This is a genomic window from Ruegeria sp. BF8 (assembly GCF_056538625.1).
The window spans coordinates 113214-338059 of sequence record NZ_JBQFTL010000001.1 but is presented as its reverse complement, the minus strand read 5'-3'; the positions used below and the strand labels follow the sequence as shown (position 1 = coordinate 338059).

The following is a 224846-nucleotide window of genomic DNA, read 5'->3' as shown; positions in this document are numbered from 1 at the left end:
ACTGTCGGCCGAGGTATAGCAGATCGGCCAGCCGGTGCGCATGTGTTCCGCGCCCAGTTCGGCGATGATCGTGGTGCCCGAGGCATGGCAATTGCCCAGAATGCCCTCGGTTCCGGCGGCCTGTGCGGCGGCGCGGGTCAGATCCTTAGGGAACGCGGGAACCGCGTCGGGGAAATAGTGCCAGTCCCACGGCACCGGCAGCCCGGCCAGTTCCCAATGGCCCGAAGGTGTGTCCTTGCCGGGCGAATGCTCGCGCGCGCAGCCCCACAGGCCGGTCGGGTCGGCCTCCAACCCCGGCGCATCCGCGCCCGAAGCCAGTCGCACCGCCGCCCCAAGCCCCAGCGCATCGAGGTTGGGCAGGCGCAACGGCCCGGACCGGCCATCCTCGGCCCGCCCTTCGGCGCAGGCCTGCGAGATATGGGCCACCGTATTGGCGCCAGTGTCCGGCACGTCGCCATTGAAGAACCGGTCGGCATCCGGCGCGCCGCCGATGCCCACCGAATCCATCACCACAAGGAACGCGCGCCTCATGCAAGGATCCTTTCCTGTACGAGCTCCGGCACCGGAACGGCCGCCGGGCCGATGGTGATTGCGGCGCGCACGGTTTGCGCGGCCCGCTGTGCGGCATCCTCGCGCGCGGCATGGACCACGGCCAGCGGCGTTCCGGCCGAGACCTTGTCGCCCAGCCGCACCAGCGCCGACAGGCCCACCGCCGGGTCGATCACGTCGCTTTCCACCTGCCGGCCACCGCCCAACGCCACGACCGCAAGGCCCAGCGCCTCGCCATCCATCGCGGTGACATAGCCTTCGTCCTGCGCCGTCACCTCGAGGATCACGCTGGCCTCGGGCAGATAGCGCGTCCAGTCCTCGACCAGGCCCAGCGGTCCGCCCACCGCGGCCATCATCCGGCCGAACCGCTCGGCTACGCGGCCATCGCGGATTACCTCGGCGATCATGTCCCGCCCCGTCTGCACGTCGCCGACCATACCAGCGTCAGACAACAGAACACCGCCCAGCTCGACCGAAATCTCGGCCAGAGGCGAGGGCTCCCCACCGGTCAGCACCTTCATCACTTCGGCGATTTCCAGGGCGTTGCCCAGCGCGGGCGCCAGCGGCTGATTCATGTCGGTGATCAGGGCCGAGGTCCGGCACCCTGCCGCATTGGCCGTTTCGGTCAGGGCCTGCGCCAGCTTGCGCGCCTCGTCCAGCGTTTTCATGAACGCCCCGCTGCCCACCTTGACGTCCAGCACCAGCGCATCCGGGCTGGCCGCCAGTTTCTTGGACAGGATAGAGGCGGTGATCAGATCGAGGCTTTCGACCGTGGCGGTCACGTCGCGGATCGCATAGAGCCGTTTGTCCGCCGGGGCGATGTGGGCGGTCGCGCCGACGATGGCGGCACCGGTCTCGGCCAAAATCTGGGCCAACCGGTCCTGGCTGATCTGGGTCGATACGCCGGGAATCGCCTCGAGCTTGTCGAGCGTCCCGCCGGTATGGCCCAGACCGCGGCCCGAGATCATCGGCACATAGGCCCCGCATTCCGCCAGCGCCGGAGCCAACACAAGGCTGACGCAATCCCCCACCCCGCCGGTCGAATGCTTGTCGATCACCGGGCCGCCCAGATCCCAGGTCAAAACCTCACCGCTGTCGCGCATGGCCAGCGTCAGCGCGGCGCGGCCTTCGGGACCCAGCCCGCCCATGCAGACGGCCATGGCAAAGGCTCCGGCCTGGGCGTCGCTGACGCTGCCATCGGCCAGACCTTGGGCGAACCACGCCAGTTCGCCGGAATCCGGCACCTCGCGGCGGCGCAGTTTCGCGATAATCGAACGGGCGTCCATGGGCGCGGCCCTTACATGAACGAGGCGTCGAAGGCGCCGGGCAGCAGCTCGCCGATGGTCGTGCGGGTCTCAATCCCGTCCACCGTCGCCATGGTGACCACCACGTCCTTGTCTCCGAACTCGGCCAGTTTCTGCCGGCACCCGCCGCAGGGCGGCACCGGTTGCGGGCTGGAGGCCACCACATAGACCTCGGCCAGCTTGTTTTCTCCGGCGGCGACCATCGCGGCGATCGCACCGGCCTCGGCGCAGGTTCCTTCGGGATAGGCCACGTTTTCCACGTTGCAGCCCGCGAACACTTCGCCCGACGGGGTGCGGAGCGCGGCGCCTACCTTGAAATTCGAATAGGGCGCATACGCGTTTTCACGCACCTTGAGGGCTGCTTCTTTCAACGACATGGCGATTCCCCGATTTTTGATCATCTGGTCAGAATGCCATACCCTACTGGAAATCCGCGGGGGAATTGAAGCCCCCTCTGCACGGGAATCTCGGCGCGCCCGCGCGTCAGCCCAGATCGGTCTTGAAATACCCCGGCAGCGTGACCTCGAGCAGTTCGACATCGTCGCTGGGGTCGGCCAGCCGCGTACGCATTCCCGGTGGGATGACAAAGGCATCGCCCTGCTCCAGGCGAAATGGATCACGGCCTTCACCTTCCAGGGTGACGGTCCCGTTCATCACGAAGGTAAAGTGGATATCGGCATCATGGCTGGCCCAGACCGGGTCGCCCTGCCCCCGGCGCACCACCTGAACGCCCGCCACGCCCTTGGTGTTTTCGGCAATCGTCGTGTCGCGGTATTGATAGCCCGGCAGGCGGAACGGCTGCCACGCTGCCCCTTCGGCCCGGTTGTAGACGAACCGCTGGCCCTGCCATTCCCGCTCGGGGCGGTAATGCGGCGTGGGCAGCTGCATTTCGTGGTCGATCTCGGTGACATGTTCGGCCGGAACGCCGATTTCGATCACCTGCACGTTGTCCGACGCCTCGAGCACGCGGTGCCGGATTTCGGGTGGCTGAATGAAACAGTCGCCAGCGGTCAGGCGCATCTTGTCCCCCTGATCCTCATAGACCACATCCACCCAGCCATGGATGCAGAAGATCAGCTGGAACCCGACCTTGTGGAAATGCACCATGTCCGGGACCGGGCCGCCGTCGGGAATGCGGATGTGGCTGGCGATGATCGACCCGCCCAGCCGGTCGGGCACCAGGTCGCGGTAATGCATGCCCGCGCGCCCGATGATCCAGGGCGCCTGATCCTTGAGCCTGCGGACGACGAAGGAATGAACCGTCTCGGGCATCACCAAGGGCGGGTTGCGCTCTTCGATCTCGATCCGGGTGCCGTTGGGGGCGACCAGGCTGCGCTGACCGCCGGCAAACCCGTCCGGATCATCGGTGAGAATGCGCAAGGTGCCCGGCGCCTCGGGCGCGTCCTTTTCCACCCGCAGGCGCAGTCCATGCCCGGAAAACACCGCGACCCGAGGGTCATCCGCCGGATAGATCATGTCCATCCGCATGCCCAGAACCTTGGTGTAGAACGGAATGTCGTTTCGCAGTTCTTGGGTCGGAATGCGGAATTCGGCTATGGTATCGGTCATGCTGGTCTCCTCTGCGCGGGACTGTGAGGGGCTGTTGGGGGATTTGCAAGTCGGGGTCGGATCCGCCGTCATGCGATTTCGAGGTTTCCCCTGCGTCAGAAATAGTTTAGCACTAAACTAAATTCCAAACGGGAAGTTTTGACATGTCCGACACACCCAGCCTGCGTCAGGCCGCACTTGATTACCACGCGCATCCGAAGCCTGGGAAACTGGAGATCAAGGCGACCAAACCCATGGCCAACGGGCGCGACCTTGCCCGCGCCTATTCGCCCGGCGTGGCCGAGGCCAGCCTTGAGATCAAGGCCGACCCGGCGACCGCCGAGATGTATACCGCGCGCGGCAATCTGGTGGCCGTGGTTTCGAATGGCACCGCGGTGCTGGGGCTGGGCAATATCGGCGCGCTGGCCTCTAAGCCGGTGATGGAGGGCAAGGCCGTCCTGTTCAAGAAATTCGCCGGCATCGACTGTTTCGACATCGAGTTGAACGAACCCGACCCCGAGAAGCTGGCCGATATCGTTTGCGCGCTGGAGCCGACCTTCGGCGCGATCAACCTCGAGGACATCAAGGCGCCCGACTGCTTTGTCGTCGAGAAACTGTGCCGCGAGCGGATGAACATTCCGGTCTTCCACGATGACCAACACGGCACCGCCATTGTGGTGGGGGCCGCTGCGCGCAACGCGCTGCACGTGGCCGGCAAGCAGTTCGAGGACATCAAGGTCGTGTCCACCGGCGGCGGTGCGGCAGGGATCGCCTGCCTGAACATGCTGGTCAAACTGGGCGTCAAGCGCGAGAACATCTGGCTGTGCGACATTCACGGGCTGGTCTATGAGGGTCGCGTCGAAGACATGAACCCGCACAAGGACCAATTCGCCCAGAAAACCGACCTGCGCACGCTGGATCAGGTGATCGACGGGGCCGACCTGTTTCTGGGCCTCAGCGGGCCGAACGTGCTCAAGCCCGAGATGGTCGCGCGCATGGCCAAACAGCCGATCATCTTTGCTCTTGCGAACCCGACCCCGGAGATCCTGCCCGACGCCGCGCGCGAAGTCGCCCCCGATGCCATCATCGCCACCGGGCGCAGCGACTTCCCGAACCAGGTGAACAACGTCCTTTGTTTCCCGTTCATCTTCCGCGGTGCGCTGGACGTGGGTGCGACCGAGATCAACGATGCCATGCAGATCGCCTGCGTTGAAGGCATCGCCGAAATGGCCCGCGCCACCACCAGCGCCGAGGCCGCAGCCGCCTACAAGGGCGAACAGCTGACCTTCGGCCCAGACTACCTGATCCCCAAGCCGTTCGACCCGCGACTGGTGGGTGTGGTGTCCTCGGCCGTGGCCCGCGCCGCGATGGAAAGCGGCGTGGCCAGGCGCCCCATCGAGGACATCGAAGCCTACAAGGAAAAGCTGAACCAGACGGTCTTCAAGTCCGCCCTACTGATGCGCCCCGTCTTCGAGGCCGCCGCCGCTGCCTCGCGCCGCATCGTCTTTGCCGAAGGCGAAGACGAACGCGTGCTGCGCGCCGCTCAGGCGATTCTTGAGGAAACCACCGAAACCCCGATCCTGATCGGCCGTCCCGAGGTGATCGAGGCACGCTGCGAACGACTGGGCCTGTCGGTCCGCCCCGGGCAGGACTTCCAGATCGTAAACCCGGAAAACGACCCGCGCTATTATGACTATTGGAACTCGTACCACCAAATCATGCAGCGTCGGGGGGTAACGCCCGATCTGGCCAAGGCGATCATGCGGACCAATTCCACCGCGATTGGCGCAATCATGGTGCACAGGGGTGAAGCCGACAGCATGATCTGTGGCACCTTTGGCGAGTATCGGTGGCACCTGAACTATGTTGAGCAGGTGCTGAATGACGGCGACCTGCGCCCCCATGGTGCATTGTCCCTCATGATCCTTGAAGACGGCCCGCTGTTCATCGCCGACACTCATGTCCGGCAATTGCCCAGCCCGGAAGAACTGGCTGAGATCACCGTGGGCGCCGCGCGCCATGTCCGGCGTTTCGGGCTGGCGCCAAAGATCGCGTTCTGCTCGCAATCGCAGTTCGGCAATCAGGCCGAGGGGTCCGGCAAACGCCTGCGCGAAGCGATTGCCATTTTGGACAGCAAGCCCCGAGATTTTATCTATGAAGGCGAAATGAACTTGGATGTGGCCCTCGACCCCGAACTGCGCGAGCGGATTTTCCCCAATTCGCGCCTGGAGGGGGCGGCCAACGTGCTGATCTTTGCCCATGCGGACGCGGCCAGCGGTGTGCGCAACATACTGAAGATGAAGGCCGACGGCATCGAGGTCGGCCCCATCCTGATGGGCATGGGCAACAAGGCGCATATCGTGACACCCTCGATCACGGCGCGCGGGCTGCTGAATATGGCGGCAATTGCTGGAACGCCTGTCGCGCATTACGGTTGACCGCGGCGGCCTGGCCGGTCTGGCCGCCCTGCCGAGGGAGGTCATCATGAAAGGTCACTGCCACTGTGGCGCCGTGCGATGGGCCAGCGATGCCGAGATCGCCTGGAGCTGTTACTGCCACTGCGCGGATTGCAGGCGCAATTGCGCCGCCCCAGTCACGGCGTTCATCGGGCTGCCGCACGGCTCGGTGACATGGTCAGGGGATGCGCCACGCGTGTACAACTCGTCTGAGGATGTTGAACGTTTGTTCTGCGGGACCTGCGGCACGCCGATGGCATATCGCAATGCCCGCGACCGGGTGAACATTCATCTCTACACCGCCACGTTGGACAACCCCGAGGATGCCGCGCCCCGGTTTCACGTTTATCACGCCGAGCATCTGCACTGGCTGAACATCGAGGACAGCCTGCCCCGATATGCCGGAACGGCGACCTGATCCGAATCTGACGAAGCCGCGTTTGCACCAGACGCTTCGCAGATTTGCAAGTTCTGCAAAAATTTCCTGCTCAGGCGCGAAAACAAGGATCATTTGCAAAACTTTGCAAGACAAATGGGGCAGTTCTGCAAATATTTCGCGATAAACTGACGCGCCGTCACGCGCGCCGCTTGCTCGGGTGAACCCAGCCGCCTAACACAAAGATGACAGTTTTCGGGAGGAGGACCCATGGCGTACCAGGACGTGTATGACAGCTGGAAAAATGACCCAGAGGCTTTCTGGATGGAAGCCGCCAAAGGCATCGACTGGATCCGACCACCATCGAAAGCACTGTTTGACGACAACGCTCCTCTGTACGAATGGTTCTGCGATGCCAAGGTGAACACCTGCTGGAACGCCGTGGACCGCCATGTGGAAAACGGCCGGGGCGAGCAGACCGCCATCATCTATGACAGCCCGATCACCCACACCAAGCGCGAGATCTCCTACATGGAACTGCGCAATCGCGTGGCGACCCTGGCCGGTGCGCTGCGGGCCAAGGGGATCGAAAAGGGCGACCGCGTCATCATCTACATGCCGATGATCCCCGAGGCGCTCGAGGCGATGCTGGCCTGCGCGCGGCTGGGTGCGGTGCATTCGGTGGTCTTTGGCGGGTTTGCCAGCAACGAGCTGGCCGTTCGGATCGACGACGCCAATCCCAAGGCGATCATCGCGGCGTCCTGCGGGCTGGAGCCCGGTCGCGTGGTGCATTACAAGCCTCTGCTGGACGGCGCCATCGACATGGCCAGCCACAAGCCCGAGTTCTGCGTGATCTTCCAGCGTGAACAGGAAGTGGCCAAGCTGGTCGAAGGGCGCGACTTCAACTGGCACGGCTTCCAGTACGGTGTCGAGCCGGCCGAGTGTGTGCCAGTCGCAGGCAATGATCCCGCCTATATCCTTTACACCTCGGGCACCACGGGTGCGCCCAAGGGTGTCGTGCGGCCGACGGCGGGCCATCTGGTGGCGCTGAACTGGACGATGAAGAACATCTACAACGTCGACCCCGGCGACGTGTTCTGGGCGGCCTCGGACGTGGGCTGGGTCGTGGGGCATTCCTACATCTGTTATGGCCCGCTGATCCACGGCAACACCACCATCGTGTTCGAGGGCAAACCCGTCGGCACACCCGATGCCGGCACCTTCTGGCGGGTGATTTCCGAGCACAAGGTCAAAAGCTTTTTCACCGCCCCAACGGCGATCCGCGCGGTCAAGCGCGAGGACCCCAAGGGCGAGATGCTGGCGAAATACGACCTGTCCTGCCTCAAGGCCCTGTTCCTGGCCGGTGAACGCGCCGACCCGGACACGATCACCTGGGCGCAGGAAGCGCTGAAGGTTCCGGTCGTCGACCACTGGTGGCAGACCGAAACCGGCTGGGCCATCGCCGGAAACCCGCTGGGGATCGAGGAACTACCGATCAAGCTGGGCTCGCCCGCCAAGCCGATGCCCGGCTATGACGTGCAGATCCTGGACGAAGGCGGCCACCCGATGAAACCGGGCGAGCTGGGCGCGATCGCGGTCAAGCTGCCGCTGCCGCCGGGCACGCTGCCAACCTTGTGGAATGCCGAGGCGCGGTTCAAGAAATCCTATCTCGAGCATTTCCCGGGCTATTATGAAACCGGCGATGCCGGGATGATCGACGAGGAAGGGTATCTGTATATCATGGCCCGCACCGATGACGTGATCAACGTGGCCGGCCACCGCCTGTCGACCGGCGCGATGGAGGAGGTTCTGGCCGCCCATCCCGACGTGGCCGAATGCGCGGTCATCGGCGTGTCGGATGATCTGAAGGGGCAGGCCCCGGTCGGTTTCCTGTGCCTGAACGCCGGATGCAATCGTGACCATGCCGAGATCGCGAAGGAGGTCGTGCAGATGGTGCGCGACAAGATCGGCCCCGTCGCCGCCTTCAAGACAGCCGTCGTGGTGGACCGCCTGCCCAAGACACGGTCGGGCAAGATCCTGCGCGGCACCATGGTGGCGATCGCAGATGGCAAGGACTACAAGATGCCCGCGACAATCGACGATCCGGCCATTCTGGACGAAATTACCGAAGCCCTGAAATCAATCGGTTACGCCCAGTAACCGGGCATCGGGCGGCCCCGGGCCGCCCGCCCTGCCCTGCGGGGTTGCAACCATTGGCAGACCGCCTACTGTGCCCTTGACGGAGGGCACATGGCAAATGACGACATCTGGCGCCTGAGCGCCACAAAACTCGCAAAACTGACCCGCTCCGGCGAATTGAGCGCGACCGAAGCCGTCCAAAGCGCAATCGACCGGATGCACGCGCTGAACCCGGCGCTGAATGCCGTCGTCGAAGACCTCAGCGCCGAGGCGCGGGAGCGCGCCCGCGCCCTCGATGCCCAGCGGGCCCGCGGCGAACCGACCGGCCCGCTGCACGGCGTTCCCGTCACGATCAAAGTCAATGTCGACCAGAAGGGCCATGCCACGACCAACGGTGTGACCGCTCTGAAAGACGTAATTGCCCCCGACGATGCGCCCGTCGTGTCGAACCTGCTGAAGGCTGGGGCGGTGGTGATTGGCCGGACCAACACGCCCGAGTTCTCATTCCGTGCCGACACCGACAACCCGCTTTATGGACGCACCCACAACCCTTGGGGCCGACATATTTCTCCCGGGGGCTCCTCGGGCGGGGCCGGTGTGGCGGTGATGACGGGCATGGGGGCGCTGGCGCATGGCAACGACATCGGCGGCAGCCTGCGGTTTCCGGCCGCGGCCCTTGGCGCGGTGACCGTGAAGCCGGGCTTGGGGCGCGTTCCAGCATGGAACCCCAGCCAAACCGCCGAACGTGGACTGCTTGCGCAATCCATGTCGGTGCAAGGCCTGATCACCCGCAGCGCGGCTGACCTGCACCTGGCCATGCCCAGCCTGATCGCGCCGGATCCGCGCGATCCGTTTCACGTTCCGCTGCCCTGGCGCGTGACCGAGCCTGACCAGCAGCCGCGGGCGGCTTTCACCAAGAACACTTTCGGTTACAATCTCCACCCCGAAGTCGACAAGGCGCTGGACGCGGCCCGTGATGCACTGGTTGATGCCGGGTACACCGTTGACGAGATCGACCCTCCGAACGTTTTTGAATGTGGACGGCTGGGTTATCGCGCATTGATGGGCGAGGTTCTGACCCTGATGAAAGCCGATGTCGAGGCGGCCGGGTCCGAGACAATCCAGCGCATCTTTGCCACTTACTTCCAGGAATTTCCCCCGATCACCGGCCCGGACCTGATCCGAGCACTGGCGCAGCGCAGCCACTATGCGCGGGAATGGTCCCTGTTCTTGGAGGACTACCCGCTGGTGCTGTCGCCTTTCCTGCCGCAGCCCTTTTTCAGACCCGACCGTGATACAGAAGGCTCGGAAGGCGTACACGAAGTGCTGGGCTGCGCGGTCTATTCCTATGCGATGAACTTTCTGGGCCTGCCCGCCGCCTGCGTTCCGGCGCGTTTGGCCGAATTGCCGAGTGGGCGCCAGCCAATCAACGTTCAGATCGCAGCGCAGCGCTGGCGCGAGGACCTGGCGTTGGACGCCGCCATCGCGATTGAAGCCCGGGTTGGTCGTATGGCTGATCACCTGTGGGCCGATCTGGCACGCACGGGCTGAAACACCAACCGCTTTCAACTGCCCAAAATAATTGACCCCGGGACTGAGAGCCCGGGGTCCACGTGCTAAAATATGCCCGGATTGTGATGACGAGCGTAGCACCACCCACCCTCGCCAGCGCGAAAACTGCGCAATCATCCGAAAACACCATTTGGTGGCCACTCACTCCCACCGCGGCGTGTTCTCCGGGCAAGATCAGCATAGCTGAGAGGTGGTCAGCTTCCTGTGAACTGCTTCACATAAGTCCGAGAATCTCGGGAATTTATGTAAATTGTTCAATCGTTAGACGCTCTTCCAGGCCATGCCCGGGGTCAAACAGGATCCTGTGACGGATCTTGGGTTCCGACCGAATCTCGACCCAATCGATATCCGGAAAGGATATGGAATCAGCGTCCGCCATCACCGGACGCTTGTCGGCCTCAAGCACGTCAAAGCGCACATGCGCCGTACTGGGCAGCAACGCACCGCGCCACCGCCGAGGACGAAAGGCCGCAATGGCCGTCAGCGCCAGAACATCCGACCCAATGGGCAGAATCGGGCCATGTGCCGAATAGTTGTAGGCGGTCGACCCGGCGGGCGTGGACAACAGCGCGCCATCACAGACCAGTTCGGCCAACCGCACGCGGCCATTCACGCTGATCTTCAGGCGCGCGGCTTGCGGACCGGCGCGCAGCAACGAAACCTCGTTAATCGCAAGGGCTTCGTGCACCTGTCCCGATTGGTCCATGGCCTTCATCGTCAAGGGGTTGATGACTTCTTCTTCGGCGGCTCTCAGACGCTCCATCAGATCGGCTTCGTGGAACTCGTTCATCAGAAACCCGATGGTCCCGCGATTCATGCCGTAGACCGGCACATCCAGATGCTGCGTGTTGTGCAGCGTCCGCAACATGAACCCGTCGCCGCCCAGCGCCACGATGACATCCGCATCTCGGGGGGCCGCATTGCCATAGCGTGCCACCAGTTTGTTGCGGGCCGACTGCGCGACATCCACGTCGCTGGCGAGAAAAGCGATTCTCTTGGTCATGTTTTCCAGTTTCCGGTGCTGCGCATTTGGTTCCGAAACAAACATACCTTTCCCCATTAGGCCAGACGTGACGCCGCAGCTGGCCATTTCGTCGCTTTAAAGTCTTTTTCATCCGTACAGTTTCCTATAGGAAATCCGCCAAACCAACCTCAGCCATGCGGAGCGCCCATGAACGCCAACCTTCGTGATACCGGTTTCTTCACCCAGTCCCTCGCGGATCGTGACCCTGAACTTTTTGGGGCAATCACCTCCGAACTGGGACGTCAGCGCGACGAGATCGAGCTGATCGCTTCGGAAAACATCGTCAGCGCAGCTGTCATGGAGGCGCAGGGCTCGGTCATGACCAACAAATACGCCGAAGGCTATCCCGGCCGGCGTTACTATGGCGGCTGCCAGTTCGTCGACATCGCCGAGAACCTGGCCATCGACCGCGCCAAGCAACTGTTCGGTTGCGAATTCGCCAACGTGCAGCCGAATTCGGGATCACAAGCTAACCAGGGCGTGTTCCAGGCGCTGATCCAGCCGGGCGACACCATTCTGGGCATGAGCCTGGATGCTGGCGGTCACCTGACCCATGGCGCCAAGCCCAACCAGTCGGGCAAGTGGTTCAATGCGGTTCAGTACGGCGTGCGCAAGCAGGACAACATGCTGGACTACGATCAGGTCGAGGCGCTCGCCAAAGAACACCAGCCCAAGCTGATCATCGCCGGCGGCTCGGCCATTCCGCGCCAGATCGACTTTGCCCGCATGCGCGAGATCGCCGACATGGTGGGGGCTTATCTGCACGTAGACATGGCGCATTTCGCCGGTCTGGTCGCCGCGGGCGAGCATCCCAGCCCCTTCCCGCACGCGCATGTAGCCACGACCACCACGCACAAAACCCTGCGCGGCCCGCGTGGCGGCATGATCCTGACCAATGACGAGACGATAGCCAAAAAGGTGAACTCAGCCATCTTCCCGGGCATCCAGGGCGGCCCACTAATGCATGTGATCGCGGCAAAGGCCGTGGCATTTGGCGAGGCGTTGCAGCCTTCGTTCAAAGACTACATCAAACAGGTCGTCGTCAACGCTCAGGCGTTGTCGGATCAGCTGATCAAGGGCGGCCTGGACACGGTGACCCACGGCACCGACACCCATGTTGTTCTGGTCGACCTGCGCCCCAAAGGCGTCAAGGGCAACGCGACCGAAAAGGCGCTGGGCCGTGCGCACATCACCTGCAACAAGAACGGCGTGCCGTTCGATCCTGAAAAGCCGACCGTGACCAGCGGCATCCGTCTGGGCTCGCCCGCAGGCACGACCCGAGGCTTTGGAGAGCCCGAGTTCCGCCAGATTGCGGACTGGATCATCGAAGTGGTCGATGGGCTGGCCGCCAATGGTGAAGACAACAACGGTGAGGTCGAGGCGCGGGTCAAAGCGCAGGTCGCGGATCTGTGCGCCAAGTTCCCGATCTACCCGAACCTCTGACGCCACAAAGTCAGAAACAACAAAATGGCGCCTTTAGCGGGCGCCATTTTTCTTTAATGTCAGATGCCCTGATCAGATCAGATCGCGCCACCAAAGCACGACCAGAAACAGCGCGGCCAAGGCCAGAATGTTGAAGGCTAGCCCCCCGAGCATGCCCAGAAACCAACCCCAGCGGCGATCCGCCAGATTGATGGCGCGCAGATGCGACTGAACATCCTTCGCCGCCTTTTCCAGGGTCGGCGAGTCCAGGGTCAGCCGGAGCTTGGGATGCTCGACCAACGGCTCGGCACGGGCGAGTTCCATTGCCTGTTTGTAGACCTTGCGCGGCAAGCGACGCTTGGCACGGCGCACCGACTCGGCCAGGGTCTTGCCCTTTGCGCCCAGTTTTTTGCGCAACAGGATTATCGTCTGCGCGATCTGGGTCTGAATTTCTGTTTCCTGAGCCATGCGCCCCTCCTGACGGGGCAATCTAACGGTCTGCGCAGGCGGTCACAATGGGGCTGGTTGTCCGGGGCGCCGGAGGCTATCAGAATGACATGCTGAACACGATCACACATGGCGAACCGACGTCCCGCACACCGCTGTTGATTGCCCATGGGCTATACGGATCGGCCCGAAACTGGGGGGTGATTGCGCGTAGGCTGTCAGATGAACGTCAGGTGGTGGCGGTCGACATGCGCAACCACGCCCACAGCTTCTGGGACGACCGGCACGATTATCCGGCATTGGCGGATGATTTGGCTGAGGTCATCGAAAGCATGGGCGGCGTGGCAGACGTGATCGGGCATTCGATGGGCGGCAAGTCGGCAATGACATTGGCGCTCGAGCATGGCGAAATGGTCCACAGGCTGGTCGTGGCGGACATTGCTCCGGTTCGGTACAGCCACACGCAAATGCCATATATCGAGGCCATGCGTGCCGTGGACATGACACAGGTCGCGCGCCGCTCGGACGTGGAACAGCAACTGGCCGATCTTGGAGTCGAGAAGGCATTGCAGAGCTTCTTCACTCAGTCGCTGGACGTTCCCGGCAAACGCTGGCGGCTGAACCTGGACGTTTTGGCCAAAGAGATGCCGAATATCATGGGTTTTCCGGACTTTACCTCACACTGGGACGGCCCGGCGCTGTTTCTCGCCGGTGCGGAGTCGGACTATGTTCAGGCAAGTCACCGCGAAGTCATCAAATCTTTGTTCCCGAACGCCCGTTTCGCCAAGATTCCGGGCGCAGGCCATTGGCTGCACGCCGAAAAACCGCGCGAGTTCGAAGCTGCTGTCCGGACATTTCTGAACGCCGCCTAAGCTCTCTATTGGTACAGGCGCTTGGCGACCAGCCAGGATGCGGGCAAAGCCGCGACCGCTCCGACGGCTGCGGCACCTACGATGGCCAGGGTCGAAACCATTCCCGCGGTCAGCACGGCGATAACGGCCGTACCCGCGAGGGCGGTCGCGATCAGGGAATACAGTAGCGCTGCAAGTCTCATCATTGCCAGTCGTCCTTGTTGATGGCGTCTGACGAGCAGATTGCCGAAGCGTAATACAATCGGCTTTGATGCAGATCAGGCTGGGTCCCTACATCCCAGAATCAACCGGGCCGACATAGTCGCCCCCGCCGTTTACCCAGTCCGAGAACCCACCCAGGTTGTAGACATGCTGATACCCCATGTCCTTGAGCAACTTGCCCGCAAGTGCCGCCCGTCCGCCCGAAGCGCAATGCAGAATGATCGGGCGATCCTTCCGCAGCTCAGGGTCATGCGACTGCAGCGCAGGATCGGCACGAAACTCGAGCATACCGCGTGAGATATGGTGAGATCCGACGGCGCGACCGGTCTTTTCCAGTTCAGGCGCATCGCGAATGTCCAGCAGCAGCGCACCCTGCTGCAATAGCTCCCTGGCTTGCGCGGCGCTGATACGTTGAACAACGGAATTCGCGGCCTCAAGCATCTCTTGAACGGTCAATGGCATTCGTGCGGTCCCTCCCGGATTTTCACGAATGCTAGCACGGGGCCTTTTGTATTTGTAAGCGCTATGGTGGTCGCCTATTGCTCGCGAAAGGCCCGAGACATGCTGTCGACGATCGGCTTGGCGATATAGGCGGCAAAGGTGCGTTCCTCGGTCTGGATCATGATCTCGGCCGGCATGCCGGGGGTCGGAATGAAACCCCGTACCCGGTCCATCTCGTCAGGCTCCAACGACACCCGGGCCAGATAGACCTCTTGAGGTATTCCGCTGGCTTCTTCCAGGACCGCGTCCGCCGAGACGTAAAAGACTTCGCCCGTCAGAACCGGTGTCGTGCGCTGATTCAAAGCCACCAACCGCACAGTCGCGGTCTGGCCGGTCACAACGCTGTCGATATCGGTGCGCGGGATCTGGGCCTCGATGATCAGCGGGGCATCAGCTGGCAGGATTTCGGCAATCGGCTTGCCGGTCTCGATGACGCCGCCCGGCGTGTAATAGTGCAATCGCACAACCGTGCCATCAACCGGGGCGCGCACCACCGCGCGGGCAAGAACACTGCTGGCCTGGCGCGATTTTTCCCGCACGCTTTCCAGATCCGCCTCGATTACACCCAGTTCGTCCAGCGCTGCTTCGCGATAGGCGGACCGGGTCCGGGTGATCTGCTCTTCGTATTTCAGCAGCATCTGGCTGGTTTCCGAAGCCTCGGCCGCCAGTCGGGCCAATTGCCCGTCCGCTTCGGCCTGGACTCGCCGGATGGTGTTCAACTCACCCTTTCGGACAAGACCTTTTTCGAACAACGCGTTCTTGGTTTCGTATTCTTCCTGAAGGATCGCCTTGCGGCGCTCCATGCTTTCCAATTGCGCCTCGAAGCCGCTGGCCCTGATCTTCAGCGCTTCGATATTGCGTTCGAGAAGGGCAATGTCATTCAGCAGAGTCTTGCGCGAGACTTCGAAACTGAGCCGCTGGTTGTCGAGAATGGTCATCACTTCAACGTCGTCGGATGCCTCGATCAGGGCGGGTGAAAACTCCAAAGTGTCCTTTTCGGCGTATTCGGCCAGCAAGCGCTCGACCATCGCCTGAAGGCGGATCTTGCGGATGAACAATTCGCGCTCATTTGCCTCGGCCGAGGTCTGATCCAGTGTCATCAAGACCTGCCCCTCCTGCACGGTCTGGCCTTCGGTGACCAGGATCTGTTCGATGATCCCTCCTTCAAGATGCTGAACGATCTTGTTGCGCCCGGTGGCCACAAAGCTGCCTTGAGCAATCACTGCGGCCGCGAGAGGCGCCTGAAACGACCACAGGCCGAACCCGCCGAAACAGGCGACCAGCAGCACGGTGCCCACGACTATGAACTTGGTTATCGATCTCGGAACCTCGGCGTACCAAAGGGCGGGATCGTCTACTTGTACCAACTCGTTCATCTTTACCCCCGTCTACCCTTTCAACTCGGGCTGCTGGCGCGGCCCGTTCAGTTGCTGCAGCACCTGCTCACGCTGACCGAACAGGGCGACCCGCCCGTCCGTCAGCAGCATGATCTTGTCCACCACGTTCAAGAGCGTCGGTTTTTGGGTGATCACGACCACGGTAATCTTGTTTTCCCTCGCCTGCTCGATTGCCCGGGCCAGCGCCTTGTCGCCCGCGACATCCAGGTTCGAGTTCGGCTCGTCCAGAACCACCATCCGCGGATTGCCAAAGAAGGCGCGCGCCAGCGCGATCCGCTGTTTCTGACCGCCAGACAGGGGCGAGCCATCGGCAGCGACCACGGTCTCATACCCCTGTGGCAAGGTGGCGATCATGTTGTGCACGTCGGCCAGAACTGCAGCATCATGAATTTGCTCATCGGTGGCATCGGCGCGCATTCGGCCGATATTGTCCTTGATCGTGCCCGGAAACAGCTGAACGTCCTGCGGCAGGTACCCGATGCTTTCGCCAAACTGGCGAGGATCCCAGTTTCGAATATCCATCAGATCGAGCCGCACACTGCCCGAGGTCGGCAGAATCGATCCTACAAGCGTTTTGCCCAGCGTGGTCTTGCCCGCGCCCGAGTTGCCGATGATCGCCAGCGTCTCGCCCGGGTTGAGCGAAAAACTGATGCCGTTGAGAACCACGCGTTTGGTACCCCCGGGTACAAACAGAAGGCGTTCAACATCCACTCGTCCCTCGGGGCGGGGCAAGCGCAGCTTCTCATACTGAAGCGCCGAATTGGACAGCAATGCCTTGATGCGGCTGTAGGCACCGCGGGTCAGCAGGAATGTATTCCAGCCCTCGATTGACCCTTCGATTGGCGCAAAAGCCCGCCCAGCGATGATCGAAGCCGCGATCACCATACCGCCCGTGATTTCGCCTTGCAGGGCCAGATAGGCCCCCCATCCCAGAATGCCGACCTGCGTCAGCAGGCGCACGGTGCGTGAGATCGCCGCGAACACCACGTTTCTGTCTTGCGCCCGGACCTGCCAGGTCAGGGAGTTGGCGGTGTCGCGTCCCCAGATCCGAACCGCCTCGGGGATCATAGCTAGTGCGTTGATGATCTGGCTGTTCCGCGACATCGAATCCAGATGCTGGTTGGCTAGAGACTGGGCCATGTTGGCCTCGGCAAACGGTTTGGCCGTCATCCGCTGGTTGATCAGCGCGATAACCATCAGGATCACGGCCGTCACCACCACGATCATGCCCAACTCTGGGTGAACCAGAAAAATCATAAGGATGAACAACGGCGCAAAAGGAACATCCAAAAAGGAGAGAAGGGTGCTTGAAACGAGAAAGCCGCGGATTTGCTGCAGATCACCCAGCGTCTGATACTCGCGTCCCGTCCCGTGCAACGAGGCATGCGCTGCGGCACTGAGGGTCGGAGCACCCAGTCGCGCCGCTACTTCGACCCCGGTGCGCATCAACATGAAGCGCCGCACCGCATCGAAAGCCGATTGAAAGATGATTGCCCCGGCCACGATCGCGGTCAGCATGATCAGCGTGTCCAGCGAGCGGCTGGTCAGCACCCGGTCACTGATCTGGAACAGGTAGATCGGGATCGCCAGGATCAACAGATTGGTCGCGCAGGTCAGTACCAGAACAAACGCAAGGTTCCGCCATATCGCTCGCATCGAGGTCCGAAGGGTGCGTTGAAAGTCTTCGGGCGGCGTGCGCTTGTGAAAAGTTTGGGGTGGCCCTTTGCCGCCGCCATCGCCTGAACCAGTGCGCAGCAGCGGCTTGTTCGCTTCGGCCTCGATAGTGGTGCCCATGCGATCCGTCCCACCCGACCGGGACGAGGGGGTCATGCGCGCGGTCGGGCTTTCGACGGTTTGCGGTTCCGAGTCCTCGGCATTGGCCACCCCTTCGCCGTCACCCGCACGCCCTTCCACGGCGACGGTTTCCGGCGTTTCGCGCCGTCGGGGAGAGGCGGCGCTGAATGTTGTTTCCAGTGTGTTGTCGTCTGGTATTTTCTGATCGGTTTCGTCTTGGGCTTCCGGCGCCGGAGCCGCAGCATTTCGCGCAACCTCTTGCTCCTTCTGCGCCGTCAGCTGGCCCTCCTGCGCTGCCTTGTTCTGGCTCTGCTCGGTCACGGGCACGCGCATCTCCTTGGTCAGCCTTAGCCGTGCGGTCAGCCGTTCCGTTGCAAATGACGAGCCAGACACCATGTCGCTGGGTCGCAAAGTCAGAGGCTGTCCGCTTCCCGACCGGTCCAGCGGGCTGGCATATCGGGTGCGGCGCGACGAAAAAACGATCGACATAAACAAACCTTCCGGTCACTCGTAAAAAAGGGAAAATCAGGTCAGGATGGATTGCATTCCTACATTGGCGTCCAAGTCTTCGGGGGTTAGTGCAGGAGCGGTCGGGCCGCTCACTGCTTGCCCGGCGGTCATTGCCTCCTCCATCAGGATTGCGATGGCTTCATTGGCAAATTCCGGGCCGATCTCATTCTCGGGCAAGTCGATGAGACTGGCCTGGTGCAGCAAAAGCTCGGAATATGCGCCCTGCCCGGCCATGACAACGGAGTCCACGCCCAGCTTGTTGATGTTGGCCGCATTCAGCATCGCGTTGCTGCCGGCCACGACTTCGGTAGTGGCCCCATGCGGACCGGACAGGAAAATGTCATCCTGATCGGCAAGCATGGTGACCTGCTCAAGAATATTCACCTGCAGCAGGTTTCCGTCGATCTTCAGAACGCGCATCTGCTCCATGCCCGCGAACATCGGATCGTTCAGCAATGCGTCCTCGAGCGCGGCCATGTTCATTTCATTCAGAGCCATGGCCTCGGCCATGTTCTCCTCAAGCGCCTCCTGCAGGTCCAGGCCGTTGGTCATCGCCGAGGCCTGGTTCATCAGCAGGTTTTCGTTTGCACCTCCGGCAGGTCCGGCTAGGCCGCCTGACACCACGTCGTCATCCATCAGGACGAGCGTCTGGAACAACATGTCGACCGAGATCATGTCGCCGCCGATCATGATCAGGTCATAATAGCTGCCGAGTTGAACAATATCGGCCACGTTGACCATCTGGTTGCCACCCATCGCATACATGGTCGAAGACGCGGAAATCTCGGTCTGGATATGGTCGATATCGGTGGCGTTGATGACCTGCTTGAGGAAGTTGGCAACCACCAGATCGCCATGGATCCAATCGACGGTCAAAAAGGACGGCTGCCCGGCCCCACCAGCGACGGCCGAGGTTCCGGCAAGCCACGGCGCAGGATTCGCCTCTGTTTCAATCTGGGCGGATTGGACGACGTTGGTGCCCGCGCCGCTGCCGGTGTTTCCGACATCAACATCTGATACCAGCGCGACCTGGCTGATCATCGTCAGGCTGATCGCTTGTCCACCCACGGCGATGAAGGGGGCATCCACCCAACCGACGTTCAGCGCGACTTCGTTGATCGCAAGATTGCCGCCGGTGACAACGGTATGACCCTCGTGTGACTCCGGCCCCTCGGACTGGTTCCACTCGGCCGGATAGGACTGTGACACCAGATTTTCCTCAGCCTCCTCGGGCTGGTGGTAGGCCGGCAGAAGATCGCTCCAGACCGGAGCCTCCGACACGTGTTGACCGTTGACGATGATGCCTTCCGCGTCTTCACCTTGGAATTGGTGAACCGTGACACCTTGGACCGATCCGTTCATCGGTGTCGTTATCTGTTCGACCAGCGTATCCAGGTATTCTGGCGTCATGTAGTCCGGTATCGCCAGTGAAGGCACCGCCATCGCATGAAGCGAGTGCGCCACGTCCAACGCGGCTTCGGCCTGCGCTGTCAGCATCGCCGCATCGCGGAAGTCGCCCGCGCCCACGGTATCATTGTCGCGCAGGACCAATGTCTGGAATGTGTAAGTGACGGCAGACCCTATCAGGTCGCTGACGACCTGAGGCTGCAACATCAAGAATTGCGGCCCGACCGAGATGGGCAATTCGGACTGCGGAACGAATCCGCCCGGCGCCAACGGGTCACCGATCTGGATGTTCGACTCGAGCATTGGGCCGGCTGGTGGCAGCGGCAACTGCGGGTCCGCGGGCGGTTCGGGGAAACGGTAGGGAAGCGGGTCGTAGTCCTTGGGCTTCAGATCCAGATCGGCCTTGACGACAATCCTGATCGGATCCTCCAGGCCTTCAACTTCGGCCAGCCGGCGGAGCGCCGTAAACTCCTCGTATTGCTGCCGCAGGATGGCCTGTTCCATCGTGAGCTGAAAAGTACCGATAAAATGCGCGATCGTTTCCGTAATGCTGTCAAGTGACATCTGGACTATCCCTGTCACCCTTTCCGGCAGAAAATTTCCGGGTCTGGGTTAAGTTGGACCGAGGCCATGAAACACGGCCCCGGTGTTTTCATCAAAGACCGGAGGCCGAAATCGCGGCCTCCGGGGTCAGGCGTTATGCCTCGGTGTCGTCGCTCGCGTAGGTCGAGCTCATCGAACCGCCAACCATCGTGGTATCGACCGAGTTGCCAAGCACGTTGGCGCCCATGACGATTGTCTGGTTGAAGGCCGAGGTATCGACCACTGCTGCTGCCGACGCGTAGGATTCACCAGTGACGATACCGTCGCCACCATTGTTGGAACCCCAGGTGCCGCCATTGCCGCCGGCTCCGCCGTCACCCGAATAAGCGCCGGCCGCGCTGCCACCGGTGACTGCGCCACCCGTGGTATCCCCGGACATGGCGCTACCCATGGCGTAGCCGCTGGTACCGCCATTGGCCGCAGACGCACCGCCTGCACCACCGGCTCCCGAGCTGGCCGCGCCAGTCGCGCTGCCGGATCCGGTCGAGGTGGCATCGTTGTCGGTGTACGACGCGCCGCCGTATCCCGCGATGGCTTCGGCCAAGCTGTCGGCGGAACCGTTTGTGTCAGCGTCAGCAAAGACTTCTGCCGCACCACCGGTACCGGCCGTGTTGACCGCATCCGCAGAACCCGCACCGTTACCGGACGAGGTGGACGTTGGCGTCGTGGTCCCACCGGCTCCGCCAGCGCCTTCTGCACTGGACGAACCCGAACCGGTTCCATTTGCCGCGCCATTGGCCGCGTTCGAACCGCCGGCTCCGCCGGTTCCGGTCGACGTCTGCGGGTTGCTGGCCGCACCGTTCACGTCACCGGGCGACTGGCTGATATTCGGACCGCTTGCGGCCAGATCACCGACGCCCTGTGCGCCAGAGTTCGCTGCCGAGCTGCCGCCCGTGCCCGCTCCGCCGGACCCTGCGCCGCCGGTTCCGGCACCGCCGGTTCCTGCGCCGCCGGTTCCAGCACCACCGGTGCCCGCTCCGCCGGTACCCGGGTTGTTGCCCGTGGTTCCGCCGCCGCCGGTCGCAGCGTCGCTATCAGCCGCATTCAAGGCTGGACCACCATCCGCGATTTCCTGGTTCAGCGCCGCAATGGCAGCTTCGACCATGGCCGAGAATCCGCCGGATCCCTCGCCACCAGAGCCTTCGCCGCCAGCACCTTCACCGCCAGAGCCCGAGCCGCCGGAACCCGTGCCACCGGAACCAGGTCCGCCGGTGCCATTCGCGCCACTTTGCGCGCCGCTGCCGGCCATGCCCGCACCCGCATTGCTTCCGGCTGTCGCTTCATTCGCTTCGGTCGTACCGGTGCTGTTGTTCGATGCAGAACCCGAGTTCGATGACTCGCCGTTGCCGCCATTGGCGCCGTTCGCACCCGACTCGTTTCCGGCCAGGCCAAGGCCTGCGCCGATCGAACCGGTCCCGTTTTCACCACCGTTGGCATTGCCTTCCGAGTTGGCGCCGGACAGTCCCAGACCAAGGCCAAGACCGATCGAGCCGGCATTACCGCCTTCACCGCCAGTTCCCTGGCCGTTGGCATTCGAACTGCCGGTGTTGTTGGCGCTGGAGGTACTGTTGGCGTTGCCGCCATTGCCAGCCGTGCTTTCGCCACTGGCTTCGGCACCCGACAGACCAAGACCCAGGCTCGTGTTGTTGGCACCGCCCGAGGCCGCACCGTTACCGCCTTGCGAAGCCGCGCCGGCATTGCCGGTGTGGCCGCCCAGCGCGAATGCGTGGCTGCCATTGGTCTCGCCGCTTGCGGCACCGCCGTAGCTGGTTCCGCCGGAACCCGAGTTACCGCCGCCGGAGGATGAACCGATGCCTTCTTCGGCATAGGCCGAACCGCCCGTCGCGCTGCCGTTCTGATAGAACGAGCCGTCATTCGACAGGCTGGGCGAATCCAGCGTGTCATCGTCACTCAGGTTGGCCAACTGGTTGTTGATCGACGACATGTCATTGCCGTCACCGCCCATCGAGATGGTCAGGTTCAGATCATCGCCGGGATCATAGTTCACGTCGTTCCCGGCCGTGATGACATCACCGATGGATGCCGAGTCACCGATATCCAGATCGACCTGGTCATCGTCGCGCGGGATCCACTCGCCTTCACCGAAATCGATGTTGATCGAGTTCGAGATACTGTTGCTGTCATCGCCGCCATTGACGTTCGATTGCTGCTGACCTTGCTGCTGGCCCTGCTGCTGCGCCTGACCCTGATCCTGACCCTGGCCCTGCTCGTTCGCAACTTCAGTCGCCTGAGCCTGAGCCTGGTTCTGTTCGTCTTCGTTGTTTGCAGCGTTTTGAACTTCCTGACCCTGCTGCTGTTGCTGTGCGGTCAGTTCGGCCTCGATATTTGCTTCTTCGACGGGGATTTCCACCGAGATCGGAGCTTCGAGATTTTCAACATTAACTTCGTCAACGGTCGTGACATTGGTATTGTTCACATTGCGTCGCATAACAATCTTCCATTTTTGAAGCGCCTGACCGCCATTCATCTACAAAGCGATATTCGGCGCGGTTGAAAAATATTATTGAGCATCCATTCGCGAAACTGCGCATGTCTGCGGCCTTGTCTTTCGAATGATGTGTTGTCACCCCCCCTTTCTCGGCCAAGCCGATTCCGTGACTGCTCAAAATCACGCGAAAATACGCGGGCCGCAGACACGCCAGGTACAAGTACACTTCGCAAATTGAAGCACGACAGAGGGTACAGATGCTGTTCGGTCTGCCTAGCTGGCAGAAAGTATTAACATCACTAAAGCGATGATTTGCTTACCGTATTACTCGAACACGCGTTTCAGGGTCGAGTTCGAAGCCGAATTGGCCTGCCACAAAAGCCGGAAAAATTTAGTTATTTGAATCCCGATATTTAAGCGGCCTGACCGTCAAACGACCTTAATCGAAAGTTCTAAAACCCGGTGATTCCCAAAGCCGTACAGTTGTCGAAAACTGAACTTTCTGGTATGCTCAACACAGATTTTAGATTGTTTTTATTCAGTTTCACCTCGGCCAATAACGGCCAATTCAGGACGTAATCCGGGGTATTTAGGGGGGCACAAGAATGAGCATTTCCGAATTAAGTAACAGTTCCTGCACGATCGACGAAAACGAAGATTTTATGATTGTTTTTATTGGGAAAGAGCTCTTCTACTCCAACCAAACCCTGCGAAGCGTTCAGCACGAATTCGGTGTGGCAGCCCATCGGTTTGAATCTCTCGCGGCATTCTTGTCCCAAGCCAGCAATGCTGAGGGTTCCGGCAAGATTGTTGTCGTGGATCAGATCATGATGGAGGATCTGCTGGCCCGTCCCTCCGATTACCTCCGATCGTCCATGCCGGGATGCGTTGCCTTCGCATACCGCAAAGAGGACGCAGCCCGGTTCGTTTTCGAGCGATGGGACCGATCCCGGTACGGATCAATCGGGTTTCTTCCGATGAACGTCGCCCCGGACGCATGGCGCGCGATCCTGCGGCTGCTGATGCATGAAGAGTTGTACCTGCCGGGATTTGTGGCCAATTGCGTTGCATCGAAGCCGTGCGCGACAGGTGCGACTACGGCCCGAGAAACTCCGAAATCCCCTGCGGCTGGCCCTCTGTTGTCAAAACTGACCCGGCGCGAGAAGCAGGTTCTGCAACTTGTCTCCGAAGGCAAAAGCAACAAGGCGATCGCTGCCCAGTTGGGTATCACCGAACACACGGTCAAGCTGCACATGCACAACGTGTCGGGCAAGATCGGTGTCAGCAACAGAACGGCAGCGGCGCATTTCTTCTTTGAGGCGGCGGCGCAGGACGCGCACCGAACCTCGGTTGACTGACGACTTCGAAGCCAGGTTCGATCGGTTGATCCTTTTGGTCGGCCGCCTGAACTATGTCTGGACGAACACCGAAAGCCTGCTGATTCATCTGATTGCCGGCCTCTCGGGGACCAGCAAAGACGTAGCCGTCATCATTTTCCTGACCCTGAACACAACCCGCGCCCGAATTGATCTGGTCGAGCGTCTGGCAAAGATGGACGGAAGGCCGGCCTCGGTTCGTGATCCGATCCTAGAGCACACGCAGCGGCTCAGCCGTCTGTCTGGCATCCGCAACAAGTTCAACCACTGCATCTATTCCTTCGACCAGGAAACCGGGAACCCCAAAACGATCCTGATGCGCATTGCCGATCGAAAAACCGACATCAAGCTGGGACGCGAAGATACGGTCGACGAACAGGCGATGCAGGAAATCGAGGATGTCGTCGCGCAGTTGTCGGCGGCGAACCAGGACATCTGGCGGCTGATCTCCAAGCTGGGTTATCCGGTCTGACGATCGCCCTCGGCCAAGTCGACCAGTGTGTTTGGTGCGGGCGGTGGGACTCGAACCCACACGGCGCTAGGGCCTTCGGATTTTAAGTCCCGACCGTGACCCTTGTTTCATTGGCCAATATGCCACCAGATCACCGCATAAGTCCCATGAAACGGGATAGGTCATCCCATTCCATATGGTCCACCCTCCTGCAGCTTTGCGAACTCGCCCCACACATTGTGGCATACGTCCGCGAACGCCACATCATCCTCGGGGATGCTGTCCTTGAAATTGGGGTAGTTCATTCGGTCGCCCAAGTTCATCAGCACGGTCACGAGGTAGTTGCGGGGTATGAATGCCCGGTAGCGATAGTCGCCGTCCGACGTTTCGATCACGTCGCCATCCATGCCGTAGGGCCGCAGGAGTTCCGCGTCCTGCACGCGGCGGAACCGCAGGCAGACGCGAGCCCCCGGGTTGGAGCGGCTGGTGTTGCCGTCCTCATCCTTGGCGACGACTGAGAAAAAGCCCGAACCCTCGGGCGTCGAGAATGCTATCCACATACGTGGTCCTCTTGATTTTTAGGGAAAAGGGCGACGTCCCTAACAGATGCGGCAACGAGTTGTCAAACCGAGGGGTTACGTACGCGGGCGCCTGGCCAGTGCCCCGAACTGCAACCTTCCAGTAACCGGAGACTCGACGACCATCGACCTTCGAACCCCTAAGATCGACCTCCGCGTCCACCGTTGTTTCCGCCTTGTTTTCAAGGGGTGTCTTACAGGGCGTATGACAGGGGGGAAAAATTTTTCGGGCGCAGGTGGGCCTCGCTGCACTGGCCCCGCCCTTTCGGTGAGGGGTGGGGGGGTGTTTGGCCGGGTTTGTGTCGCCCGAGAAAACCAAATCAGCGTTTCTTGTTCGGCGAGCGGCGGGGCTTGGTGGCCTCTTGGCAGCATTCTGGCACAATGCAGTCATTCGGTGTGAAAAGTATGAACGACTGCTTTGCGGACTCTTCGGTCATTCGCATGCAACCCCAGTGCCTATCTTGACCCTTGGAAAATTTCTCAGGCCAGATTGTTTTTGTGCGCTTTGCCGTTCTTCATAATCACATCGAAGTTGTCCGCAGAGGCCATGACCGTAAGGTCAGCAATCGGGTCTCCGTCCACGAGCAGAATATCGGCGTAGGCTCCGGGTTGAATGACACCGACTGGACCAGCCTGGTAGGGATTACGCGGGCCGGTCAAGTCCCAAAGCTGACCATTCAGACCTGTTGCCTGCCGCAAAATCTCGGCGTTGCTGAACCATGGCGTCCTGAGCTGCAATTCCTCCAACTGCGTTGCTTTCGTTTGCCTCGATCCGACGAAGTCTGTTCCGAGTGCAATCTTAGCGCCAGATTCTCGCGCTAATCGAAGCATGGCGTCGAGACCATCAAACGCCATCTTTTGTCGCTCTGCCTGGGCTGGCGTGAACCCTGCTGGAATGTCTGCTGCAAAAAAGCCAACCTGGGTTGAAAGCCAGACCCCTTTTTCCACGGCCAACTCCATCGACTCAGGCGTCATGAGGTTGCAGTGTTCAATACATTGGTAACCTGCCTCAATGGCAGCCCGAACCGATGTGTCCATGTATGCGTGCGAGGTCGCGTATGTGTTCCAACGTTTGGCCTCCTCTACTGCCGCTTCGAGTTCTGCCGGCGAATACTCGTTGATATCCAATGGGTCGTAGAGGCCAGTCACGGCGCCGCCTGAAAAGACTTTGATGAAGTGCGCACCCTGCCGGAACTGCTCGCGTGCAGCCGCCAGAACTTCAGGTACCCCGTCTGCGAAAAGTGTGATCCCAAGTCGCTCCGCTTCTGTGAACGGCGGCCCGCCGAAGGCTCTCGGACGCACGGATCGCGGCCGAAGGTCGCCATGACCGGCGGTCATTGAAATCGCAGCGTTTGACGCCTGAATGCGCGGACCGGGGTGAAGGCCCTCGTCTATGGCGCGCGCCAAACCGAGAATGCCGCCACCAGTATCACGGACACTGGTAAAGCCACGCATCAGGGTGGCTTCACTTTCGCTCAATGCCAATGCAGCAATGTAATCTGGACGTGCTGTCAGGAAGCCAGCAGGATCTTGGTTCCACTGGAGGTGCACATGCATGTCGAGGAGCCCCGGCATCAAGGTCCGTCCAGCTCCATCGAAGCGCGGCACCTCTGGCGCGGCATCAGCTACGGGCGAGACATCCTTGATCATTTCCCCTTCGACAAGAACGTTCGTGAGTTCGGTCAATTCATCAGACATCCCGTCAAAAACACGCACGTTCGTGAAGAGCGTTGCATCTGGAGCTTGAGCTCGGGCTCGCGCCGGCACCAGCGCCAGCGCAGCGGTCGATGCAAGGCTGGACAAAAATACGCGTTTGGAGATCATAACTTAACCCTCAAGATGCCGAAGAAGTTATTGAAGGTTATCTCAGGATCGCCTGTAAAACCATCTGGTAAACCTGATGAAGAGGGTGACGCAGGGTATAGAGTTTTTAGAGCGTTGAACTGAAGGTAATCCTACGTAGCAAGAACACCCGGTTTGGGCTCAAGGCAGACGTTCTCTCACCTACGCTCAATGGCTGCATTGCGGGACCTTCCAGACTTTCGATTAACTAACCTCAAGGAACGCAACCGGCCCAGAGCGGACTTTTAAGTAGCGCGCCGAGAATGGCGGCTTCGAAAGCCACAGCGAACAAGCAAGCTGCCCAACCCGGACGATGTGCGCCGCTACTCGGTGTGTCACACCGCACGGATCTCGAGTTACTCGCGACCGACGTCGCGCCTACCTTGGTGGCGATTGTGTGAAAGGCACTGCGGGTATTGAACGAAACGGGCGTTGCGTTGTTCGAACGTTGGCTTTGGCAACTGGCAAGAAGGTCAGACGGGCCTTAACGTGGCGCAACACGTCAGACACCGAGACTACGGACCAGAAATGAAATCCGAGATTCCAAAACACAGCGCAATCTGGGGACAGATCATTGTCGGTGAGTTGAAGAAAACAGGCCTTTCCGAGCGGGATATCCGAAAGGAGTTCGGGATAACCAGATCTCAACTCGAAGACCCGGATGCTCGCTGGTCCTTCGACAAGACTGCCTGGTTGTTTGAAAAGGCGAGCGCTTTGACCAGGGACGACCTTGTCGGATACCGCCTGGCACAGTCGCCGGACCTGGTCAGGAAGGCCGGGTTGCTCGCCTATGTCGGCGTTTCGGCACCTACCGTTGGCGGTTACCTTCGAAACATCACCCGTTTTCAGCGCGTGATCGGTGACGCGAGCAAGACGGCCATGGAAGAAGGCCCGGAAACCACCCGGCTGACCTGGCACTACGATGTGCCAGCAAGCATTCCGACCGGGCAATATGCCGAGTTTGGAGCCGTTGGCACGGTCTTCGCCCTGCGGGACTACTCCAATCGGCAAATCCGTCCGACGCATGTTCGGTTCGCGCATCAGCGGCTGACCGGCACCGAGGCCCTCGACAGGTTCTTTGGCTGCAATGTCCTGTTTGGTGCCGCGGAGAACAGCATTGCCTTCAAGGCGGCTGATATGGATGTGCCGCTGTTGACGGCCGACGACAACTTGCAGCGGACGCTTTCGGTCATTTGCGAGAACACGCTGGCTCGGATGCCGCAGACACCCAACAGTGTGGCCCGGGTTGTTGAGAGGCAGATCACGGCGCGTCTTGCAGCCGGCACGGCCCAGCAGGACGCAATTGCGGCGGAACTTGGGATGAGCGCCCGAACGCTGGCCCGCCGACTGACCGACGAGGGCACGAGCTTCGCAGCGGTCGTCGCCAATCTGCGAAAGGCTCTGGCCCGGGACTATCTGCTCAACAGCACGCTTCCGCTCACCGAGATCGCCTATCTTCTCGGATATAGCGACGCCAGTACCTTCAGCACGGCATTCCGAAGATGGTACGGACAGCCCCCCAGCGACTTCAGGGAGCAGCCAGCAACAGAAGCGCCCCTGGCATAGGGCGAACGATCTGAGTAGAGGCCGGACTGCTCGGATCATAGGCCCGCACTTTCACGTTTCTCCGTCTTCCTGAACCACCCTGACGCAACAAACCCGGCAGGCATGAGGCCTAACGGGTTTGAAGCAGATGCCGGATCTCTCCAGCGTCGGTTGGAAGGGGTAAACCGTTCCGGTTGTCTCGTTGCGGGATCAGCGCTTGTGCTTGTTGCCACCCTTCTTGCGATCGTCCTTGCGATCTTGACGATCCCGGTCTTCGGCGATCTTGCCACCGAGCGCACCGGCGGCTGCGCCGAGGGCCAGGCGGTCCTTGGCGTCGCCGCCGGTGATTTCGGTCAGCACGGCGCCGGCCACAGCGCCCTTGAGGGCTTTCTCACCGATGTCACCGGCATTGGCGGCCATCGGGGCAGCGAGGGCGAGTGAGGCGGCAAGGGCGGCGAATACGGTGTTCTTGAGGGTGTTTGTCATCGGTTCCAACCTTTCTGACGGTGGCGACCTCCGTGGCCGCCTTCTGTGGAAAGATCTAAGCGAACCGCCATGCCCCCGCTTGAGAGCATCCGACAGCTTCATTGGAATGGCTGACATTGCAGAGCAACAAGCCAAATTCGACGGTTGTTCTGCCGTCAAGACTTTCGCCTGACGCAATGCCAATCATCCAAGGGGTCGCCTCCTTGGCCGCGATGGCTGCATGGGCCGTTCCGGCGCAGGCACGACACTCCCAACCAGACGGCATTCTATCCGCCGCTACTCAGGTCAAAGATTGATCCGCAGCCTCAAGCCGAAAACGGTCGTGTCCTGATCGTTGAAGCCCGGGTTGATCATGTGCTGGACGTCCGCCGTCAGGGCGACATTGTCCGACAGGTCCAACCGATAGAAGGCCTCCATTGTGGTCTGGGTGTCGAGCGTTTCATCTACCGGGTCCGCAACGGTCGCGCCAAACCCAAAGAGGTCGTCATAGAGGCCCGGCCGCCATAGAAGTCCAGCGTTGGCTGCGCGTCGGGCGATCGGCGCCTCACCCTCCGACCAGCCGAGGCGTCCGTAGATCATGAATTCCTCGTTGATCGTGTGGTTGGCAGACAGGATCGCCCCGTAGCTCTCCGGCACGCCTGCCTCGGTGCGTTCATCGACGTGAAATACCCCGAGGTGAACGTTGGTTAGAAAGCGCTTCGAGCGTTCGGGCGTCCATCCGATCTCGGCGTATTTGTAGAACTCGGGGCCACCGGGAAACCACTCGACATCGGTCAGCGAGCCGTTTGCATCCGACAGGACACCGAGGGCATAGATCTGGTCGGTCAGGAAACCGCCCCCCGCAATGCCGAAGCCGGGATCGGGGATCGGCAGGACCGGGCTGAACAGGATCGAGAAATTGGAGAAAGTCGTGCGTGGGTTCACGTAGCCGAGGATGTCCGAGTAGTCTCCCGGATCGATCCGGCCGGCCACGAAACCGGCCTTCCCGCCAGCGAGCGTCTGGGACCAGTAGGCGACGGAGAGGGTCGTGTCGGTGTCACTGAATGTCGTTGCGGTGACGCCCGCATAGCCGATTTCCCCGGCAAGCCCGCTTGGCGCGATGTCCGTGCCGAGCAGATGGCGGTTCTCCAATGTGAAGACCAATTGCCCGGGATTTTCGCCGCCGCGATTGAGCAGCGTCCACTGGCCCAGAATGCGCGCCTGGCCCAAGGCGGCCTCGTCGATATCGGTCAGGCTCTCGGTCGCGGACTGGTAATAGGCCTGGTAGTCGAAGGAGAGGTTCAGGCCGGTGCGTTCGGCAAAGCGTTGCCGCGATGCCTCCAAGGGGTCCAATGCCGCATCCAGCCCCGGCCAGCGAGAGTCCTGCAACCGCCGCACTCGGTCTTGTTCCAGTTGGGCCTGCGTGGATGCCGGGCCACCGAGCGAGACCGCTGCGGCGGCCTCCAGGGCGGACGTTGGCCGGCTTTCCTGCGCCAAGGCTCCGGTTGATAACCAGAAGCCAGCGACGATGACCGTACCGAGAAGCCTTGCCTGTCCCATATGAGGTCTCTCTTGTTGCTCTTGATTCTTCTTCGGCCCGCTTATGCAAGTATCGCCAGTACGACATCCCGGCCCGTCCAGAGGACGAAGGCCGAAAGCGTAGCCGTGATCATGGCAGGCACACCGTCTTTCCAAGTGTCCCAGATCAGATGACAACCGATTGCGCCAAGCGACGTGCCCAGAAGGGCAGCGGCCCCGAGCGGCCCGAGCAAGCTGCCTTGAAACCAGATCGCCACCGCCCCGAAAAGCTCGACACCACCGACAAGCGCCATGATCTGACGGTTCAGCCCGTATTTGACGAACATCGCCAGTTGCGTTTCGAAGATGAGCTTCTGCCAGCCAAGGATCTTGATCGAACTGGCGAAGAGAAAGAAGGCGGACAGCAGGCCAATGGCAACTATTTGCATAATACGACTCCGCCGACACACACAGGGCTGAAGTTCATTTGATGTTCCCTTCTGGATCGTCCCGAGTGTGCAGTCCGGTTACTTGAGATCGTCCTGCGCCTTGATCTCCGGCACACGGGCGAGGGCTTCGGCCATGTCGGCGCTGCTCATCAACTCGATCATCTGGTAATCCTCCAGCAACCCGTCACCGAGACGGCTGACATAGAAGGCCTGGATGAAGGTGGGGTCGTCCGGCAGGGCGACGGTGATGTAGTTCTTCCCGTTCCCAAGCCCCCAATAGTAGCTCAAAAGCTCGCCGCCGAGCGCCTCGATCCCACCCTTCACCGAGGCCGCGCGGTCCCCGGGATTGGCGATCTGCATCTCCCAGGCGGCGCTGTTGGATGCGCCGATAAACAGGAAGGTGCGCATGTCTTTTGTGTCCTGCGCCGCTGCAACTGTCGCAGAGACGCAAAGGGCTGTCGAAAGAAGGATCCTGTTCATCTTGCCACCCGGAATTGCTTCGATGTTGTGGTCAGTACAGCATGGCTGCCCTGACCGTTCTTGTGGGTTCAATGCCCCGGAGCTCCGGGAATGGAGTGTTCCAGCTCGGCAGGGCGGAGCGGGAACTCGGAATGCTCATCCTCTGGCGTTTCGATGTCGGCGTGCCAGGTGAATTCCTTGTCCCCGAGGTCCAGATCGATCTCGCCCCCTTCGATGACCGGGTAACGGATCGGCTGCCCGGGCCGCAGGTCGATATTAGCGACACCGTCGTCGATAATGACCTGCCCGCTCACCAGAACGTAGGGGATTCCCTTGGTGAAGGAGCCGTTCATGCCCTTCGTCATCGATGATGTTTCGGTGATCGTGTCGGGGTCGAAGATCGTGATATCCGCGATCATGCCTTCCTGCATCCGGCCGCGTTCCTGCATCGCCTTCAGGCCCACCTTGGAAAAGTACTTCGCGGGAATGTAGGAGGCGTTGTTCACCATCTCCATCAGCGCGATGCCCTGTTCACGGGCCTCGCGGAACACGATGCCATAGGTGCCGGCATTGCGCGGGTGCCCCCCGTACTCCGTGAAATCGGCCTCGATCGGCAGCGGTTCGCCATCGACGGTGAAGCCGACGATGTCGTTGGCGATCGCAATATCCTTCATGTGGATCCAGCGCTCCAGGTCTGCTTCGGGGCGGACTGTGATGAAAATCGGCTTGCTCGGATCCTCCTTCTGCTGCCGGAAGAACTCCTCGTCGGACTCGTAGAGTTCGCCGGTGCTGGTATCGAAGATATCGCGGGTCGGAACGATATTGTTCGCCTCGATCTTGTCCGGCAGCAGTTGCGGTGTCGCGATGTTCGGATTGCCGGTGATGGCCGGGTAGTATTCCGCGAAGATGGTCATTCCGCGCATTTGCAGGCGGCGCGCAAGCTCGTAGATTTCTTCCCACCCCTGGTTCTGGATGTGGGAAAGGATCAGGGCCCCGTCGAGCGCAACGGCGTTTGCGATCACCTCGTTTGCGCCCAGGGAATAGTAGAGCGGCAGGCTCTCGGTCGGACCGAAACGGGTATGGGCGCCAAAGAAGCGGTCATACTTCTTCGCCATTTTCTGAAGCGCGAAAATCTCCTTCGGATAGGTGTTGTATCCCATGTATCCCACCGTCGTGTTGACGGTGATCGCCCCGGCGCGAAGACCCTTTTCATACATGGTCATGACTTCGACGAGCTGATCCGCAGTCGGAATATCCAGCGCCCAGCTGGCATGTCCGTCTTCTTCCTCGGCTGCACCGCGTGACTTGAGGATGTAGGTCGGATCGGATGCCAGCTCGACTGAAACCCCATCCATCACGACACGCCGGATCTCCTCGTGCCCCATCCCGGAACCGAAGTTGAGAAAGGAATTGCCCTCGTACTTGTCGTAGAACAGGTCGGCATCCGCCACGCCGCTCTCGGTATCGAGGATCGTCGTCGTGCCATCATGGGCCATCATCTTCTGATCGAAGCCGCCAAAGGAATGCGAATGGGTGTTGATGAATCCCGGCGCGACTACATGCCCGGAAACGTCGATCTCGCGCTTGCCCGTCAAGGCATCTTCGGTGATCGCGGTGATCCTGTCGCCGGTCACGCAGACATTGCGCACGGCATCAAGATTGGTTTCCGGGTCCATGACGCGGCCGTTGAGAAGCGCGACGTCGCACTCCTGAGCAACCGCCATCGAACTGCAGAGGGCCATGAGAGTGGCAAGAGTGAGGTGTTTCACGGTCAGTCCTTCCGGGATGATTGCGTCGGGCAAAAAAACGCGGGGCGGACGAGGGAGACCGCCCCGCGCTCTCCTCAGTCCAGCGTGTTCTTGTAGATCACGCCGTCCTTCATGATGAGCTTCAGGTTGGGATCAGGATCGGCCAGAAGAAGGATGTCTTCGAGCGGGTTGCCATCGACCAGCAGGAGATCCGCGTAAGCGCCTTCCTCGACCACGCCGAGCGGGCCGTCTTGATACGGATTGTTCAAGCCCGTAAGCCGGTTCATGCGGGCGCCGTTCGATGTGGCCATGCGCAGAATGTCGAAGGGTTTGAACTTGGCCTCGTGCAGGTATTTGAACTCGTCGTTCATCTTCTTGTCCTGCTCAAGCGTCTGGTCCCAGTTGTTGATGAGATCGGTGCCCAGAGTGTAGAGGTCGATCATGCCCGGTGTCGTCTGGATCACCTCGATCATGTTGGCGGCGGCGTCACGGACACTCTTCCATTTGGCGAACGAGGCTGGCGTGTAGAAGGCTTCCGCCTGTTCGGTCGTCACCGAGTAGACCGGGGCTACCGCCGTCGCGAACATGATCTGCTTTTCGACCATGATCTCGGCGGCCTCCTTGGTCAGGAACGGGATGTGCTCAACGGTCTTTGCACCGTTGTCGATACAGTTGCGGATCGCCTGCTCGGTGAACACGTGGCAGGTGACGTAGGTGCCCCATTGCTCGGCGGTCTTGACCGCCATCTGGATCTCGTCCGCCTGGTACTGAAGCGAATGCAGCGGGTCGAACTCGGACGTGACCCCACCGCTGACCATGACCTTGATCTGGGTTGCCCCGCGCCGCAGGTTCTCGCGCACCGCCATGCGGATCTGCTCCGGGCCATCCGCGATGAAGCTCATGTCCGTGTCGACCCAATGCGATGGGCCTTGCCCCGACAGGGTTGGATGCCGGTCGTTCAGCTTGCGGAAATCGGCATGGCCCGATGTCTGCGTGATGAAGGCCTCCGAGGAATAGATCCTCGGGCCGGGGAACATACCGGTATCGATGATCCGCGCGATGGACTTTGCCGGTCCGCCGAGGTCACGAACCGTCGTGAACCCGTTCATCAGGATGCGCTCGGACCGGATCGTTGCAACGCCACCAAGATGGAAGGGCGTGATGTTCTGGCGCAACCCGTCACTGAGCGGGTTGAACACCAGCAAATGCACGTGCTGGTCATGCATCCCCGGCATGAGCGTGCGCCCGCCGCCGTCAATCATGGTTGCGTTGGGCGCTTCGATCCCGTCCGTCGAAATTTCCTTGATCAGGTTGCCTTCGACCAGAACGCTGGCGTTTTCGATCCGCGCCTCGTTCACGCCGTCAAAAACATGGACATTGGTGAACAGGGTCTGCGGCAGCGTTTCGTCCTGCGCAGAGGACATGCCGGCAGCGAGCGACACCACGCCCGCCAGTAATGTGGACTTGAAAAGATGCTTCATAAGTTTGCCCTTCCGCAATGTTGACGGCGGGGCCAGCGCCCCGCCGAAAGTTCAGTTCAACGTGTTCTTGTAGAACTTGCCGTCCTTCATGATGACGCGAATGCTCGGCACGTCCTGCCCGCGTGGCTCGGCATCGAACCATGTATCGACAGCGCCGATGGCAGTGATGTCTTCGAGCGGGTTTCCGTCAACGATGAGGATATCGGCATAGGCACCTTCCTCGATCACGCCGAGCTTGCCTTCGGGATAGGGGTTTCCGCGTCCCGTCAGTGCGGCCAGTTCGCCGCCATTCGAGGTCATCATCTGCAAGGCCCAGAGGTTGCCGAACTCACGCGCCATGAAAGCCTTGGTGAAGTCCATCGACTGCCGGTACGGCACACCGGTCAGCAGCACGTAGTCGGAATCGAACACCATCTTCGGCTTGTACTTCCGCACCAGATCAAACAACTGCTCGCTGTTTTTCCGCAACCAGAGGAACTTCGCCGTCGGCGGGAAGGTCGGGTCCTGGTGCATCGGATGCTCAAGCGCCTCGGGCGCCAACGCGGTCAGGTTGGGCGAGAAGAACGCTTCCTTCTCTACCAGCTTCTGCATCGTCGGTTCCGTTATGGTCAGGCCGTGATCCACCACTTTGACCCCGAGATCGAGCGCGCGCGACAGGTCGCTATCCATGAAGACATGCATGGCGACATAGGAATCCATGTCCCCGGCCACCTCGACGGCAGCGGCGATTTCTTCGTCTGTAAAGGCGGACTGGTAGATCGGGTCCTTGATGGAGGTCACACCACCACTGACCATGATCTTGAGGTAGTTGGCCCCAAGCGCAAAGTTCCGCCGCGCGCCGTGGAGCACTTCGGCAGGGCCGTCGACAAGCCGCGTGATCTCCAGCCGTTCAAGATTGCTTTCGTTCTTGCGTTGCCCGGCGATCCCCCAGTCGCCATGACCACCGGTCTGGCTGAGGCAGGCGCCGGACGAGTATATCCGCGGGCCCGGAAGCGAACCCTCGTCGATTACCGCACGAAGTCCACCATGTGCACCGCACATGTCGCGCACGGTTGTGAAGCCCATCGCCAGCATTTCCTGCGCAAAGGCCGCAGAACGTGCGCCGATCTCCTCCCATGTCGTGTCCTGAAGGCCCGGGATCGTGCCATCCTTGTACATATTCACATGCACATGGCTGTCGATCAGTCCCGGCATCAAGGTGCGTCCGCCGCCGTCGATCACATTGACCTCGACCTCTTTGGTCTCGATACCGCGTTCGGTCTGGATGGTGAAAGAATAGCCGTCGATACCGCCAACAGGATCGGGCAGGCGCTTGCTTCCGCCCGTTCGAACTTCGACTTCCCACGTGCCGGATTCGGGAATGTCCTCTGCAATCTTGTGAATCTTGTTCTTGACGACGAGCACGTCGACATCTTTCAAGCCGTCATTCACCCCGTCGAAGACCATCACGTTCTTGAACAGCGTGACCTCCGAGGGAATGTTGGGGATATCCTGCGCAATGGCAGGCGTCGTGAGCGCAATTGCCATTGACATGGCCGGCAGCAACGCCTTCAGGTTGAGTGTTGTCATTCGGTGTCCTCCCAGGGGTCGGTCTTCCTGCGGACCGATCCTCCCACTATGCACATGTGCCCCGAGATTCTTTTGACCCGCTGATCCCGTGGTGCATTTTTCTGACCCGATCCGGTCAATTTCAGCCAATTTCTGCTTGGCCGTCAGGCGCCCGCGCCCGTAGCGTGTCGGAGAGCGAAAGGGTGATGTGGATGCCGCAAGGAGAACAAAAGGACGGTTTGTCCCTCGTACGTGCTACGGTCCTCGGCCCCGTCGTAGCGATGATGCGGCGGCTCGATGCGGATCCGGCCTTTGCGCTCGGGCTGCATGGATTGAGCGAGGAACAGGTCCTGAACCCGGCCGAGTTCATCCCGCATGACACGGTCTATGCGGCGCTGGCCTCCATCGCCGACATCACCCGGCCGGATATCTGCGCCTTGGCGGGACAACAGACAGACCTGTTGAAGTTCCTGCCGCGTGGGGCGCTCCTCGGCCAGTCGGTGACCCTTGGCGATTTCTTCACCCGGTTCACCCAGATCGTCTCGAAGGAAAGCAACGCGGTGTCCTTCCGGCTCCTGATCGAGGAGGAACACGCCTACTTCACCACCAGTCGCAATTTCGAACCCGAGGTGTCGCCGGGCCATTCGGACGCCTTTCTCGTCGGGATCTGGATCTCCCTGCTGCACCGTGTTCTCGATTTCCGATGGGATCCAACCCAGGTTGTTCTGCGCCTCTGCGATCCGACCCTGCTGCCGGAGCAGTTTCATGGCGTGCGGGGCATCAAGTGCAACAACAGGGGATTCTCCATCCGCTTTCCGGCGGCCTGGCTGTCGCTTCCAATCAACCCCGAACTCCTCGTGAACCACGACAATGATATCGAAGAACCGGTTCAGGTTGATGTGCCCCTGGACTACCTCGAAGGCTTCGAAATTCTCGTGCGATCAAGGCTGTCCGATCCGGCGCTGACGGTGAGCGAGGCCGCCCGGATGTGCAGCATCACCACCAAGGTGCTGAACAAGCGCTTGTCCTCCTACGGAACAACGGCGTCCAAGGTGATCAACCGGCTGCGGATGGAAAAGGCCTCCGAACTGCTCACCACATCTGATCATTCGATCAAGGAGATCGCCCAATTGGTCGGCTTGTCCGAAACATCGGCACTCACCCGAGCCTTCACGCGGAACTTCGGCATATCCCCGAAAGATTGGCGCAATAAGGAGGCACAAGAGGCCCAAATTGCCGGAGCGCCTGCAGATTAGCCTGACCCCGCTGCGACTCCTCGACTACCGCAATCTCTTGGAACCTCGGTCGCCAATGGTAATGCCGAAGAGATGCATGAACCGGCGAGCCCTTCGCGGGGAGCAATCGATGGGAAAGGAGACCTCCATGCTATCCGCAGCGAACTCCCGCTTGCCGCCCATCGCGACAGTTTCTGCGGAACTTGCCAATGGGTAATCTGGGCTCGAAGCGGTCATTCGCTGCGCAATGTATGATTGACCGCTTTGCGGACTATGCTGACCTTTTGGTTGGCTATCTCGGTAGCAGGTTAATGAACTGGCTCCTCTGCAGTATTTATGATTGAGATGTAGTCTACGGTCAGCCCCGCCAGCTGGGCGGCTTTCCTGACCGCGCCCTCATGGCCGTAGCGCTCGACGCACTCGTGGCAGATGGCCCCGCCGAGGGTTTGCTTGGGTCGCCTGCCCTCGCGGACGCGGACCATGAAGATGGGGTACAGGTCCCCATGCCAACCCGTGTCACACGCCGCACAGGCATGGGTGTCCTTGCCAGACTGCCCGCCACCCGCTTGATGACATCCACAGCAACAGGATCACCGTTCAGGAAACCCATGATGAGGGGTGTCGCTTCCATGGTGACAACGTTGCGGGCGTTGGCACCTAACTTGCGGGCCTGTGCGGCGCGCCTCCTGCGCTCATGCCGGTTCATGTGGATGCTTCTGGGACTTGAGGGCCCCACCAAAAACACCAAACCCACCCAGCCACCTCCACCACTGAGTGAATAAATAATGTATATATCCAACTTTTATTATTTACTCGGAGCGTAAGGAGCGTTGGTGGGATTGGTTGTTTTGGTGGGGGTTTCAAAACACACGACCGAGATTTGTCGATCATTTGCTTTCCCTTTTCATCAAATCGTGGAGCTTTCCTTTCGGACCATTTGGCATGGTCGGCGCATCACCACGCATTCGCTTCACACGAAACACGGGGCGTTCCATCCAATTGGTGCGTTTTCCGAGGTGCATGTGGCCGGTCTGGATGCGAAAAGTTCCCTCCGCCCCCTCATAGACGCTGCCCGCATTCCGTTTGAGAAAGAACGCCAGTTCACGTGCATCCATGATCTTTTGGTATCCGGGTGGTTTCAGTACGGACGAGGCTCCTGCGGCTTTGATGCCTGCCGCGATCTCCGCTGCGGTGAACCATGACCCGTCGATGGGTTGCACCTCGTCATCGGTGCGTAGGGCGGCGATGGCGACGGCGATTTCATATGCACCTTTCATTTGCACCCCTTTCGCATCTTCCTCTGCGGCCTCAATCCATGGCTGAAAGAACTCCTCTTTCGACATGCCCAGCGCGTCGAGGATTGGATGAGCGACGCATTGCGCCCATGCCGGGAAGGTGCCGATGGGTTTTGTTTTCTCGGTGTGGGCGCTGAGGATGGTTTGGTAGGCCCCGAGGATGCGGTCGCGGTTGTCGAGCGTCCATTTGATGATGTTTGGGTGTCGGAACGTCCGCAGGGCGAGGTTCACATCCTCCGGTGTTTCTAGGCGGCTCTCCAAGGTCCTGCGCGCCATGTCGCCGTCCACAACGATGTTGTTACCTGTTGCCACGGGTACGATGCCCGCAGGGCCTTCAAACGTCTTTGTGCTTCCGAGGATGCGACCGGTGTATTCTACGCTCGTGATAAGCCGGGTCAGTGCCTTGTCTTTGCGCCCAAGGAATGATCCGGCTTGCAGGTCGTCCAAGAACAGCGCGGCATGACCTTCCAGTATCGCCGCCCCGATTTTCTTTTCCCGCTCCTCCTCGCTTTCCGAGTAGTTCACCGAACCGGGAATGCGCCCTGTCACTGCGGCGATGCTGACCAAGGCCAGAAACGACTTTCCGGTTCCCGGTGATGGTGCGGTGTACAAGGTCAGCGGCGGTCCTGGTTGGTCTGACAGCGCCGTCCGTGACATGAGCAGCGAAACAGGCGTCATGAGCGCGACCGCACGGTCCCGATCTGAGGCAAATGGGAAATCCACCAGCCAATCGTCTGTCAGGAACGTGATGGCTTCTTCGACTGTATCGAACGGCGTGACGTGGAGTTCGTTGGTTTGGAGCCAAAGGCGTGTTACCTCGTGGTAGCCCTCTCCTGCCAGCAATTCGCCTTTGTGCCATACCGGGAACGTGGCGATGCCTTTCAACGGCGGCAGGATGTTCGTCCATCCATTGATCATGCGAGCAGACAGGCCCGTGGGCAGAGGGGCATCCATCGGCCCGTGTGGTGTTTCACGGAACAACGCGCAGGCATCCAAAGTGACGTTGTGGGCGGCTGGTGCAGTCATGGGCACCGCCCGCGACATAATCGCGGGTTCGGTGATGGGTTCACCATCTGCGTCCCGTAAAAGGTTGCCGTCTGCGTTTCTCAGTTTCACGTTGGCGATAGCCGACTTGCCGCTTTCGATGACCGAGACGAAACCGCCGAAATTCACGGCGAGGCGGCGCTTTGCGACCTCCTCGCCGATTTCCCGGATCAGTTCGTTGTGTTCGTTTGGTCCGCCGAGTGTGATTACTGCGCGTCCTTGTTCAGCGGCTTTTTCCAAGGACATCTCGCCGCGAATGCCCGCTACACGCGCCTCAACCGCCTTGCGGTAGTCGGTCTTGCTTCGCGTCTGTCCTGCCACCGCAAGCATTCGCTGAAACATCTCATAGCCCTCGTCAGGCCGCGTCACGATGAGACCTGCCACCGTTTCTATGGTGTCTCTCAGTTCGTCATTCATTTCTCTGTCCTTCGTTGTTGTGCGCTAGGAGCGCGGTCAGTCGGTCCATGCGTTCCGCATGGATTTCGGCGGCTTCGGCGGCGGTGCCGAGGACGTAGGTTCGGGAAAGTCCGTGCGCTTGCGAAACAAGCCGCCGGTTGCGGGCGTAGATTTTGCCGGTGGTCGCGCCGCCTCGGTAACCCGGCTCTAACGGGTCGCATGTGGTCTGACCTTCAAACGCGGCGGGGTCGCGCAAGATACTCTCCACGGTCACGAGTTGCCCGTTGGTCAGGTGCAGCACGAAATCCGACCCAAGAACCGGTTTGTCTGACGTGGCGGTGTTTAGAAGTTTCGCGCGCCGCCCATTTTTCGTGGCTCTCGCCACATGGGCCGCGATGGCGCGCGGCGTGGCACTCATGCCCAGCGTCTCTTGCGCCTCCACCTCAAGTCGCTCGTCTGCCCAGACCTCGCGCTGGGCGAGCGCAGCGTTGCTTGTCCGTGCTACCTCAGTGGCGACTCGGGCCTGATACGCCGCCTCCTCGCTTGCTGTCAGGTCAGGAAAGACCCGCCGCGTATCGGCGAGGGCCAGCCCCTCGCTGATCAGGAAGGCGTCAGGGCGGCGTTGCTCCAAGCCCTCGCCACACACGGCCCCGGCGGCGTAGTCCAGCCGTGAGGGCTGGTACATGCACGGGTCAAACGTGGCGCGGATCAGTTGCGCACCACTGCCCGAGATGAGGATGTAGCCGAACCCGTGCAGCCAGAGGCGCTTGAGCAGGACATCAGCGGCGCGGGGTATGTCCGTGCCGTCCTCAACGCCCATGTACAGGCGTTGCCCTTTCAGCCCGACCACCTCGTAACCGTAATCAGCGTCAAAGATGTAGGAGGACGATGAGCAGCCCCACAACACGTCATGATCGGCGTACCCCGGCACAGCGGTCACGACCTGACGCCACAACTCATCCCGGCTCAGCACTGCGTTGCCGTCCCGTGGGTCGTAGTCGGCGGAGAGGATGGCGGGGCCATCAGGCCACGTGAAATGGTCCTCGCTGCGGGCGATACTGCCCGGGGTCACGTTGTCCTTGGTGACCAGCGGCACACCATCCTCGGGCATGTCGATTGTCGGAACGCCGTAGACCAGCACATCCCGACCGGCCCGCAGTTCGGTGTTCAGCACCGTGGCGAAATCCGCCATGTCTGCGGCCTCGTCCACGAACGCCTGCCCCGCGATGAGCCAACCAACGGTTTCCTTGACCAGTTCGTCGTCCGCACCCCAGCGGTAGTGCTTGCCACCCGTCTCAGGGTTGATCAGTTCGATCCGCGTGTAGCGGATCGGCGGGGTGTTTCGATCACGCGCCATTGCGGCGTTCCTTCCTGTTTGTGGCGCAGGGGATATGCAATCCTCCGTCCACGCCTGTGTTTCATGGCCCGCAGCGCGCGGGTCACGGTTCAATTCACCCTCAGCGGCCCGATGGGCGACTTACCGGCGCCCAGACCCTCGGCAAACGCACGCAGGGCGCACTTGTAGGGGGTGGCCGCTCATGACTGGGCCCTCCGACGGCGGCGACGCCGTGGCAGGTCCGCTTCGGACTGCTGTTCGAGGGTTGGTCTGGCCCGCTCAAGGCGCTCCATGATCCAGTCCTCATCGCCGGACAGGGCGCGCTCAACTTGGGACAGTTCGTCCTCCGGGTCGGCAGGGTCTTGCGCGACCGTGAGCGTCAGGCCGGCGCGTTCGATCCGGTATTGACCGGGCGCATGGATGAGGGTCGTGCCGTCGTGCTGCCCGACCAGCGCCCGCAGGCGCAGCAGGAAGGCATGCTGCCGCTGGATTTCGGAACGCCGCATTACACACCCCCTCGGGACCAGCCCGGAACGTAATACGGAAGGGGTTTTGCGGATGGGTGGGCGCTGCTATGCTGTATCTCAACAAGGCCGCGATTGGTTTTGTTGTGATACATTCCTGAGCGCCGTCCCTCGTGGGGCGGCGTTTTTTCATGCGGCGGCATTGCTGGTCCTCTCTGGCAGGTCCCGGTAGACGATCTTTGGCATAGGCAGGTGGAACTGGCACGCGACCAGACGCAGGCCGCGCTCCTCGCTACTGCTGTGGACGACAAGCGCACAGCGAAGCTTGTTGGCCGCGCGGATGCGTGAGGCGAGGTCCAGTTCATGCCGCATCGCTGGCATCCTTTGGCTGGATGCGGTTGCGCGCCTTGAAGGCGTCGATGCTGGCCCGGTCGATGCGCGTGACACGGCCATTCGAGTAGCCGGTCAACTCGCCGCTACTGAGCCAGCGCCAGACGGTCGACGGCGAGACCTGCAACTCTCGGCAGGTGTCCTTGACGGACAGGTCCGAGGATTGATTTGGGGTGGGGATGGGCGCGCTCATGCCGCCACCCCCTTCGATTTCGGCGTGGCGTTTGGCTCATTGTTCTCGGGCATGTCGCCCGGTTGAATCCTGTTCCGCTCTTTGAACGCAACAATGCTCTCGCCCTCTATCAAGGTGAGGCCGTTGCGGCTGTAGGCCAGCAGTTCGCCCCGATTGATGAGGCGGTAAATCGTGGACGGATTACAGCGGGTCAGCGCCGCCGCTTCGATGACGGTACAGTCCGCCATGGGATGAAAGGAATAGGAGGCGTCCCGGCTAGGAACCTTGTTGCGAGTCTCGCTCCATGTTCGTTTGGGCATTGGGTGTCACCTTGTTCAAGACAGTTGGTGACACCCCATAAAAAGGACGTTTTCGCGGAAAGATACAGCTAGTTTTGACGAGGCTTAGCGGTCGTCAAAAATAATTACTTGAGGGACCGTCTAAAGGCGATCCACTTGCCCGGTTTGACCCCCTCTCGGGCCTCATCCGGTGATGCGCCCAGCGCGAGTGCGTCGAAATAATGCTCCACGATGGCATGGTTCCGAATCGCTAAGGCGGTCTCTTTCACCGCCATGTCGATGGCATCGCGCCGAGGCACCTTTCCCACCTGTTCCTCAACGATGGCGAAAGCACGTGCGAGGCGTTCGTCTGCTCGGCGTTTTGTCGTGGAACCTCCGGCAGAGCGCATCTGTTCCCTAACGATGGGTGCTGCCTCCTCGTGGGCGCTGCGCGCAAACGCATAGGCCGCATTCGCTTCAATGTGGTCCTCTCGCGGGTCAGCCCCGTCGAGGTTCAGCAGACGCAGCGCAGCGAAGTCCAGCGCACCCACCTTGCCGGGTTTCAGCGACACCAGACGCTCGGCCTCTTTCCGGGGCACTTTCAGGCGGCGCATGATCAGGGCCGTGGTATCGACGCGCTGGGCGTTGGCGAACGGGTTGGGCTTGGTGTTGGTCATGCCCGGACCTCCCCCATCAGGATCACGTTCTCACCTTCGATGACCGCGAGACGATCCGCCCAGCGTTGCCACCACTCGGCGGCAGGCGCTGTCAGTTCCGCCTGGTTGTAGTGGGCGTCCACGCCCGTTGCGAGGGTGTGAGCCGTCAGCCGGTCGCGGATGTCGCGGGTGCCACCGCTTTCCGCGACCCACGTGGACAGGGCTTTGCGGAGCGTGTGAACGGTGAACTGCTTGTTCAGACCCAAGGCGTCCCGTTTGTCCGCCCACACCTTCCCCACATGGTTGGCGAGGCGTGGCTCCTCGGGGCAGGTCGGCGACGGGAACACGCACGGCGATCCACTGCCGCGCTGGGCGTCCAGAACCGCCATGGCTGCGTCGGACAGGATGACCACGTGCGGACGCTTGGCTTTCATGCGCTCTGCTGGGATGGTCCAGCGCGCGACCATGCCCAGCCCTTCGATTTCGGCGTCGATCTCCACCTCGTCCCAACGCATCTCCACCACCTCGCGCAGGCGTGTGCCGGTCAAGGCGATCAGGCGCAGCGCGGCGCCGATTTCCCCCATCTCCCGTGTTGCGCGCAGGAACACGCGCAGGTCCTTGGTGCCGGGAACCCACGTGCGAGGGCTGGCCGCTTTCACCTCGGGCAACATGACCGGAGTGATGGAGAAGCCCTTGGGCAAAAGACCGTCCTTGCGCGCCCGTGTCAGGACGCCCGAGATAGCCGAACGCAGCTTGCACGCCTGCTGGGGCGTCTTGGCCTGAATCGCGGTGATGGGCGCGCTCAGGTGGTCGATGTCCAGTTCGGCGAGGGTGATACCCTCACGGCCCGGCAGGAGGTGCTTGCGGAGAAGTTGATCGTTCTCACGCCATGACCGCAGGTTTTCGCTGGCCCACTTACCATAGTGGTCCACGATCTGCCCGAGGGTCGTATCGCCCCGGAGGTCCGGCGCGGCACCGCTCACACGCTGGACGCGGAGGGTGGCCCACTTGTCCCGGGCCTCGCTGACCGACATCTCCGGATAATGCCCGAGGGTAAATTCGCGCTGTTTGCCCTCCACCTCGGTGCGATACGTCCACCGCTTGAGGCCGGTCTTGCTGGATTTCATGATGAGGCCGGGTCGCACCGGATCAGCCAGACGCGCGCCGCGCCCCAGCCGGTCGTAGTGCAGTTGGGTGAGTTCCCTGGGCGCATCGCCCTTGGCGATTTCGAGGGCGCGCACGAGGGTGCTGCGAAGTTCCTTGCGTGGCCCCAGCGCAATGGCCTGTTCGATCAGGCTTGCAACTTGGGTTCGGATTTCCGATGTAGATTGAGACATGGCCGTTTTCCTTAAGCAGTGGCGGTCGTGTTTTGCCCGGTCGGCGGTCCTAACGCCGCCGGGCCTCTCCCCCCAATATAGCGATGCACCCCCTCACCACATGGCGCAGGTCACGGATTGGTCACGGTTGAGACATGATACTGTGTGACACGGAGAGGGGTTATCGGGGGTCGATGATTTGGAGCGCATAACCCCTTTCGCGCTGGGCATGTGGCCGCAACCCTCATGTTTTGTTGGGTTTCTACCAATGAAAACAGTGGTGCGGGCGGTGGGACTCGAACCCACACGGCGCTAGGGCCTTCGGATTTTAAGTCCGATATGTCTACCATTCCATCACGCCCGCATCCGGCCGGTCTGATGCACCGGCGCCGGATCACGTGCCGAACACTTACACGCACCCATACCGATTGCAAAGACCGCAAGCGGTCAATTCGCCAGCCAGATCAACGCCGTTTGGTTCAGGGCAGGTAGCCACTTTTCCCAGGGAACAGGAAGTGTGCATTTCTCGCATTTCACCCCTATGCCTTGACAGATTGACTGCATTTCTATGACGTCTGCCGGATCGTTGAGGGAGGCCGCGATGAAGTCCGTCACCAACCCGTATCGAGGCGAAGGCAAACTGTTTTCACAGGCCCCCTTCCCTTCAACCAATTCCAGCCGGTTGGCGCAGCTTTTGTCGCTGTGCCCTGCCTCCGGCGTGACACCACTGGCCGAAGCGCAGGGTTTGGCGCCCGTTTCCCGCCTTTGGATCAAAGATGAACGGACGCGGATGAATCTCGGGTCGTTCAAGGCATTGGGCGCGGCCTATGTCATCGCCTACCAAGCGAGCGAAGCCACCGAGACACCCGACAACACATCCCTTGCTGGCCGTACTTATGTAACGGCCAGCGCCGGGAACCACGGCCTAAGCATGGCTGCGGGTGCGCGCGTTTTTGGTGCGAATGCCGTAGTTTTCATTTCTGAAACCGTGCCCGAGAGCTTTGCTCAGCGCCTTTCGGCGCAAGGTGCGCGAGTGGTGCGCGAAGGCGTCGATTACGCCGCAAGCATGAGCGCCGCAAGCCGCGCGGCGAACGACAACGACTGGACGCTTCTGTCAGACAGCTCTTGGGAAGGGTATTATGACCTGCCCCATCTCTTGATGGAGGGGTACGTTCAAATGGCTGTCGAGGCGGTTGATCAGTGTCCCGAACCTCCGACATTGATCCTGCTGCAGGCCGGAGTAGGAGGCATGGCGGGCGCCGTTGCCGCATGTTTCCGAAAGGCTTGGGGAGACGACCCCAAGATCATCGTGGTCGAACCGGCCGCAGCCCCGGCGCTGATGGCCAGCATCCAAGCTGGCGCGCCGGTTTTTGCAGACGGTCCGGACAGCATCATGGGACGGCTGGATTGCAAGGAGCCATCGCTGATTGCACTGAATGGACTGGCGCGGGATGCCGATCAGTTTCTGACGCTGGAGGATGACACCGTGGCCGCTCAGCTTCCGGTCATGGCAGAGGCCGGGTTCGAAACGACTGCGTCAGGCGGCGCCGGACTGGCCGCCGTTCTGGATGCCGATAGCCGCAACTTGCTCAATATCGGACCACAGGACCGCGTTTTGTGCATCGTGACCGAGCAAGCCTCGTGAGAGGGTTCGAACAAGCCGAGTTCGCGGACAGAACTGCGCGTGCACAGGATCTCATGCAAGAGCATGGCCTGGACGCCCTGCTGCTGACGACCGAGCCCGACGTCCGGTATTTCAGCGGCTTTCTGACCCGGTTCTGGGAAAGCCCGACGCGCCCCTGGTTCCTTGTCGTTCCTGCGACCGGCAAACCTGTCGCGGTGATCCCGTCGATTGGCGCGGCCTTGATGGCGCAGACCTGGATCGAAGACATCCGCACCTGGTCCGCCCCGGATCTGGCAGACGACGGAGTATCGTTGCTGGCCGAAACCCTGCGCGAACTTGTTCCGGACGGCGGCTTGATCGGATGTCCCGATGGGCATGAAACGCACTTGCGGATGCCGCTTGCAGATTTCGGGCGTCTGAAATCCGAAATCGACCGCCGCAGGATCACCGGCGACCTTGGCATTCTGCGCGACCTGCGCATGGTCAAATCTCAAGCCGAAATCAAAAAGATCGAAACCGCCTGCCTGATCGCGGGACAGGCTTTTGAGCGGGTTCCTGAGATTGCATCGGCCGGTGTTCCTCTGGATCAGGTCTTTCGACGGTTCCAGATGTTGTGTCTCGACGCAGGCGCCGATTGGGTGCCTTATCTTGCCGGCGCGGCCGACCAAGGCGGATATGGCGACGTGATCTCACCGGCAACCCAACGACCGTTGAAGCCGGGCGACGTGCTTATGTTGGATACCGGGCTGGTCTGGGATGGGTATCTTTGCGATTTCGACCGCAACTGGTCCGTCGGCCCGGCCAGTCCCGCCGTGCGCGCGGCGCACCACGCGCTGATCGATGCGACTGAGGCGGCGTTCGAGCAGGCCAGACCGGGCGCGACGGCCTCGGACCTGTATCACACGATGAGCTCGGTCCTGTCCCGTGGCGGCGGCGGGACCGAAGCCGGGCGCCTGGGCCACGGATTGGGCATGTCATTGACCGAGTGGCCTTCGCTCATCCCAACGGATCAAACGGTTCTGAAACCCGGAATGGTGTTGACGCTGGAGCCAGGTATTGAGGTCGGTGGCAAAATACTTGTCCACGAGGAAAATGTGCTGGTCACCGAAAGCGCACCGCGGTTCCTGAGCCCCAAGGCACGACGGGAGATTCCCGAGCTATGACAACACTGCCATTTTCTCTGGACACGGATGACCCGGACATATCTCCGCTTGGCCTGATCGTTCTGCAGACAGACGAGACGATCGAAGGCGATTTCCGCAGGCTTTTTGCCGGCGACCCTTCACCCATTTATGTCTCGCGCATAACCAGCGACCCGCAGGTCACGACCAAGACGTTGACCCGCATGAAGCATGCGCTTCCAGCGGCGGCAGATTTACTGCCCAAGGCGCACCCCTTCCGGGCTGTGGGTTACGCCTGCACCTCGGCAAGCTCGGTCATCGGATCGGAAAAGGTCGAAGAACTGGTAAAGCAGACTTGTGACGTGCAAACGGTGACCAACCCTCTGCGCGCCGCGGTTGCTCAGGCGCGCGAATTGGGTGTGTCACGCTTTGCACTGCTGTCCCCTTATGAGGAGCAGGTCAACACGGCGCTTCGCGCGGCCTTCGCCGATCAAGGGATCCTCATGGATGTGTTCGGCACCTTTGGGATTTCCGAAGAAGCAAAGGTCGTCCGGATATCAACGCAATCCATCGTTGACGCCGCGGTGAGGCTGGGTTCGGACAGAGCGGTCGAAGCTGTTTTTCTCAGCTGCACCAACCTTCGCACGTTGGACGCCATCCCGCGGATCCATGAACAGATTGGCAAACCGGTCTTGTCCAGCAATCAGACCCTTGCGTGGCACATGCGGCGCCTCAACACTGCGCAAAATCCTTGAATCCCACCCAATGAGGATTGGTTTTTGTCATTGAGTCTTGCCAGCCGGACATTGCTGCGTCTTTAATGTGCTCAGGGATCAATGAAATCCGGACCAACCGGATCAAGAATTGACGCAACAGGGGGTCTTGTGACCGGCACTTCTAGCGACGCCGCGTTTGTCGAATTTCAACGCGTTCAAAAATCGTATGACGGCGAAAATCTTGTCGTCAAAGACCTTAACCTCGCGATGCCAAAGGGCGAGTTTCTGACAATGTTGGGCCCATCGGGATCTGGCAAGACCACTTGCCTGATGATGTTGGCCGGGTTCGAAACTGCGACGCATGGCGAAATTCTGTTGGATGGGCGACCGATCAACAACATTCCGCCGCACAAGCGTGGCATCGGGATGGTGTTTCAGAACTATGCCCTGTTCCCGCACATGACTGTGGCCGAGAACCTCGCCTTTCCGCTGGAAGTCCGAAAAATCGGCAAATCCGAGCGCGAAGAAAAGGTCCAGCGCGCCCTCGACATGGTGCAGATGGGTGCCTTCGGCAGCCGCCGACCCGCGCAGCTGTCAGGCGGACAACAACAGCGTATCGCCTTGGCCCGCGCGCTGGTCTTCGAACCCGAATTGGTTCTGATGGACGAACCGTTGGGCGCATTGGACAAACAGCTGCGCGAGCACATGCAGTTTGAAATCACGCGTCTGGCCCATGAATTGGGGATCACGACCGTCTATGTGACCCACGACCAGACCGAAGCGCTGACCATGTCGGATCGCGTAGCGGTCTTTGACGATGGGCGGATCCAGCAGCTTGCACCGCCGGACCAGCTTTATGAAGAACCGGAGAACAGTTTCGTTGCGCAGTTCATCGGTGAGAACAACACGCTGGAAGGCGTTCTGAAATCCGTCGATGGCGGGAAATGCGTCGTAACGCTGGACGATGGGTCCGAGATCGACGCGGTTCCGATCAACGTGAGCCAACCGGGGGAACGGACCAAGGTCTCGATCCGGCCCGAGCGCGTGGAATTCAACAAGGATCGCCTCAGCCCCGAAGCGCATACGCTCAAGGCTGTGGTCAAGGAATTCATCTACATGGGCGATGTATTCAGGTTCCGCATGTCGGTGGCCGGCAATGATGAATTCATCGTCAAGACCCGGAATGCCCCTGACGCCGTCAGGCTGACACCGGGTCAGGAGATCGAGATCGGATGGCTGGCGCAGGATTGCCGCGCTCTGGACGCCTAGGCGCGCCCGGCTTCGCAATCCGCCCCCAAGCCGAAAGAACCGACCGACGAAAACCCGTGCGTTGGTCGACAAATCATAAAACGGGAAAAACTGGGAGCTACATATGAAACGTACCACCACAATGCTGACAGCTGTTGCTCTGGCAACTGCAGCAGGCGGAGTTTCCGCCGAAGAAATGACGATCGTGTCCTGGGGCGGCGCCTATTCCAAGTCGCAGCTCAAGGCCTATCACGAGCCCTATTCGGAAAAGACCGGCGTCACCATCCTGAACGATGACAGCTCGGCCGAGGCCGTGGCCAAATTGCGCGCCATGAACGAGGCGGGCAACATCACATGGGATGTGGTCGACGTGGTTGCCGCGGACGCGATCCGTCTGTGTGACGAAGGTCTGGCAATGGAAATCGACCCGGACACCCAGCTGGCGCCTGCGCCGGACGGCACCCCGGCTTCGGAAGACTTCGGCGATCTGCTGGTCAGCGAATGCTTCATCCCTCAGATCGTGTATTCGACCACCTTTGGGTATCGGACCGACATGGTCGGGGACAACCCGCCGACCGACATCTGCGCGGTCTTCGACCTGGAGACCTATCCCGGCAAGCGGTCGCTGGAAAAGCGCCCGATCAACAACATGGAATGGGCCCTGCTGTGCGACGGCGTCTCGAAGGACGAAGTGTATGACGTTCTGGCAACCGACGAAGGCCAGGACCGTGCTCTGAAGAAGCTGGACACCATCAAGGACAGCGTCGTCTGGTGGTCCGCCGGCGCCGATACGCCCCAGCTGCTGGCTGACGGCGAAGTCGTCATGGGCTCGACCTACAATGGCCGCCTGTTCAGCGTCATCGAAGAGCAGAAGCAGCCCGTCGCCATGCTGTGGGACGCGCAGGTCTTCGATCTGGACGGCTGGATCATTCCCGCCGGTCTGAGCGAAGAGCGCAAGCAACGCGCGCTGGACTACATCATGTTCGCGACCGACACCCAGCGCCTGGCGGATCAGGCCAAGTACATCTCGTACGGCCCGGCTCGCGCTTCGTCTGCTCCGCTGGTCGGCAAGCATGCCGAACTGGGAATCGACATGGCTCCGCACATGCCGACCGATCCGGAAAACGCCAAGAACACGTTCCTCTACAACTACGAGTTTTGGGCTGACTACCGCGATGACATCGACGCCAAATTCCAGGCGTGGTTGGCGCAATAAGCGCTTGAATCTCTGAAGAAACGTCAGGTGGCGGTGCGCCGCCATCTGACCCGGGCACAACCAAGAGGCACTGATGACTGACGCAAGCCAAACCGCAGGACCCATGCTGGCAGCGGACGGAACGCCGCTCAAGCAATCGCTGGCGCGTTCATTGCGACGTCAGAAACTGCGCGCGCTTATGCTGATCGCGCCTTTGCTTCTGTTCGTGCTGTTTTCCTTCCTCGTACCGATTGCATCGATGCTGTTTCGGTCAGTCGAAAACGGAATTGTCTCGGAAACCCTGCCCCTGACGGTCGAAGCGCTGGACAACTGGGATGAAACCAGCGGCGAATTGCCGGGCGAGGACGTCTATGATGCCTTCGTTCGTGACATGGTGGTCGCGATCGAAAACAAGGAACACACCCGGCTTGGCACGCGTCTGAACTACGAAGAAACCGGCATGTCTTCGCTGTTCCGCCAGTCAGGCCGCAAGATCAAACGGTTGGATCCTGAAGCCGACGGTCCGTTCAAGGAAAAGCTGATCGAGATCCACGACGGCTGGGGGGACCCGCAGACGTGGCGCGTGATCAAAACCCATGCGGTTCCGATCACCAACGGTTACTTCCTGAACGCAATCGACATGCGGCGCACCCCGGAAGGTGCTCAGGCTCAGCCGGAAGACAAGCAGATTCTCATCAAGCTGTTCGGGCGTACGTTGTTCATGTCGCTGGTAATCACCGGGGCCTGCATCCTGCTGGCCTATCCGGTCAGCTACCTGCTGGCGACCCTGCCAATGCGCGTGTCGAACCTGCTGATGATTCTGGTTCTGCTGCCCTTCTGGACGTCGCTTCTGGTGCGGACATCCGCATGGAAGGTCATGCTGCAGCAGCAGGGCGTTATAAACGACACCCTCGTCTGGCTCGGGCTGGTCGCAGATGACGCCCGGCTGATCATCATCAACAACCAGATCGGCACGATCATTGCCATGACGCATATCCTGCTGCCGTTCATGATCCTGCCGATGTATTCGGTGATGCAGACGATTCCGCCATCCTACACTCGCGCGGCCAAATCCATGGGCGCCACGAACTGGACCACGTTCTGGCGGATCTACTTCCCGCAATCCATCCCGGGCATCGGAGCAGGATCGATCCTCGTGTTCATTCTGGCCATCGGCTACTACATCACGCCCGAAATCGTGGGCGGCACCAAGGGTGTCTTCATCTCGAACCGGATTGCCTATCACATATCGTCGTCGTTGAACTGGGGCCTGGCAGCAGCATTGGGGACGATCCTGCTGGCGGTGGTTCTGATCCTCTACTGGGTCTACGACAAGATCGTGGGCATCGATAACGTGAAGCTGGGGTAACCGACATGGCCGCACTGACACCAATTTCGCGCAAGCCCCTATCCATGGTCCTGCCCAGCGTCGCACTGGCCGGCGCGTTTGCCGGCATGTTTGTTGGTGCCGGAAACGGCTCGGTCCCCCTGGGAATGATCGGCGGCGCGGCGCTGACGGCCCTTTTGGCCTGGATCTACATCTCGGTCCTCAAGAACGAGAGGTTTGCCCACTGGATCAACATCATCGGCTTCGCGGCCGTCGGCTTCGCGGTTTCAGGGCCGATGGGCGGTGTGCTCGGCTTCTTGGGCGGTTGGTTTTTCGCATGGTTCACATTTTGGCTGTACGAGGGCCGATACCGCCGCAAGCTGCTGCCTTATCTGACGGCGCAGCAGGTGTTCTATCACTACCTGTTCCGGGTGATCTGCGGCGCGATCTTCGTTTTCCTGATCACGCCGATTCTGGTGGTTCTTCCGCTGTCGTTCAACGCGCAGGACTTCTTTACTTTTACGCCCGAGATGCTGCGGCTGGACCCCGAAGGGTATTCGCTGAAGCATTACCAGGATTTCTTCACCAACAACGAATGGCAGCGCAGCTTCAAGAACTCGCTGATCATCGCGCCCATCGCGACTATCATTTCTGTAACGCTGGGAACGCTGGCGGCCATCGGTCTCAGCCAATCGCATGTGCCGGGGCGGCGCGCCATCATGGGGATCCTGATTTCTCCGATGATCGTGCCGCTGATCATCTCGGCGACGGGCATGTTCTTCTTCTACAGCGACATCGGCCGCTTCCTTGAAGGCACTTTGGGCATGAACAAGACCTTTGTGGGCTACCTTAAGGTGATCCTGGCCCACGCCGTTCTGGGCATTCCCTTCGTCATCATCACCGTGACCGCCACGCTAGTCGGGTTTGACCGTTCGCTGACGCGGGCTGCTGCGAATATGGGTGCGGGTCCGGTGCGGACCTTCTTCAAGATTCAGATGCCCCTGATCCTGCCGGGCGTGATCTCGGGCGGGCTGTTCGCCTTCATCACCTCGTTCGACGAGGTGGTCGTGGTGCTTTTCGTCGGATCGGCCAGCCAAAAGACGCTGCCGTGGCAGATGTTCACCGGCCTGCGCGAGCAGATCAGCCCGACCATCCTGGCCGTGGCCACGATTCTCGTCGTCATCTCGATCGCCCTGCTGACCACGGTCGAGCTGCTGCGGCGACGGTCGGAACGTCTGCGCGGGCTGACACCGGCTTGACCCACAGCGTGGCCTGATCTAACGATTTCCCTGTTCGCCCCCTGCTGCGATGGCGTCGCAGCGCCCAAGGGGGTGATCGGCTCTCGGACCCCGAGACCGCCTGTCCTGTACGCCGGGACATGTGGCCGGGCTTTGCACGTCCGGCAAAGAAACGAGAGAGCACATGACAGACCTTTCAAATCGCCCCGAATTCTTCACCTGCCACAACGGTGACAAGGCGCCCCTGCCCTTCAGCCGGGCCGAGTACGACCGCCGGCTGGCCAAGCTGCGCGCCATCATGGCGCAGCGGGACATCCCGGTCGTTCTGCTGACCTCGATGCAGAACATCGCTTACTACTCGGGCTTTCTGTACTGCGCCTTCGGCCGGCCCTATGGCTGCGTGGTGACGCAGGACAGCTGCACCACCGTGTCAGCGAATATCGACGCGGGCCAGCCCTGGCGTCGGTCGGTCGAAGCCAACGTAATCTACACCGACTGGAAGCGCGACAACTACTGGCGCGCCGTAGCCAGCCTGATCGGGACTGCCCGCCGGATCGGCATCGAAAGCGACCACATGACGCTGGCCGCGCGCGACACGGCCCTGTCCATGCTGAACCAGCCTGAGCTTGTGGACATCGCCCCCGACACGATGGCCGCGCGGATGGTGAAATCGGCCGAAGAGATCGAGTTGATCAAAGGCGGCGCACGTACGGCGGACGTGGGCGGCGCGGCCATCCATGCCGCGATTCGTGAAGGCGCCACCGAGATCGAGATCGCCATGGCCGGCCGCGATGCGATGGAGATCGAGATCGCCCGCGCCTATCCCGACGCCGAGTACCGCGACACCTGGGTCTGGTTCCAGTCGGGCCTGAACACCGACGGCGCACACAACCCGGTCACCAAGCGGGCCTTGCAGAATGGCGATATCCTGTCACTCAACACATTCCCGATGATCTCGGGCTATTACACCGCGCTGGAACGTACCCTGTTCTTGGGCGAGCCCGACGCCGACAGCCTGCGCCTGTGGCAGGCCAATGTAGCCGCGCACGAGCTGGGGTTGAGCCTGATCAAACCCGGCGCGACCTGTTCCGGCATCACAGCCGAGATCAACCGGTTCTTCGCCGATCAGGGCCTGCTGCAATACCGCTCGTTCGGATATGGGCACTCCTTCGGCATCCTCAGCCACTACTACGGTCGTGAAGCGGGCCTGGAACTGCGCGAAGACATCGACACGGTGCTCGAGCCGGGCATGGTCGTGTCCATCGAGCCGATGCTGTGGATTCCCGAAGGTCAACCCGGCGCGGGCGGCTATCGCGAGCACGACATTCTGGTCGTAGGCGAGGATGGGGCCGAAAATATCACCGGCTTTCCGTACGGACCGGAACACAACATCATCAATGCGTGATGCAGAGGGGGCGAGGCATCGGCCTTGCCCCTGTTTCCGCCTGAAACGGGTGTCAGGCCAGGATGGCGTGGATTTTGTCCAGCGTCGCGACGCTGACACCAACCCCGTCCTGGCTGGCCTGCAGGCGCTTGGCGCGCCGACCATCGCCGGGCAGACGCGCTCCTTCCTGATACCGGATCGCCTCGGCCAGTTCCGCGATATTGGCAGCAAACTCCGACCCGGCCGTAGCGCCGGGGTCGATGGCAATGAAGAACTGGCCTGTTTTTGGCGGGCCGCCCACAGTTCCGGAAAAGGGTGACGCATGGATACCCAAGGTGGCCCCGGTCAATGCGGCGGCCATTACCTCGGTCAGAAGTGCGACACCCACGCCCTTGTAGCCGCCCGAAGGCGCCATCGAGCCCTTGAGGCCCACGACAGGGTCAGTTGTCGGGTTGCCATCAGGGTCCAGCGCCCAACCGACCGGAATCGGCTTTCCCTCGCGGGCGTGCTTCATGACCTCGCTTTTTGCGATCGTGCTGGCGCTTTGGTCGATCAAGACGGCAGGCTGCCCATCAGCACCCGGAACGGCCAGCGAAAACGGGTTTGTGCCCACGACGGGCCGTGAACCACCCGACGGCGCAATGGATGCAGGTGCATTGGTGAACCCCAGACCAACAAGGCCCGCCTGAGCCAAGCGATAGGTGTGATACCCCAGCACACCACAATTGTAACTGTTGCGGATGGCCAGCGCAGCTATTCCCTGCTCGCGTGCGGCCGGGATCAACGCGTCGAACCCCAAGTCGATCGCCGGGTGCGCGAAACCGGTGGCCGCATCAACGACCACCACGCCCGGTTTTGGGGCGGACATCACCGGCTGTGCTCGCCCGTCTACCTTGCCACACTGTACGTGCTCGCAATAGATCGGGATGTAGGCCAGCCCGTGACTGGCCACCCCATCCGCCTCGGTCGCGGCGGTCGCAACCGCCAATGGCCGGGCATTGTCCTCGGACGTGCCGGCCGCCATCAGAGCGCGCAGCGACAGATCCTCGATTTCGGCAAGGGACAACGTTCGGGTTTCTGGCATCTCGGCCTCCTCAGTCATTATCGGACAAACCAGCGCCGGCGCCCAAGCGGCGAGATTCCTCGGTTGCGGGGGCATAGGTGCGTTGAGCCAGAGTGTTCAAAAAAGCCAGAGCCGCGGGCGCCGGCAGGGCGCGCGTCTGCGTGGCGCGCAGTTTGTTGGGCGTACCGCCGATCCTTACGGTGACCTTTGTGGCGCTTTCCGGCCAAAGATCCGGAGCGTCCACGAACTCGCCGTCCGTCGTGGCGCTGAGTTCATCGCAGACGACGGTCACATTGGTCTGCAATCGGCGTGCAGCGTTGCCAGCGAACGGCACGAGAAACAGTGGAACCGCCACGTCATGCAGAACGATCGGCCCGCGGCCCAGATGTTCCGAACAATCTGACAGCAGCATCCCCGCCCCCAACGGGCACATCTGCCCATGCGCCCGCCAATTCACCCCGAGGGCCCGCGGCGTGTGCGCATCAAACCGAAGGGCAAATTCCTGGCGCAGGACCGCTGACAAGGCGGCTGCACCGTCAAAACCTTGCAGACACAGCCAGCGGGTCGCCTTGGCGGCGTCCTCGGCCGGCCCCCAGTGATGACCCGCCCCACGTGCCGCGCGTTTTGCCAGTCCTTCGACCTCGTTCAGCGACAGGTTCATTCCGGCACCTCCGGATAAACCCAGAAATCGGCATTTTCGGGCGAAAGATCCTCGGGGTACGGCGCGCCTGAATACATGCAGATACGGACCCAACGGTCCGAGCGGGGATCGAAATGCGTCGCGCCGAAAAAGGACAGTTTGGCGCGGAGCATGTCGATCGGCAGAACTGATGCACCAATCGTGTTGTCTCGGATCTCGCTGTAGGGGGCCTTGCGGCTGATCTGCGCCCGGCGGATCGTGTGGCGATGTTCGGGATGGCGCAGAAGAAATTCCGCGGTGGTCGCGGCTGTGTCCCAATCGGCCATTGCCGAATATGCCGCTGCCGCATCCCGCGCCGGGGCAAGCGGTTGTTCGTACTCGGCTACCGGCTCATCAAAGCGCTCACCCAGTCTGGGTTCCAGCTTTTCTTCCGATACATACCAGACCCTTGCGCAGGCTTCGCGGGCGCCCCAGTCCAGATCCAGCGCCCAACCGAAACCGTCGCGGATCGCTTGCCGCACATCGGCCAGCGGCATGGCGCCGTCAATCTCGTACATATGCGGGCTTGAATCCGCCATGCATCCTGACAAACCGTCCACCAAGTCTGAATAGGGTTCGAGGATCAGGGAAAGAAGCAACTCCTGCCCCTCCTCGCTCAGCACAGTTTCCGACCACTCCACCAGACGGTTCCACGGTCTTCGGCCCGTAAGATCGTAGTGGCGGAGAAAGTCCGCGATCACCCCGAGGTCTGATTTCAGAGCAGACAGTTTCCGATCTTGTATCGGATGTTCCGAATGCCATTGGCCAATCGACACCAGGCAGCGATCAAACACCGACCGGAATACACTGATTTCTTCTTGGGTCGCGGTTTGCACGGATCGAACCCGGGCGATTGCCTCCTCGCGCGCCATGATCCAGTTGTTCAGCAGGACCGGATGATTGATCAGGAAGGGCGCCATGCCCAGTCCAGTGGAATTCCCGATGCCAAGGCGGCGCGCGATATCAGGGGCCATCTTGACGGCCTTGCTTCCCCCTTTGGCACGCGCCATGTGTTCGACCAGGTCCCGCACGAAGGCGCGTGTGAGGAAGACCGACAGCATCTCGGCCTGAAACGGCCCCTCGGTTTCCGTGCGGTTTGCAAGGTTTTCCCGGTCCGCGGCCCCAAATTTTCCCGATCCGTAAACAGCCGTGGTTCGCATCAGGTAGCCAACCTCTTGGATCTGCTCCAGATCCGGCTGTCGACCGTCAGCCAGGGCTTCGACGACATTCGTCCACAATCGGACCGAACGATTGGCCCGGGATAGCGACAGTTCGGTTTCGCTGATCCGGCCGGCCTCCTGCAGCGGAACATTGCAGGAAAGCCGGTCAAGGTCGGCTTCGGAAGGGATTCCGTCAAATAGGGTGAAGGTCGCGTCCCAAGCATCCGCGATCACCCGGTCCGACCGTTTTTCTGGTGGAAGATCATGGGCGAAGGCCACCAGAGAATACGCGCGTTCGGGTCCCTGTGCGACATAGACGGCCCGTCCGACACCCGCCTCGTCAATCTCGAACACCGGCGTGGAAAACCGCCAGTTGTCGCGTGCCAGGCGGCGGGTCAGAACGCGCATGAAGCTGAGCCTGCACTGGTGCAAAGACCCGAGCCTGCTGAGCCGCATAACGGTTGCCGGATCCCGGCGCGCGATATGCGAACCAGGGCCGGTCAATTCTGGACCGGTCCGAAGTTGTCCGCAAAGAAGCGGTACCAGTTCTGCCCCATGATCCCGGCGACTTCGGTCGGGGTCATCCCAACCGCGAGAAGGCCGGCCTCGATCTTGTCAAAGTCACGATTGTCCCTGAACCAACTTGGCATCGGCGGGAAGCCCGGGTTCGCAGACGATCCTTCGCCGTAATCGATTTCCTTGGTCCAGCGACCCACACGCATCCACTCGACAACGCTGTCGGGTTGATCCTGGCACAGGTCGGTCCCGATCCCGAGATGTTGTGTTCCGTATTTTTCGGCCGTTCGGGCAATCATGGTGCAAAAGCTTTCGAGCGTGCAGTCGGACTTGTCCTTCAGGTGATGAGGGTAGATCGAAAACCCGAGCATCCCACCTCTTTCCGTCACGGCGCGGATGACGGGGTAACGCTTGTTGCGCAGGGCGGGTGCCCAGTCGTGCGGATTGGCGTGGGTGATGGCGATCGGACGCGCGGAAAGGTCGGCTGCCTCAATCGTGGAGCGGTCGGCCGAATGGCTCATGTCGATGACCAATCCCACGCGGTTCATCTCCTTGATCACCTGCCGCCCCATCCGGGTGATACCGGTGTCTTCAGCCTCGTAGCAGCCGGTCGCTAGCAGGGATTGGTTGTTGTAGGTCAACTGCATGAACCGGGCACCGAGATCGTACAGAATTTCAATCAGCCCAATGTCGTCTTCCATGGGTGATGGGTTCTGGAAACCAAAGAAAACGGCCGTACGCCTGGTGTCACGCGCGGTGTCGATGTCGCTGGCCGATCGTCCCTTCATGATCAGGTCCGGGAACAACTCGAACCATCGGTTCCATTTCTCGAGGTTCTGAACCGTTTCACGAAAATTCTCGTGGTAGGCGACGGTGACGTGGATGGCATCCACGCCCCCTTCCCGCAATTGCCGGAAGATCTTTTCCGACCAATTGGCGTATTGCAGGCCGTCAATCCGCATCAGATCGGGGTCCCGGCGCTGATATAGGCGGTTTTGACAGTGGTGTAGAACTCGGCGGCCGCTTTGCCCTGTTCGCGCGGTCCATACGAGCTCTCGCCCCGGCCACCGAAAGGAACGTGATAATCAGTGCCTGCCGTGGGCAAATTGACGGTCACGACACCGGTTCTTGCATGACGCCGGAAATGCGTCGCGCGCGCAAGATTCTGGGTCACGATGCCCGATGTCAGGCCGAAATTCGTGTCATTCACGATCGCCAAAGCCTCATCATAGCTGTTGACCTTGATCACACTGGTCAGCGGGGCAAACATCTCTTCCCGGTTGATCCGCATGGTGTTGTTAGTGTTCACGAACACGCCGGGCGACATGTAATACCCGTCATGCTGCAGCTCCAGCCGTTGCCCGCCGCACGCCAGCTCGGCGCCTTCGGATTGGCCAAGTTCGACATAGGCCAGGTTCTCTTGCAGTTGCTGCTCGCTGACGACGGGTCCCATCTGCGTGCCTTCCTCCAGGGCATGCCCGACCTTCAGTGCCTTGGCGCCGGCGACAAGCTTCTCGACAAAGGCGTCGTGGATCGCGGCATGGACCACCAACCGCGAAGAGGCGGTGCATTTCTGCCCGGTGCCGCCAAAAGCGCCGCCCAGCGCAAGTGACACCGCCAGATCCAGATCCGCGTCATCCATCACGGCCAACGCGTTCTTGGAACCCATCTCCATCTGCACCTTGGTCAGGTTTTGGATGGCTGCTGCGGCAATGCCCTTGCCGACAGGCACCGACCCGGTGAACGAGATCGCATCCACCTGCGGGCTCTCAACCAGTCTTTGTCCGATTGCGCCGCCTGACCCCATGACCAAACTGAAAAGACCCTTGGGAATGTCCTGACGCGCGATGATCTCGGTCAACGCCACGGCTGAGGCGGGGGTCAGGTTGGCTGGCTTCCACACCACGGCGTTTCCATAACACAAGGCCGGTGCAATCTTCCACGCGGCCGTAGCTGTCGGGAAATTCCAAGGAGAGATTACCGCGACAACCCCGACCGGTTCGCGGCGCACGTCGATTTCGACGCCTTCACGTACGCTGTCCGCGTTTTCACCAATCTGGCGCAGGCATTCCGCCGCGTAATACGTAAAGAACTGCCCCGCGCGGTAAACTTCGCCCTTGCCCTCAGCAAACGGCTTCCCCTCTTCTCGCGACAACAACCGCCCCAACTCTTCGGCGCGGGACATCAACTCGGTCCCGATACTCATCAGAACCGCCTGCTTGCGTTCCAACCCATAGGCCGCCCATTCCAGCTGCGCGATACGTGCCCGATCGAGGGTCGCGGACAACTGATCAGCGCTTGCCTGGGCGAACAGGCCAATCACATCCGTCAGATCAGAGGGGTTGCGGTTCTCGATCGCGGTGTCGCCGGCCATCCACTCGCCGGCAATCAGGTTCAATTTCGTCACAGGGGGCCTCGGATCCGGTACGTTTCACGAACAGAATAGACCTCTGCCCGGACATCAGGCAAACTCAAACAAATTAAATTAACTTTAGGAAATCTGAAATTTGTCACTGAAACTGGAAATGCTCCGCTGCTATTGCACAGTCGCCCAGTCCGGAAATCTTGCCGAAGCCGCAAGCCGTCTGGGTCGCACTCAGTCTGCGGTCTCGATGACCCTGAAACAGTTTGAAGAACATCTCGGCAAACGCTTGTTTCTGGGTGAGCGAAAGAACCAGCTGTCACCTCTGGGGGCGGAAGTCTTTGCCCTCGCCCAAAATCAGGTGCGCCAATTTGACGACACGGTCCAAAGCATCGAAGCCCTGGCCAAGGCGTCCCAAGGGCTGATCCGGATCGTGTCCGTCCCGTCGGTGGCAGCACTGCTGTTTCCATCGCTGCTTGACCACCTGTCCAGCGCCTTTCCCGGCCTGAAGATCGAGCTGTGGGACACCGACACCCGACAGGTTTTGGACAGCCTCACCGAAGGGCGGGCGGATGTGGGGATTGCCTCGGGCCATCACCCCTTGAACGGAATACGGGCCGAGCCGCTGTTTCAAGACAGGTTTGGGCTTGTGGCCGCCGCTGATCACGCCCTGATCACTGCGCACGAGCCACCAACGCTGAACCAAGTCGCGGCGAAGGGATTCGTGCACAACTCGCTTTGCCAACTCATTGAAAATCCGGGTTTCGAAGACGTAATCGCAGGGTCTGCGATCACGGTGCACAACACTCACTCGTTGATCGCCATGGTCGCAACCGGGCGGTGGGTGACCATACTGCCCGAAACGGTCGCACGGTTTCTGCCGGAAAACACTGCCTTCCGTCCGATCGAGGATTTGTCGGACGTTCGTGATGTCTATCTGTACACCCGCGAGCGAACACAGTTCCCAAAAGTGGCAGAAGAATGTCGCAGCCATATCCTGAATTGGCCTCGCGATTGAGACCCCAGAGAACAACCCTGCCAAGCGCATCCAAGCGAGCGGGATGCGTTAAATAAATACGATGGATAGAAAACAACGTACCGCACCGCCGGAAAGCCGTTCAGACAAGTACAAACTTTCTTGAGTTTTCGGAGAAGATGGTGCCCCCACACGGACTCGAACCGCGGACCTACTGATTACAAATCAGTTGCTCTACCAGCTGAGCTATAGGGGCAAGCATTACGCTTTCAGATACCTTTGCAGGCAAAGGCAAGAACGGGCAACCACTCCCACCTTTTCAACCCTATGTGATTACATGCCTATCCAAACACATGTAATTTCATTGAGCCGATGGCGCTGTGATTAGGTGAAAGCCTCAATAAAGGCAAGCGGGTTTGCGACGGAATTGTGCAACAACATGCGGAAAATCGGCGCCACATAAAATCGCCTCGATTATCTGCAACACAGACGCCACAGATGGTTACGCGGCAACGACGGTTGCGAAGCAATTCGACCCAGTCGTTTCTGGCGCTGTCCTGTTGACCACAATCAAGTTTCGACATTCTCAGGCAATCTTTATCATGGCGAAAGAATGGCAGGTTTGACTGTCTATCGTTCAACCTGTAACCCCGAAACGTATTCAATCGAAGGGCAAGGACAGCGGTCGGCATGCATGTGGCCATTCACTCCGGTGTGGTTTTTTCAGACGGGGGGCTCCTGCTCAAATCGCTTCAGGCGAATGCCAGTGTATTGCAGGAAAACGGCATTGTGCTGTTTGGTCCGCGTCGGTTCCGGAAGGCATTCAAGACGCCGCTGAATGCGCTGGACGAAGGCAAGCTGACCCCAGATGCCTTCGAGCGTTTGAGAGCCCAAATTCCTGATGATCCGGAAACCGGCCGAGTGGTCATGAGCACTGTGGACTTCATCGGCGAACTGAACAGCGCCATTAAGGACGGCCAATTCTATCCCCATGCAGGTCGTCGGCTGGCCTTGCTGGATCAGGCTTTCGAAGGACACGAGGTCGAATTGTTTATCGGGCTGCAAAATCCGGGCAGCTTCATACCCAAGGTATTGATGGCATTGCCGGACGAAACCCGCGAGAGCATTCTGGCGTCAACGGACCTGAGCTGCCTGAGTTGGCTGACCCTTATCGAGGATATTCACGATCTTGCCCCCGCCGTTTCCATTACGGTCTGGGCCAATGAGGAGTGCCCGCTGATCTGGGGGGACATTATCCGCAGCCTGTGCGGTCTGAGCGCCGACATACCGCTGACCGAGGAGTTCTCGCTGCTATCCTCGCTGGTTGACGCAGACGGCAAGCGGGAGATTGAAGCGATCCAACAGCAAGTCGGGCACACGGACCCGGCCCTCCTGCACGACCGCCTCGCTGCCGTTTTTTCGCAGCACGCCTTGCCGGACAGAATCGAGGAGGAACTGGACTTCCCCGGGTGGAGCGCCGAAATCCACGCGGCGTTTTCCGAGCTTTACACACAGGATCTGGAACGACTCAAGAAGTTGCCGGGAGTGCGGTTTCTGGGTCGCTGACCGAAGCCTCCGAAGGCCCGAGGCTTACATGCCTAGGGCTTCCTTGTACATTTCCAACACCGCTTCTTCTTCGGCGATATCGTCTTTGTCACGCTTGCGCAGCGCGATAACCTTGCGCATCACCTTGGTGTCGTAGCCACGTGCCTTGGCCTCAGCCATCACTTCCTTCTGCTGGTCAGCGATGTCTTTCTTTTCGGCCTCCAGACGTTCGAACCGTTCGATGAACTGGCGCAGCTCGCCTGCGGTCACGCGGTAGTTCGCAGCAGCCTGGTCTTCGGTCATGTCTTCCATATGCGTCTCTCCCAAGTGGAAATCTCTTTAGTCGGGGTCACGGGCAAAATGTCGGATACCGTGCCGGCGGGTCCGCCGCAAGCGAACAATGGGGCTGCTTGCCTTGTGCCGCCGGCAACGATCCGCTAAGCGCATCGGCAGCGAAACAGAACGATGCGGGGCGCAATGTTCGACGTGTTCATCTGGGGAGGCGCCAGCCTGTCATTGGCCGGGCTGGCAGGATTGGTCTGGTGCATTCTGCGCGTGATGAAGGCTCGTCGGTCAGGCTTGACTGACGACGAATTGCGGGCTGCCGTTCAGCGGGTGCTGCCTTGGAACATGGGTGCGCTGTTTCTGTCCGTCATAGGACTGATGCTGGTTATCCTTGGCATATCGTTCGGCTGACCGCCGGTGTCAGATCGGCATATTGTCGAACTGGGCTTCAACCGCATCTTCGATCAAGGCAGCGTCCAGCCGTCGAAAGCGCGATGGTACGCTCATGCCTTGAGCGCGCATGCGTTCAATTACCTTGGTGACGCTGGGCTGCAGTGCCAGCCGGGTCTCGAGATTTGCCCCGTGCAGTTTCCGCTCCAGCCGCTCGGCTTCGAAATAAAGCTCGTTCGTGGTCATGGCCATCCTCCCAAATGCTGCCATCCTGCCTGATATAGGTAACAGGATTGAGACCAACACAGGACCCGCCCAAACCCAGCAAAAAATCGCCCGCGCACTATCCGGCGGCCGGCGCTGGGCCGCGAGTCGATCGAATATTAACCTGATTTCGACCAAACTGCCTTGACAGACATCAATCCGCAAAAGCCGCAGCGGAAGAAACCGCATTGCGCAAGTACGGCCACGCCGTGGAACTGGACAGGGCTGACTCCGCGACCTAAGAAATCGGCATGGAGATTCGACAGATCACGCCCCGCTATTTCGTCTCGCCGCAGATCACGGTCGAGGATGTGCCCGCCATCGTTGCCGCCGGCTTCGTCAAGGTCATCTGCAACCGGCCGAATGTCGAAGTGCCTGCCGCCATGCAATCCGAGGTAATCGGCCAGGCCGTGCGGGATGCGGGTCTCGAGTTTGAGGTGCTTGAACTGACGCACCAAACCATGACGCCCGAGAACGTGGCACGGCAGCGCGACCTTGCCGAGTCCTGCGAAGGCCCGGTTCTTGCCTACTGTGCCTCGGGCACCCGCTGTTCTGTCGTTTGGGCCCTTGGGCAGTGCGACACAATGAGCCCCGATGAAATACTCGAAGCCACGGCAAAGGCGGGCTACGCGCTGGACGGTCTGCGGCCGGCATTGGTGCAGATGCGGGCTGCGAACACCTGATTTCATACGTCAGTCGTTGGGTCGTTCCGCAGGAGCAGGAAGACCCGCCAATTCGGATATTTCGGACGCGAGGCGGTCGGTGCTTGCTTGCGCGAAGTCTTTATCCACTGCGGATTGCGCATGCGATCGGTCTTGGGCAACGGCGTCCTGACGCGACAAATCAACATCTGCTATTTCAGCCGGCGCGTCCCTTCGCCTGTGCTCGACAAAGCTCTGCGCTTCGGGTCGTGTTGGGGCGGGTGGCTGCAGAAACTCGTTGATCCGCACTGCCCGTTGACCGCCACATTGGCCCAGACGTCCCGTAGTGGCCTGGGTCCGATCAATCGCGGCAATGTCGATCCGATCAAGTCGCGCTCCCGCAAGTGGCAGCAGATCCCCGATGCCCAGCTCCGACAGCGTTGTCAGCGGGAGATGCATCCGACAAATCACCGCGTTGAGTTCGGCCCGAACCACGCCTGCGGCTTGCGACAGCGTCTTCAGCGGTTCCAAATCTGCGTGCCCGTCCTGCCCCTCGGCCACCGAAATTTCCGGCAGCAGGATGAGGACCGTTCCCTGCCGTACACCGCCCTCGAGTTCAACCGTGAACTCGAACGCATCATACCCGTCCTCGACCAGTGCCAAAGACAGCGTGCGCCGATCGACCGCCCGTGAGGCGAACTCATATCCGTTCAGGCGGGCCGCATCGCTTTGATCATCGACCAGTTTCCGGGCCCGTTCCAGCATGTCCTCGACCAACGGGACCACCATTGCCGCATCGGTGTCGGTGAGGGCGCGAGGCTGGGGCAGGTCCGGGAATACTTCGCCCATTGTCTGCTTCTGGATGACCGCCGAGACCAAACCGACGTCCAAGACAACACTGGCTACCCTGCCCTCTTTGGTCGCGAACAGCAGAAACAACTGACCATCTTCCAGCCCGCTCGTGACGACTTCCTGGCATCTTCTGGCCTGTTTCGCGCCAATGACGGATGCTGATAGCTTGAAACGTTCGACCGCGGCGCGGGCAATCGCAAGGCGCAATGCCCGCAGCAGCGCCCGGGATTTGCTACCCGCCCCCTCTTGTCCTGCCGACAATTTGCGCGCCAAGGCCGCGCTGACAGTCTTTGACATCGCAACGGTCCGCCAGTTTCGATTCTGCTCGCTACTGGTCTAGCCCATTGTTCGTTACGAATACCTTTACTTGCCCGCTACTGAGCGGCCTGCCGGTGAGGCAATGGCAGGCTCACGCGGAACGCTGCGCCGCCCTGCCCGGGCAGATAGGTGATTTCTCCCCCAAGCCGGTGCATGATCTCACGGCAAATAGCCAGTCCAAGACCTGCACCGCCCGCCTTGTCAAATCCGACCCGCGCGAATTTCTCAAAGACCATCGACTGGGCGTCCGGCGGGATACCGCTGCCGTTGTCGACAAAGTCGATCACCGCCTGGCCGCCGACATCATGGGCTGAAATCGTCAGGACCGGCTCGGGCGCGTCACAGTACTTCTGTGCGTTCGAAATCAGATTGATGAAGACCTGCCCCAGGCGATCCAGATCGGAATGCAACGCGATGCGCTCGGCAGACAGATTGCGGAGAATGGTCAAAGGGCTGTCTGCCCCGGCCATAGTCGTTGACACGGCCCGATCCAGAACCGTCCGCAAGCTGGCATCACCCATATTCAAGCTGACCTGACCGTTTTCCAGAACGCTCAGGTCCAACAGGTCATCCAGCAGCCGCGTCAGGCGCAGCGCTTCGTCATGGATGATTGTCGCATAACGCCGAGATTCCTCAGCGCTCAGCCCGTCAGTGTCCCGCATGATCTCCGAAAAGGCACGAATGGACGTCATCGGAGTGCGCAACTCGTGGCTGACCTGCCCCAGGAAGGCATCTTTCTGACGCGAGATCTGGGTCAGTTTTTCGTTGGCCTCGCGCAGTTTGCGGGCCGTACGGCTCAGTTCGGCCGACTTCGCCTCAAGCTGGCTGGAGTATTCCAGCAATTGCGCGGATTCGTCGGCCACCGCCAACAGATCCTCGACCGAAACGGACGAACCTCCGACGATCTGCCCGATCATGGCATGAGCCGTGGCCGCACCGACCGAGCCGCTCAATTCGCGTTCCAGCCGTTCCAGAAAACCCGGCGTAGGTTCTGGCCAGCGCCCGCGCACGCCCTGCTTTTCCGCCTCGGCCTGAAAGAAATCCTGAGCGGGACCGGCCCCGAGGATCCGTTGGGTCATGATCATCAGGTCTTCACTCTGGGCAACGGATCCCGTCCACCCCCCGGGCGCGACAGAATGATCAAAGACGTTGACGAACTGCGCCCCCTGCAACCGTTCAAGCGGGCTGGGAAAGCTCAGAAGTGACGCTAGGCAAAAGGCCAACGTGTTCAGTGACAGCGACCAAAGCACCGTGTGGGTCATCGGGTCCAAACCATCAAGGCCGAACAACGCCTGCGGACGCAGCCACCCCAGACCGAAAGGACCGTTTTCAATGACCGAGGCGGACATGACATTACCGCCCATTCCCGGCAGTAACAGCGTGTAGATCCAAAGGAAGAACCCCACGCTCAGCCCAACAAGGGCACCTGTCCGTGTCGCCCCGCGCCAGAACAGGCCGCCAACCAGAGCCGGCAGAATCTGCGACACACCTGCAAACGCCACCAGGCCGATCGAGGCCAGCGCGGCGCCGCCACCGGACATACGATAGTAGAAGAACCCCAAGGCCATGATGGCGGCAATCGAAACCCGGCGCGCCATCAGCACCACGTTTCGCACATCGCCTGACATGGAACTGGCGTTCTCGCGCGTATTCAGCCAGATCGGCATCACGACGTGGTTCGAGACCATGGTCGACAGGGCCATCGCCGTCACGATGACCATCGACGTGGCCGACGAAAAACCGCCGATGAAGGACAGCATCGCCAGCCAGTCATTCCCCTGTGACAGAGGAACCGTCAGCACGAAAAGGTCCGGATTTGACCCGGCCGGCAGCAGATCCAGCCCGACGACCGCAATGGGAACCACGAAAAGGCTCATCAAAAGAAGGTAGAGCGGGAAAGCCCAGGCCGCCGTTCTCAGGTGGCTTTCGTCGTCATTCTCGACGACCATGACCTGAAACATCCGCGGCAAGCAGACAAATGCAGCCGCCGACAGGAAGGTAATGGCCATCCAGCGTCCGGTATCGACGTTCCAACGCCCGATTTCCGACGCGTCGATCCGCTCCATCATGGGCGTGACGCCTCCGGCCACCCCCCAGACGACAAAGATGCCCACCGCCAACAAAGCGAACAGTTTGACGACGGATTCCAACGCGATGGCGGTCACCACGCCATGGTGCCGTTCATTGGCATCCAGGTTCCGGGTGCCGAACAGAATGGCAAACACGGCCAGACCCGCGGCCACCCAGAATACGCTGGCGCCCTCGCGGTAAAGGCCCGAAGGGTCGGCTTCGGCGAAAATCGAGAACGACAGCGTTATCGACTGGAGTTGCAGCGCGATATAGGGTGTGCCCCCCAGCACGGCGAGGATCGTAACACAGATGGCCAAGGTGTTCGACTTGCCATAGCGCGATGAGATCAAGTCGGCGACCGAAGTCACCCTCTGGCTACGGCCCACACGCACTAGCTTGCGCAGCCCCCACCACCAGCTGATCATCACCAAGGTCGGCCCGAGGTAGATCGTCACGAATTCCAGACCGGACCGGGCCGCATTGCCAACCGCGCCATAGAAGGTCCAGGCGGTGCAGTAGATCGACAAAGACAGCGTGTAGATCAACGGTGACCGCAGCCATTTGCCTCTCCCCGCGGCGGCCATTCGATCGGCTGCAAACGCAACGCCGAACAAAAGCACGACGTAGCCCAGGCAAACAAGGATCAGGACGTTCAGCGTGGCCATTGCTCACTCTCTGCCGCGGACCCCTCCGAGGACGACATCCGCCGGGCGGCAAAGCCGAACAGGAGGCTGACCACAATCAGGGCGGCCCAGCATGAAAAGACATAAAGAATGGCCGACGACAACGGGACGCCAGAGTTTTCCGGCCCCGGATCCGGCCACAGCAGCGGGATGCAGATCAGACCCGCGCCGACAAAGGGCAGCATTCGGGCCGCATCGGCCAGCCTGCGGCGGCGGTAACTCTGCCGTTCCAAAAACACCGACGGACGCGGGCCTGTCGGGCGGGCTGGCTCGTTTTCCGGTGTGGTCATGACTGTGACGCCTGCGCGTGCAAATCACGCACAGCCGTCAGCACTTCGGTATTCGAGAACGGTTTCGTCATGAACCGGCTGACGCCTGCCTTTTCAGCCATCTCGCGGTCTCGCGACTGACCGCGAGCGGTCAGCATCAGAACAGGCAAGGCGCGCATCTCCTCGTGCTCGCGCAATTCGCGCAGAACATCCATACCGCTCTTGCCGGGCAGCATCACATCCAGAATGACCAGATCAGGCTGCGCAGACAATATCGTTTGAACCGCGTTTTCACCTTCGGCATGGGTTTCGACCTGCCACCCTTCGCGGGTCAGCAGAAACCTGATTGCCTCCGTGATGTTCGGTTCATCCTCGATCAACAGAACCTTGCGGCTCATATGTTCACTTCCTCCCCAAGACCGGTCGCACCTCCAGCCACCTGCCAAGTGCAGATTAATCGCTGTGTCAGGAAACTGTCAAAAACCTTCACTCAAAATCGACGGCTCCCGCCGCGAGTCGCACGGCTTTCGGGGACAGATCCTGCAGCTCGTGCCGACCTGTAGCGGCAAGTCGGTGGCCACGCCGGGCTCTTCGACCGGCAGCACCAGCATCGCCGATCTGTACACAGGTTCCTGACCGAAGGCGCTGACGGGTTGAGGCCAGGCGATTGCAAAGCAGTCGAAATCCGCCGGCGTCCGGCCCAACAGGGTCACGCGTTTTCGGATCGGCACAAGGGGCCGGTTCAGCGCGCTGAAGACCGGCCACAAAGGACAGGCTTCGCCGTGGCGCGGCATTGCGAAACCGGGGACCGGCTTGAACAGCAAAATGCTTCCTGATGAATCGCATATGACCAAACCAGCCGGGCGCGGCATGACATCCTCGGGCAGAAACGCAAGCCGTCGCAGGACTGTCGGCACGTCAACAGAAAACCGCGCGGCAAGACGCAGAGGATCAACGCCTTCGACCTCCAGTGCCTCCGAAACCGCTTCCAGCGGCATGGCCCGGGCATCCGCCGCATAGGCGTCGAGCACCTGACGCGCGACAGATCTTGAGGCGGAAGAGGCCATCTCGGCCTGCGCGAGGGTTACCGGGTCCTGTCCTGTCTCAAGTTCCGGCAAATGAAACCCGCGCTTCTCCAGAAATGCCTCGACCTCCTCCATCGGCAACCCGCGCCGTTCGCCGGTGTCCTCGCTTTCGTCCAAAAAGGCGACCAGAGCTTTTGAGCTTTCAGCCAGACGTTCGGCATCCTGGTGCAAGTTTCGGTGGAATCTGTCGCGCCACTCGGCCTCGATCTCGCCCGGTTCGGCCAGGATGGCGGCTGTCGACCGAATCGCTGCTGCGGCGGACAGGACTTCGTGCATGGATGCCGCAAGGTGCGGGTCATGGGTCAGCCGGTCTGACAGGGTTTCCACGGTACGTTCCAGCGAAACCACCCGACGATGCATCTGTGCCAGTACAGCGGCCCAGCCGGGAAACCGGCCGGCGAATTCATCCAGCGCCTCAACTTCGGCCTTTTGGCCGACCGCATCCGCCGCCGCCTCACGAAGAGCCGCGATCAGCGTCGCCTCGACCCCCTGTGTCAAAACCGAAGGCTCAACGGACAAAGCCGAAGCGATATCGACCAGCAGTTTGCCCCCGATGCGCCGCCGATTGTGCTCGATCAAGTTCAGATATGACGCTGAAATGCCGACCTGACGCGCCAGCTGGGCCTGACGCAAGCCCGAGATTTGCCGCCTTTCGCGGATACGGCTGCCCGTCAATGAATCACGCATGATGCCCCCACCGAAACGTGTTCGAGTGGCCCTCGAAACAACCCCGTATTTTCTGAATACTTCATGTATTTATATGATTTACGCCGCCCTTTTCAAAGCAGTTTTACAACATTGACAATGTCGTGGCTTTCACCGGGCTCTGATCGCTTTCGGACGCCAAAGCAATCCTGTGCTGCAATGCCCTCTTCAATTCCGGCCGAATTGGCGGCACGATAGGCAAATGAGTGATCCGGCCTTCGAATACGCACCTATCGGGCTTGTCGAGCTTGAAAACCGCATCATCCGGCGGTGCAATTTGCAGTTTGCCCGGACATTCGGGGGCAACGAATCCGACTACCGCAACCTGCCTTTGCTGCACCTGTACCCATCCGTTGCCGATTGGGAGAGAATTGGCGCACGAAGTCTTCAGGTCATGCGGGACACCGGCTACTACACGGACGAGCGGGTCATGCGCCGCCGCAACGGCGACTTGTTCTGGTGTCGCGCGCGCGGCCGGTCGCTGACACCCGATGACCCATTCCGCCATGGAATTTGGAGCTTCTCCGACATTTCCGAGGAACGCCCACTGGTCGAATTGACCAAACGCGAACGTGAAGTCGCGATCCTGTCCTGTCGCGGCCTGTCGGCCAAGGAAATAGGCGTCGAACTGGGGCTCAGCTACCGGACCATCGAAGCCTACCGCGCCCGGCTGCTCGAGAAATTCGGCGCGCGCAAGCTGCCGGAACTGGTCGCCAAACTGTCCGGCACGCCGCTCTGACCGTCGTGGACCCTGCCGATAACGCAGAAACCGGGGCCGAACGGCCCCAGTCGGCGCTTTTCATGGCCGCGCGGTTGCCTTATAACGCAGCGTAATTGACCAGAGCCCGCGCAGATAGACGGGCCAAAGGGGAACCTTCGAGGACACTCATGACAGACAACAGACACGAAGCGGATGTGACGTTCATCAAGGCACTGGCCGAACTCTTGCGCGAAAACGACCTGACTGAGTTGCAGGTGAAACGGGAATATGGCGAAGAAGACAGCCTGAACGTCCGGGTCAGCCGAGTAAGCCCGACAGCCGCGCCTGTGCAAGTTGCCGTCCCGACACCCGCTGCCGCGCCGGCACCTGTCGCAGCCCCCGCTGCTGCCCCCGCCGAAGCACCCGCTGCCGTCGAGGACCCGGCGAGCCACCCTGGCGCGGTGACCTCGCCCATGGTTGGTACCGTCTATATGCAGCCGGAACCCGGCGCGTCCCCGTTCATTGCCGTTGGCGCATCTGTTTCCGAAGGCGACACGCTGCTGATCGTCGAAGCGATGAAGACCATGAACCACATCCACGCCCCCAAATCCGGCACCGTCAAGCGGATCCTGGTCGGGGATGGCGACGCTGTCGAATTCGGCACTCCTCTGGTCATCATCGAGTAAGGCGGGCCCATGTTCGACAAGATCCTGATTGCCAACCGAGGCGAGATCGCCCTGCGTGTGATCCGCGCCGCGCGCGAGATGGGGATTGCGACGGTTGCCGTGCACTCGACCGCTGACAGTGACGCCATGCACGTGCGCATGGCTGACGAGTCCGTGTGTATCGGACCGGCACCCGGCCCCCAGAGCTATCTCTCGATGCCCGCGATCATCTCGGCCTGTGAAATCACCGGCGCCCAGGCGATCCACCCCGGCTATGGCTTTCTGTCCGAAAATGCCGAGTTCGTTCAGATCGTCGAAGACCACGGCATCACGTTCATCGGCCCTACCGCGGAACACATCCGCATCATGGGCGACAAGATCACCGCCAAAGACACCATGAAAGAGCTGGGCGTTCCCTGCGTACCGGGCTCGGACGGCGGCGTTCCGGATCTTGAGTCGGCCAAGCGCATCGGTGAAGAGATCGGCTATCCGGTCATCATCAAGGCCACCGCAGGTGGTGGTGGACGCGGCATGAAAGTCGCGCAGACCGCGGCCGAAATGGAAAGCGCCTTCATGACTGCGCGGGCCGAGGGCAAAGCCGCGTTCGGCAATGACGAAGTCTATATCGAGAAATACCTGACCACGCCCCGCCACATCGAGATTCAGGTCTTCGGCGACGGCAAGGGCAATGCGGTCCACCTGGCTGAGCGCGACTGTTCGCTGCAGCGCCGTCACCAGAAAGTATTCGAAGAGGCTCCGGGCCCCTGCATCACTCCTGAGGAACGCGCCCAAATCGGCAAGGTCTGCGCGGATGCGGTCGCAAAGATCAACTATATCGGCGCGGGCACGATCGAGTTCCTGTATGAAAATGGCGAGTTCTATTTCATTGAGATGAACACCCGCCTGCAGGTCGAACACCCTGTGACCGAAGGCATTTTCGGCGTCGACCTTGTTCGCGAGCAGATCCTTGTTGCGGCCGGAGAACCGATGTCGTTCGGCCAGGATGATCTGGAGATCAACGGCCACGCGATCGAAGTTCGGATCAACGCCGAAAAGCTGCCAAACTTCGCGCCCTGCCCGGGCAAGATCACGGCGTATCACGCACCGGGCGGCCTGGGTGTCCGGATGGATTCGGCGCTGTACAACGGGTATTCGATCCCACCCTACTACGACTCGTTGATCGGCAAGCTGATCGTGCACGGGCGCGACCGCCCTGAAGCGCTGGCGCGGTTGAATCGGGCCTTGGGTGAATTGATCGTGGACGGTGTGGACACGACGGTTCCCCTGTTTCATGCACTTCTGCAAGAACCCGACATCCACAGCGGCGATTACAACATCCACTGGCTGGAGCACTGGCTTGCGGAGAACATGGCCTAGTATCGACCAAGCCGCGAGAGCACGCGCTCTCGGGCTTGTCGCCGCGGTGTGAGCCATGGGCCTGACGCCTGATCTTCTGTTGCACGGCTATTCCATCGGAATCTTCCCGATGGCCGAACACAGGAACGACCCGGATCTTTTCTGGGTCGATCCAAAGCTGCGGGGTGTATTCCCGTTGGACGGGTTTCACATCTCCCGCAGCCTTGCGCGACGCATCCGGAACTGCGGGTTCTCCGTGACCATAAACCGGGATTTTGCAGCCGTCGTGGACGGATGCGCGGACCGGGCGGACACCTGGATCAATGACGAACTGCGCAGACTCTATGCCCAACTGCACCACTCGGGCCGCGCCCATTCACTTGAGGTTTGGGAAGGCGAGGAGCTTGTCGGGGGCGTCTATGGCGTTGCTCTGGGTGCGGCATTTTTCGGGGAAAGCATGTTTTCGCGCCGTACCGATGCGTCAAAAATTGCGCTCGCCTATCTGGTCGACCGATTGCGCCAGACAGGTTTTCAACTGTTCGACACACAATTTCTGACGGCACATTTGGCTTCGTTGGGGGCGATCGAAATCCCCAGACAGCAATACCGCCAACTTCTGGATCAGGCCATTGCTGCCAGCGCAGATTTCACCGCCGAGGTGTGTCAGACCCCTCAGGGGGTGATACAACGGATTACCCAGACATCGTAGCGCGAGTGATCCAGGGCGTTGAGCGCCGGGGACGTGGCGATCATCCAGCCGTCGAACAGCTGGTCGGCCTTTCCCTTTTCCCAAATCGTAAGATAGGCAAACGCGTCACCGGTCGGGTTTTCAGACGGATACCGGCAATCACCCAAGGCGACATCCAAGCCGAAAACTTCGACCGTATCACCGGTCGGCACCTGCACGTCCACCGTCTGACCGCTGACCTTGTCCAGCCCGCGCAGCATGGCCCCCGGTCCCGAGGAAACCTTCTGCTGCGCGCCGGCCGTCGTCGCGGCCAACAGCAGCGCCATCAGGGCGGCACGCATCATTCGCTGCCATCCCCGGCCACAAACTTGACCAGCAACGAGATCAGGCTGACGGCTCCTTGCGTGTCTTCAATCTGATCGCCCGGCTCAAAATAGAACGGAGAACCGCCGGGCATGACCTCGACGAAGTTACCCCCCAGAAGGCCTTCGGACGAGATCACGATCGCGCTGTCATCCGGAATCTGGATGTTTTCGGCAACCGAAATCGTCGTATCGGCACGGTAGGTTTCAGGGTTCAACTCGACATCGGTCACAGTGCCGATCTTTACACCCGCGAGGCGCACATCCGTGCCCACCGCCACACCCTCAAGCGACCGAAAGGACGCCTCAAGGTGATAGCCCCCGTTTTCGCGCGACCAGCCCGTGGACTGGCTGGCATACACGCCAAACGCCAATGCACTGGCCAGCACGACACCGCCGACAAGAACTTCGGTCATGTTGTGGGTCGACATGTGGATCTCGCTTATTCCGGGCTCCAGGCTTCGTAGTCCTTGCGCTCGATCGGATCGGGACGGCGCAGGGACCCCGCCGGCACATAGGCCATCGCGGTGCCCGTCAGATTTTCCTGATGCGGCTTTTCCCACGCCTTGTGTGGCAGTGGCTGGTCGGTCGGCGGTTCATCCCAGGTGCGGTGCAACCAGCCGTGCCATTCCGGGTCGATCCGGCTGGCCTCGGCCTCTCCATTGAAAATTACCCACCGTTTGCTGTCATCGGCGTTGCGATAAAACACGTTGCCCTGATCGTCCTCGCCCACCTTGATACCTTTGCGCGCAGTGTAGATCTGCGTGTTCAGAGTGGCCCCGTTCCACCAAGTCACGGCCCGCAAAAGAGTGTTCAGGATTCCCATCGGCTGCCTCCGGCATTTCTGTCCATGCAGATATGGACCAAAGCCGAGCAGAGGTCCAGAGCCACAAAGAGCGCACCCATTACTTGGGCAAGAATGCGGTGACCTCGATTTCGATTCGGTATTTTGGATCAATCAAGCCGCATTCGATCATCGTCGCAACAGGCGGGTTGGCACCGAACGTCTCGGCCAGGACCGGCCAGCACGCTTCAAATTCGCGGCGATCGGGCAGCATATAAGTCACGCGCACCACGTCGGCAAAAGAGGCGCCCGCCTCTGCCAAGGCGTTGCCTATGATCGTCAGCGCCGAGCGGCATTGGTCGACGACGCCTTCGCCCTGCCCGACCGTTCCGGCAACATGGACCCAGCCACCCGCGACAACGGCCCGGCAGTAGCCGACCTTGGCTTCGAACTCACCGCCCGAGGAAATACGTTGGATCGTCATGACACCCTCACATGAAAACGGCGCGGACTTTGCCGCGCCGTATCTGCATTAAATTTCAAACAGTTCAGCCGGCAGATGCCGATTCCGGCGCGGCATCCGCATAGATGATCAGCGGCTGCGCGTCCGACGTCACGGCCTCTTCGTTCACGACCACCTTGGTCACGTTCTTCATGCCCGGCAGTTCGAACATCGTGTCCAAAAGAATGTCTTCCAGGATGGAACGCAGGCCGCGAGCACCAGTCTTGCGTTCGATCGCCTTTTTGGCAATCGCCGCAAGGGCGTCGTCGGTAAAGTCCAGTTCGACGTTTTCCAGCTCGAACAGACGCTGATACTGCTTGACCAGCGCGTTCTTGGGCTTGGTCAGGATGGTGACCAGCGCGTCCTCATCCAAGTCCTCAAGCGTTGCCAGCACCGGCAGACGTCCAACGAATTCCGGGATCAGACCGAATTTCAGCAGGTCCTCGGGCTCCAGATCTTGGAAGATTTCGCCCACGCCGCGTTCGTCATTGTCGCGCACATCGGCGCCAAATCCCATAGCCGAGCCCTTGCCGCGCTGCGCGATGATCTTGTCCAGACCTGCAAAAGCGCCGCCACAGATGAACAGGATGTTGGTGGTGTCCACCTGCAGGAATTCCTGCTGCGGGTGCTTGCGCCCGCCCTGCGGCGGAACGCTGGCCACGGTGCCTTCCATCAGCTTCAGCAGGGCCTGCTGCACACCCTCGCCCGACACGTCGCGGGTGATCGAGGGGTTTTCGGATTTACGAGTGATCTTGTCGACCTCGTCGATATAGACGATGCCGCGCTGCGCGCGCTCGACATTGTATTCGCTGGCCTGCAGCAACTTGAGGATGATGTTCTCGACATCCTCGCCCACGTAACCGGCCTCGGTCAGTGTGGTCGCGTCTGCCATCGTGAACGGCACGTCCAGAATCCGCGCCAGCGTCTGCGCCAGCAAGGTCTTGCCGCACCCGGTGGGGCCAATCAGCAGAATGTTCGACTTGGCCAGCTCGATGTCACCCCCGGCCTTCTGTGCGTGGTTCAGACGTTTGTAGTGGTTGTGCACCGCAACCGACAGGACACGCTTGGCCCGAGCCTGGCCAATGACATAGTCGTCCAGCACCTCGCATATATCTTTGGGGGTGGGCACACCGTCCGAGGATTTCAGCCCGCTGGCTTTGGTTTCCTCGCGGATGATGTCCATGCACAGTTCGACGCATTCATCACAGATGAACACGGTCGGTCCAGCAATAAGCTTACGCACCTCATGCTGGCTTTTTCCACAGAAGCTGCAGTAGAGCGTGTTCTTGCTGTCGCCGCCTGAATTCGTCGCCATGTTCTACCTTTCGGGCTCCATCCCTGCGGCCCGGATCCGGACCGCGCTTGCCGCCTGTCCGTGCAGCTTAGGCCAGCACCGGGGCAGCTACAATGTCAAAATCGCACCCCGCACCAGTGGGTGCGGGGTTTCCGCATCACGCTTCGGTCGGTTCGGATTTGGAGCGGCTTTCGACGATCTCGTCGATATGGCCCCACTCTTTTGCTTCTTCCGGGCTCATGAAATTGTCACGGTCCAAAGCCTTTTCAATGGCCTTTTTCGACTGTCCGGTATGCTTGGCATAGATATCGTACAAACGATCCTTCAGCTTCTGCGTTTCGGCGGCGTGAATCATGATGTCGCTGGCTTGACCCTGGTAGCCACCGCTGGGCTGGTGCACCATGATGCGGCTGTTCGGCAGCGAGAAGCGCATCCCCTTCTCTCCGCCCGCCAGCAGGACCGACCCCATCGAGGCCGCCTGGCCGATCACCAATGTCGAACATTTTGGCTTTATGTACTGCATTGTGTCGTAGATCGACAGACCGCTGGTCACAACACCGCCAGGCGAGTTGATGTAGATCGAGATTTCCTTGTTGGGATTCTCGGCTTCCAGATGCAGAAGCTGCGCTACGATCAGGTGGCTCATCCCGTCATGGATCGGGCCATTGATGAAGATGATCCGCTCCTTCAGCAGGCGCGAGAAGATGTCATAGGCCCTTTCGCCGCGGCTGGTCTGCTCAACGACCATCGGGACGAGCGTATTCATGTAGGTGTCAACTGGATCGAACATTCGGAACCTGCCTGCTTTGGTGTGAACCGGGACCATACCCGATGAGAAGTTACATGAGTCTTAGTGTTGCCTTCGGGGGCCTGCAAGGGGCAGCGGACACGCGACGCCTATTGGGAAATACGGATCAGTCCGCATCGTCGGGATGCCGCAAAACAGAGCGAACAACCGCGCAGAACGCAAATACCCGGCTGTTTTTTGGCCTCGCCGCCATTCACAGCGCTTTCATCACGCCATTTTGATCCATGCATATGGAAATATCTGATCATTCTATATAGAGACCCAATTCGCTCAGGCGAAACTAACAAAGGGAACACTTGCCCCACACTCACCAAGGGGCCAACAAGGACAAGAAGATGGCACTTCCCCAACTTTCCGAAGACATCTCGCGCGACGACATGGACCGGATGGCCGCTAACGCAACCCGCGCTTCGAATTTTCTGAAAGCGATCAGCCACGAGGGTCGGTTGATGATCCTCTGTCATCTGGTATCCGGCGAAAAATCGGTGACCGAACTCGAGTCACTGCTGTCCGCCCGACAGGCCGCCGTTTCACAGCAACTGTCGCGGCTGCGCCTTGAGGGGCTGGTCACGCCCCGGCGCGAAGGCAAGGCAATCTACTATCGCCTTGCAGACGACAGACCTCGCAAAATGCTGGAAACGGTGTACGAGTTGTTCTGCGACGAGGAATAAGACAGAAAACCCATTGAATGGCGAAGGGCGCAACAGATCGTTGCGCCCTTCTTTGTTCACGAGTTGCCGCTGCAGGCCTGAAAACTTGCGGCCATTTCGCGCAACAGGTCCGGATACAGGGTTGGACCCGGCTCGAGCGCAACCCCGATCGGGTCAAGCACGAGGATTTGCACATCCATCCCCTCCGTCGCGGCGGAGATCAGACGGGTATCGTATTGCGGCTCGGAAAAAGCGCAATCAATGCCTTCCTCTTCAATCCGGGCCTTGAGCTCGGCCAGACGAGCCGGTCCGGGTGCGGCCGCGTCGCCAAGGCTCACGGTGCCCGACGATGTCTGATCGAACCGGTGTTCGAAATACTGGTAAGCGTCGTGAAAGGTGACAAACCGCGGCTCTGACTGCGCCAGATCCACCCGGATCTCGGCTTCCAAAGCACTCAGGCCTTCAACCGCCTTGTCCGCGTTGGCTTGGTACCGCGCAGCGTTATCCGGGTCCTTCTCCGACAAAGTTTCGGCAATTACCTGCACCCAAACGCGCGCGTTTTCCGGGTCCAGCCAGGCATGCGGGTCTACACCGTCGTGGTCATGCCCGTGGTCATGGTCATGTGCGTCGTGATCCGCGTGCTCTTCATGTTTCTGATGTTCATCGTGGTCCGCATGATCATCGTGGTCTGCATGATCCTCGTGATCATCGTGTTTCGCATGGTCATCATGGTCCGAATGATTGTCGTGATCGTCGTGGTCTGCATGCTCCTCTTCGCCCTCATGATGATCGGCCAAGTCGCGGAAGTCGTGCCGCACAGTTCCGGCCACCTCCAGCAACTCAACCTGCGTCGCTCCCTCGGACAGGGCGCCAAGTGGTCCCGTCATCCACGGGGTCAGCTCAGGGCCTACCCAAAAAACCACGTCGGCAGATTGCAACGCTCGCGCCTCGGACGGGCGCATGGCGTGATCATGAGGTGAGGCTCCGGGCGGGATGATCAGGGAAGGCTCGGCAACACCGTCCATGACTTGGGCAACCAACGCGTGAACCGGTGCGATATCGACGGCAACGTTGGGCGCATCAGCCGCCGCCTTTCCAGCCAGCACGACGCCGGCCAGCAACAAGAATTTTCGGGACATGTCACCTCCTTGAATGATATGTTATTACATTGCTGGACGGCTTGATATTGCCGACGTTATAACATATCAAGCCAAAAATTTCGGAGCGCACATGAGCACAGTAGGCTTCAGGCATCACAATCATAACCACTGCATGAAAACCGCGCTGAGCAAAGCCGAGGAAAAATGCGCCAACCAGAAGCTTCAGTTCACGCCGGTGCGCCGCCGCGTGTTGGAGATCTTACTGGAGCAGCACAAGGCAATGGGAGCCTATGACATTCTGGCTGTTCTGTCGGCCGAAGGCATGGGGTCGCAACCTCCGGTGGCGTATCGTGCGTTGGACTTTCTGGTGCAGCATGGGTTCGTGCACCGTATCGAGCAGATGAACGCCTATGCGGCCTGCGCCCACCCTACGCACGACCACGTGCCTGCGTTTCTGATTTGCCGGGCGTGCAAGGCCGTGGCCGAAACCGAAACCGAGCTGACTCAGGGCCGACTTGGTGCTGCCGCCGACACATCAGGCTTCACCATTGAAAGGATCGTGGTCGAGGCCGAAGGTCTTTGCCCGGACTGCATTGGAACGCAGCCATGACGACCCCCCTCATTTCTCTACAGAACCTGTCGGTGCGCCTGGATGGCCGGCTCATTCTGGACAACGTATCAGCACAGATCGCCGCTGGTGAAATCGTCACCATTGTCGGTCCGAACGGTTCGGGAAAATCGACTCTGCTGCGCGCCATGATCGGCGCTGTTCCCGCGGCTCAGGGCACTGTTCGGCGCGCCCCGGGTTTGCGGATCGGCTACGTCCCCCAGAAACTTGCGCTGGACGCCGCCCTGCCGATGACGGTGCAACGATTCCTTGGCCTGCCGAAACGCGTTTCGGCCAGCAAGGCCAAAACCGCGCTTGAACTGGCCGGCGTACCGGACTTGCGTGACAGACAGATGACCCGACTGTCCGGCGGTCAGTTTCAACGCGTCCTTCTGGCCCGCGCGCTGCTGGAAGAGCCTCAGGTGCTGCTGCTGGACGAAGCAACCCAGGGGCTTGATCAGCCCGGCGCAGCTGCCTTCTATGAACGCATTGAACAGGTTCGCACGGACCTCGGCTGCGCCATAGTCATGGTCAGCCATGACTTGCACGTCGTCATGGCCGCGTCGGATCGGGTTCTGTGCCTGAACGGGCATGTCTGCTGTGAAGGGGCACCCCACATGGTCGCAGACGCGCCGGAATATCGGGCGTTATTCGGCAGTGGAACACGGGGCACGATGGCCTTGTACCAACACAAGCACAGTCATACCCACGATCACAATCACGCGCAGGATACGTCACACTGATGCTGGACGATTTCATGGTTCGCGCCGCCCTGGCAGGTCTCGGTGTTTCGATCGCCGCGGCACCGCTGGGATGTTTTGTCGTCTGGCGGCGCATGGCCTATCTCGGAGAGGCCACCGCACATGCGGCCGTATTGGGTGTAGCGCTGGCGCTCAGCTTTTCTCTGCCGCTGCTGCCCGCAATCATTGCCGCTGCGCTTGCCATGGGCTTGTCGGTCAGCCTGCTGCGCGGTCGCGGTTACGCCATGGACACGCTTCTGGGTGTGATTGCACACACCGCTCTGGCCGCCGGCTTGGTAACCGTGGCGTTGCTGTCCGATGTCCGACTGGACCTGAATGCCTTTTTGTTCGGCGATATCCTTGCCGTCACAAAGTCCGATCTGGCCACGATCTGGATCGGTGGCGCCACGATTTTGGCGCTGATGGTCTGGCGCTGGTCAGCCCTTCTGGTTTCGACACTCAACCCGGACTTGGCTCAGGCATCCGGGATCGATCCTAAACGAGAAGAACTATGGCTGACTCTGGCGATGGCACTGGCCGTTGCGGTCGCCATCAAAGTTGTCGGAATTCTTCTGATCGCGGCCCTGCTGGTCATTCCAGCGGCCGGAGCCCGCCCTTTGGCCCGCACCCCAGAAAGTATGGCTTTCACCGCTGCGATCATTGGCTCGACGGCGGCGTTGGGCGGGCTGGGCGGTGCATATTGGGCGGATACACCCGCTGGACCAAGCATCGTTTGCGCGGCCGCGTTGATCTTTGTCGCGACGGCCATCCTTGGTCCCATCTTCCGCAAAGGCTGATCACCCAAAAAGGTTTGTCTGCATTGCCTGAATGGTGCTACCGATTGGTAGTCGACCAACCAAGGAGATATCGATGATCCGCACTATTCTGATCGGGCTGAGCCTTTTGGCCCTGACGGCCTGTGAAACCGCAAAAGGCGCGGGCAAAGACATCGAAAAAGCCGGCGACGCCATCCAGGGCGCGGCGACGGACGTTCAGGAAAGCCTCTGACACCCGTCAGCATCTAGCGGACAGCGGCGCAGCACTACCAACATATGGTTGAAAGTTCCGGGCGACCGGATTATTGTCCCTGCCACAGGTGCATAGACGCGGTAATGCATTACTGACACGACTGCGGGGTTCTTGTGCAATTGCGCAAGAACCCCGTTCCCGTTCTGACGGGCGGTGAGTGGAAGCCTGTACGAAACCGAAATCGGCAAAAGGAAAAGGCGCCAGGTGCGCAGACGCGGTCTTTGCATGTGCCCTTGCGGACACCCCTGACGCCTTGCCGGGTCGACACGCCCGAGGGACGCCCCGATCCAGTTGCTTCAGCCCCCGAGGGGACCTCGCTGCCGCAAAGCACCTGATGGCGCTCTGCCGCCCGCTCTGGCCTTCTGAGAAGCTGACCGCTCAAGCCGGGCTTGCGCCCCTCCTGACTGGTCACCTACCGGTAAGCCCTTGCAACCCGAAGAAAATCCTAAGATCTGCCTGCGATGCCAGGACCCCCTGACCTTTGCGTCCCGCCTTGGATCGTGATGAACCTTGGCGATGTCTGAACGATGGCACTCGCCCTCACATCCGGCAAGAAAATAGCACTGCAGCATGAAAATTAGCCGGGGATAAGATGTTGATATCCGACTGGAAGACGATGTGGATAAGTCGGGAAATGATGAAATCCGGCTGGGTTGCGCCGGAAAAAGCCGAAGGCCGATTTCTCTCCGTTCAATTGGGCGATTTCTGCGGGTGCAAAGGGAAAATCTCGGCCCTCATGGCGGACCTGACGTGACAGATACGGGCATATCGCTCGAATCGACGTCGATGAGTCGCCACACGCAACGGTGAACGAACGTGCAGCCCACGAATTGAGAAGCGTTCCGACCCGGACGAGGCAACCTACTACTCTCCGTCTCCCGCAAAATCGGGCAACGGCAACTACCCCCTACAACCGCCTGGGCCGGAAACGCTTCAGTTCACCTGTCGTTCAAGAACCGTGCTGTAGGTGGTTCCGGTGCGCAGGCTACGGAAATCCGCATAGATCTTGCCGTCCTCGTACCGCGCATCGATCAGCGCGTTGACGCCCGAGGTCGGATCAGCAGCGGTTTCGACAATGCCGATCTTGCCCGAGCCATCCTGGCTGATTGAGCCGGTGGCCTCGTACATCGTCCAGTCATCCATGGCATTGCGCCGCCACATGCTGGGCCCCCAGAACACGTTTTCGTGCTGCGCCTGGATCTCGAGCACCCATTCCGAGGTGTTGAACCGCGGTGCGGTGGCGGTGTTGGCGTTCGAGGGCGACACCGTGGTCTGGCTGGCCGCCCACGTGCCGCGCAGGTCGGGCATGGCATCGGCGAGGGCGGCAGAGCCCATCGTCAATGTCGCGGCCACGGCGGCGGCGCTGGCGGTCATGTATCTGGTCATGGGCTCTCTCCCTGTGATCGGCGGGCCTTGCTGGCCTGCTGAACAGATTGGGAGGGCGCGCGGCCGTTACAACTTACCTAAGGGAAACTTCATGAAGGGTTCATGCGGCGCTCACCGACGGGCTCAGGCCCATGCCAACGCGGTGCCCGCGATGACGAGGGCGATGCCCAGCCCCTCGCGGTAGGAAAAGGACTCGCCGAACAGAAAGAACGAGGCGATGGCGATCAGCACCACCTCGGCCCCCAGAATGCCGGTATAGATGATGCCCAGCCGTTCGTCGCGCAGCGCGGCGAGTTCCAGCGTGGCGGCAGCCAGCAAGGTGGCAACGATCAGCAACCCCAGCCCAAGGCCGGGGAGTTTCCACCAGAACTTCATCGAGATCATGGCCACGGAATAGAGACCCGCTGATCCAAGCGCGATGATGGGGATAATGGACATATAGGCCTCCGCCGCTGGTTTCCGTTAGGTCAACCTTAGCAGGTGCGGGTCGGAGGGGCTGTGAAGTGGGTCACGTTGTAGGGCGGGGCTCGTCCAGGAAACGGTCCGGTGGACCGTTTCAGGGCCGAAAGGGCGGTGCCCCGGGGCGCAACCGCGCCGCCCGTTTTGCCGGAGGCAAACCTTTGGTTTGACGGGGGCGGGTCATGCCGGAGGCATGCTTTCAGCATGACGCGGCCCGGCGGTGGTGCCGGGCGGGTGGGTCGATTGGCTGGTTAAAATAGTGTTTTGCTGGAAGCGTGTAGGCGTCTGCCGTATGTCGCGAAGTCTCAATTTTTTTCTTCATCCAACGCCTTGCAATATTGACGGAAGTTCCCATTTGAGACACGAGAACACAATTTAAAGGAGATCGCATGGAATACACAGAAGCTCAAATCCGCCGCGAAGTACTAGTCGAACTCGCGTCTTCTAAGACCGGAACTCTTACCATTTCTGAATTAATTGATCTTTTAGAAGAAAGACTTAAACCGACAGGCCACGATGCCGACATTATTGACAATCGGTCCGATACCTTTTTCTCGCAAAAGGTGAGAAACACAGTAAGTCACAGAAACATTGGTACCGGCCTGCAAGCCAATGGTCTTGCAGATTACAACGCTGAAAATGAAAGCTGGACCATCACTGACAAAGGCCGATCCGCAGTGAACTCAAACGTATAGGTTACACTGTTTTTTGTTTGTAGCCGACGGGCAGCCATTTCAACTGTGTGGGGCCAAGATGCTGTTTGTCCCACACAAACCACGCGTATGCCGTAGTGCCGCTGCCCTTTCTTACAGCACCTTTTGGGTAAAAAGTTATGCGCTCGCTGAAGACCCAAACGGTACTTGGCGGGTAGATTGAAAAAATAGTTTTTTGGCGGCCGGCACTTTCCAAAAAGGCGAGGCGCAAGAGAAGTGCCAACTTACGCCGGGCTTGCGAGATACCGGCGTGAACAAACTCTTCCGCGCTGTGAAAAGGGGGGTTGGTTACAATGTTATCCTCAATGCGGTCTGTGCAAGTAAAGTCGACCCCTGCCTCTCCAAAGCCTCTGTCATGTAAGTCGGAAGAAACCACTTCAAAACCATTGTTGATGAACACGTCGGCCATAGCGCCGTCGCCACATGCTGGCTCCCACACTCGTCCGACGAACTGCTCGCTATCAATTAGAACTTGGGTCGCCCAAGAAGGTGTAGGATAAAAGTCCGGGCCATCTAGGTCAGCGATACGCTTCAGAGTTGGCTGGGGTGCCAGCACAAATTGGTCTTTCATTATCCTGCTCGCTTTTCTCTAACTCTAGCAGATCAAAGCGTTCAAGCAATTGACCTGTGAATCACGAGTGTTTTCGAACGGTTAGACTTCCAACACCCTACTAAAACACTCTCGCAAATCCCACCGCGTGCCCTTGCAGTCGGCTACGCCAACCGCTTTCACCCACCTGCCGAAAAAATGGACAGCCTCAGCTGTCCATCTTCAACGCCGAAATAAACGCCTCCTGCGGGATATCCACCTTGCCGAACTGGCGCATCTTCTTTTTGCCGGCTTTCTGCTTTTCCAGCAGCTTCCGCTTCCGCGTGGCATCCCCGCCATAGCATTTCGCGGTCACGTCCTTGCGCAGCGCGGATAGGGTCTCGCGGGCGATGACCTTGCCGCCGATGGCCGCCTGGATCGGGATCTTGAACATGTGGCGCGGGATCAGCTCTTTCAGCTTTTCGCACATGGCGCGGCCGCGGGTCTCGGCGCGGTCGCGGTGGACCATGACCGACAGCGCGTCCACCGGCTCGTCATTCACAAGGATCGACATCTTGACCAGGCTGTCCTCGCGGTAGCCGGTCATCTGGTAGTCGAAGCTGGCATAGCCCTTGGTCACCGATTTCAGGCGGTCGTAGAAGTCGAAGACGACCTCGTTCAGCGGCAGGTCATAGACGACCATCGCGCGGCTGCCCGCATAGGTCAGGTCCATCTGGATGCCGCGGCGGTCCTGACAGAGTTTCAGCACGTCGCCCAGGTATTCATCCGGCACCAGGATGGTGGCCTTGATGCGCGGCTCTTCCAGGTGGTCGACCTTGGACATGTCGGGCATGTCGGCGGGGTTGTGCAGCTCGATCATCTCGCCGTCTTTCATGTAGACGTGATAGATCACCGACGGCGCGGTGGTGATGAGCTCGATATCGTACTCGCGTTCGATGCGGTCGCGGATTACTTCGAGGTGCAGCAGGCCGAGGAAGCCGCAGCGGAAGCCAAAGCCCAGCGCGGCCGAGGTTTCCATCTCGAACGAGAAGCTGGCGTCGTTCAGGGCCAGTTTCTCGATCGCGTCGCGCAGGTCTTCGAATTCGGCGCTGTCCACGGGGAACAGGCCGCAGAACACCACGGGCTGCGCGGGTTTGAAGCCCGGCAGAGCGGCTTGGGCACCGTTGCGATCATTGGTGATCGTGTCGCCCACGCGGGTGTCGCGCACCTGCTTGATGGACGCCGTGAGGAAGCCGATCTCGCCCGGGCCGAGCTGGTCGACCATCTGCATCTCGGGGCGGAAGACGCCGACGCGGTCGACATGGTGCAGGGTGCCGTTCGACATGAACTTGACCCGCATCCCCTTTTTCAGAACGCCGTCTATGATGCGGACCAGAACGATCACGCCCAGATAGGCGTCGTACCAGCTGTCGACCAGCATCGCCTTGAGCGGCGCGTCGCGCTCGCCCTTGGGTGCAGGTAGCTTGTGCACGATCGCCTCGAGCGTTTCGTGGATCCCTTCGCCCGTCTTGGCCGAGACGCGGATGGCGTCGGTGGCGTCGATGCCGATCACGTCCTCGATCTGTTCGGCCACGCGGTCGCAGTCGGAGGCCGGCAGGTCGATCTTGTTCAGCACCGGCACGATCTCGTGGTCGGCGTCGATGGCCTGATAGACGTTGGCCAGGGTCTGCGCCTCGACCCCTTGCGTCGAGTCGACCACCAGCAGCGAGCCTTCGACCGCGCGCATGGACCGCGAGACTTCATAGGCAAAGTCCACGTGGCCGGGAGTGTCGATCAGGTTCAGCACGTACTGCTCGCCATTGTCGGCGGTATAGTCGATGCGGACCGTGTTGGCCTTGATGGTGATGCCGCGTTCGCGCTCGATATCCATGCTGTCGAGCAGCTGTTCCTTCATGTCGCGATCCTGCACAGTCCCGGTCTCCTGGATGAGCCGGTCGGCAAGGGTGGATTTGCCATGGTCGATATGCGCGACGATGGAGAAATTGCGGATATGAGCGAGGTCTGTCATAGCGTCGGGATATGGTTCGAAATCGGGCGCTGGTCAAGGTGAGACAGCACGGCGGATGCCCCATATTTCAGCGCTATGAGGCCACGACGCTGCGGTTGGCTTCGTTCCAAGCCCTCAGCTGCATTCAGGCGACCGTAGGTAGACAGAACTCGGCCGTGTTGCACCGTCCAAAACGGGGTTCGAAGGGCATGCCACGGCCGACCATAGTGCCAACCGCGGCACTTTCGACTCAGGTACGTAGTTTCTGAAAGCAAATTGTTGAACGGCAGGAAAACTTGGACGATACTGCGCCGCAAGCCGAGAGGGACACAAGACTCCTCCGGGCAGGCAAAACGAGGCATGAGCATGAAACAGTTCCTCATTATCGCGCTATGCGCCACATCGCTTATCACTTTGGCCCCGGCCATGACCGAAGCGGCACAGATCAAACGTGCATGTTTGGCGTCCGACCGCTCGGCGGCGACACGCGACAGGTGCAAGTGCATCCAGCGGGTGGCAGATCAGGCTTTGACCAACAAAGACCAGAAAACCGTGGCCAAGTGGTTCACCGACCCGCATCAGGCCCAAGAGCTGAAGATGTCGAAATCCGCCCGCGATGACGCGCTGTGGGAGCGGTATCAGAACTTTGGCCGCATGGCGCAGGCGATCTGCAGCTGACGCTGACCGCGATCCTTGACCTGACCCGCCCTGCGCCTCAGTAATGGCGCAGTGAAAGGGAAATCATATGGTGACGAAAGGGTTGACCCTGCGCGGTCTCGAAGTGTTCGAGGCCTTGGCGCGGACCGGTTCGGTGGCACAGGCTGCCGAGATTACCGGACTCAGCCAGCCATCGGTCAGCCAGCAGTTGCGCAATCTCGAGAATGCTCTGGGCACGGACCTGGTGGATCACGGGCGCAGACCCATGCGCCTGACCCAAGCCGGGCGCAGCTTTCTGGCGCGGGCCGAATCCGTACTGGCCGAGTTGCAGATGGCCCAAAGCGAGCTGTCGGTCATGGACCTGGGTCATCTGAGCACGCTTTCGATCGGCCTGATCGACGATTTCGACAATGACCTGACCCCGCGTCTTGCCACGTTGCTGGCCGACAGCCTGACCCGTTCCAAGTTCAAACTCATAACTCTCCCCAGCCTCGAAATCTTTGAGGCGCTGGCTTCGCAACGCCTGCATCTGGCGGTTTCGGCCCATAGCGGCGAGGTGCTTGAAGGCGTGGTGGAGTACCCTTTGGTGCAGGATCCTTTCATTCTGGTCGCGCCGAAGGGCGGTGTGCCCAATGGGGGCGTAGAGGCTGCTTTGCAGACCCTGCCCTTTCTGCGCTATGCGCGGGAACAATTGATCAGCCGGCAAATCGAAAGCCACCTGGCGCGGCAACAGCTGCAGTTCGAAGAGCGGTTCGAGATCGGGTCGCACTTGGCCCTGATGGCCATGGTGGCGCGCGGCCTTGGCTGGGCAATCACCACGCCGTTGGGATACATGCGGGCAGCCCGCTTCCACGAAGGCATGGATGTCTACCCGGCTCCGTTCGGAGAGTTCTCGCGCACTATTTCCCTGTTCACTCGGTCTGACTGGTCAGATCAGGTTCCGCGCGAAGTCGCGGGCATGACGCGCCGTTTGATGCAAAGCCAGATGATCGAACCAGCCCTTTCCCGCCTGCCCTGGTTGTCCGGTCAGTTGAAGGTGATCGGCGGCTAGCCGTCCAGATATGCCACCAACCCATCCACGGCGGCTTCGATGAGGTCCAGCGCCCCGTCGAAATCACGGGTATAGTAGGGGTCGGGCACATGATCGGCGCCGGTGTGGGGCGCAAAATCGGTCAACAAGCGTACGGGTGTAGGATTGTCGGCCGGGCGCAAAGCCTCGATCTTGGCGATGTTTTCGCTGTCCATACCGATGATTAGGTCAAACCTGTCGAAATCAGACACCGCAAACTGGCGCGCGCGCAGATCGCTCAGCTCCAGCCCTCGGTTGCGAGCCGCGTGTTGCATCGGCGCATAGGGTGGATCCCCGACATGCCAGTCGGACGTTCCGGCACTGTCGCAGACATGATGAGGCGCCCTGACACGGAAAACACCTTCGGCAGCAGGGGACCGGCAGATGTTGCCGAGGCAGACAAACAGGATACGCTGTGACATGGCTCGGGTTTAGCGTGTGGAGGGCGAATGGAAAAGATCGTGATTTTGACCGGAGCCGGGATTTCGGCGGAAAGCGGTTTGGGCACCTTTCGCGATGAAGGCGGATTGTGGGCCCAGCACCGGATCGAAGACGTGGCGACACCCGAAGGTTTTGCCCGAAACCCTGCCCTTGTTCATGGCTTCTACAACGCGCGCCGGGTGCAGGCGGGTGGCGCCGACCCAAATGCAGCCCACACAGCACTGGCCCGGCTTCAGCGCGACTGGCCGGGAGAAGTGGTGATCGTAACGCAGAACGTGGACAGCCTGCACGAAGCCGGAGGTGCGACCAGGGTTATCCACATGCACGGCATCCTGTCCGGCGCGCTTTGCGCCTCTTGCGGGCATCGCTGGACTGCGCCAGCGGAAATGTCCGTGGGCGAACCGTGCCCCGCCTGCCGCGCGGCAACCGCCCGACCCGACATCGTGTGGTTCGGCGAAATGCCTTACCACATGGATCAGATTTACGACCATCTGGCACAGGCCGGGATATTCGCCGCCATCGGAACCTCTGGCCAAGTCTACCCGGCTGCGGCCTTCGTGCACGAAGCCATAGCTGCGGGCGCACAGACGGTCGAATTGAACCTCGAGCCTTCGGTTGGTGCATCCAGCTTCGATCAGACGCTGCTTGGCCCCGCCACCCAGATCGTGCCACGCTGGGTCGATGACTTGCTGGGCCGCAGGTGACACGGATCATTCTGCTGGGCTAAGCTGAAAGAACCTGAACCAGGAGAAACAGATGACCGAGCCTGAAGCCCCCCGTGGTGAAATCGTTGACGACGAAGGCATCGACAGCCGCGAAGCGCTGGGCGACACCCTTGCGGATCTGTGGTGGACGTTCCTGCTGCGCGGATTGCTTGCGGGGGCCGTTGGCGTCGCCGCGCTGTTCTGGCCAACGGGCAGCATCGCTCTTTTGCTGCGGCTGGTAGGGGTGCTGCTGATCCTCGATGGCGGCCTGACCCTGCTTGGCTTTGGGCGGCGGGGACTGATCGGAGGCGCGGGTATCGGGGCGGTCTTGATTGGGCTGGTCTTTTTGATCTGGCCGGAAGGCACAGCACGTCTGACGTTCTTTCTGCTGGGCGCCTGGGCGTTGATCATCGGGATCGGCTCGCTGATTTCGTTGGGCCAGATGCATCAGCTGGACCCAGAACGTGCGACCGTCCGGAACTCGGGCATCGTGGCTCTTATCATCGGGCTGGTGCTGATCTTCTGGCCCGGAAGCGGCGTTGTCGCACTGGGCTGGGCAATCGCATTCTCCGCCTTGGCCTTTGCCGGCGTCATGCTGTTCATGGCCGCACGTTTCAAGCGGGCCGGAGAACGGGTTTCGATGCGCGTGGTCAACAAGTGATGAACAACGCTGATCGGCAGTTGAAACGCGAACAGGCCGGGGCTTGACCCGGCCTGACGCATGGATGACGGCCGCATCGCGGCCCGAAGACAGGCGTTCTGTTAGTTCGAGTGCTTCATTTGCCCGTGGCCGTCTTTCCGTTCCAGGTCCACGGGAATCTCGACAACGACCTCACCGGCCTGCTCAAAAACCAAAGTGACGGGTATGGTTGCGCCCTGCTCAAACGGCTGCTTGAGCCCCATGAACATCACATGGTCCCCGCCCCGCTGCAGCATATGCGCCTCGCCAGCGGCGATCGAAAAACCTTCCTCGACTTCCATCATCTTGGCCACGCCGTTGTCGTCAATCTTGTGCGTATGCAGCTCGACCCGTGCTGCGATATCGGATTTGACAGCGACGAGTTGATCATCGGTGTCGCCTGAATTGCGGATCATCATGAAGGCCGCACCAGCCTTGGCATTGGCCCCCGAGGATCGGGCATAGGCATCCTCGACCGAGATCACACTTTCCGCATGCGCGGCGGTGGACATGATGGCAGCGACGAAAATAGCGGGCAGGATTGATTTGAAGGGCATCTCGCCTCTCCTTTTTGACTGTCTGATTGTGTTACGAAGGGTCTCAGACAGGGGCCGGCGGCGCGCGCGCTGGTCGCTGCGGGATCGGAGCCGCAACGAGGCTGTCGGAACGCAGCGGTATGTCAGACTTTGCCCGCTCGGGCCCTTTCGGTGCCGGCAAAGGGGTATCCAGAACCGCACCCAGCAAGTTGAGCGCATAGTCGGGACAGAAATGAGGTGGTTTGGTGGGCTGGCCGTGCTCGTCCATATAGACAACCACAGGACCGTTCCCGGTGCAAAGCACCATTTGACCGACCGCCGCATTCAATCCCCGTGACGCCGCAAAACCCTGGCCTGTCAGAACCAGCATCAGCGACAGTAGCAACGGCAACACGAGGCGATAGGATCGGGTCATCTTGGCAGAGGTTTAGGCGCGATCGGAAACGGACTGCAAGTGCCTTCGTGAACGCTGAGACAGTTTGGCGCGAACCAAGGAAAAAGGGCCGGCCTGACCGGCCGACCCCAGAATTTGCTTTGATCGGGACCGTCAAAGAACTCCGCGATCATCCGGACCGGTGTTGAGACCGGTATGCAGCCGGTTCACCCGCCGCTGCATCCGCGCACAGCTGGAAAATGACCCGACCAGAAGAGTCGAAAGGAAGGAAATAATAATTGAAGTATTCGCAGACATTACCACACTCCGCCGTAGAATAACCGCATACATAAAACAGATTCAAAACCCTGTATGTGAACAAAGTCACGCAGTCGCGTCCTTCTGCCTCCCGCACCGAGACCGCGCACGGCACCAGCCCAACGGCAAAGTGATCCGGACGCTCTGGTTTAGGCAGAAATTCAGGCGTAGATCGTGGTCATGCCACTCAAAGCGCACACAGAAATCCAGTTCCTCAGGCTGCCGCAGATTGAGCCGGCTGAAATCGCACGGCACATGTCTGATCCCCGCGTCGCTCGGCATCTGCCTTTGCTGACGGGGCCCTGGGACATCGCGATGGCGCGGGCCTTCATAGACGCAAAAGAGGCCTGCTGGGAATGCGACGGGCTTGGGCACTGGGCGATCACGTCCGGCGGTTGCTATGTCGGCTGGGGCGGCTTCCAGCGTGAAGGCAGGGAATGGGATTTCGGCCTGGTCCTGACGGCGGATGCCTTCGGTCTGGGCACGCGCATCACCCGCAAGGCCATCGCATTCGCCCGAGCCGATGAACGCATTCCATATGTCACTTTTCTGCTTCCACCGTCCCGCCGCAATCTCTCTGCGCTACGGCGTATCGGCGCGCATTATGTCGGTCCGGAAACCTATTCCGGCGCGCAGTTCCTGAAATACAGGCTTGAGACAGGTTGAGGACCCACAGACAAACGAAAAGCCCCTGCACCAACGGGTACAGGGGCCACGAAACAGTCTTTGGGAAAATCAGGCCGAGGCTTGCGCCTTGGCGATTTCCTTTTTCACTTTCAGCGCGTTGGCGGACAGCTCTTCGTCCTTGGCTTTTGCCAGGAACGCGTCCAGACCACCACGGTGATCGACCGAGCGCAGCGCGGCGGCCGAGATGCGCAGCTTGACGCCACGACCCAGGGTTTCCGACTGCAGGGTCACGTCGTTCAGGTTGGGCAGAAAACGACGACGAGTTCTGTTTTTGGCGTGGCTGACATTGTTGCCAGTCATCGGGCCTTTTCCGGTCAGTTCGCAACGGCGCGACATGGTTTCTTCCTTTGTTTCTGGAGGCCGGGCATAAATCCGCAGCCAAATCACAAGGGGCACAACCCGAAGTCGCGCCCGAAAACTGGTTGGATGCGTTTAGTGGGAATCGCCGGAAGGGTCAAGACAGCAGCTGCGAAATCTTTCCTTGCCAATAAATGGTCCTGAAACGGCTCAGACATCAACAAGCAAAGGCCTGTGATTTTTGAGGTGACGAGCAATCAGACGGGTCTGCTGATGGTTTATCGGGATCAACCTTGCGGGTTCGGATTCGTGGTTCTCATCAGCCAGTTCCGGAAAAATCGCAAGGATTTCAGTCCTTGCCGCGGGTCCCAGAGATTTCAGCGCCTCAGGGCCGGTATACAGGCTTTCGGTCGGCGCGGATTCGGCAAACAGGATCTCGTGCCGGTCGAACAGCAGATGGAAATACTCGATGCTGTCGACCGTGCAATCAACGAAGATCCCCGGCAGCGCCGTCAGCTTGATCGCGGGAATCAGAACTTGAGACTGGCCGAACATGCGTTGCGCGATGCGAGAACCGACCATCATGCGGTGCTGGCGGGAAACCAACAGGTCCCGCGTGGGCAGCCCTGCCCCCAAAGCCCCGGCGCAAATACGAACTGGGCGCAGTTTCGGATTGGCCCTCAGATCAATCGCATCAAACCTGCGCCGACCGATCCAGCGGATGGATTGGTTGCCGCTCTCGGCCGTACAGATCAGGTCACCGGTGCGCAGGTCTTGCACCTGTACCGGGCCGCGGTCAGTCAGAATGCTCGTGCCAGCGGTAAAGCAGGGAACGCCGGATCCGTTTTCAAATGCGGAATAGGTGACTGTAATACCCGACGGCAGGGTGAAACTGCCGCTGGTCAACGAATAGCTGGTGCCGGCAGACACGGTAAATGTCCCGAATGAGCTGTCGTTGACCACGGTTCCAGCAGGCAGGTTCAGCGTGTCGGTACCATTGCCACCGCGCACGTCGCCGGACACGCTGGTGCTGCGGAAGTTCAGAACATCATTTCCACCGCCCAAACGGATATTGCCAATGACCGAGCCTTGCAGCGTGACCGTGTCGTCATCTGATCCGGCCCTTACCTGACCGCCGATCGTGCTGCCGTTCACCGTGATCGTATCGATCCCGGCATTTCCACGGACACTGCCAGAGATGGTACTGTTGGTGACAGTGATGATGTCGTTGCCTCCGCGCGCGCGGATATCATCAATCGGCGTACCCTGAGGAGTGCCATTCAGCGTACCGTTGTCATTGGTGACATCGATATCGTCGTCGCCGTTTGTCCCAAAGATATCGGGCATAAGAGGCGAGTCCTGTTTCTCCGCTTGGTCACGGCCAGCCAGTTGCGCCCCGGTTTTTCTATGTGCTGGGCGCCACAACCAAGGATTTCACCTGCACTCAGGCTACAGAACTCCTCGGCGTTGCGCCAAGTTTTCCTGTCCGCGCGGGCAACGGTGTTACCCGGATGCAAGAGTCCTTAGCATCCGCTCGGCCGCCACCGAGGGGCTGAGCCGCCCCGACCCGACCTCGGCGCCCAGCCGGTCCATCTCGGACCGGGCCTGCGGGGTCTCCAGCTTGGCGAGCAGCGCGTGGCGCACCTCTTGATCGAACCAGTAGCGGGCCTGTTCGGCGCGGTTGGCCTGCCAATGGCCGTTCTGCTTGCGCCAGTCGGCCAGGGCCTGCATCTCGGCCCAGGCCTGGTCCAGGCCGTGCTCCTCGACCGCTGAAACGGTCATCGCCTTTGGAAAGCCCTCGGGGTCCTGCGGACGTTTGCGCAGCAGGCGCAGCGCCCCGGCATAGTCGGCGCAGGTTCGGGTGGCGGTGGCTTTCAGGTCGCCGTCGGCCTTGTTCACAAGGATCATGTCGGCCATCTCCATGATGCCGCGCTTGACGCCCTGCAATTCATCCCCGCCGGCCGGGGCCAGCAGCAGCAGGAACAGGTCGGACATTTCCGACACCACGGTTTCCGACTGACCCACGCCCACCGTTTCGATCAGCACCACGTCGAACCCGGCCGCCTCGCACAGGGCGATGGCCTCGCGCGTGCGGCGGGCGACGCCGCCCAGATGGCTCTGGCTGGGCGAGGGGCGGATGAAAGCGTTCGGCTCGCGGCTGAGACGTTCCATCCGGGTCTTGTCGCCCAGGATCGAGCCGCCCGACCGGGCCGAGCTGGGATCGACCGCCAGAACCGCCACCCGCAACCCCTGCCCGATCAGCATCATGCCGAAACTTTCGATGAAGGTGGATTTGCCCACCCCCGGCGTTCCCGACAGGCCGATGCGTAGCGCCTGCCGCCCGGCGCCGGACAGCGCCTCCAGCAGTTGCGCCGTCTGGGCGCGGTGATCGGCGCGGGTGCTTTCGACAAGGGTGATCGCGCGGGCCAGCGCCCGGCGGTCGCCCTTGAGGATCCTGTCGGCAAGCTCGGCTGTGGTCATGGGTGGGGTCCTTCGTCGAAATCTGCCCTAGATGACGGGGATGGGCCGGGTTTGTCCAGTACCGCCGGTCGCGGGATTTGACGCAGGCGTTCTGGACCTTGGCCGAGGCTTTGGCGATAAGGCGGCATGACCCGCCTACCGATCGACGATGCCCTGCCCGACCTGATCGCAGCGCTGCGCACGCGTGGCCGTGCCGTGCTGCAGGCTCCGCCCGGCGCCGGCAAGACCACGCGCGTGCCGCTCGCGATGCGCGACGCCGGCTTGTGCGACGGACGCATCGTGATGCTGGAGCCGCGGCGGCTGGCCGCCCGCGCCGCCGCCGAACGCATGGCCGAGACACTGGGCGAACGCGCGGGCCAGACCGTCGGCTATCGCGTGCGGGGCGAGGCGAAAGTGTCGAAAGCCACCCGGATCGAGGTGGTGACCGAAGGCATCCTCACCCGGATGCTGCAATCCGAACCCGACCTGCCCGGCGTTGGGGCGGTGATCTTCGACGAATTCCACGAACGCTCTTTGAACGCCGATCTGGGGCTGGCCCTGTGCCTAGAGGTCGCCGGTGCGCTGCGCGACGATCTGATCCTGCTGGCAATGTCAGCCACGCTGGATGCCGATCCGGTGGCCCGGTTGATGGACGCACCGCTGGTGACATCCGAGGGGCGCAGTTTCCCGGTCCGGACCCGCTGGCTGGACCGCCCGCTGGGCCCGCAGGCGCGGCGGCTGGACGCGTTGGTCGATCTGGTGGGTCAGGCCGAGCGCGAGACCCGCGCCACCGGCGGCGGCATTCTGGTGTTCCTGCCCGGCGAGGGTGAGATCCGCCGCGCCGAGGCCGCGCTGGCCGGGCGGCTGCCCGGCGATTGCGCAATCCGGCCCTTGTTCGGCGCCCTGCCCTTTGCCGCCCAGCGCGCCGCCCTTGCGCCGGCCGAGACCGGGCGCAAGGTGGTGCTGGCCACCTCGATCGCCGAGACCTCGCTGACCATTCCGGATATCCGGGCGGTGGTGGACATGGGCCAGGCCCGCCGCGCACGGTTCGATCCGGGCTCGGGCATGTCGCGGCTGGTGACCGAGCGCGTCACCCGCGCCGAGGCGACCCAACGCGCGGGCCGCGCGGGCCGCGTGGCCGAAGGGCTGTGCTATCGCCTGTGGTCAAAGGGTGAGGAAGGCGCCCTGCCCGCCTTTCCGCCCGCCGAGATCGAGGCCGCCGACCTGACCGGCCTTGCGCTGGAACTGGCGCTGTGGGGGGCCGAGCCGCAGGATCTGGCCTTTCTGACACCCCCGCCCGAGGGGGCGCTGGCCGAGGCGCGCGCGCTGCTGCGGATGCTGGGCGCGCTGGACGGCAAGGGCCGGATCACCGAACATGGCCGCGCACTGGCTGGTCTGCCGCTGCATCCGCGGCTGGGGCACATGCTGGTCACGGCAGGCGCGCAGGCCGCCCCGCTTGCCGCCCTGATGGCCGAGCGCGACCCGTTGAAGGGCGCGCCGGTGGACCTGTCGCTGCGGCTCGAGGCGCTGCGCGATCCGCGCGCCTATCAGCGCAACCGGGTTTGGCCCGCCAATCCCGGCGTTCTGGACCGGATCCGGTCCGAGGCGAAACGGCTACGCGGCCAGATCAAGACCGAAGGCGACCCGCTGAGCCCGGCGGCGATGGCCGCGCTGGCCTATCCCGACCGGGTCGGCCAGCGGCGCAAGGGCGACGCGCCGCGCTATGTGCTGTCGGGCGGCAAGGGTGTGGTGATGGACCCCGGCGATCCGCTGGCCGCGGCGCCGTATCTGGTGGCCATCGACACGGACGGCAACCCGCGCGAGGCCCGGCTGCGCCTAGCCGCGCAGATCACCGAGGCCGAGATCCGCGCGCTCTTCGCCGACCAGATCGAATGGGTCGAGACCTGCGCCTGGTCGAAACGGGACCGTCGGGTGGTGGCCCGGCGGCAGGAACGGTTCGGTGCGCTGGTGCTCGATGACCGCATCTGGAAGGACGTGCCCGACGAGTCCGTGGCCCGCGCGATGCTGGACGGCGTGCGCGATCTGGGCCTGCGTCTTGAGGGCAAGGCCGCGCGACTGGCCGCGCGGGTCGAGCTGGTGCGGGCGGCGGGCGTCGACCTGCCCGATTTCTCGGAAGACGGGCTGATAGACACGCTTGAGGACTGGCTTCTGCCGATGCTGACCGGCGTGCGCAGCGCCGAGGATTGGAAGCGGTTCGACCTGCTGCCCGCCCTTCAGGCGCGGCTGAGCTGGGACCAGACGCAGGAACTGGACCGCCGCGCCCCCCCGGCCTTCGTCACGCCGCTGGGGCGCAAGGTTCCGATCGACTATGGCAAGGCGGTGCCCGAGATCGCGGTTCGCCTGCAGGAGATGTTCGGGGTCAACCAGCACCCTATTGTGGGCGGCGAGCCGCTGAAGATCACCCTGCTGTCCCCCGCGCAGCGCCCGATCCAGATCACCCGCGACCTGCCGGGGTTCTGGGCCGGGTCCTATGCCGATGTGCGCAAGGACATGCGCGCGCAATACCCCAAGCACCCCTGGCCCGAGGACCCGACCCAGGCCGACCCGACCCTGCGGGCCAAACGCAGGGGTGCTTGAATACCGTCTGTCAGATTGATATCTCTCGCCGTCTGGAAGGCAGAACAACAAAAAAACGGCAGGCACCCGCAATGACATGGCTGCACAAATTCTGGGAGGGGGTTCTGAAACCCCTGTTTCAGCATCCGCGCCTCGTGCAGTTCGCGGCGCTGTGTACCCGTGGCGATGACCCCGATACGCAGGTGCTGCTGGTTACCAGCCGCGACACCGGGCGGTGGATCATCCCCAAGGGCTGGCCGATTGACGGGCTGAACGGGGCCCAAGCCGCAGCGCAGGAGGCCTGGGAAGAGGCCGGCGTGCGCACCGCCGAGGTCGATCCAGAGCCGGTCGGCAGCTACTGCTACGGCAAGGTCCGCAAAAGTGGCATGATCGATCCGGTCTGCACCACGGTCTATCGGCTGCGGGTCACCGAACTGGCCGATGAATTTCCCGAAATGCACGAACGCACCCGCGAGTGGGTCTCGCCGCAAGAGGCGTCCGAACGGGTCCATGAACCAGAGCTGAAAAAGCTGCTGTTGCGGATCTAACCGCCGGTACCGCTCAGCCCGGCACGGATCTGATCGGGGGTCAGCGGACCCGTCTCGCCCCGCGTGATCAGCGCTGCCAACCGGTCGCAGATCGGGGTCGGCGTGCCGGTTTCGCGGCCCAGGCGAATGATCTCACCCTGCAGGCTGTCAATTTCGGTCGGACGACCGGCATCCAGATCATAGGCCATCGAGGTGCGCGCGGCGGGGTCGATCGTCAGCATCCGCGCCGCGATGCGCGAAAACAGCGGCGTGGGCAGGCGCAGGATATGCGGCGTCATCCAGGCCGGCAGCGGCGTGGTCGAGGCCACGGGATGCCCGGAGGCGGCCAGAACCGCCAGCGCCTCGGCCATCTGATCGGCCATCAGGCGGCGCCAGTCGCGGTTCAATAGCTGTTCGCGCAGGGTCAGGCCCGACAGCGCGTTCAGAGCATTGTTGAGGTTGATGACCAGCTTGCCCCATTGCACCGCCTCGATCCCGTCGGTTTCGGTGACGGGCAGATCGGGCGAGGACAAGCGGCGGGCCAGCGCGCCGGGGCCGGACTGGATCACGATGTCGCCGGATGTCGCGCGATGCCAGGTGGCCGGACCGGCAGGCACCACGTTGAACGGCACCATCCCGGCGCGTACGTCCCGCCCAGGCAGCGCGGTGCGCAGGGTGCGCGCGTTTTCCATACCGTTCTGCCACGAAATGACCGGGGCCGCGGCCGGGGCGTGCGCGGCGATCAGGCGGGCCATCTCGGCGGTGGCGCCGGTTTTCACCGTGACCAGAACCAGATCGGCGTCGGACAGGCAGGCAGGGTCATCGGACAGGGTCAGACGGTCGGCGGGGATCGTTTTGCGCAGGCCCGAATAGTCGGTCGCGGTCAGCCCGTTCTGCCGGATCGGGTCCAGCACCCGCGCCCGGCCCAGCAGCGTGACGTGGTGGCCGGCATAGGCCAGCAGCCCCCCGCAATAGCATCCGATGCTGCCCGCGCCCGCGATCACCAGTTTCATGCCGTCCCCTTCCCGTTTGCCATCAAGGATCGCCGGGATCGCGCGGGCGGGCAAGCCGGGCGGGCGCTGACGTCGCGTTCAGCGCGCGCGCCGGGGTTTGGTGCGTTCCAGCTCCGGGGTGATTGGTATGAACTCGTCCTCGTCCCCCGGCGGCAGGTGGAAGGCACCGTTGGCCCAATCGGCGGATTTCCATTCGCGGATCGCCGTTTCGATCTTGTCCTTCGAAGACGAGACGAAGTTCCACCAGATATACCGATCCTCATTCATCGTGGCCCCGCCCAGCAGCATCAGCCGCGCCCCCGCCGGCCCGGCAGTCACCGACAGGCGGTCACCCGGGCGGAAGACCATCATGCGGCCTTCCTCGAACCGGTCACCCGCGATCTCGACCGAGCCCTGGGTGACGTAGACGCCGCGATCCTCGTGATCGTCGGGCAGCGGAAAAGCGGCGCCGGGATCCAGTTGCACGTCCAGATAGAAGATTTCAGACAGCATCGTGACCGGGCTGGTTTCCCCATAGGCCGAGCCGAGGATCAGCCGGGCGCTGACACCGGCATCCTGGATATGCGGCAACGCGCCCTGCTTGTGATGTTCGAAATCGGGGGCCATGTCTTCGTGCGCTTCGGGCAGCGCGATCCAGGTCTGGATGCCGAACAGGCTGTGCCGCTTGGCGCGGGTTTCGGCGCTGGTGCGTTCGGAATGGGTGACGCCGCGGCCCGCGACCATCCAGTTGACCTCGCCGGGATAGATCATCTGATGGGTGCCAAGGCTGTCGCGATGCTCAAATTCGCCCTGGTACAGGTAGGTGACCGTGCCCAGCCCGATATGCGGATGCGGGCGTACGTCGATGCCGCCATCGGTGATGAACTCGGCCGGTCCCATCTGGTCGAAGAAGATGAAGGGCCCCACCAACTGGCGCTTGACCGAGGGCAGCGCGCGGCGCACCTCGAACCCGCCCAGATCGCGGGCGCGCGGGATGATCAGGGTTTCCAGCGCCGAACCCTCGCTGACGCATTCGGGGCTGTGGGTGGGGTTCCAGCTCATGTCGGCCTCCAATCCGGTGCGGCGGGATGTTCATGCTTGTCAATCTAGCGCAAAATACCAGCGGACAAAGTGCATCTGCGCACAGACAGGCTGCGCCCCGGATCAGTCCTGTGCGCGGGGCCAGAGCTGCGGGAAAAACGGGCCGGCGATCCGGTCGCCCTCGGCATAGCCGGCGGCCTCAAACTGCGCCCGCTCCTCCTTGGCCCAATCGCCGCGATACCGGATCACCCCGTCCGGCCCGGTCATGCGCAGGGTGAAGCGGCGCACGGTTTCCGTGGGCGTGACCGAGGACAGCCCCCCGTGCAGCGTGCGCATGTCGAAATAGATGCAATCGCCCAGATCCAGGTCCCATTGCAGCAGGTCATAAGCGCCGGGATCGGCATTCACGTCCGGTGGCGGGTGATAGGTGCGGCCTGCAACCTGCGTGGGTTCATAGCTGGGGTGCCCGTCGGCGAAACGCACCCGCATGAACAGCTTGTCCCACAGGTGCGAGCCGCGCACGAAGGCGATCCCGTTGTCCTTGCTGACCGGTTCAAGCGGCAGCCACAGCACGCACATCGAGCCTTCGAAATCGAAATAGGACAGGTCCTGATGGAATGGCGGGCGCGAGGTCGATCCGGCCTCGCGCAGGAACCAGTTGTCCATCACCAGATTGATCGGCACGGCGCCCAGCAACTCGGACGCGATTGACGCACAGGGCGAGTTGCGGACGAATTCCTCGAACTGGGGGATCTTGCTCCAGGCCCAGTAATCCTCGAGATAGGCGGGCGCGTCCGGGTCCTTGGTGTGGCGGGTGAAGTTCTCGGTCGGGGTCTGCAGATCGGCGTCGATGCCCGCGCGCAGCAACTCCAGCCAGTCCGCGCTGAATTTCTGGCGCAGCACCACCGCGCCATCGCGGCGGAAGGCGGTGATTTCATCCTTGGTCAGCAGGTTGGCATCTGTCATCGGCTTCCCCCTTGGTGACGCAAGGAAAAGGATCGCACCCGAATGGCGCAGGCGTCAAAGATTATTGCCGTCTCGGTCCATTCCACGCGCTTTTGTCTGCAGGTCGGCCGGATTTTGCCCGGAACGCTCGGAATGAGTCGTGATCGTGCTATTCTTCCACTGTGGCGGTTGGAACAGCTGCCGGGTCAGCATAGGAGAGGTTTCGATGCCCGGAGATTCACTGAACCGAAGAACCATGCTAGTGGCCGGCACGGCGTTGGTTGCCAAGGCCGGCAGCGGGCTGATCCTGCCTGCGCGGGCCAGTGGGTTGGCGCCGACCCCGTCGATGCGGGGCGGATCGAACAACTACCGCCCGGGCGCGCCGATCGTCGACCGGATCGGCGGCGGCGGCTTCTGGATGACCGGCACAGTACGGCGGGCCGGCGACGGCGCGCCCCTGCCAGGTAAGCGCATCCAGATCTGGGCGCATACCACCGAAGGCCACGAGCGCGATCCTCAGAGCCACGGCGCCACCCTGACCGATGCGAACGGAGAATTCCAGCTGGAGATGCCGCAGATCGTGCCCGCCTTTGGTCAGCCGCACGGACATCTGGCCTATGACAGCGGCGAATTCGAGACCGTGTTCCTGCGCCCGATCATGTCCAGTGCGCGCGACAAGACCCTCGCCGCGCATTTCGTTCTGCAACCGGTCTGAACCAGGTGCCGCGCCCAGGCGCCCTCGCGGTCTGGCTGGCGCTGATCGCCGCCGTCGCGGTGCCTGTGGTGGTGGCGGGGTTCAGCCCGTATCTGGCATGGCGCAGCCCGATCTACATCGCTGCGGGCTTTGCCGGAGTCATCGGGTTGGGATTGCTGCTGGTACAGCCGCTGCTGGCCGCGCGCATGCTGCCGGGGCTGACCGCGATGAACGGCCGAATGGTGCACCGCTGGGTCGGGATCACCTTGATCGCCATGATTGCCCTGCATGTGGGCGGACTGTGGATCACCAGCCCCCCGGACGTGGTGGATGCCCTGCTGTTCCGGTCCCCCACCCCGTTCTCGGCCTGGGGCGTGGTGGCCATGTGGGCAGCGTTTGCCGCAGCGGCGCTGGCCGCGTTGCGCAGCCGGCTGCGATGGCGGTTCCGCCCTTGGCGGCTGGCCCATGCCAGCCTTGCGCTTGTGACCATCCTGGGCACCGTCGTTCATGCCCTGCTGATCGAGGGCGCGATGGAAACCGTCACCAAGGCCGCATTGTGCGGACTTGTATTGTTCGCCTGTGTCGGGGCGTTGATCAGATTGCAGGTCTGGGACGTGAAACCGCGGGGTTAAGCGACGGGTGCACGTCAGGTCGCCAGGCGCTTGGCGTAGGTGGCGCGGTTCATCTCTACATCCCGCACCGTGATGCTGCCCACCGTCGGCGCAGCGGCGGCCAGAACATCCAGAATGATCGCGTTCAATTCGGCTCGTGTCTGTTCATCCCGCCCCTGCATCAGCAACAGAGAGGCATGAATGAAGGTCTGCGGCTCGGTCCCGATGAAGGAATACGGGATCGGCATCGCGCGAATTTTCAGCGTTGGTGCGTCAAACTCCTGATGCGCGGCGAGGACCGTATAGAGTTCTTCGCATATGGCTTGAAAATCATGCGATTGCTCAAGTCCGGCTGAAAATTCCAAGACGACGTGCGGCATGAGAGCCTCCGGGATTGAAAGAGAACCAGCGGCTCCCATTGAATGTCAGAGGGGGCTTCAGACCCCCAAACACCAGCGCATTACCGCCTTCTGCGCATGCAGGCGGTTTTCGGCCTCGTCAAAGATCACCGAGTTCGGCCCATCCATCACCTCGGAGGTCGCTTCCTCTTCGCGGTGGGCGGGCAGGCAGTGCATGAACAGGGCGTCGGGTTTGGCATGGGACATGAGCTCCGCGTTGACCTGATAGGGCCGCAGCAGGTTGTGCCGTCGTTCCTTCGCGGATTGGGAATCGTGCATCGAAACCCAAGTGTCGGCCACCACCAGATCGGCGCCTTCGACGGCCTTGTACGGGTCGCGCTCGATCACCACCTTCGAGCCCTTCTGGCGGGCGAAGCCCATGAACTCTTCCTCGGGGTCGAACTGGGCGGGGCCGGTAAAGGTCAGGTCGAAACCGAACTGGCCCGCCGCGTGCAGGAACGAGGCGCAGACATTGTTGCCATCACCCGTCCAAACCACCTTTTTCCCGGCGATGGGGCCGCGGTGTTCTTCATAGGTCAGCACGTCGGCCATGATCTGGCAGGGATGGGTGCGGTCGGTCAGGCCGTTGATGACAGGCACGTCCGAGTATTCGGCCATCTCGGTCAGGATGGTTTCGTCGAATGTGCGGATCATGATCATGTCGACATAGCGCGACAGCACGCGGGCGGTGTCGGCGATGGTCTCGCCATGGCCCAGTTGCATGTCCTTGCCCGACAGCACCATGGTCTGACCGCCCATCTGGCGTACGCCCACATCGAAAGAAACGCGGGTCCGGGTCGAAGGTTTTTCGAAGATCAGCGCCACCATGCGGCCGGCCAGCGGCTGTTCGTCGTCGGGCGCGGCCTTGGGACGGCCCAACCGGGCCTGCTTCATCGCGCCGGCCTGGTCGATCATCGACCGCAGCGCGGCGGCGTCGGTTTTGTGGATATCAAGGAAATGGTTCATGTCGGTTCGCTTTTTCACTGTCGGTTGCCGGGGGGCACCGCCCCCGGCGTATTCGGGAATAGGGGGCGTCAGGCCGAGGCGAGTTGGCCTTGAACCTGCCGGGCGGCTTTCTCGAGGCGTATCTGGGCCTGGGCAATGTCATCCTCGGTCAGGGTCAGCGGCGGCAGCAGGCGGATCACGTTGTCGGCCGCGGGCACGGTGATGACTTCGTTGTCATAACCGGCCGCGACAACATCGGTGTTGGGCGCTTTGCATTTCAAGCCCAGCATCAGGCCGGATCCGCGGACCTCTTCGAACACGTCGGGGTGATCGGCGACTAGGCCCTCGAGCTTTTGGCGTAGCAGACCCGCCTTTCGGTTGACGCCGTCCAGGAAGGCCGGGGTTGCCACGTGGTCCAGAACCGCGCAGCCCACCGCGCAGCCCAGCGGGTTGCCGCCATAGGTCGACCCATGGGTGCCCGCGGTCATGCCGCTGGCGGCCGCTTCGGTAGCCAGCACCGCACCTAACGGGAAGCCGCCACCGATACCCTTGGCCGCCATCATGATGTCGGGCGTGATGCCTGCCCATTCATGGGCAAAGAGTTTCCCGGTCCGGCCGACGCCGCACTGCACCTCGTCGAGGATCAGCAGCAAGCCGTTGTCGTCGCAGATCTGGCGCAGGGCCTTGAGTTCGACATCGGGGACGGGGCGGATGCCGCCCTCGCCCTGGATCGGCTCGATCATGATCGCGGCGGTCTTGTCGCTGATCGCGTTGGTCACACCGTCCAGATCGCCGAAGGCGACATGCACGAACCCCGGCAGCAGCGGGCCGAACCCCTTGGTCATTTTCTCGGACCCGGCAGCGGCGATGCCCGCTGAAGAACGCCCATGGAAAGACCCATCAAACGTGATGATCTCCACCCGCTCGGGTTGCCCCTGATCGTAGAAGTATTTGCGGGCCATCTTGACCGCCAATTCGCAGGACTCGGTGCCCGAATTGGTGAAGAACACCGTGTCGGCAAAGGTCAGATCCACCAGCTTGTCGGCCAGCGCCTGCTGCTGCGGGATCTGGTACAGGTTCGACACGTGCCACAGCGCGTGCGCCTGTTCAGTCAAGGCCCCGACCAGTGCCGGGTGGGCATGGCCCAGCGCATTCACCGCAATCCCCGCGCCTAGATCAAGGAAACGTCGGCCGTCCGCCTCGGTCAGCCAGGCGCCTTCGCCCTTAACGAAGGTCAGCGGAGCACGATTGTAGGTCGGCAGAACGGACGGGATCATCGGATCATCCTTTTTGGAAAACTTGAACCCAGTGACTGAAACACTGAGACCGGGTTCGTCAACAGATTTGGTGAGAGATGCGCGGATTTGGGTCGCGCGCGCAGGATCAAACGGGCCGGTTACGCAATGATGCGTCGACGTCGGAGCGGCAGGATATGCACGAGTTTGATCATGGGCGCCCGTATAGCGGGGCCAACCCAGTGAGGAAAGGCAAAATGTATCCGCCCATGGATTTTTTGCGGGCGCGGGTTGGACCCCTTGCAATTCGGGCTTGTCATTTCTCTTACGCTGGCGCACCGATGGCCCATGTTCTCACCACAAGCCCACAACCCTGCCCTGGCAGCCGTACTTATCTTCTGCGCCAGCGCTTTCATCGCGGGCACGACATTGCTGGCCAAAGCTTTGGGCACCGAGACACTGGGCCCGCCCCTGCACCCGATGCAGATCAGCCATGGCCGGTTCCTGTTCGCATTTGTGGTCATCGTGGCAGCGGTTGGCGTCCTGCGTCCCCAACTACGGCGTCCGCATTGGGGTCTGCATATCGGACGCACCAGTTTCGGGTGGACTGGCATTACCCTGATGTTCGCGTCGGTCGCCTATATCCCCATAGCCGATGCCACGGCGATATCGTTTCTGAACCCTGTTTTCGCGATGGTTCTGGCCATTCCTCTGCTGAAAGAGACCGTGGGGCCTTGGCGGTGGCTGGCGGCGGCGGTGGCTTTGACGGGGGCGATCATCCTGCTGCGCCCGACCCCCGACAGCTTTCAACCCGCGGCCCTGCTGGCCTTGGCGGCGGCGGCAGTGATCGGGATGGAATTGATCTTCATCAAAAAGCTGTCTGGCCGCGAGAGCCCAATCCAGATCCTGCTCATCAACAATGCCATGGGCTTGACGATTGCCAGCATCGCGGTCGCAACCGTCTGGCAACCACCATCGCCCGCTCAGTGGGCGGCTTTGGCCGGCATTGGTTTTCTGATGGCTTGCGCGCAGGCCTGCTTCGTCAATGGAATGGCCCGGGCAGATGCCTCGTTCGTAGCGCCAATCAGCTATGCAACGCTGATATTCGCGGCGCTTTATGACTTTGCAGTGTTCCGGGTCGTTCCGGATTGGGTCAGCCTGCTGGGCTCAGGGGTCATTCTGACCGGAGCGCTGATCCTTGTCTGGCGCGAGGCCCGAGCCAGACGCCGCTAGAATTTTTTTCTACGGCCTTGTCCGCAGGCGACCCCGATGTCGCAAACTCTCATGAAACCGACACCGCATGACGCACCCTGAATGCGGTTGGTTAGAGAGATTGCCCGATGCACGAACGCCGAATCCCGGAATGGGTCCGTCATGCGCCCGCGCCCTCCGTTCGCAAGTTCGGCATACTTGCCGGGTTCGAGGCCGTGGTTCGCGGCATCCTGATTTCCGTATTCCCCTTGGTGATGTACCGGGCCATGGGCGACGCCGGGTCCGTCTCGCTCGTTTACTTTCTGGTAGGCCTCGTTTCGTTATTGGCTGGACTGATGGTGCCGTTCCTGATCCGTTATGTCCCGCGACGATGGGCCTACACAGCCGGCTGCGTTATGTTCATCACCGGCGCTCTGCTGGCCATCGACGGCAGCCCCGAGGCCGTGATCGGCGCGCTTGCGCTGAACACCGTTGCCGCGGTGGTTACTTTCATCTGCTTCAACGCCTACGTTTTGGACTACATCAGCAAGATCGAGCTCGGCCGCTGCGAAACAAGCCGGATGTTCTACAGCGCGCTGGGTTGGACAGCGGGGCCGATGGCAGGCGTGATGCTGATGGAATTATGGGCGCCGGCCCCTTTCATCATCAGCGCGACCGCCGCCACCGGGATGCTGATCATGTTCTGGGCCATGCGTCTGGGCAACGGCAAACTGATTACCAAGGCCAGGAGGGCAACGCAAAATCCGCTGTCATTTCTGCCACGGTTCTTTGCCCAACCACGGCTGGTGGCGGGGTATCTGTTTGCTATGATCCGGTCCTGTGGCTGGTGGATCTATGTGGTCTACCTTCCGATTTTCGCCATCGAAAACGGGTTGGGTGAGCAATTGGGCGGCACGCTTTTATCAGCCACGAACGCCATGCTGTTTGCTGCCCCCCTGATTCTGCGCTGGGTCCAGAACCGGTCTCTGCGCAGCGCCGTACGAACGGGCTTTGCCGCCTGCGCCACATGTTTTCTGTTGGCTGCAATTCTCTCGGGCTGGCCGGTGGCATCGGTCGTCGCACTGGTCATGGGGTCAATCTGGTTGATCGTGCTGGACATTTGTGCCGGTCTGCCATTCCTGATGGCGGTGAAGCCGTCCGAGCGGACAGAGATGTCCGCAATCTATTCCAGCTATCGCGACGTTTCGGGAATTCTGACACCGGGCGTTGCCGCCTTGGTGTTGCTGGCGACACCGGTGGCTGGTGTTTTTGCAGCAGGTGGGTTTGCACTGCTGGGCGCCTGGTCCGTGGCCGCGCGACTGCATCCGCGGCTGGGACGCCCACGCGTGCCTCTACAGCCCGGTTCGTTGTCCGAAGCTGCCTAGGCCTTCAAACGGTAACCGGTCCGCAGCATTTGCCAGATGACGGCGCAGATCAGCAGGGTGGACAGCAAACAGACGGCCATCCCCAACATCGGGTTGCTGTCCGACACTCCGATCATGCCATATCGCAATCCGTCGATCAGGTAGAAAACGGGGTTCACGTGGCTGATCCTGTTCAGCAACGGCGGCAACGCGTCGACCGAGTAGAAGGTGCCGGACAGAAACGCCAACGGAGTAACGATGAAGTTGGTGATGGCGGCCATCTGATCGAACTTGTTGGCGAAGACCCCTGCCAGTAGGCCCAGCGCGCCCATGAACGCACCCCCAAGAATGACGAAAACCAAGGCCAGCGCGGGATGCTGCGGCATCAGCCCCAAGCCAAGCGCCAGCGCAGCGGCCAGCATCAACGCGATCAGCACACCCCGTGCGATGCCGCCCGCCAGATAGCCCAGCAAAATCTCGAGCGGGGACAGCGGCGGCATCAGGGTATCGACGATGTTGCCCTGCACTTTCGAGATCACCATCGAGGACGAAGTGTTGGCGAAGGCGTTCTGAATCACCGTCATCATCATGATCCCGGGCGCCAGGAATGTCAGGAAGGGCACGCCCATGACATCCGGTCGCCCCGGGCCGACGGCAATGTTGAAGATCAGCAGGAACAGCCCCGCTGTGACCAGAGGCGCCAGCAGGGTCTGCGTCCAGACCGCCAGGAAGCGCAGGGTTTCGCGCTGGGCCAGTGTCCACAACCCCATCCAGTTGACCGCTCCGAAACGGCGCATGTCCTGATCCGCGAGATTCTGCATTCCTGCCCCCAATCTGATTCGATGACCGCTTGTAACTCGGCCCGCAGTGATTAGAATAGGGCGCTGAGACGAATTCCGAAGGCGGCCCGTGACCGAGGCCGCTTTCCCGCTTTTGAAAGGCTACCCATGTCCTGGACAGACGAGCGCGTTGAACTGCTCAAGAAAATGTGGGGCGAAGGCCAGTCGGCCAGCCAGATCGCCAAGGAACTGGGCGGGGTCACCCGCAATGCGGTGATCGGCAAGGTCCATCGCCTGGGCCTGTCGAACCGGACCGCCGGCGCCGCACCGGCCAAGGCCGAGCCCAAGGAAAAACCGGCCCCCGCACCCAAGGCCGAGGCCAAGCCCAAACCCGCCCCCAAGACCGAACCGGCCCGCCCTGCAGCAGCCGCGCCGGCCGCCGAGGCAAAGCCGGCCACGCCGCCGCGCCGCCAGATCATTCCGGCCGGCCAGCCGCTGCCGCCGCAGCCTTCGGCCAATGAAATCAGCCCCGAGGCACTGGCCAAGGTCAACGAGGTCGAGAAGAAGGCCAAGAAGCTGACCCTGATGGAACTGACCGAAAAGACCTGCAAATGGCCCGTGGGCGATCCGGCCACGGATGATTTCTGGTTCTGCGGTCTGCCGGCCGAGCCGGGCAAACCCTATTGCGAGGCACATGTGGGCGTCGCCTTCCAACCCATGAGCTCGCGCCGCGACCGGCGGCGCTGAGGCCCATGCGCCAGGATCCGACAGCGATGGAGGATACCTGGCTGGCCCGGGCCAAACGGCTTTTGGCGCTGGCCGAAACCGGCCAGCATTTCACCACCGATCCGTTCGACCGCGAACGTTATGACGAGATCGCCGGAATGGCCCACGCGATGCTGGCCGACCTGGGTCGGGTGCCTTTGTCACAGATCGAAATGGCGATGCCTGCCCACTCGGGCGGATACGCAACACCCAGCGTCGACATCCGCGCCGCCGTAATTCGCAACGGGGGTATCCTGCTGGTACGGGAACGCAGCGACGGGTTGTGGGCGATGCCTGGCGGTTTTGCCGATATCGGCAGCTCTCCGTCGGAGAACATCGAACGCGAAGTCTTGGAGGAAGCCGGTCTGCGTGTCGCGGCGCAGACACTCTATGCCGTACGCCACAAGGCGCGGCATCCCTACCCGACAGATCCACGGGACTTTTACAAACTGTTCTTCCTGTGTAGCCCTTTCGATGCCGCCACCCCGACCCCGGGCCCCGAAACCAGCGAAGCCGCGTTTTTTGCCCCGGATGCGTTGCCGGACCTGTCCCTGACACGCAATTTGGAAAAAGACATCCACGATGCGTTTCAAGCGAACGGCAAGTCACCCAGCCCGGCGATGTTTGACTGACCGTTACTGCGCCGGATGTGAATGCGGCCCTGCCGGCAGGTGCACCCATTTGGGCAGTTCGTCGGGCGAAACCGAGACATGCAGGCGTTCGGACGGGTCCTGACCTACGGTGCGATGCTTGCGCAGCAGGAAGATCTTGCCCCATCCCCGCCACGTCCCGACCGACGGTGCATGCGGATCAGTGGGAAAGCGGGTGCGCCAATCTTCAGGCAGAGGCAGACCATGCAACTCGGCCTTGGCGAGCATCCACACCAGCGAAATATTGGCCAGCGGTCGCGCAGGCTCGAACCCGCTGAGTTGCCCCCCGACGTCACCATGCGTGCCGCGGAACCAGACCTGTTCGCAGTGGCCGCGGAAATCCGGTGCGGTCGACCAAAGGACCGGCGTGAAGACCTCTCGCGTTTCATCCAGCGCCAGCGCATGATACCCGTGCCGGGTGGACGGCCCGAGGTGGTGGTTGTGAAATGAATGCCGCTCTTCGGCCATGCGCCACAGCAGCGGCAGGCGCAGTCCCAATGCCTTGACCGTGTCCCAGACGCCGATCATCTCAACTTCGACGCCGTCATGGCAGAAATTCCGGCGAAAGTCCTGCGCGGCCTGCCCGCCCGGGTTGCACTCATAATGCCGGTAGGCCTGCTTGATGTTGCGCTCGGTCGCATGCTCGGCCTGCAGCAGCCCGATCATATCGATGACGCCGGCAAGGCTGCGCACACCATAGGCGCCGCGGGAATAGCCGATGAAGTAGATCCGATCGCCGGGCTTGTACCGAGAGGCAAGATAGCCGTAGGCCCTGCGGATCTGGCGGTTGATCCCCCGCCCCATCATCACGTCCAGCGTGGATTTCCAGCTCTCCCATTGCACGCCCGCTTCATAGAAGACCGAGACCTGATTGCCCATTTCGCAGCACAACCGAAAGGTCTGACCGGCATGGGTCTCGAACCCGGGCTCCAAGGTCGACATCGTTCCGTCCAAGATGATGACATGACTGATGGGTTCGCGGTGGCGCGTTTCGGCGGAATGCTCGGACCGCAGGGGGCGGCCGAGCCATCCAAGTATCTTCTTACCGAACCGCGACAGTACCATTCGACAACAATTCCCAAACCTTGACCGGAGTGAACGGCATGTCCGCCTGCCGCACCCCATGATCCCAGAGCGCATCCTGCACCGCATTTGCAACCGCGGCCAATGCGCCAACGGTGCCTGCCTCGCCGCATCCTTTCATTCCCATGGGGTTGGCCGTTGACGGAACCGGCGCCGAGGTAAACCTAATCATGGGTATGTCAGCGGCGCGCGGCAAGGCGTAATCCATGAACGTTGCCGTGAGCAACTGCCCCTCACCATCATGCACCACGTGCTCGCACAGCGCCTGGCCGATGCCCTGGGCCACCCCTCCGTGCACCTGCCCTTCGGCCAGCATGGGGTTGATGAGATTGCCGAAATCATCGACGACCGTATAGCGGTCGACCGTCGTCGTGCCGGTTTCCGGGTCGATCACGATCTCGGCAACATGGGCGCCGTTAGGATAGCTGCGCGCCTCGAGCCGCGTGCGGGCCTCGTGCTGCAGCAGGTCGGTGCGGCCGTCAGCGCAGGCCATCTCGGCCGCTTCGATCAGCGTCGGCGTCAGGTTCGACCCCGGCGCGCGAAAGGTTTCATGGTCGAAGGTCACATCACTTTCCTCGACCCCCATTTTATCCGCCAGATAGGGCGTGAATGCGGCGATCATCTGGTCAATCGTGACCAGCGTCGCCGCGCTTTGCACCGTGACCGAGCGCGACCCGCCGGTGCCGCCGCCCTGCGCCATGCGGTCGCTGTCACCTTGCACGACCCGGATCCGGTCGGCCGGAATCCCCGTCTGATCCGACAGGAACTGGGCATAGACCGTCTCATGGCCCTGCCCGTTCGATTGCGTCCCGACATAAAGGTTCACTGTTCCGTCCTGACAGAATTCGACTTTTGCGCCTTCGGAAGGGTCACCCAGAATGCTTTCGATATAGTAACAAAGCCCCTGCCCCCGGATCAGACCACGTTCGGCGTCGGCGGCCTTGCGCGCGGCGAAACCGGCGGTCTGTTCGGCGGCGCGGGACAGAACCAATCCGAAATCGCCCACATCATAGGTTTCACCGGTGGCCGAGACATAGGGAAAAGCCTCGGGCCGGATGAAGTTACGGCGGCGCAGTTCCCACGGGTCGACGCCCAGCTCGCGCGCGGCGCGGTCCATCGCGCGTTCCAGCACATAGATCGCCTCGGGGCGGCCGGCCCCTCGATAGGCATCGACCTGGGTGGTGTTGGTATAGAACCCCTCGACCCGCAGATAGGTTTTCTGCACGTCATAGACGCCGGGCAGAACGCATTTGAACAGGTTGGTCTGGATCGCCTGACCGAAATGGCTGTTGTACGCGCCCAGGTTGCAGCGGCTGTGGACCCGATAAGCGGTGATGCGAAGATCCTCGTCAAAGGCCAGTTCGGCCAGCGAGGTCAGGTCGCGCCCGTGGTGGTCGGACAGCATCGCCTCGGTCCGGTCCGACATCCAGTGCACGGGCTGGCCCAGTTGCATCGCTGCCACCGCGACCGAGAAATACTCGGGATACGGCATCGCCTTCATGCCAAACCCGCCGCCCACGTCGGGCGTGGTGACATGGACGGCCTGCGGATCCAGCCGCAGCTTGTCGGCCAGTTGCGCCTTCATCCCCCAGACACCCTGCCCGCCATAGCTGAAATGCAGCCGCCCGTCGGACCAGACCGCATTGCAGCCGCGCGGCTCGATCGAGTTCACGATCACCCGGTTGTCGGCCACCTGCAGCGACACCACATGGGCGGCGGTGTCGAAAGCGGCCTGGGTTCCGGCTTCGTCGCCGACGGCCCAGTCAAAGGCGCGGTTGTCGGGGGCCTCGGGGTGCAGCGGCTCACCGCCCAGCGCAAGGTCCAGCTTGGCGGGGCGGTCGGCGGTGTCCATCCAGATCAGCTCGGCGGCGTCGCGGGCCTGCGCCAGCGTTTCGGCCACGACCATCGCCACCGGCTCGCCGACAAAGCGCACCCGGTCGCGGGCCAGCATGTGGCGCGGGGGATTGGCGGCGCGGGTGCCGTCGCGGTTGACAAGGATCGTGGCGCTCAGCACCGGGTCGATTCCAGCGGCGATCAGGTCATCGATGGTCAGCACCAGCCGCACGCCGGGCGCGGCGCGGGCGGCGTCGAGGTCCAGCCCGGTGATGTCGCCATGCGCCACAGGGCTGCGAAAGAACACCGCGTGCGGCGCGCCGGGTGGCACCGTATCGTCCATGTAGCGGCCTTGCCCGGTCAGGAACCGCTGATCCTCGGTCCGGGTGATCGGCTGGCTCTTGCCGAACTTTTCCATGACGCGCCCCTTTCACTGCCTCAGACCGCGACCCTAGCCTTGATGCGGCGGATGTCCAGTGCGCGAGGTGCTTGGCCCTTTCCCTTCCCGCCGCCATTCGCTATTGCAGGCGCTGACCCAAGATCGATGACGCAGGACGCACCCGATGGCGATGGACAAGACATTCAACGCGGCCGAGGCCGAGGCCCGGATCTACAAGGCCTGGGAACAGGCCGGAGCCTTCAAGGCAGGCGCGAACAAGTCGCGCGACGAGAGCTTTTGCATCATGATCCCGCCGCCGAACGTGACCGGTGCGCTGCATGTGGGCCATGCGTTCAACAACACCCTGCAGGACATCCTGATCCGCTGGCACCGGATGCGCGGGTTCGACACGCTGTGGCAGCCCGGCCAGGACCATGCCGGCATCGCCACCCAGATGCAGGTCGAGAAGATGCTCGCCGCCACGCAACAACCCAGCCGGAACGAACTGGGCCGTGAGAAGTTCCTTGAGAAGGTCTGGGAGTGGAAGGGCGAATACGGCGGCACCATCATCGAGCAGCTGAAACGCCTCGGCTCTTCGTGCGACTGGTCGCGCAACGCCTTCACCATGGCCGGCGCGGCCGGCGACCCGCGCACGGGCCACGAAAACAGCCCCAATTTCCATGACGCGGTCATCAAGGTCTTTGTCGACATGTACGACAAGGGCCTGATCTACCGCGGCAAGCGGCTGGTCAACTGGGACCCGCATTTCGAGACCGCGATCTCGGACCTCGAGGTCGAGAATATCGAGGTCGCCGGCCACATGTGGCACTTCAAGTACCCGCTGGCCGGGGGCGAGACCTATACCTACGTCGAAAAGGACGAGGACGGGAACATCGTGCTCGAGGAAGAGCGCGACTACATCTCGATCGCCACGACCCGCCCCGAGACCATGCTGGGCGACGGCGCGGTTGCGGTGCACCCGTCGGACGAACGCTATGCGCCGATCGTCGGCAAGCTTTGCGAAATCCCGGTGGGCCCGAAAGAGCATCGCCGCCAGATCCCGATCATCACAGACGAATACCCTGACCCGAATTTCGGCTCGGGCGCGGTGAAGATCACCGGCGCGCATGATTTCAACGACTATCAGGTGGCCAAGCGCGGCAAGATCCCGATGTACCGCCTGATGGATACGCGCGGCCACATGCGGGCCGACGGCGCGCCCTATGCGGACGAAGCCGCCAAGGCGCAGGAATATGCCCGCGGCCGCGAATTCACCGAGAACGAAATCGACGCGATCAACCTGGTGCCCGACCATCTGCGCGGCCTGGACCGGTTCGAGGCGCGCGCCAAGGTGGTCGAAGAAATCACCGCCGAAGGCCTGACCGTGATGACCCGTGCGGATGATCCGCGCCTGGGATCGACCGCGCTGAAACCCGATGCCGACGGCGCCGACGCGCTGGTGCCGCTGGTCGAGAGCAAACCGATCATGCAGCCCTTCGGCGACCGCTCGAAGGTGGTGATCGAGCCGATGCTGACCGACCAGTGGTTCGTCGAAACCTCAAAAATCGTGGGCCCCGCGCTGGACGCGGTGCGCGACGGCCGGGTCAAGATCATCCCGGAATCGGGCGAAAAGACCTATTACCACTGGCTCGAGAACATCGAGCCCTGGTGCATCAGCCGCCAGCTGTGGTGGGGCCATCAGATTCCGGTCTGGTACGGGCTGGACCTGTCGGCCGAGGATTTCAAGGATGACGAAAACGACGGCGAGCTGGACCTGGTCGAACTGGGCCGGTTGCTGAACGAAGGCGGCATGCTGCACCGGGGCGCGGTCATGGAGTGCGCCGCCAGCTTCGAGGACGTCACCGGAAAATTCCTGGATGACAATGCCGACATTCCCAGCCCGCTCAGCCACGCCACGGTGATCGAGGTGGCCGACAAGCACGAGGCGATCCACCGGTTCGCCGAAAGCCTGGCACAATACGCGATCGACCGCGATCCGACCAAGCTGGTCTATCCGGTCTGGCGCGACCCGGATGTGCTGGACACCTGGTTCTCGTCCGGGCTGTGGCCGATCGGCACGCTGGGCTGGCCCGAACAGACCGAGGAGTTGCAGCGCTACTTCCCTACCGATGTCCTAATCACCGGGTTCGACATCCTGTTCTTCTGGGTCGCCCGGATGATGATGATGCAGCTGGCCGTGGTGAACGAAATCCCGTTCCACACCGTCTATTTGCACCAGCTCGTCCGCGACGAGAAGGGCAAGAAGATGTCCAAGACCACCGGCAACGTCATCGACCCGCTGGAAATCGTGGACGAGTTCGGCGCCGACGCGCTGCGCTTTACCAACGCGTCGATGGCGGCCATCGGCGGCGTGCTGAAACTGTCGCGCGAGCGCATCACCGGCTATCGCAACTTTGGCACCAAGCTGTGGAACGCCGTCCGCTTTGCCGAGATGAACGAGGTCTTTACCGACGCCGTCCCGCAACTGGACGTGGCCGAGTTGCAGCCCAAGGCCGCCGTAAACCGCTGGATCATCGGCGAAACCGCCCGCGTGCGCGAAGAGGTCGACTCGGCGCTGGAGAGCTATCGCTTCAATGACGCGGCCAATGCGCTTTATGCCTTTGTCTGGGGCAAGGTCTGTGACTGGTACGTGGAACTGTCCAAACCGCTGCTGCAGGGCGACGATGCCGAGGCCCAGGCCGAGACCCGCGCCACCATGCGCTGGGTTCTGGATCAGTGCCTGGTCCTGCTGCACCCGATCATGCCCTTCATCACCGAAGAGCTGTGGGGCCTGACCGGCACCCGTGCCAAGATGCTGGTGCATGCCGACTGGCCCAGCTATGCCGCCGACGATCTGGTCGACGCCGACGCGGATCGCGAGATGAACTGGGTGATCTCGGTGATCGAGAACACCCGCTCGGCCCGCGCCCAGATGCGCGTCCCGGCGGGCCTGTACGTGCCGATGCTGGTGACCGAGATCGACGCCCACGGCCAGGCCGCCTGGGAGCGGAACGAGGCGCTGATCAAACGGCTGGCCCGGATCGACAGCCTGACCAAGGCCGATACGCTGCCCAAGGGCACGATCTCGATCGCGGCGCCCGGTGCGTCTTTTGGCCTGCCGCTGGCCGACATCATAGACATCGGCGCCGAGAAGGAACGGCTGGAAAAAGCCAAGGGCAAACTGGCCAAGGAACTGGGCGGTCTGCGCGGGCGTCTCAACAACCCCAAATTCGTGGCCTCGGCCCCGGAAGAGGTGGTGGAAGAGGCCAAGGCCAACCTGGCCGCCCGCGAAGAGGAAGAGGCCCGCATCAACGAGGCGCTGGCCCGACTGGCCGAGATCGCCTGATCCGTCAGCCCCTCGCATAAGCTTGACGAAACCCCGCCGCGCACGCCCGGCGGGGTTTTTTGCACCCGGCCCTGTTCACCGGGCCAAACGGTTGCTAGCAATCTCGGGACCAATCCACCGAGGCCTCCATGTCCAGACCCTTTCCGCCGATGCAGACCGTTTCTACCGGGCTGGTCGTGGCCGTAGTCGGCTTTTTCAGTTCCTTTCCGATTGTCCTGCAGGGGCTGGATGCCATGGGCGCCTCGGGGCCGCAGGCGGCATCGGGGCTGATGATGGCCGCCCTTGCCATGGGGCTGGCGGCGATCGTGCTCAGCCTGTGGTACCGCCAACCGATCAGCGTGGCCTGGTCCACGCCCGGTGCGGCGCTGCTGGCGGTTTCGGCCGCGCCGGCCGCGGGTTTCTCGGGTGCCATCGGCGCATTCCTGTTTGCGGGTGCGCTGACCGTGCTGGCCGGGATGTGGCACCCGCTGGGACGGTTGGCAGCGGCTATTCCCACCTCCTTGGCGCAGGCAATGCTGGGAGGGGTGCTGCTGCCGCTGTGCATCGTCCCGTTCCAGGCCGCGGTCGAGATCCCCTGGCAGGCCCTGCCGGTGATCCTGACCTGGTTCATCGCCGGACGTGTGCACAGACTGCTGGCGGTTCCCGCCGCCGTACTGGCCGCCGCGCTGGTCGTAGTTCTGTTCTCTGACGGACCGTCGGTCCGCCCCGACCACCTGCTGGCCGCGCCGGTCTGGACCACGCCCACATTCTCGGTGGCGTCGATGATCGGCATCGGGGTGCCGCTGTTCGTGGTCACGATGGCCACGCAGAACATCCCCGGCATCGCGGTCATGCGCAGCTTTGGCTATGCCCCGGTGGCAGGGCGGCTATTCTCGGCCGTGGGCGGGGCCAGCATCCTGTCGGCCCCCTTCGGCGCGCCGGCGACCTGCCTCGCGGCCATCACCGCCGCCATGTGCTCGAACGAGGACAGCCACCCCGACCGGGATCAGCGCTATTGGTCGGCTGTCATGGCCGGGGTGTTCTATTGCCTATTCGGGATGTTCGCCGTGGCCATAACCGGGTTTGCCGCCCATGCCGATCCGATGCTGATGGGCACGTTGACCGGCGTGGCGCTGATCGGGGTCATGGCCAATGCCACCTTCGCCGCGCTCGAGGTTCCGGCCGAGCGCGAAGCCGCGATCCTGACCTTTGCCATCACCGCCTCGGGCATCACCGTGTTTGGCCTGGGCGCGGCGGTCTGGGGTCTGCTGGCAGGCGGCATCGCCTATTGGGTGACGACGCGCCTGCGGGGCTGAGGCCCACCTGGCCGCGGCCCGCGAGTTTACTTGAACTCGGGCTTGCGACCCTGCATCTGGGCCATCACCACTTCCATCTGGTCGGGTTTGCCGATCAGCTCGACCTGTTCGGCGGATTCGGCCAGTAGAACCTCGGCGCGCGACTTGGTTTCGGCCACCTCGATCAGGCGTTTCGCGGCGCGGATGGCCGAGGGGCTCTTGCCCGCGATATCCTCGGCCAGCGCGATGGCTTCGGTCAGCGGATCATCCGACAGGCTGGTGACCAACCCCCAGTCGGCGGCCTGAGCGGCACCGATGGGCCGCGCGGTATAGGTCAGCATGCGCAGCACGTCGGACCGTACCAGTTTCGGCAACAGGACCATGCCGCCCATGTCGGGGACGATGCCCCATTTCATCTCCATCACGGCCAGCTTGGCATCGGGATGGGCAATGCGGATATCGGCACCCAGCGCGATCTGCAGTCCACCGCCATAGGCCACGCCCTGAATGGCGCAGATCACCGGCACCGGCACGCGGCGCCAGATCAGCGCCAGCTCCTGCATCTCATTCGCGTCGTCATGGCTGCGGGTCATCAGCCACTCGGTCGGGTCCTTGTGCGCCATGGCCGCGAAGCTGGCCATGTCGAGGCCCGCGCAGAAGCTTTTGCCCTCGCCCGACAGCACCACGGCACGGGCGTCCGAGGCAGCGACCTCTTGCCCCGCTGCCAAGATTGCCTTGATCATCGCATCATCCAGCGCGTTCATCTTGTCGCCGCGGGTCAGGGTGACATGGGCGATGTGGTTCCTGTATTCGACTGATACGCGCGCCATCTGGGCCTCCGGGTTTGATGTTCCGGGCAAACCATGCCCCGAAACCCGCAGCCGACGCCAGCCCGACGTGAGGGCAGATCGGCGCGGACGCCCCGGCCACATGCAAGGCTTGCCCCGGCCATGCCCTTGGGATTATCTGCGCCCATGACCGGACCAAGATACACCCCGCTTGCCCAATCCCTGCCCGCAACCGTGCCCTTCGTCGGCCCCGAGACGCAGGAGCGTCAGCGCGGCGCGCCCTTCGTGGCCCGGCTGGGCGCAAACGAGAGCGTGTTCGGCCCCTCGCCCCGCGCGATCGAGGCGATGCGGCAGGCCGCTGACGGCATCTGGATGTATGGCGACCCAGAGAACCACGATCTGCGCCATGCGCTGGCCGATCATCACGGGATCAGCCCCGACAACATCGTGGTCGGCGAAGGCATCGACGGGCTGCTGGGCTATCTGGTGCGCCTGATGGTCGGTCCGGGCGATGCGGTCGTGACCTCGGACGGGGCCTATCCCACCTTCAACTACCACGTCGCGGGCTATGGCGGGACGATCCACAAGGTGCCTTATGCCAACGATCACGAGGACCCGGCCGCCTTGTTCGCCAAGGCAGCCGAGGTCGGCGCCAAGCTGGTCTATCTGGCCAACCCGGACAACCCGATGGGCAGTTGGCATCGCGGCACGGACATCGTCGCGGCGATGGACGCTCTGCCGGACGGCTGTCTGCTGGTTTTGGACGAGGCTTACGTGGAATGCGCGCCCGTCGGCACCGCCGCGCCGGTCGCGGCGGATGATCCGCGCGTGATCCGGATGCGCACCTTTTCCAAGGTCTACGGCATGGCCGGCGCACGGGTCGGCTATGCGATCGGAGCGCCCGGGTTGATCTCGGCCTTCAACAAGGTGCGCAACCATTTCGGCATGAACCGCATGGCGCAGGCCGGGGCGCTGGCCGCCCTGCACGATCAGGACTGGCTGACGCAGGTTCAGACACAGATCGCCTCGGCCCGCGACCGGATCGTCGCGATTGCGCGTGACAACGGGCTGAGCCCGCTGCCCTCGGCCACCAATTTCGTGGCAATCGACTGTGGGCGCGACGGAGCATTTGCCAAGGCGGTGCTGGAGGCGCTGGTGGCGCAAGGGATCTTCGTGCGGATGCCATTTGCAGCCCCGCAGAACCGCTGCATCCGCGTCAGTTGCGGCACCGAAGCCGACCTGAACGCCTTTGCCGCCGCCCTGCCGCAGGCGCTGGCGGCAGCGCGCAGCGCCTAGCCCGCCAGAACCCCCGCCGCAGCCTCGAGCGCGCCGGACCCGCGTGGGATCTCCAACGCGGCCATGGCGGTTTCGATGCCGCCCAGCAGACCCATGACCATGTGCCCGTTCAGATGGCCCATGTGGCCCAGCCGGAAACATGACTCCTCGTCCGCCATGCCCAGCCCGATGCCAAGGGTCAAGCCCAGGTGCCGCTCGGTATAGCTGCGCAGGGGCGTGCCGCGACCCTCGGTCAAGCGCAGAGCGGTGACGGCATGGCTGCGATGCGTGCGATCGCCGACGTTCAGGTGCAGCGCCCCGGCCTCAGCCCACTTCTCGCAGGCGGCCCAGACGGCATGGGCCAGCCGCGCATGGCGGGCCCAAACCTGCTCAATCCCATCGGCATGGATCAGATCCAGGGCGGCGCGCAGACCATACAGGTGGTGCGTCGGCGCGGTGCCGCCGAAATACTGATAGAACCAGTCGGGCTCTGATCGTGGCTGCCAGTCCCAATAGGCCGAAACCCGCGGCATCGCGGCCCGTTTGGCCTTGGCCCGGTCGTTGAAGAACACGAAGGACATGCCCGCAGGGGTCATCAGCCCCTTCTGGCAGGCGGTGACCATGACATCGACGCCCCAGTCATCCATTTCGAACCGGTCGCAGCCCAGAGAAGCGATGCAATCCGCCATCAGCAATGCCGGGTGGTTCAGGTCGTCCAATAGCGCCCGCAGCGCCGGAATGTCGTTGCGGATCGAGCTGGACGTGTCCACGTGCACCGCAAGAACCGCCTTGATCCGGTGGTCGGCATCAGCCCGCAGGGCCTGCGCGATCCGGTCCATATCCCACGGGTCGGAGGGGCCGAAATCGATCAACTCGACCTTGACGCCCAGACGCTCGGCCATTTCCGCCCAGCCATGGGTGAACCGCCCCGAAGCCGGAGCCAGCACGGTTTCCCCCGGCGCCAGAACGTTGGACAGCGCCGCCTCCCACGCGCCGTGGCCGTTGGCGATGTAGATCGCCACCTCGTGCCGGGTACGGGCCACGCGGCGCAGGTCGGCCGTCAGGTCGGGCATCATCTCGACCAGTTCACCGGCATAGATATTGGGCGACGGGCGGTGCATCGCCTGCAGCACCGCGTCCGGAATCACGGAAGGGCCCGGAATGGCCAGATAATTTCGCCCTTGGGCGAAGGAAATACTGTCTGTCATGTCGATCAACCTGCCTGTAATGGCGCCCACCCTAGCGCCCGGCCCGGCAAGGTCAATCCATCAGGGCGGCCGCCTCACGCGCAAGGGCTTCGATCCCCGCCCAGTCGCCCTGCGCCACCATCTGTTTCGGCGCGACCCAACTGCCGCCCGCGCAGATCACGTTGGGCAGGGACAGGTAGTCGCGCGCGTTGGCGGGCGACACGCCGCCCGTCGGGCAGAAGGTGATCTGCGGCAGCGGCGCGCCGATCGCCTTGAGCGCAGGCGCCCCGCCCGAGGCTTCGGCCGGGAAGAACTTCAGCATGTCATAGCCCTGCTCGAGCAGGCGCATCGCCTCGGTCGCGGTGGCCGCGCCGGGCAGCAGCGGCAGGCCCTCGGCCTCGCAGGCGGCGATCAGGGCATCGGTGGCCCCGGGCGATACGCCGAACTGCGCGCCCGCCTCTTTTGCGGCGCGGACATCGTCGGGCGTGACCAGCGTGCCGGCCCCCACGACCCCGCCGGGCACCTGCACCATGGCGCGGATCGCGTCCAGCGCCGCGGGCGTGCGCAAGGTTACTTCGAGCGCGGGCAGGCCACCGGCCACCAGTGCCTCGGCCAGCGGGCGGGCATGGGCGGCGTCATCGACGACCAGAACCGGGACGATGGGCGCCAATGCGCAGATCTCGCGGGTACGTTGGGTTTTTGCGGACATAGGTTCAGGCTCCGAAAATGCTGGCACCGGCATCGGCCGAGCCGACGGCGTTGCGGAACGTGGTGAACAGGTCGCGGCCCACCCCGTATTGATGCGCCGAAAGATCGGCGGTGGCGACGGGGCGCTCCAGCACACCGGGGGTCAGGATTTCAAGCTGGCCCCGCACCGCATCGACCCGCAGCAGGTCGCCATCGCGCAGCTTGGCGACCGGGCCACCATCCAGCGCCTCGGGGCAGACATGGATCGCCGCGGGCACTTTGCCCGAGGCCCCAGACATGCGGCCATCGGTCACCAGCGCCACCTTCTGCCCGCGCCCCTGCAGGATCGACAGGATCGGGGTCAGCGAGTGCAGTTCGGGCATACCATTGGCCTTGGGTCCCTGAAAGCGGACCACGACGATGACATCATCGGTGAACTCGCCCGCCTTGAACGCGGCCTTGACCTCGTCCTGGTCGTGGAAGACGCGAACCGGGGCCTCGACCACCTGGTGTTCGGGGGCCACGGCCGAGACCTTCATCACTCCGGTGCCCAGATTTCCGCTCAGGCGCGACAGGCCGCCGGTGGGCTGGAACGGGTCATTGGCCGGGCGCAGGATCTTTTCGTTCAGGCTGTGGCCTGCGCCGTCCTGCCAGACCAGCGCGCCATCGATCAGCTTGGGTTCCTGCGTGTAATGATGCAACCCTTGCCCCGCCACGGTCAGAGTGTCGGGATGCAGCAGCCCTTCGTCCAGCAGCGTGCCGATGGTGTACCCCAGCCCGCCTGCGGCGTGGAAATGGTTCACGTCCGCCAACCCGTTGGGATAGACCCGCGCGACCAGGGGCACGACGCCCGAGATGTCCGAGAAATCCTGCCAGTCCAGCACGATGCCCCCGGCACGGGCCATGGCGATCAGGTGGATCAGCAGGTTGGTCGAGCCACCCGTGGCCATCAGCCCCACGATACCGTTCACGAAGGCGCGTTCGTCGAGGATCTGGCACCCTGGCGTGTAATTGTTACCCAGCGCGCTGAGCGACAGGGCACGGCGGGCGCCCTCCTCGGTCAACGCATCGCGCAGCGGCGTGTTGGGGTTGACGAAGCTGGAGCCCGGCAGGTGCAGGCCCATGAACTCCATCAACATCTGGTTGGTGTTGGCGGTGCCGTAGAAGGTGCAGGTGCCCGGCCCATGATAGGCGGCCATCTCGGCGGCCATCAGTTCTTCGCGCGTGGCTTCGCCGGCGGCGAATTTCTGGCGCACCTTGGCCTTTTCGTCGTTGGACAGGCCGCTGGTCATCGGGCCGGCGGGCAGGAACACCGCCGGCAGGTGGCCAAAGCTCTGCGCCGCGATCACCAGCCCCGGCACGATCTTGTCGCAGACCCCCAAAAACACCGCCGCGTCAAAGGTATTGTGGCTGAGCGCCACCGCCGCTGCCAGCGCGATCACGTCGCGCGAGAACAGCGACAGCTCCATCCCGGCCTCGCCTTGCGTGACCCCGTCGCACATGGCCGGAACCCCGCCCGCGACCTGCGCGGTGCCGCCCGCGGCACGGGCCGCGCGGCGGATCAGTTCGGGATAGCGCTCGAACGGCTGATGCGCCGACAGCATGTCGTTATAGGCGGTGACGATGCCGAGATTGCCCACGCTGGTCGTGGCCATCGTCTGCTGATCGGCCCCTGCCCCGGCATAGGCATGGGCCTGTCCGCTGCACGACAGATGCGCGCGCGCCGGCCCTTCGGACCGAGCCTGCTCCATCCGCTGCAGATAGGTGCGGCGGGGATCGGCGCTGCGCTCGATTATCCTTTGGGTGACATCGGTGATGACGTTGTGAACCATCTCAACCTCCGATCTGGCGCCAGCGGCGCCCGTCGCGATGCATCAGCATCAATGCGTCTTCCGGGCCGGAACTGCCCTGATCATAGCGCGAGGGGCGGTCGCCGCGCTCTTCCCAGCCCTTGATGATGGGATCGACCCAGGCCCAGGCGGCCTCGACCTCGTCGCCGCGCATGAACAGGGTCTGGTCGCCACGGATCACGTCCATCACCAGCCGCTCATAGGCGTCCTGCGCGCGCACATCGGCACCCAGCGCCTCGGCAAAGCTCATGTCCAGCGCCACGTCCGTCAGGCGGAAGCCGCCCGGGCCGGGATCCTTGATCGTGGTGCGCAGGGTGATGCCCTCGTCAGGCTGCAGGCGGATCACCAGAACGTTGCCGTGCAGCGGGCCGACATTGGGAAAGATCGTGTGCGGCGGGTCGCGGAAAAACACCGCGATTTCGGATTCCCGCGCGCGCAGACGCTTGCCCGTGCGCAGATAGAACGGAACCCCCGACCAGCGCCAGTTGCCCACGCGCACCTTCAGCGCGATGTAGCTTTCGGTCAGGCTGTGGGGGTTGCCCACATGATCGACATAGCCGTCGCCGCCCTTGTCCGCCCGGTACTGGCCGCGGGCGATGTCGGTCGGGGCGACAGGTTCCAGTGCCTCGATCACCTTGACCTTTTCACTGCGCACCGCGTTGGGCGAGAAGGTCGAGGGCGGCTCCATCGCAGTCAGGCACAAAAGTTGCACCAGGTGGTTCTGCACCATGTCCCGCATCGCGCCGGACTGGTCGTAATAGGCACCACGTCCTTCGACCCCGACGGTTTCGGCCACGGTGATCTGGACATGATCCACATGGGTCGCGTTCCACAGCGGTTCGAAAAGCGAGTTGGCAAAGCGCAGCGCCATCAGGTTCTGCACCGTTTCCTTGCCCAGGTAATGGTCGATCCGATAGATCTGATGTTCTTCGAAACAGGCGCCGAGACCTTCGTTCAGCGCCTTGGCCGAGGCCAGATCATGGCCGAAAGGTTTCTCGACCACGATGCGGCTGTCGGGCGTGGCCAGCCCGTGATCATGCAGGCGCTGCGCGATGCCGGGAAACAGTTTCGGACCGACCGACAGGTAATAGGCGCGCACCACGTCAGGGCGCAGCGACTTGGCCAGCTTGTCCCAGCCGTTTTCGCCAAGCGCATCGACCGGCACGTATTCGACCCGGGCCAGAAACCGATCCAGCACGTCCTTTTTGAACGACGGCGCGAATTCCTTCATCGACTTTCGCACCTGCGCGCGGAACCCGTCATTGTCCATATCCGACCGCGCGGTCCCGATGATGCGCGCATCTTCGGGCATCTGCCCCACTTCGAACCGATGGTAGAGGCCCGGCAGGATCTTGCGCTGGGCCAGATCTCCGGTCGCGCCGAACAGGACCAGATCGAACGGATCTACCGGGATTACGCGTGAAACCATGGCTGGCTCCCTTCTTCGGACAATCCGGCGCGGTCTGCAGCCAGACACCCTGTTACCGCTAACATTCGTGGCTTGGATAGAAAGACCAAGCCCAAAAAGCAAGCCCGGATTTCGGAATCGGGCCTTTTTTCGCGGTCATCATGGCCTCAGCCGTTGTCGCGCAGATACTCCATGATCGCCGGGCGCACCGATTGTTCGCCGCGATGGCGGGCGTCGGCGATGATCTTGCGGACATCCTGCAGGTTGGACCGCAACAACAGGCTTTTGACCGGGCCGATCGAGGCCGGGCGCATCGACAGGGTGCGGATACCCATCGCCGCCAGGCACAGTGCCTCGATCGGGCGGCCGGCATCCTCGCCGCAGAAACTCAGCGGCGTGTCGGAAATTCCGCACCGTTCGACGATGCGCTCGATCAGGCTGAGGAAGCTGACATTCAGCGTGTCATAGCGGCGGCGCACCAGCTCGTTTTCACGGTCGGCGGCGAAGAAGAACTGTTTCAGGTCGTTGCCGCCGATCGAGATGAAATCGACCTCGTCAAAGAACTTCTGGGGGGCGAAGGCCAATGATGGTGTTTCCAGCATCGCCCCAACTTCCAGCGTTTCCGGCAGCACATGACCCAAGCGCTTTTCGCGCTCCAGCGTCTTGTTCACTTCCCAACGGGCCTCGCGGTATTCGTCGGCCTGGGCGACAAACGGGAACATGACCGTCAGAGGACGGCCATCCGCCGCGCGCAACAGGGCCTGCAGCTGCATCCGCATCACGCCGCGCTTGTCCAGGCCCACGCGAATGGCGCGCCAACCCAGCGCCGGGTTGGGCTCGGCGACATGTTTCATGTAGGGCAGCACCTTGTCCGACCCGATATCCAGCGTGCGGAATACCACGCGCTTGCCATCGGCCGAATCCAGAACGCGCTTGTACTGCGCCACCAGTTCCGACCGTTTGGGCATCTGGTTGCGGATCAGGAACTGCAATTCGGTGCGGAACAGGCCTACGCCCTCGGCCCCGGACGTCTTGAGCGACGGCAAGTCGGCCATCAGGCCGGCATTCATCACCAGATTGATCCGCTCGCCATCCTTTGTCACGGTCGGGGTTTCGCGGATCGAGGCATAGCGTTTCTGCGCCTCGGCCTGCATGGCCATCTTGTCGCGGAAGGCGCTGACGACGGTATCCTCGGGGCGCAGATGCACGACGCCCTCATCCCCGTCGACCAGAATATGGTCGCCGTTCAAAGCCTCGGTCGTGATCCGGCCCACATGTACCACCAGCGGGATGGCCAGAGCGCGGGCGACGATGGTGGCATGACTACCGACCGAGCCCTCCTCGAGCACGACACCTTTCAGCGAACGGCCATATTCCAGCAGGTCACCCGGGCCGATATTCCTCGCCACCAGGATCGGATCGGGCGGCAGTTCTTTACCGTTCGACCCGCCCTGCCCTGTCAGAATGCGCAGCAGACGGTTGGACAGATCGTCCAGATCCGCCAGACGCTCGCGCAGATAAGGGTCGGTGACCTGGCTCATCCGGGCGCGGGCCTGCGACTGCTCCTTTTCCACCGCCGCCTCGGCGCTGAGACCGCGGGCGATGTCCTCTTCCATCCGGCGCATCCAGCCCTTGGAATTGGCGAACATCCGGTAGGCTTCCAGAACCTGCAGCTGTTCCGTGTCGCCGCCCCGCGAGATTTCAAGCATCTTGTCGACGCCCACGCGCAGCTCTTCGACCGCCTCGTTCAGCCGCTCCAGCTCGCGATGTGGATCGTCGGCGATCGGGTTGGTGACGACGACACGCGGCTCATGCAGCCAGACATGCCCCTCGGCCGAGCCCTCCTGTGCCGGGCCACCGCGCAGCAATATGGATTGCTGATGCAACGGTGAAAGGGCGGCACCTTCGCCCACAAACGCACCCAATTCGGCCATTTCAGCAAGGACCATTGCCACGACTTCAAGCGCATAGACCTCATCCGCGGAAAATTCGCGTTGAGCGCGGGACTGGACCACAAGAACCCCAAGCTTCTGCCCCAGCCGCTGAATGGGCACGCCCAGGAACGACGAAAAACGCTCCTCGCCTGTTTCCGGCATGTACTGGAAACCTTTCTCGGAGGGCGCATCGGCGGCGTTGACGACCTTGCCGAACTTGGCCACCCGGCCAACGAGACCTTCCCCCAGACGCATGCGGGTCTGGTGCACGGCCTCGGGGGCAAGACCTTCGGTGGCACACAGCTCTAGGGTTTCGTCGTCGCGGAACAGATAGATCGAGCACACCTCGCACCGCATGCTGTCGGCGATCAGGTGAGTGATCCGGTCAAGACGCTCCTGACCGGCAGCCTCGCTTGCCATCTCCTCGCGCAGCCGCCCCAGCAGCTTGCGGGATTCTGTTTCCATTCCGTCTGCCATCGCCCGATCTACTCTGCGGTGTCAGGCGGGACCTTGGCCGAGATGCTCAGGCCGCCTTTTCCAGTTCAAAGGCATCATGCAGCGCCTGAACGGCAAGTTCCATGTATTTCCGGTCGACGAGGACGGAAATTTTGATCTCGGAGGTTGTAATGACCTTGATGTTGATCCCCTCATCCGAGAGTACCTTGAACATCTTGGCCGCCACGCCCGACTGCGAGCGCATGCCGATGCCCACCACCGAAACCTTGGCCACATCGGTGTCGGCGACCAGCTCGGCATAGTTCAACTCGCCACGCTCCTTGACTGCCAACAGCGCCTTTTCGGCGCGCGCCACCTGGTTGGTGGGGCAGGAAAAGGTCATGTCCGTGCGCCCCTCGTCCGAGATGTTTTGCACGATCATGTCGACGTTGATCCCCTCATCGCTGAGCGCGTTGAAGATGATCGCGGCGATGCCGGGGCGGTCGGCGACCGACACGACGGTCATCTTGGCCTCGTCCCGCGAATAGGCCACACCCGAGACTACATTGGATTCCATGATTTCCTCCTCGTCGACGACCAGGGTTCCGGCCTCGTCGGACTGTTCCTCGAAGCTTGAGAGAACACGCAGTTTCACCTTGTACCGCATCGCCAGCTCGACCGAGCGGGTCTGCAGCACCTTGGCCCCCAACGAGGCCAGTTCGAGCATTTCCTCGAACGAGATCTTGTCCAGCTTGCGCGCCTTCTCGCAGATGCGCGGATCGGTGGTATAGACGCCGTCCACATCCGTGTAGATGTCGCAGCGTTCGGCGTCGAAGGCGGCGGCAAAAGCCACGGCAGTGGTGTCCGAACCGCCCCGGCCCAGCGTGGTGATCCGCCCTTCAGGGCTGAGACCCTGAAAGCCGGCCACCACGGCGACCTTCATGCCCTCGCCGAATTTCTGGTTGATGTTGTCGGTCGGAATGTCCAGGATCCGCGCCGCCGAATGGGCGCCGTCGGTCAGCAGCGGCACCTGCCAGCCCTGCCAACTGCGGGCGGGGATGTCCATTTCCTGCAGCGTCAGCGCCATCAGGCCGGCGGTGACATTCTCGCCCGAGGATACGACGGCATCATATTCGCGCGCGTCATACAGCGGCGAGATCTCGTCGACCCAGCCCACCAGCTCGTTGGTCTTGCCCGACATGGCCGACACGATGACGATGACGTCATAGCCCTTGGCCACTTCGACGCCGATGCGCTTGGCCGCGCGGCGGATGCGGTCGAGGTTGGCGACGGATGTGCCGCCGAATTTCATCACGAGTACGGGCATGGGGGCAAATGTCTCCGCGCCTTGGATTTCCGGTCCCGAGCGTCTTATGCGAGGCAACACGCAAGAGCAAGGGCACATAGAACGGCAGGACACTGCAGCGCAACGCTTTACAAGGACTGGCAGCAATGTCAGCGTATCGTCAAGGATTTAAACCATGAGGAATATCATGCTGCGTTTTGTTTTCGCCGGTGCGCTGATGTCCGGCCCGGCTCTGGCCCAGGTGGCTTCACTGTCCGGAACGGACGGCCAGAACGCGTTGGGAACGGTCCCCTGCGCCGCGTTGGCGGGCCAGCCGTTGAAAAATTGCCCTGCCGAGTTGCGGCGCAAGGATGATGGCACTGCAACCCTGGCGGTTCAGTTGGATACTGGGGAAGTACGCCGCATCTATTTCACCGATGGAAAGCCGGATTCCAGCAGTTCGACGTCGAAGATCACTTCGGAAACGCGGGGCGAAATTCTGGTGATCTTCATCGATCCCGGTGAAGTCTACGAGATCCCCACGGCAGCGCTTGCCGCTCAGTAAGGATGTGCCTGCCCGTCCCAGGTTTCAAAGCAGCCGGTGGAGTCCAGGCTCAGTGCATCGAAACGCTCGGTCAACCCGGCAACGGCCTGTGACACGGTGATGTCGGCAGCCTGACCGCCCATGTCCGTCTGCACCCATCCCGGGTGATAAATGCCGACGGCGATGCCATCGTCCTTGAGATCCACCGCCAGGTTGCGCCCAAGGTTCAGCACAGCCGCCTTGGAGGCCCGATAGATATAGCTGCCCCCGGGCGCCCGCGTGTGCGAGGCCATCTGCGACGAAATGATCGCGATCTTTCCGCGCGCCGCACGCAAATTGGGCAACAAGGCCTGAATGGTCAGAAACACCCCGGTGACGTTGGCCGCAAAGGTCTGGTCCCACATCTCGGCCGGGTAGCCGTCGATTGTCTGGCCTTTGTCCAGATAGACACCTGCGTTGCAGATCAACAGATCTACAGGCTGGCCATCCAACTTGCGCGCCATCTGCGCCTGTTGCGCCGGGTCGGTAACGTCCAGACGAATATCGGCGGAATCGTCCCGTGCGGTGCCGGTGACAGTATCGCCGCGGCCACGATAGAATTCAGCAAGAGCACGCCCAATGCCGCGATTGGCGCCGGTGATAACAAGATGCACGGTTCAGTTCGTCTTTCGGCTTGGAATGAACGGCAGAGGGGCCACCGGAACCCCATCTTCGATCAGGGCCTTGGCCTCTTCCGGCTTGGCCTCGCCATAGATGGCGCGCTCCGGGGCCTCGCCCAGATGTATCTTGCGGGCCTCGCGCGCAAATTCGCGGCCGACATAATCGGAATTCGCCTCGACCTTGGCGCGCAGGGCGTTCAGAACACGCTCTATCTCGGCCTTGGTCGGTTGGCGCTGGGCTTCGGGTTGATCACTGTTCTCCGCGCGCGGCATTGCAGCAGACGAGCGCGCAGACTGGACCCGCGGCGTCATGATCGCCTTTTCGACCTGGGTGCTGCCGCAAGTCGCGCAAGAGACCATTCCAGCCTTGGACAGCTTGTCGTAAGCGTCCGCAGACTGGAACCAACTGTCAAACGCGTGACCATTGCAGCATTTCAGTGAATATTGAATCATCTGTCGCCCAAAATGTCGGTGGGCCAATAGATACTGACAGACATGGCAATATCAAGTCTTTACAGAGGCGGTTCAATGAGGATTGAGCGCATTTGACAGCAACAGCCCGGAAAGCCCGCCGATCGAAACCGCTTGTGCTGCTTTTTCCGGCAGCATCCATCTACGCCGCCGCTCGGCGACTTCGGGGAACCGATCCGCCGTCTTGGCAACAAGCAACGGGTAGACATCAACGACGCATGTCACCCGCCCCAGATCCCGGTGGTGTTTGTCGAAAGAGAACTGTCCGATACTGCGCGTCTCACAACGGCCTGTCACACCGGCCTCTTCCCAGGCCTCCTGCGCTGCGGTCTCAGACCCGCTTAGGCCGTCGATCATGCGGCCTTTGGGGATGATCCACCGCCCCGACCCCCGGGTCGTGATCAACAATATCTCAGGCACCCCGCGCCGAAGCCGGTAGCATAGAGCCGCAGACTGCGGCAGAACCGGAAATGCCCCGGTTTCGGACAGAATGTCTGGTGACAGCCCTGCGCTTTTCACGCTGCCCCGCCTCTTGTTTTGTTCTTCTTGCCTGTTTTCGGCCACTTATCTTGCGGGCCGATTAGGTGCAGGATACCACATCCTGCGGTTCTGTCCAATTTTGAAACTGTGGGTCAGGCCAACATGCGACGTTGCAGACGCTGCACAAGCTCGTCATGCGGAATATCGGCATCGATCGCCAGACGCCGCAGGCCGAAATGCACACGGGCAATCTGCTGATAGTACCGGGCGTAGAGGTAGTTCGCGCCGCCTCCGGCCAAGGCCCCCAATACCGGAACGGTCTGTGCCGCCAGTTTCTGCCCCAAAACGACCGACAACCTCGGAGCGACAGCAGCAATGATCTTTTGCAGAGCGGGGCCCGTCACGGTCAGTCGGACCGAAAAGAACCCCATGTCTGCGCCGTCGTCATGCGCCAAGGGACCTGCCGCCGACAAAACGCGGATGCAATCGAACTGCACGTTCCTTGCCGAGGGGTCAAAACCTTCACGCGATGCGGCGCCCTGTATTGCGCGCAACAACATGGCCGTGGTCGCCGGAAGCTCGATCAACGCCGTCGTCAGGCCGCCAGCCCCACCCGCGGCGCCCATCGTGGTCGATATGGCGGTGTTGACCCATGGCTTCTGGTCGGGAACCGCGCGGCGCGATCCGTCAGCGGCACGAACTGCAAGCCACAAGGCCTGCTCGGTTGCACCGGTCAGCCCATCGCGCACCGAACCGGGCAGCTGTTCCAGCAGCGACTCAGCCGATCCGCCCAGACGATTGAGCAGCCGGATACCGCTGCCGCCCGCGCTGCGGTAGTGGCTTGCCAGCCGGTCCAACTCAGCGTCGGGGTCGATTTCTCCGACGAGAACGACGTCATTCATTCGGTGTCCTCCTGACCCTGAAACATTGGCATTTCACAGCGCCGTTTCAATAGATCAGCGCGTCCAGCGGGTCACCGAACCACTCACTCCGTGCCAGGCGCCGGGTGCCAAATCCAGCCCGAGTACCCGATCCGGGTTGGTTGGCGGTGGCATCTCAACACCCTCGAGCCGGGCAAACCCAAAGCGTGAATAATAGGGCGCGTCACCGACCAGCATGACCCGGTCCCACCCTTGGGCCCGCCCGGCTTCGATACCTTCGTGGATCAGAAAACCACCCAAACCTTCCCCCTGGTGGGTCGGGTGAACCGCAACGGGTCCCAGCAAAAGCGCGTCGTGTGCGCCAACATGAACCGGCCAGAATCGGATGGCCCCAGCCAAGATGCCCTGCCCGTCACGGGCAGTCATCGACAGGCCCGGCACTGGCGGAACATCGTCGCGCAAGCGGTAAGACGACAACGCCTCGCGCCCCGGTGCAAAACACAGGTCGTAGAGGGCTTCGACTTCCCACCAATCCTCCGGCTCTTCCGGCCTGATCCCGAACTGCTGCACCGCGGCCCTCTTTTCGACTCTGGCAATCGCCCTAGCACTTCGCTAGGCCTTGAGCAAACGCTTGGAGATCAGATGTTCTATCGCCCCGAAGACGGTCACGGATTGCCGCACAACCCGTTCAACGCCATCATCACGCCGCGCCCGATCGGATGGATCTCGACCCGCGGCGCGGACGGAATCAACAATCTGGCGCCCTATTCGTTCTTCAACGGGGTCGCCTATACGCCGCCGCAGGTGATGTTTGCCTCCACCGGGACAAAGCACGACCAGGACGGCGGAAAGGACAGCATCGCCAATATCGAGGCGACCGGCGTCTTTTGCGTCAACGTGGTGGCCCACGCCCATCGGGACGCGATGAACGCAAGCTCGGCCAGCCTTCCGAAAGAGGTGGACGAGTTCGCCCACGCCGGCCTGACATCGGTGGAATGCAAAACCATCCCATGCGCCCGCATCGAGGGCGCCCCTGCCGCGCTGGAATGTAAACTGACCCAGATCGTCACGCTGCCCGGCGAAGCCAACCGGGTGGTTTTCGGAGAAGTCGTCGGCGTGCACCTGCGCGATGATTGCCTGAAGGACGGCAAGTTCGACGTCACCACCTTTCAACCCTTGTCGCGGCTTGGGTATCGCGACTACTCGGTGGTGACGGAGTTGTTTTCCCTCAATCGTCCAGACGATTGAGCCGGGTTTGGGGGCTCTGCCCCCGCCGCGCGGTGCGAGGCACAGCCTCGCATTTCCTCAGTGGCCGCCCAGAATGCCGGTTCGAACAGAATAGTCGACCGCAAGGCCGTAGTCCGGGTCATCGTCGCTGTCGACCATCAGGTGACCCGCTTTCTTGAGCAGCTTGTGGCAATCCCGGCTGAGATGGCGCAGCATGACGCGCTTGCCTGCCGCCTCATATTTCGCAGCGATGTTTTCGATGGCCTGCAGGGCAGATTGGTCGACCACGCGGCTGTCGGCGAAGTCCACGATCACCGTTTCCGGGTCGTTCTGGACATCGAACAGTTCGACAAACCCCTCAGACGAGCCGAAGAACAGCGGCCCCTTGATCTCGTAGACCTTGGCGCCTTTCTCGGTTTCCGAGTCGCGGGTGACCGCGTGGATGCGCTTGGCGTTGTTCCAGGCATAGGCCAGCGCCGAAACGATCACGCCGACCACGACGGCCACAGCGAGGTCTTCCATCACGGTGACGACGGTGACCAGAACGATGACGAAGGCATCCGTCAGCGGCACCTTGCGCAGGATGTTGAACGAATTCCAGGCGAACGTGCCGATCACCACCATGAACATCACGCCAACCAGCGCGGCCAGCGGGATTTGTTCGATCAGGGGTGAGCCGACAAGGATAAACACCAGCAGGAACAGCGCGGCAGCGATCCCCGCGATGCGCGTACGGCCGCCGGATTTCACGTTGATCATCGACTGCCCGATCATCGCACAGCCGCCCATGCCGCCAAAGAACCCGGTCACGACGTTGGCGGTGCCCTGCGCGATGCATTCCTGCGACGCACCACCGCGCTTGCCGGTGATCTCGCCCACCAGGTTCAGCGTAAGCAGAGATTCGATCAGGCCGATGGCGGCCAGGATGACGGCGTAGGGCAGAATGATCTCAAACGTCTCCCAGGTCAGCGGAACCATGGGGATGTGGAATTTCGGCAGGCCGCCCTCGATCGAGGCCAGGTCTCCGACGCGCGGGACATCCAGCCCCATGCCGATCACCAGCGCAGCCACCACGACGATGCCCGCCAGCGGCGCTGGCACAATGCGCGTGATGCGCGGCATCACCCAGATCACCGCCATGGTCAGCGCGACCAGCCCCAGCATCGTATAGAGTTGCATCCCGGACAGCCATTCACCACCGCTCATGCCGTGGCCGGTGTTTTCCATGGTGCCCGGCACCTTGAACTGGCCCAGTTGCGCCAGAAAGATCACGATCGCCAGGCCGTTGACAAAGCCCAGCATCACCGGATGCGGCACCAGGCGGATGAACCGGCCCCAATGCATGGCCCCCGCGATAATCTGCAGGATGCCCATCAAAACCACTGTGGCGAACAGGTATTCGACCCCGTGCTGCGCCACCAGCGCCACCATGACGACCGCCAGCGCACCGGTTGCGCCCGAGATCATACCCGGACGACCCCCGATCAGCGCGGTGATCAGCCCCACGAGGAACGCCGCATACAGGCCTACCAGCGGGTGAACCCCGGCGACGAAAGCAAAGGCCACCGCTTCGGGCACCAGGGCCAGGGCGACGGTCAGGCCCGACAAAAGCTCGATCCGCAGGCGGGCGGGGGTCAGCTTTTCGTCCGGCATCCAGCTCAGATCGGGAATGGCGAGGCGATTGGCAAAGCTTGCCAGCAAGGCTCGGGGCATGAATTGGTCCTGTGGGTCAGAATGTTCGCGCGAAGGCGGTCGTATACCCGCCTTCGGCGCTGTCTGCTAGCCCATCGATGGCAGGCTGTCATGCAAAAACTGCAAGGCGACGCCCCTTGTGGCGCCTGTGCGGCGCAATAACACCGGCAAGCCTTGCCAAATGCCCGACAAGCCCGCAGAAATTCCCTCAGGCAGGTATCGCAGCGGAGAACGAACGTGGCCCAGACAAAAATTGCCGTCATCGGCGGATCGGGAATTTATGACATCGACGGGCTGGAAACGCCGCAATGGGTTACCGTGGAAACGCCTTGGGGCGCGCCGTCCGACCAGATCCTGACCGGGACACTGGACGGCATCGAGATGGCCTTTCTGCCCCGCCACGGGCGCGGGCATGTGCATTCGCCGACCGAGGTGCCCTATCGTGCCAATATCGACGCGCTGAAACGGCTGGGGGTGACCGATGTGATCTCGGTTTCGGCCTGCGGCTCCTTCCGCGAACACATGGCGCCGGGCGATTTCGTGGTCGTCGATCAGTTCATCGACCGCACCTTCGCCCGCGAGAAAAGCTTTTTCGGCACCGGCTGCGTCGCCCATGTCAGCGTGGCCCATCCGACCTGCCCGCGCGTGGGCGATGCCTGTGAATCCGCCGCCCGGGCGGCCGGCATCACCGTGCACCGTGGCGGCACCTATCTGGCGATGGAAGGGCCGCAATTCTCGACGCTGGCGGAATCGAAGATGTACCGCGAGCAGTGGGGCTGCGACGTGATCGGCATGACCAACATGCCCGAGGCCAAACTGGCCCGCGAGGCCGAGCTTTGCTATGCCTCGGTGGCGATGGTCACCGACTATGACAGCTGGCACCCCGATCACGGCGAAGTGGACGTGACCGCTATCATCGCGACGCTGACCGGCAACGCCGAGAAGGCGCGCGCCTTGGTCAAAGGCCTGCCCGCCATGCTGGGAGCGGACCGCGCGCCCTGCCCGCATGGCTGCGATCTTGCGCTGGACCACGCGATTTTGACGGCCCCGGAAAAGCGCGACCCGCAAGTGCTGGCCAAGCTGGATGCGGTGGCGGGCCGGGTATTGTAGGCGTCCTTGACGGCCTCGTGTTTTCTTAGGCTAGCTGCTGCGGATTTGACGGAGTTGGATGATGGATTTTGAACTTTGGCTGGCCTTTGTCGCAGCCTCGACCGCCCTTCTGCTGATCCCGGGACCGACGGTTCTGCTGGTGCTCAGCTATGCGCTGTCCAAAGGGCGCAGCGTGGCCGTGGCCTCGGCCACGGGGGTTGCGCTGGGGGACCTGATCGCTATGACCGCCTCGTTGCTGGGGCTTGGGGCGCTGGTGCTGGCGTCGGCCACGTTGTTTTCGGTGCTGAAATGGGTGGGCGCCGCCTATCTGGTCTGGCTGGGCATCAAGCTGCTGCGCAGTGCGCCGTCCGGCGGGATGCAGGCGGTGGCCACCGGGCGCGACGTCACCGCGCGCGGCGTGTTCGGCCATGCGGCCGCCGTTACTGCCCTGAACCCGAAATCCATCGCCTTCTTCATTGCCTTCGTGCCGCAATTCCTGCGCCCGGCCGAGCCGTTGGGCCCGCAATTCGCAATTTTGATCGCCACTTTCGTTGGGTTGGCCGGGCTGAACGCGCTGGCCTATGCGCTGCTGGCCGATCGGCTGCGCCGCGTAATCGGCCGCCCCGGCATCATCACCGGCATGACCCGTTTCGGAGGGTTGACCCTGATCGGAATGGGCGTGGCCACGGCGGTACTGCGCCGCCCGGCCTGAAAGCAGTCAGGTCCCGGCGTTCTCGGCCATGAACGCGCGAATGAACTTGCGGATCTCGCGCGCGGCCGAGGTGTCGAGATCGCGGCACAGCGCAACGAACGCGTCGCGTTCGTCCTTGTCCAGGCGCAGAACCAGCTGGCTGTTCTTTTTGGTGGATCCCTTGAGGTCGGCCTTGGCCACGGCTGTCATCCTTGTTCTGGGCCTGCATCAGCGCGTGGCACCTTGTATAGACAAAGCGCATCGCTTGTCGATACCCACAGCCCCCAAGGGCGGGTGGTCCCGGCGCATCTGTTCCGCAGCAAATACGCGCAGGAAGGCAGCCGTGGCTTGCATGACTGGCCGTGATACGCCAAACACCGCCGTGTTTTGACGCAAGAAGGGTTGCCCCATGTCCAGAAGCAAAACGGTCAAGGATTACATTCGGACCATCGTCGATTTTCCCCACGAAGGGATCATGTTCCGCGACGTGACGACCCTGTTTGCGGACCCCCGCGGGTTTCGCATGGCCATCGACCAGATGCTGCACCCCTATGCCGGCGAGCGCATCGACAAGGTCGTGGGGCTCGAGGCGCGCGGCTTCATCCTGGGCGGCGCGATCGCTCACCAGCTGAGCGTGGGCTTCGTTCCGATCCGCAAGAAGGGCAAGCTGCCGGGCACCACGATCAGCGAGGAGTACAAGCTGGAATACGGCGAAGCCATCGTCGAGATCCACGATGACGCGATCCAGCCCGGTGAAAAGGTTCTGGTCGTCGATGACCTGCTGGCCACCGGCGGCACTGCCGCGGCAGGCATCAAGCTGATCGAACGTCTGGGCGGCGAGATTGTCAGCTGCGCCTTCATCATCGACCTGCCCGAGCTGGGTGGCCGGAAGGTGCTGGAGGAGATGGGCATGGACGTCCATGTCCTGTGCGAATTCGAAGGGCTGTGAACAGACAATGGTCACGATTTCGTGACTTGCCGCTGGAAATGCCGCGCGCTTAGCGCGGCGTTGTTCGTTTTCCAGTCGGTTTTTTGCCCCCGACGCATGATCTCCTTCCGGCATGTCACCGTATCGCCCCTGATGTCGCCGATGACATCCTCAACAAGGGAAGTAGATCATGTTTCGCAAATTCGCTGTTGCCGGTGTCGCCAGTATCCTGTTTTCGACCGCTGCCATGGCCGACGGCCACGGCAAGGACATTGTGGACACCGCTGTCGGAGCCGGCAGCTTCAACACTCTGGTCGCAGCCGTGCAGGCTGCCGAGTTAGTTGACACGCTGAAGGGCGAAGGCCCATTCACCGTTTTCGCGCCCACGGATGAAGCCTTTGCTGCTCTGCCCGAAGGCACCGTGGAAACGCTGCTGAAGCCCGAGAACAAGGATCAGCTTGTTGCGATCCTCACCTATCACGTGGTTCCGGGCAAAGTGATGTCGGGTGATCTGTCCGACGACATGACCGCCGCCACCGTTCAGGGTGGAGAGATCACAATCGATCTCGACAACGGTGTCATGGTCAATGACGCAAATGTCGTTCAGGCAGATATCGAAACCAGCAATGGCGTGATCCACGTCATCGACAAGGTTATCCTGCCAGCGTCGTAAACGACGCGCAGCTGCGGCCCGGAGCGTTCGGGCCGCACTCACACAGCTGACAGGACGGCGCCGGGGTTCATGATCCCGAGCGGGTCCAAGGCGGCCTTGATGGCGCGCATGGCCGACAGTTTGGCTGGATCACCATAGCGTTCCAGATCACCGGTCTTCAGACGGCCCACCCCGTGCTCGGCACTGACCGATCCTTCAAATTCATGCACCAGGTCATGGACCGCGCGCTTGATCGCGGCGCGCCGGTCATTGAACGCGTCCCGGTCGTGGCCTTTGGGCGGGAAGACGTTGTAGTGCAGGTTGCCGTCCCCAAGATGACCAAAGCAGTTCACCCGGAACGGCCCGAGGGCCGCAATCGCCTCGCCGCCTTGGCGAATGAAGTCGGGGATGCGCGAAATCGGAACCGAGATATCGTGGCTGGACACCGAACCGATCAGCCGGTTCGCCTCGGGGATGCGTTCGCGCACTGACCACAGCCCGTCGCGCTGCGCGGCGCTTTGGGCGATGACGCCGTCCGACACCTGACCACGGGCTTCGGCAGCGACGAACAAGGACTCCAGCGCCGCCTCGGGCTCGTGCCCGGCCGGCAATCCCAGCTCGATCAGGACCGACCAGTCCGGCGGTGTGTCAAAGGGTTGCCGCACGTCCGGCAAGACCTCGGCCAGAAAATCCAGCCCCTGCTTGTGGATCAGTTCGAACGCGCTGACGGTTTCGCCCAAATGGTCGCGGGCCAGGGCCAGCAGGTCGATCGCCGCTTCGGGGCTGGTGACCTGAAAGATCGCCGTGCCCAGCCCGGCAGGACGGGGGAACAGCTTGAGCGAGGCGGCGGTGATGACCCCCAGCGTGCCCTCGGACCCGATCAGCAGGTTGCGCAGGTCATAGCCCGTGTTGTCCTTGCGCAGCCGCCCCAGACCGTGCCAGATCTCCCCGCTGGGCAGAACCGCCTCGAGCCCCAGGCACAGATCCCGCGCATTGCCATAGCGCAGGACGTTGACGCCCCCGGCATTGGTAGCGAGGTTCCCCCCGATCCGGCAGGACCCCTGCGCCGCGAGCGACAGCGGAAACAGCCGGTTGGCCGTCTCGGCCGAGGCCTGAATGTCGGCCAGCACAGCACCGGCCTCGGCGATCAGGATGTTTTCGGTCGGGTAGACGGCCCGGATCGCGCGCATCCGCTCGAGCGACAGGATCAGGGGCGCGGGGCCATTGGCCATGACCTGTCCGCCCACAAGACCGGTGCCGCCGCCGTATGGCACCACCGGCACACGGGCCTCGGACGCCAAACGCACCAAGGCTGCGACCTCCTCAACCGTGCGGGGCAAGGCCAGCAGACCCGCCTGCCCGGCGAAGCGGCGGCGCGGCTCTTCCAGATAGCGCGGCTCGACCGGGCGCAGAACATCGTCACCCAGGCGGGCGCGGATGGTTTCGGCAAAGGTTTCATCGGCAGGGTTCAAATGCATACCCTCTGCATGCCCAAGCCCGAGGCGCACGGCAAGGCTTATTCCAATTCCATAAGGTATCGCGGCTCGAGCACCACCACCGTCGGGCGGTCCGGCAGGGTCCGCAGCGATACTTCGATTTCCGAAACCCCGTCCCGGCGCACCGGGAAATCGGATCGGATATCGGCCAGGAACCGGTCCAGCGAATATCCCGAGAACCAATGCATCGGAATGATGACCGAACTTTTCAGCCGCTGCAGCACCGAGATCATCTCGGGCAAGGGCATGGTCGTGCCACCGTCCACCGCCGCCATGACCACGTCCAGCCGCCCAAGGGCCGCGAACTGCTCGTCGCTGGGGATGTGGTGCAGATGCCCCAGATGGCCGATGCAAAGACCTTCGACCTCGAACACGAAGATCGAGTTTCCGCGCTCTTCCACCCCGCCATAAGCGGACCGGATGTCGGTCGATACGTTGCGCACCAGCAATTCGCCCAGGTCGAGGTGGTGTTCGATGCCCTGCCCGAACTCGCCCCAACCCGGCAGCACATGCGGGATGGCCGGGTCGGGATAGGCGGTCCAATGGGTGTCATGGGCGTGGTTCATCGTCACGATGTCGGGAATCAGATCCGCGCCGCCGATGAAGCCGGTATAGTCGGTCACGGCATTCAGCCCGCCGGATGTCTGGATCAGAAAGGACGCATGCGCGACATAGCTGATCCGGACCGAGAATTCGGGCACCGGATCCTGCCACGCCGCCTTGTGCAGATACTGGATTCCAGGGGTGTTCTGGGCGATGGCGATGCAATGGCTTGGCCGACGCTCCTGCGCCGCCGCCGTCCCTGCCAGCAAGATCAGACCCGCCAAAACACTCCGCATGATCGGAAGTCTAGCGCATCGGCGCCTCGAGTCACGTCACTGGGCCCAAATTTCGGAAACAGTCCCGCCCACATCAGGTCCGAACGGGCGCCCTAGCCCGCGTCCGTCCGCCCGCGCCGGTCCGAGCGCAGCGACGCATAGAGCACATGCGTTCGCCAACGCCCGTTGATCTGCAGATAGGATTGCGCCACGCCCTCGTATTTGAACCCCGAGCTTTCCAACAGCCCGCGAGAGGCAGCGTTTTCCGGCAGGCAGGCGGCCTCGATCCGGCTCAGGTCCAGTCGGGTAAAGGCGTAATGCACCACGGCGCCGATGGCCTCGCGCATGTAACCCTGCCGGGCAAAGGCCTGCCCGGTCCAATAGCCCAGCGTTCCGGCCTGCGCCGGCCCCCGGCGAATGTTGTCCAGCGTAATGGCGCCCACCAGCATGTCATCCGTTCTGCGGAACAGGAACAGCGGAACCGCCGTACCATTGGCCACCGAGCGTTGCGCCCAGTAGACACGGTTGGTGAAGGATTTGCGGGTCAGGTGATCCTTGGCCCAGATCGGCTCCCACGGGGTCAGATACTCGCGCGAGGCCAGCCGCAGTGCAGCCCAGTCGTTGAAGTCGGAATGCACGGGCGGGCGCAAGCTCAACCGCTCGGTCTCGAGTTTCAGCCTGCGTCTGCCCAACAGCATCACGCCGCGCGCCTCTCCTGCAGCCTCTCCAGTGTCGGCGCACCACCCACAGGCCCGTAAAGCGCCAGTGCTGCCGGTGCCTGAACCGCCATCTTTTCGGCAAAGGCCCGGACGTCGGCGGTGCTGACCGCATCGATCTTGGCCACGGTTTCCTCGAGCGGCGGAACACGGCCCCATATCTGCACCAGCCGGGCCAGACGTTCAGCCCGGTTCGAGGGGCTTTCCAGCCCCATCAGCATCCCTGCCTTCATTTGCGCCCGGGCGCGGGCAACCTCCTCGGGGCTCATGTCCTCGGCGGCGCGCTTCATCTCGTCGATGGTGATGGTGGCCAGCTCGCCCACCTGATCGGCCGAAGTGCCGGCATAGATCGTGGTCGTTCCCGTGTCGGCATAGGCGCCGGTCTGGGCAAAGATCGTATAGCACAGCCCGCGGGTCTCACGCACTTCCTGAAACAGGCGCGAGGACATGCCGCCGCCCAGCGCGGTCGAATAGACCTGCGCGGTATAGATCTCGTCATTGCGATAGCCCGGGCTTTCCAGCGCCAGGGCAAAATGCGCCTGCTCCAGCGCCTTGTCCCGCCGCGCCTCACCGCCGGTGAACCGCGCGGGTTCCGGTAGCAGCCCCTTGCGGGGTTGCAGGTGTCCGAACATCTCTTCGGCCAGTTTCATCAACTGGTCATGATCGACGGCGCCTGCCGCCGACAGGATCATCTGGTCGGGCGCATAGTGCTCGGCCACGAAGGCCGACAGGTCGTCGCGCGAAAAGGCGCTGACTCTTTCGGTCGGCCCCAGAATCGTGCGGCCCAGCGGCTGATCGCGATAGCTCTGTTCCTGCAGCCAGTCAAAGATCACATCGTCGGGCGTGTCATGCGCCTGTCCGATTTCCTGCAGGATCACGCCGCGCTCAACCTCGATCTCGCGCGGGTCGAAGACGGGGTTCAGGACGATGTCGCCGATCACGTCCATCGCCAGCGCCACGTCATCCTTCAGCACCCGGGCGTAATAGGCCGTCACCTCGCGCGAGGTATAGGCGTTGATATAGCCGCCCACATCCTCGATCGCCTCGGCGATCTGCAAAGCAGAGCGCCGCTCGGTGCCCTTGAAGGCCATATGCTCGAGGAAATGCGCGATGCCGTTCTGTTCGATCCGCTCGTGCCGCCCGCCGGCGGTCACCCAGATGCCGATGGCGGCCGATTGCAGCCCCAGCATCTGTTCGCTGACGATCCGAAAGCCGTTTGTTAGTTGGTCCAGTCTGACAGTCACTCAGCAATATGCCTTTTGATATGATCCTCGATGGCGCCCAGATCGTTGGCGATGCGGGTCACCCGTTCCGGACGTTCATACAGATCGGACATGCGCGAGGGAAGAGGCGGATGCACACCGCTGGCCTGCTCGACCGCGGCGGGGAATTTCGCAGGGTGCGCGGTGGCCAGCGTCACCATCGGCACATCGGCGGCGCGGGTGTCTTCGGCCACCTTGATGCCCACGGCGGTATGCGGGCAGACCAGCTCGGCGCTATGTTCCAGCGTGGATTTGATCGTGGCCAGCGTTTCCTCTTCTGACACACGGCCCGAGTCGAAGCTTTCGCGCAGGGCCTCCATCGCGCCCTGGCTGACGTGGAAGCCGCCCTGTTTCAGCTCGTCCATCAACTGCGCCACGGCCCGCCCGTCCTCGCCATAGGCATAGTACAGCGCGCGCTCGAAGTTCGAGCTGACCTGAATGTCCATCGACGGGCTGATCGAGGGGATGGTGTCGCCCTTGAAATAGCCCTGCCCCGAAAGGCAGCGATGCAGGATGTCGTTCTGGTTAGTCGCCACCACCAGACGGTCGATGGGCAGACCCATCCGTTTGGCGATGTAGCCGGCGAAGATGTCGCCGAAATTGCCGGTGGGCACCGTGAAGCTGACCTTGCGATGCGGCGCGCCCAGGCTGGTAGCGGCCGAGAAATAATAAACCACTTGCGCCAGCACGCGGGCAAAGTTAATCGAGTTCACCCCCGCCAGCTTGACCCCATCGCGGAAATCGAAATCGTTGAACATGTCCTTCACGGCGGCCTGACAGTCGTCGAAATCGCCATCGACGGCCAGCGCGTGCACGTTGCTGTCGGCGGGTGTGGTCATCTGACGGCGCTGCACCTCGGAGACGCGGCCATGCGGGAACAGGATGAACACATCGACCGCGTCCAGCCCCCGGAACGCCTCGATCGCGGCCGATCCTGTGTCGCCGCTGGTGGCGCCGACGATGGTAACACGTTCGCCCCGCCTCTTCAGCGCCACCTGGAACAGCTGGCCGATAAGCTGCATGGCGAAATCCTTGAAGGCCAGCGTGGGCCCGTGGAACAGTTCCAGCAGAAAGTTGTTCTCGTTCAGCTGCTTCAACGGCGCGCGGGCATCATGGCCGAACCCCGCATAGGCGCGGGCAATGATCTCTTTGAATTCGTCCCCGGCGAATGAACCGCTGACATAGGGCCACATGACGCGGAACGCGATCTCTTCATACGGCAGCCCGGCCAGCGCGGCGATCTCGTCCTGGCTCAGCACCGGGATTTCGGCAGGCAGGTACAGGCCACCGTCACGGGCCAGACCGGTCAGCATCGCCTCTTCAAAGCTCAGTTCGGGCGCCTGCCCGCGGGTCGAGATATATTTCATTGCGCGTCACTTTCTGATGGGGCGCGGCCGCGCCACAGGAAATATCCGGTCATTGCGGCCCAGACCAGCGCCAGGCCGAACCATGTCACCGCGTATTGCAGATGGTCGTTGGGAATACCCGCCGTATCCACCGGCAGCGGCGTGATGGCGGGATCGGTCTGGCTGCGGGCAACCAGTAGGATCGGTTCGGCCCCAAGCGCATCGGCCAGCGCGGGCACGTCGCGGGCAAACCAGATGTTGCCCGCCCGGTCCGGATCGGGGGTATAGCTGTCGATCTCATCGGGCCAATGCAGATTTCCGACAACCTGCATGGGGCCGATCTGGCGTTCGGCCTGTTTGGCCGTTGTGGGCACAAAGCCCCGGTCCACCAGGATCGTGCGATCACCGGTTCGGAAGGGCGCGATGATCCGATAGCCCGGCCCGACCTGCTTGACCGAAACCAGTACATGGATTTCGCCGGGCAGCATCTCGCCCGATACTTCGGCGGGTAGATAACGGTCGGCTTCGGGATCGACCGCCTCGGGCAGCGGCACTGGATCGGCGGCGATCCGGGCTTCGATGTCGGCCAGAATGCCCTCTTTCCAGGCCAGACGCTGAACCTGCCAAGTGCCCAGAGACACAAGAACCGCCAGCCCGGCGAGTCCAAAAATCAGCAGAAACAGGATGCGGCGCATGTCTGGCCCTTGTTGCGTATCATAGCGGCTCGGGGTCAAGCCGGCGTCTTGTTACGGTCTGTGCGCAAGGAAATGCAACCTTGCAATTGTACGGGGCGCAATCCCTTGCGCCCCTGATCGAGAAAAAGCCGCCCCGAGGGGCGGCTTTTGCAATTCGACAGCCTCGCGGGGCGTTACATCAGCGGTGCCTGACCCCAGATGTAGACTGCGAAGAACAGGAACAGCCAGACAACGTCGACAAAGTGCCAGTACCATGCGGCCGCCTCGAACCCGACGTGTTTCTCCGGGGTAAAGTCGCCACGAAGCGCGCGGATCAGACAGACAGTCAGGAAGATGGTGCCGATGATCACATGTGCGCCGTGGAAGCCGGTTGCCATGAAGAAGTTCGAGTAGAACTGATCGCCGCCGAACTCCCAGCCTTCGTGGGCCAGCAGTTCATAGTATTCGAAGGCCTGCAGGAAGGTGAAGGCGATACCCAGGACGATACCGATCGCGAGACCCTGAATCAGCGCCTTGCGGTCGTTGTCGTGGACCAGCGCGTGGTGCGCCCAAGTGATCGCACAGCCCGACAGCAACAGAACCAGAGTGTTGATCAGCGGCAGGTGGAACGGGTCCACCGCGTGGATGTCAGGCTGAATGTATTCGGTGCCGGCATAGTCGTACATCGGATACATGCGATGTTTGAAGAACGACCAGAACCAGGCGAAGAAGAACATCACCTCGGACATGACGAACAGGATGAACCCGTAGCGCAGCCCGATCCGGACGACCGGAGTGTGATCACCCGCGCGGCTTTCGGCCACGACCTCGGACCACCAGGCAAACATCGTGTAGAGAACTGCCACAAGACCACCCCAGAACACGAAGGAGGTCATGCCGTGCATCCACAAGACGGCTCCGAACAGCATGACGAAGCCACCGATCGCGCCGATCAGCGGCCAGATCGAAGGTGCCAGAATGTGGTAATCGTGATTTTTTGCGTGTGCCATCAGCGTCCCTCACCTACAGGCGTTAGTTCGTGTTTGATTCTGCCTGCGCATCCAGGGCGGCATAGCCCTCGGGCAGGTCTATTTCATAGAATGTATACGACAGCGTGATCGTATGAACATACTGTGCTTCGGGGTCTTCCACCATTTCGGGGTCGACGAAGAAAGTTACGGGCATCTCGACGCGTTCGCCGGGCTCCAGAACCTGCTCTTCAAAGCAGAAACAGGCGATCTTCTGGAAGTATCCACCGGCGGAATATGGCGTCACGTTGTACGATGCCTGTCCCGCAACCGGCTTGTCCGTCGGGTTGTATGCTTCGTAGAAGGCCAGACCGGTCTCACCGATGCGCACCTTCATCTCTCGCTCGACGGGTTTGAATTCCCACGGCATGTCCTTGGCCTTGGAGGCGTCGAAGCGAACGGTCACCACCCGGTCGAGGATATCGTCGGGCGTGGCCTCGGCAACGCCGGTGGTGCCCCCGAACCCGGTGACCCGACAGAACCAGTCGTAGAACGGCACGGCCGCCCAGGCCAGGCTGCCCATCAGAACAACCAGACCAACGGTCTGTGCAACGGTCTTCTGCGGTCCGCTCAAAGCCATCAGTTCTGAACCTCCTCGCTGGGCACGCCGAAATCGCTGCCCGAGACCTTGACGATGGTCAGGCCGAAGATGATCACGATGAACGCCGCCAACGTCAGCCCGACACCCAGGTTGCGGCCGAAGCGACGCTGGTGCAGCTCATGGCTTTTGCGCAGGCTCATGACCAGCCTCCCAACCCGTAGGGTTTCAGCAGCGCCTCGGCGAGGATCGCGCCGAAATGCAGGAACAGGTACAGCAGCGACAGCTTGAAAAAGCTGCGCTCGACCTTGAAATTGTCCGCCTCCGCGTCGTCTTCGGTGCGGCGCGAGATGGCCCATGCCCCCCGCAGGAACAGAGCGTTCAACACCACGGCAACAGCGAGGTAAATCGGCCCACCGATGCCCGAGAACGCCGTGCCCACGGCCAGCAGAGCCAGCAATGCGGTATAGACCAGAATATGGGTCCGCGTGGCGCGGCGTCCATGCGTTACGGTCAGCATCGGCACGCCGGCGTCGTCATAATCCGAGCGCATGAACAGCGCCAGCGCCCAGAAATGCGGCGGGGTCCACATGAAGGTCAGGGCAAACATCAGCCACGGCTCGAGCGTCATCGAACCCGTCGCGGCAACCCAGCCGATTACCGGCGGGAAAGCGCCCGCGGCGCCTCCGATCACGATGTTCTGCGGCGTCAGGCGCTTGAGCCACATCGTGTAGATCACGACATAGAAAAAGATGGTAAAGGCCAGAAACGCGCCCGCGAACCAGTTGGTCGCCAAGCCCAGCATGATCACCGACAGACCCGACAGAGCCAGGCCCAGCGCCATCGCCTCGCCGGGCTCGACCTTGCCCGACGGAATCGGACGGCCCTTGGTGCGCTTCATCACCTTGTCGATATCCGCGTCCCACCACATGTTCAGCGCGCCCGAGGCGCCGCCGCCGATGGCGATGAACAGGATGGCGCAGAAGCCGACGAACGGATGTACCGGCACAGGTGCGGCCAGCAGACCCACCAACGCGGTGAACACGACAAGCGACATCACCCGCGGCTTGAGCAGGGCGAAATAGTCGCCAAAGCCGGCCTCGTCCGCACCGGATTGTGCGGCAAGTGTGCTGGCATTGATGCTCGCGTCGGTCATGTCAGGTCCTTGTGGTGCGAAAGCTGCGCGAAACCCGCGCAGCCTGTCCTTGGTTTCGAACGGGCCTCAGGCCCCGGGATCGTCAGTTCGAGGCGATCTGGAACGATGCCGGCTGGCCGGCGTATTCGTCCAACGCGCCCTGCAGCCATTCCTGATAGGCTTCTTCGCTGACGACTTTGACGGTGATTGGCATGTAGGCGTGGTCCTTGCCGCACAGCTCGGAGCACTGGCCGAAGTAGATGCCTTCCTTGTCGGCCTGGAACCACAGCTCGGCCAGGCGGCCCGGAACGCCGTCCTGTTTGACGCCAAACGCCGGGATCGTCCATGAGTGGATCACGTCGGCCGCCGTGACCTGCATCACAACCACCTTGTTGACGGGAACCACGACTGCGGTGTCGGTGGCCAGCAGCCACTCATCCTCGCTGTAGCCGGCATCGGCCAGCTTGGCACGCATCGCATCGTCCAGAACGAACGGGGTTACATCCGCATCGGCGGGGCGTGCACCTTCGTCCAGGGTGGCCGGGTGACCCAGCAGGTAGCTGTCGAACGCAAAGTCGTGATCGACATATTCATAGGTCCAGTACCACTGGTTGCCGGTCACCTTGATGACGACGTCACCCTCGGGGATTTCCTGCTGCTTGAACAGCACCGGCAGCGAGAACGCACCGATGAAGACCAGGATCAGGATCGGGCCGATGGTCCAGGCGATCTCGACCGGAGTGTAGTGCGAAAACCGCGCCGGGGTCGGGTTTACACGCTGGTTGTAGCGCACGATGCAGTATACCAGCAGGCCTGCGACCAGCAGACAGATCGCGGTGATGATAACCAGAATCATACCATCAAGGCGGTGAATCCCTTCGGCCAGGCTGGTGGCCGCCGGCTGGAAGCCCATGCCGCCGTCGACCGGCTTGCCGATGATCTCAAGATCCTGAGCCATGGCGGGAAGGCTGGAGAGGGCTGCGAACACCCCCGAAAGCATCAAAGCATTCTTCATTTTCTGTCCTGATCGTTTGATCTTTGCGTCTCTGGCGAACAGGTGTGAATCGGTCACACCTCTCCCGTTGTCTTTGGCCGCGTTAAAAACCATATTCCGGGAGGTAGATAAAGCAAAATGCTTGCGTCAAACAGACGCTATTTTTGATCTGGATCAAACGCGAAAGGCCGCAACCCATGACTCAAGCCCCGTTTCGCCCGTTCGAGACCGCATTGCCGCATGACGAGGCACTGGCCGTACTGCGCTCGGCCACCGCCGGGGCCGAAGACGGCGAGCTGTTTGTCGAGCGTCGGAAATCCGAAACACTTGCCTTTGACGATGGGCGCCTGCGCACCGCATCTTACGATGCGTCCGAGGGATTCGGGCTGCGTGCCGTGCAGGGTGATGTGGCCGGTTATGCCCACTCGACAGATGTATCAATGCCCTCGCTGAAACGTGCTGCGGAAACCGCTCGGCTGGCGGTTGGTGACGGTGGAGGCACTTTGGCCGACGCGCCAAGGCGCACAAACAAGCAGCTTTATACGGATGCGGACCCGATCGAATCCGCCAGCTTCCCGGTCAAGGTCGAGACTCTGCGCGAAATCGACGGATTTGCGCGCGATCTGGACCCCAGGGTGGTTCAAGTCAGCGCCGTGATCGCCGCGTCCGTGCAAGAGGTCGAGATCCTCCGCCCCGATGGCACCATGGTACGCGACGTTCGTCCGATGACCCGCCTGAACGTGTCGGTCATCGTCGAACAGAACGGCCGGCGCGAAAGCGGATCGGCCGGAGGTGGTGGCCGCGTTGGTCTGGACGGCCTGATTGACCCGTCCGATTGGCAGGACAAGGTCCGAGAGGCGCTGCGCATTGCTTTGGTCAACCTTGACGCCGTTGCCGCTCCGGCCGGCGTGATGGAAGTCGCATTGGGCCCCGGCTGGCCCGGCATCCTGCTGCACGAGGCCATCGGGCATGGGTTGGAAGGAGACTTTAACCGCAAGGGGAGTTCGGCCTTTGCCGGGCTGATGGGGCAGCGGATCGCCTCCAAGGGCGTGACCGTGGTGGATGACGGGACGATCCCGGATCGTCGCGGATCGATCACCGTGGATGACGAGGGGACACCGAGCTCGCGCACCGTGCTGATCGAAGACGGCATCCTGACTGGCTACATGCAGGACCGGCAGAATGCGCGCCTGATGGGCGTGTCCCCCACCGGCAACGGGCGCCGGCAAAGCTATGCGCACAAACCGATGCCACGCATGACCAACACGATCATGCTGGGCGGCGATGCCAACCCGGCGGATCTGGTGGCCGAGATCAAGGACGGCATCTGGGCCGTGGGTTTCGGCGGCGGCCAGGTCGACATCACCAACGGCAAATTCGTGTTCAGCTGTACCGAGGCCTACCGGGTCGTGAACGGCAAAATCGGCGCGCCGGTCAAGGGCGCAACGCTGATCGGCGACGGTCCTTCAGCGTTGAAACGTATCCGGGGTCTGGGCAACGACATGGCCCTGGATCCCGGCATGGGAACCTGCGGCAAGGACGGTCAGTGGGTGCCCGTGGGTGTGGGTCAACCCACAGTGCTGATGGAGGGGCTGACGGTCGGAGGATCGGCCGCCTGATGCGAATCGCGCGCCTTCGGCCGGCACCATGGTTAATCCGTGCTGCCGGCCACAAAAGGAATGAACCGTAGCGCATCGAAATAGGCGGCCTGAGAAAAGTTATTACTTTCAAATATTTGCGCACCCATTCCGCGAAACCCACACTGGAACACGCTAAAATTTTCCGCGATTCACAAGCTGTTAACCCGTCACGCCGTAAACCAGTTCTGCAATCAGGCGGAGCGACGGATGACCGAAGAGCAGCTTTCTTCCAATCACCCCCCACTCCCACCCACCACGGAAGAGGACCGGTTTTCCTGGCTTCGCCTGTTGCGCTCGCGCAAAGTTGGCCCGGCAACGTTCCGGCGCCTGATGCACGAACATGGCTCGGCGCAGAATGCGCTGGCCGCGTTGCCGGAATTGGCACGCGCTGCCGGAATTGAAGGGTATGAAATATGCCCGCCCGGCGTCATCGAGGCGGAACTCAAGGCCGCAAAAGCCGCCAAAGCGCGGCTTTTGTGCCTTGGGGCCGCCGACTATCCTATGGCACTGACCGATCTGAACGATGCCCCTCCTCTGCTTTGGGCAATAGGCGACGTTTCGGTGCTTCAGCGCCCGATGATCTCGCTTGTTGGTGCCCGCAACTGTTCGTCCTTGGGAACCAGGATGGCGCGGGCTCTGGCAGGGGGTCTGGGTGAGAGTGGCTATGTAGTCGTCTCCGGCCTGGCCCGCGGTGTCGACACCGCCGCGCATCTGGCCACGCTGCAAACGGGAACCGTTGCAGTCATGGCCGGTGGCGTCGACATCATCTATCCGGCGGAAAACAAGGAACTGGCGCGCGACATCGCGACCAGAGGGCTGCGCATCTCCGAACAACCAATGGGCGTGACCCCGCAGGCCCGCCACTTTCCTCGCCGCAACCGGATCATATCAGGGCTGTCTCAGGCCGTTGTCGTCGTCGAGGCTGCCGCCAAGTCCGGCAGCCTCATCACGGCACGCGACGCACTGGACCAGGGGCGCGAGGTTCTTGCCGTGCCCGGCCATCCGTTCGACGCCCGCGCCGCCGGCTGTAATTTTCTGATCCGCGAAGGCGCCACACTTGTGCGCTGCGTGCAGGATGTAATCGACGCCCTGCCCCCGCAGCCGCGCAGAGCGCCCGAACCTGTCCCCGACACGGCGCCCGTCGCGCAGACAATCACTCCTCCCGAGGCGCTCCACGCCCGAATCCTGGAACGGTTGGGGCCTTCGCCTTTGGCCGAGGACCAGTTAATCCGGGATGTCGATGCGCCCGCCAGCGTGATCGGCCCCGCTTTGACCGATCTGGAGCTGGATGGTTTGATCCGTCGCCAACCGGGCGGGTTGCTGAGCCTCGCCGTCTAATCTGCCGAGGTGGTTCCAACCCGGGCCGCCGGTCTCAATTAGGCCGGATTTCGGGCCTTTCAGACTGTGCATTGACAAATCCATCTTGCCCTACACATTTTGCACGGCCATAGAAGGCGCCCAATCCGTCGAGCGAGGTTTTTAACTAAATGCCTGTAGTTGTTGTAGAATCCCCGGCCAAAGCAAAAACGATCAATAAATACCTTGGCCCCGACTACACGGTCTTGGCCTCTTACGGCCACGTTCGCGACCTTCCTCCGAAGGATGGATCGGTGGATCCCGACCACGAGTTTTCGATGACTTGGGAGGTCGGCACGGACAGCCGCAAACACGTCAAGGCCATCGCCGACGCGCTCAAGGATGACAACGCGCTGATCCTGGCAACCGACCCCGACCGCGAGGGCGAGGCGATCAGTTGGCACCTGCAGGAGGCGCTGACCAAACGCCGCTCGATCAAGAAGGATACGGCCGTCAGCCGTGTGACGTTCAACGCCATCACCAAGGATGCGGTGACCAAGGCGATGCAGAACCCGCGCGAGGTGGACATGCCGCTGGTCGAGGCGTATCTGGCCCGGCGCGCATTGGATTACCTGGTCGGCTTCAACCTGTCGCCGGTTCTGTGGCGCAAGCTGCCCGGCGCGAAATCGGCCGGCCGCGTGCAATCGGTCTGCCTGCGCCTGATCGTCGAGCGCGAGATGGAGATCGAGGCGTTCAAGCCCGTGGAATACTGGTCGGTCAAGGCGCTGTTCGAAACGCCGCGCGGCCAGACCTATGAGGCGCGGCTGGTCACGCTGGCCGGCAAGAAGCTGGACAAGCATGACATCGCCAACGCCACCCAGGCCGAACTGGCGGTGCAGGCCATCACCAGCCGCGCACTGAGCGTGACCTCGGTCGAAGCGAAGCCAGCCGCGCGCAATCCCAGCGCCCCGTTCATGACCTCGACCCTGCAGCAGGAAGCCAGCCGCAAATTCGACATGGGCGCCCGCCACGCGATGCAGGTGGCGCAGCGTTTGTACGAGGCCGGACACATAACATACATGCGAACCGACGGCATCGACATGGCCCCCGAGGCCGTCGCCGCCACGCGGGACGCGATCAAGGACCGGTTCGGTGCCGAATACGTGCCGGACAGCCCGCGCATGTACAAGAACAAGGCCAAGAATGCGCAGGAAGCGCACGAATGCATCCGGCCCACGGACATGACCAAGGATGCGGCCGCCCTGAAACTGTCGGATGACGATCAGCGCAAGCTGTACGATCTGATCTGGAAACGTACGATCGCCTGCCAGATGGCCGCTGCGCGGCTGGAACGCACGACCGTCGAAATCGGCAGCGATGACGGTCAGGTGGGGCTGCGCGCCACCGGTCAGGTCGTGCTGTTCGACGGATTCATGCGCGTCTACGAGGAAGGCCGCGACGATGTCGAGGACGAAGATGACAAGCGCCTGCCCCAGATCATGCAGGGTGATCCGGCGCGCTTTGCCAAGACCACGCTGAAGGATCAGTTTGACAAGGCCACCGCCGACGGCGCGGACAAGAAGGCCATCCTGTCGGAAAACCAGGCGGTTCTGGCGCTGCAACACCACACCCAGCCGCCGCCGCGCTATACCGAGGCGACCCTGGTCAAACGGATGGAGGAGTTGGGCATCGGGCGACCCTCGACCTATGCCTCGATCGTCACCACGATTCAGGACCGCGGTTACGTCCGCAAGGACAAGAACCGCCTGATCCCCGAGGAAAAGGGCCGGATCGTCACGATCTTCTTGCTGAATTTCTTCCGCCAGTATGTGGGATACGAATTCACTGCCAACCTCGAAGAGCAGCTGGACGAGGTGAGCGCCGGCGCCCGCGACTACAAGGACCTGCTTTCCAAGTTCTGGCGCGATTTCTCGGCCGCGATCGCCGAGACGTCAGAGCTGCGGATTTCGGAAGTGCTCGACAAACTGGACGAGGCACTGGCCCCGCAGTTGTACCCCCCGCGCGAGGATGGCTCGGATCCGCGCATCTGCCCCAAATGCGGGGTCGGACGGCTGCACCTGAAAACCTCGCGGACCGGCGGATTCGTGGGCTGCGGGAACTATCCCGAATGCACCTATACCCGCCCCATCGCCGGTGAAGGCGCCGAGGGCGAGGAACGCATGCTGGGCATGGATGGCGAGGATGAGATCTGGCTGAAATCCGGACGCTTCGGCCCCTATGTCCAGCGCGGCGAAGCCACGCCCGAGAACAAGAAACCGCCGCGCGCCTCTTTGCCCAAGGGTTGGAGCAAGGATGACATGGACCTTGAGAAGGCGCTGACCCTTCTGAGTCTGCCGCGCGAGATTGGCGAACACCCCGAGGGCGGTATGATCAGCGCCAATTTCGGGCGCTTCGGTCCCTATATCATGCATCAGCTGCCGGATGAGGCAAAGCCGGTCTATGCCAACCTCAAGGATCCCAACGACGTGTTCGAGATCGGCATGAACCGCGCCGTCGAACTGTTGGCGGAAAAACGCGCCAATCCCGGGCGGCGCGGACGGGCTGCGGCCAAACCGCTGAAGGAACTGGGCGAGCATCCCGACGGCGGCGCGATCCAGGTTCTGGACGGGCGCTATGGGCCTTATGTGAAGTGGGAAAAGATCAACGCGACCCTGCCCAAGGACATCAAGCCCGAGGACGTGACGCCCGAAATGGCGGTGGAACTTGTCAATGAGAAGGCGGCCAAGAAAGGCACCCGCAAAAAGGCCGCGCCCAAGAAGAAAGCCACCAAGAAGAAAGCCGGCTGATCCCGGCCCCCGCGGGCGGTTAGGTAGAAATACCACCCGCCCGCAGGTTTCATTGACTTCCCAATGACGTGGCGGCACAACCTGCCCATCACCATGTCATTGGGGGAGTTTTCCATGAAGAAAGTCTATGCCAATGCCACCGAGGCCCTCGATGGGATACTTCGGGATGGCATGCTGATCGCGGCCGGCGGGTTCGGCCTGTGCGGCATTCCCGAATTGCTGCTGCAGGCGATCAAGGAATCTGGCGTGAAGGATCTGACCTTTGCCTCGAACAACGCAGGCGTCGACGATTTCGGCATCGGCATCCTGCTGCAGACGCGGCAGGTCAAGAAGATGATCAGCTCGTATGTCGGCGAGAACGCCGAGTTCATGCGCCAGTACCTGTCGGGCGAGCTTGAGCTGGAATTCACCCCGCAAGGCACCCTGGCCGAGCGCATGCGCGCCGGCGGCGCGGGCATCCCGGGCTTCTACACCAAGACCGGCGTCGGCACCGTGATCGCCGAGGGCAAGGAGCACAAGGAGTTCAACGGCGAGACCTACATCCTCGAGGAAGGGATCTTTGCCGATCTGGCCATCGTCAAGGCATGGAAGGCCGACGACACCGGCAACCTGGTATTCCGCAAGACCGCCCGCAACTTCAACGTGCCGGCGGCGACCTGCGGCAAGATCTGCGTTGCCGAGGTGGAAGAGATCGTGCCGCGCGGTTCGCTGGACCCCGACTGCATCCACCTGCCCGGCATCTATGTGCACCGGGTCATTCAAGGTCAGCACGAGAAGCGCATCGAACAGCGCACCACCCGCAAGAAGGAGGAAGCGTAATGCCCTGGGACCGCAATCAGATGGCCGCGCGTGCGGCCGAGGAACTGGAAGACGGCATGTATGTGAACCTCGGCATCGGGATTCCGACGCTGGTGGCGAACTATGTGGGCGACAAGGATATCACCCTGCAATCGGAAAACGGCATGCTGGGCATGGGCCCCTTCCCCTATGAGGGCGAAGAGGACCCCGACCTGATCAACGCCGGCAAGCAGACCATCACCGAACTGCCCCGCACCGCCTATTTCGACAGCGCCACGTCCTTTGCCATGATCCGCGGCGGCAAGATCGCGGCGGCGATCCTTGGCGCGATGGAGGTCGACGAGAAAGGCGATCTGGCCAACTGGATGATTCCGGGCAAGCTGGTCAAGGGCATGGGCGGCGCCATGGACCTGGTGGCCGGGGTCGGACGGGTCATCGTGGTGATGGACCACACCAACAAGCACGGCGACAGCAAGGTGCTGAAGGAATGCACCCTGCCGCTGACCGGCAAGGGCGTGGTTGACCGCATCATCACCAACCTGGGCGTGCTAGACGTGGTCGAAGGCGGGTTGAAGATCGTCGAACTGGCCGATGGCGTCAGCGAAGAAGAGATGCGCGCGGCGACTGAGGCGACCATCGCCGGCTGACTTCTGAGCAAACAGAGAAACCGAAAGGCCCGCCAATCGGCGGGCCTTTTTTAATTCATGGACTGAAAGACGCACCCGTCGGAAATCAGCATAGGCGGAGTGGCACACAACGCTCGGGCCACCTGGAAGGCGGCAAGAACCTTGGGGACATAGTCGCGCGTTTCAGCATAAGGCGGAACGCCATTGTGCTTTCGCACCGCGCCTTCACCGGCGTTGTATCCCGCCAGGACGAGAATCGGGTCGTCGTTGAACTCACCCATCAGCCAGTCCAGGTATTTCACGCCGCCGGCGATATTCTGTTCCGGCAACATGCTGTCGGTCACGCCGAACCGCTTGGCCGTGGCAGGCATCAGTTGCATCAAACCCTGTGCTCCAGCGGAGCTGACGGCAGTGGGGCGACCACCTGATTCAACGGACATGACCGCAAGGACCAGCGCTGGCGACACTTTTGTTCCTACAGTCGTACGGAGAATATCGACCCCGCGCTGCTCGACGATCTTCTGAAGGTTCTGCAGCCGCGGAGATGAAATCTGGGTCGCCGCCAAAGCCTGCAGGGCTTCGTCAAGGCGGCCTGGGCCGGCTCGGGTCATATCTGGCGATACCTTGTCCCAGAACGCCTTGTACGCCCCCACGGGGGTCTTTTTCTTCATTATGTCCGGAAAGGCCGCCGGAGGGACTTTGGTCCGGGCTATGATATCGGGCACGACCAAATCGGGGCCCGTGCTGGGCGCTGAAGGTGTTGATGCGTGTTCTTGCGGACTGATCTGTACCGTCACTCGCGGGCGTTCCCCCGCTTTGGGAGCCTTGATCCGTTTGTAAACGCCGCGTGGCTCGATATCCGCAGCAGGTGCCGGAGCCGCCACGGCAACCAGCAACGCCAAAACGCCGGCGCATGTCAGTGCGTCCCGGAAAATCATTTCTGCCTGCCTCATCTGTTCTTTTGAGTTGATTTGATACGCGAATCTTCCCGCAAGGCCAGAAAAACAAAGCGAATTGGGGCGGTTTTGCCTCATTTGGCGCAATTTTGCACCGCCGAAACAGCGTGGCGGGTTGGTGTGGAAAAATTTTTATTATTTATTTCAATGAGTTAACAGATTGGTGACCAAAAAGTTAAGCCTGAGGCAAAAAATTCGTTGTTTGGCCCAATTCCTGCCACGCACGAGGGGCAAACATAGTGCCATACCGAGACGGTCATGAGCCGACTGAGAGATGAAGCTCTGAAAGACCCCGAGGTTTTATTGACTTTTTGATCCTTTAGGAGGGACGTAACATGATCAAGTTCATCAAGAACTTCCGCAAAGACGAAGACGGCGCCGTAACTGTTGACTGGGTCGTTCTGACCGCAGCCGTTGTTGGCCTGGCAGCCGTTGCTTACCAGCAGATCGAAGGCGGCGCGACCGGCCTGGCAACCGACGTTTCCAGCGCCCTGACCAGCGCAACGATCAGCACCGGTTCGAACACGGCAGCTGGTGGTATCACCACCGCTGGCAGCAACTAAGCTGACTTCATCCCAATCGGGATACAAGGCCGCGCCTGAGGGCGCGGCCTTTTCCTTTTAAGCAAGACAGACGCTGCGCATCGGATTTCGGGCGCCGGGCCAAGCATGGCCCACGTTTGGCCCAATTTCCGCCACGGATACCGCGTTTAAGTCTTTGATAACTAGTATTTAGGTGCCCGCGAGAATTCTGGTCGCCATCAGAAACCGGAACTGGGCGGAATCACTCTGTCAGGAGGGACGCGAAATGATCAAGTTCATCAGGAACTTCAAAAAAGATGATAGCGGTGCGATCACTGTCGACTGGGTGGTCCTGACCGCAGCCGTCACAGGCCTGGCAGCGATTGCCTACGCTTTGATCCAAGGTGGGACCGAGGGCTTGGCTGACGATGTTGAGGCGGCCCTTTCCGACTCGGCAATCAGCATCAGCACCGGCGACAGCAACACGGCCGTTGGTGGGATCATCACCGGTGGATCGAACGGATCCGGCGGCAACTGATTTTCGGGAACTTGGCCGACCGGCCACATGACAACCGCGCCAGCCGGGCGCGGTTGTTCACGTTTGCCCCCTGCCTTCTCCGCACCGCGCAACCCATGCTGGGATACAGCAGACGCCACGTCACGAGATGCTCGTTCGCAACGCTCTGTGCCAATAAAACAACGAAAAATATCCATTTGTCCCACATTTCGACACAATTCCGATTTACGAAATATGCTGTTTCAATGTCCTGCCCGGACCGATACAGGTCCGGCCAGAGCAATAAAGAGGTATACGCATGCGAGCTGTATTTGGTCTTGTCCTGATCGTCGGGGTCGCCCTGGCTGGCGGTGCGGTCTATATGGCCCGCAACTATATTGCCGAGTATCAGAACGCCCTGGCGCGTGAACGGCAAATGGCCGAAGAGGCCCTTGCCAACGCCAAGGTCGACGTCGTTCCGACCGTCGGCGTGATCGTATCTGAACGTCCGCTGAAATACGGCGAACGCCTGACCCAGGAGGATGTGCGCGTCGTGGAATGGCCTGAGAATGCGGTTCCGGAAGGTTCGTTCACCGATATGACGGTTCTGTTCCCGGAAACCGGCAACAATGAACGCTTTGTTCTGCGCACCATGGAAAAGGACGAGGCCATCATGGAGGTCAAGATCACCCGACCGGGTGAGCTGGCCGGCCTGACCTCGCGTCTTGAAAAAGGTATGCGCGCGTTCGCCATCAGTGTTGATGTTGCCTCGGGCGTTTCGGGCTTTCTTCGCCCCGGCGACGTTGTTGATGTGTACTGGACCGGATCGCTGCGCAGCGCGGTCGAGGGGGCAAACGGCGAAATCACCCGCTTGATCCAGACCAATATCGAGTTGATCGCCGTCGATCAGACGGCAGGATCGGATGTGACCGGCACGACCATTGCCCGGACCGTCACCGTTGCCGCCACGCCGGAACAGATCGCGGCCCTGGCGCAGGCGCAAAACACCGGACGCCTGTCTCTGGCCTTGGTCGGGGTTCAGGATGAAACCATCGCAAGTGCGATCGAAGTTGACCAACGCAAACTGTTGGGAATCGAAGAAGCAGCCCCCGCACCGAAGAAAGAGGCAGAGAAGGTCTGCACCATCCGGACTCGCCGCGGCGACCAGATCGTCGAGACCCCGATCCCCTGCACAAACTGACGCCCATTCAGAGCGTTACCATGCCCGAGCCGCGCATAATGCGCGGCTCGTTTCGTTTGGGTTGTTGCGCATTGTCCACATAAGGAAAATTCCAGAAACCCTTGATTATTGCAATAAATCCGGAATTCGCGCAGAGTTCGTCACCATAGGGCATAAGACCCAAAAAAATAGAGTGGTGATCGGAGAGGCAGGTCACATGACAATACGTTCCTTGATTGGTTCGACCCTTTTGGGGTTGGCCCTAGTTCTGAGCCCGGTCGGCGATTCCGCCTGGGCCCAAAATCTTCGCGTGGTCAAAAAAGGCACGGCGGAAACGCTGGATGTGCCCATGAACCGCGCCATCGTGGTTGAAAGCGAACAGCCGTTTGCAGAGCTCAGCATCGCGAATGCAGGCATTGCGGACATCTCGTCGCTTTCGGACCGCACAATCTACGTCTTGGGCAAGGCACCAGGCATGACGACACTGACATTGTTTGACGGCGCCGGAAACCTGATCACGAACGTCCGCGTTCGCGTTGCGCCCGATGTGACCGAATTCAAAGAGCGCCTGCGCCAGATTCTGCCAAATGAGCGAATCGAAGTGCGTACCGCCAATGACGGCATCGTTCTCTCGGGCACGGTTTCCAGCGCAGCCAAACTGGCACGTGCTCTGGAACTGGCCGAGCGCTATGCGCCCGAGCGTGTGTCGAACCTTATGAATGTCGGCGGCGTACAGCAGGTCATGCTGAAAGTCCGCTTTGCCGAGATGAACCGGTCGGTCGCCAAGAACCTGTCCGCCTCGCTTGGCTTTTCCGGCGGTGACGCGACCGGTGGTATCAACACGCTGAACAACCAGTTGTCCCTGAGCAACGCGTTGGCCAACAACATCCCGGCGGTTCAGTCGAATACTGGCGCGATTCTGTTCGGCTTTGGCGCAGGCTCCACCCAGGTCCGGCTGCTGCTGGAAGCGCTGGAAGCCAAGGGCCTGGCCCGTAGCTTGGCCGAGCCCAACTTGTCGGCACTGTCCGGGCAGGAGGCAACCTTCCTCGCCGGTGGTGAAGTGCCGATTCCGGTTCCTCAGGATGACGGTGTGGTTGCCATTGAATACAAGGCTTTCGGTGTCGAAATCGACTTCGTTCCGCGCGTCGTCGACGGTGACCTGATCAACCTTGAGATGGCGGCAGCGGTGTCCAGCATCGACACCAGCTCGAACTTCACCATCAACGGTGACACGGTCCCCAGCTTCATCACGCGCCAGACCAGCACAACGGTCGAACTGCGAGATGGTGAGAGCTTTGCGATCGCCGGCCTGATTCAGGACGACTTTACCGACCTGAGCAACCAAATCCCGTGGTTGGGTGACGTACCTGTTCTGGGTGCATTGTTCCGCAGCGCTGAGTACCAGCGCGAGCAGAGCGAACTGGTGATCATCATCACCGCGCATCTGGTTTCCCCGACCCGGGGCGAAGCCCTGGCGCTGCCGACCGACCGCGTGAAGCCGCCCAGCGAATTCGACCTGTTCATGAACGGCAGAACTGCCCGGACGGAACGGGTTGGCAATGGAGCCGCATCGGAAGTCGCCAAGCAGGACTTTGGCAATTCCTACGGCTACGTCCTGGATTGATAGGGAGGACAGACCAATGCAGAAGTGGATCATCACACTGGGTCTTACAGTCGCTGTCGCCAGCTGTACCCGTGAGGCCGGCTATGAAGTGGACCAGGGCGCATTCGGCAACGCAACGCTGAACAACATCCAGGTCATGAACGGCGAGTTGACCTATGGCCAGATCCTGGCGCAGCGATTCGCTGCTGAGGTTCCGACCCAGATCAACTTTGCGTTCGACAGTGCGCAGCTGGATTCGGCAGCACGCCAGATTCTGCTGTATCAGGCGAACTGGATCAAACAGTTCCCCGAAGCACGTTTCCGCGTGTACGGCCACACCGACGCCGTCGGATCCCAGTCCTACAACAACAGTCTGGGTCTGCGCCGCGCGCAAGCGGTCGTCAACTTCTTCGCGCAACAGGGTATTTCCCGCTCGCGTCTGGAAGCCGTTGTTTCGTATGGCAAAACGCAGCCACTGGTGGCCACGCCAAATCGGGATCGCCGCAACCGCCGCACCGTTACCGAGGTGTCGGGTCTGGTCGATCGCCATCCCAACATCCTGGACGGCAAGTATGCTGACTTCGTTTATCGCGAGTACATCGAAAGCGCGACATTCAAGAGCCAGCTGCGCCGCGAAACGGCCATCGGCGAAACCAGCGAACAATAATCAGAAATTGGGCGGCATCGTCGCCCAATTCCCTACAATTGGTTTTTTTGCGCCCAATTCTTGCCCCACTTCCACGCAACATTGTGAACAATTGGGTGACCTGCGGCCAGAATTGACCGCTTAGGGCGACAGCAAGCTGAAACACGGACTGGTATTGTATCGACGCTTGCTGCGCTCTCACGACGAGGATTGTGTTAATGACGAGCGCAACGCCGCAAAATGACGACACCGGCATTCTGGCCTGTACCATCAGCCGAGATGTCCAGAACTTCGACCTGTTGATCGAGGACATGGAAGCCGCTTTGGGCGAGCGCTGGGGTGACCTTGGCTTTGCCGAGGCTCTGGCCTTTTTCAGCCAGCCCGAAGCTGAGTCACTTCAATTCGTGGCCCTCGCGATCGACGGTGAGGACGAGGACAACCTGACCTTGATGGGTGAGATCATCACCCAGGCCAAGGAAAAGAAGATCAAAGTCGTCCTGATTGCCGAGGACGTGACCCCTGCCGCTCTTCATCAGTTGCTGCGCAAGGGTGCCGATGAATTCGTCCCCTATCCTCTTCCCGAGAACGAACTGCAGGAAGCGATCGACCGCATGAATGCGCCCGAACCTGTCGTGACTCCGCAACAGGTTTCCGTCCCGCTGGCCTCAGGAACTTCGAAAGAAGGCGCTTTGTTTGTTGTTCAGGGCTTGGCCGGTGGTGTCGGTGCAACGACTCTGGCCGTGAACCTGGCCTGGGAATTGGCCACCGTATCGCAAAAGGATGCACCAAAGGTCTGCCTGATCGATCTGGACCTGCAGTACGGCACCATCTCGACCTATCTGGATTTGCCCCGCCGTGAAACCGTGTTCGAAATGCTGTCGGACACCGTGGCCATGGACGACGAAGTGTTTGGGCAGGCACTGCAGACATTCGACGAGAAGCTGGATGTTCTGACGGCCCCTACCGACATGGTGCCTCTGGATATTCTCACGCACGAAGACATCCAGCGGGTGATCGACATGGCCCGCAAGCACTACGACTATGTCGTGGTCGACATGCCGAAAACGCTGGTGCACTGGTCCGAGACCGTTTTGCAGGCTGCGCATGTCTATTTTGCTCTGATCGAACTGGATATGCGGTCCGCTCAGAATGCGTTGCGTCTGAAACGTGCCCTTCAAGCCGAGGAATTGCCGTTCAACAAACTTCGCTTTGCTTTGAACCGCGCACCCAAGTTCACGGATCTGAGCGGTAAAAGCCGCGTCAAGCGCATGGGTGAAAGCCTGGGAATCTCGATCGATCTGCAACTGCCGGATGGCGGCAAGCCGGTCATGCAAAGCGGCGACCATGGTCTGCCTTTGGCCAGCTCGGCCGGCAAAAACCCTCTTCGCCGCGAAATCGCAAAGCTGGCTCAATCCTTGCACAGCCTCGGCAGCAACAGCGCCGAAGCGGCATAACAAAGGCTATTAGGGGGAGAAACCGCCGTGTTCTCACGTTACAAGAAACCATCAGGTGCGCAGCCGGTTACGACCCCTGCACAAGCCCCCAAGGCCGCCGAAGCCCCGGCTGCTTCGGCAGCGGCACCGTCGCCGTCCACCGCGATTGCCCGCAAACCGGTGGCCAAAACCGCCGCGGAAGCCAAGGGCAACGACCGCGAACGCAAGCGCAAGGAACGGCTGAGTGAAATCAAGATCGAGCTGCATCGGGAACTTCTGGAAAACCTGAACCTGGCGGCTCTGGAAAACGCAGCCGAAGCCGAACTGCGCACCGAAATCAGCGCGATTGCGAGCGAGGTTCTGGAAGCCAAGAACATCGTTCTGAATCGCGAAGACCGGACCCAGTTGAACAAGGAATTGTACGACGAAGTCACCGGTCTGGGTCCGCTTGAAACACTGCTTCAAGACGACTCGGTCAGCGATATTCTGGTCAACGGCCCGCATCAGATCTTTGTTGAACGCTTCGGCAAGCTCGAATTGAGCGACGTATCGTTCAAAGACGAAAAGCACCTGATGCGGATCATCGACAAGATCGTGTCCGCCGTTGGTCGCCGGGTCGATGAATCCAACCCCTATGTTGACGCCCGTCTGCGCGACGGGTCACGTTTCAACGCCATGGTTCCGCCGATCGCGGTGGACGGGTCCCTGGTTTCCATCCGGAAATTCAAAAAAGACAAGCTTGGCATCGACGACCTGGTCAATTTCGGCGCGTTTACCGAGGAAATGGCCGCGTATCTTCAGGCCGCCGTCTCCACTCGTCTGAACATCATCGTGTCTGGTGGTACGGGTTCGGGTAAGACGACCACGCTCAACGCGCTGTCCAGCTTCATCGATGACGCAGAACGCATTCTGACCATCGAGGACACGGCGGAACTGCAGCTGCAGCAGACCCATGTGGGCCGGATGGAAAGCCGCCCGCCCAACGTGGAAGGCAAAGGCGAAGTCAGCCCGCGCGACTGTCTGAAGAACGCTCTGCGGATGCGCCCTGACCGCATCATCGTGGGCGAAACGCGCGGCGCCGAGGTGATCGACATGCTGCAGGCCATGAACACTGGCCATGACGGCTCGATGACCACCATCCACGCCAACTCGGCCCGTGACGGTATCTCGCGTCTTGAAAACATGATCGCGATGGCCGGGATCGAAATGCCGATCAAGGCCGTACGCAGCCAGATCGCAAGCGCTGTGAACCTGATCGTCCAGGCCAGCCGCCTGCAGGATGGTTCGCGCCGCATGACCTCGATCACCGAGATCACGGGAATGGAAGGTGACGTAATCTCGATGCAGGAAATCTTTAAATTCCAACGAGTTGGCCTGACGCCCGACAATAAGATCATTGGTCATTTCACGGCCACCGGCGTTCGCAGCCACTATTCCGAACGGTTCCGTCTGTGGGGGTATGACCTGCCCGCATCGATCTACGAACCGACGACAATGTAGGAGATCAGGGCATGCAACTGCCAACCGAGGCGCTCATCTATGTCGCGATCTTCGTCGGGGTTCTGGCGCTGGTCGAAGGTATCTATCTGGTGGCTTTCGGCAAATCCATCAGCCTGAACAGCCGCGTCAATCGCCGTCTGGACATGATCGACAAAGGCGTCGGGCGCGAACAGGTTCTGGAGCAGCTGCGCAAGGAAATGCAGCAGCACATGAAGTCGCAGAGCATTCCGCTCTACTCGCTGTTGGCCGACAAGGCCCAGAAGGCGGCGATTGCCTTCAGCCCGCGGCAACTGGTCATGATCATGGCACTGGTGTCCGTGGTCGCGTTCATGGGCCTGAGCATCGGCACCAGAACCGACACAATCCTGCGGGCAGCTCTGTCGATCGCAATCGGTGTCGGCGCTGTCTATGCCTGGGTCAATCACAAGGCCAAGAAGCGCATGGGCATGCTTGAAGAGCAGTTGCCCGATGCCGTGGAACTGATGGTGCGCTCACTTCGGGTCGGCAACCCGTTCGTTTCGACGATCCAGATCGTCGCGAACGAGGTGCAGGATCCGCTTGCGACCGAATTTGGCGTGATTGCCGACGAATGCGCCTATGGCCGTGACGTCGGCGAGGCGTTGAAGGACATGGCCGAACGTCTGGACATGCAGGATTTGCGCTTTCTCGCGGTCGCCGTTGGCATCCAGCAGCAGTCGGGCGGCAACCTGGCTGAGATCCTTGACGGGCTTGCCAAGGTGATCCGCGCACGGTTCCGTCTGTTCCGCAGGGTCAAGGCGATCACGGCCGAGGCGCAGTGGTCGGGCAAGTTCCTGTCGGGGTTCCCACTGTTTTGCCTGGTTTTCATTCTGGTCAAGGACCCCGGGTATTATGACTCGGTTCTGGACCACAAATGGTTCATTCCTGCCTGTTTTGTCGTGGGGATCATGCTGACGCTGAACCTGATCGTCATGCGCATTCTCACCAACATCAAGGTCTGAGGGCACGACCATGGAATTTCTGACCCAAATCAACGATATGCTGACGGATCAATTGGGCGAGTTCGGCCCGCTGATCGTCGTCGGCGTGCTGGGATTGTTCATGGTTCTGGTGACCATTCCGATCCTCTTGAACCAGCCGGAAGATCCCTTGAAAAAGCTGCAGCGTGCAAATGCTGCACCCAAAAAGGAAAAGCGCGGCAAGAAGGATCAGCTGCGCAACTCCGGCCGGAACGAACAGCTTGAAAAGTTCGCGACCTTCCTCGAGCCGAAAGATGAAGAAGAATACTCGGCCATGGAGCTCAAGCTGCGCCAGGCCGGTTACCGCTCGAAAGACTCTGTTCGGTTCTTCCACTTTGCGCAATTTGCGTTGGGGATCACCGGGATCGTTTTGGGTGTTCTCCTGGTGACCGTGTTTTCAAACGGGCAGGAATTCACCGGCCAGCAAATGATGATCCGCGTTCTGGTACCGGGTGCCATTGGATACTACATCCCCAAATACTGGATCACGCGCCGGATCGAAGAGCGCAAGGAGAACATTACCGCGGGCTTTCCCGACACGCTTGACCTGATGCTGGTCTGTGTGGAAGCCGGTCAGTCTCTGGACCAGGCGATCGTGCGTGTGGCCGGCGAGATGAAAGCCTCCTACCCCGATATTGCCCAGGAATTCGAGATCGTCGCCTATGAGATGAAGGCCGGCAAAGAGAAGGATCAAGTTCTGCGCGATTTCGGGACGCGTTGCGGTGTCCAGGATGTGAGCTCTTTCGTGACGGTGATGATCCAATCGGCCACATTCGGTACGTCGATTGCCGACGCCCTGCGGGTTTATGCCGGCGAGATGCGCGACAAACGCGTCATGCGCGCCGAAGAAGCCGCGAACAAGTTGCCAACGAAAATGACCCTTGCCACAATGATGCTGACGGTGCCGCCGCTGCTGATCATTCTGGTCGGTCCCTCGGCAAAAGGCATCATGGAGTTCGGTAACAGAGGCCAATAAGCCCATGCCCTCATGCAACCGGTGCGCCCGCTTCGGGCTCCACCGCCTGATGATAGCCACCGCGGTTCTTGCCGTGGTGGCTTCGTGTACGGACCCAAGTCTTTCGAACGGGCCTTTTGCCCCCGGCGTCGACCCCAAAGGTGGACCGATTGACGAAATTGCTGTCGGGAACCGATTGATGGCAGCCGGAGAATACGAGCTGGCCATGGAATCGTTCACCCGCGCGGCCCTGACAGAGGGGATGACCCCGGAAATCCTGACCTCGATCGGAACCGCCAATCTCGGCCTCAGGCGGCTGGGACAAGCCGAGCCCCTGTTGCGACAAGCGGTCGAAGAAGATCCGGATTGGTCGGTTGCGTGGAACAATCTCGGCGTTCTGCTGATGGAAAAAGGTGGGTATGCCGAGGCCGCGCAGGTCTTCCAAAGGGCCTATGCGCTGGACAATGGCGAAAGTGACGCAATCCGTGACAATCTTCGCTTAGCGCTCGCAAAAATGGAAAATCCTGTTAATAATACACCACAAGAACAAGAATATACGCTGGAGCAGCAAGGGAACGGAGCTTTCCTGCTGCGGAAGAACCAGTAACAGAGGCAAGAGCAGTAAGGGACGCAAAAATGCGCCAACAATTCCTGATTCCGACAGTCGTCGTGTGCGGGCTGATCCTGTCTGCATGCGCAAAAGAAACCGAAGAGGAAAAGGTCGAACGCACGTTCCAGGAAGTGAACGTCATCGATGAGACGAACCTCAACGACGTGATGCTCAATGCGGCTGACCCGAACGAGGCAGTGACCTATTTCCGTGGAGCAGCCAGCAAGAATCCAGATCGGATCGATTTGCAGCGCGGCCTTGCCATTTCGCTGACTCGCGCCAAGCGCAGCACCGAAGCATCGGCCGCCTGGAAGCGCGTGACCGCGATGTCCGGTGCAACGAACGCGGATCGCGTCGATTATGCGGACTCGTTGGTCCGCAGTGGTGACTGGAAGGCGGCAAAGGCAGCGCTGGACCAGATCCCCCCGACCTACGAGACGTTCAAACGCTATCGGCTTGAAGCCTTGGTGGCAGATGCCAGCAAGGATTGGATGCGTGCGGACCAGTTCTATGAAACCGCAATCGGGCTGACCACACGGCCGGCCGGCGTGATGAACAACTGGGGGTATTCCAAGTTGACCCGCGGCCAATATTCCGAGGCCGAGCGCCTGTTCACCGAAGCCATCCGACAGGACAGTTCATTGTTCACAGCAAAGAACAATCTGGTTCTGGCCCGCTCGGCGCAGGGGAATTATTCCATGCCGGTGATCCCGATGTCCCAGACCGAACGTGCGGAACTCTTGAACACGATGGGCATCTCGGCCGTGAAGCGCGGTGACATCAACACTGCCAAGAACCTGTTCCGGGAAGCCATCGCCACCCATCCGCAGCATTTCGACGAAGCGGTTCGGTCGCTCCGCGCGCTCGAGGAAGCATAAAGCATGGCAATTCCTGCAGTGGCAGCCCTGTGGTTTCTACCATTTGTGCTGCCCATCTGTTTCTATGTCGCGTTCACCGACATGCGGGAAATGAAGATCAAGAACCATGCGGTCACAGCTCTGGCCTTGGTATTTGTGGTGGTCGGGCTGATTGTGCTGCCACCTTGGTCGGGCGAATGGGTTGGGGCCAGCATCGGGCCTTTGCAGTTTTCTCTGCCGGTCTATGCCTGGCAGCTGTTCCATCTGGTGGTCGTGCTGTTTTTTGGCATTCTTCTCAATGCCGCAGGCGCCATGGGTGCGGGCGACGCCAAGTTTTGCGCGGCTGCGGCTCCGTTCGTGTGGGTTGGTGATCTCTTGCTGGTGATGGTGATTCTGATGGTCACGACGCTGGCCGCGTTTGCCACACATCGACTGGCCAAATACTCCCGCCTGCGCCAGATCGCTCCGAACTGGGAAAGCTGGGATCAGGGCAAGAAATTCCCCATGGGGCTGGCCTTGGGTGCGAGTCTTGGCATCTATTTGATTTTGGGCGCAATTAACGGCTCGTAAACCATCATGTCTGCGCCTTGCCCGCGCCTTGGTCCTGCCACAAAGCTGCGCCAGATTTTCCGCAAGTGGTCCCTTTCGGGACACAAGGATTGACAACTGGATAGACGAGCCGCGCTCATGAACATGCAGACCTCATCCGTTATGGCTCCTCCTGCCCCGAAGGGTCTGGGGGAAATGCAGCTTCCGCTTGTTATGATGCGGGACATCCTTCTGAAGACCGTTTTTCGCAAGAATGTGGACACGGTGAGCGAGATCGCCGCCTCGATCTGTCTGCCGAGTTCGGTGACGCAGGAATTGGTCGACATCGCCCGCGAACAGAAGCTGCTTGAGGCGACGGGGACATTGAACGCCAACAGCGGCAACGAAATGGGCTATCAGCTGACCGACGCCGGCAAGGCACGGGCGCTGGACGCGCTGAGCCAATCCGAATACTTTGGCGCCATGCCCGTTCCGCTGGAGGTCTACCGCGAGCAGGTCAAACGACAGTCGATCCGGAACATCCAAGTCACGCGCGATCAGTTGACCGGCGCCATGGGGCACCTTGTTCTGCCGGACAGCCTGCTTGACCACCTGGGCCCTGCGGTCAGCGCCGGTCGCTCGATCCTGATGTACGGCCCGCCGGGCAACGGTAAGTCTTCGATTTCCAACGGAATTCGGGATGCGTTGGGTGACAACGTCTTTGTTCCGTATGCCATCGAATATGCCGGTCAGGTGATCACCGTGTACGACCCGATCGTGCACACAGCGATCGAGCAAGAGGCTGACGACCCGAACAGCCTGCGCCGCCGCAAGCGGTTCGACACGCGGTACGTCCAGTGTGAACGCCCCACTGTGGTCACGGGTGGTGAACTGTCGCTGAGCATGCTGGACCTTGTCTACAACCCCACGGCGCGCACCTATCAGGCGCCGCTGCAGCTGAAATCGACCGGCGGCATCTTCATCGTGGACGACCTTGGCCGCCAGGCCGAGCCGCCGCAGGCCCTGATCAACCGGTGGATTGTTCCGCTGGAAGAGGGCAAGGACATTCTGGGCCTTCAGTCGGGTGAAAAGTTCGAAGTTCCCTTCGACACGCTGGTCATCTTCTCGACCAACTTCCACCCGAACGAGATCTTCGACCAGGCCGCGCTTCGCCGGATCTTCTTCAAGATCAAGATCGACGGCCCGAACCAGGAAAACTTCCTGAAGATCTTCGCCATGGTGGCCCGCAAGCGCGGCATTCCGTTGGACGAAGCCGCACTGGTACATCTGTTGAAGGTCAAATACCCGACCATCAACAATGTCTATGCGAACTATCAGCCGATCTTCCTGATCGATCAGATGATCTCGATCTGCGAATTCGAGGGCATCCCCTATCAAATGAGCCCGGAATTGATCGACCGCGCCTGGGCGAACATGTTCGTCAAGGACGAGGAAATCGTTAAGTAAGACGGGCCCAAACCGCATTCCGCTTTGTCACCGGGCGGGCTAGTCTGCGCATATGACGCAGATTCCCGCTCGGATTGACACCTGGTTTACCGCCAGAGGTTGGTCCATCCACCCGCATCAACAGGCCATGATCGACCGGGCGCGGGCCCCGGCGACGCTGTTGATCGCGCCCACGGGCGGCGGCAAGACGATGGCCGGGTTCCTGCCCTCGCTGATCGAACTGGCCGAGGGGCGGCACGCGGGGCTGCACACGATCTATGTCTCGCCGCTCAAAGCGCTGGCCGCCGACATCAAGCGCAACCTGCGCGGCCCGGCCGACGAGATGGGCTTGCCGATCCGGATCGAGGATCGCACCGGCGACACCACCCCCACACAGAAGAAACGCCAGCGCGTGGACCCGCCGCATATCCTGCTGACGACTCCGGAAAGCCTGGCGCTGCTGACGTCCTACGAAGATGCACCACGCATGTTTCACGGCGTCCAACGCGTGATCGTGGACGAGATACACGCGCTGGCCGAAAGCAAGCGGGGCGACCAGTTGATGCTGGCCCTTGCGCGCCTGCAGACCCTGTGCCCCGATCTGCGGCGCGTGGGCCTGTCGGCGACGGTCGAGGACCCGGACGTAATCGCGCGCTTTCTGGCCCGCCACCCCGACCCTTGCGACATCGTTCTGGCCGACCCCGGCCCCGACCCCGATATCGCCATGCTGCAAACGGCCGAAATGCCGCCCTGGGCCGGGGGCGGCGCGGCCTATGCCATCCCGGCGGTGCTGGAGCAGGTCCGGCGGCACAAGACGACGCTGATCTTCCACAACACCCGCGCCCAGGCCGAGATCTTCTTTCACAACCTGTGGCTGGCCAATGACGAAGGCCTGCCCATCGGCATCCACCATGGCAGCCTCGACCGGCAACAGCGCGAACGGGTCGAGGCCGCGATGGTCCGCGGCGACCTGCGCGCCATCGTCTGCACCGGCAGCCTCGATCTGGGGATCGATTGGGGTGACGTGGATCTTGTGATCCAGATCGGCGCCCCCAAGAACGTCAAGCGCCTGGTCCAGCGGATCGGGCGGGCCAACCACCGCTACAACGCGCCGTCCAAGGCTCTGCTGGTGCCTGCCAACCGGTTCGAGGTGGTTGAATGCGTCGCCGCGCTGGAGGCCGCACGCGCGCACGATCTGGACGGCGAACCGCGCGGCCCCGGACCGCGTGACGTCTTGTGCCAACACATCCTGATCGCGGCCTGCGCCGGGCCGTTTGATGCCGATGCCCTGTATGCCGAGGTCACCTCGGCCGGTCCCTATGCCGATCTGTCCCGCGCGGCCTTCGATGCCTGTCTGGAGTTCTGCGCCACCGGTGGCTATGCGCTGCGGGCCTATGACCGCTGGCAACGCCTGCAACAGCGCCCCGACGGGCTGTGGCAACTGCGTGACTCGCGCGCGGCGCAACGCATCCGCATGAACCTGGGCACGATCCAGGACAGCGATACCCTGAAGGTCAGGCTGAAGCGAAACCGGGGCGGCAAACCCCTGGGCGAGGTCGAAGAGGCCTTTGCCGCATCGCTGACCCCCGGCGACACCTTCCTGATCGGCGGTCAGATCGTGCGCTATGAAGGGCTGCGCGAAACGGTTGTCGAGGTCACGCGCCGTGCGGACAAAAAGCCCAAGATCGCCACCTTCTCGGGCACCAAGTTCGCCACTTCGACCCAGCTGAGCGACCGCATCCTGCGGATGTTCGCACAGCCCGGCTGGCCGCAACTGCCCGAACATACGGGTGAATGGCTGGAACTGCAGCGCCGGATGTCGCGGCTGCCCGGGCGTGACCGGCTGTTGATCGAGAGCTTTCCCAATGACGGCCGCGAAAACCTGTGCGTCTACGGCTTTGCCGGACGCAACGCACAACAGACGCTGGGTCTGCTGCTGACCAAACGGATGGAGGAAACCGGGCTGGCCCCGCTGGGCTTTGTCGCGACCGACTATGCCACGCTGATCTGGGGACTGGACGCGGTCACCGATCCCAGCCCCCTGTTCCAGATCGAGGCCTTGCGCGACGGGTTGGACAACTGGCTGGCGGGCAACGCGGTGATGAAACGGACCTTCCGCGCTTCGGCCACCATCGCCGGGCTGATCGAGCGCAACACAGGTGGCCAACGCAAAAGCGGGCGGCAGGCGACCTTTTCGTCGGACATCCTGTACGACACGCTGCAGAAATACGACCCCGACCACCTGCTGATGCAGATCACCCGCGAAGAAGCCATGCGCGGGCTGGTCGATTTCGGACGGATCGAGGCCATGATCGCGCGCATCGGCGACCGGATCGACCTGATCCGGCTGGACCGGGTGTCACCACTGGCGGCGCCCTTGCTGCTCGAGGTGGGAAAGGTTCCGGTCAAGGGCGCGGCCGAAGAGCGGCTGCTGGCGGAAGAAAGCGCCCGTCTGTTGCGCGACGCTGGCCTGGAACCCGCCTGAAGAAACGACTTGCAAATCACGGCCCGACAGGCAAAGAACGGACCATGAACAGCCTTGAATTTTCGTTTGCGGGTGCCCGGCTGCACGCCATGGGATCGGGCGCGCTTTGGTGGCCGGCGCACGATCTTCTTTGTGTTTCGGACCTGCACTTGGGCAAGTCATCTCGGATCGTTCGGCGGGGCGGACCGGCCCTTCCCCCTTATGACAACCGAGAGACACTGTCCCGGCTGGCCGCCGATCTGGACACGACCGGCGCCAAGACGGTGGTATGCTTGGGGGACAGTTTCGATGATCTCGAAGCCTCGGAAACGCTGAGCGATGCAGATCGGCTCGAGATTTCTGCGCTGCAGGCCGGGCGGCTGTGGATCTGGATAGAGGGCAACCATGATCCGGGTCCCGTCGCGCTGAGCGGCACCCATCTGGCCGAGTGGAGCCAAGACGTGCTGGTCTTCCGCCATATTGCGGAACCCGACGCGCAAGGCGAAGTTTCAGGGCATTTTCACCCCAAGGTCCGGCTCAATGCGCCGGGCCGCATGATCTCGCGCCCGGCATTTTTGTTTGACCGGTGTCGGGTGATCATGCCGGCTTATGGGACATATACTGGAGGGCTGCGCAGCTCGGATACCGCGTTGTCTCAGTTGATGCAGCCGGACGCCCGTGCCATTCTGACGGGCCCGCAGCCACAGCTGACGGTGATGCCGCGTTAGCCGACAGCTGGTTCAGATCACACCGTCTTCTTCGAGTTTGGGTTTGTATTTGCGGCTGACGGGAACCAGATCATCGTTCCGAAGGCGCAGGTAGGTTTTGCCGTTGTTTTTCCGAATTTCCAGAATGGCCGCGTCCGTAACCCAATGGGATCTGTGGGTACAATGGCCCGAAATCGGCTCCATCTCAGCAATCGCGTCAGTAAAGCGCGACCGGATCGTATAGGTTCCGCTGGTGGTCACCACATCAACGTAGTGATCCCGGACCGCAAGCCGCAGGATATCACCACGAAACCCGTCCGGCAGGCGGCTCACCAAACGGGGTTGGGGTGCTTCGATGACTTCGTCATTTTCAGGCGGGGCTTCGCCTTTGCTGACCAGAACCAGACCTGTGCTAAACAGCGCACCGTAGGTGCCAACCGCCAGCAAACCGGGGGCATCGTGGCCACTGGCAGCGCACAGGATCCACGTCAGGATCCACAACGCAGGCGTGAACAATACAAGGATCACCAAGGCAAACGCCACGTCCCGAACCGTCAGTCCGACATGGTCCAGACGATCCTTCACCAACTGCCGAGACCCCCACGTTGCCACAACCGCCAGAATCATCACTCCTGCCCAGAACGCCAGACGTACGGAAAAGGGTAGATCCATTTCTCGGAACGGTGGAAAAGCATAGGCGAGCAACGGGACGAACAGAATACCGGCGACCACCCTCTGAGGCGTGCATTCTGCAATGAATGGGCTCAGTTTTGACAACATATCAAAATCAATGAGCAGCCTTTCGGGACCCAGCCCTTGTCCCTCAGACGCCCACTTATTCACTTCGTAACCGGCTGGAAACTCAAGCTTATCACGAAATGTCAGACAATCAAACACGTTTGCGGCGTGCTAGTGGGGGTCGTTTCATCCCCACGTTGGCCCCGGGGCGGACGCTCCGCCCCAGGGCCGCCAGAGGTCAGGCCGTCAGGCCTTCGGGCTCGGGCAGGCCGTTCGACCGGCAACAGGCCGTCAGAGTGTTGGCCAACAGGCAGGCGATGGTCATCGGGCCAACACCACCGGGAACCGGTGTAATAGCGCCTGCGCGCTCGGCCGCGCTTGCATAGTCCACGTCGCCGACCAGCTTGGTTTTTCCATCACGCTCGATCCGGTTGATGCCAACGTCGATGACGGTGGCACCCTCCTTGATCCAGTCGCCAGGTACCATCTCGGGGCGGCCCACCGCGGCCACGACGATATCGGCGCGACGCACGACATCGGGCAAGTCTTTGGTACGGCTGTGCGCGATGGTCACGGTGCAGCTGTCGCCCAGCAATAATTGGGCCATCGGCTTACCCACGATGTTCGACCGGCCGATCACCACCGCATCCATGCCGGACAACGAGCCATGATGATCGCGCAACATCATCAGGCAGCCCAACGGCGTGCAGGGAACCATGGACTTCTGACCGGTGCCCAACAGACCAACGTTCGAGATGTGGAACCCGTCGACATCCTTGGCCGGGTCGATCGAGTTGATTACCAGGTCCTCATTCAGATGTTTGGGCAGCGGAAGCTGGACCAGAATGCCATTCACCGCGGGATCGTTGTTCAGCTTCTCGATCAAGGCCAGCAGATCTGCCTCGGACGTGTCGACATCCAGCTTGTGCTCGTATGAGTTCATGCCCACTTCGACAGTCATCTTGCCCTTGGAGCGGACATAGACCTGGCTGGCCGGATCTTCGCCGACCAGGACTACTGCCAGACCGGGGGTGATGCCGTTTTCTTCCTTGAGTTTTGCAACCTGGTCGGCGACTTGCGCGCGGACCTTGGCCGCAAAGGCCTTGCCGTCGATGACTTGAGCTACCATCCTTTGATCCCTTCTTTCAAAAAGCGGATCGGGCGCGAAGGGCGCCCGGTCATTCAGTCGGGGCCGAGCACGTTCTCCTCGCGCGCAATCGACCAATCAATCAAGATGCGCCAAAGCCTTTCGGTCAGATCGGGGTCCATGCCCACCTCAACCGAGTTCGAACGCACCTTTTGCACCACATCCTCGACACGCTCGGGAATTCGGGCCGGCAGGCCCTCGCCCGGTTTCAATTCGGACGCGCGATCGATGTAGGTTGCGCGCGTCGCCAACAGTTCGATCAGTTGGCGGTCCAGCTTGTCGATCTGAACCCGCAATTCCTGCATGGAATGACAGTCCTGCGGCAGTGTCAGAGTGGGCATCGCAATCTCCTCATGGCCCGGGGATTCCCCGGACCACGAGATGTCTTATTCAGCGGCTTAGAACAAGCCCTCGATCTGCCCTTCGTCGTTGAGGCGGATTGTCTCAGCCGCCGGTTTGCGGGGCAGACCGGGCATGGTCATGATCTCACCGCAGACCACCACGATAAAGCCGGCACCCGCCGACAGGCGCACCTCGCGCACCGGAACCGAGTGGCCGGTGGGCGCGCCGCGCAGCGACGGATCGGTCGAGAAGGAATACTGTGTCTTGGCCATGCAGACCGGCAGGTTGCCGTATCCGGCAGCTTCCCATTCCTTCAGCTGGTTGCGGATCTTGGCATCAGCCAGAACCTCGTCGGCGCGGTAGATGCGCTTGGCGATGGTCTCGATCTTTTCGAACAAGGACATTTCGTCAGGGTAGATCGGCGCAAAATTCGCGGTGCCAGCGTCAGCCAGTTCCACGACTTTTTTTGCCAGATCTGCAGATCCTTCCGAGCCCAGTTCCCAATGCCGCGACAGAACCGCCTCAACCCCATGTTCGGCGCAGTAGTCTTTGACCGCCTGAACCTCGGCATCGGTATCGGTGACAAAGTGGTTGATCGCCACGACGACCGGCACGCCGAAGGATTTCACGTTCTCGATATGGCGGCCCAGGTTGGCACAGCCCGACTTTACAGCGTCGACGTTTTCCGCGCCCAGATCGGCCTTGGCCACGCCGCCATTCATCTTCATCGCGCGAACCGTTGCAACCAGCACCACGGCCGACGGCGCAATGCCTGCCTTGCGGCACTTGATGTTCATGAACTTCTCCGCGCCCAGATCGGCCCCGAAACCGGCCTCGGTCACGACATAGTCGGCTACCTTCAGCGCGGTCTTGGTCGCGATGACCGAGTTGCAGCCATGCGCGATGTTGGCAAACGGGCCGCCATGCACGAAGGCCGGGTTGTTTTCCAGCGTCTGCACCAGGTTGGGCTGCATCGCGTCTTTCAGAAGAACGGTCATCGCGCCTTCGGCCTTGATGTCGCGGCAATAAACCGGGGTCTTGTCACGGCGGTAGGCCACGATGATGTCGCCCAGGCGCTTTTCAAGATCCTTCAGGTCGTTGGCCAGGCACAGGATCGCCATGACCTCGGACGCAACGGTAATGTCGAAACCTGCTTCACGCGGGAAACCGTTCGACACGCCCCCCAAAGAGGCCGTGATCTGGCGCAGGGCGCGGTCGTTCATGTCGACGACCCGGCGCCAAACGACGCGGCGGGTATCGATTTCCAGCTCGTTGCCCCAATAGATGTGGTTGTCGATCATCGCCGACAGCAGCGAGTGGGCCGAGGTGATGGCGTGGAAGTCACCGGTGAAGTGCAGGTTCATCTCTTCCATCGGAACGACCTGCGCATAGCCACCGCCCGCGGCCCCCCCCTTCATGCCGAAGTTCGGACCAAGCGAGGCCTCGCGGATACAGATCATCGCATTCTTGCCGATCCGGTTCAGGCCATCACCCAAACCGACGGTTGTGGTGGTCTTGCCCTCGCCCGCGGGCGTCGGGTTGATTGCAGTCACAAGGATCAGCTTGCCATCTTCGCGGTCCTGGACCGAGTTGATGAAATTCTGGCTTACCTTGGCCTTGTCATGGCCGTATGGCAGCAGGTCGTCGCTCGAGATGCCGATTTTTGCACCAATCTCCTGGATTGGCTTCTTGTTCGCCTCGCGAGCGATTTCAATGTCGGATTTGTAGCTCATTGGGCAAGATCCCTGATTGAATTCCGTGCAAAACCGACGCCGCGCGTCGGTGCTGTCAAATCCATACCGTTGTGTACGGTTTGAATGGATGTGGATTCCGACATTTTCAGGCCGCGAAACGGCGTAGGACTTGTTCGGACGTATCTAATCGGAAACCGCCGTCTGTTTTGGGTTCCATGCGCGCTGATCGGGGACGAACAGGGTCAGACTGTCTCCGAGCCTCAGAAGCCCCGGCCGTTCGATCCAAGCGGTCACCCCGCGCCGGCCCTGTGCGGCCGGTTTGAAGCGGGCGCCGTGCCCCGGTGACTCTGCTTCGATTTCACGTCCGGGCAGGACACAAGGGCGGTTCTCCATATCGACGGTCAGGGTCAATCCCGTATCCGCCTGCAGCCGAGACGAGGGCGGAACATGCGTGAAATCCGGAATGCCCTCGACAACGATACTTGCACCCAAAAGGGCCGGATCCAGCCGGTCCACGCCCATGTCAGAAGCAATGGCCGCCATTTCCTCGGCAGCCAGGATCGTCAGCTGTCGCACGTTACGGATTTCGGTGCCTTCCGGGTACAGATTCTTGACCCGCACGCAGGATGGTCGATTGAGTCCTTCATGACGCGCGCCAATGTCGCCCGAGAACCCAAGGTCGAGCTGCGGCACCGGCTGAGCCCGCAGGGATTGCCCGGCGGGAACGTGGCCCAACCAGACGACCCGGGCCTTGAATTCGGTTTCACGCAGGACAGGCATGCCATTTCCTTTCGACAGCGGATCAAAGTTCGCTGCAGCCTAACGCTCGCTGCCCTGATGAAAAGGCCGAAAAGAAAAGACCCGGCTCTGGGGCCGGGTCTCTTGCGTCATGCCGAAGGTTCAGGCTCCATCCCGCCCTCGGGCGGGGTCTTCTTGACCTTGGTCTTGGGAATAGCCGTCACGCTCGCGGCATTGCCGTGATCGGACTTGTCGCTTTCGTCGTCACTCTCATTCGGCGGTTCGCCATTCATGACGCGCTTGATTTCGTCACCCGTCAGAGTTTCGTATTCAAGCAGACCCTGAGCCAGACGCTCCCATTCTTCCTTGTGTTCGGTCAGGATCTGATGGGCGCGGTCATATCCCTGCTGGATCAGCCGTTTGACCTCTTCCTCGATCAGTTCCTTGGTATGGGCCGAAACCGAGAACCCGGCCGTGTTGCCCTGATAGCCCTCATGCGCCTCGGCATAGTCGATGTTGCCGACCTTGTCGGACATGCCCCAACGCATCACCATGGCCCGCGCCAATTGGCTGGCCTGCATGATGTCGCCGGCCGGGCCGTTCGAGACGTGGTCTTCACCGTATTTGATGACCTCGGCCGCCTTGCCCGCCATGGTCATGGCCAGCTTCTGCTCACATTCGTCCCTGTGATAGTTCAGCTGGTCCATTTCAGGCAGGCTTACCACCATGCCCAGCGCGCCGCCGCGCGGGATGATCGTGGCCTTGTAGACCGGATCGCACAACGGCAGGGTCATGCCGACCACGGCATGGCCGGCCTCGTGATAGGCGGTCTTTTCCTTCTGGTCCTGGGTCAGCACCATCGAGCGGCGCTCGGCCCCCATCATCACCTTGTCCTTGGCGTTCTCGAAGTCTTCCATGGTGACAAAGCGCCGACCGACACGTGCGGCCATCAGCGCGGCTTCGTTCACAAGGTTGGCAAGGTCAGCCCCCGAGAAGCCGGGTGTGCCGCGCGCGATGATGCGCAGATCGACATCCGGACCCAAAGGCGTCTTGCGGGCGTGAACGCCAAGAATCTTTTCGCGACCTTTGATGTCCGGGTTGCCGACGGTCACCTGACGGTCAAAGCGGCCCGGGCGCAGCAGCGCCGGGTCGAGCACGTCCTTGCGGTTGGTTGCAGCCAGGATGATGACGCCCTCGTTTGCCTCGAACCCGTCCATCTCGACCAGAAGCTGGTTCAGGGTCTGTTCGCGTTCGTCGTTGCCCCCGCCATATCCGGCACCACGATGGCGGCCAACGGCGTCGATCTCGTCGATGAACACGATGCAGGGCGCGTTCTTCTTGGCCTGTTCGAACATGTCGCGCACGCGGGACGCGCCCACACCCACGAACATTTCCACGAAGTCCGAACCGGAAATGGTGAAGAACGGAACGCCGGCCTCGCCTGCAATCGCACGGGCCAGCAGCGTCTTGCCGGTGCCCGGAGGGCCAACCAGCAGCGCACCTTTCGGGATCTTGCCGCCAAGGCGCGAGAATTTCTGCGGGTTGCGCAGGAATTCGACGATCTCTTCCAACTCTTCCTTGGCCTCGTCGATGCCCGCCACGTCGTCAAAGGTCACGCGGCCGTGCTTTTCGGTCAGCATCTTGGCCTTGGACTTGCCAAAGCCCATGGCACCGCCTTTGCCACCGCCCTGCATCCGGTTCATGAAATAGACCCAGACACCGATCAGCAGCAGGAACGGCAGCAGCGTGATCAGGAAAGACTGGAAACCCGATTGCTGTTGCTTTTCCGCCCGCACGGGGATGTCTTTCTCGATCAGCAGCTTGGTGACTTCGGCATCACCGGGCTTGATCGTGACGAAATTCCCGCCGGAACTGGTTGTGTAACGGATCTGCTCACCATCCAGCGTCACGCCTTTTACGTCGCCTGCTTCGACGGCGCTTACGAAATCCGAATAGGTTTTTTCATTGCTCTGGAGGGTTCCTCCCGGTCCGCTGAACAGATTGAACAGTGCAAGGATCAACAGGAAGAGAACGACCCAGAAGGCTATATTGCGAGCGTTGCCCAAGAAAATTCTCCCAAAAGACATCGGCAGATGAGGCGCTGCCGGGTTGCCTCTTAAAATAGAGATGATTGAAGCAGGTTCAATGCGATAAAAAAGAAGCCGAAAGCTCGGGGAATTTCGGGTCCATTTCAAACGTCCATCCGTTCAAAAAACCGGCAAATGGCGCGGACACGATTTGGTCGCCCAGCCAAACGGCGGGCGTGGCCATCAGCACCATGCGCGGCACCCCTGTCGCGCGCCAGTCGGGTACTTGTGGCAACCCGGTCTCGCCAAGCGCACGGATCTGTGCTCCGGGCGTGTCCGGCCCTGTCGCGATCCAACGCCCATCCCAGAGTTCGGCCGGTCGGGCCACGCATGCCGAAACGGCGGTCAGCTCTCTGCAAAACCACGAACTATTCCCGTCCGTCAGGATTTGACAACCGCTCAGCGTCGACGAACGTCCCGCAATAACGGCCTGTACGACCTGCTCGACTTTGCTTTGCCGCGGCGGGTACCCCGGACCCGTGATCCGCTGGAGGATCCCGACAACAAGCCGGCGCTGTATTTCTTCAGGCAGCGCGCCAAAACCGGCGCGATCCACACGCACCGCACAGGCTTTCTCTTTCGCAACACGGCGGGCGGATTCCTGCGCAAAATGCTCAAGCGCCCGGTTCGCACGCCCGAGGTTCGCGGCAACGCGGGACAAACTTTCAGCCGTGATCCCCAAGCCGGACAGATGGCCCAACGCCTCGCGGGCCTTGATCCGGTCAAAGCGCAAGTCCTGATTCGAAGGGTCTTCGATCCATCGCCCCCCCTCAGCCTGTAGGTAGTCCCGCAAGGCGGTGCGCATTTCGCCCAGCAAAGGTCGCCAAAGCGTGACACCCTCCAGTTCGCGCGCGAAAGACATGGCCGACAATCCGCGCACGCCAGCGGCGCGCCCTAGACGCATCAACACGGTTTCCGCCTGATCATCTGCGGTATGGCCCAGAGCGACCGCAGGAATGTCCTGCGACACCGCCCAGTCCCGCAGCAAACCGTAGCGCGCCTGCCGAGCCTGATCCTGCAGGTTTCCCGACCGGTCCCATCCCGTCCATTTCAGAGTGACATGGGACACGCCCAAATGTGCACATGTCTCGGAAACACTGGCGGCCTCGGCGGCCGCATCCGGCCTCAGGCCGTGATCGACAGTGGCCGCAAACAGCCGAACATCTTCATCCCGGGCGATCCGGACCAAAAGATGCAGCAATGCAAGCGAGTCGCTTCCACCGGACACGGCCACGCCCAGTCGCGACGGAAGCGTTTCGGGCAACAGCGCCCTGACGCGCTCCGGAAGGGTGTCGGCTGGTGAGCTCAAGAACAGCTCAGCGACGCCATTTCCTCGGTTGCCGTGGCCACAAAGGCCGACGACGGGAACCGGACGCCGACTTCTCCAAGCGTGATACAAGCCTGCTCAACCTGGCCCAACCGACCCAATGCTGCCCCAAGTTCGTACAACGCCTCGGGGGCCACCGGCCCTTCGGAATCGCCAGTAAAGCTGGCAAGGAAGGCCCGGGCCGCTTCGCGGGTATCACCCAGCCCTTCCAGGGCCTGCCCTCGCCTCAGGTTGGCTTCGGGGGCCAGCGGGCTGCCGGGATACGCGCTGTCAAATTTCGCAAAAAGATCGGCCGCCGTCTGGAAATCTCCGTCCGCAAGGGCTTGCGACGCGGCATCAAAATCGGCTTGTTCACCTACGGCCAGTTCGACCTGGTCGCCGTCGGCGGCATCGCCGGGCGTCGTCACCGGAGCGGTGATGGCCGCTGTGTCGCTATCTCCACCCAATGTCGGTGTGTCTTCGCCGGTGAACTCGCAACCGGGTTCCAGCTCGCAGAGACGGAACTCCAGATCTCCGATCCGGTTGGTTCCGTCCGTCACGACATTCTGAACACGCTGATTCAGCTGCTCGGTCTGCCGAGTCAGCCTCTGCAACTCGGCCTCGATGGCGTCAACGCGTTCCAGTATCGAACTGCCGGACAGGTTCGGCGCGGGCGAGCCTGTCGTAGAAAACTCGCGCTTGAGCCGTTGGATTTCGACATGCAGCACCGTCAGTTCCTGGCGAATATCGGCCAGAGTCTGCTGATCCTGCGCTTGCGCGCCGCTGGCAAGGGTCAAAGCCGCCGCCAGAACCAATCCCGCAATTCTCATCCTGTTACCCCGTTGTGGATCCGGTCAGCACGGTGACCGCGCGGCGGTTCTTGGAATAGCATTCCTCGGTGCTACAGATTTCGATCGGGCGCTCCTTGCCATAGCTGATCGTCTGCAGACGGTTTCCGGCCACACCGCGGGAAATCAGGTATTCCCGCGCGGCATTTGCCCTGCGGGCGCCCAGCGCAAGGTTGTATTCCCGCGTGCCCTGTTCATCCGCGTGACCTTCGATCGTGGCGACGTAGTCGGTATTGGCCAACAGCCACTGGGCCTGCCCCTGAAGGATCGTCTGCGCCTCGGGCGAGAGCGTGGACTGATCCACGGCAAACAGGACCCGGTCACCGATCGCCTGCTGGAAATAGGCGGGCGAACGTGGGTCGCTGGGAGAACCCGGGACGATTGCGCCGTTGCCGCCGGCACCACCGCCCAAAGCCGAGGGATCGTTGTTGGTACATGCGGCCACCAGCGCCAGCGCGCCCAGAGCCGCAAACTTGCTCAATACGTTCATTTCTGTTGCCTCTTGTCCCGTTTGTTTATTGACGTCTGTCTATCACAGCCAGCCTGCCTTGTGAACTTCGGCGCGACCGGCGGTCTCTTAATTCAACAGTGGCCCCCAGGACGGGTCACTGCCACCGTCCGGGGTGCGTACGGGGCGCAGGTTTCGGCCCGAAATGTCGACCGAGTACAGGGTCGAACGCCCGCTGGCGCCCTGGGTTTCCCGCGCAAACATTATGACCCGGCCATTGGGCGACCATGTGGGCCCCTCGTCCAGGAACGAGGCGGTCAACAGCCGCTCCTCGCTACCGTCCAGTCGCATCACGCCGATATGGAACCGGCCCTTGTTCTGCTTGGTAAAGGCCACCAGATCTCCGCGTGGTGACCAGACGGGCGTCCCATAGCGCCCTTGGCCAAAGCTGATGCGGGTTGCCTCACCGCCATTTGCCGGCATGATATACAACTGAGGGCTGCCTGACCGGTCGCTCTCGAAGACGATCCGCGATCCGTCAGGCGAATAGCTGGGCGCGGTTTCAATTGCGGGCGTATTGGTCAGGCGCACGCTTTGCCCGGATGCCAGATCCATTTTCCACAGATCCGTATTGCCGCCCTGCGTCAGCGAGTAGACGATCGAGCGTCCATCAGGCGAAAAGCGCGGCGAGAAACTCATCGTACCTTCCTGAGTCTGCAATTCCTGCCGCTTGACCCGGCCAACATCCAGAACGTAAATCCGTGGCCGGCCGCTTTCATAGCTGGTGTAGAGCAGCCGATCGCCCGTTGGCGAAAAGCGCGGGGCCAGAACGATCGCGGCACTGTCGGTCAGGTACTGAACATTCGCCCCGTCATAGTCCATGATGGCCAGCCGCTTGCGGCGCTGATCCTTTGGGCCGGTTTCCGAGACAAAAGCCACGCGGCTGTCGAAATAGCCTCCCTCACCGGTAATGCGGCTGTAGACCTGATCAGCCACCTTGTGCGCCATTCGGCGCCAGCCCTCGGTTGTACCAGCAAATTGCAGGCCGTTGCCCAATTCCTGACCCGAGAATACATCCCAGACCCGGAACCGGACGGACAGGGTATTGCCCGAGACATTCACCGCGCCGGTGACCAGCGCATCGGCATTGATCGCCTTCCAATCCGCAAATTGGACCGGCGCTTCGAAACTGCTGACACGGCTGATGAATGCATCCGGCGAAATCTCACGGAACAGGCCGGTTCCGGTCAGGTCCTCGGCGATGACGCGGCTGATGTCAGCCGCAAACTGGCTGGCCGCCGGACTGTCCGGTACAAAGCTGGGCACCGCAAATGGCAAAGGTTCGATAATGCCTTCATCCAATTCCAGCCGAAGTGGGCCGGTTTGCGCAGACACGGGGGCCGACAGAAGGGTCAGGCCAACGAAGAGGCTGGTCAGAAGTTTCATCATTTGATCCGCATCCTCTCGGGATTGAAGGTGATCTCAATATCCTTCCAATGCTCGTATTTGTCAGCAGGAAGGTCATATCCTTTTGCTCCACAGCGCAAAATCGCACGCCGGGCGGCCTCGTATGCCTGTTTTGCGGCCCCGTCCGAGCCACCGGAGCTGTCCAGAAGCTGCAGGCTGCCGGGAACGATCGAGCCGTCGCGGTTCAGCGAGAAACCGACCACCACAACGGTCTTGAGCGCATCGGTCGACAACGAGCCCACGTTCCAGCACCGCGAAACAGCCAGACGCATCGCATCCTTTTCACCGCCGGTGAGAGGCGGACCGGACGGCTCGGACGCCCCGCCCAAGGCCTCGGCCAGCGCGTCATTGATCGCGGCCTCGTCGGGTTCCGCAGCCTGTTCGACAGGCTCGGCGGTCGCGGTCTGTTCGGTTTCCGCGGGCTTGGGCCGATTGGGCCGAACCCGGGGACGCGGCGAGCTTTGTGGCGACAGGTCCTTGGCCTCTTCCGCCTCGGTCACGATCTGGTCCGTGGCTTCCTCGGGCGCGGTCTGGTCTTGCTGCTCCTGCTGGATCTCAGCCCCTTCATCCAGCGAAACCGCCGGTGTTTCGATATCGTCCGGCTTTGCATCCAGTGGCGGCGGAGCGATGGGTTCGGGGGCCACCTTGTCCGCCGGGCGGGGCTGGGACTCGGGCAGCGCCGGCAAAACCGCAACCTCGGGTTCCGGTTCATCCAGTACCGGAGGCTGCTCGATCACGTCGGGTTCGGGTGGAGTCACAACTGCCTCGGGTTGCGGCTCGGGCTCCGGTTCAGGTGGCGTGACCGGCTCGGGGCGCGGCTGTTCTTCGACCGACGGCTCCGGCACTTCGGGTGCCGGGGGTTGCACGATCGGGTCTTCCAATGCGTTGGGGGGCGTCGGAACTTCGGGCGCATCGCTTTGCGCCGTCAGGGCAGCGAATTGCTCAGCCGAAACCACCGACACCTCCTGCACTGCAAAAGGCAGCGGCTCGGATCGGAACGTGCCGCCGAACAGGGCCCATCCGATCAATGTCACATGGGCAATCGCCGAAATCTTGGTGCCGGTATCCACCGCGCAGCCTCACTCTCCGCCCGCGTCCAGCGCCGGCCCGCCAGTATCGGTGACAAGTCCCACATTCGAAAACCCGCCGGCATTCAACGCACCCATGACCTGCATGACCTGCGCATAAGGAATGGCGCCATCGGCCCGCAGGTAGACGCGGTCGCTGCTGCGCTCGGCAGCAATGGCGCGCAGCTTACCGATCAACTCGTCGCGGGACACCTCGGTGGTCTGTATCTGAACCCGCCCGTCGGCTGTCAGCGTGACGGTCAACGGTTCCTCGTTGTCGCCGGGCAGAGCGCTGGCGGCGGTTTTGGGTAGATCAACCTCGACCCCCACGGTCATCAGCGGAGCCGCGACCATGAAGATGATCAGCAGCACCAGCATCACGTCGACAAAGGGTGTGACGTTGATTTCACCCATCGGCTGCGCACGCCCGCGCCGCCGTCCTCGGCGTCGTCCGTTGCCGCCAGACGATTGCTGGATCGCCGCACCCATGTCAGCTGTCCAACTGGCGGGACAGAATGGTTGCGAATTCGTCGGCAAAAGCCTCGTACCCGCCAACGATGCGATCGCTGTCCGCGCTAAGTTTGTTGTAGAAGATTACGGCCGGAATTGCGGCCAGCAGGCCAAGACCGGTCGCCAGCAAAGCTTCGGCGATGCCCGGTGCCACGACGGCCAGGTTTGTGTTCTGCTGTTCGGCGATTTCGATGAAGGCGTTCATGATGCCCCAAACCGTACCGAACAGGCCGATGAAGGGCGCAGTCGAACCCACGGTCGCAAGGATCGAAAGACCCTTTTGCAAACCCTCGGCCTCTTTGGCGATGGCCACATCCATAGAACGATCGATCCGGGCCTGCGCGCCGGCTATGAGTCCACCGTCGGCGCGGTGCGAGCGGCGCCACTCGATCATGCCGGCTGCGAAGATCTTTTCGGAACTGCCATCCGGCTGCGTTCCGATCTGTTCAAACAACTCGTCCAGCGGGTTGCCCGACCAGAACGCCTCGTCGAACACCTGCGCTTCGCGTCGCGCGCTGCGATAGGTGATGAGCTTTTGAATGATGATCGACCATGACCAGAAGGATGCGACCACAAGGATCAGCATCACCACTTTCACGATGAATGTCGCACGGGCGAACAGCCCCCACATGGAGAAATCGATCTCCTGCGCCAGCGCCAGCGTTTCAGCTTCCATGAACCTGCTCTTTGTTTTGCCTGACAGCCGTTGATTGGCCTTGTTTTGCCAAACGCTAGCGTAGTTAGGGGCAAATTGCCAACAGAACCACAGGGGCTGAGCAAATTGTTACAGCAATGCGCGAATCTCTGCCGGGAGCCGGATCGGCCGGCCATCCTGATTGACGCAAACGGCCGTCACGGTCGCGCGGAAGACTTCGGTCTCGCCGCGCCGGATGAGTTGAGCCATGGTCAGTCGCACGCCGGAGATCGCGACGACCTCGGTTTCGACCAGCAACTCGTCGTCGAACCGCGCAGACGCCAGATAGTCGGCCTCGACCCTCCGCACGACCCAGATGATACCAGCCTCGCGCATTGCGTTCTGGTCATTGCCCAGGTTGCGCACCCAATCCGACCGGGCGCGCTCGATATAGCGCAGATAGTTGGCGTGATAGACCACGCCCCCCATGTCGGTGTCCTCGTAGTAGACGCGGACGGGAAAGACATGCTTCATTGCGTCGGCTCCATGCGTGCGAACAGCCGCAGCGCATGGGACGGGTCCCGCGCCACCGCCGGCAAAACCGGATCATAGGCTGCACGGATCAGCGCGGCAATGTCGGGCCGCAGGATCGTGGTGTCTCCCGCCACGGCCAGGGGCGAGCGCTCTCGGAAGGCTGTATCCGACCACAAAAGAATGGTCTGAACGACCTGCGACAACGCCAGCGTTTCGGCCGAAACTTTCGACAGCTCACTGTCCATACTCACAAAGACAAACGCAGCACGGATCGCGCCGTCCGGATCGAACCTGAAGGCTCGATACTGGTTGGCTCCGCCAGCATCGAGCCGCTCGACCAGTGGCGCGAGGTCCGGGATCAGCCGGTCAAGGTCAGGCACTTCAAGCAGCTCGGCCCAATCGCGAAAAAAGAACACCATGCAGTTGGCGCCCAACTCGGGGTCGGTCTCGGCCATCTTATGGCCGGCCAGTGCCACGACCGCCTCGAACGCGCCTTTGACCGTTGCTAGTGTCTTGTCTTCCACTCCAAATACGATCGGCACGATGGGCCGTCCCCAACGTGCGAAAAGATAGTTCCCGTCCGCGCGGCAAAACAACTCGGCAACACCCTCAGGCGTCATTGGCAATTCCCTCTTTTTTCAGTCTCGGGGCCGTTGTTTACTGTCGCAAACAAAGATATGCCCACGACAAACGCCATGTTGCCAGGCGTTACCGACACCACCAGAACAGACGGTCTCGGCCATCTCTGACAAGGACGAAACATCGACCCAATGCTTTCCTGGATCAGAAGAAATCCGCCACAGCACAAAGGACGGCTAACTCCTGAATTTGACCGCGTCTACCATTATCACATCAGAAAAACAGCCGGCTCTTCGTTGAATGCGGCGTTCCTGTCGGCGTTCGCCGGCAAGCGTGTGACAGTGAAAGCTCTTGCGGGCTCCCCCAAACACCGAATTGCCGGCGAGATCGGACCTGCGGTCGGCTGGAACGAGCGGCTGATAAAGGCGGGCAGCTTTGCCTACGCGTTTTCACATTCGCCGTTCCATTCACTGAAGGTGCCTGCCAAGACCTGCACATTTACTGTGTTCCGCGATCCGGTCGAGCGGGCCTACAGCCACTTTTTGATGCTGAAAGGGTATATTGAAAACGGCGTCGATCACCCCTGCCTGGCATCCGAAGGCGATTGGGCGAAGGGCGACTTTGCCGATTTCATCGCATCCGCTGACCGCGATCACCTGCTGCGTCAGCTTTATATGTTCAGCGAAAACTTCGACGTGGAAGAGGCTGTCGAGGCTGTGTCCTCTCTAGATCAAGTCGGTTTCTTTCACGAACTCGGCAATTTGCTTGAAAGCGCCCAGGCGTTGTTCTCGGTGGACTTGCCTATGCGCCACGAAAACAGGTCGTTGTCACGCAAAAAGCTGTCTGCGGAAGAATTGGCCGCATTCCGTCCTCATTTCGAACCCGAGTACGAGATGCTGGTGAAAATCCGCGAGCGTAAAGGCTGATCTACAGTCGTCAGCCAAACAGGTCGCTCTGTCCCTTGGGCGCGGCCATGCCCAAATGCGTCCAGGCCTTCTGCGCCAGCATCCGGCCGCGCGGCGTGCGTTGGATCAGGCCCTGTTGCAGCAGATAGGGCTCGATCACTTCCTCCAGCGAGTCGCGGCTCTCGGACAAGGCGGCCGACAAGGTCTCGATCCCTACCGGGCCACCGCCATAATTTTCGGCGATCAGTTTCAGATAGCGGCGGTCGGCGCCGTCCAAGCCCAGATTATCGACGCCCAACCGCGTCAGCGCGCCATCGGCCAATTCGCGCGTGATGCGGCCGTCGCCCTCGACGATGGCGAAATCCACGACCCGCCGCAGCAGCCGCCCGGCGATACGGGGAGTGCCCCGCGACCGGCGCGCGATCTCGCGCGCACCGTCGTCATCGGCCGGCGCGCCCAGCTTGCGGGCGTTGCGGGTGACGATCTCGTGCAATTCTTCCACGGTGTAGAATTGCAGCCGGGTCGGAATGCCGAACCGGTCGCGCAGCGGGGTGGTCAGCAGGCCCATCCGCGTGGTCGCCCCGACCAGGGTAAAGGGCTGCAGTTCGATCCGCACGGTACGGGCCGCGGGGCCCTCGCCGATCACCAGATCCAGCTCGAAATCCTCCATCGCCGGGTACAGCACCTCTTCCACCGCCGGATTCAGGCGGTGAATCTCGTCGATGAACAGCACGTCGCGCTCTTCGAGGTTGGTCAGGATCGCCGCAAGATCCCCGGCCTTGGCCAGAACCGGCCCCGAGGTCATGCGGAAGTTCACCCCCAGCTCGCGCGCCATGATCTGCGCCAGCGTCGTCTTGCCCAGGCCCGGAGGGCCGTGGAACAGCGTGTGGTCCATCGCCTCGTTCCGCTGGCGGGCCGACTGGATGAAGATGCGCAGATTGGCCCGCGCCTCGGCCTGGCCGATGAATTCGTCCAGCCCCTGCGGGCGCAAGGCGCGGTCGTTGTCCTCGGGCAGAGGCTGCGGGCGCAGGGTCGGGTCGGCATCAACCATTCATTCAGCCTTTCGGAGCCAGCAGTTTCAACGCCGCGCGGATCAATTCGGCCTCGCCGGCATCGGGCAGGTTGGCGGCGGCCTCGGCCACGGCCGATGCGGCCTCGGACGGGCCATAGCCCAGGTTCGACAGCGCCGACAAAGCACCCGCCGACGCCGCACCCGCACCGGGTTTCGAGGCCCGCACCCGGACCGGCGCCGGGTCTGCGGGTTCAACCACCTCGGCCACGGGGCCGTCCATCGCCTCGGTCACCGTGCCGCCCATCGCCATGACGCCGGGCGCCTTGTCTTTCAGGTCCAGCACGATGCGCTGCGCGGTCTTGGGCCCGACGCCCTTGGCCGCCTTTACCGCGCCCCAATCGCCCAGCGCGATGGCCCGGCTGACCCCGTCCGGCCCCAGCGCGCCCAGAATGGCCAGAGACACCTTGGCCCCCACCCCTTGAACCGAGCAGAGCAGCCGATGCCACTCTTTCTCGACCAAAGACAGAAAGCCATAAAGCTGCATCAGGTCCTCGCGCACCACCAGATCGGTGTACAGCGAGACCGCCTCGCCCACCCCAGGCAGGGCCGCCATGGTGCGGTCCGAGCAATAGACGATGTAGCCGACCCCGCGCACGTCGATCAGAAGGTGATCCGCCGCGCGGTAGTCGATGCGTCCGGTCAGTTTGCCGATCATGTGGCCACCTGCTTGATGCGCGCCTGCGGTGTCGCACCGTAGAACGCATGACAGATCGCGATCGCCAGCGCATCCGCGGCGTCGGCCCCCTTGGGCTGGCATCCCGGCAGTTGAAGTTTGACCATGTGCAGAATCTGTTCCTTCTCGGCGTGCCCCACGCCCACCACGGTTTTCTTGACCCGGTTGGGCGCGTATTCGCCCACCGGCAACCCAGCCTGCGCCAAGGTCAGCAACGCCACTCCGCGCGCCTGACCCAGCTTCAGCGTCCCGGCGCCGTCCTTGTTGACAAAGGTCTGTTCGATGGCTGCCTGGTCGGGCTGATGTTCGGCGATCACCTCGACGATCTGGTTGTGCAGCGACAAAAGCCGCTCGCCCAGATCATCCCCGTCGGATTTGCACAGGCCGTTGGCAACATGGCTCAGTCGGCTGCCATGTGATTCGATGACGCCCCACCCCAGGGTTCGCAGCCCCGGATCAATGCCCAGAATTCGCATGTTGTGCCTCGGCCTGCTCGGGTTTTCATTGTCTTTTCTCTCGATTAGCACGAAGCGTGAACATTTTCCAAGAAAATTGATCCGGCACCCAAATGCGACACGCCTGTTCCGTCCGCGACAACTCGGACGCATTGCGACCCTAGAAAGTCTAAAACCGACACATTCCCAAAGCAGTTTTCACCAATAATTTAAGGGACTTTCATCATTTTCGAAGCATTGCAAAAACTGCATAGGACACATGCAGTTTCAGCACTTGCAAGGTCAATCCGACATCACTAACTGGCCCGGGAATTCGACATTCAAACGTCAACACTGAACAGAAGGAAGCAGGATATGGCTGCAATTGACACAACCCGCGCCTCGATTGGCTCGTTTGGCCTTGTCGGCCGTATCGGCGCCTTTCTGGCATCCGTCGTGAACGCCGTTGTCGCATGGAACGACGCACGCGTGACGCGCAATGCATTGAACGGTCTGAGCAACCGTGAACTGGAAGATATCGGCCTGTGCCGCGGTGACATCGACGAGGTCGCTGCTGGCCGCCGCCGTCTGTACTGAAACCACCCGCTCTCGCCCCTATCCTCCCTCGGGGCAGCACGGAAACACCGCGGACCGAAAGGTACGCGGTGTTTCTGTCTTTTGAAGGCTCTTTAGGAGAGAGAGTTCAGTAGAGAATCTTGTTCAGCTGTGTCGAAATGGCCTGCGACAATGGATCGATCTGCATGATCCACGCGCCCGCCTGTTCAACCGATGTCCCTTCGTTCAGGGCATCCACCCGATACTGGTATCCGGTCGGACCGAGATTGGATAGCAGGAACGCTTTGAAAGCAAAAAATCCGCACAGGCACAGCAACAGAACCTTGGCCGGAACCGCCGAGCGTACCCGCTGGGGTTTCATGACGACCAGACCATCTTTGCGCATGGTCGCGCGATAGCCACGGCTCATCTTGTTGTGTTTCTTTGTCAGCCGATGAACGCGCTGATCGAATTCAAGTTGTTTTCCTGTCATGGCAGCCTCCAAAAACCGCCCCCCAAATTCATTGGATGACGGTAGAAAGAGAATGCGTCAAAACCGTGGCAAAAATCCACAAAACTCCTGCAAATGGTCTAATTTGCGCCCTGTTTGGTTAAGACTAGCGTCGTCCATTCACCAATCATACATCGATCCATCGTATTGAATCCGTTTCGTGAATAAACTGATTCCACTTCGTCGGCCTGCTCGTTGAGGATTCCCGACAGGATCGCATGTCCGCCTCCGCGCAGATTCTGCGCGATTTCCGGGGCAAGGGCCACCAGCGGTCCTTTCAGAATGTTGGCGAAAATCAGATCGTAAGGCGCCGCCGCATGGAGGTCAGGATGGTCAAATCCGGCAGCCTCGACACAACGGACAGCTCCGGCCATGCCGTTGGCCTTCAGGTTGGCCTCGGCTACGTCGACGGCGACCTGATCAATGTCGCTGGCCAGGATGTCACCTTCCCAGACCCGCGCCGCCGCCATCGCCAACACCGCCGTACCGCAGCCGATATCGGCGACCTTGCTGGCCTCGAACCCATTCTCAATCAGCTTGTCCAGCGCCTTCAGACACCCCAGCGTCGTTCCGTGGTGCCCAGTGCCAAAGGCCATCGCTGCCTCGATCAGCAGCGGAATACGCCCCTCGGGCAGCTTGTCGGCATCGTGGCTGCCATAGACGAAAAACCGCCCGGCCTCGACCGGGGCCAGCTCGCGCCGGACATGGGCGACCCAGTCAGTTTCCGGCAGTTCCGACACCACGAAGGGCTTGGCTTCGAAGGCCGCCGCCAGCAGGGCCAGGGCGGCCTCGTCGGGGCTTTCGGTGAAATAGCCGCCGACCTCCCACAGGCCCGAGCCGTCCTCGACCTCGAAGACACCCACGCCGGTGGGTTCGGGCTCCAGACGCTCCATCGCTTCGCCCAGGCTTTCGGCCGCGGCTTTGCCTTTCAGGGTGGTCAGGGCGGTGAATGTGGGCATGGGAACCTCCTGCAGAAACCGCCTTTGCGCCTAGGGCCGTCAGCCGCCGAGGTCAAGCGTCGCGCGTGTCATTCGGCCGGTGCGGGCGCGTATTTCGAAAAGATGGTCTCGTTCCCCGGTTCGGGGTGGCGCGGGATCAGCAGCGACAGCGCCAGAGAGATCAGCGCCATACCCGCCGCCAGGCCGAACACCGCCCCCGGCGACACGACCCACAACAGGCCAAGCAGTGCCGGCAGGAACACCGCCGCAATATGGTTGATGGTAAAGGCCACCGCCGCGGTGGGGGCAATATCGGCCGGATCGGCGATTTTCTGGAAATAGGTCTTGAGCGCCAGAGCCAGCGCGAACAGCACGTGGTCGATGACGTAGAGAATGGCCGCCAGCAGCACACCCCAGCCGAACCAGTAGATGCCACCATAGGCCGCAAATACGATGGCAAGGCCCAAATATTCGAAGATCAGCGTACGCCGCTCGCCAAACACCGCGACGGCCTTGCCCAGCAGAGGGGCGGCGGCCATGTTGATGATCAGGTTGATGAGGTACAGGCTGGTCAAGTGATGCACTTCGAAGCCGAAGCGCTCGACCATCATGAACCCGGCGAACACGACAAAGATCTGCCGCCGCGCGCCCGCCATGAACTGCAGCGCGTAATACAGCCAGTAGCGGCGGCGCAGCACGATCTTCTTGGTCTGCGGTGTCGGCGCATCGAATTGCGGATAGGCGATCAGGCAGAACAGTGCGAGTACCGCGGTCAGCCCACCAGCCGCCATGAAGACCGTGTTGTAGGACAGATCGAACCGATCCCACGTCAGCACGATCAGCCCATAGACCACCAGCGTCGAGGCCGACCCCATCGCCACCAGCCAGCCCAGCACCTGCGGGGCGCGGTCCTTGGGCAGCCATTGCAGCTGAAGCGACTGATTCACCGTTTCGTAGTAATGAAACCCGATCGAGCTGAACAGGGTCACGAACAGCAGCCCGCCGAGGCTGGGAAACCAGGCCGTCACCGCCGTGGCGACGCCCAGCAGCATCAGCGAAATCATGGCCAGCACCTGCTCGCGCACGAAAATTATCACCGCGATCACGCCCACGGCCAGAAAGCCCGGGATTTCTCGCACCGTGTGTAGCAGGCCGATGTCTGCCCCGTCGAAATCCGCGACTTCGATCACGAAGTTGTTCAGCAGTGCGCTCCATGCGTTGAAGGCGATCGGCATGGTCAGCGCCATCACGAACAGCAACGTGACGGGGCGGCGCCAGAACGGCAGGCTCTGGGCCTGGGACAGGGGCATCGGTTTCAGCATGAGAGTTCTCTACGCCCAATCCGCCCGGCTGGCGAGAGGAAATCCCCCGTGCACATGGGGTCTGCGCTGATGCAGAGTCAGTAGAAGCTCTGCGGGTCGATATCGACGGTCAGGCGGATGTCTCCCTTCAGGCGCAGAGGTGCGATCCAGCGGGCGATGGCGTCCTGGATCGGTGCCCCCTTGGGCGCCTTGACCAGCAGCCTTACCCGGTGCCGCCCGCGGATACGGGCAATCGGTGCCGGGGCAGGCCCAAAGACCTGTGCCCCGATCTGCCGCAGCGGCGCGTCATTGCGCGCCAATACGTTGCCGATGTCAAAGACGGGCCCGACCTCGGGGCCGGACAGCACGATCCCCGCCATCCGGCCATAAGGCGGCACCCCGGCCGCCTGACGCCCGGCGGCCTCGGCACGCCAGAACCCTTCCTCATCCCCCGACAGGATCGCGCGGATCACCGGGTGTTCGGGCTGAAAAGTCTGCAGCAGCGCCGTCCCCGGCTTGTCGGCCCGCCCGGCCCGGCCCGCCACCTGCCGCATCAGTTGAAAGGTCCGCTCGGCAGCGCGCAGGTCGGACCCGTGCAGGCCCAGATCCGAGTCGATCACCCCGACCAGCGTCAGGTTCGGGAAATTGTGCCCCTTGGCCACCAGCTGCGTGCCGATGACGATATCTGCGTCACCCTCGGCAATCTCTTCGATCTTGGCCTTCAGCGCCCGGGCCGAGCCGAACAGGTCGGAACTGAGCATGGCGATGCGGGCGTCGGGAAAGGTCGCCTCGGCCTCTTCGGCCAGACGTTCGATGCCGGGGCCGACCGGGGCCAGCTTGCCCTCGACCCCGCAGGCGGGGCAGGCTTCGGGCATGGGCTTGGTCTCGCCGCACTGGTGGCACATCAGACGTTTGAGGAACCGGTGTTCGACCATGCGCGCATCGCAGTGGTCGCAGGCGATCTGTTCGCCGCAGGCCCGGCACAGCGTCACCGGCGCATATCCCCGGCGGTTGATGAACAGCAGCGACTGTTCGCCCTTCTCGATCCGCGCCTGCACCGCTTGGCGCAGACTGGGGGAAATCCAGGTGCCCGGCTGCATCTTCTCGGCACGCATGTCGATGGTCTTCATCTCCGGCAACACCGCCGCCCCAAAGCGCGAGGTCAGGTCCAACCGGTCGTACTTGCCGGCTTCGGCATTGGCCCAGCTTTCCAGCGAGGGCGTGGCGCTGGCCAAGATCACCCGCGACCCGCAGATCGCCGCCCGCAGAACCGCCATGTCGCGCGCATTGTAATGCACGCCGTCTTCCTGCTTGTACGAGGTGTCGTGTTCCTCATCCACCACGATCAGGCCCAGATCGCGGAACGGCAGAAACAGCGCCGACCGCGCGCCGACCACCATCTGCGCATCGCCCTGCCCGACCATGCGCCAGACCCGGCGGCGTTCAGTCATCGTGGCACCGGAATGCCATTCGGCCGGGCGCGCGCCGAACCGCTCCTCGACCCGTGTCAGAAACTCGGCGGTCAGGGCAATCTCGGGCAGCAGCACCAGCGCCTGCCGGCCCATGCGCAGTACTTCGGCCACTGCTTCAAGGTAAACCTCGGTCTTGCCCGACCCGGTCACGCCCTTCAGCAGCGTGGTGCCATAGGTTCCGCTGCGCAGCGCGGCCCGCAACGTGTCGGCGGCAGCGGTCTGATCGGGGGTCAGCGCCTTGCCGGGCCGGTCCGGATCCAGCGTCGGATAAGGCAGGTCGCGGGGGCTGTCCTCCTCACGCACAGCGCCCTGCTTGACCAACCCTTTGACGACCGACGAAGTGACCCCGGCCATCTCGGCCAGTTCTTTCAGGGTAAAGGCCAGCCCGCCATACTCACGCAGCACTTCCAGCACTCGGGCCCGGGCATCGGTCATGCGGTCAGGCGTGCCGCTGCCCAGCCGATAGATCTTGCGCATCGACAGCGGGTCGCCCAGACCCGGCGCGCGGGTGGCCAGCCGCAGCATGGCCGGCATCGGCGTCAGCGTGTAGTCGGCCGCACGCTGCAGGAACAGGCGCATCTCTTCGCGCATGGGCGCCACGTCCAGCACCCGGATGACCGAGCGGATCTTGCTGCGGTCGAAATCTCCGCGCCCTGCGCCCCAGACCACACCCAGAACCTTGCGCGGGCCCAGCGGCACCTCGACGAAAGCCCCCAGGAAACACCCCCCTTCGGGCGCCTTGTAATCCAACGTCCGGTCCAGCGGCTGGGTCGTCAGAACCGCCACCAGTTCACCTTGGTCGAAATGCACCGGGTCGCTCAATGCGCGCCTTTCTTCAGCAGGGGTTTCAGCACGGGTCTCTTTGAGGTAAAGGCATCCGCGAGCAAGGCCAACCCATCAAAGGACTGCCCCGATGAAATTCTTCGTAGACACAGCCGAAATCGACGCCATCGCCGAGTTGAACGACCTGGGCATGGTGGACGGTGTCACCACCAACCCCTCGCTGATCCTGAAATCGGGTCGCGACATTCTGGAAGTGACCAAGGAAATCTGCGACCTGGTCGATGGCCCGGTTTCCGCCGAAGTCGTCGCCACCGAAGCCGAGGACATGATCGCCGAAGGTCGCAAGCTGGCGCAGATCGCACCGAACATCGCCGTCAAGGTGCCGCTGACCTGGGCCGGTCTGAAAACCTGCAAGACGCTCAGCGACGAAGGCCAGATGGTCAACGTCACCCTGTGCTTCTCGGTCAACCAGGCGCTTCTGGCGGCCAAGGCGGGCGCGACCTTCATCTCGCCCTTCATCGGACGTCTGGACGACATCAACCTCGACGGCATGGATCTGATCGCAGACATCCGTCAGGTCTATGACAACTACGGGTTCGAAACCGAAATCCTCGCCGCCTCGATCCGTAGCGTGAACCATGTGGCCGACAGCGCCCGCATCGGCGCCGACGTGATCACCGCCCCGCCTGCCGTGATCAAGAAGCTGGCTGATCATCCGCTGACTGACAAGGGGCTCGAGGCCTTCCTGTCGGATTGGGCCAAGACCGGCCAGAAGATTCTGTGATCCATTGATCCCAAGTACAACCGCGCGGCCCGCCCGGGGCCGCGCCTGGCCCAACTGCAGTGGGCCTGATCTTTGATCAGAAGCCTGCAGGCGGGAGCCACGCCCCCACACACGGCGCCTAATCCACCTAAACGTGCATTTTTCCCAAGGTATTTCCGGGCACCCGTGCTATAACGCCCCTAACAAAAAAAGACCGGACAGGATATGAGCAGCAATCCCAAACTCGAGGACAACCTCCGCGCCGCGATTCTGGCCGAGCCGGACGCCGTGCTGGACGACAAGGATCTGATGCAGGCGCTGGTCGCCGCGAACGAACGCGCCCGCGGAGACAACATCATCGACCTGCGCGGAATCGCCATGCAACGGCTTGAGGCACGGCTGGACCGGCTGGAGGATACACATCGCTCGGTCATCGCAGCCGCCTACGAGAACCTAGCCGGAACCAACCAGGTTCACCGCGCCATCCTGCGCCTACTCGAGCCAACGGAATTCGAGGATTTCCTGCGCGTGCTGGGTACGGAAGTTGCCGAAATCCTCCGCGTCGACCGCATCACGCTGGTCCTGGAAACGACGATGGTCCAGCAGGACCCAAGCATCGACCGGCTGGACGGTGTTCTGGCCGTGGCGGAACCGGGTTTCGTGCAGTCCTACATGGACAACGCACCAAACCACCCCGCGCGCGAGGTTGTCCTGCGCGAAATTCGCCAGCCCAACCGCAGAGTGCACGGGGATCAGCTGGACCAACTGCAATCTGAGGCATGTATGCAGCTAGATCTCGGCAAAGGGCGTCTGCCGGGCATGATTGTCATGGGCGCGCGCGACCCAAGGCACTTCTCGCCTCAATTGGGCACTGATCTGCTGGCCTTTTTTGCAGGCGTATTCGAACGGTCGATGCGCCACTGGCTGTCGTGAGCCTGATCTCTCCAGCCTGCCGCGATGCGTTGCAGTTGTGGCTGGAGGGGTTGACCGCTTTGGCGGGACGTTCGGAAAACACCATCAACGCCTACCGCGGGGATGTCTCGGATTTCCTGTCTTTCATGACTTTGCATCACAGCGAACGGCAGGGGCTGGCGGCGCTCGAGCGCATCACCGTTTCGGACATGCGGGCCTGGATGGCACAGCAACGCGAATCCGGCGTCGGGGCGCGGTCGCTGGCGCGAAAACTGTCCGCCGTCAAAAGCTTCTATCGCTGGCTGGCCGAACGCGAGGGGTTCGAGCCCACCGCCGTCCTGTCCACCCGCGCCCCGAAATACACCAAGAAACTGCCGCGCCCGCTGGCCGAAGACGCCGCCCGCGCCATGATCGAGACGGTCGAGCTGCAATCCGGATCAGATTGGGTTGCCGCCCGCGATGTTGCCGTCGTGACCCTGCTGTATGGCTGCGGCCTTCGCATTTCCGAAGCCCTGTCCCTGACCGGCGCGGATGCCCCCCTGCCCAACACGCTGAGAATTGTCGGCAAGGGTGACAAGGAAAGGATCGTTCCGGTCATCCCCGCCGCGCGCCAGGCGGTCGACCGATACCTTGAGTTGTGCCCACATCCCCATTGCCCGACCGCCCCATTGTTCCGCGGCGTACGGGGCAAGGCCCTGAGTCCAAGGGCAATTCAGGGCGTCATGGCCAAAGCGCGTATGCAACTGGGTCTTCCGGCAACGGCCACTCCACACGCGATGCGGCACAGCTTTGCCACCCATCTTCTGTCGGCTGGCGGAGACCTCCGGGCCATTCAGGAACTGCTGGGTCACGCGTCCCTTTCGACCACACAGGCCTATACCGCCGTCGACACTGCGCGCCTCATGGAGGTGTACAACCGCGCGCACCCCAAAGCCTGAGACGCGGCGGAATTGCAGCAACCGCATTTCGGCGCCGATACCGGGGGCTTTTTGCTTTGCATCTCGGGCGCGCATCGTACATGACACGGGTCATGACACTCAGATTCAAAGCTTTAGCCGTTCACCTGTTCACCGCGACCGGAGCCGTATTTGCGATGCTGGCCATGCTGGCCGCGGTCGAGGAAAAGTGGAGCCTGATGTTTCTGTGGCTGGTCGTTTCGTTCATCGTCGACGGAATCGACGGCCCCTTGGCCCGGCACTATCACGTCAAAAAGAACGCACCCGAGTTCGACGGTGTTCTGCTGGATCTGATCATCGACTATCTGACCTACGTCTTCATTCCGGCCTATGCGCTGTTCAAATCCGGTCTGATGGACGGCTGGACCGGCTGGTTCGCGATCATCGTCATCACATTCGCCAGCGCGATGTATTTCGCTGACACGCGGATGAAGACCAAGGACAATTCCTTTTCCGGTTTTCCGGGCTGCTGGAACATGGTCGTGGTGGTGATCTTTGCGCTGAAGCCCGACTTCTGGTTCAGCCTCGTCCTTGTGGCGTTGCTGGCCGTTGCAATGTTTCTGCCCCTGAAATTCATTCACCCCGTGCGCACCGAACGCTGGCGCAACCTGTCCCTGCCCATGGCCTTCGCCTGGACTTTTTTTGCCGGATGGGCCGCTTGGGTGGATTTTCACCCGCAAAGCTGGGCGCATTGGGGTCTGGTGGTGACCAGCCTGTATCTGGTCTCGGCGGGGATCGCCCAGCAAATCATGCCGCCGAGCCGCGATTGAGACGCGGCCCGAACGGGCGAAAATCACAGATCAGAGAATTTCCCGGATCTCGAACTCGGTGCCATTATGGGTGAAGACGTCGCCCTTTCGCATTCCGGCCATGGCCAGATAGATCGGGCTTTGGGTTGAAATCCCCATATATGTTTCACCATCCACGTCGAACTTGGTGGTCGACACGCAGACGACGAAATGCCGATCGCCCAGCCAGACTACGGCGCCCGGCTGCACTGTATCCGTCAGGCTGAAATCGGTGTTTTCGATCACGTCAATCTTGGCATGATGCGCATGCACCGGCCCGTCAAACGCGGCGGCCAGATCTGCGCTTTCGCGCGATGCCGCAATATCATCCTTGTCGTGGCCTTCCCGGTCATCCAATTGGGACTCTTTCTGAAAGGCATCGTGGTGCGCCTGCGCCGTCGCCAACTCCTGTGCCTCCAACGCCATCAATTGGTCAATGATGGCCTTCTTCCGGGCGGCGGGGTCAATTTTCGCAGTCATGAATTGCAGTCCTTCGGGTTCGAAAACTGTCTCAGGTTGGGACGCTTTGCGAAAGATTGCAACCGGATTCCGGCGGTCAGATCAGCAGACTGGCAGCGCCCTCGTGACGCAACAGGGCAACCTTGCCCTCAACCCCGCCCTGCCCCGAGAACCCGCCAAGGCCGCTTGCCGCCAGAACGCGGTGACAGGGAATGATCACCGGAATCGGGTTGGCACCACAGGCCTGCCCGACAGCTTGCGCCGGACATCCAAGATCCTGCGCGATATCACCGTAAGTCCGCGTGTCACCGAAAGGAATCGCGGACATCAAGCCGCAGACCTGTTTCTGGAATTCGGACCCAACGACACGCAGTGGCAAGTCGAACTTTTGCAACCGGCCCTCGGCATAGGCCCTGATCTGTGATGCCGCTTCGATCAGCAGCGGGGTCGTCTCACCCGTTGTGTGACCGTCCCACACCAGACTGGTGATGGCACCGTCCTCTTCTTCGACCCCGAGGCATCCGAACTGGGTTTCCACTGCAATCATCGGCATGGGCGCAGAGTTTCAGATTGGCGGGTGCGTCGCAAGCCGCAAGAATAACCCCCGCGCGATGGCGGGGGTTTCAGGGATCATTTTCAGCTCAGCGCCGTATCGCATCGGCCACAGACGCCGGGGTGGGCGTGGCGTCCCACATCTGGCAGGATCTTCCAGCAGCGCTGGCACTTGGCCCCTTCGGCCTTTTCGAACACGACACCGACGCCCTCGATCTCGGGCAGGCGGAACGCCTCGGCCGGGGCAGGGTCGGCGGTGACGGTCAGGCCCGAGGTGATGCACAGGTCATCTACGTCGAAGGTCGCCAGCAGGTCGCGGGTTTCCGCATCCTCGACATGCACGATCGGCGCGGCTTCGAGGCTGGAGCCGATGACCTTGTCGCGGCGCTGCACTTCCAGCGCGGCGGTCACCGCACGGCGTACACGGCGGATCTTGGCCATGTTCGCCTCGAGCTCGGCATCGCGCCAATCGGCAGGCGTGTCGGGGAAGTCGACCAGATGCACCGAGCTGTCCTCGCCCGGGAACCGCTCGAGCCAGACCTCTTCCATCGTGAAGACCAGAATCGGCGCCAGCCAGGTAGTCAGACGGTGGAACAGGATGTCCAGCACCGTGCGCGCGGCCCGGCGGCGCGGGGTGTCCCCGTCGCAATACAGCGCATCCTTGCGCACGTCGAAATAGAAGGCCGACAGGTCGACCGTGGCAAAATTGAACACCGCGCTGAACACGCCCTGGAAGTCGAACGCGGCATAGCCCTTGCGGACCTGCTCGTCCAACTCGGCCAGGCGGCTGAGCACCCAGCGTTCCAGACGCGGCATCTCGGCCGGGTCGATCCGGTCGGCCTCGGTGAAGTCGGCCAGCGAGCCCAGCATGAAGCGCATCGTGTTGCGCAGCCGACGATAGCTGTCGGCGACCCCTTTCAGGATTTCCGGCCCGATCCGCTGGTCGGCGGTATAGTCGGTCTGGGCCACCCACAGGCGCAGGATGTCGGCACCGTATTGCTTGACGACCTCTTCCGGCACGATGGTATTGCCGAGCGATTTGGACATCTTGTTGCCCTTCTCGTCCAGCGTGAACCCGTGCGTGACCACGTTGCGATACGGCGCGCGGCCGATCGTGCCACAGGCTTGCAACATCGAGGAATGGAACCATCCGCGGTGCTGGTCGGTGCCCTCCATGTAGACATCGGCAATGCCGTCGTCGGTGCCATCTTCACGGTCGCGCAGAACGAACGCATGGGTCGAGCCCGAGTCGAACCACACGTCCAGAACGTCGAACACCTGATCATAATCGTCGGGGTTCACGATGCCATCCAGCACCTGCTGTTTGAACCCGTCGGTGTACCAGACATCGGCACCGTGTTCTTCGAAAGCAGCCTTGATGCGGGTGTTCACATCCGCGTTGCGCAGCAGATAGTCCGCGTCGGTGGGCAGAGCGCCCTTCTTGGTGAAGCACGTGAGTGGCACGCCCCAGGCACGCTGGCGCGACAGAACCCAGTCGGGGCGTGCCTCGATCATCGAATACAGGCGGTTGCGGCCCGATGGCGGCGTCCATTTCACCAGCTCGTCGATCGAGCGTAGCGCGCGTTCGCGGATGGTGTCGCCCATCTGGTTCATGCCGTCGTCCAGGTTGCGGTCGACGGACACGAACCATTGCGGCGTGTTACGATAGATGATCGGCGCCTTGGACCGCCACGAATGCGGATAGCTGTGCTTGATCTTGCCACGCGCCAGCAGCCCGCCGACCTCGGCCAACTTGTCGATCACGGCCTTGTTCGCGTCGCCCTCGCCGCCCTTGCGCGACAGGATGTATTTGCCGCCGAAGAACGGCATGTCAGCGCGGAAGCTGCCGTCGTCCATCACGTTGTAGGTGATGACCTGCTCGAGCATGCCCAGATCGCGGTACAGCTCGAATTCCTCCATCCCGTGCGAGGGCGCGCAATGGACGAAACCGGTGCCTTCGGTATCGGTCACGAAATCGGCCGCGCGGAAATCGCGGATGTCGTCCCATTCACCGTTGGACCCTTCGGCCCCCGCCAGCGGGTGCTGCAGCTGGATCTTGGCCAGATCGTCTTGGGTGACGTCACACAGGCGGCGGTACATGGTGTCGTCCAGCCGCGCCCGCGCGAACACGTCGGCGGCCAGATTGTCGGCCAGCAGATAGCGGTCACCGATCCGGGCCCAGCATTCCTCGGGGCGGCCGGTCACTTCGTACAGCCCGTACGAAATGTCCTTGCCATAGACCACGGCCTTGTTCGACGGCATGGTCCAGGGCGTCGTGGTCCAGATCACCACATAGGCGTTGTCCAGCGTGGTGTCGCCGGTGTTCACCACCTTGAACTTCACCCAGATGGTGAAGCTTTCCTTGTCGTGATACTCGACCTCGGCCTCGGCCAGGGCGGTCTTTTCGATCGGCGACCACATCACCGGTTTCGAGCCCTGATACAGCGTGCCGTTCATCAGGAACTTCATGAACTCGTCCGCGATCACCGCCTCGGCGTGATAGTCCATGGTGACGTACGGATCGGCCCAGTTGCCGGTGATGCCCAGACGCTTGAACTCCTCGCGCTGGATGTCGATCCAGCCTTCAGCGAACTTGCGGCACTCCTGGCGGAAGTCAATGACCGGAACCTCGTCCTTGTTCTTGCCCTTCTTGCGGTACTGTTCCTCGATCTTCCATTCGATCGGCAGGCCGTGACAGTCCCAGCCGGGCACATAGCGCGCGTCAAAGCCCATCATCTGGTGGCTGCGCACGATCATGTCCTTGATCGTCTTGTTCAGCGCGTGGCCGATATGCAGATGCCCGTTGGCATAGGGCGGGCCGTCATGCAGCGTGAAGGGCTTGCGACCCTGTTTGTCGCGCAGGCGGTCATAGACGCCGATCTTTTCCCAGCGGTCCAGCCATGCGGGCTCGCGCTTGGGCAGGCCGGCGCGCATGGGGAATTCGGTTCGGGGCAGATTCAGCGTGTCTTTGTAGTCGGGTGTCTGGGTCGTGTCGGCGCACATGGAGAGGCGTCCCTTGGATGATCTTGGCGTGTTTGGATCGAAGCGGTCGGTGCGATGAACTCAAGCACCTTTGCCCGGCGTCTCGGAAACTCAGAGCGCCGGGGAAATAATTCGAATGATAATGGCCAAAACGTCTTGCATGGCCGGGCTTATAGGCCGGTTGCGCCTATTGGTCCAGAGCTTCCGGCCCCTGCGGCGAATGGCGCAGCTTGGCCCAGCGGTTCAGCCAGGCCAGACCCGCCAGCGCCAGCCCCAAGGCCAGCAACGAAAACACCCGGATCAGACCGCCCAGCCCCGAGATGTCGATCAGGAACACCTTGGCCACCGCCAGCCCGATCACCGCCAGCCCGGCCTTGCGCATCACGTCCGACCGACGCGCCAGCGACTGATAGAACAGCGCCGCGCCGATCAACAGCAGGGCGAGCGTATAGGTATAAAGCTCGGGCTGGGATACGCCGTTGCCTTCATACATGCCTGCCGCGCCCTGCCAGAAATGCCGGATTGTCAGGCCCAACCACAAGGCGCCCAGCGCAACGGACACCCCCTGACAGGCCAGCCGCAACTGCGCCGACATCTTGGGGGTCCGCCACGCGGACAGGCCGATGACGAGGGCCGGCAGCAGATAGGCAATGGCAAGCGTGTTCAAGACTGGAGGCCCCAGAACAGGATCTGCCCCAAAACGCAAAACAGGGTTGGCCACTGTCGCAGCCAGCGCCAGCCACAACAGGCCATGCGCGGCGAAGAATACGCCCAATGCGACCCGCACCCAGTTCAGTCGCCCGCCCAGCGCAAAGCGCTGCACCTGCGCAAAGGCCAGCAGCAGCCAAATGGCCGACAGCAGGCCCAGCCCCCAATGGCTGTCGTCGGCACCGCCTTCGCCGAGCCCTTCCAACCAGCGCAACAGCAGCAGAGACACCAGAACGCCGCCCGTCGCCCAAGCCGCGCTGTCCAACATGATATTGGCGACCGGGCGGTCCAGGGGGCGCAGCATCCACCATGCGGCAAGATAGCCTGCAACCGCAGCCCCATAGACCAGCGCCATTTCCGGAACCGGCGCGTGCAGCGCCCAGTCCAGACCCGGGTTCAGGATCAGCCGGAACGTGACGGTGACGACTCCGGCCCAGATGAACCAGCTCATCGGTGGCAGGTTGAACCGCCGGTCCAGCGCCGCCGCCGCGATGATCGTGACCACGAAAGCGATGGTCAGCGCCGCCGAGCTGAGCACGATCACGCAGCCGAAGGTCAGGCAGGACAAGGCCGACAGCGTGGCCAAAGCCGGACGCATCCGGGCCTCGCTATCCACGCGCGCAAAGCGCTCGGCCAGTACCACCATCAGCGCCGCAAGCGCGACCGCATGCAGGGCCCAGGGGTAGGCTCCGATCACGCTGGCCGGGCGCCAGCCAAGCTCAAGCGCGATGGCCAGCGCCGGGGCGTACAGCGCGGCGGCACCGGCCCAGACCAGCGGGTACCGCCCACCCCGGAACGACCGCCATGCCGCCAGAAGTGAGATCACCGCGCCCAACGCAACCAGCCAGGTCACGGCCAACGGAAAATCGACCTCGGGCGTTTCGGAATAGGTCTGCCAGAACCCACGCGCCACCGCGCCGTCATCAAATCCATGCGTGAATACGAAACCACCCAGCCCCAAGGCAGGCAGCGCGGTCATGTCCTGCAGGGCCGGCGCGTCCTTTGCCCAGATCAGCAGGGCGAAAGCCAGCCCGGCCAGCAGGATCACAGCCAGCCAGAACTCACCGCTCGTATCGGCCCATTGCAGCGCCAGAATGGCCGAGCTCGCCAGCACCGCCCCAAAGGCCAGGCGCGTCGGAAATTCGGGCCACGGACCACTGGTTTTTCTGACTAGGAGTTCGCTGAACATCGCGCCGTCGTGATCGGGCCAGATCCGGCGCACGGGAATGGCAATGGCGATCACGGCAATGGCGGCCACGTAGACGAGGAAAGCCGGTTCCGTGATCGGCGAACCCGTCACCAGCAAAAGGCCCGCTAAATAGGCGCCCACCGGCGACAGCACCGACACCCAGGCCCAGCGCCGCACCGTGTCGATCCCAAGCCCCAGCCCAGTGATCACGAAGAAATATCCGTACAGCCAAGACGGGTCAGCCGAATCGCCACCCACGACGAAAGGTGCAGCAAAGGCTCCGATCAACCCGATCGCCGCCAGCAGCGGGCCGTGGAACCAGCCCAGAACCAGCCCGACAAGAGCGATGGCGATCATGCCCGCCAAGGCCGCCTCGGGGCCGATCAGGTCATAGAGCTGGCGCGCCGCCAGAACGCCGCCAAACAGCGTGACCAGCCCCGCGCCGGAAAACACCGAAGGCAGATAGGCAGTCGCCGAGGACTCGTCATCGCCGTATCGGCGCCGGACGACCTCTCCGGCCACGATCAGCAGCGCGCCGAAACCCAAGGCCGCCAACACGCGCGCGGTGGGCGGCAGCAACCCGTTTTCGACCCCGTATTGCACCAAGAAAATCCCCGCCAGCGCCAGCGATAGGGCGGATACGGCATAGAACCAGTTCTCGCGCAGCCACGCGCTCAGATCGTCAAACCGCTCGGCGCGGAACACCACTGCGGCCGGAGGCGATGCACTCTCAGTGACAGTTGCCGATTCTTCAGCGTCAGGCCGTTGGTCCGGCGTCGGTGGGCTTTCCTGTTTCGGCGGGCCCCAAGGGGCCGGTCGCGGTTCAGGCGTCGGTGCTTCGATTGGCGCGGACTGCGTCTGTGGTGGCCGCTCCGCGTCCGGTTGCGGCCCGGCACCCAACCGACTCTCCAACTGCTCGACCCGCCGCCGCAGACGGGCATGGCCGACCAGCAAGACGACAATAGATACCGGCATCGCCAAAACGACCAGGCCAACAAGAACAAGCAGAGATTCCAAACCGCACCTCCGGGCAAATCTGCATTACAGGCTATCCTGTGCAGGTGCGGTAAGACAGTCTGGAAATCCCGAATGGTTTCAGCCTGTTGCGATCTGATGCCAGTGATCTAGGGATGGAACATGGACCCGACGAGATAGGCAATTGCCGCCGCCGCTCCACCAATCGCCAGCGTCTCAAGCCCCGAGCGCCACCAGGGCGCCAGCGACCACCGGCTTTTCATTGCGCCGATAGCAAAGAACACGCCCAGCGTCATCAGGACCGAGGCTGGAAACGCGCCCTCGACCCCCAACAGGAACGGCACGAGCGGGACCATGCCGGCCACGACAAAGGCCGCGAACGTGGCCGCAGCGGCCTTGAGCGGATGCGGATCGACGCTGCCCAGCCCGTACTCGCCCTCGATCATCAGGTTGATCCAAGTATCCCGATCGGCGGTGATCGCATCGGTTGCCTGTTCCAGCACCCGGCCCGACAAGCCCTTGCGGGACAGGATCTCCAGCACCTCGCCGCGCTCGCCGTCGGGGTAGAGGCGGATGTGGCGCTCTTCGATGGCGCGGATCCGACGGATATTGTCCAGCTCGGCCTTGGTCCCCGAGTAGTTGCCCGCCGCCATCGAGAACCCGTCGGCCAGCACGTTGGCCAGGCCCAAGGCCACGATGACGAAGGGCGACAGCCCGGCCCCGGCCACGCCCGCCACGATGGCCAGCGTGGTCACCGACCCGTCGATCCCGCCATAGACCACGTCGCGCAGAAACCCGCGCCCGGGTGGGGCGTCGATCCGGTCTGCGATTTCCTGTTGGCTGTGGCCGTGATCCGCCATGGCTGGTCTCCCTTCCGGAAGATTGTGCCCCGCGCGGCGGCCCGCTGGCTTTGCGGCAGATCAACCCTTGGAAAACAGCCCGCTCAGCGCGCGCGAGACCATGCCGCGGGTCGACGGCCTGTGCCGGTCCGAGAAGGGCAGCGGTCGGCAGACCTCCATCGCGGCCACGCCGACGCGGGCGCTGAGGGCGCCGTTGACCAGCCCCTCGCCAAAGCGGCGCGACAGCTTGCGGAGGACCGACCCGCCCAGAACCGGTTCGAGCAGGTCGTCACCCACGGCCACCGCGCCCGTGGCCACTAGGTGAACGAACACTGCTCGGGTCAATCGCCAGCCCCCCAGGAATCCGGCCCGCCCGCCATAGATTTCGGCAATCCGGCGGATCATCCGCAGCGACGCCAGCAGCGCCGTCGCCACATCGGCCAACGCCAGCGGCACCAGCGCCGTCACCGTCGCGACCTGGCGCGCGGCGGCCTCGACCTCGCGGCTGGCGGCGGCGTCGAGCGGGGCCAGCAATTCATCCTCGACCAGTCCCAGCAGGCCCGAGGCGTCGAACTGTTCCTCGATCCGTTCGACCAGACGGTCGCGGCCCCAGCGCGTATCCTCGCGCCCGCGATAGAACGCGATCAGGCGCTGCGTCACGGCCCGGGCCTGTGCCAGATCGGCATCGGCCAGCGCGGCATCGGCGGCGCGGCGCATCCCGTCCACCCGCGACAGCCGGCCCAGCGCGGCCAGTTCGCGCAGCGCGATCAGCAGGGCCACCAGCACCAGCGCGCAGATCAGGCCGGTCACGATCCAGCCCAGCACCGGCACGCTGGCGATCAACGAGGTGGCGAAATTCCATGCGACGACAGAGACCGCCGCCCCCACGACCGCAACCGCCAGCCCCCAAAACCACCGCCCAAGAACCGACGGCTTGCGCGCGGCCAGCCGGGCCGCGGCCTGCATCGCCTGCCCCTGGGGCGGCGCGATATCCGGTACCGGCGCGGCCTTCGACACGTCGGCGGCCGGGGCATCCTCGTCAAGCTCGATCAGAACCGGACCCTTGGCCATGCGTCACTCCTTTTTCCGCCATACGAACCGAATGTCCGGCAGTTGTTCATCATTGTCGGCCCCGTCGCTGCGGGCCACTTCTATAAAGCCGTGCCGTTCGTAGAACCGGCACGCGCCCGTGTTGGCCTGAAACGCATACAGCGCCAGTTCTCGGCGACCTGCCTTGGCGCTGTCCAGCAGTTGTGTGCCGATCCCCTGATTCCGCGCAGGGGGACTCAGGTACAGGCAATGAACCTCGGTTCCGTCCATGGCCAAAAAGCCTGCGACCTTGCCGCCCTGTTCGGCAACCGTGACCCATCCTTTGTCGATCATCTGCCCACAAAAAGCGATGGCTTCAGCCCCCGAATGCAGCTCGGGCATCCAGTCGTTTTCGCGTGCAAAGCCGTGCAGGATCTCTCCGACCGCCCCAGCGTCGAGGCTGCGCGCGGGCCTGAGGGTGACGGTCACAGCCGGTCTCCGATCAGAAACTGCGCGGCGCGGTCCAGCCGGATATGCGGCGGGCCGTCACCGGGGCGCAGCGAAAGATGCGCCGGGGCAAAGGTCATGAACCCGTACTCCTCGCCCAGCCAGGTGTCGGCCCCCTTACGCGCAGGATTAAGCAGATGGGCGGGGTCTTCGGGCAGCTCTCCGGGGTAGAAGGCCGCCTGTTTTCCATTCTCCAAACTACCGCGCACGCAAGGCAGTTCGACGCCGTTGTGATTGCGGATCTCTTCGGTCGTCACGCGCAGCGCGGCGATGGACATGGCGGCGGTTTCGGCCCCGGCGAACCTGGCGCGGTCGCGCGCCTCGCGGGTCAGGGCCTCCATGATCGCGGTCAGGCGCGGGTGCTGCAGGTGGTGTAGGTGATCGGCCTTGGTGGCCGCGAACAGGATGCGTTCGACCCGCCTGCCCAGCAACATCTGGCTGAGCCACGCATTGCGGCCGGGCCGGAAGGCCGACAGGATGTCGCCCATGGCGCGGCGCATGTCCTCGACCGCCTGCGGACCCTTGTGGATCGCGCCCAGCGCGTCTACCAGCACCACCTGCCGGTCGATCCGGGCGAAATGATCCCGGAAAAAGGGCTTCACCACCTGCGATTTGTAGGCCTCGAACCGGCGCTCCATCTCGCGGTGCAGGCTGCGGCGGCGCGCGGCGCTCTCGACCGGCAACGGCGCAAAGGTCAGCACCGGCGACCCGGCCAGATCGCCCGGCAGCAGGAACCGGCCCGGCGTGCAGTCATAAAACCCCGCATCCCGCGCGGCAGTCAGATAGTCGGCAAAGCCCCGCGCCAGGGCCTGCGCGGTGGGTTCATCATGGGGGTCGGCCGGATCAACGGATTTGACCTGGGCCAGGAAATCGGCGGCTGCCGGACGCTGCGCGATCCGCTCCAACGTTTCGCGCGACCAGTCGTCATAGGTTTTTTCGAGCAGTGCCAGATCCAGCAGCCATTCGCCGGGATAGTCGACGATGTCCAGATGCACGGTGCGTGGCCCCTGCAGGCCAGCCAGCAACCCGGCAGGGCGGACCTTGAACGACAGGCGCAGCTCGGACACGGCGCGGGTGCTGTCGGGCCAATGGGGCTGAGGCCCGGTCAGTGCCGACAGGTGCGATTCATAATCGAACCGGGGCACTGTGTCGTCGGGCTGCGGCTGCAGGTAGGCGGCGTTGATGCGCCCCTCCTGTTGGGCGACCAGGCCGGGCATCCTCCCCCGGTCCAGCAGGTTGGCCACCAGCGACGTGATGAACACCGTCTTGCCCGACCGCGCAAGACCGGTGACGCCCAGCCGCACGACCGGTTCGAAAAACGTCTCGGACACGCGGTCGCCGACGGATTCGACGCCGCGCACAAGACTGTCTGCCAGTGATGAGATGACCAAACCGCCGCCCCGCATTTCTTGTTTGTCCCAAGATAGGTAGCCGCTGCCCCGGTTGCCAGCGCTTTTGCCGCCTGCCCTTGCCCGGGCGCCTCCGGCAGGGTACCAGCAGCCCATGCCCAGATACGCGTTGAAAGTCGAATACCAAGGTGAGCCGTTTGCCGGATGGCAGCGGCAGAAGGATCTGCCCTCGGTCCAGGGCGCCATCGAGGCGGCGTTGTCGAAACTACAGCCCGGGTCACACACGATCGCGGCCGCCGGGCGCACGGATGCGGGCGTTCACGCGCTGGGGCAAGTGGCCCATTGCGACCTGGAAAAAGATTGGGACCCGTTCCGCCTGTCCGAGGCGCTGAACTATCACCTCAAGCCGTTGCCGGTGGCGATTCTCAAGGCCGCGCGGGTGGCGGATGACTGGCATGCGCGGTTCTCGGCCATCGAGCGGCAGTACCTGTTCCGCATACTGATCCGCCGTGCGCCCGCGACCCATGACAAGGGCCAGGTCTGGCAGATCGGGCATCCGCTGGATGTCGCCGCGATGCAAGCTGGGGCCGACATGTTGATCGGGCGGCACGATTTCACCACCTTCCGGTCCTCGATCTGCCAGGCGGCCAGCCCAGTCAAGACGCTGGACGAGCTGCGCGTCGAACAGGTTCCGGGCTTTTCCGGCCCCGAGGTGCATTTCCACGTCCGCGCCCGGTCCTTCCTGCACAACCAGGTGCGCAGTTTCGTCGGCACGCTCGAACGGGTCGGCGCGGGCGCCTGGACACCGCAGGACGTGCGCGATGCGCTCGAGGCCGCCGACCGCGCGGCCTGCGGGCCGGTCTGCCCTCCGCAAGGTTTGTACCTGGCGCGGGTGGGCTACCCCGATCCTGTTTTCGACTGACGTCAGAGCGCGCGCAGCAGCAATCCACCGGCGATCACCGCGATCAGCAGCCCGGCCACCAGTTCGATCGTGGGCGCCAGCACGGCCGCGAACCGCGTAGCCGAGGCCGAGGCCAAGAGCCCTCCCCGCAACCCGAACGACGTCCAGCCAACCAGGGTGGTGACGGTCGCGGTGCCCAGCGCCATGGCAAAGGCCCCGGCGATACCGACCATCGCGATGCCCATCTGCCAGGTCAGGATCAGCACGAACAAAGCTCCGGTACACGGTCGCGCGGCGATGCCGGCGATCAGGATCAGCGCCTCGCGCAGGCTGCCGACCTGGGCCACCTCTTCGGCGGTGGGGCCGTGACGATGCCCGCAATCGGAACAGACCTCGCCGTCGTGGTGATGATGCCCGTGATCATGATGATGGTGATGGTCGTGCGGGGCGTTGTCTGCCCGGCCGCGCCGGGCGAAACTGCGCAGCGACCGCAGAACCAGCCACAGCCCGATGGCCGCGATCGCGCCATAGCTGATCGGGGCCATGATCTGTTCGGTGGCACCGACTAGGCTTTGCCGCGACATCTGGAACACCAGAACGCCTGCGTAAACCAGAACGATCGCCGTCACGGCCTGCCCCAGCGAGGACAGTACGCTGATCGCCGACAGGCGCAGAAAGGCGACATTGCGGCCCAGCCCGTACCCTCCGATCAGCACCTTGCCATGACCTGGCCCCACCGCATGGAAGAACCCATAAGCGAAACACACGGCCAGCAGCGTGGCCACGGCCTCGGGCTGTTCGGCCCGCGCGGCCCGCAGGGCACGGGCGATCTGGTTCTGGAATTCCCTCTGCTCGCCCGCGGCCCAGGACGCGAGGCTGTCAAACCCTCCGCTGCCCCAGAACCACAGCAGCAGCGCAATCGCCAGGCCGACCGGCAGGATCAGGTAGCGGGACATGAAACGCGGATCTCGGTGGCAAAGCGTTCACCGACCAGGGGGATGTCGTTCTCCTCGAGGTCATAGTCGGCGTCCAGGGTCAGCAGAAAGGCCTGCATCTGGGCCAGTTCGCCGTCGATATCCGGCTCGAACCTGTCGATCCGGCAGGATTCAGGCCCGGAAACGGTGACCGGACGCGTCACTTCGTAGGCGGTATAGAATGTCTCGTCATAGGGTTTGGCCGATAGGCTTTGGGCAACCACCGGGTCGCCCTCGACCTTGCGCAGATGGGTGGTCACGATGCGGCCATCCTCGGTCGTGGCGCGTGGCTCCAGCGGGCCGGACAAGGCAACCGGCTGATCGGCAGCCAGGATGACCAGATCGCCGTTGTATCCTTCGACCCACTGCGCGTCGAAACCGGCGAGGCGCTGCTCCTCCGCCTCGGACAGTACGCCGTCGCCGTCCTGATCCAACCTCATGTCTTCGAGCACAAGCAGCGAGTAGAACTCGTCATAGGCCCAGGTGACGCGGACATGGGTCAGGTTGCCCGACTCGTCCACGATGAATTCCAGCCCGGTGTCGATGAAGACATGCGGGTGCGCCACCGCGGTAAACGGCAGGCAACAGGCGAACAAGGTGGGTATCCAGCGCATGAACGCGAAGATAGGGTGCCCGACCGGCGCTGGCAACGCGGTTCGGCGGTAAGCACGGATTTTGCCGCTCATTTCGGCGGAAACAGGACCAGCGTCTGCAGCGCCGTGCCGATCGGGCCTTGGGTATCGTACAGAACCGACTGCGACATCCCGATGCCGCTGGGCTGCCAGTGCGACACGGAGTCCGAGGCGAGCCAGTCGGAGGTCGGCTCGCGGTGGATCTGCACCGTCAGGTCGGTGTTCATGAACCCCATTTCCGAGGTCGGCGCATTCCACGAAATTCCGTTGCCGCAATCGGCCAGCGGGCACAACGACTGGATCGGCGAGGGGGTTTCGCCCTCGAGCAGAGGCGGGGTGCGCATCCAGATGGTTTTCGGCCCCGCCCCCTGGTTGCCGCCTTTGGGATAGGCCACCTCGGAATGATGGGCAAAGCCGGGCAGGTCATGCCGCATTTCGCCGATGGGAAACGGGCCGTCTTCGATCTGCGACAGGTCGGGGCCTTGGATCGCCAAATTCGGCACCGGCCCCAGATCCCGGCGCGCCAGATGCATCGTGGTGGCGGTCGCGCACAGCGTATCGTCCAGGTCATGCACCGTGACGCGCGTGGTGGCCAGCGTCTTGGTGTGGCGCACGGTCTCGGCGGCCACGCGAAGACCGGACAGAGGCAGCGGGCGCAGCAGATCGACGGTCAGGCGGGTCAGCATCTTGTCGGGGCCGACCTCGATCTCGGCCGCGCGCACGATCAGGCCCGCAACCGGGCCGGCATGACAGTGGTCAGCCGACCACGGCCCGCGCGCCGGGTCATTTCCGACAAAGGCCCCGTCGGGCGCGACCCGGAAATAAGCGGTCTTACCCACCACTGGCTGCATCGCCGCGTCCTGCATGTCAGATCTTTTCCTGGGTATGCTTTTTCAGTTCGGCCCGCGCAACCTGACGGCGATGCACCGCATCCGGGCCATCGGCCAGCCGCAGCGTGCGCACATGCGTCCAGGCGGTGGCCAGCGGCGTATCCTGGCTGACGCCCTGCCCGCCGAACATCTGCACCGCCTCGTCAATGACCTTCAGCGCAACGCGCGGAGCCACGACCTTGATCTGGCTGATCCACGGGGCCGCCGCGCGCGCATCGCCCTGATCCATGAACCACGCGGCCTTCAGACACAGCAGGCGGGCCATCTCGATCTCCATCCGGCACTCGGCGATGATGTCGAAATTGGCACCCAGTTGCGCCAGCTTCTTGCCGAAGGCTTCGCGCTGCAGGGCGCGTTTGCACATCTGCTCCAGCGCCATCTCGGCCTGGCCGATCGCGCGCATGCAGTGATGGATACGACCGGGCCCGAGGCGCCCCTGCGCGATTTCGAACCCGCGGCCCTCGCCCAGCAGGATGTTCTCGGCCGGCACCCGGACATCGGTAAACCGAATATGCATGTGCCCGTGCGGCGCGTCGTCATGGCCGTACACTTCCATCGGGCGCAGGATCTCGATCCCGGGCGTGTCGGCGGGCACCACGATCATCGACTGGCGTTTGTGCTTGGGCAGGTCGTCGCCGCCGGTCTTGACCATCACGATGTAGACCTTGCAGCGCGGATCGCCCGCGCCGGACGACCACCATTTCTCGCCATTCAGAACATAGTCATCCCCGTCCCGCACGCAGGACATCGAGATATTCGTGGCATCCGACGAGGCTACATCCGGCTCGGTCATCAGGTAGGCCGAGCGGATCTCGCCTGCGAGCAGCGGCTTGAGCCACTGCTCTTTCATCTTCTCGGTGCCGTAGCGCTCGAACACCTCCATGTTGCCGGTGTCGGGGGCGGAACAATTGAACACCTCGGCGCCCAGCGGGGTCTTGCCCATCTCTTCGGCGAAATAGGCGTATTCAACCGTGGTCAAGCCAAACCCCTTGTCGCTGTCGGTCAGCCAGAAATTCCACAGACCGGCCGCCTTGGCCTTGGCCTTCAAGCCTTCCAGTATCTCGGCCTGGCGTTCGGTGTACTGCCAGCGGTCGCCCTTGTTGATCTCGGCCTGGTATTCCTCTTCCAGGGGCATGATTTCGTTGCGGATCATGTCGCGGACCCGCTCCAGCAGCGCCCGGTTCTCCTCGCGCAAGACAAATGACATGTTCATGAAGAATCCTCCGTAGATCCCGGAACCGGGCTTTACCTTTGCGCCGAGGATGGCTTAGCTGCGGCAACTGTGTCCAGCCGCGTGACGGCACGTCACTTGCAATCAATTTGAAACGGAAGAGGGGCGCAGATGGTGTTGTTAATCGATACCGGGCTGTCCGACTGGATGAGCGATGCCGAGATTGCCGAAGAAGTACGGCAACATGCACCAACGGCCGATGTGCGCACGCCAAGCACAATTGGTGACCCGGCCGAGGTCACCATGGTGGCGGTTGTCGGCCTGCGGGACGATCACGCGACCCGCCTACCCAATCTGCAGCTGGTGCAAAAGTTGGGCGCCGGAGTCGAGACAATCGTGTCGAACCCCGCCCTGCCCGCGCATGTCCGCGTGGCCCGCCTGAAACCGGACGCCCCGGCGCAAGGCATCGCAGAGTGGTTTCTGGCCTATATCCTGTACGCTCACCGGAACATGGGCTTTCACGCGGACGCTCAGCGGCGGGCCGAGTGGCGGCCGAAAGCGCCGGTGCTGACATCTGACACCGTAGTCGGAGTTCTGGGGCTGGGCCATATCGGCAGCCGTACCGCCCGCATGCTGCGCGATGTCGGGTTCCAGGTCATCGGCTGGAGCCGGTCGCCCAAGCAAATCGAAGATGTGACCTGTCTGCACGGGCAGGATGCTTTGCCGGGAATGCTGCGCGGTTGCGACCATGTCTGCGCGATTCTGCCCTCGACCCCCGAAACCATCGGCTTGTTTGACGCAGAAATGCTCGGCGCGATGAAGGACGGCAGCCAGTTGTTGAATGCGGGACGTGGCGACCTGATCGACGAGGAAGCCTTGATCGAGGCACTTGACCGGGGTCGTCCTGGGCACGCGGTTCTCGATGTGACCGCACAAGAGCCGTTGCCCAAAGACAGCCCCTTATGGCGGCACCCGGCGGTCACGATCACACCGCATGTGTCGGGATGGCATCTGGGTGATGCGTTGGCGGATGTTGCCCAGAACTTTCTGCGGCTGAGCGCAGGTCAGCCCCTGCTGCACGAGGTTGACCGCAGCCGCGGTTACTGAGCCGCGATTACGGCGTCAGAATCCAATTGCCGCTGGCATCCTTGCACTGACGGGTGCGGATTTCCGGGTTGGGCGCCGCCCCGGACGGCTGCACAAAGTGCTGGAAGTGAACGCAGTTGTCTTTCACGTCCCGTATCCTGACCGTGCCTTTGGTGCCCGTTTTCTCGTTGACCCAGTTGCGCTCCTGCCCGACGCTTGGGGTCCCGCCTGCCAGCATCGAAGACGTCGTCGCGTCCAGAACCTGATAGTCGTCCGGGCTCAGCCCCATTTCAGCGATGATCCGGGACAGAGGCTTGGCATCGACCGCCCCCACGACACCCGACAAAAACAGCGCAAACAGGGCAGCAGGCAACCGGACAGTCATGCGAAACTCGCTTTCGTGAAAATTGATCTGCACCAAGAATATACATCCATGCAATCAGGGCCAAGCCCCAGCGGCCGGACCTTCAAATAATGCCGAACAAACCTATCGGACTGCCGGCGCTATCGGCCCGCCGCTGATGCGACCATAGTAATCGCAAACCAAGCTTGAGGCACAGGAATGGCTCATCAAAATTACTACGCGCCCACCGGCGGGCTTCCGGACCAGACTCAGCTGCTGACCGACCGCGCCATGTTCACTGACGCCTATGCCGTCATCCCGAAAGGCACGATGCGCGACATCGTGACCAGCTTTCTGCCGTTTTGGGAACAGACCCGACTGTGGGTCCTTTCGCGCCCCCTCAGCGGGTTTGCCGAGACGTTTTCGCAATACATCATGGAGGTCCAGCCGGGCGGCGGCAGCGATACGCCCGAGACGGACCCGAAGGCTCAAGGCGTGGTCTTCGTCGTCGAAGGGTCGGTTACCCTGACCCTTGCGGGGCAGGTCCACGAGCTGGACACAGGGGGCTATGCCTACATTCCGCCCGGGTCCGATTGGACCTTGCACAACCGCTCTGACGCCGTGGCCCGGTTCCATTGGGTACGCAAGGCCTATGAGGCCGTACCCGGATTGCCGGCCCCCGATCCGATCATCACCAACGAACGCGACGTCGCCCCAACCCCAATGCCCGGCACCGAAGGTCGGTGGGCCACCACGCGCTTCGCGGATCCAAGTGATCTGCGCCATGACATGCATGTGAACATTGTCACGTTTGAACCAGGCGGGGTCATCCCCTTTGCCGAAACGCATGTCATGGAGCACGGGCTTTATGTGCTTGAGGGCAAGGCCGTCTATCGACTGAACCAGGATTGGGTCGAGGTCGAGGCCGGTGACTACATGTGGTTGCGCGCGTTCTGTCCTCAAGCCTGCTACGCGGGCGGGCCGGGGCGATTCCGGTATCTGCTCTACAAGGACGTCAATCGGCACATGCCGTTGAAACTGTCCACACGATGACCAGCAAAAGGTTCTGAAAACGGGCTTTTGCGTCGGCAGGGGTTCACAGGGACGGCGGAATTTGCTGAAATCAGAGGTGATTTCGTTTTGTTCATTCGTGGAGATTGGTCGATGAAACTGCGCGCCCCTCTGACGGCACTGGCCATGATCGGCTTCATGGTCGCCGTCGACACCGCCCCGGTCGTGGCGAAGGAAGCGACCAAAACCGTATCCGTCATGAGCCGCACATGGGCTGTGACGCAGGTTGCGGATGCCCCTGTCGTGTATCGTGCGACCCGCGACAACAACAACCTCAACCCGTTCGGCCCGCCGCCGCGCCTGCGCACGGTTCAGGCCATTGCGGCCATCCAGCAGGCAACCGGGTGCAAGGTGATCCGGTCAAGCATGTACCAGAATATTTCGGGCCAGTTCTTCTCGCAGGTCAGCTGCGGATAGCGGCGACGCCATACGGGCATTGAGGTCGGTCAAACGGCCTGCCATAGCTTGCGCATGAAACTCGCAATCAACGGATTCGGCCGCATCGGCCGCACGATCCTGCGGCAGGTCATGGCCCTGCCAGCGGGTTCGGATGTTCAAGTGGTGCTGATCAACGACATCGCACCGCTTGAGACCTGTGCCTATCTGTTAAAGTACGACAGCACGTTCGGCCCTTATGCCGGTTCGGTCGAAACCAGCGCCGGGGCCTTGCAGGTAGATGGACATTCGATTCCACTGAGCCACAGCGACGACCTTGCCGATGTCGATCTGTCCGGCGTGGACGTGATGCTGGATTGCACGGGTATCGCGCGCAGTTCGGATGTCGCAATCCGGGGCCTGCAGGCAGGGGCTGGCAAGGTGCTGATTTCCGGCCCGTCCCCGGCCGCCGAAACAACGATCGTTCTGGGTGCCAACGAAGACATGCTGGGCAGTGCCCGGATTGTGTCGAACGCGTCCTGCACCACCAACGCGCTGGCGCCGCTGGCCAAGGTGATCGACGAGATCGGAGGCATCGCCTCAGCGCACATGACCACGATTCACTGCTACACAAACAGCCAGCCGATGGTGGACGCCCCGCGCGGCGACCTGGCGCGGTCGCGGGCCGGGGCCTTGTCGATGGTACCCACAACGTCAAGCGCGACCCATCTGATCGACGAGGTTCTGCCCCATCTGGCCGGACGTATTTCCGGTGCGGCGGTGCGGGTGCCCACTGCCAGCGTCTCGGCCATCGATCTGGTCGTGACCCTGCAAAATGGAATGAAACCCGAGCTGTTCTCGGTCGAATTGCGCCGCGCCGTCGAGGCATCAAAGGTGCTCGGCTGGATCGACTTGCCGCTGGTCTCGTCCGATCTGCGTACGCGACCGGAATCGCTGGTGATTGCCGGACCGGAAACACGTGTTGTCGGGCAAAATCAGGTCCGGGTTTTCGGATGGTATGACAATGAGTGGGGTTTTTCGGCCCGTATGCTCGATGTCGCCGGTATGATGGCTCAGACGGAATAGCCCGCAGCGCGCTTGGCGCTGCAGGGCTGAGTTACAGGTTTCAGTCGTGCGGCAAACTGCCAGCGCCGTGACCGGCCATTCCGCCCGAGACCTCTTCGGTCGATTCCTCGGCCAGTTCATGCGGCAGAATGAGGTTCAGCACGATGGCGATCAGCGCTGCGGGCAGCAGTCCGCTTGTCATCAGGATGCGGATTGTGTCCGGCAAGTGCTGAACCGCGCCGGGCTCCAGCTGCAAGCCGAGCCCGATCGACAGCGAGATGGCGAAGATCACCATGTTGCGCCGGTTCCAGTCCACGTCGGACAACATCGAAATGCCGGCAGCCACCACCATGCCGAACATGACGATCACACCGCCCCCCAGAACTTCGATCGGAACAGTGCGTATGATGGCGCCGACCTTGGGAACAAGTCCGCATAGGATCAGGAAGAGCGCACCAATCGTGACGACATGGCGGCTCATGACACCGGTCATCGCGATCAGGCCGACATTCTGACTGAACGAGGTATTCGGCAAACCGCCAAAGATACCGGCGACAGCCGTGCCAACACCATCTGCGTAGGTCGCTCCCCCGATCTCTTTGTCCGTGGCCTCGCGACCCGCGCCACCTTTGGTAATGCCCGAAACGTCACCGACGGTTTCGACCGCTGACACGAAAGCCATGAGGCAGAACCCGATCACCGCCGCCAGCGAGAATTCGAACCCATATTTGAAGGGCACCGGCAGCGCGAAACCAGCGGCCCGCGACCAGCTTGTTCCAATGGCTTCAAACGTCACCATTCCGACCATCAGGGCGTAGACATAGCCGACAGCCAATCCGACCAGAACCGCAGACACCGACAGCATTCCGCGGGCAAAGAACTTGAGGCCCAGCGTGACGATCACGACGACCAGTGCCGCAGACCAGTTGAGCAGCGATCCGTATTCCGGCGTACCGATCGCAGGGACACCACCCGCCGCATATTGGATGCCGACCTTGACAAGTGCCAATCCGATCATCGTCACAACAAGGCCCGTGACCAATGGCGGCAGAGCGAAGCGGATCTTGCCAATGAACATCCCAAGGCAGGCGTGAAAGATGCCGCCGATCAGAACGCCTCCGAACAGCGCGGCAAGGGCCTCAACGCCCTTGCCAGCCACCAATGGGATCATGATGGGCAGGAACGCAAAGCTTGTTCCCTGAACGATGGGCAATGCCGCACCAACCGGGCCCAGTGTGATGGTCTGCAACAAGGTCGCCAGCCCTGCAAACAGCATCGACATCTGGATCAGATACAGCAGCTCGGGAAAATCGGGCGAGTTCGACCCGAAGCCAAACCCGGCCGCACCGGCCACGATGATGGCGGGGGTCACGTTTGACACAAACATTGCCAGAACGTGCTGAATCCCAAGTGGTATCGCCTTGTGCAGCGCAGGCGTGTAATTCGGATCCCGAAGCTGATCGGGTGTTCCTATCGAAGTTTCGGCCATGATCTCAACTGTCTCCCTGTTTTCTCATGGGGGTCTTGCCGCTTCTCCGGCGGCTTCAAAATTGGCTTAGCGTTCAACCACCTCGTAAGGGGTATCGAACCAGTGCTCCTCGAGGTTTGCGCCTGAACCGATACGGTCGACTACCGCGAAAAGGCCTGGCGCGTGCAGTGGCGTCAGCACACCGTGCCACGTGCCCCTATGGTAGTTCACAGCCTGCCCCGGCTGCGTCACGAAGGCCAGCGGCCGGCCGGGAACGCCATCCTCATCCGGCGCGACGATCACCAGGAACGGCTGGTTGGTCATGGGAACGAAAGCCTGGCTGCCTTGGGGGTGACGTTCGACCATGTCCAGTTGATAGGGCAATGCCCGCGGATTGGCATCGAACAGGCTGATCCCCGCGCGCCCATCCGCGAAATCCAGAACCGCCCGGTCATGGTATCGCCCGCACTGACCCTGGTTGATGATCTTGTCCGGCGTGCCCGAAACCTCAAGCACATCGCCGAACGGTGCAAAGGCTTGGGCCGTCAGCGGCGCGATAGGAACGATCCGCGTCATGAGGGCAGCAGGTCGCGCAGCCGGAACTCGGCGATGCGCTCGACCCGGCGGCAGGCCTCGGCGAACTCGGTCTCGCGGTCATTCTCGATGCGTCGCTGGAACGCCTGCAGGATCGAGGCCTTGTCGTGGTCGCGCACCGCGATGATGAAGGGAAAGCCGAATTTTTCGGTGTAACGCGTGTTCAAATCGGTGAAGGCGTCGCGCTCGGCGTCGGTCAGGGCGTCCAACCCGGCCGAGGCCTGTTCCGAGGTGCTTTCGGCCGTCAGGCGTTTGGCCTGCGCCAGCTTGCCCGCCAGATCCGGGTGTGCAGTCAGAACGCCCAGGCGTTCCTCGGACGAGGCCGAACGGAACACCCGCGCCAGCGCGTTGTGCAGCCCGCCCGCCGTATCGTGAGCGGGGCCCAATTCCAGCGCCCAGGCGCGCTCGGCGATCCAGGGTGAATGTTCGAAGATGCCGCCATAGGCCGCCACGAAGGCGTCGCGGTCCATCTGCGAGGGGCGTGGGCGATCCTGCGGCGGATGATGCGCCGCCCAATGTTCGGCAATCTGCAACCGGGTCGCGAACCATACATCGGAGAAGCCGCGCGCATAGCCCAGGAACCGCTTCAGCGCCATCACCCGGCCCGGTCGGCCGATCAGGCGGCAATGCAGACCGATCGACAACATCTTGGGCGCGCCCGCCTGCCCCTCGGCATAGAGCGCATCGAAACTGTCGCGGAGATAGGCGAAGAACTGATCGCCCGAGTTGAACCCCTGCGGCGTGGCAAAGCGCATGTCATTGCAGTCCAACGTATAGGGCACAATCAGCTGGTCGCGCCCACCGGTATGCATCCAATAAGGCAGATCGTCGGCGTAGGTGTCGGCCACATAGGCAAACCCGCCTTCCTCGGCCACCAGCCGCACGGTGTTGTCCGAACATCGCCCCGTGTACCAGCCGCGCGGACGGTCTCCGACCACCTCGGTATGCAGGCGGATCGCCTCGGCGATCTGGGCGCGCTCTTCGTCTTCGGGCATGTCCTTGTGTTCGACCCATTTCAGGCCGTGGCTGGCGATCTCCCACCCGGCGGATTTCATCGCCGCCACCTGATCGGGCGAGCGCGCCAGCGCGGTGGCCACGCCATAGACGGTCACCGGCAGGTCGGCCATCAGGCGATGCAGCCGCCAGAACCCGGCGCGGGCGCCGTATTCATATATGGATTCCATGTTCCAATGACGCTGGCCGGGCCAAGGCGCGGCACCCACGATTTCGGACAGAAATGCCTCGGACGCAGCGTCGCCATGCAATACGCAGTTTTCGCCGCCCTCTTCATAGTTCAGCACGATCTGCACTGCCAGCTTGGCTCCGCCTGGCCACTGGGCATCTGGCGGGTTGGCTCCGTATCCAATCATGTCGCGGGGGTATCGGGGGGGCTGCATTCTGCTTTCCGTCTTCAATTTCAAGCTTCCATTCGGTTTATCCCATAAAACCGTGATGGATTATCAAATCAATCCGAACGCTGTTTCCGGTTGTTTCGGCGTTCCCTGCGCCATGGCCTTTGCCGCAAGGTGGGCAATGCAAACCGGATTGCTTAAAATGGCATCCGAAGACGAAACGTGCAGACAACAGCAGGAGCAACTCGTGGCAGGCTATCTGACGACCCATGTTCTGGACACGGCGCGGGGATGTCCGGCCGAGGGGCTGAAAATCGCGTTGTACCGCGTGTCCGGCAATTCGCACCGGAAACTGGTTGAGATGGAAACCAATGCGGACGGGCGCACCGACAGTCCCATCCTGCCGGAAAAGACTTTCAAGACCGGTATCTACGAGTTGATCTTCTTTGCGGGCGACTACCTGCGGGCCTCCGGACAAGCCGTTGAAGAGCCTCTTTTCCTTGATCAAATACCGATCCGGTTCGGCATGTCCGACCCCGAGGCGCATTACCATGTGCCGCTATTGCTGTCGCCATTCGGGTATTCGACCTACCGGGGCAGCTGACCCCTCAGACCTGCGACGTCCGCACCACGTCGCCGATCCGCGAGATCATGAAATCCATGAACAGTCGCGCTTTGGGGTCCTGATGACGCCGATGCGTGTAGAGACAAGCCATCTGGACCGAAACCGGTGGCGTGTCGACGGCAACGGGCACCAGTCGCCCGGCCTTGAGATGCTCGGCCACTTCAAAAACGGGTTTCATCGCGATCCCCTGCCCAGCCAGCGCCCAATCAGTCAGAACATCGCCATCGTCGCACTCGAACCGTCCGGACACCGCAAACCGTTTGGGTCCTTCGGCAGTCTGCAGCAGCCATTGAAACTCGGTTGCTCCGGGGAATCGCAGGTTCAGGCATTCGTGCCGGTCCGATATCAGCTCCGCCCCGGTCCGGGGCATGCCCCGGCGCGCAACATAGTCTGGCGCAGCACACAAGACGCGCTGGCAATCCGCGATTTTGCGGATTCGCAAAGTGCTGTCTTCGGGTTGACCGATGAAGAACGCCAGATCAAGCCCTTCGGTCGTGAGATCAACAGACCTGTCCGTCAGACGCAGCCGCACGTCAATCTCGGGGTAGTCGGCAAGAAATTCAGGCACTTGAGGCGCCAACAGCCTTCGCCCGACCCCCAGTGGAGCCGCAACAAAAAGCGATCCCCGGGGCGCTTCGGTCAGGTGCACGACCTGCGCCTCGGCCTCGTTCACGGCATCCAGAACCGCAACCGCACCGGGGTAGAACGCCCGGCCCTGCTCGGTCGGGCTGAGGTTTCGGGTGGTACGCTGGAACAATCGCACACCCAAATGATCTTCGAGCTGGGAAATCCGCGCCGAAGTCACCGCTGGCGAGATTCGCAGATCGCGTCCGGCCGCGGACATGCTGCCAAGATCATAGACCCGGACAAAGGTACGGATATTGTCGAGATAGGACATCTTTTCGTTTTTTTTGATACAGTTTGACAATATACGGGAATACCGAAGAAAATCCCGTTTGCCTAGTGTGTCGGCAAGCAATCGGAGAGCTTTGCATGTATGAATTCGCCGTGTTCTGGGACTGGATGGCATTTGCGGTGCGGTGGCTGCATGTCATCACGGCAATCGCCTGGATCGGATCGTCATTCTATTTCATCGCGCTGGACCTCGGCCTGAACCGCGACATCCCCGGTCCTGCGGATGGCGAGGAATGGCAGGTGCATGGCGGCGGCTTCTATCACATCCAGAAATACCTTGTGGCACCCGAGCGGATGCCCGACCACCTGACCTGGTTCAAATGGGAAAGCTATGCAACCTGGCTCAGCGGCGCGGCCCTGCTGATGATCGTTTACTGGGTGGGCGGCGAGCTGTATCTGATCGACGCACAGAAGGCCGATCTGGCGCTGTGGCAGGGCATCCTGATCTCGGCGGCGTCGCTGACCGTGGGCTGGCTGATCTATGACTTCCTGTGCAAATCCGGTCTGGGCGAGCGCCCGACCCTGCTGATGCTGCTGCTGTTCGTTCTGCTGGTGGCGATGGGCTGGGGTTACAACCAGATCTTCACCGGCCGCGCGATGATGCTGCATCTGGGCGCCTTCACCGCCACGATCATGACGGCCAATGTGTTTTTCATCATCATGCCCAACCAACGGATCGTTGTGGACGACCTGAAAAACGGCCGCACCCCGGACCCGAAATACGGCAAGATCGCCAAGCTGCGCTCGACCCACAATAACTATCTGACTTTGCCGGTGGTCTTCCTGATGCTGTCGAACCACTATCCCTTGGCTTTTGCGACCGAATACAACTGGATCATCGCGGCGCTGGTCTTCCTGATGGGTGTCACCATCCGGCACTACTTCAATACGCGCCACGCCCGGGCCGGCAACCCGACCTGGACCTGGCTTGTGACGGCCCTGCTGTTCATCGCCATCATGTGGCTGTCCACTGCGCCGATGTACAAACCGCTGGAAGAGGCCGAGGCGCAGCCTCTGACCCAGTTCGAGGAGCGCTTTGTGCAGGCCAGCGGCTTTGAAGAAGCCCATGACGTAGTCTTGGGGCGCTGTTCCATGTGTCACGCGCGCGAGCCCGTCTGGGACGGAATCCTCTGGGCCCCCAAGGGTGTTCTTCTAGAAACCGAAGGTGACATCGCGCGCAATGCCGAGCAAATCTATCTGCAGGCTGGTGTCAGCCACGCGATGCCGCCGGCCAACATCACCTATATGGAACCCGAAGACCGCGAGGCCATTATCCGTTGGTTCCGAAACGCGGGCCTGTAGCGGCAGCTTTTCCACAACTTCGCATGGGAACTGGGAAATCCGCGTTTATTTCTTTGCCTGAGCGGTTTGAGATGGTCTAACTGTTTCCAAGGGATCGCGGCGCCGCGACAAGCAGCGCAAATCAATGCGGCCCGGGACAGGTGGAGCCATTTGATGCAGGCGAGCAGACGTAGGGGCGGTCTGAAGAACTGGTGCGCGGGTGTGTTTTTTGCCCTCGCCCCGACCTGTGCGATGGCACTGGAAACATCGCTTGCAGCGCCAGGATTGTCGGACGACTTGAAAAAGCAGATTGAGGAAACGTCCTCGGTCATGACTGCCGACAACCGGGGGCTGGACACGCCGCTTGAAGTTCTGTCAGCCGCGTTGTCGGATTACCGAACGATCGTGCAAATTCTCTATGATGCAGGATATTTCGGCCCGTCGGTCAGCATCAAGCTGGACGGGAAAGAAGCGGCAGATCTCAGCTCGCTGAGCGTTCCTGCGCAGATCAATCGGGCAACGATCACCATTCGCCCCGGCAAAGCGTACAATTTCGGAACCGCAGTCGTTCAGCCTTTGGCCCCCGATACGGAATTGCCCGAAGAGTTTGCCCCCGGCAAGCTGGCCACGACCGGCGCCATTCAACAGGCGACTTCGGCCGGGATTCAGGCCTGGAAGGACGCGGGCCACGCCAAAGCGAAACTGCGCGATCAACAGATCATCGCCCGGCACGCACAGGCCCAGCTGGACGCCCGGATCGACCTGGATCAGGGGCCGCGCCTGAAGTTCGGCAAGATGTATATCGAAGGCGGCACCGATGTCCGCCACAGTTCGATCGAGAAAATCGCCGGTTTCCCGTCCGGCGAGGTCTACTCGCCCGAAAAGTTGCAAAAGGTCGGCACACGGCTGCGGCGGACTGGTACGTTCAGCACCGTCTCGATCCAGGAACGGGACACGCCGAACCCGGACGGCACGCTGGATTTCGACGCCACCTTCGAGGACTTGCCCAAACGCCGCCTGACGTTTGGGGTCGAACTGGCTTCGCGCGATGGCTTGGACCTGACCGCGACCTGGACCCACCGCAACGTGTTCCGGCGCGCCCAGCGGCTACGCTTTGAGGCCGCCATCCGAAATATCGGCGGGTCAGAGGATATCGACGGGCGGTTGGGTCTGCGTCTGGATCAGCCTGACCGATTGGGCCCCGACGACAACACCTTCTGGAGCGCGCTGCTCGAGCGCCGAAATACCGACAATTACAGCGTGTCGGTTGCCTCGCTGACCTATGGTGCGCGGCGGACGTTCTCGGACGAGTTGTATGCCGAGGCGGCTGTGGGCTTTTCTATCTCGAACGCTGACGACGCCTATGGTGACGGCCGCAAGTTCCGGTATTTCATCATTCCGTTCCGGTCCGAGTGGGACAAACGCGACAGCAAGGTCAGCGCCACCCGCGGGTATTACCTGGACAGCCAGTTCATGCCCTTTGTCGGCATCTCGGGCACGGATACCGGGCTGCGCC

219 protein-coding genes and 2 tRNA genes (2 of these 221 cut by a window edge) are annotated in these 224846 nt (G+C 61.9%); 88 read left to right on the top strand and 133 right to left on the bottom strand.

Annotation, left to right across the window (positions count from 1 at the left end; genetic code table 11):
- From ACR0LD_RS01615 to ACR0LD_RS01600, 4 genes are all read right to left on the bottom strand, one after another.
- On the bottom strand, window positions 1-531 hold the start of the coding sequence (locus ACR0LD_RS01615) for a phosphopentomutase (protein WP_480635432.1). It extends 681 nt beyond the left edge of the window; only the first 531 of its 1212 coding nucleotides appear in the window; the start codon lies at window positions 529-531; its stop codon lies off the left edge, out of view.
- The gene (locus tag ACR0LD_RS01610) at window positions 528-1835 is read right to left on the bottom strand and encodes a thymidine phosphorylase (protein ID WP_480635430.1); all 1308 of its coding nucleotides are present in this window, start codon (window positions 1833-1835) and stop codon (window positions 528-530) included. Before ACR0LD_RS01610 ends, ACR0LD_RS01615 begins: the two co-directional genes overlap by 4 nt.
- 11 nt (window positions 1836-1846) lie before the next feature.
- Complete coding sequence (locus ACR0LD_RS01605; RefSeq protein WP_170363036.1) at window positions 1847-2230, bottom strand: cytidine deaminase; 384 nt, start codon at window positions 2228-2230, stop codon at window positions 1847-1849.
- A 106-nt stretch (window positions 2231-2336) separates the two neighbouring features.
- Window positions 2337-3422 carry a cupin domain-containing protein gene (locus ACR0LD_RS01600; protein WP_480635428.1) on the bottom strand — a complete coding sequence of 362 codons (1086 nt, stop codon included), beginning with the start codon at window positions 3420-3422 and terminating at the stop codon, window positions 2337-2339.
- A 143-nt stretch (window positions 3423-3565) separates the two neighbouring features.
- Here ACR0LD_RS01600 and ACR0LD_RS01595 point away from each other — a divergent pair, with 143 nt between their 5' ends.
- The 4 genes from ACR0LD_RS01595 (at window position 3566) to ACR0LD_RS01580 (ending at window position 9923) form a co-directional block, all read left to right on the top strand.
- On the top strand, window positions 3566-5839 hold the full coding sequence (locus tag ACR0LD_RS01595; RefSeq protein ID WP_170435155.1) for an NADP-dependent malic enzyme: 2274 nt from the start codon (window positions 3566-3568) through the stop codon (window positions 5837-5839).
- Window positions 5840-5885: 46 nt separating this feature from the next.
- Window positions 5886-6275: a GFA family protein gene (locus tag ACR0LD_RS01590; RefSeq protein ID WP_170366572.1), complete on the top strand. Its 390-nt coding sequence runs from the start codon at window positions 5886-5888 to the stop codon at window positions 6273-6275.
- Window positions 6276-6503: 228 nt separating this feature from the next.
- Entirely contained in the window at window positions 6504-8393 is a 1890-nt protein-coding gene (prpE, locus tag ACR0LD_RS01585) for a propionate-CoA ligase PrpE (RefSeq protein WP_480635425.1), read from the top strand.
- A gap of 90 nt (window positions 8394-8483) precedes the next feature.
- Window positions 8484-9923 (top strand): amidase family protein, encoded by a 1440-nt coding sequence (locus tag ACR0LD_RS01580; protein ID WP_480635423.1) that lies wholly within the window; start codon window positions 8484-8486, stop codon window positions 9921-9923.
- Between the two features lie 262 nt (window positions 9924-10185).
- Here the strand turns inward: ACR0LD_RS01580 and ACR0LD_RS01575 are convergent, their stop codons facing one another.
- Window positions 10186-10947: an NAD kinase gene (locus tag ACR0LD_RS01575; protein ID WP_170337641.1), complete on the bottom strand. Its 762-nt coding sequence runs from the start codon at window positions 10945-10947 to the stop codon at window positions 10186-10188.
- A gap of 168 nt (window positions 10948-11115) precedes the next feature.
- On the opposite strand from ACR0LD_RS01575, the gene glyA reads away from it, so the two are divergent.
- Window positions 11116-12411: a serine hydroxymethyltransferase gene (glyA, locus tag ACR0LD_RS01570; protein ID WP_170337640.1), complete on the top strand. Its 1296-nt coding sequence runs from the start codon at window positions 11116-11118 to the stop codon at window positions 12409-12411.
- A 72-nt stretch (window positions 12412-12483) separates the two neighbouring features.
- Here the strand turns inward: glyA and ACR0LD_RS01565 are convergent, their stop codons facing one another.
- On the bottom strand, window positions 12484-12858 hold the full coding sequence (locus ACR0LD_RS01565) for a hypothetical protein (protein ID WP_170366576.1): 375 nt from the start codon (window positions 12856-12858) through the stop codon (window positions 12484-12486).
- A gap of 47 nt (window positions 12859-12905) precedes the next feature.
- Between ACR0LD_RS01565 and ACR0LD_RS01560 the strand changes: the two genes are divergently transcribed.
- On the top strand, window positions 12906-13709 hold the full coding sequence (locus ACR0LD_RS01560; RefSeq protein ID WP_254440790.1) for an alpha/beta fold hydrolase: 804 nt from the start codon (window positions 12906-12908) through the stop codon (window positions 13707-13709).
- Between the two features lie 5 nt (window positions 13710-13714).
- On the opposite strand, the gene ACR0LD_RS01555 is transcribed toward ACR0LD_RS01560, so the two are convergent.
- The 6 genes from ACR0LD_RS01555 to ACR0LD_RS01530 form a co-directional block, all read right to left on the bottom strand.
- The gene (locus ACR0LD_RS01555; protein WP_170363027.1) at window positions 13715-13894 is read right to left on the bottom strand and encodes a hypothetical protein; all 180 of its coding nucleotides are present in this window, start codon (window positions 13892-13894) and stop codon (window positions 13715-13717) included.
- Between the two features lie 85 nt (window positions 13895-13979).
- On the bottom strand, window positions 13980-14372 hold the full coding sequence (locus ACR0LD_RS01550; protein WP_093962649.1) for a rhodanese-like domain-containing protein: 393 nt from the start codon (window positions 14370-14372) through the stop codon (window positions 13980-13982).
- 74 nt (window positions 14373-14446) lie between these two features.
- Window positions 14447-15787 carry an HlyD family type I secretion periplasmic adaptor subunit gene (locus ACR0LD_RS01545; RefSeq protein ID WP_170358354.1) on the bottom strand — a complete coding sequence of 447 codons (1341 nt, stop codon included), beginning with the start codon at window positions 15785-15787 and terminating at the stop codon, window positions 14447-14449.
- Window positions 15788-15799: 12 nt separating this feature from the next.
- On the bottom strand, window positions 15800-18091 hold the full coding sequence (locus tag ACR0LD_RS01540) for a type I secretion system permease/ATPase (RefSeq protein WP_480635420.1): 2292 nt from the start codon (window positions 18089-18091) through the stop codon (window positions 15800-15802).
- 36 nt (window positions 18092-18127) lie between these two features.
- Entirely contained in the window at window positions 18128-20083 is a 1956-nt protein-coding gene (locus ACR0LD_RS01535) for a type I secretion protein (protein ID WP_480635419.1), read from the bottom strand.
- Window positions 20084-20216: 133 nt separating this feature from the next.
- Window positions 20217-22571 (bottom strand): hypothetical protein, encoded by a 2355-nt coding sequence (locus ACR0LD_RS01530; RefSeq protein WP_480635418.1) that lies wholly within the window; start codon window positions 22569-22571, stop codon window positions 20217-20219.
- An 815-nt stretch (window positions 22572-23386) separates the two neighbouring features.
- Between ACR0LD_RS01530 and ACR0LD_RS01525 the strand changes: the two genes are divergently transcribed.
- Window positions 23387-23929, top strand: a complete 543-nt coding sequence (locus ACR0LD_RS01525; RefSeq protein ID WP_480635417.1) for a helix-turn-helix transcriptional regulator — start codon at window positions 23387-23389, stop codon at window positions 23927-23929.
- A complete protein-coding gene (locus tag ACR0LD_RS01520; protein WP_093962654.1) occupies window positions 23922-24419 on the top strand; it encodes a hypothetical protein in 498 nt (165 codons plus the stop codon). Before ACR0LD_RS01525 ends, ACR0LD_RS01520 begins: the two co-directional genes overlap by 8 nt.
- Before the next feature lie 161 nt (window positions 24420-24580).
- Here the strand turns inward: ACR0LD_RS01520 and ACR0LD_RS01515 are convergent, their stop codons facing one another.
- Together ACR0LD_RS01515 and ACR0LD_RS01510 are read right to left on the bottom strand one after the other, a co-directional pair.
- Entirely contained in the window at window positions 24581-24958 is a 378-nt protein-coding gene (locus ACR0LD_RS01515; RefSeq protein ID WP_170581318.1) for a hypothetical protein, read from the bottom strand.
- A gap of 498 nt (window positions 24959-25456) precedes the next feature.
- A complete protein-coding gene (locus tag ACR0LD_RS01510) occupies window positions 25457-26800 on the bottom strand; it encodes a metal-dependent hydrolase family protein (RefSeq protein WP_170343546.1) in 1344 nt (447 codons plus the stop codon).
- 546 nt (window positions 26801-27346) lie between these two features.
- On the opposite strand from ACR0LD_RS01510, the gene ACR0LD_RS01505 reads away from it, so the two are divergent.
- Window positions 27347-28384 carry an AraC family transcriptional regulator gene (locus ACR0LD_RS01505; protein ID WP_170342831.1) on the top strand — a complete coding sequence of 346 codons (1038 nt, stop codon included), beginning with the start codon at window positions 27347-27349 and terminating at the stop codon, window positions 28382-28384.
- 189 nt (window positions 28385-28573) lie between these two features.
- Here ACR0LD_RS01505 and ACR0LD_RS01500 read toward each other — a convergent pair whose 3' ends face one another.
- The 7 genes from ACR0LD_RS01500 to ACR0LD_RS01470 all read right to left on the bottom strand — a co-directional run bounded on the left by ACR0LD_RS01500 (window position 28574) and on the right by ACR0LD_RS01470 (window position 36052).
- A complete protein-coding gene (locus tag ACR0LD_RS01500; RefSeq protein ID WP_480635416.1) occupies window positions 28574-28849 on the bottom strand; it encodes a hypothetical protein in 276 nt (91 codons plus the stop codon).
- A 285-nt stretch (window positions 28850-29134) separates the two neighbouring features.
- Window positions 29135-30388 carry a carbohydrate porin gene (locus ACR0LD_RS01495; RefSeq protein ID WP_170365936.1) on the bottom strand — a complete coding sequence of 418 codons (1254 nt, stop codon included), beginning with the start codon at window positions 30386-30388 and terminating at the stop codon, window positions 29135-29137.
- A gap of 41 nt (window positions 30389-30429) precedes the next feature.
- Complete coding sequence (locus tag ACR0LD_RS01490) at window positions 30430-30795, bottom strand: DoxX family protein (RefSeq protein ID WP_170342826.1); 366 nt, start codon at window positions 30793-30795, stop codon at window positions 30430-30432.
- A gap of 78 nt (window positions 30796-30873) precedes the next feature.
- Window positions 30874-31203, bottom strand: coding sequence for a hypothetical protein (locus ACR0LD_RS01485; RefSeq protein ID WP_170357382.1), 330 nt, complete (start codon window positions 31201-31203; stop codon window positions 30874-30876).
- A gap of 140 nt (window positions 31204-31343) precedes the next feature.
- Window positions 31344-33023 (bottom strand): amidohydrolase family protein, encoded by a 1680-nt coding sequence (locus ACR0LD_RS01480; RefSeq protein ID WP_480635415.1) that lies wholly within the window; start codon window positions 33021-33023, stop codon window positions 31344-31346.
- Between the two features lie 74 nt (window positions 33024-33097).
- Window positions 33098-34483, bottom strand: coding sequence for a metal-dependent hydrolase family protein (locus tag ACR0LD_RS01475; RefSeq protein ID WP_480635414.1), 1386 nt, complete (start codon window positions 34481-34483; stop codon window positions 33098-33100).
- A 51-nt stretch (window positions 34484-34534) separates the two neighbouring features.
- Window positions 34535-36052 carry a metal-dependent hydrolase family protein gene (locus ACR0LD_RS01470; protein ID WP_170343540.1) on the bottom strand — a complete coding sequence of 506 codons (1518 nt, stop codon included), beginning with the start codon at window positions 36050-36052 and terminating at the stop codon, window positions 34535-34537.
- Window positions 36053-36243: 191 nt separating this feature from the next.
- Here ACR0LD_RS01470 and ACR0LD_RS01465 point away from each other — a divergent pair, with 191 nt between their 5' ends.
- A complete protein-coding gene (locus tag ACR0LD_RS01465) occupies window positions 36244-37287 on the top strand; it encodes a helix-turn-helix domain-containing protein (protein WP_170357385.1) in 1044 nt (347 codons plus the stop codon).
- 866 nt (window positions 37288-38153) lie between these two features.
- Here the strand turns inward: ACR0LD_RS01465 and ACR0LD_RS01460 are convergent.
- The 9 genes from ACR0LD_RS01460 to ACR0LD_RS01420 all read right to left on the bottom strand — a co-directional run bounded on the left by ACR0LD_RS01460 (window position 38154) and on the right by ACR0LD_RS01420 (window position 44977).
- Window positions 38154-40022 (bottom strand): hypothetical protein, encoded by a 1869-nt coding sequence (locus ACR0LD_RS01460; protein WP_480635413.1) that lies wholly within the window; start codon window positions 40020-40022, stop codon window positions 38154-38156.
- A complete protein-coding gene (locus tag ACR0LD_RS01455; protein ID WP_480635412.1) occupies window positions 40015-41358 on the bottom strand; it encodes a hypothetical protein in 1344 nt (447 codons plus the stop codon). The genes ACR0LD_RS01460 and ACR0LD_RS01455 overlap by 8 nt, the downstream gene beginning before the upstream one ends.
- Window positions 41359-41537: 179 nt before the next feature.
- The gene (locus ACR0LD_RS01450; RefSeq protein WP_480635411.1) at window positions 41538-41843 is read right to left on the bottom strand and encodes a hypothetical protein; all 306 of its coding nucleotides are present in this window, start codon (window positions 41841-41843) and stop codon (window positions 41538-41540) included.
- 147 nt (window positions 41844-41990) lie between these two features.
- On the bottom strand, window positions 41991-42173 hold the full coding sequence (locus ACR0LD_RS01445) for a hypothetical protein (protein ID WP_480635410.1): 183 nt from the start codon (window positions 42171-42173) through the stop codon (window positions 41991-41993).
- Window positions 42163-42384, bottom strand: a complete 222-nt coding sequence (locus ACR0LD_RS01440; RefSeq protein ID WP_170449278.1) for a helix-turn-helix domain-containing protein — start codon at window positions 42382-42384, stop codon at window positions 42163-42165. Before ACR0LD_RS01440 ends, ACR0LD_RS01445 begins: the two co-directional genes overlap by 11 nt.
- Complete coding sequence (locus tag ACR0LD_RS01435) at window positions 42381-42683, bottom strand: helix-turn-helix domain-containing protein (RefSeq protein WP_480635409.1); 303 nt, start codon at window positions 42681-42683, stop codon at window positions 42381-42383. Before ACR0LD_RS01435 ends, ACR0LD_RS01440 begins: the two co-directional genes overlap by 4 nt.
- A gap of 104 nt (window positions 42684-42787) precedes the next feature.
- Entirely contained in the window at window positions 42788-43318 is a 531-nt protein-coding gene (locus tag ACR0LD_RS01430; protein ID WP_480635408.1) for a hypothetical protein, read from the bottom strand.
- Entirely contained in the window at window positions 43315-44634 is a 1320-nt protein-coding gene (locus ACR0LD_RS01425; RefSeq protein WP_480635407.1) for a tyrosine-type recombinase/integrase, read from the bottom strand. Before ACR0LD_RS01425 ends, ACR0LD_RS01430 begins: the two co-directional genes overlap by 4 nt.
- A gap of 257 nt (window positions 44635-44891) precedes the next feature.
- Window positions 44892-44977 (bottom strand) — tRNA-Leu (locus ACR0LD_RS01420).
- Between the two features lie 237 nt (window positions 44978-45214).
- Between ACR0LD_RS01420 and ACR0LD_RS01415 the strand changes: the two genes are divergently transcribed.
- The 8 genes from ACR0LD_RS01415 to ACR0LD_RS01380 all read left to right on the top strand — a co-directional run bounded on the left by ACR0LD_RS01415 (window position 45215) and on the right by ACR0LD_RS01380 (window position 54487).
- The gene (locus ACR0LD_RS01415; RefSeq protein ID WP_170435176.1) at window positions 45215-46258 is read left to right on the top strand and encodes a pyridoxal-phosphate dependent enzyme; all 1044 of its coding nucleotides are present in this window, start codon (window positions 45215-45217) and stop codon (window positions 46256-46258) included.
- Window positions 46255-47400 (top strand): M24 family metallopeptidase, encoded by a 1146-nt coding sequence (locus ACR0LD_RS01410; RefSeq protein WP_480635405.1) that lies wholly within the window; start codon window positions 46255-46257, stop codon window positions 47398-47400. The genes ACR0LD_RS01415 and ACR0LD_RS01410 overlap by 4 nt, the downstream gene beginning before the upstream one ends.
- Window positions 47397-48113, top strand: a complete 717-nt coding sequence (locus ACR0LD_RS01405; protein ID WP_480635403.1) for a maleate cis-trans isomerase family protein — start codon at window positions 47397-47399, stop codon at window positions 48111-48113. The genes ACR0LD_RS01410 and ACR0LD_RS01405 overlap by 4 nt, the downstream gene beginning before the upstream one ends.
- Window positions 48114-48194: 81 nt before the next feature.
- On the top strand, window positions 48195-49343 hold the full coding sequence (locus ACR0LD_RS01400; RefSeq protein WP_174819681.1) for an ABC transporter ATP-binding protein: 1149 nt from the start codon (window positions 48195-48197) through the stop codon (window positions 49341-49343).
- 103 nt (window positions 49344-49446) lie between these two features.
- Window positions 49447-50538 carry an extracellular solute-binding protein gene (locus ACR0LD_RS01395; RefSeq protein WP_170358339.1) on the top strand — a complete coding sequence of 364 codons (1092 nt, stop codon included), beginning with the start codon at window positions 49447-49449 and terminating at the stop codon, window positions 50536-50538.
- A 73-nt stretch (window positions 50539-50611) separates the two neighbouring features.
- Window positions 50612-51886, top strand: a complete 1275-nt coding sequence (locus tag ACR0LD_RS01390; RefSeq protein ID WP_170358337.1) for an ABC transporter permease — start codon at window positions 50612-50614, stop codon at window positions 51884-51886.
- A 5-nt stretch (window positions 51887-51891) separates the two neighbouring features.
- Window positions 51892-53103, top strand: coding sequence for an ABC transporter permease (locus ACR0LD_RS01385; protein ID WP_480635400.1), 1212 nt, complete (start codon window positions 51892-51894; stop codon window positions 53101-53103).
- Between the two features lie 163 nt (window positions 53104-53266).
- Window positions 53267-54487 (top strand): aminopeptidase P family protein, encoded by a 1221-nt coding sequence (locus tag ACR0LD_RS01380; RefSeq protein ID WP_480635398.1) that lies wholly within the window; start codon window positions 53267-53269, stop codon window positions 54485-54487.
- Between the two features lie 52 nt (window positions 54488-54539).
- Here ACR0LD_RS01380 and ACR0LD_RS01375 read toward each other — a convergent pair whose 3' ends face one another.
- Genes ACR0LD_RS01375 through ACR0LD_RS01355 form a run of 5 tightly spaced genes read right to left on the bottom strand, consistent with a single transcriptional unit; the run spans window position 54540 to window position 60258 of the window.
- Window positions 54540-55550, bottom strand: coding sequence for an Ldh family oxidoreductase (locus ACR0LD_RS01375; RefSeq protein ID WP_170358331.1), 1011 nt, complete (start codon window positions 55548-55550; stop codon window positions 54540-54542).
- A gap of 10 nt (window positions 55551-55560) precedes the next feature.
- Window positions 55561-56190 (bottom strand): DUF3726 domain-containing protein, encoded by a 630-nt coding sequence (locus ACR0LD_RS01370; RefSeq protein WP_480635396.1) that lies wholly within the window; start codon window positions 56188-56190, stop codon window positions 55561-55563.
- Window positions 56187-57824 carry a hypothetical protein gene (locus tag ACR0LD_RS01365; protein ID WP_170435500.1) on the bottom strand — a complete coding sequence of 546 codons (1638 nt, stop codon included), beginning with the start codon at window positions 57822-57824 and terminating at the stop codon, window positions 56187-56189. Before ACR0LD_RS01365 ends, ACR0LD_RS01370 begins: the two co-directional genes overlap by 4 nt.
- A gap of 44 nt (window positions 57825-57868) precedes the next feature.
- Window positions 57869-58846 (bottom strand): membrane dipeptidase, encoded by a 978-nt coding sequence (locus ACR0LD_RS01360; RefSeq protein ID WP_480635394.1) that lies wholly within the window; start codon window positions 58844-58846, stop codon window positions 57869-57871.
- Window positions 58846-60258 carry an aldehyde dehydrogenase family protein gene (locus ACR0LD_RS01355; protein WP_174821279.1) on the bottom strand — a complete coding sequence of 471 codons (1413 nt, stop codon included), beginning with the start codon at window positions 60256-60258 and terminating at the stop codon, window positions 58846-58848. The genes ACR0LD_RS01360 and ACR0LD_RS01355 overlap by 1 nt, the downstream gene beginning before the upstream one ends.
- A gap of 133 nt (window positions 60259-60391) precedes the next feature.
- Here ACR0LD_RS01355 and ACR0LD_RS01350 point away from each other — a divergent pair, with 133 nt between their 5' ends.
- Window positions 60392-61264 (top strand): LysR family transcriptional regulator, encoded by an 873-nt coding sequence (locus ACR0LD_RS01350; protein WP_480635392.1) that lies wholly within the window; start codon window positions 60392-60394, stop codon window positions 61262-61264.
- A gap of 138 nt (window positions 61265-61402) precedes the next feature.
- Here the strand turns inward: ACR0LD_RS01350 and ACR0LD_RS01345 are convergent.
- Window positions 61403-61478: transfer RNA gene (locus ACR0LD_RS01345), tRNA-Thr, on the bottom strand.
- A 434-nt stretch (window positions 61479-61912) separates the two neighbouring features.
- Here ACR0LD_RS01345 and ACR0LD_RS01340 point away from each other — a divergent pair.
- The gene (locus ACR0LD_RS01340; protein ID WP_170458407.1) at window positions 61913-62788 is read left to right on the top strand and encodes a hypothetical protein; all 876 of its coding nucleotides are present in this window, start codon (window positions 61913-61915) and stop codon (window positions 62786-62788) included.
- A 24-nt stretch (window positions 62789-62812) separates the two neighbouring features.
- Here ACR0LD_RS01340 and ACR0LD_RS01335 read toward each other — a convergent pair whose 3' ends face one another.
- A complete protein-coding gene (locus ACR0LD_RS01335) occupies window positions 62813-63079 on the bottom strand; it encodes a DUF2312 domain-containing protein (RefSeq protein WP_093962669.1) in 267 nt (88 codons plus the stop codon).
- 165 nt (window positions 63080-63244) lie between these two features.
- Here ACR0LD_RS01335 and ACR0LD_RS01330 point away from each other — a divergent pair, with 165 nt between their 5' ends.
- On the top strand, window positions 63245-63463 hold the full coding sequence (locus ACR0LD_RS01330) for a hypothetical protein (protein ID WP_170339991.1): 219 nt from the start codon (window positions 63245-63247) through the stop codon (window positions 63461-63463).
- Between the two features lie 9 nt (window positions 63464-63472).
- Here ACR0LD_RS01330 and ACR0LD_RS01325 read toward each other — a convergent pair whose 3' ends face one another.
- A complete protein-coding gene (locus ACR0LD_RS01325) occupies window positions 63473-63688 on the bottom strand; it encodes a hypothetical protein (RefSeq protein ID WP_170337604.1) in 216 nt (71 codons plus the stop codon).
- 269 nt (window positions 63689-63957) lie between these two features.
- Here ACR0LD_RS01325 and ACR0LD_RS01320 point away from each other — a divergent pair, with 269 nt between their 5' ends.
- Complete coding sequence (locus ACR0LD_RS01320) at window positions 63958-64389, top strand: protein tyrosine phosphatase family protein (protein ID WP_093962671.1); 432 nt, start codon at window positions 63958-63960, stop codon at window positions 64387-64389.
- 9 nt (window positions 64390-64398) lie between these two features.
- Here ACR0LD_RS01320 and ACR0LD_RS01315 read toward each other — a convergent pair whose 3' ends face one another.
- The 5 genes from ACR0LD_RS01315 to ACR0LD_RS01295 all read right to left on the bottom strand — a co-directional run bounded on the left by ACR0LD_RS01315 (window position 64399) and on the right by ACR0LD_RS01295 (window position 70311).
- Window positions 64399-65406, bottom strand: a complete 1008-nt coding sequence (locus ACR0LD_RS01315) for a FliM/FliN family flagellar motor C-terminal domain-containing protein (protein WP_254429351.1) — start codon at window positions 65404-65406, stop codon at window positions 64399-64401.
- Window positions 65407-65573: 167 nt separating this feature from the next.
- Complete coding sequence (locus ACR0LD_RS01310) at window positions 65574-68252, bottom strand: sensor histidine kinase (protein WP_170358315.1); 2679 nt, start codon at window positions 68250-68252, stop codon at window positions 65574-65576.
- Entirely contained in the window at window positions 68240-68560 is a 321-nt protein-coding gene (locus tag ACR0LD_RS01305; protein WP_170337599.1) for a hypothetical protein, read from the bottom strand. Before ACR0LD_RS01305 ends, ACR0LD_RS01310 begins: the two co-directional genes overlap by 13 nt.
- The gene (locus tag ACR0LD_RS01300) at window positions 68557-68937 is read right to left on the bottom strand and encodes a response regulator transcription factor (protein ID WP_093962675.1); all 381 of its coding nucleotides are present in this window, start codon (window positions 68935-68937) and stop codon (window positions 68557-68559) included. The genes ACR0LD_RS01305 and ACR0LD_RS01300 overlap by 4 nt, the downstream gene beginning before the upstream one ends.
- Window positions 68938-69015: 78 nt before the next feature.
- Complete coding sequence (locus ACR0LD_RS01295; RefSeq protein ID WP_170337598.1) at window positions 69016-70311, bottom strand: helix-turn-helix transcriptional regulator; 1296 nt, start codon at window positions 70309-70311, stop codon at window positions 69016-69018.
- 220 nt (window positions 70312-70531) lie between these two features.
- Here ACR0LD_RS01295 and ACR0LD_RS01290 point away from each other — a divergent pair, with 220 nt between their 5' ends.
- From ACR0LD_RS01290 to aat, 4 genes are all read left to right on the top strand, one after another.
- Window positions 70532-71068, top strand: a complete 537-nt coding sequence (locus ACR0LD_RS01290) for a LuxR C-terminal-related transcriptional regulator (RefSeq protein ID WP_093962677.1) — start codon at window positions 70532-70534, stop codon at window positions 71066-71068.
- Between the two features lie 149 nt (window positions 71069-71217).
- Window positions 71218-71715 (top strand): acetyl-CoA carboxylase biotin carboxyl carrier protein, encoded by a 498-nt coding sequence (accB, locus tag ACR0LD_RS01285; RefSeq protein ID WP_480635387.1) that lies wholly within the window; start codon window positions 71218-71220, stop codon window positions 71713-71715.
- A gap of 9 nt (window positions 71716-71724) precedes the next feature.
- The gene (gene accC, locus ACR0LD_RS01280) at window positions 71725-73071 is read left to right on the top strand and encodes an acetyl-CoA carboxylase biotin carboxylase subunit (protein ID WP_170358311.1); all 1347 of its coding nucleotides are present in this window, start codon (window positions 71725-71727) and stop codon (window positions 73069-73071) included.
- 55 nt (window positions 73072-73126) lie between these two features.
- Complete coding sequence (aat, locus tag ACR0LD_RS01275; RefSeq protein WP_170599219.1) at window positions 73127-73759, top strand: leucyl/phenylalanyl-tRNA--protein transferase; 633 nt, start codon at window positions 73127-73129, stop codon at window positions 73757-73759.
- Here the strand turns inward: aat and ACR0LD_RS01270 are convergent.
- The 6 genes from ACR0LD_RS01270 to ACR0LD_RS01245 all read right to left on the bottom strand — a co-directional run bounded on the left by ACR0LD_RS01270 (window position 73723) and on the right by ACR0LD_RS01245 (window position 77470).
- On the bottom strand, window positions 73723-74082 hold the full coding sequence (locus ACR0LD_RS01270) for a DUF2155 domain-containing protein (protein WP_170358308.1): 360 nt from the start codon (window positions 74080-74082) through the stop codon (window positions 73723-73725). The genes aat and ACR0LD_RS01270 overlap by 37 nt on opposite strands.
- The gene (mlaD, locus tag ACR0LD_RS01265; protein WP_093962682.1) at window positions 74079-74531 is read right to left on the bottom strand and encodes an outer membrane lipid asymmetry maintenance protein MlaD; all 453 of its coding nucleotides are present in this window, start codon (window positions 74529-74531) and stop codon (window positions 74079-74081) included. The genes ACR0LD_RS01270 and mlaD overlap by 4 nt, the downstream gene beginning before the upstream one ends.
- A gap of 11 nt (window positions 74532-74542) precedes the next feature.
- The gene (locus ACR0LD_RS01260; RefSeq protein WP_480635383.1) at window positions 74543-74926 is read right to left on the bottom strand and encodes an NADH:ubiquinone oxidoreductase subunit NDUFA12; all 384 of its coding nucleotides are present in this window, start codon (window positions 74924-74926) and stop codon (window positions 74543-74545) included.
- A 79-nt stretch (window positions 74927-75005) separates the two neighbouring features.
- On the bottom strand, window positions 75006-75368 hold the full coding sequence (locus ACR0LD_RS01255) for a RidA family protein (protein WP_170338037.1): 363 nt from the start codon (window positions 75366-75368) through the stop codon (window positions 75006-75008).
- A gap of 64 nt (window positions 75369-75432) precedes the next feature.
- The gene (gene clpX / locus ACR0LD_RS01250) at window positions 75433-76701 is read right to left on the bottom strand and encodes an ATP-dependent Clp protease ATP-binding subunit ClpX (protein WP_170337591.1); all 1269 of its coding nucleotides are present in this window, start codon (window positions 76699-76701) and stop codon (window positions 75433-75435) included.
- Window positions 76702-76837: 136 nt separating this feature from the next.
- Window positions 76838-77470 (bottom strand): ATP-dependent Clp protease proteolytic subunit, encoded by a 633-nt coding sequence (locus ACR0LD_RS01245; protein ID WP_093962686.1) that lies wholly within the window; start codon window positions 77468-77470, stop codon window positions 76838-76840.
- A 353-nt stretch (window positions 77471-77823) separates the two neighbouring features.
- Between ACR0LD_RS01245 and ACR0LD_RS01240 the strand changes: the two genes are divergently transcribed.
- Complete coding sequence (locus ACR0LD_RS01240; RefSeq protein WP_093962687.1) at window positions 77824-78159, top strand: ArsR/SmtB family transcription factor; 336 nt, start codon at window positions 77824-77826, stop codon at window positions 78157-78159.
- A gap of 56 nt (window positions 78160-78215) precedes the next feature.
- Here the strand turns inward: ACR0LD_RS01240 and ACR0LD_RS01235 are convergent, their stop codons facing one another.
- Window positions 78216-79277, bottom strand: coding sequence for a zinc ABC transporter substrate-binding protein (locus ACR0LD_RS01235; protein WP_480635380.1), 1062 nt, complete (start codon window positions 79275-79277; stop codon window positions 78216-78218).
- A 91-nt stretch (window positions 79278-79368) separates the two neighbouring features.
- On the opposite strand from ACR0LD_RS01235, the gene ACR0LD_RS01230 reads away from it, so the two are divergent.
- From ACR0LD_RS01230 to ACR0LD_RS01215, 4 genes are all read left to right on the top strand, one after another.
- On the top strand, window positions 79369-79848 hold the full coding sequence (locus ACR0LD_RS01230) for a Fur family transcriptional regulator (RefSeq protein ID WP_170337589.1): 480 nt from the start codon (window positions 79369-79371) through the stop codon (window positions 79846-79848).
- Window positions 79845-80588 carry a metal ABC transporter ATP-binding protein gene (locus tag ACR0LD_RS01225; RefSeq protein WP_170337588.1) on the top strand — a complete coding sequence of 248 codons (744 nt, stop codon included), beginning with the start codon at window positions 79845-79847 and terminating at the stop codon, window positions 80586-80588. The genes ACR0LD_RS01230 and ACR0LD_RS01225 overlap by 4 nt, the downstream gene beginning before the upstream one ends.
- Entirely contained in the window at window positions 80588-81382 is a 795-nt protein-coding gene (locus ACR0LD_RS01220; protein ID WP_170337587.1) for an iron chelate uptake ABC transporter family permease subunit, read from the top strand. Before ACR0LD_RS01225 ends, ACR0LD_RS01220 begins: the two co-directional genes overlap by 1 nt.
- A gap of 73 nt (window positions 81383-81455) precedes the next feature.
- Window positions 81456-81593: an entericidin A/B family lipoprotein gene (locus ACR0LD_RS01215; RefSeq protein ID WP_093962692.1), complete on the top strand. Its 138-nt coding sequence runs from the start codon at window positions 81456-81458 to the stop codon at window positions 81591-81593.
- 954 nt (window positions 81594-82547) lie between these two features.
- Here the strand turns inward: ACR0LD_RS01215 and ACR0LD_RS01210 are convergent.
- Complete coding sequence (locus tag ACR0LD_RS01210; protein ID WP_480635377.1) at window positions 82548-83000, bottom strand: hypothetical protein; 453 nt, start codon at window positions 82998-83000, stop codon at window positions 82548-82550.
- 123 nt (window positions 83001-83123) lie between these two features.
- Complete coding sequence (locus ACR0LD_RS01205; RefSeq protein ID WP_480635375.1) at window positions 83124-83438, bottom strand: hypothetical protein; 315 nt, start codon at window positions 83436-83438, stop codon at window positions 83124-83126.
- A gap of 410 nt (window positions 83439-83848) precedes the next feature.
- Between ACR0LD_RS01205 and ACR0LD_RS01200 the strand changes: the two genes are divergently transcribed.
- Entirely contained in the window at window positions 83849-84154 is a 306-nt protein-coding gene (locus ACR0LD_RS01200; RefSeq protein WP_480635373.1) for a hypothetical protein, read from the top strand.
- 1 nt (window position 84155) lies between these two features.
- Here ACR0LD_RS01200 and ACR0LD_RS01195 read toward each other — a convergent pair whose 3' ends face one another.
- Together ACR0LD_RS01195 and lepA are read right to left on the bottom strand one after the other, a co-directional pair.
- Window positions 84156-84743, bottom strand: a complete 588-nt coding sequence (locus ACR0LD_RS01195; protein ID WP_480635371.1) for a hypothetical protein — start codon at window positions 84741-84743, stop codon at window positions 84156-84158.
- A 187-nt stretch (window positions 84744-84930) separates the two neighbouring features.
- Entirely contained in the window at window positions 84931-86730 is a 1800-nt protein-coding gene (gene lepA / locus ACR0LD_RS01190; protein WP_480635369.1) for a translation elongation factor 4, read from the bottom strand.
- A gap of 345 nt (window positions 86731-87075) precedes the next feature.
- Here lepA and ACR0LD_RS01185 point away from each other — a divergent pair, with 345 nt between their 5' ends.
- Together ACR0LD_RS01185 and ACR0LD_RS01180 are read left to right on the top strand one after the other, a co-directional pair.
- The gene (locus ACR0LD_RS01185) at window positions 87076-87387 is read left to right on the top strand and encodes a hypothetical protein (protein ID WP_170358294.1); all 312 of its coding nucleotides are present in this window, start codon (window positions 87076-87078) and stop codon (window positions 87385-87387) included.
- A gap of 67 nt (window positions 87388-87454) precedes the next feature.
- The gene (locus ACR0LD_RS01180) at window positions 87455-88417 is read left to right on the top strand and encodes a LysR family transcriptional regulator (protein ID WP_170362997.1); all 963 of its coding nucleotides are present in this window, start codon (window positions 87455-87457) and stop codon (window positions 88415-88417) included.
- Here the strand turns inward: ACR0LD_RS01180 and ACR0LD_RS01175 are convergent.
- Complete coding sequence (locus ACR0LD_RS01175; RefSeq protein WP_480635366.1) at window positions 88414-88857, bottom strand: low molecular weight protein-tyrosine-phosphatase; 444 nt, start codon at window positions 88855-88857, stop codon at window positions 88414-88416. The genes ACR0LD_RS01180 and ACR0LD_RS01175 overlap by 4 nt on opposite strands.
- Before the next feature lie 27 nt (window positions 88858-88884).
- Between ACR0LD_RS01175 and ACR0LD_RS01170 the strand changes: the two genes are divergently transcribed.
- Both ACR0LD_RS01170 and ACR0LD_RS01165 read left to right on the top strand, forming a co-directional pair.
- Window positions 88885-89580, top strand: a complete 696-nt coding sequence (locus ACR0LD_RS01170) for an NAD-dependent deacylase (RefSeq protein ID WP_170358291.1) — start codon at window positions 88885-88887, stop codon at window positions 89578-89580.
- Between the two features lie 52 nt (window positions 89581-89632).
- A complete protein-coding gene (locus ACR0LD_RS01165; protein ID WP_170358289.1) occupies window positions 89633-90241 on the top strand; it encodes an HdeD family acid-resistance protein in 609 nt (202 codons plus the stop codon).
- A gap of 101 nt (window positions 90242-90342) precedes the next feature.
- Here ACR0LD_RS01165 and ACR0LD_RS01160 read toward each other — a convergent pair whose 3' ends face one another.
- Entirely contained in the window at window positions 90343-90816 is a 474-nt protein-coding gene (locus tag ACR0LD_RS01160) for a copper chaperone PCu(A)C (protein WP_170370850.1), read from the bottom strand.
- Window positions 90817-91666: 850 nt separating this feature from the next.
- On the opposite strand from ACR0LD_RS01160, the gene ACR0LD_RS01155 reads away from it, so the two are divergent.
- Window positions 91667-92152: a GNAT family N-acetyltransferase gene (locus ACR0LD_RS01155; RefSeq protein ID WP_170358285.1), complete on the top strand. Its 486-nt coding sequence runs from the start codon at window positions 91667-91669 to the stop codon at window positions 92150-92152.
- Window positions 92153-92221: 69 nt separating this feature from the next.
- On the opposite strand, the gene rpmB is transcribed toward ACR0LD_RS01155, so the two are convergent.
- The 3 genes from rpmB to meaB form a co-directional block, all read right to left on the bottom strand.
- Window positions 92222-92509: a 50S ribosomal protein L28 gene (gene rpmB, locus ACR0LD_RS01150; protein WP_039532366.1), complete on the bottom strand. Its 288-nt coding sequence runs from the start codon at window positions 92507-92509 to the stop codon at window positions 92222-92224.
- Between the two features lie 171 nt (window positions 92510-92680).
- Complete coding sequence (locus tag ACR0LD_RS01145) at window positions 92681-93817, bottom strand: Hint domain-containing protein (protein ID WP_480635362.1); 1137 nt, start codon at window positions 93815-93817, stop codon at window positions 92681-92683.
- Window positions 93818-93973: 156 nt separating this feature from the next.
- Entirely contained in the window at window positions 93974-94951 is a 978-nt protein-coding gene (meaB, locus tag ACR0LD_RS01140; RefSeq protein WP_480635361.1) for a methylmalonyl Co-A mutase-associated GTPase MeaB, read from the bottom strand.
- Window positions 94952-95077: 126 nt separating this feature from the next.
- On the opposite strand from meaB, the gene hrpB reads away from it, so the two are divergent.
- Together hrpB and ACR0LD_RS01130 are read left to right on the top strand one after the other, a co-directional pair.
- Window positions 95078-97528, top strand: a complete 2451-nt coding sequence (gene hrpB / locus ACR0LD_RS01135; RefSeq protein WP_480635359.1) for an ATP-dependent helicase HrpB — start codon at window positions 95078-95080, stop codon at window positions 97526-97528.
- Between the two features lie 71 nt (window positions 97529-97599).
- Window positions 97600-98055: an NUDIX hydrolase gene (locus ACR0LD_RS01130; protein WP_480635357.1), complete on the top strand. Its 456-nt coding sequence runs from the start codon at window positions 97600-97602 to the stop codon at window positions 98053-98055.
- On the opposite strand, the gene ACR0LD_RS01125 is transcribed toward ACR0LD_RS01130, so the two are convergent.
- The 3 genes from ACR0LD_RS01125 to ACR0LD_RS01115 all read right to left on the bottom strand — a co-directional run bounded on the left by ACR0LD_RS01125 (window position 98052) and on the right by ACR0LD_RS01115 (window position 101033).
- The gene (locus tag ACR0LD_RS01125; protein ID WP_480635355.1) at window positions 98052-99047 is read right to left on the bottom strand and encodes a 2-dehydropantoate 2-reductase; all 996 of its coding nucleotides are present in this window, start codon (window positions 99045-99047) and stop codon (window positions 98052-98054) included. The genes ACR0LD_RS01130 and ACR0LD_RS01125 overlap by 4 nt on opposite strands.
- 78 nt (window positions 99048-99125) lie before the next feature.
- Entirely contained in the window at window positions 99126-100088 is a 963-nt protein-coding gene (locus ACR0LD_RS01120; RefSeq protein ID WP_222457025.1) for a pirin family protein, read from the bottom strand.
- A gap of 102 nt (window positions 100089-100190) precedes the next feature.
- On the bottom strand, window positions 100191-101033 hold the full coding sequence (locus ACR0LD_RS01115) for a phytanoyl-CoA dioxygenase family protein (protein WP_170358271.1): 843 nt from the start codon (window positions 101031-101033) through the stop codon (window positions 100191-100193).
- 205 nt (window positions 101034-101238) lie between these two features.
- On the opposite strand from ACR0LD_RS01115, the gene ACR0LD_RS01110 reads away from it, so the two are divergent.
- Both ACR0LD_RS01110 and ACR0LD_RS01105 read left to right on the top strand, forming a co-directional pair.
- Window positions 101239-101727 (top strand): twin-arginine translocation pathway signal, encoded by a 489-nt coding sequence (locus tag ACR0LD_RS01110; RefSeq protein WP_480635353.1) that lies wholly within the window; start codon window positions 101239-101241, stop codon window positions 101725-101727.
- Window positions 101728-101732: 5 nt separating this feature from the next.
- Window positions 101733-102338 (top strand): ferric reductase-like transmembrane domain-containing protein, encoded by a 606-nt coding sequence (locus tag ACR0LD_RS01105; RefSeq protein ID WP_480635351.1) that lies wholly within the window; start codon window positions 101733-101735, stop codon window positions 102336-102338.
- A gap of 14 nt (window positions 102339-102352) precedes the next feature.
- Here ACR0LD_RS01105 and ACR0LD_RS01100 read toward each other — a convergent pair whose 3' ends face one another.
- From ACR0LD_RS01100 to ACR0LD_RS01090, 3 genes are all read right to left on the bottom strand, one after another.
- Entirely contained in the window at window positions 102353-102697 is a 345-nt protein-coding gene (locus ACR0LD_RS01100; RefSeq protein ID WP_480635349.1) for a 5-carboxymethyl-2-hydroxymuconate Delta-isomerase, read from the bottom strand.
- A gap of 57 nt (window positions 102698-102754) precedes the next feature.
- Window positions 102755-103681 carry an ornithine carbamoyltransferase gene (gene argF, locus ACR0LD_RS01095; RefSeq protein ID WP_170358263.1) on the bottom strand — a complete coding sequence of 309 codons (927 nt, stop codon included), beginning with the start codon at window positions 103679-103681 and terminating at the stop codon, window positions 102755-102757.
- A gap of 68 nt (window positions 103682-103749) precedes the next feature.
- Entirely contained in the window at window positions 103750-104937 is a 1188-nt protein-coding gene (locus ACR0LD_RS01090) for an acetylornithine transaminase (RefSeq protein WP_480633415.1), read from the bottom strand.
- A gap of 306 nt (window positions 104938-105243) precedes the next feature.
- Here ACR0LD_RS01090 and ACR0LD_RS01085 point away from each other — a divergent pair, with 306 nt between their 5' ends.
- A complete protein-coding gene (locus ACR0LD_RS01085; protein ID WP_170370860.1) occupies window positions 105244-106128 on the top strand; it encodes a DMT family transporter in 885 nt (294 codons plus the stop codon).
- 107 nt (window positions 106129-106235) lie between these two features.
- On the top strand, window positions 106236-107471 hold the full coding sequence (locus ACR0LD_RS01080; RefSeq protein ID WP_480635347.1) for an MFS transporter: 1236 nt from the start codon (window positions 106236-106238) through the stop codon (window positions 107469-107471).
- On the opposite strand, the gene ACR0LD_RS01075 is transcribed toward ACR0LD_RS01080, so the two are convergent.
- A complete protein-coding gene (locus ACR0LD_RS01075) occupies window positions 107468-108271 on the bottom strand; it encodes an ABC transporter permease (RefSeq protein WP_093962716.1) in 804 nt (267 codons plus the stop codon). The genes ACR0LD_RS01080 and ACR0LD_RS01075 overlap by 4 nt on opposite strands.
- A 126-nt stretch (window positions 108272-108397) precedes the next feature.
- On the opposite strand from ACR0LD_RS01075, the gene ACR0LD_RS01070 reads away from it, so the two are divergent.
- The gene (locus ACR0LD_RS01070; protein ID WP_005977688.1) at window positions 108398-108976 is read left to right on the top strand and encodes a GcrA family cell cycle regulator; all 579 of its coding nucleotides are present in this window, start codon (window positions 108398-108400) and stop codon (window positions 108974-108976) included.
- A gap of 5 nt (window positions 108977-108981) precedes the next feature.
- Window positions 108982-109626: an NUDIX hydrolase gene (locus tag ACR0LD_RS01065; RefSeq protein ID WP_480635344.1), complete on the top strand. Its 645-nt coding sequence runs from the start codon at window positions 108982-108984 to the stop codon at window positions 109624-109626.
- A 3-nt stretch (window positions 109627-109629) separates the two neighbouring features.
- Here ACR0LD_RS01065 and ACR0LD_RS01060 read toward each other — a convergent pair whose 3' ends face one another.
- The gene (locus ACR0LD_RS01060) at window positions 109630-110709 is read right to left on the bottom strand and encodes a DUF2235 domain-containing protein (RefSeq protein WP_480635342.1); all 1080 of its coding nucleotides are present in this window, start codon (window positions 110707-110709) and stop codon (window positions 109630-109632) included.
- Entirely contained in the window at window positions 110687-112978 is a 2292-nt protein-coding gene (locus tag ACR0LD_RS01055; protein ID WP_480635340.1) for a xanthine dehydrogenase family protein molybdopterin-binding subunit, read from the bottom strand. The genes ACR0LD_RS01060 and ACR0LD_RS01055 overlap by 23 nt, the downstream gene beginning before the upstream one ends.
- A gap of 145 nt (window positions 112979-113123) precedes the next feature.
- Between ACR0LD_RS01055 and ACR0LD_RS01050 the strand changes: the two genes are divergently transcribed.
- Together ACR0LD_RS01050 and ACR0LD_RS01045 are read left to right on the top strand one after the other, a co-directional pair.
- The gene (locus ACR0LD_RS01050; protein ID WP_480635338.1) at window positions 113124-116285 is read left to right on the top strand and encodes a valine--tRNA ligase; all 3162 of its coding nucleotides are present in this window, start codon (window positions 113124-113126) and stop codon (window positions 116283-116285) included.
- 128 nt (window positions 116286-116413) lie between these two features.
- The gene (locus tag ACR0LD_RS01045; RefSeq protein WP_480635336.1) at window positions 116414-117580 is read left to right on the top strand and encodes a benzoate/H(+) symporter BenE family transporter; all 1167 of its coding nucleotides are present in this window, start codon (window positions 116414-116416) and stop codon (window positions 117578-117580) included.
- A gap of 26 nt (window positions 117581-117606) precedes the next feature.
- Here the strand turns inward: ACR0LD_RS01045 and ACR0LD_RS01040 are convergent, their stop codons facing one another.
- On the bottom strand, window positions 117607-118389 hold the full coding sequence (locus ACR0LD_RS01040) for a crotonase/enoyl-CoA hydratase family protein (RefSeq protein WP_480635334.1): 783 nt from the start codon (window positions 118387-118389) through the stop codon (window positions 117607-117609).
- Window positions 118390-118533: 144 nt separating this feature from the next.
- Here ACR0LD_RS01040 and ACR0LD_RS01035 point away from each other — a divergent pair, with 144 nt between their 5' ends.
- Window positions 118534-119643: a pyridoxal phosphate-dependent aminotransferase gene (locus tag ACR0LD_RS01035; protein WP_480635332.1), complete on the top strand. Its 1110-nt coding sequence runs from the start codon at window positions 118534-118536 to the stop codon at window positions 119641-119643.
- Here the strand turns inward: ACR0LD_RS01035 and ACR0LD_RS01030 are convergent.
- From ACR0LD_RS01030 to ACR0LD_RS01005, 6 genes are all read right to left on the bottom strand, one after another.
- Window positions 119640-120830 (bottom strand): pyridoxal-phosphate-dependent aminotransferase family protein, encoded by a 1191-nt coding sequence (locus ACR0LD_RS01030; protein WP_480635331.1) that lies wholly within the window; start codon window positions 120828-120830, stop codon window positions 119640-119642. The two genes, ACR0LD_RS01035 and ACR0LD_RS01030, sit on opposite strands and share 4 nt — an antisense overlap.
- A 52-nt stretch (window positions 120831-120882) precedes the next feature.
- Complete coding sequence (gene eda, locus ACR0LD_RS01025; protein ID WP_170358240.1) at window positions 120883-121518, bottom strand: bifunctional 4-hydroxy-2-oxoglutarate aldolase/2-dehydro-3-deoxy-phosphogluconate aldolase; 636 nt, start codon at window positions 121516-121518, stop codon at window positions 120883-120885.
- A gap of 4 nt (window positions 121519-121522) precedes the next feature.
- Complete coding sequence (gene edd / locus ACR0LD_RS01020) at window positions 121523-123328, bottom strand: phosphogluconate dehydratase (protein ID WP_480635329.1); 1806 nt, start codon at window positions 123326-123328, stop codon at window positions 121523-121525.
- 1 nt (window position 123329) lies between these two features.
- Window positions 123330-124775 carry a glucose-6-phosphate dehydrogenase gene (zwf, locus tag ACR0LD_RS01015; RefSeq protein WP_480635328.1) on the bottom strand — a complete coding sequence of 482 codons (1446 nt, stop codon included), beginning with the start codon at window positions 124773-124775 and terminating at the stop codon, window positions 123330-123332.
- Window positions 124776-124921: 146 nt separating this feature from the next.
- The gene (gene ptsP / locus ACR0LD_RS01010; RefSeq protein ID WP_480635326.1) at window positions 124922-127165 is read right to left on the bottom strand and encodes a phosphoenolpyruvate--protein phosphotransferase; all 2244 of its coding nucleotides are present in this window, start codon (window positions 127163-127165) and stop codon (window positions 124922-124924) included.
- 46 nt (window positions 127166-127211) lie between these two features.
- Window positions 127212-128450: an aspartate kinase gene (locus tag ACR0LD_RS01005; RefSeq protein ID WP_170446888.1), complete on the bottom strand. Its 1239-nt coding sequence runs from the start codon at window positions 128448-128450 to the stop codon at window positions 127212-127214.
- Between the two features lie 166 nt (window positions 128451-128616).
- Here ACR0LD_RS01005 and ACR0LD_RS01000 point away from each other — a divergent pair, with 166 nt between their 5' ends.
- Complete coding sequence (locus ACR0LD_RS01000; RefSeq protein WP_480635324.1) at window positions 128617-128973, top strand: hypothetical protein; 357 nt, start codon at window positions 128617-128619, stop codon at window positions 128971-128973.
- Here the strand turns inward: ACR0LD_RS01000 and ACR0LD_RS00995 are convergent.
- The 5 genes from ACR0LD_RS00995 to ACR0LD_RS00975 form a co-directional block, all read right to left on the bottom strand.
- Window positions 128967-129605, bottom strand: a complete 639-nt coding sequence (locus tag ACR0LD_RS00995; protein WP_480635323.1) for an SDR family oxidoreductase — start codon at window positions 129603-129605, stop codon at window positions 128967-128969. The two genes, ACR0LD_RS01000 and ACR0LD_RS00995, sit on opposite strands and share 7 nt — an antisense overlap.
- 3 nt (window positions 129606-129608) lie before the next feature.
- Window positions 129609-130064 (bottom strand): DUF1178 family protein, encoded by a 456-nt coding sequence (locus ACR0LD_RS00990; protein ID WP_480635321.1) that lies wholly within the window; start codon window positions 130062-130064, stop codon window positions 129609-129611.
- A gap of 72 nt (window positions 130065-130136) precedes the next feature.
- The gene (locus ACR0LD_RS00985) at window positions 130137-130601 is read right to left on the bottom strand and encodes an NUDIX hydrolase (protein WP_170358225.1); all 465 of its coding nucleotides are present in this window, start codon (window positions 130599-130601) and stop codon (window positions 130137-130139) included.
- A 113-nt stretch (window positions 130602-130714) separates the two neighbouring features.
- Complete coding sequence (locus tag ACR0LD_RS00980; protein WP_170337549.1) at window positions 130715-131464, bottom strand: EcsC family protein; 750 nt, start codon at window positions 131462-131464, stop codon at window positions 130715-130717.
- Between the two features lie 54 nt (window positions 131465-131518).
- Window positions 131519-132013 carry a GNAT family N-acetyltransferase gene (locus tag ACR0LD_RS00975; RefSeq protein WP_170509483.1) on the bottom strand — a complete coding sequence of 165 codons (495 nt, stop codon included), beginning with the start codon at window positions 132011-132013 and terminating at the stop codon, window positions 131519-131521.
- 72 nt (window positions 132014-132085) lie between these two features.
- Here ACR0LD_RS00975 and ACR0LD_RS00970 point away from each other — a divergent pair, with 72 nt between their 5' ends.
- A complete protein-coding gene (locus ACR0LD_RS00970) occupies window positions 132086-132691 on the top strand; it encodes a flavin reductase family protein (RefSeq protein ID WP_170366646.1) in 606 nt (201 codons plus the stop codon).
- Window positions 132692-132748: 57 nt separating this feature from the next.
- Here the strand turns inward: ACR0LD_RS00970 and ACR0LD_RS00965 are convergent, their stop codons facing one another.
- Window positions 132749-134383, bottom strand: coding sequence for a SulP family inorganic anion transporter (locus ACR0LD_RS00965; protein WP_170337945.1), 1635 nt, complete (start codon window positions 134381-134383; stop codon window positions 132749-132751).
- 216 nt (window positions 134384-134599) lie between these two features.
- Here ACR0LD_RS00965 and ACR0LD_RS00960 point away from each other — a divergent pair, with 216 nt between their 5' ends.
- The gene (locus ACR0LD_RS00960; protein ID WP_170366647.1) at window positions 134600-135472 is read left to right on the top strand and encodes an S-methyl-5'-thioadenosine phosphorylase; all 873 of its coding nucleotides are present in this window, start codon (window positions 134600-134602) and stop codon (window positions 135470-135472) included.
- 61 nt (window positions 135473-135533) lie between these two features.
- Window positions 135534-136163 carry a LysE family translocator gene (locus ACR0LD_RS00955; protein ID WP_040634229.1) on the top strand — a complete coding sequence of 210 codons (630 nt, stop codon included), beginning with the start codon at window positions 135534-135536 and terminating at the stop codon, window positions 136161-136163.
- Window positions 136164-136169: 6 nt separating this feature from the next.
- On the opposite strand, the gene ACR0LD_RS00950 is transcribed toward ACR0LD_RS00955, so the two are convergent.
- Window positions 136170-136352: a hypothetical protein gene (locus tag ACR0LD_RS00950; protein WP_170337544.1), complete on the bottom strand. Its 183-nt coding sequence runs from the start codon at window positions 136350-136352 to the stop codon at window positions 136170-136172.
- A gap of 199 nt (window positions 136353-136551) precedes the next feature.
- Between ACR0LD_RS00950 and ACR0LD_RS00945 the strand changes: the two genes are divergently transcribed.
- On the top strand, window positions 136552-137091 hold the full coding sequence (locus ACR0LD_RS00945) for an adenine phosphoribosyltransferase (RefSeq protein ID WP_170337941.1): 540 nt from the start codon (window positions 136552-136554) through the stop codon (window positions 137089-137091).
- Between the two features lie 169 nt (window positions 137092-137260).
- Window positions 137261-137743, top strand: a complete 483-nt coding sequence (locus ACR0LD_RS00940; RefSeq protein WP_170337939.1) for a fasciclin domain-containing protein — start codon at window positions 137261-137263, stop codon at window positions 137741-137743.
- A gap of 38 nt (window positions 137744-137781) precedes the next feature.
- Here ACR0LD_RS00940 and ACR0LD_RS00935 read toward each other — a convergent pair whose 3' ends face one another.
- From ACR0LD_RS00935 to coxB, 11 genes are all read right to left on the bottom strand, one after another.
- Complete coding sequence (locus tag ACR0LD_RS00935) at window positions 137782-139200, bottom strand: FAD-binding oxidoreductase (protein WP_480635316.1); 1419 nt, start codon at window positions 139198-139200, stop codon at window positions 137782-137784.
- A 38-nt stretch (window positions 139201-139238) separates the two neighbouring features.
- Window positions 139239-140057 (bottom strand): MBL fold metallo-hydrolase, encoded by an 819-nt coding sequence (locus ACR0LD_RS00930; protein WP_170366650.1) that lies wholly within the window; start codon window positions 140055-140057, stop codon window positions 139239-139241.
- Window positions 140058-140149: 92 nt separating this feature from the next.
- Complete coding sequence (locus ACR0LD_RS00925) at window positions 140150-140734, bottom strand: GNAT family N-acetyltransferase (protein WP_093962743.1); 585 nt, start codon at window positions 140732-140734, stop codon at window positions 140150-140152.
- Window positions 140734-141996, bottom strand: a complete 1263-nt coding sequence (locus ACR0LD_RS00920) for a M16 family metallopeptidase (protein WP_480635314.1) — start codon at window positions 141994-141996, stop codon at window positions 140734-140736. Before ACR0LD_RS00920 ends, ACR0LD_RS00925 begins: the two co-directional genes overlap by 1 nt.
- Entirely contained in the window at window positions 141993-143381 is a 1389-nt protein-coding gene (gene thrC, locus ACR0LD_RS00915) for a threonine synthase (RefSeq protein WP_480635312.1), read from the bottom strand. Before thrC ends, ACR0LD_RS00920 begins: the two co-directional genes overlap by 4 nt.
- Window positions 143378-144055: an SURF1 family protein gene (locus ACR0LD_RS00910; protein ID WP_170539464.1), complete on the bottom strand. Its 678-nt coding sequence runs from the start codon at window positions 144053-144055 to the stop codon at window positions 143378-143380. Before ACR0LD_RS00910 ends, thrC begins: the two co-directional genes overlap by 4 nt.
- A 173-nt stretch (window positions 144056-144228) precedes the next feature.
- A complete protein-coding gene (locus ACR0LD_RS00905) occupies window positions 144229-145044 on the bottom strand; it encodes a cytochrome c oxidase subunit 3 (RefSeq protein ID WP_093962747.1) in 816 nt (271 codons plus the stop codon).
- Window positions 145045-145066: 22 nt separating this feature from the next.
- On the bottom strand, window positions 145067-145642 hold the full coding sequence (locus ACR0LD_RS00900; protein ID WP_480635309.1) for a cytochrome c oxidase assembly protein: 576 nt from the start codon (window positions 145640-145642) through the stop codon (window positions 145067-145069).
- A complete protein-coding gene (locus ACR0LD_RS00895; protein ID WP_170337538.1) occupies window positions 145642-145803 on the bottom strand; it encodes a hypothetical protein in 162 nt (53 codons plus the stop codon). Before ACR0LD_RS00895 ends, ACR0LD_RS00900 begins: the two co-directional genes overlap by 1 nt.
- Entirely contained in the window at window positions 145800-146756 is a 957-nt protein-coding gene (gene cyoE, locus ACR0LD_RS00890) for a heme o synthase (protein WP_170337537.1), read from the bottom strand. The genes ACR0LD_RS00895 and cyoE overlap by 4 nt, the downstream gene beginning before the upstream one ends.
- Before the next feature lie 82 nt (window positions 146757-146838).
- Window positions 146839-147750, bottom strand: coding sequence for a cytochrome c oxidase subunit II (coxB, locus tag ACR0LD_RS00885; RefSeq protein WP_170337536.1), 912 nt, complete (start codon window positions 147748-147750; stop codon window positions 146839-146841).
- A 176-nt stretch (window positions 147751-147926) separates the two neighbouring features.
- Here coxB and tldD point away from each other — a divergent pair, with 176 nt between their 5' ends.
- The 5 genes from tldD (at window position 147927) to ACR0LD_RS00860 (ending at window position 154917) form a co-directional block, all read left to right on the top strand.
- Window positions 147927-149348: a metalloprotease TldD gene (tldD, locus tag ACR0LD_RS00880; protein ID WP_170358198.1), complete on the top strand. Its 1422-nt coding sequence runs from the start codon at window positions 147927-147929 to the stop codon at window positions 149346-149348.
- 228 nt (window positions 149349-149576) lie between these two features.
- Window positions 149577-150707: a DNA-processing protein DprA gene (dprA, locus tag ACR0LD_RS00875; protein WP_480635306.1), complete on the top strand. Its 1131-nt coding sequence runs from the start codon at window positions 149577-149579 to the stop codon at window positions 150705-150707.
- Between the two features lie 149 nt (window positions 150708-150856).
- Window positions 150857-153472, top strand: coding sequence for a type I DNA topoisomerase (gene topA, locus ACR0LD_RS00870; protein ID WP_480635305.1), 2616 nt, complete (start codon window positions 150857-150859; stop codon window positions 153470-153472).
- Window positions 153473-153586: 114 nt separating this feature from the next.
- Window positions 153587-154291 carry a CoA transferase subunit A gene (locus ACR0LD_RS00865; protein WP_040634234.1) on the top strand — a complete coding sequence of 235 codons (705 nt, stop codon included), beginning with the start codon at window positions 153587-153589 and terminating at the stop codon, window positions 154289-154291.
- A complete protein-coding gene (locus tag ACR0LD_RS00860; RefSeq protein ID WP_170358191.1) occupies window positions 154291-154917 on the top strand; it encodes a CoA transferase subunit B in 627 nt (208 codons plus the stop codon). The genes ACR0LD_RS00865 and ACR0LD_RS00860 overlap by 1 nt, the downstream gene beginning before the upstream one ends.
- 50 nt (window positions 154918-154967) lie before the next feature.
- On the opposite strand, the gene ACR0LD_RS00855 is transcribed toward ACR0LD_RS00860, so the two are convergent.
- Window positions 154968-155849, bottom strand: a complete 882-nt coding sequence (locus tag ACR0LD_RS00855; RefSeq protein WP_480635303.1) for a lytic transglycosylase domain-containing protein — start codon at window positions 155847-155849, stop codon at window positions 154968-154970.
- A gap of 338 nt (window positions 155850-156187) precedes the next feature.
- On the opposite strand from ACR0LD_RS00855, the gene ACR0LD_RS00850 reads away from it, so the two are divergent.
- The 15 genes from ACR0LD_RS00850 to pdeM all read left to right on the top strand — a co-directional run bounded on the left by ACR0LD_RS00850 (window position 156188) and on the right by pdeM (window position 171817).
- Entirely contained in the window at window positions 156188-156415 is a 228-nt protein-coding gene (locus ACR0LD_RS00850) for a Flp family type IVb pilin (protein ID WP_170358189.1), read from the top strand.
- Window positions 156416-156659: 244 nt separating this feature from the next.
- The gene (locus ACR0LD_RS00845; RefSeq protein WP_170337531.1) at window positions 156660-156911 is read left to right on the top strand and encodes a hypothetical protein; all 252 of its coding nucleotides are present in this window, start codon (window positions 156660-156662) and stop codon (window positions 156909-156911) included.
- Between the two features lie 277 nt (window positions 156912-157188).
- A complete protein-coding gene (gene cpaB / locus ACR0LD_RS00840; protein ID WP_170358187.1) occupies window positions 157189-158070 on the top strand; it encodes a Flp pilus assembly protein CpaB in 882 nt (293 codons plus the stop codon).
- Between the two features lie 196 nt (window positions 158071-158266).
- Complete coding sequence (locus ACR0LD_RS00835; RefSeq protein WP_093963039.1) at window positions 158267-159673, top strand: type II and III secretion system protein family protein; 1407 nt, start codon at window positions 158267-158269, stop codon at window positions 159671-159673.
- A gap of 16 nt (window positions 159674-159689) precedes the next feature.
- The gene (locus ACR0LD_RS00830; protein WP_170358185.1) at window positions 159690-160319 is read left to right on the top strand and encodes an OmpA family protein; all 630 of its coding nucleotides are present in this window, start codon (window positions 159690-159692) and stop codon (window positions 160317-160319) included.
- Between the two features lie 197 nt (window positions 160320-160516).
- Complete coding sequence (locus ACR0LD_RS00825; RefSeq protein WP_170435302.1) at window positions 160517-161752, top strand: CpaE/TadZ family protein; 1236 nt, start codon at window positions 160517-160519, stop codon at window positions 161750-161752.
- 27 nt (window positions 161753-161779) lie between these two features.
- Window positions 161780-163231 carry a TadA family conjugal transfer-associated ATPase gene (locus ACR0LD_RS00820; protein WP_480635297.1) on the top strand — a complete coding sequence of 484 codons (1452 nt, stop codon included), beginning with the start codon at window positions 161780-161782 and terminating at the stop codon, window positions 163229-163231.
- Between the two features lie 11 nt (window positions 163232-163242).
- Window positions 163243-164211 carry a type II secretion system F family protein gene (locus ACR0LD_RS00815; RefSeq protein WP_170337910.1) on the top strand — a complete coding sequence of 323 codons (969 nt, stop codon included), beginning with the start codon at window positions 163243-163245 and terminating at the stop codon, window positions 164209-164211.
- A gap of 10 nt (window positions 164212-164221) precedes the next feature.
- Window positions 164222-165205 (top strand): type II secretion system F family protein, encoded by a 984-nt coding sequence (locus tag ACR0LD_RS00810; RefSeq protein WP_170337908.1) that lies wholly within the window; start codon window positions 164222-164224, stop codon window positions 165203-165205.
- Window positions 165206-165209: 4 nt separating this feature from the next.
- Window positions 165210-165791: a tetratricopeptide repeat protein gene (locus ACR0LD_RS00805; RefSeq protein ID WP_480635295.1), complete on the top strand. Its 582-nt coding sequence runs from the start codon at window positions 165210-165212 to the stop codon at window positions 165789-165791.
- A gap of 29 nt (window positions 165792-165820) precedes the next feature.
- Window positions 165821-166672 carry a tetratricopeptide repeat protein gene (locus tag ACR0LD_RS00800; RefSeq protein ID WP_480635293.1) on the top strand — a complete coding sequence of 284 codons (852 nt, stop codon included), beginning with the start codon at window positions 165821-165823 and terminating at the stop codon, window positions 166670-166672.
- Window positions 166673-166675: 3 nt separating this feature from the next.
- Window positions 166676-167221: a prepilin peptidase gene (locus ACR0LD_RS00795; protein WP_170366658.1), complete on the top strand. Its 546-nt coding sequence runs from the start codon at window positions 166676-166678 to the stop codon at window positions 167219-167221.
- Window positions 167222-167338: 117 nt separating this feature from the next.
- Entirely contained in the window at window positions 167339-168646 is a 1308-nt protein-coding gene (locus ACR0LD_RS00790; RefSeq protein ID WP_093962764.1) for a P-loop NTPase family protein, read from the top strand.
- Window positions 168647-168698: 52 nt separating this feature from the next.
- Window positions 168699-171110, top strand: coding sequence for a ligase-associated DNA damage response DEXH box helicase (locus tag ACR0LD_RS00785; RefSeq protein WP_480635291.1), 2412 nt, complete (start codon window positions 168699-168701; stop codon window positions 171108-171110).
- A gap of 44 nt (window positions 171111-171154) precedes the next feature.
- Window positions 171155-171817 (top strand): ligase-associated DNA damage response endonuclease PdeM, encoded by a 663-nt coding sequence (gene pdeM, locus ACR0LD_RS00780; RefSeq protein ID WP_170435313.1) that lies wholly within the window; start codon window positions 171155-171157, stop codon window positions 171815-171817.
- A 12-nt stretch (window positions 171818-171829) separates the two neighbouring features.
- Here pdeM and ACR0LD_RS00775 read toward each other — a convergent pair whose 3' ends face one another.
- The 15 genes from ACR0LD_RS00775 to ACR0LD_RS00705 all read right to left on the bottom strand — a co-directional run bounded on the left by ACR0LD_RS00775 (window position 171830) and on the right by ACR0LD_RS00705 (window position 185976).
- A complete protein-coding gene (locus ACR0LD_RS00775) occupies window positions 171830-172423 on the bottom strand; it encodes a LytTR family DNA-binding domain-containing protein (RefSeq protein WP_480635289.1) in 594 nt (197 codons plus the stop codon).
- Between the two features lie 349 nt (window positions 172424-172772).
- Entirely contained in the window at window positions 172773-173663 is an 891-nt protein-coding gene (folD, locus tag ACR0LD_RS00770; protein ID WP_170358169.1) for a bifunctional methylenetetrahydrofolate dehydrogenase/methenyltetrahydrofolate cyclohydrolase FolD, read from the bottom strand.
- Window positions 173664-173716: 53 nt separating this feature from the next.
- Window positions 173717-174022, bottom strand: a complete 306-nt coding sequence (locus ACR0LD_RS00765; protein WP_170337522.1) for a chorismate mutase — start codon at window positions 174020-174022, stop codon at window positions 173717-173719.
- A 57-nt stretch (window positions 174023-174079) separates the two neighbouring features.
- Window positions 174080-175756, bottom strand: a complete 1677-nt coding sequence (locus tag ACR0LD_RS00760) for a formate--tetrahydrofolate ligase (protein ID WP_170337521.1) — start codon at window positions 175754-175756, stop codon at window positions 174080-174082.
- A gap of 144 nt (window positions 175757-175900) precedes the next feature.
- A complete protein-coding gene (locus ACR0LD_RS00755) occupies window positions 175901-176497 on the bottom strand; it encodes an MOSC domain-containing protein (protein ID WP_170401721.1) in 597 nt (198 codons plus the stop codon).
- Window positions 176498-176604: 107 nt separating this feature from the next.
- A complete protein-coding gene (ftsH, locus tag ACR0LD_RS00750; RefSeq protein WP_093962771.1) occupies window positions 176605-178521 on the bottom strand; it encodes an ATP-dependent zinc metalloprotease FtsH in 1917 nt (638 codons plus the stop codon).
- 76 nt (window positions 178522-178597) lie between these two features.
- The gene (tilS, locus tag ACR0LD_RS00745) at window positions 178598-179851 is read right to left on the bottom strand and encodes a tRNA lysidine(34) synthetase TilS (RefSeq protein ID WP_480635286.1); all 1254 of its coding nucleotides are present in this window, start codon (window positions 179849-179851) and stop codon (window positions 178598-178600) included.
- The gene (gene ybgF / locus ACR0LD_RS00740) at window positions 179848-180678 is read right to left on the bottom strand and encodes a tol-pal system protein YbgF (RefSeq protein WP_480635284.1); all 831 of its coding nucleotides are present in this window, start codon (window positions 180676-180678) and stop codon (window positions 179848-179850) included. Before ybgF ends, tilS begins: the two co-directional genes overlap by 4 nt.
- A gap of 4 nt (window positions 180679-180682) precedes the next feature.
- The gene (gene pal / locus ACR0LD_RS00735) at window positions 180683-181186 is read right to left on the bottom strand and encodes a peptidoglycan-associated lipoprotein Pal (RefSeq protein ID WP_093962774.1); all 504 of its coding nucleotides are present in this window, start codon (window positions 181184-181186) and stop codon (window positions 180683-180685) included.
- Between the two features lie 87 nt (window positions 181187-181273).
- Window positions 181274-182593: a Tol-Pal system beta propeller repeat protein TolB gene (tolB, locus tag ACR0LD_RS00730; RefSeq protein ID WP_093962775.1), complete on the bottom strand. Its 1320-nt coding sequence runs from the start codon at window positions 182591-182593 to the stop codon at window positions 181274-181276.
- Window positions 182590-183681, bottom strand: a complete 1092-nt coding sequence (locus tag ACR0LD_RS00725; RefSeq protein WP_480635282.1) for an energy transducer TonB — start codon at window positions 183679-183681, stop codon at window positions 182590-182592. Before ACR0LD_RS00725 ends, tolB begins: the two co-directional genes overlap by 4 nt.
- 9 nt (window positions 183682-183690) lie before the next feature.
- Entirely contained in the window at window positions 183691-184167 is a 477-nt protein-coding gene (gene tolR, locus ACR0LD_RS00720) for a protein TolR (RefSeq protein WP_170362911.1), read from the bottom strand.
- A gap of 1 nt (window position 184168) precedes the next feature.
- Window positions 184169-184864 (bottom strand): protein TolQ, encoded by a 696-nt coding sequence (tolQ, locus tag ACR0LD_RS00715; RefSeq protein ID WP_093962778.1) that lies wholly within the window; start codon window positions 184862-184864, stop codon window positions 184169-184171.
- A gap of 108 nt (window positions 184865-184972) precedes the next feature.
- Window positions 184973-185356: a tol-pal system-associated acyl-CoA thioesterase gene (ybgC, locus tag ACR0LD_RS00710; RefSeq protein WP_093962779.1), complete on the bottom strand. Its 384-nt coding sequence runs from the start codon at window positions 185354-185356 to the stop codon at window positions 184973-184975.
- Window positions 185353-185976: a hypothetical protein gene (locus ACR0LD_RS00705; protein ID WP_170443540.1), complete on the bottom strand. Its 624-nt coding sequence runs from the start codon at window positions 185974-185976 to the stop codon at window positions 185353-185355. The genes ybgC and ACR0LD_RS00705 overlap by 4 nt, the downstream gene beginning before the upstream one ends.
- Before the next feature lie 150 nt (window positions 185977-186126).
- On the opposite strand from ACR0LD_RS00705, the gene ACR0LD_RS00700 reads away from it, so the two are divergent.
- A complete protein-coding gene (locus ACR0LD_RS00700) occupies window positions 186127-186861 on the top strand; it encodes a hypothetical protein (RefSeq protein ID WP_480635279.1) in 735 nt (244 codons plus the stop codon).
- Window positions 186862-186871: 10 nt separating this feature from the next.
- Here ACR0LD_RS00700 and ruvB read toward each other — a convergent pair whose 3' ends face one another.
- Genes ruvB through ruvC form a run of 3 tightly spaced genes read right to left on the bottom strand, consistent with a single transcriptional unit; the run spans window position 186872 to window position 189061 of the window.
- The gene (gene ruvB, locus ACR0LD_RS00695) at window positions 186872-187891 is read right to left on the bottom strand and encodes a Holliday junction branch migration DNA helicase RuvB (RefSeq protein WP_170337873.1); all 1020 of its coding nucleotides are present in this window, start codon (window positions 187889-187891) and stop codon (window positions 186872-186874) included.
- A 4-nt stretch (window positions 187892-187895) separates the two neighbouring features.
- Window positions 187896-188567, bottom strand: coding sequence for a Holliday junction branch migration protein RuvA (gene ruvA / locus ACR0LD_RS00690; protein WP_170358156.1), 672 nt, complete (start codon window positions 188565-188567; stop codon window positions 187896-187898).
- Window positions 188564-189061: a crossover junction endodeoxyribonuclease RuvC gene (gene ruvC, locus ACR0LD_RS00685; protein WP_149775764.1), complete on the bottom strand. Its 498-nt coding sequence runs from the start codon at window positions 189059-189061 to the stop codon at window positions 188564-188566. Before ruvC ends, ruvA begins: the two co-directional genes overlap by 4 nt.
- A 333-nt stretch (window positions 189062-189394) precedes the next feature.
- Between ruvC and ACR0LD_RS00680 the strand changes: the two genes are divergently transcribed.
- The gene (locus tag ACR0LD_RS00680; RefSeq protein WP_093962786.1) at window positions 189395-189616 is read left to right on the top strand and encodes a DUF1127 domain-containing protein; all 222 of its coding nucleotides are present in this window, start codon (window positions 189395-189397) and stop codon (window positions 189614-189616) included.
- 106 nt (window positions 189617-189722) lie between these two features.
- Here the strand turns inward: ACR0LD_RS00680 and ACR0LD_RS00675 are convergent, their stop codons facing one another.
- The 4 genes from ACR0LD_RS00675 to ACR0LD_RS00660 all read right to left on the bottom strand — a co-directional run bounded on the left by ACR0LD_RS00675 (window position 189723) and on the right by ACR0LD_RS00660 (window position 194618).
- On the bottom strand, window positions 189723-190067 hold the full coding sequence (locus ACR0LD_RS00675; RefSeq protein ID WP_170366671.1) for a hypothetical protein: 345 nt from the start codon (window positions 190065-190067) through the stop codon (window positions 189723-189725).
- Between the two features lie 98 nt (window positions 190068-190165).
- Window positions 190166-191044, bottom strand: a complete 879-nt coding sequence (locus ACR0LD_RS00670; protein WP_480635276.1) for a 50S ribosomal protein L11 methyltransferase — start codon at window positions 191042-191044, stop codon at window positions 190166-190168.
- A gap of 68 nt (window positions 191045-191112) precedes the next feature.
- On the bottom strand, window positions 191113-192345 hold the full coding sequence (locus ACR0LD_RS00665) for an MFS transporter (protein ID WP_170337866.1): 1233 nt from the start codon (window positions 192343-192345) through the stop codon (window positions 191113-191115).
- A 77-nt stretch (window positions 192346-192422) separates the two neighbouring features.
- A complete protein-coding gene (locus tag ACR0LD_RS00660) occupies window positions 192423-194618 on the bottom strand; it encodes a primosomal protein N' (protein ID WP_480635274.1) in 2196 nt (731 codons plus the stop codon).
- Window positions 194619-194709: 91 nt separating this feature from the next.
- On the opposite strand from ACR0LD_RS00660, the gene fsa reads away from it, so the two are divergent.
- From fsa to ACR0LD_RS00640, 4 genes are all read left to right on the top strand, one after another.
- On the top strand, window positions 194710-195363 hold the full coding sequence (gene fsa / locus ACR0LD_RS00655; protein WP_170337507.1) for a fructose-6-phosphate aldolase: 654 nt from the start codon (window positions 194710-194712) through the stop codon (window positions 195361-195363).
- A gap of 204 nt (window positions 195364-195567) precedes the next feature.
- Window positions 195568-196275, top strand: coding sequence for a DUF484 family protein (locus ACR0LD_RS00650; protein ID WP_170358146.1), 708 nt, complete (start codon window positions 195568-195570; stop codon window positions 196273-196275).
- On the top strand, window positions 196272-197192 hold the full coding sequence (locus ACR0LD_RS00645) for a tyrosine recombinase XerC (RefSeq protein ID WP_170390661.1): 921 nt from the start codon (window positions 196272-196274) through the stop codon (window positions 197190-197192). Before ACR0LD_RS00650 ends, ACR0LD_RS00645 begins: the two co-directional genes overlap by 4 nt.
- Window positions 197193-197284: 92 nt before the next feature.
- Window positions 197285-197980 carry a CDP-alcohol phosphatidyltransferase family protein gene (locus ACR0LD_RS00640; protein ID WP_093962794.1) on the top strand — a complete coding sequence of 232 codons (696 nt, stop codon included), beginning with the start codon at window positions 197285-197287 and terminating at the stop codon, window positions 197978-197980.
- Between the two features lie 30 nt (window positions 197981-198010).
- Here the strand turns inward: ACR0LD_RS00640 and ACR0LD_RS00635 are convergent, their stop codons facing one another.
- From ACR0LD_RS00635 to ACR0LD_RS00600, 8 genes are all read right to left on the bottom strand, one after another.
- Window positions 198011-198478 carry a hypothetical protein gene (locus ACR0LD_RS00635; protein ID WP_170337856.1) on the bottom strand — a complete coding sequence of 156 codons (468 nt, stop codon included), beginning with the start codon at window positions 198476-198478 and terminating at the stop codon, window positions 198011-198013.
- A 76-nt stretch (window positions 198479-198554) separates the two neighbouring features.
- Window positions 198555-199010: a methylated-DNA--[protein]-cysteine S-methyltransferase gene (locus ACR0LD_RS00630; protein ID WP_170435340.1), complete on the bottom strand. Its 456-nt coding sequence runs from the start codon at window positions 199008-199010 to the stop codon at window positions 198555-198557.
- An 83-nt stretch (window positions 199011-199093) separates the two neighbouring features.
- Window positions 199094-202012, bottom strand: a complete 2919-nt coding sequence (gene ileS, locus ACR0LD_RS00625) for an isoleucine--tRNA ligase (protein WP_480635271.1) — start codon at window positions 202010-202012, stop codon at window positions 199094-199096.
- A 166-nt stretch (window positions 202013-202178) separates the two neighbouring features.
- Window positions 202179-204905 (bottom strand): DUF2339 domain-containing protein, encoded by a 2727-nt coding sequence (locus tag ACR0LD_RS00620; protein WP_480635269.1) that lies wholly within the window; start codon window positions 204903-204905, stop codon window positions 202179-202181.
- Between the two features lie 107 nt (window positions 204906-205012).
- Entirely contained in the window at window positions 205013-205723 is a 711-nt protein-coding gene (locus tag ACR0LD_RS00615; RefSeq protein WP_480635267.1) for a VIT1/CCC1 transporter family protein, read from the bottom strand.
- Window positions 205724-205783: 60 nt separating this feature from the next.
- Window positions 205784-206773, bottom strand: coding sequence for a YcjF family protein (locus tag ACR0LD_RS00610; protein ID WP_480635265.1), 990 nt, complete (start codon window positions 206771-206773; stop codon window positions 205784-205786).
- A gap of 3 nt (window positions 206774-206776) precedes the next feature.
- Window positions 206777-207220, bottom strand: a complete 444-nt coding sequence (locus ACR0LD_RS00605) for a GNAT family N-acetyltransferase (RefSeq protein WP_170435350.1) — start codon at window positions 207218-207220, stop codon at window positions 206777-206779.
- A complete protein-coding gene (locus ACR0LD_RS00600) occupies window positions 207217-208629 on the bottom strand; it encodes a YcjX family GTP-binding protein (RefSeq protein ID WP_480635263.1) in 1413 nt (470 codons plus the stop codon). Before ACR0LD_RS00600 ends, ACR0LD_RS00605 begins: the two co-directional genes overlap by 4 nt.
- A 112-nt stretch (window positions 208630-208741) precedes the next feature.
- On the opposite strand from ACR0LD_RS00600, the gene truA reads away from it, so the two are divergent.
- The gene (gene truA, locus ACR0LD_RS00595; protein ID WP_170358129.1) at window positions 208742-209509 is read left to right on the top strand and encodes a tRNA pseudouridine(38-40) synthase TruA; all 768 of its coding nucleotides are present in this window, start codon (window positions 208742-208744) and stop codon (window positions 209507-209509) included.
- 2 nt (window positions 209510-209511) lie between these two features.
- On the opposite strand, the gene ACR0LD_RS00590 is transcribed toward truA, so the two are convergent.
- From ACR0LD_RS00590 to ACR0LD_RS00575, 4 genes are all read right to left on the bottom strand, one after another.
- Entirely contained in the window at window positions 209512-210444 is a 933-nt protein-coding gene (locus tag ACR0LD_RS00590; RefSeq protein ID WP_480635261.1) for a nickel/cobalt transporter, read from the bottom strand.
- Entirely contained in the window at window positions 210429-211058 is a 630-nt protein-coding gene (locus ACR0LD_RS00585; RefSeq protein WP_367647381.1) for a DUF1007 family protein, read from the bottom strand. Before ACR0LD_RS00585 ends, ACR0LD_RS00590 begins: the two co-directional genes overlap by 16 nt.
- Before the next feature lie 86 nt (window positions 211059-211144).
- Entirely contained in the window at window positions 211145-211960 is an 816-nt protein-coding gene (locus ACR0LD_RS00580; RefSeq protein WP_480635258.1) for a thioesterase family protein, read from the bottom strand.
- A gap of 1 nt (window position 211961) precedes the next feature.
- Entirely contained in the window at window positions 211962-213197 is a 1236-nt protein-coding gene (locus ACR0LD_RS00575) for an acyl-CoA dehydrogenase family protein (protein WP_480635256.1), read from the bottom strand.
- Window positions 213198-213326: 129 nt separating this feature from the next.
- Between ACR0LD_RS00575 and ACR0LD_RS00570 the strand changes: the two genes are divergently transcribed.
- Entirely contained in the window at window positions 213327-214262 is a 936-nt protein-coding gene (locus ACR0LD_RS00570; protein ID WP_480635254.1) for a 2-hydroxyacid dehydrogenase, read from the top strand.
- A gap of 7 nt (window positions 214263-214269) precedes the next feature.
- On the opposite strand, the gene ACR0LD_RS00565 is transcribed toward ACR0LD_RS00570, so the two are convergent.
- Complete coding sequence (locus ACR0LD_RS00565) at window positions 214270-214626, bottom strand: hypothetical protein (protein WP_170337492.1); 357 nt, start codon at window positions 214624-214626, stop codon at window positions 214270-214272.
- A 177-nt stretch (window positions 214627-214803) separates the two neighbouring features.
- On the opposite strand from ACR0LD_RS00565, the gene ACR0LD_RS00560 reads away from it, so the two are divergent.
- The 3 genes from ACR0LD_RS00560 to ACR0LD_RS00550 all read left to right on the top strand — a co-directional run bounded on the left by ACR0LD_RS00560 (window position 214804) and on the right by ACR0LD_RS00550 (window position 217116).
- Entirely contained in the window at window positions 214804-215637 is an 834-nt protein-coding gene (locus ACR0LD_RS00560; protein WP_170358122.1) for a bifunctional allantoicase/(S)-ureidoglycine aminohydrolase, read from the top strand.
- 111 nt (window positions 215638-215748) lie between these two features.
- On the top strand, window positions 215749-216072 hold the full coding sequence (locus ACR0LD_RS00555; RefSeq protein WP_244952372.1) for a hypothetical protein: 324 nt from the start codon (window positions 215749-215751) through the stop codon (window positions 216070-216072).
- A 54-nt stretch (window positions 216073-216126) separates the two neighbouring features.
- Window positions 216127-217116 carry a type I glyceraldehyde-3-phosphate dehydrogenase gene (locus ACR0LD_RS00550; protein WP_480635253.1) on the top strand — a complete coding sequence of 330 codons (990 nt, stop codon included), beginning with the start codon at window positions 216127-216129 and terminating at the stop codon, window positions 217114-217116.
- 40 nt (window positions 217117-217156) lie between these two features.
- Here the strand turns inward: ACR0LD_RS00550 and ACR0LD_RS00545 are convergent, their stop codons facing one another.
- The 3 genes from ACR0LD_RS00545 to puuE form a co-directional block, all read right to left on the bottom strand.
- Window positions 217157-218584 (bottom strand): uracil-xanthine permease family protein, encoded by a 1428-nt coding sequence (locus tag ACR0LD_RS00545; RefSeq protein WP_480635251.1) that lies wholly within the window; start codon window positions 218582-218584, stop codon window positions 217157-217159.
- Window positions 218585-218650: 66 nt separating this feature from the next.
- The gene (locus ACR0LD_RS00540; RefSeq protein WP_480635250.1) at window positions 218651-219139 is read right to left on the bottom strand and encodes an ureidoglycolate lyase; all 489 of its coding nucleotides are present in this window, start codon (window positions 219137-219139) and stop codon (window positions 218651-218653) included.
- Complete coding sequence (gene puuE / locus ACR0LD_RS00535; protein ID WP_480635248.1) at window positions 219136-220554, bottom strand: allantoinase PuuE; 1419 nt, start codon at window positions 220552-220554, stop codon at window positions 219136-219138. Before puuE ends, ACR0LD_RS00540 begins: the two co-directional genes overlap by 4 nt.
- Window positions 220555-220756: 202 nt before the next feature.
- Between puuE and uraH the strand changes: the two genes are divergently transcribed.
- On the top strand, window positions 220757-221113 hold the full coding sequence (gene uraH / locus ACR0LD_RS00530; RefSeq protein ID WP_170435373.1) for a hydroxyisourate hydrolase: 357 nt from the start codon (window positions 220757-220759) through the stop codon (window positions 221111-221113).
- A gap of 4 nt (window positions 221114-221117) precedes the next feature.
- Here the strand turns inward: uraH and ACR0LD_RS00525 are convergent, their stop codons facing one another.
- Entirely contained in the window at window positions 221118-222032 is a 915-nt protein-coding gene (locus tag ACR0LD_RS00525; RefSeq protein ID WP_170337484.1) for a LysR family transcriptional regulator, read from the bottom strand.
- Between the two features lie 95 nt (window positions 222033-222127).
- Between ACR0LD_RS00525 and ACR0LD_RS00520 the strand changes: the two genes are divergently transcribed.
- Both ACR0LD_RS00520 and ACR0LD_RS00515 read left to right on the top strand, forming a co-directional pair.
- Window positions 222128-223351: a urate hydroxylase PuuD gene (locus tag ACR0LD_RS00520; protein ID WP_480635245.1), complete on the top strand. Its 1224-nt coding sequence runs from the start codon at window positions 222128-222130 to the stop codon at window positions 223349-223351.
- A 276-nt stretch (window positions 223352-223627) separates the two neighbouring features.
- Window positions 223628-224846: the 5' portion of an autotransporter assembly complex protein TamA gene (locus tag ACR0LD_RS00515; protein ID WP_480635243.1), read on the top strand. It continues 464 nt past the right edge of the window; only the first 1219 of its 1683 coding nucleotides appear in the window; the start codon lies at window positions 223628-223630; its stop codon lies beyond the right edge, outside the window.

Coding starts and splice junctions, on each gene's coding strand:
- ACR0LD_RS01610 (WP_480635430.1), bottom strand. CDS start 1,835: ATGGACGCCCGTTCGATTATCGCGAAACTGCGCCGCCGCGAGGTGCCG.
- ACR0LD_RS01605 (WP_170363036.1), bottom strand. CDS start 2,230: ATGTCGTTGAAAGAAGCAGCCCTCAAGGTGCGTGAAAACGCGTATGCG.
- ACR0LD_RS01600 (WP_480635428.1), bottom strand. CDS start 3,422: ATGACCGATACCATAGCCGAATTCCGCATTCCGACCCAAGAACTGCGA.
- ACR0LD_RS01595 (WP_170435155.1), top strand. CDS start 3,566: ATGTCCGACACACCCAGCCTGCGTCAGGCCGCACTTGATTACCACGCG.
- ACR0LD_RS01590 (WP_170366572.1), top strand. CDS start 5,886: ATGAAAGGTCACTGCCACTGTGGCGCCGTGCGATGGGCCAGCGATGCC.
- prpE (WP_480635425.1), top strand. CDS start 6,504: ATGGCGTACCAGGACGTGTATGACAGCTGGAAAAATGACCCAGAGGCT.
- ACR0LD_RS01580 (WP_480635423.1), top strand. CDS start 8,484: ATGGCAAATGACGACATCTGGCGCCTGAGCGCCACAAAACTCGCAAAA.
- ACR0LD_RS01575 (WP_170337641.1), bottom strand. CDS start 10,947: ATGACCAAGAGAATCGCTTTTCTCGCCAGCGACGTGGATGTCGCGCAG.
- glyA (WP_170337640.1), top strand. CDS start 11,116: ATGAACGCCAACCTTCGTGATACCGGTTTCTTCACCCAGTCCCTCGCG.
- ACR0LD_RS01565 (WP_170366576.1), bottom strand. CDS start 12,858: ATGGCTCAGGAAACAGAAATTCAGACCCAGATCGCGCAGACGATAATC.
- ACR0LD_RS01560 (WP_254440790.1), top strand. CDS start 12,906: ATGGGGCTGGTTGTCCGGGGCGCCGGAGGCTATCAGAATGACATGCTG.
- ACR0LD_RS01555 (WP_170363027.1), bottom strand. CDS start 13,894: ATGATGAGACTTGCAGCGCTACTGTATTCCCTGATCGCGACCGCCCTC.
- ACR0LD_RS01550 (WP_093962649.1), bottom strand. CDS start 14,372: ATGCCATTGACCGTTCAAGAGATGCTTGAGGCCGCGAATTCCGTTGTT.
- ACR0LD_RS01545 (WP_170358354.1), bottom strand. CDS start 15,787: ATGAACGAGTTGGTACAAGTAGACGATCCCGCCCTTTGGTACGCCGAG.
- ACR0LD_RS01540 (WP_480635420.1), bottom strand. CDS start 18,091: ATGTCGATCGTTTTTTCGTCGCGCCGCACCCGATATGCCAGCCCGCTG.
- ACR0LD_RS01535 (WP_480635419.1), bottom strand. CDS start 20,083: ATGTCACTTGACAGCATTACGGAAACGATCGCGCATTTTATCGGTACT.
- ACR0LD_RS01530 (WP_480635418.1), bottom strand. CDS start 22,571: ATGCGACGCAATGTGAACAATACCAATGTCACGACCGTTGACGAAGTT.
- ACR0LD_RS01515 (WP_170581318.1), bottom strand. CDS start 24,958: ATGTGGATAGCATTCTCGACGCCCGAGGGTTCGGGCTTTTTCTCAGTC.
- ACR0LD_RS01510 (WP_170343546.1), bottom strand. CDS start 26,800: ATGATCTCCAAACGCGTATTTTTGTCCAGCCTTGCATCGACCGCTGCG.
- ACR0LD_RS01505 (WP_170342831.1), top strand. CDS start 27,347: ATGAAATCCGAGATTCCAAAACACAGCGCAATCTGGGGACAGATCATT.
- ACR0LD_RS01500 (WP_480635416.1), bottom strand. CDS start 28,849: ATGACAAACACCCTCAAGAACACCGTATTCGCCGCCCTTGCCGCCTCA.
- ACR0LD_RS01495 (WP_170365936.1), bottom strand. CDS start 30,388: ATGGGACAGGCAAGGCTTCTCGGTACGGTCATCGTCGCTGGCTTCTGG.
- ACR0LD_RS01490 (WP_170342826.1), bottom strand. CDS start 30,795: ATGCAAATAGTTGCCATTGGCCTGCTGTCCGCCTTCTTTCTCTTCGCC.
- ACR0LD_RS01485 (WP_170357382.1), bottom strand. CDS start 31,203: ATGCGCACCTTCCTGTTTATCGGCGCATCCAACAGCGCCGCCTGGGAG.
- ACR0LD_RS01475 (WP_480635414.1), bottom strand. CDS start 34,483: ATGAAGCATCTTTTCAAGTCCACATTACTGGCGGGCGTGGTGTCGCTC.
- ACR0LD_RS01470 (WP_170343540.1), bottom strand. CDS start 36,052: ATGACAACACTCAACCTGAAGGCGTTGCTGCCGGCCATGTCAATGGCA.
- ACR0LD_RS01465 (WP_170357385.1), top strand. CDS start 36,244: ATGCCGCAAGGAGAACAAAAGGACGGTTTGTCCCTCGTACGTGCTACG.
- ACR0LD_RS01460 (WP_480635413.1), bottom strand. CDS start 40,022: ATGAATGACGAACTGAGAGACACCATAGAAACGGTGGCAGGTCTCATC.
- ACR0LD_RS01455 (WP_480635412.1), bottom strand. CDS start 41,358: ATGGCGCGTGATCGAAACACCCCGCCGATCCGCTACACGCGGATCGAA.
- ACR0LD_RS01450 (WP_480635411.1), bottom strand. CDS start 41,843: ATGCGGCGTTCCGAAATCCAGCGGCAGCATGCCTTCCTGCTGCGCCTG.
- ACR0LD_RS01445 (WP_480635410.1), bottom strand. CDS start 42,173: ATGCGGCATGAACTGGACCTCGCCTCACGCATCCGCGCGGCCAACAAG.
- ACR0LD_RS01440 (WP_170449278.1), bottom strand. CDS start 42,384: ATGAGCGCGCCCATCCCCACCCCAAATCAATCCTCGGACCTGTCCGTC.
- ACR0LD_RS01435 (WP_480635409.1), bottom strand. CDS start 42,683: ATGCCCAAACGAACATGGAGCGAGACTCGCAACAAGGTTCCTAGCCGG.
- ACR0LD_RS01430 (WP_480635408.1), bottom strand. CDS start 43,318: ATGACCAACACCAAGCCCAACCCGTTCGCCAACGCCCAGCGCGTCGAT.
- ACR0LD_RS01425 (WP_480635407.1), bottom strand. CDS start 44,634: ATGTCTCAATCTACATCGGAAATCCGAACCCAAGTTGCAAGCCTGATC.
- ACR0LD_RS01415 (WP_170435176.1), top strand. CDS start 45,215: ATGAAGTCCGTCACCAACCCGTATCGAGGCGAAGGCAAACTGTTTTCA.
- ACR0LD_RS01405 (WP_480635403.1), top strand. CDS start 47,397: ATGACAACACTGCCATTTTCTCTGGACACGGATGACCCGGACATATCT.
- ACR0LD_RS01400 (WP_174819681.1), top strand. CDS start 48,195: ATGAAATCCGGACCAACCGGATCAAGAATTGACGCAACAGGGGGTCTT.
- ACR0LD_RS01395 (WP_170358339.1), top strand. CDS start 49,447: ATGAAACGTACCACCACAATGCTGACAGCTGTTGCTCTGGCAACTGCA.
- ACR0LD_RS01390 (WP_170358337.1), top strand. CDS start 50,612: ATGACTGACGCAAGCCAAACCGCAGGACCCATGCTGGCAGCGGACGGA.
- ACR0LD_RS01385 (WP_480635400.1), top strand. CDS start 51,892: ATGGCCGCACTGACACCAATTTCGCGCAAGCCCCTATCCATGGTCCTG.
- ACR0LD_RS01380 (WP_480635398.1), top strand. CDS start 53,267: ATGACAGACCTTTCAAATCGCCCCGAATTCTTCACCTGCCACAACGGT.
- ACR0LD_RS01375 (WP_170358331.1), bottom strand. CDS start 55,550: ATGCCAGAAACCCGAACGTTGTCCCTTGCCGAAATCGAGGATCTGTCG.
- ACR0LD_RS01370 (WP_480635396.1), bottom strand. CDS start 56,190: ATGAACCTGTCGCTGAACGAGGTCGAAGGACTGGCAAAACGCGCGGCA.
- ACR0LD_RS01365 (WP_170435500.1), bottom strand. CDS start 57,824: ATGCGGCTCAGCAGGCTCGGGTCTTTGCACCAGTGCAGGCTCAGCTTC.
- ACR0LD_RS01360 (WP_480635394.1), bottom strand. CDS start 58,846: ATGCGGATTGACGGCCTGCAATACGCCAATTGGTCGGAAAAGATCTTC.
- ACR0LD_RS01355 (WP_174821279.1), bottom strand. CDS start 60,258: ATGGCCGGCGACACCGCGATCGAGAACCGCAACCCCTCTGATCTGACG.
- ACR0LD_RS01340 (WP_170458407.1), top strand. CDS start 61,913: ATGCATGTGGCCATTCACTCCGGTGTGGTTTTTTCAGACGGGGGGCTC.
- ACR0LD_RS01335 (WP_093962669.1), bottom strand. CDS start 63,079: ATGGAAGACATGACCGAAGACCAGGCTGCTGCGAACTACCGCGTGACC.
- ACR0LD_RS01330 (WP_170339991.1), top strand. CDS start 63,245: ATGTTCGACGTGTTCATCTGGGGAGGCGCCAGCCTGTCATTGGCCGGG.
- ACR0LD_RS01325 (WP_170337604.1), bottom strand. CDS start 63,688: ATGACCACGAACGAGCTTTATTTCGAAGCCGAGCGGCTGGAGCGGAAA.
- ACR0LD_RS01320 (WP_093962671.1), top strand. CDS start 63,958: ATGGAGATTCGACAGATCACGCCCCGCTATTTCGTCTCGCCGCAGATC.
- ACR0LD_RS01310 (WP_170358315.1), bottom strand. CDS start 68,252: ATGGCCACGCTGAACGTCCTGATCCTTGTTTGCCTGGGCTACGTCGTG.
- ACR0LD_RS01305 (WP_170337599.1), bottom strand. CDS start 68,560: ATGACCACACCGGAAAACGAGCCAGCCCGCCCGACAGGCCCGCGTCCG.
- ACR0LD_RS01300 (WP_093962675.1), bottom strand. CDS start 68,937: ATGAGCCGCAAGGTTCTGTTGATCGAGGATGAACCGAACATCACGGAG.
- ACR0LD_RS01295 (WP_170337598.1), bottom strand. CDS start 70,311: ATGCGTGATTCATTGACGGGCAGCCGTATCCGCGAAAGGCGGCAAATC.
- ACR0LD_RS01290 (WP_093962677.1), top strand. CDS start 70,532: ATGAGTGATCCGGCCTTCGAATACGCACCTATCGGGCTTGTCGAGCTT.
- accB (WP_480635387.1), top strand. CDS start 71,218: ATGACAGACAACAGACACGAAGCGGATGTGACGTTCATCAAGGCACTG.
- accC (WP_170358311.1), top strand. CDS start 71,725: ATGTTCGACAAGATCCTGATTGCCAACCGAGGCGAGATCGCCCTGCGT.
- aat (WP_170599219.1), top strand. CDS start 73,127: ATGGGCCTGACGCCTGATCTTCTGTTGCACGGCTATTCCATCGGAATC.
- ACR0LD_RS01270 (WP_170358308.1), bottom strand. CDS start 74,082: ATGATGCGTGCCGCCCTGATGGCGCTGCTGTTGGCCGCGACGACGGCC.
- mlaD (WP_093962682.1), bottom strand. CDS start 74,531: ATGTCGACCCACAACATGACCGAAGTTCTTGTCGGCGGTGTCGTGCTG.
- ACR0LD_RS01260 (WP_480635383.1), bottom strand. CDS start 74,926: ATGGGAATCCTGAACACTCTTTTGCGGGCCGTGACTTGGTGGAACGGG.
- ACR0LD_RS01255 (WP_170338037.1), bottom strand. CDS start 75,368: ATGACGATCCAACGTATTTCCTCGGGCGGTGAGTTCGAAGCCAAGGTC.
- clpX (WP_170337591.1), bottom strand. CDS start 76,701: ATGGCGACGAATTCAGGCGGCGACAGCAAGAACACGCTCTACTGCAGC.
- ACR0LD_RS01245 (WP_093962686.1), bottom strand. CDS start 77,470: ATGTTCGATCCAGTTGACACCTACATGAATACGCTCGTCCCGATGGTC.
- ACR0LD_RS01240 (WP_093962687.1), top strand. CDS start 77,824: ATGGCACTTCCCCAACTTTCCGAAGACATCTCGCGCGACGACATGGAC.
- ACR0LD_RS01235 (WP_480635380.1), bottom strand. CDS start 79,277: ATGTCCCGAAAATTCTTGTTGCTGGCCGGCGTCGTGCTGGCTGGAAAG.
- ACR0LD_RS01230 (WP_170337589.1), top strand. CDS start 79,369: ATGAGCACAGTAGGCTTCAGGCATCACAATCATAACCACTGCATGAAA.
- ACR0LD_RS01225 (WP_170337588.1), top strand. CDS start 79,845: ATGACGACCCCCCTCATTTCTCTACAGAACCTGTCGGTGCGCCTGGAT.
- ACR0LD_RS01220 (WP_170337587.1), top strand. CDS start 80,588: ATGCTGGACGATTTCATGGTTCGCGCCGCCCTGGCAGGTCTCGGTGTT.
- ACR0LD_RS01215 (WP_093962692.1), top strand. CDS start 81,456: ATGATCCGCACTATTCTGATCGGGCTGAGCCTTTTGGCCCTGACGGCC.
- ACR0LD_RS01210 (WP_480635377.1), bottom strand. CDS start 83,000: ATGACCAGATACATGACCGCCAGCGCCGCCGCCGTGGCCGCGACATTG.
- ACR0LD_RS01205 (WP_480635375.1), bottom strand. CDS start 83,438: ATGTCCATTATCCCCATCATCGCGCTTGGATCAGCGGGTCTCTATTCC.
- ACR0LD_RS01200 (WP_480635373.1), top strand. CDS start 83,849: ATGGAATACACAGAAGCTCAAATCCGCCGCGAAGTACTAGTCGAACTC.
- ACR0LD_RS01195 (WP_480635371.1), bottom strand. CDS start 84,743: ATGAAAGACCAATTTGTGCTGGCACCCCAGCCAACTCTGAAGCGTATC.
- lepA (WP_480635369.1), bottom strand. CDS start 86,730: ATGACAGACCTCGCTCATATCCGCAATTTCTCCATCGTCGCGCATATC.
- ACR0LD_RS01185 (WP_170358294.1), top strand. CDS start 87,076: ATGAAACAGTTCCTCATTATCGCGCTATGCGCCACATCGCTTATCACT.
- ACR0LD_RS01180 (WP_170362997.1), top strand. CDS start 87,455: ATGGTGACGAAAGGGTTGACCCTGCGCGGTCTCGAAGTGTTCGAGGCC.
- ACR0LD_RS01175 (WP_480635366.1), bottom strand. CDS start 88,857: ATGTCACAGCGTATCCTGTTTGTCTGCCTCGGCAACATCTGCCGGTCC.
- ACR0LD_RS01170 (WP_170358291.1), top strand. CDS start 88,885: ATGGAAAAGATCGTGATTTTGACCGGAGCCGGGATTTCGGCGGAAAGC.
- ACR0LD_RS01165 (WP_170358289.1), top strand. CDS start 89,633: ATGACCGAGCCTGAAGCCCCCCGTGGTGAAATCGTTGACGACGAAGGC.
- ACR0LD_RS01160 (WP_170370850.1), bottom strand. CDS start 90,816: ATGCCCTTCAAATCAATCCTGCCCGCTATTTTCGTCGCTGCCATCATG.
- ACR0LD_RS01155 (WP_170358285.1), top strand. CDS start 91,667: ATGCCACTCAAAGCGCACACAGAAATCCAGTTCCTCAGGCTGCCGCAG.
- rpmB (WP_039532366.1), bottom strand. CDS start 92,509: ATGTCGCGCCGTTGCGAACTGACCGGAAAAGGCCCGATGACTGGCAAC.
- ACR0LD_RS01145 (WP_480635362.1), bottom strand. CDS start 93,817: ATGCCCGATATCTTTGGGACAAACGGCGACGACGATATCGATGTCACC.
- meaB (WP_480635361.1), bottom strand. CDS start 94,951: ATGACCACAGCCGAGCTTGCCGACAGGATCCTCAAGGGCGACCGCCGG.
- hrpB (WP_480635359.1), top strand. CDS start 95,078: ATGACCCGCCTACCGATCGACGATGCCCTGCCCGACCTGATCGCAGCG.
- ACR0LD_RS01130 (WP_480635357.1), top strand. CDS start 97,600: ATGACATGGCTGCACAAATTCTGGGAGGGGGTTCTGAAACCCCTGTTT.
- ACR0LD_RS01125 (WP_480635355.1), bottom strand. CDS start 99,047: ATGAAACTGGTGATCGCGGGCGCGGGCAGCATCGGATGCTATTGCGGG.
- ACR0LD_RS01120 (WP_222457025.1), bottom strand. CDS start 100,088: ATGAGCTGGAACCCCACCCACAGCCCCGAATGCGTCAGCGAGGGTTCG.
- ACR0LD_RS01115 (WP_170358271.1), bottom strand. CDS start 101,033: ATGACAGATGCCAACCTGCTGACCAAGGATGAAATCACCGCCTTCCGC.
- ACR0LD_RS01110 (WP_480635353.1), top strand. CDS start 101,239: ATGCCCGGAGATTCACTGAACCGAAGAACCATGCTAGTGGCCGGCACG.
- ACR0LD_RS01100 (WP_480635349.1), bottom strand. CDS start 102,697: ATGCCGCACGTCGTCTTGGAATTTTCAGCCGGACTTGAGCAATCGCAT.
- argF (WP_170358263.1), bottom strand. CDS start 103,681: ATGAACCATTTCCTTGATATCCACAAAACCGACGCCGCCGCGCTGCGG.
- ACR0LD_RS01090 (WP_480633415.1), bottom strand. CDS start 104,937: ATGATCCCGTCCGTTCTGCCGACCTACAATCGTGCTCCGCTGACCTTC.
- ACR0LD_RS01085 (WP_170370860.1), top strand. CDS start 105,244: ATGTTCTCACCACAAGCCCACAACCCTGCCCTGGCAGCCGTACTTATC.
- ACR0LD_RS01080 (WP_480635347.1), top strand. CDS start 106,236: ATGCACGAACGCCGAATCCCGGAATGGGTCCGTCATGCGCCCGCGCCC.
- ACR0LD_RS01075 (WP_093962716.1), bottom strand. CDS start 108,271: ATGCAGAATCTCGCGGATCAGGACATGCGCCGTTTCGGAGCGGTCAAC.
- ACR0LD_RS01070 (WP_005977688.1), top strand. CDS start 108,398: ATGTCCTGGACAGACGAGCGCGTTGAACTGCTCAAGAAAATGTGGGGC.
- ACR0LD_RS01065 (WP_480635344.1), top strand. CDS start 108,982: ATGCGCCAGGATCCGACAGCGATGGAGGATACCTGGCTGGCCCGGGCC.
- ACR0LD_RS01060 (WP_480635342.1), bottom strand. CDS start 110,709: ATGGTACTGTCGCGGTTCGGTAAGAAGATACTTGGATGGCTCGGCCGC.
- ACR0LD_RS01055 (WP_480635340.1), bottom strand. CDS start 112,978: ATGGAAAAGTTCGGCAAGAGCCAGCCGATCACCCGGACCGAGGATCAG.
- ACR0LD_RS01050 (WP_480635338.1), top strand. CDS start 113,124: ATGGCGATGGACAAGACATTCAACGCGGCCGAGGCCGAGGCCCGGATC.
- ACR0LD_RS01045 (WP_480635336.1), top strand. CDS start 116,414: ATGTCCAGACCCTTTCCGCCGATGCAGACCGTTTCTACCGGGCTGGTC.
- ACR0LD_RS01040 (WP_480635334.1), bottom strand. CDS start 118,389: ATGGCGCGCGTATCAGTCGAATACAGGAACCACATCGCCCATGTCACC.
- ACR0LD_RS01035 (WP_480635332.1), top strand. CDS start 118,534: ATGACCGGACCAAGATACACCCCGCTTGCCCAATCCCTGCCCGCAACC.
- ACR0LD_RS01030 (WP_480635331.1), bottom strand. CDS start 120,830: ATGACAGACAGTATTTCCTTCGCCCAAGGGCGAAATTATCTGGCCATT.
- eda (WP_170358240.1), bottom strand. CDS start 121,518: ATGTCCGCAAAAACCCAACGTACCCGCGAGATCTGCGCATTGGCGCCC.
- edd (WP_480635329.1), bottom strand. CDS start 123,328: ATGGTTCACAACGTCATCACCGATGTCACCCAAAGGATAATCGAGCGC.
- zwf (WP_480635328.1), bottom strand. CDS start 124,775: ATGGTTTCACGCGTAATCCCGGTAGATCCGTTCGATCTGGTCCTGTTC.
- ptsP (WP_480635326.1), bottom strand. CDS start 127,165: ATGGCAGACGGAATGGAAACAGAATCCCGCAAGCTGCTGGGGCGGCTG.
- ACR0LD_RS01005 (WP_170446888.1), bottom strand. CDS start 128,450: ATGCCCGTACTCGTGATGAAATTCGGCGGCACATCCGTCGCCAACCTC.
- ACR0LD_RS01000 (WP_480635324.1), top strand. CDS start 128,617: ATGCTGCGTTTTGTTTTCGCCGGTGCGCTGATGTCCGGCCCGGCTCTG.
- ACR0LD_RS00990 (WP_480635321.1), bottom strand. CDS start 130,064: ATGATTCAATATTCACTGAAATGCTGCAATGGTCACGCGTTTGACAGT.
- ACR0LD_RS00980 (WP_170337549.1), bottom strand. CDS start 131,464: ATGAATGACGTCGTTCTCGTCGGAGAAATCGACCCCGACGCTGAGTTG.
- ACR0LD_RS00970 (WP_170366646.1), top strand. CDS start 132,086: ATGTTCTATCGCCCCGAAGACGGTCACGGATTGCCGCACAACCCGTTC.
- ACR0LD_RS00965 (WP_170337945.1), bottom strand. CDS start 134,383: ATGCCCCGAGCCTTGCTGGCAAGCTTTGCCAATCGCCTCGCCATTCCC.
- ACR0LD_RS00955 (WP_040634229.1), top strand. CDS start 135,534: ATGGATTTTGAACTTTGGCTGGCCTTTGTCGCAGCCTCGACCGCCCTT.
- ACR0LD_RS00950 (WP_170337544.1), bottom strand. CDS start 136,352: ATGACAGCCGTGGCCAAGGCCGACCTCAAGGGATCCACCAAAAAGAAC.
- ACR0LD_RS00945 (WP_170337941.1), top strand. CDS start 136,552: ATGTCCAGAAGCAAAACGGTCAAGGATTACATTCGGACCATCGTCGAT.
- ACR0LD_RS00940 (WP_170337939.1), top strand. CDS start 137,261: ATGTTTCGCAAATTCGCTGTTGCCGGTGTCGCCAGTATCCTGTTTTCG.
- ACR0LD_RS00935 (WP_480635316.1), bottom strand. CDS start 139,200: ATGCATTTGAACCCTGCCGATGAAACCTTTGCCGAAACCATCCGCGCC.
- ACR0LD_RS00930 (WP_170366650.1), bottom strand. CDS start 140,057: ATGCGGAGTGTTTTGGCGGGTCTGATCTTGCTGGCAGGGACGGCGGCG.
- ACR0LD_RS00925 (WP_093962743.1), bottom strand. CDS start 140,734: ATGCTGTTGGGCAGACGCAGGCTGAAACTCGAGACCGAGCGGTTGAGC.
- thrC (WP_480635312.1), bottom strand. CDS start 143,381: ATGAAATATATCTCGACCCGCGGGCAGGCGCCCGAACTGAGCTTTGAA.
- ACR0LD_RS00910 (WP_170539464.1), bottom strand. CDS start 144,055: ATGCGCCGCATCCTGTTTCTGCTGATTTTTGGACTCGCCGGGCTGGCG.
- ACR0LD_RS00905 (WP_093962747.1), bottom strand. CDS start 145,044: ATGGCACACGCAAAAAATCACGATTACCACATTCTGGCACCTTCGATC.
- ACR0LD_RS00900 (WP_480635309.1), bottom strand. CDS start 145,642: ATGGCTTTGAGCGGACCGCAGAAGACCGTTGCACAGACCGTTGGTCTG.
- ACR0LD_RS00895 (WP_170337538.1), bottom strand. CDS start 145,803: ATGAGCCTGCGCAAAAGCCATGAGCTGCACCAGCGTCGCTTCGGCCGC.
- cyoE (WP_170337537.1), bottom strand. CDS start 146,756: ATGACCGACGCGAGCATCAATGCCAGCACACTTGCCGCACAATCCGGT.
- coxB (WP_170337536.1), bottom strand. CDS start 147,750: ATGAAGAATGCTTTGATGCTTTCGGGGGTGTTCGCAGCCCTCTCCAGC.
- tldD (WP_170358198.1), top strand. CDS start 147,927: ATGACTCAAGCCCCGTTTCGCCCGTTCGAGACCGCATTGCCGCATGAC.
- dprA (WP_480635306.1), top strand. CDS start 149,577: ATGACCGAAGAGCAGCTTTCTTCCAATCACCCCCCACTCCCACCCACC.
- topA (WP_480635305.1), top strand. CDS start 150,857: ATGCCTGTAGTTGTTGTAGAATCCCCGGCCAAAGCAAAAACGATCAAT.
- ACR0LD_RS00865 (WP_040634234.1), top strand. CDS start 153,587: ATGAAGAAAGTCTATGCCAATGCCACCGAGGCCCTCGATGGGATACTT.
- ACR0LD_RS00860 (WP_170358191.1), top strand. CDS start 154,291: ATGCCCTGGGACCGCAATCAGATGGCCGCGCGTGCGGCCGAGGAACTG.
- ACR0LD_RS00855 (WP_480635303.1), bottom strand. CDS start 155,849: ATGAGGCAGGCAGAAATGATTTTCCGGGACGCACTGACATGCGCCGGC.
- ACR0LD_RS00850 (WP_170358189.1), top strand. CDS start 156,188: ATGATCAAGTTCATCAAGAACTTCCGCAAAGACGAAGACGGCGCCGTA.
- ACR0LD_RS00845 (WP_170337531.1), top strand. CDS start 156,660: ATGATCAAGTTCATCAGGAACTTCAAAAAAGATGATAGCGGTGCGATC.
- cpaB (WP_170358187.1), top strand. CDS start 157,189: ATGCGAGCTGTATTTGGTCTTGTCCTGATCGTCGGGGTCGCCCTGGCT.
- ACR0LD_RS00835 (WP_093963039.1), top strand. CDS start 158,267: ATGACAATACGTTCCTTGATTGGTTCGACCCTTTTGGGGTTGGCCCTA.
- ACR0LD_RS00830 (WP_170358185.1), top strand. CDS start 159,690: ATGCAGAAGTGGATCATCACACTGGGTCTTACAGTCGCTGTCGCCAGC.
- ACR0LD_RS00825 (WP_170435302.1), top strand. CDS start 160,517: ATGACGAGCGCAACGCCGCAAAATGACGACACCGGCATTCTGGCCTGT.
- ACR0LD_RS00815 (WP_170337910.1), top strand. CDS start 163,243: ATGCAACTGCCAACCGAGGCGCTCATCTATGTCGCGATCTTCGTCGGG.
- ACR0LD_RS00810 (WP_170337908.1), top strand. CDS start 164,222: ATGGAATTTCTGACCCAAATCAACGATATGCTGACGGATCAATTGGGC.
- ACR0LD_RS00805 (WP_480635295.1), top strand. CDS start 165,210: ATGCCCTCATGCAACCGGTGCGCCCGCTTCGGGCTCCACCGCCTGATG.
- ACR0LD_RS00800 (WP_480635293.1), top strand. CDS start 165,821: ATGCGCCAACAATTCCTGATTCCGACAGTCGTCGTGTGCGGGCTGATC.
- ACR0LD_RS00795 (WP_170366658.1), top strand. CDS start 166,676: ATGGCAATTCCTGCAGTGGCAGCCCTGTGGTTTCTACCATTTGTGCTG.
- ACR0LD_RS00790 (WP_093962764.1), top strand. CDS start 167,339: ATGAACATGCAGACCTCATCCGTTATGGCTCCTCCTGCCCCGAAGGGT.
- ACR0LD_RS00785 (WP_480635291.1), top strand. CDS start 168,699: ATGACGCAGATTCCCGCTCGGATTGACACCTGGTTTACCGCCAGAGGT.
- pdeM (WP_170435313.1), top strand. CDS start 171,155: ATGAACAGCCTTGAATTTTCGTTTGCGGGTGCCCGGCTGCACGCCATG.
- ACR0LD_RS00775 (WP_480635289.1), bottom strand. CDS start 172,423: ATGATTCTGGCGGTTGTGGCAACGTGGGGGTCTCGGCAGTTGGTGAAG.
- folD (WP_170358169.1), bottom strand. CDS start 173,663: ATGGTAGCTCAAGTCATCGACGGCAAGGCCTTTGCGGCCAAGGTCCGC.
- ACR0LD_RS00765 (WP_170337522.1), bottom strand. CDS start 174,022: ATGCCCACTCTGACACTGCCGCAGGACTGTCATTCCATGCAGGAATTG.
- ACR0LD_RS00760 (WP_170337521.1), bottom strand. CDS start 175,756: ATGAGCTACAAATCCGACATTGAAATCGCTCGCGAGGCGAACAAGAAG.
- ACR0LD_RS00755 (WP_170401721.1), bottom strand. CDS start 176,497: ATGCCTGTCCTGCGTGAAACCGAATTCAAGGCCCGGGTCGTCTGGTTG.
- ybgF (WP_480635284.1), bottom strand. CDS start 180,678: ATGAGAATTGCGGGATTGGTTCTGGCGGCGGCTTTGACCCTTGCCAGC.
- pal (WP_093962774.1), bottom strand. CDS start 181,186: ATGAACGTATTGAGCAAGTTTGCGGCTCTGGGCGCGCTGGCGCTGGTG.
- tolB (WP_093962775.1), bottom strand. CDS start 182,593: ATGATGAAACTTCTGACCAGCCTCTTCGTTGGCCTGACCCTTCTGTCG.
- tolR (WP_170362911.1), bottom strand. CDS start 184,167: ATGGGTGCGGCGATCCAGCAATCGTCTGGCGGCAACGGACGACGCCGA.
- tolQ (WP_093962778.1), bottom strand. CDS start 184,864: ATGGAAGCTGAAACGCTGGCGCTGGCGCAGGAGATCGATTTCTCCATG.
- ybgC (WP_093962779.1), bottom strand. CDS start 185,356: ATGAAGCATGTCTTTCCCGTCCGCGTCTACTACGAGGACACCGACATG.
- ACR0LD_RS00705 (WP_170443540.1), bottom strand. CDS start 185,976: ATGACGCCTGAGGGTGTTGCCGAGTTGTTTTGCCGCGCGGACGGGAAC.
- ACR0LD_RS00700 (WP_480635279.1), top strand. CDS start 186,127: ATGCTTTCCTGGATCAGAAGAAATCCGCCACAGCACAAAGGACGGCTA.
- ruvB (WP_170337873.1), bottom strand. CDS start 187,891: ATGGTTGATGCCGACCCGACCCTGCGCCCGCAGCCTCTGCCCGAGGAC.
- ruvA (WP_170358156.1), bottom strand. CDS start 188,567: ATGATCGGCAAACTGACCGGACGCATCGACTACCGCGCGGCGGATCAC.
- ruvC (WP_149775764.1), bottom strand. CDS start 189,061: ATGCGAATTCTGGGCATTGATCCGGGGCTGCGAACCCTGGGGTGGGGC.
- ACR0LD_RS00680 (WP_093962786.1), top strand. CDS start 189,395: ATGGCTGCAATTGACACAACCCGCGCCTCGATTGGCTCGTTTGGCCTT.
- ACR0LD_RS00675 (WP_170366671.1), bottom strand. CDS start 190,067: ATGACAGGAAAACAACTTGAATTCGATCAGCGCGTTCATCGGCTGACA.
- ACR0LD_RS00670 (WP_480635276.1), bottom strand. CDS start 191,044: ATGCCCACATTCACCGCCCTGACCACCCTGAAAGGCAAAGCCGCGGCC.
- ACR0LD_RS00665 (WP_170337866.1), bottom strand. CDS start 192,345: ATGCTGAAACCGATGCCCCTGTCCCAGGCCCAGAGCCTGCCGTTCTGG.
- fsa (WP_170337507.1), top strand. CDS start 194,710: ATGAAATTCTTCGTAGACACAGCCGAAATCGACGCCATCGCCGAGTTG.
- ACR0LD_RS00650 (WP_170358146.1), top strand. CDS start 195,568: ATGAGCAGCAATCCCAAACTCGAGGACAACCTCCGCGCCGCGATTCTG.
- ACR0LD_RS00640 (WP_093962794.1), top strand. CDS start 197,285: ATGACACTCAGATTCAAAGCTTTAGCCGTTCACCTGTTCACCGCGACC.
- ACR0LD_RS00635 (WP_170337856.1), bottom strand. CDS start 198,478: ATGACTGCGAAAATTGACCCCGCCGCCCGGAAGAAGGCCATCATTGAC.
- ACR0LD_RS00630 (WP_170435340.1), bottom strand. CDS start 199,010: ATGCCGATGATTGCAGTGGAAACCCAGTTCGGATGCCTCGGGGTCGAA.
- ileS (WP_480635271.1), bottom strand. CDS start 202,012: ATGTGCGCCGACACGACCCAGACACCCGACTACAAAGACACGCTGAAT.
- ACR0LD_RS00615 (WP_480635267.1), bottom strand. CDS start 205,723: ATGGCGGATCACGGCCACAGCCAACAGGAAATCGCAGACCGGATCGAC.
- ACR0LD_RS00610 (WP_480635265.1), bottom strand. CDS start 206,773: ATGGCCAAGGGTCCGGTTCTGATCGAGCTTGACGAGGATGCCCCGGCC.
- truA (WP_170358129.1), top strand. CDS start 208,742: ATGCCCAGATACGCGTTGAAAGTCGAATACCAAGGTGAGCCGTTTGCC.
- ACR0LD_RS00590 (WP_480635261.1), bottom strand. CDS start 210,444: ATGTCCCGCTACCTGATCCTGCCGGTCGGCCTGGCGATTGCGCTGCTG.
- ACR0LD_RS00580 (WP_480635258.1), bottom strand. CDS start 211,960: ATGCAGGACGCGGCGATGCAGCCAGTGGTGGGTAAGACCGCTTATTTC.
- ACR0LD_RS00575 (WP_480635256.1), bottom strand. CDS start 213,197: ATGAACATGTCATTTGTCTTGCGCGAGGAGAACCGGGCGCTGCTGGAG.
- ACR0LD_RS00570 (WP_480635254.1), top strand. CDS start 213,327: ATGGTGTTGTTAATCGATACCGGGCTGTCCGACTGGATGAGCGATGCC.
- ACR0LD_RS00565 (WP_170337492.1), bottom strand. CDS start 214,626: ATGACTGTCCGGTTGCCTGCTGCCCTGTTTGCGCTGTTTTTGTCGGGT.
- ACR0LD_RS00560 (WP_170358122.1), top strand. CDS start 214,804: ATGGCTCATCAAAATTACTACGCGCCCACCGGCGGGCTTCCGGACCAG.
- ACR0LD_RS00555 (WP_244952372.1), top strand. CDS start 215,749: ATGAAACTGCGCGCCCCTCTGACGGCACTGGCCATGATCGGCTTCATG.
- ACR0LD_RS00550 (WP_480635253.1), top strand. CDS start 216,127: ATGAAACTCGCAATCAACGGATTCGGCCGCATCGGCCGCACGATCCTG.
- ACR0LD_RS00545 (WP_480635251.1), bottom strand. CDS start 218,584: ATGGCCGAAACTTCGATAGGAACACCCGATCAGCTTCGGGATCCGAAT.
- ACR0LD_RS00540 (WP_480635250.1), bottom strand. CDS start 219,139: ATGACGCGGATCGTTCCTATCGCGCCGCTGACGGCCCAAGCCTTTGCA.
- puuE (WP_480635248.1), bottom strand. CDS start 220,554: ATGCAGCCCCCCCGATACCCCCGCGACATGATTGGATACGGAGCCAAC.
- ACR0LD_RS00525 (WP_170337484.1), bottom strand. CDS start 222,032: ATGTCCTATCTCGACAATATCCGTACCTTTGTCCGGGTCTATGATCTT.
- ACR0LD_RS00520 (WP_480635245.1), top strand. CDS start 222,128: ATGTATGAATTCGCCGTGTTCTGGGACTGGATGGCATTTGCGGTGCGG.